We start from the raw sequence: 230686 nt of genomic DNA, 5'->3' as shown, positions 1-230686 counted from the left end.
CAAATGCAATTGAACGAGCTTTTGCACGAATTTCATTTTTTCGTTCAATGGAAGCTTAAGCTGAGCAAAGATTTTAGGAACCATTTTCGCTCCTCGATCTTCATGGCCATGAAATGTCCAGCCGTGGCCTTCTTCGAAACGTTTGGTAGCGGGCTTGGCAATATCATGCAGAATTGCAGCCCAGCGCAGCCACAAATCATCAGTGTCTGCGCAAATGTTATCTAATACCTCAAGCGTATGGTAAAAGTTATCTTTATGTCCTTTTCCTTTAATAATTTCTACACCATAAAGCTGGGCCATTTGAGGGAAGATAATCTCGAGCAATCCGGTATCAAACAGGTGTTTGAAACCAACAGAAGGAACTGGTGATAAAATGATTTTGTTCATTTCATCCGTAATTCGCTCTTTGGAAACAATACTAATTCTTTTTTTCTGCGTCTTAATTGCGTTTAAGGCAGCCGGATCTATATCGAAATTCAATTGAGCGGCAAAGCGAATAGCCCTCATCATACGTAATGGATCATCAGAAAAAGTTACTTCTGGATCCAATGGCGTACGGATGAGCTTGTTTTCTAAATCTTTGACTCCATTAAATGGATCTAATAGTTCGCCAAAATGATTGGCGTTTAAATTAATGGCCAAGGCATTAATTGTAAAATCTCTGCGGAGTTGGTCATCCTCTAAACTACCATCTTCTACAATGGGTTTTCTGGAATCTGATCGGTAAGATTCTTTTCTCGCCCCAACAAATTCGACTTCTAAATCTTGATATTTAATATTTGCAGTGCCAAAGTTTTTAAAAATAGCCACTTTGCTATTTAGCTTTTTACCAACGGCTTCGGCATACGCAATGCCACTGCCAACCACAACCACATCAATATCTTTCGAAGGTCGGTTCAAAAATAAATCCCTCACAAAACCCCCAATAACATAGGCTTCAGTGTTATTTTTATCGGCAATAGCTGATAGTGTTTTAAAAATTGGATTTTGAAGATGTTGCTGCATAGTTTTGAAATCGTAATGCTATCCTGATCATTTGGGATTAGCATATACACATACCTCCCTAAAAATTTAGGGCGAAGGCGATTTAAATAGGTTACAAAAGTACTAAAATTTACTTGCGGATAAATTCAAATTGACCGCTTGGCCTTAGTTTCATGATAGTAGATGGTTTTTTGATGCTGCGGTCTTCTTGCTGAAAGTCTACCACATAATCAACAGCTTCAATAATTTCAGGGTCGATATCATCAAAAAACTGTGGTGATGGTTTGCCACTCATATTCGCTGATGTTGATACTACAGGCTTTCTAAACCGCTGAATGAGTGGCGTACAAAAATCATGTTTAACTATACGAATGCCCACGCTTCCATCTGTATTGATCACATTTGGAGCTAAATTTTTTGCATTAGAAAAAATGATTGTCAAGGGGTTTTCTGCGTATTCAATTAAATCATAGGCCACCTCAGGAATTTCTTTAACGTAGCTTTGAAGCTTGCTGTCCACATCCAAAAGTACAATCAGGCTTTTTTCTGCTGGCCGATTCTTGATTTTAAGCAGTTTTTCTACCGCATCAGCATTCGTTGCATCGCAACCTAAACCCCAAATGGTATCAGTAGGATAGAGGATTACTCCGCCGTTTTTAATCACTTCTAAAGCTCTATTAATTTCATCTTTTAGCATACTGCAAAGTTAGCTTTTTCTATCAAATGTTAAATTTTCATAATATCCTAAAGCTAAGCGCTATAAGCTAAAACTAAATCAATATTTATTCGTTTTTTAATTGACAATAAAAATGTAAAATTATTGATCTCAGTATTTTTGTACTTACAAAATCACTATATTTATTTCAGGTTATTCAAATAAAACAACGCACAAATGAAAACATTTAAAACACTACTAATGCTATTTACAGTTGTATTGGCATTAACAGGATGTTCGAGTCTTCGGACAGCATCCGACTACGATAAAAACGTAGATTTCACCGCTTACAAAACTTATAACTTCTACGACAAAGGAATTGAGCGGGTAAGGCTTAATAATCTTGATAAACGTAGATTGATGGCTGCTGTAGAAGCTGAAATGAACTCAAAAGGATTTGTTAAAGCTGATAAACCTAGTATGCTGGTTAACCTTGTTGTGGTAGGAAGAGAAAAAACTGACGTGTACAACCCTGGCTTTGGTGGTTGGGGTTGGGGCGGCGGCTGGGGCTGGCGTGGTGGCTGGGGAGGCTGGGGTTGGGGCGGTGGTCCGACTTATGTAAACCAATACATCGAAGGAACCATCATTATCGACTTTTTAGATCCTAACAAAAAAATATTATTTTGGCATGGAAGAGGCTCTGGCTTTAATCTTGATAATTTAAATAAACGAGAAGAAAGATTGTATACAGGCGTAAGAGAAATTTTGGCGCAGTATCCGCCAAACGCACTTGCCGCTAAATAATTAGCTTAAAACTTTTTGATAGCAATTCATTAATTGCTGCGTTACCAAAGGGCTGTTGAATTTTTGAACGAATTCCAGCCCTTTTTCTTTCATCTCGTTTTGTAAAGTTGAAGATGATAGGACCCTAGTTATTTCTGCTGATAAACCTTCGGGATCCTTGGGGTTGACATAAATACTGTCTGGCCCGCCAGCTTCTTCTAAACAGGAACCAATCGCCGCAATTGTGGGTATTCCAGAATAGAGAGCTTCGATAATAGGGATCCCAAATCCTTCATAAAAAGAGGGGTAAACAAATACACTAGCCATTTGATAAATGCCTGGCAAATCTGCAAAAGGAATGTTCTTAAGGAAAATAATTCTGTTGCCTAATCCCAAGAGCTTAATTTCCTTTTCTACTTCTTTAAAATAGGCTGTCTTCTTTCCTATAACTACCAACTTATATTCTTCGTTCACATCTTTCAATGCTTGGACAATCAGTTTGAGGTTTTTCCGATTTTCAATGGTACCAACATTTAGTAAGTATTTCTGCGGTAGTTTATAAGTGGTTCGGATTTTATCAAGCGTAGTTTGAGGAAAGGCTGTTTTAAAACTATCATCGCAACTTTGATAAATGACTTCAATTTTTTCAGGATTTATGCCATAAAATTCAATGATGTCGGCCTTCGTTTTTTCGCTTATTGCGATGATTTGATGAGCTCTTTTACAGGCAGATCTGCTCTTCCATTCGTACAATTTGCGATCGATAAATTTATAGTACTGTGGGAAACGAAGGAAAATTAAATCGTGAATCGTAACAATGGACTTGATTTTTGTGTGCTGAATAGCGAAAGGAATTTCATGACTTAGGCCATGGAAAATCTGAACTTTATCTCTCAGTAAATCTTTCAGAATATTTAGCGAACGCCACAAAAATGTTCCGCTGATTGGCAGTTTTAGCTTGATGTTTTCCGCTTCGAAAAAAGCATCTATCTGCCTTGAAGATTTTACTTTTGGCGAATAAACGAGGTATTGGTTTTCAGGAAATTGTTTGGATAAGGCTTCAATTAACGATCGGCTATAATTGCCTAAACCCGTTAAATTATTCGCAGCCCGTTTACCGTCGAAACCAATTCGGAGTTTAATGTTTAAAGTTGAAAGTTGAAAGTTCTCTTGCAGAGAAATCAAACTTTCGCGATTTTCTTGCATCATGTTACTTTCCACTTTCAACTCTTAGCTAATTACTATACTGCTACATTATTTTCTCTCAACGCATCGTTAAGTGAAGTCTTTTTATCTGTACTTTCTTTACGTTTACCGATAATTAAAGCACATGGAACTTGATAATCTCCTGATGGGAATTTTTTAGTATAGCTACCTGGAATTACAACGGAACGAGCTGGAACAATACCTTTATATTCGATAGGCGTTGGTCCGGTTACGTCAATAATTTTAGTCGATGCAGTTAAAACCACATTTGCACCAAGAACTGCTTCTCTTTCTACTTTTACACCTTCCACTACAATGGCTCTCGATCCTAAAAACGCATCATCCTCAATAATTACCGGAGCAGCCTGTACAGGTTCTAAAACACCTCCAATACCCACGCCACCGCTTAAGTGAACCCGTTTTCCGATTTGTGCACATGAACCGACAGTAGCCCAGGTATCAACCATTGTGCCTTCATCAACATATGCACCAATGTTCACATAAGATGGCATCATGATTACGCCCTTAGCCAAAAACGAACCGTAACGAGCACTTGCCATTGGCACCACACGAACTCCAGTTGCTTTGTAATCGGTTTTTAAGTCCATTTTATCGTGGTAAACAAATGGTCCGCTTTTTATTTCCTTCATCTCGCGAATTGGGAAATATAAAATTACCGCTTTCTTTACCCATTCATTAATGCCCCAAGAGTTCAAAACTGGTTCAGCAACGCGAATTTCACCCTTATCTAATCCTAAAATTACGGTTTCAATAGCTTCGCAATAGTTGCTGTACTTTAAGAGCGTTCTGTCTTCCCAAGCGGCTTCAATTAATTTCTTTAAATCTGAATACATGATGTTTTTAAATTTTACGCAAAATAACTCAATTTTTTTGGTTTTTTAGATTTTTAGGTGTTTGGTTTTTTTGATCAGGTTGGTGGTTTCGTTTTTAGTTTAGGTTGTTTAACTTTGGTTTTTCTAAGTCAGACACTTGAATTTTAGGATATGCACCTCGTAAACAACACCAATTAACAAAGCATTATGGCGGAAACGGAAAAACTTAGGATAGATAAATACTTGTGGGCGATTAGGTTGTTTAAAACTCGAAGCCTGGCTACTGAAGCTTGTAAAGCTGGCCGTGTGAAATTAAAAGGACAAAATATAAAGCCCTCAGCTATCGTGAAGATTGGCGACGTTTATCAGGTATCAAAAGGAATAGAAAAGAAAGTGATTGAAGTTGTTGATTTTTCTTATAACAGAACAGATTCGCCAACTGCCTTAACTAAATACAAAGATTTGACTCCGCTAGAGGAAACCCATGCTTTTAAATCAGCTTTTCACTCGCCTAACTTAAAGCGAGATCGGGGTACTGGCCGACCAACTAAAAAAGATCGGAGGGAGACTGATGACTTAATTAGTGGTTTGTTTGATGATGAAGATTAACTAATTCTCAAATTCTGGTTTTCAGTTTCTTCAGTACTTATTGTTGCATACTGCATGCTGAAAAAGCGCATTCTATAGCTCATCATTGCAGTTTTCCCCAACTTATCGATCAATTTGTAATTTGCAACCGCACCCACTGCAGCGCCAACAAAGGGTAACATTTGAGCCAGCTTAGCCAGGTCAATATAATCTCGGTATTGCTGCTGAAAGGTAAGCCAGTCAAATTCATCGATATTTGTTGGAAGTTGGTGTGCTTTATTATCCCAGTCTTGCATTTTAACAAAAACATTCTGGCTCTCTTCTTTGCTGGAAAATGCCAATTGAAAAATGTGAAGGATAAATAAGCGTTCACGGTAATCCTTAACATCGTAACCATAAACGGCAGCGATATCAAAAAGCATTTTCATTTTAATGCCCAGCAATAAGGGAAAATCAGCTAAGCTCATTAAGAATCCTCCGGCTCCCGTAATTCCACCTTCTGCTGCGCCGGTTTTCTTATAGCTTTCAATTTTTTGTTTGATTAATGCTTCTCGATGCATCAATGTCAAATCGGTTAATGGTTTTGAAGTGGTAAATGTAGAACCAAAAAGTACGGCTTTAACCATTTGTTTTATCGCTGTGGTTATGGCATTGTGAACTTTATCAGGAATATAACTGTTAATTTTTTTTTGAACAGAATTAGTCACCTTATTAAAAAGTGATGGCTTTTGTAAAATTTTAAATTTCCAGAAATCAACTTCACTCGTTATTTTTTGTTCGTAATTCATATTGCATTTATTGCAAAAATTGTTCCTTAAATTTTTAATTCTTTATTGATTTTTTGAAATTTAAACTATATATTTAGTTGTCTTAATTTTCATTTAAATCATTCATTATGAAAGCATTGAAATTTCTCTATTTATTGGTGGTCTTAGCAGGAACCGCCAATGCTCAAGGCGTTAAATTTTCGTCAGAAAAACCGGCAGCCGGGAGCCAAGTTACTTTTACTTATCAACCAAAAGGCACTAATTTGCAAAATTTAACTGATATAACTTGCTCCAGTTATACTTTCTTTTCAGGCACAAATCCTAAAAAAGCAAAAATAGATATTGTCAAAGACGGAGAATTATACAAGGGAGAAATTTCTACAGCCGACAGTGTAACTTTAATCGGTTTAGTTTTCTCAGCTGGCGATCAAAAGGACGAATCGCCTGAAGGTTATGTGCTTGAATACACCAAAGCAGGAAAGGTTTTACCTGAAACCTATATTAATGAAGCGTTTCTGTATGGCTTAGCAGGCAACTACTATTTGGGTTTAACCCTCGACCCTGAAAAGGCAGCTTCACTTTACAAACAAGCGTTTGCGCTGAAACCAATATTAAAAAAGAAAAATCTTACTTCATATTTGTCTATGGAATACAAAGTTGACAAGGAAGTAGGAGCCAAGCTGATTAACGACAATATAAAAAGCCTGGGGAGCATTAAAGATCCTAAAGAGGAAGATTTGGTTGCCGCAACTTCGCTCTACACTTTATTAAAGAAAAAGCCGCAAGCCGATTCGGTAAAAGCCATTACCTTGAAAAAATTTCCATTAGGAAATTATGCGTATGGACAAGAAATGAATGCACTTTATGCTACGAAAGATTTTGCCCAACAAGAGCAGAAAGCAAATGAGTTAATTGCAAAATATAAATTCGACCCTTCAAAGAAAATAGATCAGAATAAAATAAATTCAGTCTATAACATCTTAGCTTCATCGGCTATAAAAGCTAAGAACTATGAGAAATTTGAACTTTACGCCAATAAAGTAAGTAACAAGCTTTCAAAAGCTGGATTATTTAACTCCTTCGCCTGGTCAAGTGCAGAGAAAAAGGAAAACTTAGAATTGGCGAGCAAGCTATCTAAACAATCTCTGGATTTGGTAGAGCAAGCTAAAAATGATGAAAAGCCAGATTATTTTAGCACAAAAGAAGATTATCTAAAATCTTTGAACCAATCTTGGGGCATGTATGCTGATACTTATGCCTTGCTGCAGTATCATCAGGATAATTTCAAAGAAGCGCTTTCGCTACAAGAAAAAGCCATTGAACTTTCTGGTCCTTCGCCAGATGGATCTGCCCGTTTAGTAACCTATCTTATTAAAAATGGACAGGATGATAAAGCTTATTTAGAGGCCGAAAAGTTAATAAAAGATGGTAAAGCTTCAGATTCTTTAAAAACTGAATTCAAGATACTTTATGGTAAATTGAAAAAGCCCGGAACCTATGAAACTTACATAGCGGATTTAGAAAAGGTAGCAATAGAGAAATCAAAAGCAGAGTGGACAAAGAAAATGATTAGCGTACCAGCACCAGCTTTTTCACTGGTTAATTTAAAAGGTGAAAAAGTTAGTCTTTCTGATTTTAAGGGTAAAGTGGTGATTCTTGATTATTGGGCAACCTGGTGTGGACCATGTGTAGCTTCTTTTCCAGGAATGCAAAAAGCTTTGGCTAAATATTCAGCCAACCCAAATGTGGTATTTTTATTTGTGAATACCTGGCAGAACGAAGAAAACAGAGAAAAAGTGGTGACGGATTTCGTAGCTGAGAAAAAACTGAATTTTAATATCTTGTATGATACCAAGAATGTTAAAGATCCTTCAAAATTTGACGTGGTAAGTGCATACAAGGTAGAAGGCATTCCTACTAAATTTATTATTGATGGGGAAGGGAATATTAGGTTTAAGGCAGTTGGTTTTTCAGGTTCGGATGATGGTGTGGTGAAAGAAATAGATTCAATGGTGGGCTTATTACTGCCCAAAGAAACTAGCAAATAGAATATAACCAGGTTCAGCTTTTTGCTGAACCTGGTTTTTAATAATCTATTCTCATTGCTGAATCACCCCAAAGTTTGAAAGCTTGCATCGCTTCATCTCGCATCATTTGTACCACAGGTAATGACCGTTTATCCATTGGCTTTTCCAGTTCTTCGTAAATAAATTTATCGCTGAAGCCGATATTTTCTGCGTCAACCTTAGTGTTGGCAAAGTAAATTGTTTCAATCCGCGACCAATAAATGGCTCCTAAACACATCGGGCAAGGTTCGCAACTCGTATAAATTACACAACCACTTAAATCGAAAGTGTTTAATTTCTGGCAGGCTAAACGAATGGCCGATACTTCAGCATGAGCTGTTGGATCATTGGTAGAAGTAACCTTATTGGCCGAGCCAGCAACAAACTTTCCTCCACAATCACTGCCCCAAATGGTCCGCCAATACTTTCTGTAACATTTTGTATTGATAGCGCAATCGCCATACGCATAAATTCTTTGTGATCGTTTTCCATGATAAATATCTAAGCAAAAAAAAATGCCCCGATGATCGGGACATTTTTGATATATCTATTTTAAATTTATTTCTTGCTGTATTGAGCGTTTAAGCCTTTAATCACTTCCGAAGTCACATCTAAAGTTTCATCAGCAAATAAAATTGCGCTGTTACCTTTAGAATAGGTTAAAACCATTTTATAGCCTTTTTCTTTTGCATAACCTTTTAAATAATCAGCAACTTTATCATAAAGTTTTTCATTTTCGGCTGCTTGCTCATTTTGTAAAGCTGCACCAGCATTTTGTTGGTAAGCTTGTAATTCTTGTTGTTTACGACCTAAACGTTCTTCAGTCGATTTGCGTTGATCGGCAGATAAAGTTTGAGCAGATTGTTGGTATTGAGCCAATTCTCTCTGAAAAGCCTGACCTTTAGCCTGCATATCGGCCTGAGCATTTTTGGTTTTACCTTCAAATTTTACTTTCAAATCTTTGAAGTATTCGTATTTGGTTAATAAAGAATCAGAGTTAACGTAAACAATTTTTTCGCTTGGCGCTACTGCTGCTGTGGTGCTATCTGTTTTCTTAGTTTCAGTTGTTTTAGCGTCTTTGTTTTGACATGAAGAAAATGCTGTAATTAAAGCAGCAGTCGCAAATAAGCCAAAGGTTTTAAAGGTTCTTCTTTCCATTATTGTTTAATAAATTTCAGCAAAGATAAAAATGATAATTAAGTATGCAATAAATAGTTTCTGCCCATAAACTTTTCAATTATAATCGTTTATAGGTTGACTTAACGAAGTTTAGTTGTGAATTATTATTTGAAAAGCAAATGTTGTGATTTGTTTTAAAGCTTGTCCCCCTAGCCGCTTTACTTCTCCCCATGAAAAATCGGGTTTCGTGTTCACTTTTGTCGGGTTTAAGTGGTGCGGGTAGTGCTTAAATTTATGGTTGCAGTGTTCAAAATCCATGAAAGGTTCCAAGAGCTATGAATTCATTTGTTGTTGTTTATTCAGGAAACGTTCCTACAGAACGAAAGAATGCTTCGCTTGTTTTTTCCCGATCAAATATTTTTCTACCGATGAAACGTTCCTACGGAACGAAAGGATAATTCGAATATTTTCCTTCTGCCTTTGACACGTTCTCATAGAACGACATAATTTGGTGTTTTTTCTACCAATCAAACGCTCCTACGGTACGAAAAAATCCGTCGTCTGTTTTTTTTCCGATGAAATATTCCTACGGAATAAAAAATACATTGCTTGCTTTTTTAGTAGCTCAATTAAGGCTTATACCATCAGCTAAATGTAGGAAACAAACCGTGACAAATTGATATGTCATTATATCACCACTGCCACTATTTAAACACTTGCTTCGTCCCATCTGGACGTCTCCTCGGTAGAAAAAAAATAATGATTTGGTATTTCGTTCCGTAGGAACTTTTCATGTGTTTTGACGTGATTTAATTCGGTTTTTTGTCGTTAATAGTTGCAGATTTCAGCCACCTAAACCCGATGAAAATGGAAAGCGCTCAATTCTTCATTGAGCCTTGTAATGGACAGCGGGACTGACATCCATCGGAAGAGCTGGTTTTGCTTTCCAAATCCTCATTTAAATACCCGATAAGCCATTTTATGGATAAGTTTTTAACGTCTTAAAACTTATCCACATATTAGTTTAATTGCCAAAATTTCCGTATTTTTGATACTTATAGTTTTTAATTAATATATGAGCGAAGAACAAGATTTAAAGTCAAATTATTCGGCAGATAATATACAGGTTTTAGAAGGTTTGGAAGCGGTGCGTAAGCGCCCTTCGATGTATATAGGTGATACCGGTGTAAAAGGTTTGCACCACCTGGTTTACGAAGTTGTAGATAACTCGATTGATGAGGCTTTGGCCGGTCATGCAGATACTATTGACGTTAGAATTTTAGAAGGAAATTCGATTAGAGTAGAAGATAATGGTCGTGGTATTCCGACTGGTATTAATACGAAAGAAAATAAATCGGCGCTTGAAATTGTAATGACGGTTTTACACGCAGGTGGTAAATTCGATAAAGATACTTACAAAGTTTCTGGTGGTTTACACGGTGTTGGGGTAAGTTGCGTAAATGCATTATCTACCGATTTAAAAGCAGAAGTGCATCGCGAAGGTAAAATTTGGATGCAGGAATACAAAATTGGTGTTCCGCAATATGATGTAAAAGAAGTTGGAACTACCGACAAACGTGGTACGATCGTAACTTTTAGTCCGGATGCTACTATTTTTACGCAAACTACTGAATATAAATATGATACTCTTGCCAGTCGTTTACGCGAGTTGGCTTTCCTTAACAAAGGAATTAAACTAACACTTACTGATGAGCGTGAAACGTTGGAAGATGGTTCATTTTTGTCAGAAGTTTTTCAATCTGAAGGTGGTTTAAAAGAGTTCGTTACATTTTTAGATGGTACCCGTGCATCGTTTTTACCTGAACCAATTTATATTGACGGTATAAAAAATGGTGTTCCGGTTGAGTTGGCTTTCCAATACAACGACAGTTATTCGGAAAATGTTCACTCGTATGTGAATAACATTAATACACATGAGGGTGGAACACACATTGCCGGTTTTCGTAGAGGTTTAACACGTACTTTAAAAAGTTATGCTGATAAATCAGGATTGTTGAAAAACCTGAAAATGGAAATCACCGGTGATGACTTTAGAGAAGGTTTAACTGCTGTAGTTTCTGTTAAGGTTCAAGAGCCTCAATTTGAAGGGCAGACTAAAACTAAGTTGGGTAACAGTGAGGTGATGGGTGCTGTGGATATCGCGGTTGGTGAGGCCTTAGGTGCTTATTTGGAAGAAAATCCCAAAGAAGCTAAAATGATCATCAACAAAGTGATTTTGGCGGCTACTGCTCGTGCTGCGGCTCGTAAAGCTCGTGAAATGGTTCAGCGGAAGAGTGTAATGGGTGGTTCTGGTTTGCCAGGTAAGCTAGCCGATTGCTCTGACAGTGATCCTGAAAAATGTGAAATTTACCTGGTAGAGGGTGACTCGGCGGGTGGTACCGCTAAACAAGGTCGCGATAGAAATATTCAAGCTATTTTACCTTTAAAAGGTAAAATTTTGAACGTGGAAAAGGCGATGGAGCATAAAATTTACGAAAACGACGAGATTAAAAATATGTTTACTGCAATCGGCGTGAGCATTGGTACACCGGAAGATGATAAGGCATTAAACTTAACTAAGCTCCGTTACCACAAAATCGTTATCATGACGGATGCTGATATCGACGGTTCGCACATTACAACGTTGATTCTGACTTTCTTTTATCGTTACATGAGGGCTTTAATTGAAGCTGGATATGTTTACATTGCATCACCACCTCTTTATCAGGTTAAAAAAGGTAAAGAATTTGAATATTGCTGGAATGACGTACAACGCGATGCGGCTGTACAACGTTTAAAAGGTGCAGGTAAAGAAGATAGTGTGCATATTCAACGTTATAAAGGTTTGGGTGAGATGAATGCCGAGCAGCTTTGGGATACTACATTAAATCCTGCTACCCGTACTTTACTACAAGCCACAATTGAAAGTGCAGCAGAATGCGACCATACTTTTTCTATGTTAATGGGCGATGAAGTTGCCCCACGTAGAGAGTTTATTGAGCGTAATGCAAAATATGCTAAAATTGACGCTTAAATAAGCTTAAAGCTGAAAGCAAATAAAAAACCTTTAAGACTTATAAATCTTAGAGGTTTTTTTATTTGACTGAAATCGGAATTACATTTTTGTTACTTGCAGTTTTACCGTTTTTGGCACAACCGCTTTTTCAAAAGTATTGTATGGATTTACTTCAACAAGTTTAACGGTATAATTTACGCTTGCAACACTGAAAGCTTGTTGATCTGATAAGCCGGCTTTGTTGCAATCTCCGCCAATGCACAGCGTTAAATCTTTGGTTTCGCCATTAACTTTTACCGAGAGCTGCGCCTCAGCCTTACCAGCGGTAATACAATCTGCATTTGGAGGGCAACGGTTATCGGTGATATTGGTGACCGTGACGTTTGCAGAATTAACCATCTGCGATTTGTTCAACGCAAATTCGATGCTTGAGTTGGTTTCTAGGTTCTTTTTCTTGCAACCGAAACTGGTTAATAACACTGAAAGGAGGATGTAGCTAAGCGTTTTCATCATTGTTGTTCTTGTTTTATTGGTAAAACGAAACTGACATTGAAAATGCTACAGTTATACTGAAATCCATTCAGTTCCTGGTAAGGGGCTAATAAAATCAGTTCTAGGTTCTAGGTTTAAGTACGGGTAGGTTACTTTTGATAAATACAATCCTGTTGGATGCGCTGGTAATGATAATTTTGATGCTTGCAGGGTGATCAGGTCATTTTCAAACTCTTCTATGCTCAGTTCATTTTTACCTACCATTAAAATTTTACCCATCGTTATGCGAATCATTTTACCCAGAAAACGGTTGCTTGCAATGTGAAAACGGAAACGATCTCCTTTCGGATTTACAGATAAATCGGCTTCCATTACATTGCAAATGGTATGTTCATACTTGTCTGGATGGGTACAAAAAGCCCTGTAATCTTTATATTTTGGCAGAAGCTTTACCACAGCTTTCATTTTATCAAAATTGAGATCATTGACCTGGTAAAATGAACTTTGAGTACTTAAGAAAGGATCTTTGTAGGTGTGTACAAAATAATCGTACTTGCGTTGAACGGCATCAAAACGGGCATGTGGCTTGCCTTCCATTTTGATAATGTCGAACACAGCAATGTTATAGGGAAGCGCCTTATTTAATATGTAAAGCAGATCAAAATCAATCGCTTTTTCTATGTCAGCATGAAAAAAAAATTGACTTGCATGAACATGTGCGTCCGTTCTTCCACAGCCATTAATGGCAATTGGCAACTTTAATATTTTAGAAAGGGTTTGCTCAATAACCTCTTGTACACTCTTAACGCCAGGCTGTTTCTGCCAACCGCTAAAGTACTGTCCTTGATATGCAATGTGAAAGAAATACCTCATTATTTTCGAGTGCAATTTTACGGAAATTTTAGCAGAGGAAATATTTAATCCTAAATTTGTTCGTTAATCAAAAGCTAAATGATGATTTGTCCCTGCGGAACGGAACTAGCATATGAAAATTGCTGCCAGCCATACCATTTAAAAATCACTAATGCGCCTACAGCCGAGATGCTTATGCGTTCGCGGTATTCGGCCTTTGTTGTAGCAGATGCAGATTATCTTTTCGAAACTACGCACATCAGTAAACGTAAAGAAAATTCGAAAGATGCTTATCTAAAAAGTGCTAAAAATACCAAATGGCTTAAGCTAGAAATTATTTCAGCAACGTATGATAAAGTTGAATTTAAGGCCTATTATCTGAATAGCAAATTTCAAACTGAAGTGCTCCATGAAAAATCGAACTTCAAATTCCAAGAGGGGAAATGGTATTATGTTGATGGTATTTTTTACTAAACATCAATATCCAAAGTAATTTCTATTTTATCAGAATTGGTTCTGTAAACATCCAAAGCTACCAAATCAATCGCTGAAACATCTAACGTTTCTGCTTTGGCTAAGCTTAAAAACTGCTCTCTAATTTCTATCAGTAATAACTTCCGGGAGAAACCGATAGCAGAAAACAACTGAAAAGATATTGGGCTTGTTAGCGGGTAATCGATAACAACAGTAATTTCATGTTCAGGTATCACGATTTCATCAGCATCTATCAGATTCAAGATTTCCTCATTTGCCTTGCCTATATTAACCCACGGAATAACACCTCCATCAACAGTTTGCGTTGCGGTAACATTAAAAGTAATGATACCAATTAGGTTTTTTGGGGCTTCGTTTTCTCCAAAGTTCATGCTACAATTTCTTTGCTTCGTTCCAATAAATATCCATTTCACTCAGCGTCATATCTGCCAGGGCTTTACCATTTTCTTTTGCCTTGGTTTCTAAGTATTGAAAACGTTTGATAAACTTCTTATTTGTTTTTTCCAAAGCATTTTCGGGGTTGATGTTGATAAATCGGGCATAATTGATCAATGAAAAAAGCACATCACCAAATTCTGATTCTGCCTTGTCTATATCGATTGCGGTTTGATCTGCAACGTTAAATTCAGCTTTAAATTCCTGAAGCTCTTCTTCAACTTTCTCCCAAACCTGACTTTTATCTTCCCAATCGAAACCAACTCCGCGGGCTTTTTCCTGAATTCTGGCAGCTTTTACCAAGGCGGGCAAAGAAGCTGGAACGCCAGCTAAAACCGATTTATTGCCCTCTTTTAGTTTGATTTGTTCCCAGTTTCTTTTTACATCTTCCTCGTTTTTTACTTCTACATCACCATAAATATGTGGATGACGGTTAACCAGCTTATCGCAAACGCCATTTAAAACATCAACAATATTGAAAGCATTAGTTTCTGAAGCGATTCTTGCATAGAATACTAAATGCATCATTACATCGCCTAGTTCTTTTTTGATTTCCTGTAAATCGCCTTCCAGTATGGCATCACTTAACTCGTAAGTTTCTTCAATGGTAAGGTGGCGCAAGGTTTCCATAGTTTGTTTTTTATCCCACGGACATTGCGTACGCAAGGTATCTAAAACAGTTAGCAAGCGGTTAAAAGCGTCAGCGGGATTGTTAGCGGTAACAGGAATAGGATTTTTAGGCATGGTATTTTTATTAGCAAACGCTAAAGTACCAAACCCAGGCGATTAAGAAAAGCTGAAAAGGAATTCTAAACCATAAATATTTTACACCTGGGCCCGGTTTATATAAATTTTCGTAGTTAATTTGATGTTTTGCGGCATAAATATTAGCTGGCAATATTGCCAATAAGAAAACGATCAGGCCGATTCCGGAATAATAGCGAGTACTTTCAATACAAAGTCCAATGGCAAAAGCAATTTCTAGTATTCCTGTAAAGATTACAATTTCTACTTTTTTGGGGATAAATAGCGGAATCATTGCGGCCATGGAAGTTTTAAATTTAAAGTGCCCAATAGCAGTAAAGACCAACATGACCGCCATCGCAATGTTTCCTGCGAAAATTTCGCCTTTATCAAACGCGGTATGGGCACCGAAAGCCATCAATGCTATATAAACAACAAGAAGAATAAATAGAGGTTTCACTTTCCGTAGTTAATAATGAATGACACCGGGCAAAATTACTTGATTAAATTGAATGCAATTAAAATAGTAGCTACAGATAGCACGACCAGACCTGTTAGAAAAACAAAATCGGCAACTTTTTCCAAGTTCTGACTTTCCTGTCTTTCCCTTCGCATTGATATGAATGATAATATACAACTCGTCATAAAAAGCATCACTGCCACTACCGCAAATTCATCAATTATAGAATCATCTACCAGGTTTAATTTCTTTAGCGAAGTTAATACGATGAAGCAAATTCCTAATAAATTGGCTGATGTACTTAATATGTGAGGTGACCTATTTTCAGGCATTTGTTAATCTTTTTCTTCTAATTTAATCTTTTTCGTGATGCGATACACCCGCTTCTTCTTTTCTGGTTTATGTTCTTCACCCATTAAAATGCCCCAAGGTTTCAAGTTATCTACGCGGTCGAAAATAATTTTTAAAATAGCTAAGTATGGAATACATAAAAACATGCCTGATATTCCCCAAATCATCTCGCCAATTATAATGCCAATAAAGGCAAATAAAGCGTTAATTTTTACCTTAGAACCTACTACAAGAGGCATCAGTATATTGCCGTCTATAGCATGAACGCCAATATAAGCGATTAAAACAAGCAGTACTTTACCTGCACCGGCAGTGGCAAAAGTAATTAAGCAACTTACCAGCAAAGCAAAGAAAATTCCAAGGTAGGGTACAACATTGAAGATGCCGGCCACAAGGCCAAGTAAAACAGCGTACTTTACCCCCAGTAAACTTAGTACCGTGATCATCAAAACCGTTACGATTAGCATCTGTAAGAATAGACCAATGATATATTTTTTGATGATAAACTGTATTTGGTTCACAATTTCGGTAACCTTTTCTTTATGTTGTGCTGCAAAAACCGAGGTTAAAAAAGTGAAAAGTACCCGGCGGTAGTTAAGTATAAAGAAGGTAAAAAGAAGCGTAAAACCCATAAACAACAAGGTTGATGATAATGTGGCCAAGGTAGTGGCAACAATTGTAGCACTTGTAGCCAGCGCTTTTTCAGTGCTATCATTCAAGTAAGCAAGCTGCTTTTCAGTATTTACGTGGAAGGTAGTTGAAATCCATTTCTGTAACTCGTGATAAGAAACATTCGCTTTTTCTTTCAGCAGGGGCCAGTCTGCCCATAATGAACTCAGTTGGTTGCCAAAAAAGTAAACTATTCCGCCGATTACGGCAATCATTAGAATAACGGAACAGATGGTAGAAAGGCTTCTCTTGAATCCAAATTTTCGTTCCACAAAGTTACTGACTGGCAAAAGTAGAATTGCCATCAGGAAAGAAAATAAAAGTGGCGCCAACAACGAATGCCCTAAAATAGCGATGTAGGTTAAACTTATTAAACAGAACAGTACAAGGGCGAGCTTGGGTAGAAAAGTGAGTTTTTCTTTCATGGCTATATAAAAATCCTGTTTAATACAAAATGCCCGATTAATTGTTTCACTAATCGGGCATTTAAATATAAGAGAATATTTTTAATAGCTGCTCGCTTGATCTAAAAGAGAAATATCTTCAGCAGTGAGTTTTAGAGTTGCTGCTTCCGTAAATGATTTCAGCTGACGTAAATCAGTAACACTTGCTATTGGGGCGGTAATTGAAGGCCTTTGCAGTAGCCATGCTAATGCTACCGATGCTTGCTCAACGCCATACGTTTCTGCAGCTTTATCTAGCGCATCCAAAATTTTAAAACCTCTTTCGTTTAGGAATTTTTTAACACCACCACCCCGCTGACTTTTTTTCAAGTCGTTTTCGCTGCGATACTTTCCGGTTAAAAATCCACTTGCCAGCGAATAGTAGGTGATGACACCCAGCCCATGGTCGAGACATATTTTTTCATGTAATTGCTCAAATTCTTCCCGATCAAAAAGGTTGTAGCCGGGTTGATAAACTTCGTAGCGTGGAATATTGTTGTTTGCAGAGAAGAGCAAAGATTCTTTTAAACGATCAGCCGAAAAATTCGAGGCACCAAGCCACCGTACTTTCCCTGCCTTAATCAGTGATTCATAAGCTCCCAAAGTTTCATCAACAGGCGTAGTTTCGTCGTCGAAATGTGAAAAATATAAATCGATATAGTCCGTTTGCAAACGCGAAAGCGAATGCTCTACAGCATTAATGATGTAGTCTTTTTTAAGGGATTTTCCCTGACCCATGTCAGAGCCTACTTTGGTAGCAATTATAATTTCCTGGCGCTTGTTCGTCTTTTTTAGCCAGTTGCCAATTATCGTTTCTGATTCACCGCCTTTATTACCAGGAACCCATGTCGAATAAACATCCGCGGTATCAATAAAATTGAATCCACTTTCAACGAAGTGATCTAATATTTCAAATGACTTTTGCTCGTCTATTGTCCAACCGAATACATTTCCTCCAAATACAATGGGCGCTATAGTTAGGTCGGTTTTTCCTAAAGTTCTTTTTTCCATAATGATGATTATTAGTATAAGGTCAACAATTATGTACTTAAGTGGTTTTTTTCAGCCGGTCGGATTTGTGTCAGAAAGGACAGGCGAGTATTGTCTCTAAATATTTACCTCATTATTCATTTTCCATTCTTTTGGAAGCCCTGAGCATCTCTCTTTTTCCTGGTGCTCCAGGTAGTTTCTCAATAGAGAAACCGCAAGCTTTCATGGCTCTTTTAAGTTTTCCTGTAATGGCATAAGTTACAAAGATTCCGCCCGGTTTTAAAAAACTGCAAACATGGGCAATAATTTCATCACTCCACATTTCAGGCTGGTGTTGAACAGAGAAAGCATCGTAATAAATTACATCAAATTTCTGATCTGTAGTAAATGGTGCAAGTTCGGTGTGCGCAATTTCTAAATCGCAGTGCGAAGATAAATGCTGCTTCGATTTTAAACTTTGCTCATAGTTGGTGATAAAATTTTCCCAGATATCTGGCGATACGAATGCAGCGTAACCTGTTGCGTTTAATAGATCTATGGCAAGTGGAAATGCTTCGATGCTCACATAATCAAGTTTGATTTGATTTTGCATACAATAATCGAAGCTCAAGAGAAAATTGAGCCCAGTTCCAAAGCCTACTTCCAAAATCGATATTTCAGTTTTTTCAGTCGCAGCATGCGCTAAGCCAGCATTGATGAAAACATGTTTACTTTCTTGCAAGGCGCCGTGTTTACTATGATAATGTTCGCCTATCGTTTCATTGTAAAGTGTATTAGAACCGTCGGCGGTTTGGGTAAGAATATTCATGATTAATTAAAATGGAACCAGAATTATGAGATATTTGGCTCTCACTATTTTAGTGAAGAATTATTACTTTCGTTTTAAAATTATAATAGTTGCAAACATAGCGAAATTCGCTGTTTTTACCCTAAACCCTAAACCCTAAACCCTAAACCCTAAACTTAAAATGGATATCGAATCATTTAGAGAATACTGCTTAAGTTTACCAGGTACTACCGAAGGTATGAAATGGGATCATTTGTGTTTTATGATTGAGGAGAAAATTTATGTAATCGTCGCGATTGATTCCGGATCAAGTTTCTCCATTAAATGCAACCCTGACGATTTCGATACCTTGACAGCGAGAGATGGAATTGCGCAAGCCTATCACTTAGCAAAACGCCAATGGATTCAAGTTGCTAGCTTGGATGTGCTTAACGACAAGGAACTAAAAAGTCTTGTAGCGCAGTCAAGAGCTTTGGTATTAGCCAAACTTCCTAAGAAAACGCAGGCCAAATATCAGGAATTATAGATCGCTTTCAGCATTACTGTTTTGAATCGTCTTTTTTGATTCCCGCATCTGCGTTAAGTTCTTTCGATTTTAAGATGTTGAAACGATACATTTCTTCGATGCCAACTAGCTTTCTGCTACATTTTTCTATGTCGGTGTCTTTCTCCCACAAATATGGTCGGAAACTGTAGGTTTTAGTTCCCTCCAGGTTTCCAATAAACTGGTTCCAGGTGCTCCAACGTAAGCCTTTATAAAATTTGTTTAGATCGCTATCGAAGCAAAAAATTAAGAACTCTCCATATCCAGCTCCAAGCGGTTGCCAGGTTAACGTATTCGGTTCAAGGTAGTAAACATTTTTAATATCGGGCCCCAAACCACCATAATTTATAGCGAAAAAGCCGCCGATTGCATCGTCGGCAATTAATAGGTAAGGGATTTTATCACCAAATTCTTTAATGGTTTTTTCTTTATTCCAGCTGGCAATATCTCTGTTTAAACGCTCACTTCCCGATCCTAAAATTCTGATCCAACCATTATCAACCATGATACCTCCGGTATTGTAAATTACAGATCCGAGGGTGGCATAGGTAGAAACCTGAGCGTTATATAATGTCTGTTTCGCTTTAGCAGAATCTACAGGCAGAACCTCAACTTTGTTTTTTGCTGCATCAATCCACTTTTTAACCAATGGCCACGCAGGATCGGTTTTGTTGATCAGTGCATCCAGGCTTATCAAGTTATCCTGTGCAAAACTGATATTAGCTGACAAGGCTAAACCTAAAATAAAAAGTGCTTTAATAATGCTTCTCATGTATGATACTTATGTTATTCAAAGATAGGATGATATTTAATATTTACTAAAATAACCATATTTTTTGTTGCTCAGCTTTCTTAATTCATAGATGGATATAGTTTTGACTTTTGCATGTTGCAGAAAACCTTGGTAAAACAAAACGTCCCGGATGGCCGGGACGTTTGCATGATAGGTTTGATATTCCTCTTCGAGATGAAAAACTATAGGGATTTAAAAACTGATGTAGAAAGCTTTCGACTTCGATCTTTAAATCATTTATTTCAGTGTTACCACATTCTAATTCTGTCTTCTGGTTTTTTGTACAATTTATCGCCAGGTTTTACGTCGAACGCCTGGTACCAAGAATCCATATTTACCGGAGCACCAATTGTACGGTACGGACCAGGTGAGTGTGGATCTGTTTTAATTAACTGAGCTGCACTTTCTGGAAGAATATTGCCTCTCCATACCTGCGCCCAAGCCAGGAAGAAACGTTGATCTGGTGTAAAACCATCAATTTTATCGTTGCTCTGACCTTGTTTAGTCATTTTAAATGCAGTATAAGCGGCGTTAAGTCCACCTAAATCTCCAATGTTTTCGCCCATTGTTAGTTTGCCGATAACATGAACCGTATCTAAAACAGTGTAAGCATCAAATTGCTCACCCAAAGCTTTTGTTTTTTCTTCAAACTTTTTACGGTCTTCAGCAGTCCACCAGTTTTTTAAGTTACCTTTTGCATCATACTGGCTGCCGCTATCATCAAAACCATGGCTCATTTCATGTCCGATAACTGCGCCAATTCCACCATAATTTAAAGCATCATCTGCATTTGGATCGAAGAATGGAAATTGTAAAATCCCGGCAGGGAAGGTAATCGAATTCATTGTTGGGCTGTAAGAAGCATTTACCGTAGGTGGAGTCATACCGAAACGAGTTCTATCCACCGGTTTGCCTAATCGGTTAACATTTTCATTGTAACCCCAAACGCTTGCATTACGAAGATTTTGGAAATAAGTTCCCCTGTTAATGTTTAAGCCTGTATAAGTTTCCCATTTAGTGGTATAACCCACTTTAGGTTCGAATGCGGCAAGTTTCTCCAGTGCTTTTTTCTTTGTTTCATCGCTCATCCACTCTAAACCTTTAATTCTGATTTCGAACGCTTTTCGAAGGTTTACAATCATCGCATCCATACGGGCTTTCGCTTCTGGTTTGAAGTATTTAGCTACATATAACTGACCTAACAACTCGCCAATAGTGCCATCTGTTAAAGATGACATGCGTTGCCAACGTGGTGTTTGAACTTTCTGACCGGTTTGTGCCTGGGTAAAAGCAAAACTTGCTTTAACAAAGGGCGAACTTAAGCTTCCGGCAGAACTTTTTAAAACGTTCCATTCTAAGTAAGTTTTCCAGTCTGCAACCGGGATAGATTTTAGCATTCCATCAAGGCTGGTCATAAATTTAGGAGAAGAAACCAATAGGGTATCCTGACCTTTGATTTTAAACTTGGTTAAATAATTTGCCCAGTTAATGTCAGGCGTTTTTTTGCTCAATTCAGCAACAGTAAGTTTGTTGTAAGTTGCATAAGGGTCACGCATCTCTAAGCGGCTCATTTGGGCCTCAGCAAACTGCTTTTCAATTCGAAATACTGTTTCTGCCTTTTTCTTAGCTTCTTCAGCTGTGCTTCCAGTTAAAGTAAACAGGGTGGTAATGTAAATATTATAGGCTTCACGAATTTTTACGCTTCTTGAATCATCCTTCAGGTAATAATCACGGTCAGGTAAAGTGGTTCCGCCCTGACCAATGTTCACCATGTATTTGTTAACGTTTTTACGATCCTGACCCACACCAAGGCCGAACATTGGACTCCCAATTCCACTCACACGCATGTAAGCCACCTGGTCAAGAACGCCTTGAATATCCTTAATTTGTTTAATTTTTTCTAAATCGGCCTTAATAGGGGTGTAGCCTAATTTTTCTATGGCAACTGTATCCATTGCGGCAGCGAAAAAATCGCCTACTCTACGTTTTACCGAACCTGCAGGCGCAGATTTATCTGCGGCAGCTTCTTCTACTAAAGATTTTACGGCATTAATATTGAAATCGCGAAGCTCGTTGAATGATCCCCAGCGGGTTTCTTTCGCCGGAACCGGATTGTTTTTTATCCAGGTACCACTTGCGTAAGTGTAGAAATCATCGCCTGGTTTTACGGATAAATCCATATTTGCCGGGTCGATAAATTTTCTGGTGGTTTGTGCATTTGCAGAAAAGGCAGCAGCAACTATAGCTAGCCCTGCAAAATAACTTTTCAAATTTTGATATTTCATTCGCTTTTAAAGTTAGTTTTAACAGCGAAATTTATGAAATACTAATTAATACTGAAACAATATACCAAGAATATTACTTGTTAAACCAATAGTAAATTTTGGCTAAGCCCAAACGTCTAATAAATTCAGCTGGTGAAAAATGGAATTTTAACGATTTCATGATTTTTGAATCTTATTACAGTATTAACATTTTTTAACATCTTTTATTGTGTACTTCAGAAAATTTTAGCTATTAAGAATGATTTAGAATAAAGTTTAAATTTGAAAGATTATCTATTAGTTGAACAGAATTCGGAAATGGGCATTTAGTTTTTTATCCGATAATACATTCCCGCCTATGCTTTACCTTTTTTGTGATTGCAGTGTGAAGCTTTGATGTAATACGACAAAAAAGGTATCGCTTTCGTCGGGTTTAGCTAACTTTAAATTGTGCATCTATTTTAGCCACCTAAACCCGATAAAGTAGAAAACCCGAAACCCGATTTTTCATCAGGTGAGGATTTGAAACGGTAGCGGGAACACAGAAACCGAAGAGAAACTGATGTTGCTTTTCACAACGAAAAAGAGATAAATGAGTCATCCACACGATAAAGAAGATAACTGTTGCAGTAGCAAACCACACCAAGATCAGCACCAGCATAAGCACGCAGAAGGTGATGAGCACGATCATGATCACGGTGGCGATCCGTCTTCATTTAAGGCATATTTGCCCGCGACAGTAACGTTAATCATGTTACTTATTGGTATTGTTTTCGATAATTTTTTAAAGATCGATGCATTTAAAATCATTCGTCCGTTTTGGTATATCGTAGCTTATTTACCTGTAGGCATTCCGGTTTTAAAAGAGGTTTGGGAAACTTTCAAAGCCAAAGATTTTTTTACCGAATTTTCTTTGATGTCTATTGCAACCATTGGCGCTTTCGCTATTGGCGAATACCCTGAGGGTGTTACAGTCATGTTATTTTATACCATCGGCGAACTTTTTCAAATGGCCGCAGTAAACCGGGCGAAGAGAAATATTTCTGCCTTACTCGATGTTCGGGCTGATGTAGCCAGTGTGTTGCGGAACGGGAAATACGAAACCGTAAATCCGGAAACGGTAGCCATTGGGGAAATTATTCAGGTTAAAGTTGGTGAAAAAATCCCGTTAGATGGTGACATGCTATCAGAAAAAAGCAGTTTCAATGCTGCTGCTTTAACAGGTGAGAGTAAGCCAAAAACCATTAATAAAGGCGAAAAGGTATTAGCGGGAATGCTGAATTTGGATAGGGTTATTGAAATTAAAGTAGCCAAAGCTTTTGCAGATAGTGCGCTTTCGCGGATTTTAGAGATGGTACAAAATGCCACAACCCGTAAAGCAAAAACGGAATTGTTTATCCGTAAATTCGCTAAAATATATACGCCAATCGTATTCTTTTTAGCGTTGGCTCTGGTTACTGTCCCGATTTTATTTTTGGGTAGAGATTATCATTTTCAAACCTGGCTATACCGCTCACTTGTGTTCCTGGTCATTTCTTGTCCTTGTGCTTTGGTTATTTCTATTCCCCTTGGTTATTTCGGTGGGATTGGCGCTGCCTCTGCTCATGGAATTTTATTTAAAGGTTCTAACTTTTTAGATCTGATGGCCAAACTAAATACAATTGTAATGGACAAAACCGGAACGCTTACCAGAGGAGTATTCAACGTTCAGCAGGTAGAGAGTTTAATTGATGAAGATGAATTTATAACATTATTAGCTGCTGTTGAAGGGAAGTCTACACACCCTATCGCGAAAGCCATTGTAGAATATGCCGCGGAAAAAGACATTCATACTGCAGAAAATATTGAGGAAATTGCTGGAATGGGTTTAAAAGGGGTGGTTAACGGCAAAGAAGTTCTGGCTGGAAACGTTAAACTTTTGGAGAAATTTAAAATCGATTTCGACACTAAAATAAAGGATATAGAAGAAAGTATTGTGGTGGTGGCTGTAGATGGAAAATATACCGGCTACGTTTTAATTGCTGATGAAATTAAAGAGGATGCAGTATTGGCTATTAAACAACTGCATGAAAATGGCGTAAAACAAGTTGTCATGTTAAGTGGAGACAAGACATCGATTGTAAAAAAGGTGGCTGGTGTTTTAGGTATTGATTCTTATTTCGGTGATTTACTGCCGGAAGATAAGGTTGCTAAACTCGAGGAAATTAAAAAGGATAGAACTAAAGTTGTCGCTTTTGTGGGCGATGGAATAAACGACACACCCGTTTTGGCCATCAGCGACATTGGCATGGCCATGGGCGCTATGGGTAGTGATGCGGCGATAGAAACAGCCGATGTGGTAATTCAGACTGACCAGCCGTCGAAAATTGCAACTGCAATCAAAATCGGCAAAGCAACAAAAAAAGTAGTCATTCAAAATATAGTCTTGGCCTTTGCAGTGAAAGCTTTGGTTTTAATTTTGGGGGCAGGGGGCTTGGCAACCATGTGGGAAGCAGTGTTCGCAGATGTTGGAGTAGCATTATTGGCTATCTTGAACGCCGTCAGGATTCAAAAGATGCGGTTTTGATTTACTACAGAATTGAGTATATTTGGTTATGTCTGAGCCAATTCCATATCCTGAAATACATGATGAACCCGTTCGTCAACTCAATGATATTGATGCATCGTTGACTTATAGATATGCGAATTACTTAAACTGGCTTTTTGAAGAGAGGGTAGAGCTAATTAAAGGAAAAATCTTTAAAATGAGCTCTGCGGCTTCACGGGTGCATTAGGAAATATCGAGAAACATTTTCAATCCTCTCTTTAACTTTCTCAAAAAACAAAACTGTAAAGTTTATTCTGCCCCTTTTTGATGTTCGATTTCCGAAGGAAAGTAAAGCTGATAAGGATGTTTTTACGGTGCTCCAGCCTGATATTTGTGTAATTTGCGATAAAAGTAAATTGGATTATCGCGGTTGCATTGGTGCTCCTGATATTGTTGTTGAAATTCTCTCGACAGGGAATAACAAAAAGGAATTGCTAAATAAATATCAGGTTTATGAAGAGTTTGGTGTGAAAGAATATTGGGTGGTTAGCCAAAGTGATCAAACATTCTTATTTACACTCTTAACAATATCGGTAAATTTCAGCCTTCAAAAATATTTACCCTGAGCGAAAAGATTACTTCGTCTGTTTTCCCCCGTTTCGAGCTTCTTCTGGATGATGTTTTTGCAGATTTGGATTAAGATTTTAATTTTTTCCGTTGATTGAAATCAACGGAAATGAAGGAAGACCCGATAATTTTTTCGCATTTCATTGCATGTTGCTTTAGCTTCCTGGCCTTTTAAATTTTGTTGGTTGGCTTCAGCCAAAATATGCAATTTGCATTGGCCGAATGATCAAAGGAGTAGCAGACAGAATTTTCTAAACTGATTGTAGTGTAAATACTTTTTGATGCAGGCCTTAAACGAACTTAGACCAACTTTCGCAAAAAGATTGCAACGAAAAGCAGGACTGACTTTGCAATGAAATGCACATCTGGCTTGTCAAATGAATTCTACTTTAAGTTTTGCCCCTAAAAACGTATTTTTGCCACTTAAATTGATACTGAATAATTTTTCATGAGCATTTCCACGAAGTACAATCCTGCAGAAACAGAAGATAAATGGTATAGCTATTGGCTATCGAAAAAGTTTTTTCATTCCGAGCCTGATGAGCGTGAACCTTACACTATTGTAATTCCACCGCCAAATGTTACCGGGGTGCTGCATATGGGGCACATGTTAAATAATACCATTCAAGATGTGTTGATTCGTAAAGCCCGTATGCAAGGCAAAAATGCTTGCTGGGTTCCGGGAACTGATCATGCATCTATCGCAACCGAAGCAAAGGTAGTGGCGATGTTAAAGGAACGGGGTATTAATAAAAAAGACCTTTCCCGCGAGGAATTTCTGAAATACGCATGGGAGTGGAAAGAGAAATATGGTGGGATTATTTTAGAACAATTAAAGAAATTAGGCGCAAGCTGCGATTGGGACCGTACACGTTTCACGATGGAGGAAGATCTTTCTGAAGCCGTTATCGATTCCTTTATTCACTTGTATAAAAAGGGCTGGATTTATCGTGGTATCCGAATGGTGAATTGGGATCCGGCAGGTAAAACGGCTGTTTCTGATGAGGAAGTAATCCGTAAAGAAGTAAACCAAAAGCTGTATTACATCCGCTATACGATAGTTAGTGAAAAGACTGCTGACTCTGGACGTGAAGCTTCCGACTATCTTGTTGTAGCTACCACCCGTCCGGAAACGATAATGGCTGATGCCGCAATTTGTATTAACCCGAACGATGAACGGTTTACCCACCTAAAAGGTAAAAAGGTTTTTGTGCCACTAGTGAACCATGAAATTCCGGTTATCGAGGATGAATATGTTGATATTGAGTTTGGAACAGGTTGTTTAAAAGTTACCCCTGCACATGATTTGAACGATTATGAGCTAGGTGTGAAACACAACTTGTCAGTAACCGATATCTTGAATGATGATGGAACTTTAAATGAATTGGCGGTTATTCTAGTGGGTGAGGACCGGTTTGTTGCCCGTAAAAAAATTGCCAAAATGCTGGAAGAGGCGGGTCACTTGGATAAAGTTGAAGACTATAAATCGCAGGTTGGTTTTTCTGAGCGTACAGATGCTGCAATTGAACCAAAACTTTCTATGCAGTGGTTTGTAAACATGAAAGAGATGGCTCAGCCAGCTTTAGATGATGTTTTAAATGGTGAGGTAAACCTGATTCCCAATAAATTCGAAAATACCTATCGTCACTGGATGGAGAATGTTCGCGATTGGAATATTTCCCGTCAGCTTTGGTGGGGGCAACGCATTCCGGCCTGGTACGATGATAAAGGAAACTGGGTAGTTGCCAAAACAAAGGATGAAGCCTTAGAAGAATTCTGGAATAAAAAACATTTAAACGAAAATCATTCAGAAACTGAAAAGGCTGGATTTAAGCATCAGCTGGAACCTTTTTTAAGGCAAGATGAGGACGTAATGGATACCTGGTTCTCTTCCTGGTTATGGCCAATTTCGGTTTTCGATGGATTTAAAAATCCCAATAATAAAGATATCAATTACTATTACCCAACCAATGATTTGGTTACGGCGCCTGAAATTTTATTCTTCTGGGTGGCGCGCATGATTATGGCCGGGCATGAGTTTATGGGCAAGAAACCATTTACTAATGTTTACTTAACCGGAATTGTACGTGATAAGCTGGGGCGGAAAATGTCTAAATCTTTAGGCAACTCTCCAGACCCGATAGGATTGATTGAAAAATATGGAGCCGATGCAGTGCGTGTAGGGATGTTAATGTCGTCTCCGGCAGGAAATGATTTAATGTTCGATGAAAGTTACTGCGAACAGGGGCGTAATTTCGCTTCGAAAATATGGAATGCTTTCCGCTTGGTTAAAGGCTGGGAAGTTGATGAAAGCTTAGAAAATCCAAATACACAGGCCATTTCATGGTTCGAGAATCGTTTCAATGAAGCGCTTGTAGAAATTGAGGCGAACTTTAAACAATACCGTTTATCGGAAGCATTAATGATCACTTACAAGCTGGTTTGGGATGATTTCTGTGCTTGGTATTTAGAAATGGTCAAGCCTGCCTATCAACAGCCAATTGACGCTCAAAGCTATAAAGCAACCATCTCTTTTTTTGAGAATATCATTAAGTTATTGCACCCAAATATGCCTTTCTTAACGGAAGAATTATGGCATGATAATTTGTTTGCAGAGCGTGGAGAAATGGATTGCTGTATCGTTGCCGAATTCCCGAAAGGTGGCTCAATAGACGAAAATTTATTGAAAGACGCGGAGGTGATTAAAACCGTGATTGCCGAGATTAGAAATGTGCGCAATCAAAAACAGATTTCTCCGAAAGAAGCTTTGCCGTTAAGTTTAAAAGTAAATTCTGAGATCTACTATGAAAAATGGCTGAATGTCATATTCAAATTAGCAAATGTTTCTCAGGCTGAAATGGTGAATGATAAGATTGCAGGTGCAACAGCATTTATGGCTGGTAAAGATGAATTTTTCATTCCCTTAACAGAAAACATTGATGTTGATGCCGAGCGCACTCGTTTAAATGCTGATTTGGTTTATTTACAGGGTTTCCTAAAATCGGTTGATGCCAAATTGAGCAACGAACGTTTCGTTCAAAATGCCAAACCAGAAATTATTGCAAACGAGCGCAATAAAAAGGCAGATGCAGAAGCTAAAATAAAGATTATTGAGGAAAGTTTAGCGTTACTAGGTTAAGCTATCTTAATAAAATTTGGCGGTTTCTATAATTGAAGAAATTATAAAGCCCTTCAGGATTTATTTTCTGAAGGGCTTTCGCTTTTAGAACTAGCGCCTAAAGTTAGCTCTTTAAACCTTACTTAACTATTGTGATCCGACATTTTCTTTTCTACCACTATTTAAGGCTAGATATGAATTGGAATAACAAGGCGCATTGGCTTTGCTCGGATTCCACGTAAAATGTTCGGAATGATCTGGCAAACTTCCCCCGTTTCTAAAATGTTACTAAACCGTTTTAATGTTTTTCAGTTAAAAGCCTTATTTTGTGAAGATATATGGCTTAAAAGCCACTAACCAAATGGAATAAAAACTAGATTTTACCTAAATGGAAAAGATGTATAAAATATCTTCCAAGTAAAACTGAACATGAAACTAAGAACGATCATCCTCATATTTCTTCTTTCCTCTTTTGTGTTTGGTTTTCAATCAATAAATAAATCATTTGTTCCACTGGGTATCGTTGCCCCGATAGAAAAAGATAGTTTAATTCGTGCCGCTGGATTTAAGTTTATTGGAGAATCAGTTGGCAGAATGATTTCACCTTCTCTATCAGAAGAAAAATTCAATAGTAACCTCCAGTCGATCAGTAAATTGCGATCGAAATTATATATGTGCAACGTGATGTTTCCCGGCAATATGAAAATCGCCGGTCCGGATGTTAATGATGCAGTTGTACTTGGGTATGTGGATAGTCTGTTTAGTCGTGCCCAAAAAGCTGGAGTGAGTTTGATTGTTTTAGGAAGTGGGGGAGCACGCAGATTACCTGATGATTACGATGTTAAAAAAGCAAAAGGTGCATTTGTATCACTTTGTAAAAAGATAGCACCAATTGCGGCCAAATATAATGTTAAAATAGCGCTGGAGAATCTTCAAACTAAAGAAACCAATTTTATCAATACGGTGAAATCTGCAGCTGAAATTGTCAGGTCAGTTAACCATCCCAACTTCAGGCTAAACGCAGATATCTTCCATATGAGGAGGGAGCATGAGCCTCCTCAAAATATTATTGATGCAAAAGATTTACTTATTCATTGCGAAATTGCGGAGGATGCAGAGCGGACATTACCCGGAATTAAGGGTGATGATTTTACGCCATACCTTGCGGCACTAAAGGCGGCTAACTATAAAGGGCCAATTTTCGTGGAGGCAGGTAGCAACTATTCGGAAGGGCAAATCAAATTCTGCTTCAAATACTTAAGCAAACAAATCGAAAACGTTTATATTAACTAATTACTCAATCATTCCATGGAAAATTCCAGAAGAAAATTTATTAAACAATCTGCCATTTTTGCCGCAGCAACCTACGCTGGCACAATGGGTATGAGTGCCAAAAGCTACGGACGAATAATCGGCGCCAACGATAGGGTAAGAGTAGGCGTGGTTGGGTTTTCAGATCGATTTAAGGATACTCTGCTGCCTTGTTTTTTAAATCACAACAAAGAATTGAATTTTGATATTGTTGGTCTTTCCGATTTATGGAACTACCGCCGCGATTTAGGTATTGCACATCTCAAAGAAAAGTTTGGTCATGATATTAAAGCTTGTAAAAATAACGACGAGCTGTATGCTATGAAAGATTTAGACGCTGTGATTATCAGTACAGCCGATTTTCAGCATGCGTTGCATACTATTGAAGCGGTTAAAGCCAATTGCGATGCTTATGTAGAAAAACCTTTCGCCGAAACGATGAATGATGCAAAAGCTGCACTCAAAGCAGTTAAAGCAACTGATAGAATTGTTCAGATTGGTTCTCAAAGACGAAGCGGTGAAAATTATGCAAACGCCGCAAGATTTATTCAGGAGGGAAAATTCGGACCTATTACGGCTGTAGACTTGGTTTGGAACGTAAATCAGCCCGGACGATGGCGTAGGCCTGAATTAGTTGCGAAGCTCAAGGAGGCAGATATAGATTGGAAAAGGTTTCTGTTAAACCGGCCAAACGAAGCCTTCGATCCACGGAAGTATTTAGAATATCGTTTATTTTGGCCTTATTCATCAGGGATGCCAGGCCAGTGGATGTCTCACCAGATCGACACTGTTCATTGGTTTACCAATTTAAAACATCCTCGAAGTGTAGTGGCGAATGGAGGAATTTACACCTGGAAAGATGGTCGTAGGAACTGGGATTCGATGGTTGCAGTTTTCGATTATGGTCAGCCCAATACGGAAGATGGATTTCAGGTTACTTTCACTTCCAGAATGCAAAACAGCGTTGGCGATGTTGGAGAAGTTTATTACTCCAATGGTGGTGAATTAAATTTGATCACCAATAAAGTATCTCCAAAAGGTGGATTAAAAGAAAAGGAAGCTGCTGCGATGGGCATGAAAGCCAACCTGCTACCAAATTTTGATTTAAGTAAAACCGAAATAAAAGCAGCTACAGGTGCAAATATGGGTGGCGATTCGCTTACTTCGGGTCACATGAGAAATTGGATGGAATGTGTTCGAAGTCGTAAAACGCCAAATGCTCCGGTAGAGGCGGGCTATTCGCACTCCATTGCCAACATCATGACTAATGCTGCGGTTCGCACAGGAGCGAAATCTACCTTCGACGAAAACAGACAAGAAGTAATTGCAAACGGAAAAGTTTTTAAATATTAATTTCAATACATCATCATTGCGAAACAAGAAGTAATTTTACAAAGGTCGCTATCTAAACCCAAAGGATTAAGATTGTTTCGTATCTCGCAATGACGGCAAATTCAAAACCATGTTAAACATTCAAAAATACAGCATTCTTGCGTTTTCACTCATCAGTCTATCTGCCGCTGCACAAAAAGCAAAACCACTTTTCGATGGTAAAACCTTAAATGGATGGAAAGCCGTAGCCGGAACAGCACCTTACAAAGTGGAAGATGGAGCCATAGTTGGTACCATGACCAAAGGAACGCCAAACTCCTTTTTAATTACCGAAAAAGAATATGGCGATTATGTGCTCGAACTCGATATTAAACTGGAAGGCGAAACTACAAATTCTGGAGTGCAAACCCGAAGTCATATTAAGCCTGAAGGAAATAATGGAAGGGGATTAGTGTATGGGAGACAAATGGAAATCGATCCTACATCGAGATCTTGGACTGGTGGGATTTATGATGAAGCCAGGCGGTTATGGCTTTATCCTTTAGAATTAAATCCATCAGCCAAATCACTTTATAAGAAGAATAAGTTTAATCACTACCGAATAGAAAATATTGGCAATGAGCTAAAAACCTGGGTAAACGGAACTCCGGTTGCCTATGTAATTGATACCCTTGATCAATCAGGTTTTATTGGTTTGCAAGTGCATGGCATTGGAAATAACCTGGAAAACGATGGGAAAAAGGTTTATTTCAAAAATATAAATATCCAAACAGAAGGATTGAAGTCTAAATCTTTTCCGAAGGGAATATACACAGTGAATTTAACCCCGAATACGCTGTCTGCCTACGAAAAATCAGAAGGATATAAACTCCTTTTTGATGGTAAAAGCAACGCCGGGTGGGTTGGGGCTTACAAAACAACTTTCCCGGAAAAGGGTTGGAAAATTGAAAATGGTGTAATTAGTGTAGAGCCATCTGGAGGAGCCGAATCTACAAATGGCGGTGATATCGTTACCAAAGAAGCGTTTGCCGCATTCGATATGTCGTTCGAATTTAAGCTTACCCCAGGTGCAAATAGTGGCGTAAAATATTTCGTTACGCTGAGTGAAAAAAATACAGGTTCGGCAATTGGTTTGGAATATCAGGTTTTAGATGATGTATTGCACCCCGATGCGAAATTAGGCAGAGACGGAAACCGAACGTTGGCCTCGTTATATGATTTAATGACGTCTAAAAAAGAAGCCCGCTATCTTCGCCCAATTGGCAGCTGGAACAATGGCCGTTTAGTAGTTTATCCAAACAACAAGGTTGAACATTATTTAAATGGTGTTAAGGTTTTGGAATATGTACGTGGATCGGAGGAGTTTAAAAAGCTAGTTGCGATAAGTAAATACAAAGATTGGAAAAACTTTGGGGAAGCGCCACAAGGACATATTTTGCTTCAGGATCATGGAAACAAGGTCGATTTCAGAACAATCAAAATAAAGAAAATATAGATGCATCGCAGGTCATTTGTTAAAAGTTCGGCAGCTTTAGCCTCGGGATTATTAGTTGGAGATGCTTTGTATGCATTTAGTGCAGATCGAGTAATCAATATTGCAATGATTGGTTGCGGAGATCGTGGGAAAGGGGTTTTATCTGTTATTAAATCAATGCCGGCAAAATTTAAAGCGGTAGCTTATTGCGATGTTTTAGATTTTAGGCTCAAAGAAGCAGAAAAGTATGTGCCAGCTGATGCAAAACCCATAAAGGATTATAAACAAGCTTTAGATAATAAAAATATAGATGCTGTTTTTATTGCCACGCCCTTAAGCGAACATTTTAAAATTGCAAAAGACGCTGTTCTGTCTGGTAAACATGTGTATGTAGAAAAAACAATGACCTATAATATTGCCCAGGCATTGGAGTTAAAAAAGTTGGTTCAAAAATATCCTAAACAGATTTTTCAGGTAGGTTATCAATACAGGTATTCTCCGCTTTATTTCAAGGTTAAGGATATGATTCAAAGCGGCTACCTGGGCAAGGTTTCGCAGATTGATTGCCGCTGGGATAGGAACGGAACCTGGCGCAGAAGTGTTCCGAGCCCTGATTTGGAGCGGAAAATAAATTGGAGGATGTATAAGGAATACTCTGGTGGTTTAGCCGCAGAACTTTTATCACACCAAATCGATTTCATTAATTGGGCATTTGAAACGCAACCAGATGAAATTATGGGTTCGGGAGGGATAGATATTTTTAAAGATGGCAGAGAAACTTACGATAACATCCAGGCAACTTTGCGCTATCAGGAGAAAGGAATGATTGGCAATTTCGGCGCTACCTGTGGCAATGCACATGATGGATACTTGTTCAAAATTAAAGGAACCAAAGGTTCCGTTTCGCTACTCACCAATACAGGTGTTTTTTATCCGGAGGAAGTAACCAGAAAGGAATTGGGAATTGTTGATGGCGTAACCGGCGCTACAAAGATTGTGATCAACAAAGATGGTGGAATCCCGATTTTGGATAAGCCCACGATGGATGGAACCAACTATGCCCTGGATGAGTTTCATCAATCGATTACAAGTGGTGCAAAACCTGTATCTAACATTAATACTGGTACGCAGGCTTCCATTTGCGTGGCTATGTGTAATGAAGCGATCTATTCTGGTAATAAACAGGTTTGGAAGAAAGAATATAGTTTTTAAGGTTTTGAGATTCTGAGGGGTTGTTTTTTGTATAAAAATTAACGCCTATGGTGTCCGCGGCGGTCGTCATTGTGAGAAACTATTTTTCATAGTTTCATGGCAACCTCAACCCAGTAATCATCACGTAAATGAGATTGCTTCAATCGATGAAAAATCGATTTCGCAATGACGGGAAATAAAGAAGTTAATTCTAAAAATGAAGAATCAGCGATTTATGAAACAGATCCTTCGTACCTAAGGATGACAGCATAGCTTCGGCAGGAACTGTTGGAAAATCAAAATTACAAATCAGAATAATCCGGGAGCTCTTGTGCAAAAACAAGGCTTCCCTTTTCTAAATCCATTTTAGCATAAACGTGCTGTAAACCGTTTGTTAAAACAATCCACTTGGCCTGGTGGATGGAATTGTATCGTGATGCCTGATCGAACACAGAAGGTGTAATTTTAACCTTCGGAGCTTTACACTCAATAAGCATTAACTTTTCACCGGCATTGTTATAAACCAGAATATCGCTTCGTTTTTGCAGTTGATTCAAAACCAGTCCACCTTCAATTTGAATTAGGCTTTTTGGGAATTTTTTGCTGGCGATTAAATCTTGGATAAAATGTTGCCGTACCCATTCTTCTGGTGTTAACACCAAATGTTTCTTCCTTAATTCATCAAAAATAAAAACTACATCATCTTTCCTGGTAATTTTAAATGGATAAGGCGGAAGATTAAGTAGGGTAGGGTTGAACATGCAGTTGTGAGTCGGAAGTTGTCAGTCATTAATTTGGCGCTACCAATTTGCCCCACAATTAATAATGTTCAAAGTTAATATTGTTTATAAACATTTATCAAAATCATAAAAGCTAAATTGTAATTTTACGGCAATGACTGCTACTGAAATTATAAAAGATATTAAAGTGCGAAAATTCAAACCTGTTTATCTTTTACACGGGGAAGAATCTTATTATATCGATCAAGTAACCGATTATATTGAAGACAAGCTGTTGAGTGATGCCGAAAAAGGGTTTAATCAAACAGTTTTGTATGGAAAAGATACGGATATGGCGACGGTTTTAGGCGCCGCAAAACGATATCCAATGATGTCAGATTATCAGGTGGTAATTGTTAAGGAAGCGCAGGATTTAAAATGGGGAAAAGAAGACACTGGCAGTAAAGAGGCAGAATTTGTACTGAATTATTTCGAAAAGCCTTTGCATAGTACCATTTTAGTGCTTGCTTATAAGTATGCAAACTTCGATAAGCGTAAGAAAATCTATAAAGCGATCAATAAGAGTGGTTTGATTTTTCAATCAGATCCTGTTAGAGATTATAAACTCGTTCCCTGGATTGAAGATTTTATCAAAGAAAAAGGTTATAAAATCGATCAGCAAGCCTCGGCTTTGATGGCCGAATATTTAGGAACAGATCTTTCTAAAATTGCGAATGAGATTGAAAAGCTGATGCTAAATGTGCCTAAAGATGTAATTATCAATACAGATTTGGTACAGAAGAATATTGGAATTAGCAAAGAATATAATGTTTTTGAGCTCCAAAAAGCCTTAGCTATTCGTGATGTCTTGAAATGCAATAAAATTATCAATTACTTGGCGAGCAACCCAAAAGCCAATCCCACGGTTATGGTGTTAGCTAATCTAGGTGGTTATTTTACCAAGCTTTTAAAGTATCATTATATTCCAAATAAGGCAGATGCGGCATCTGCTTTGGGTGTTCCTCCTTTTTTTATAAAAGATTATGAAGTTGCCGCCAGAAACTACCACACTGGGAAAGTTTTCCATGTAATTAGCTTACTCAGAGAATACGATTTGAAAAGTAAAGGCTTAGAAAGTTCGGGCAATGTTAGCGATGGCGAGCTTCTTAAAGAATTGGTTTTTAAGATCATTCATTAATTCTTTGATAAAAATTGGTCGATTAAAAGGAAAGGTTACTTAACGCAACAGTTGATACTATTAGTACTGCACCCATAAATGCTATACGTTCAATAAGTAGATAATGACCAGCCGTTCCCTCTTTGTAGTTTGTTGATAGGCAGATATTCTAAATTGTTTTACATATATTGAATCTGTAATTAGCGCTATATTACTTGCCGTATTTTGATTGGGTTTGAAATAATTAGAATTTGGATTTTTAGTTTTTCTAAATACCCTAAGCGAAATCTGATCGAGTCTAAAAGACTTAGCATCAGAGACAGCTACTTTTTTACCAAGTCGATTGATTGGACATTGACTATGTAATTACTTGAGACTAAAAGAGCCAATGTTATTATTTTTATCTTAGCCATAAATTGTTTATTTGATCATAAAATAAATATAAATAAATTAACCCTAAACCCCATGCTACAAGGATTAAGAACTATAATTTATTACGTTGGCGACTTAACTGCTGCCAAAAATTGGTATAAAAAAGTTTTTGATATTGAACCGTATTTTGATGAGCCTTATTACGCTGGCTACAACGTCGGTGGTTTCGAACTTGGTCTAGATCCGGATGATTCGGGTTTTAGCAATGGAAACCATTCCACTACTTATTGGGGTGTTAGTGATATTAAAGGTGTTTTCGAACGGTTTAAAGAATTAGAAGTCGAAATTCATGAAGAACCTAAAAATGTAGGCGGACCGATTTGGGTAGGAAGTATTTTTGATCCCTTTGGTAATGTGATCGGATTAATAGAAAACCCAACATTAGAAGGTTAACGTAATCGAAAATTTTCAGCTTAATTATCGCAAAGACGTTTCTAAAAGAGGAATGCCATTGTCATTTTAGGAGGATTCTGGTTTATAAAATCAACTCTTAATTGTAAATTTGAATCTTAAATCTATATATGAATCATTGGTTAGTAAAATCAGAACCCTTCAAATACAGCTGGCAAAAGTTTAACGAAGATGGAAGAACTTTTTGGGATGGTGTGCGCAATTATCAGGCTAGAAATAATTTAAAAGCCATGAAAGAAGGGGATTTAGTTCTTTTCTATCATAGCAACGAAGGTAAGAATGTAGTTGGAATTGCCAAAGTGGTGAAAGAATTCTATCAGGATCCAACTACTGATGATGCCAATTGGGTAGTGGTAGATTTATCGCCAGTTGAAACCTTAAAAAACCCTGTATCTCTTGAGCAAATTAAAGCTGAACCTAGTTTGGTGGATATTTCATTAGTTCGCCAGGGGCGCCTTTCTGTAATGCCGCTAAAAGCGGAAGAATTTGATAAGATTTTAGAAATGGGCAGTTAAATTTTTATCAAACCCAGGATAATTATTCATTTTAAACACCGTATTATGAAAACAAGAATCGTAGTTTTAGCTATTTTATCAATCAGTACGTTGTTTTGCAAAGCGCAAATTTCGGATGGAATTAAACCCTACATTGCCATTGTAAAAACGAATGACAGCAAAATTAAAGGCTTGTTTTTTAAAATAGATTCTCAAACGGTTCTGCTTTATTCTGATGAAAAATACCATGAGATAAAAACTTCAGAAATAAAGTCAATAAAATTAAGGGTAACGAAAGCAAGCTACGAATTGCAGAGTTATGTTTTCAAGTACGTTGGAAAGAAAGATCCCAATGAATACAAATACACCAACCAGCAAGGAAAACCGGTAGACAAATGGGGAAGGGAAGAGCCTACACCAGAGGAAGAACTTGCCGGAGCTGTTGGTGGGGCAATATTTGGAACAGCGATGGAAGGCGTTGCAAATATTATTGCCGGGTCTTTGCACAATATAAATCCAAGCATTGCTAACTATAAATTTAGTAAAGGGTTTGATTATGGTCAGCTGGAAGCACTTAATTACTATTCCGTTTATTATCAGCAGAATCCAAATACCCTGGCCGAGCTAAACAAAATTAAAGCATTGTCGGCGGGCTTTAAGCCGTAGTGCTTTCCTCTACTTTTTTATTGCTAAATGCTATTCCTAAAGTCATTACCAAACTAGATCCCAATACTACCAAAAACAAGAATGAAGGCCCTACTTCAGCAATTTTCAGCGAAGCTGGTAAATTGAAATAAAGCAATATACTAATCAATCCCCGCGGTGCAATATATAAAATCGGGGCAATCGAATCTTTCTTAAAAATCTTTAGGAAAATAAGTCTGATCACATAAATTGAGGCTAAAATAATAAGTCCGTTGGCAATAATGGGCCAATTATTAAGTTCGTTTATGTTCATGGTAAAGCCGAAAATGACGAAGAAAAAGGTTCTTAAAATAAATGCACTTTCTGCTGATAACTGGTACAGTTGAGATAAATCAGCAGAGAGATTTTTGTATAAAAATACACCTCTGAACCAAACGTTTTGAATGGTATCGGCATTATTCAAAAATAATCCTGTACTCAGAATTAATACCAGCGATGATAAATGATAAGATTGGCCGATGGCATACACGAGTATCAAAATGGAAATAATCAAGAAAAACTTGATGTGGTGCACCAATCTGCCCATGATATACAATAAAACAACGCAAGCAATTGCCGATAAAAGAATAATCAAAAATGTACTTAAACCTAGTCCAATAAATGCTGATGTGGTGATGGAATGATTGGTTATGGCAAAATTAAAAATGATAATCCCTAAAATATCAGAAAACGAAGATTCGTACACCACAAATTCTTTATCCTTACCACCCAAAGCCGCTGCAGAGGGAATGGCGATGGCAGAACTGATTACACTAAAAGGTATGGCGTTAGCAATGCAGGTGTATAAATCTTTATGCGAAATTTGGTAAATAATTACGGTAATAATGGTGGCTGTGCCAAGTAACACAGTAAGCGCAGAGAAAAACGCACTCTTGATAATCTTGTTTTTATTTCGATCATATTTAAGCTCCAATGAACCTTCAAAAACAATTAAAATTAATCCAACGGTACCTAAAGTTGGTAAAATGGATAGAAAATTGAAGGTTTGAACTTTTAAGTTCTCTACTAAAAAACGAAGGCCAATGCCCAGCAAAAGCAGTAGTAAAACCGATGGTATTTTAGTTTTACTTGCCACTAAATCAAATAGATAGGAAAAGATAACTAATCCGCTTAAAATTATCAGTATGGTATATGTAGTCATATTTTGAGCGAATGTTAAGCTACTAAAATAAAACAAACATGTTAAGCACCAAGAAGTTTTTTGTAAAAATTATGCTTTAAAAAATAGCGCTTTCAATTCGCTGGCATCGTCCGGATTCATTTTGCCGCCTAAAACCAGGCGCAACTGTCTTCTCCTTAAAGCACCCTCAAAAAGCTCAATTTCTTCTGGAGTTTCTGCAATAAGTTCGGGTACTGGAATAGTTCTGGCGCTTTGATCTACCGCTACAAAAGTATAATAGGCTTCATTACTTTTCTGGCGTGCACCACTGGGAATATTTTCTGCCCAAACATCCAGCCTCACTTCTACTGATGTATTAAAAGCTCTTGTAACTTTGGCCTCAATAGTAATTACATCACCTAATTTGATGGGGTGTTTAAAAGAAACGTTATCTACAGAAGCAGTCACTACAATACGATTGCAGTGTTTTTGAGCAGAAATAGCTGCAGCAATATCCATCCAATGCAATAAACGGCCACCCATCAAATTGTTGAGTGTGTTGGTATCGTTGGGTAATACCAGTTCATTCATAATGGTAAAACTCTCTCTGGCAAATTTCTTTTTTAAGCTCATATTCAAGCGCAAAAGTAAATAAAATGCGCCTTAAATCAGCATTTCATTAATCATTTGAAAAGCAAAGCTTCTGCCTCTGCTTAACGTTCGTCCTGCTCTCACTTCAATCTTTTAAAATCTGTTTTTGCTTCATTTAAAGAATATGCTTTAAATTTTAAAAGGATTTCCGGTAAATCAGGTTTAGCTACAGTAGGCAGCTCAAATTGCCCAACCTGTTTACGGCGCTAGATATATTTTAATATAAGTTCGACTATCTTTAAACCATCTCCTTAAATACTTACCGATTGACTTTTAGCTTACATTTCTGGAAAAACAATTGCCAGAAACTCATGTTATCCTATCTTAAAATTAAATTAATGCAGAATCAAACCTTAATTCAATATTTTCATTGGTATTACAATGAAGAACAAAATTTATGGAGTAAAGTAGCGCAAGAAGCTACGCATTTGAAAGAAATCGGGGTAACCGGGGTTTGGTTACCGCCAGCCTATAAAGCGAGTACAGGTGGATATTCAGTTGGATATGATGTTTATGATCTTTTCGATCTTGGAGAATTCGATCAAAAGGGAAGTGTAAACACACGTTATGGTTCTAAAGAAGAATATTTGAAAGCCATTAAAGCCCTTCAAGATCAAGGAATTGCAGCCGTTGCAGATATTGTTTTCAATCACAAAGCCGGCGGCGATGAATTGGAAAAAGTGCCTGTGAGAACCGTTAATCCTGATAATAGAAATGAATTCACCAGCGATGTTTTTGAGATTGAAGCGTGGACCAAGTTTACTTTTCCAAATAGGGCAGGGAAATACTCGCAGTTCATTTGGGACCATCAATGTTTTAGTGGAGTAGATTGGGCAGAAGACCTGAAAGAAACTGCAATTTACTCTATCCAGAATCATCTTGGCGAAGGTTTTGAAGAAGTTCCATCTACTGAACTGGGTAATTATGATTACCTCATGTTCGATGATATTGATTACCGCAATCGTGCCGTTGTAGAAGAGTTGAAATATTGGGGAGAGTGGCTTGTGGAAACTACCAACATAGATGGATTTAGGCTGGATGCGGTTAAACACATCAATCCTGATTTTATTAAAGAATGGATTGACCACCTGGAGGCAAAGTTTGATAAGAAGTTTTTTATTGTTGCCGAAGATTGGAATGTCGAAAATACCGAATCGCAAGAAGAATACCTGCGATTAATGGAAGGCAAAACCCAGATTTTTGATTCCCTGCTGCATCATAATTTCTTCCTTGCCAGTAAGGATGGAAACGGCTTTGATATGCGCACTATTCTTGATAATACACTGATTTCGATCTCGCCTGAACTTGCTGTAACGTTTGTCGATAATCACGATTCTCAGCCTTTGCAAGCCTTAGAAAGCTACGTGGAATTCTGGTTTAGACCATTGGCATACTCCATCATCTTATTAAGAGAGCAAGGAATTCCATGTTTGTTTTTTCCGGATTTATACGGTGGAATTTACGATGATAAAAATCCTGAAGGAGAAGATACACATATCGAGCTCGCTATTTTACCAGGTCTGGACATCATGACAAAAATTAGAGCTCATTTAGCCTACGGGGAGCAACGCGATTATTTTGACCACAATAACTGTGTGGGTTGGACAAGAGCTGGAGATGATGAACATGAAAATAGTGGGGTGGCGGTTTTATTAAGCACAGGTGAAGAAGGATTTAAAACGATGGAAATAGGGCAGAGTTTTGCTGAAAAAATATTTGTTGATGCACTTGGATATCGTGAACAGGAAGTGGTAATCGACGAGAATGGGTGGGCAGAATTTCATTGTAATGCCGGTAGTGTATCGGTTTGGGTTTTAAAAACCGAATAATATTGATGGTAATTTGAAGGTCGGGATTACTAATCCCGACCTTTAAATTACCTTCTAACTTTTACAAAAAATCATCTTCTTTTCTATAAGCTGCAATTACAGCTAACTCGCCTTCTTTTCCAGGTTGCGAGTTTCCGTGTTCCATGCCCATCACACCTTTATAGCCTTTTTTATGAAGGTGCTTAAACAAATTTTTATAGTTGATTTCTCCGGTGGTAGGTTCCTTTCTACCCGGATTGTCACCAATTTGGATATAGGCAATTTCATCCCAACAACGGTCGATCGTTTTAATTAAATCGCCTTCGGTGCGCTGCATGTGGTAAATGTCGTACAAAATTTTGCAAGCCGGACTTTGAACGGCCTTGCACACAGCATAAGTTTCGTTAGTTTTCTGAAGAAATAGTTCTGGCGTATCGCTTAGTGTTTCCAATACCATAATTAAGCCATGTGGTTCGAAAATTTCGGCCCCGGCTCGCATCGCATCAATTACATTTGCAAACTGATTTCCATAAGGCAAATTGCGTTCGTAAAAACCCGGAACAACTGTCAGCCATTTCGCATTACATCTTTTGGCTGCTTCAACCGATTTTTTGCAGGTTTCAACAAATTTATCCTTAAATTCTTTTTTACCTGTAGTTAAAGAAGTTTTCCAGTTATCGCCGCCATCTACAACGAAAACTCCCATTCGCATTCCAAGTCGAGCCAATAAGGCACCAATCTTCTCTTGCTCCTCTACAGGTCGGTTTAAGTAACCGTTATCTTCAATGGAGCGGAAGCCCTTATCGTACATGAATTGAATTTGATCGAGAAAATTTTTACCTGCGTGATTAGCGAACATCCCCTGGTGTGGCGCATAATCCATATTAAAAGTTTTGTCACTCAGTATCGCGGTCGATTTTTCAGAAGCAAAGGTTTCTGTAAATCCAGCTCCGGCTGTAATGCCACCTGCGGTTAACAGGCTATTTCTTATAAATTCACTTCTTTTCATTTGTTGGTTTTTAAAAATGTAAAGACTTAGTTTTTAATTAATTGCTTAAATCCGTTTGATAAAGTATCGGCTATAGATCCATCCTTTTTTCGGTAAACAAAATAAGCTTCCAGGTATTTTCGATTGGCTACAAATTTTAAAGCATCATCTAGATGCATGCCCATTAAGGCATTATCATACCCATCGGCTGTAATGGCATCTTGTGCATATACGGTTACACTGATCATTTCATTATCCAAAGGATAGCCCGTTTTCGGATCAATTAAATGAGAGATTGTTTTTCGTCCGCTTTGATGGAATTTTCTATAATTGCCCGATGTTGTAATCGCTCCGCTGTTGGAAACTGCGATATGCCTGATTACTGGTGTGCCATCTTTACCTGGTCCCTCAATGCCGATTTTCATTGCGGTTCCGTCTGGTTTAGGGCCGGCAATTCTAATTTCACCACCCAGTTCGGCTACGAAGCTTTTAATTCCTTTCTTAGTCAAACAATTTGCAATCAGATCTACAATGTAACCTTGTGCAATGCCATTAAGATCGATATTTACACAAGGTGATGATTTAGTCAGCATGTTGTTTTCCAGTTTCAGTTTCTCCATTCCTGTGCACTTCAAAATGGTTTTAATTTCTTCGGCAACTGGTTCCCTGTTATTTTCCGCAGGACCAAATCCCCAGGCTTGAACCAGTGGAGCCACAGTGATATCAAAAATGCCTTTGGTGTCACGGTTAATTTCAAAACTTCTTTTTAACACCGCATTTAAATAAGTGTCGAGTTTCGCTCCCTTTGTTGATGAATTAAACTGGTTGATGAGCGAGCCCTTTTTGTAAAGAGACATCGATAAATCTATTTCATTCAATAAGCTATCGATTCCGCTTTTGGTAGCAAGGCTATCAGCAGCATAATACATAATGTGATAGTCTGTTCCCTGGGCTAAACCCGTAATCTTATATTGGTTCAATTCTTTAGAACTGAAAATCGAAAAGATTAACGGAAAGCAGAGAAACAGATATCGGTACATTATTTCAGCTATAATACCTTGGTTTTTCCGGGCATAGCAATTGGATATAACCCATTCGCATCAGGCATCAACTTAGGGTTTGCGTCCCAGGCAAAACGCTCGGGCATTAAACTATTGTCGGCAGCTAAGGCTTCATCCCATTTAATGGTTTGCCCAGAATAAGTTGCATATCGGCCAATTATTCCGGTTAAAGTGCTATGAGCGCCATATTCGGCGTTGTCAAATTTATACTCCCCTTTTGAGATGGCATCGAAAAGCTCATCATGTTCGGTTTGATATGGATTTGCATTTCCTTTTGTATTGTGATTATAGATTATATTTCCTTTCCAATCCCACAACTTCGCCTGGTTTCCAGCGGATAAATAAATCTTTCCTTTTGTACCCTGGAAAGTTTCGTCCACCCGGTTAGGAACGCCTTCGAAATGTTTGCATTGGCTATAAACCACCGATCCATCTGCATAGGTTAATTCCACAGCGTGATTATCATAAATTTCTCCATAATCCTTTCCAGTTCTCCAGGCCCTGCTTCCCGTACCCTGCACTGAAACGGGATGTGTACCTTTTATCCAATTTGCAATATCGATATTATGGACGTGCTGCTCCACAATATGATCGCCACATAGCCAGTTAAAATAATACCAGTTTCGCATCTGGTACTCCATTTCAGTTTGATTTGCCTTACGCGGATTCACCCAAACACCACCACTATTCCAAAATACCTGACCAGAAACGATATCGCCAATGGCGCCCTCTTGAACGCGTTTCATCGCTTCGCGATAGTTGGCTTGATAACGGCGTTGCAACCCGACAACAACGTTGAGCTTTTTGCTTTTGGCAATTTCTGCTGCGGCTAAAACTTTCCGAATTCCCGGTGAATCAACTGCAACAGGTTTCTCCATAAAAACGTGTTTTCCTTGCTTAATGGCTTCTTCAAAATGGATTGGTCTGAAACCAGGAGGCGTTACGAGCAATACTACATCTGCCAAAGGAATTGCTTTCAAATAAGCATCAAAACCAACAAACTGACGTTCTTTAGGCACGTCCATTTTGTCGGCAAATTTGGTGTTTAAAGATTGGTAACTGCTATCCAAACGATCTTGAAACGCATCTGCCATGGCTACGAGTTTGATGTTGAATTTAGTGCCTAGTGCTTGAAATGCTGCACCCGTACCTCTATCTCCACAGCCTATTAAGGCAATTTTAATGGTATCGCTTCCCGAAGCATAGGCTCCGGCAAGCGGAATGCTGCTTAACATAGCGCCACCTGCAAGCAAGGCAGATGATTTTAAAAAATCTCTTCTATCGTTTGTGTTTGGTTCGTTTTTCATTCCTGATTTTGGGTTTGTGGTTTTATCAGTTCGGTTTATAAATCTTTTATAGGTTGTTTATTATAGTAAGCTTCTATTTCTGCTTTACTTGGGGCTTTAACCGGGCGGACCAGGCGCATGCCAACAAAAGGGGCTTCAGGAAACCACCAATTGCTTTTCGGAATTTGTGGATCAAGCTGTTTCCAGGATGGGTCGGAAGCCAACCTGACTGTTGATCGAAGATTTTCAGCTGCTTCATCGTAAGAGCCGCCACGAACAACATGTGGATATAGCTTTTCGGGCTTAGCGACAGGGTTTTCAGCTATTTTATTTTCGCCGAGCTTATAGAAATCAGCAACATATTGATCATAGGTCCATTCGCTCACATTGCCATGCATATCAAACAGACCCCAGGCATTTGGTTTCTTTTGCCCTACCTGATGTGTTTTATTATCGCTATTATCGGCAAACCAGGCATAATCATTTAATGTTGCGGCCTCATTACCGAATGAATAGGCTGTGTTAGATCCAGCTTTACAAGCATATTCCCATTCTGCTTCGGTAGGCAAGCGATAAAAAATACCTGTTCGTACATACAGCCATTTACAAAACTGGATAGCGTTATATTGGGTCATGCCCACTGCTGGCTGGTTGTCTTTTCCCATACCAAAAGTCATATCCAGATAAGGCTTTGTGGGCCGTGTAACCGCATCAACCTCTGCTGGAACAGCAGCTGTACTGGCTTGCTTTTCGAAATCACGATACAAAAAAGGTTCGAAAACATTCCAGGTTACTTCGTACTTGCTCATCCAGAATGCATCTAACTTTACCTGGTGAACGGGTTGTTCATCTGGTTTTCCAGTTTTGCTTCCCATATAAAATGTACCTGCAGGAATTGGCTCCATGTCAAAGCTCAACCTGGTGCCGTCAATATTCTGGGTATACGATTTTTGAGTTTCCTGAGCATAGATTTGCAGGCAACTAATTGAAATTAATGCAAATGCGAAAATTGTTTTAAACATAATTTTGGTTAGAAATGCCTGCTGAAAGGCATTTACGGTTACTCAATAATCTGATTACTAAAGTAATTAACCAATATTAAACTGACGAAATTTAATGTAACAATAAAGGTATAGTTGACAATTAATCGCAGTTCTTCGCACTAGCGCCTATCAACTACTTTATTACTGATATTGGCAAAACCAACTAAGGTTTCCCATCTCGCACCAGGGCGACGATAATACACAAAAACCTGATAGGTGTTTTCTGTTTCGAAAAAGGAGCCTTCAAAAGGCTGACTTTCCAGAGTCTTGGTTTCGTTATTGTACCAGGCATACTCAAAATCATATAGCCCTTGCTTCAGCATAATATTGGCATAAAACTGTTTCCGCCCTGCATCATAAATCATTTTGTTTTCTTTACTTAAAGTATAGTTATTAAAACGACCAATTACATAGGCATCGCCATTGGCTGATGGGGCAGGAGCATTCAATGTGAAAAGTACGCCCATATATTCGGCTTCAGTTTTGTCGTCTCTTCCATCAGTATTCTTAATGAAGAAATTGCCATTCTCATCATATTGATTGGCAAAAGCACCGGTATTTCTCGGCGCATCCTGAAAAAGCATGACGTTTACCGATTCACTATCGCGATAAATATCTTTCACATTATCGGCTTTGTATCGTAAACTTCTGGTGTCAAATTTTCTAAATTCATTATCACCCCAAAAATCGTTGGTGGTCAAATCATTAAATACAAGTTGATTAGGGCGGATAAACGAGGGACGGGTATTTATTTGTGCGGTATTGGAGTTGAAATTCTGCATCACAATCGCCTTCAAATCCTGATAAGGATTAGGAATAGGCATGCTGTGATTGATGGTAAAATTGATCTTTTGCTTTGTATTCCGATCTGCCACCTGCATAGATTTGGTAACCTCTGCTGCCACGGCCACCTGATTATCTACAATATAAAAACGCTGCGATATTGCCGGCTGATTTTTATCGCCATCGAGGTAAACCTTTAATAAATAATTTCCACCAATTTTTGGCTGTATCTGTGTATTAGGGAAATTTAATTCATAGTGGGTATACTTCCTGGTGGTGTTTGATGAGTAACGGTAGTAAATGATTCTATCGTCATTAAAGCCGCCTAGATAATCTATTGTTGATATTCTTGATGGTTGCCAGTCTGAAGTACAATGCTCTATAGAATACCAATAATTTTTAGTTCCAGCCGGCAAATCATCGAACGAAAAGGTGATGGTCTCCGAAGAATTTAATTGGATAACAGGTAAACTTTGCTTACGGGTGCTGTTATAACAAAGAACCGTTTTAATATTAGGGAGGTATATTTTATTCTCGTAAACGAAGTTTTTATCGGTTTGTGAAAAGCTTAGGGTGGGGATGAAAAATAAAAGTATTACGATTAGTTTTTGCATGGTTAAAAGTAAATAGTATTAACCACAGATGAAAAGGATAACCACGGATATTTTTTAATTGCGTTAAAAAGCATCATGTATATGATTGAATCGTATCTCTAAACTAATTATTTTGCATAAGTTTCATTACGGATTTTGCTCTCGTTTGCCGTGTCTCCGCGGCAAGAAATGACAATAAAAAAGCCACAGAATTTTTTCTGTGGTCTAATTTTTTAATCTGCGAATCTGCGGCAAAAACTAGCTTTCCAGCTCCATAATTTCGGCAGCTAAATTTTCCCATTTCGTTTGGTTGCTATCTAAATCCTGTTTGGCAGCTAAATAACGTTTGTTGGCTTCGGCCAATTTATCAGCTTTGCTGTAAACATTTTCATCAGCCAATTCTGCTTCAATATTTTTTACTGCTGCTTCCAGTTCTGCAATAGATTCTTCAACCTTTTTCAATCCATCATTCAATTTTTTCAATTGACTGGCCGTATTTGGTGTAACAGCTTTTGGCTCTTCTTTCTTCTTTTCAGGCATTTTTACCGGAATAGGTTTCGATACCGGAATTTCACGTTTGCTGTTCCACTCTTCATATTCGGCATAGGTACCAGGGTATTGCTTAATCTGTTCATTTTCAATAAACCAGATTTTATTTGCAACATTATCCAGGAAATACCTATCGTGAGAAACGGCTATAAATGTGCCTTCAAATTGTTGTAAAGCCTGAATCAAGATGTTAACAGATTGAATATCTAAGTGGTTGGTAGGCTCATCGAGAATTAAAAAGTTCGAATCTGTTGTTAACGATTTTGCTAAAGCCACACGAGATTTTTCACCTCCCGATAACACCTTAATCTTTTTGAAAACATCATCTCCTGTAAATAAGAAACAGCCTAAAATACTACGTAACTCCGTATCTGTATGTTTCGGTGCGAAAGCTTGTAATTCCTCCAGAATGGCATTGTCAAGATGAAGCGACTCCAACTGGTGCTGGGCAAAAAAGGTAGTGGTTACATTATGACCGGTTTCGCAGGAACCTTCAAATTTCTCGGTTCCGGCAATCATCCTCAATAAGGTCGATTTTCCTTTACCATTCGCACCAATCAAGGCAATTTTATCACCCTTCTCAATTACTGCTTCAGCATCTTGAAGGATGTGAACATTAGGGTAATGTTTGGTGGCGTGTTCGATACGAACTACATGTCGGCCTGATGGTTTGGTAAATTTAAAACTGAAGTTTACCGTCGGGTTATCATCATCAACGTCATCAATGCGTTCCATTTTATCTAAAGCTTTCATCCGCGATTGCGCCATTTTAGCTTTCGATGCTTTTGCCTTAAAACGTTCGATTAAACGCTCTTCCTGCTTAATTTTTGCCTGCTGATTTTTAAACTCACCTTTTTGAATTTCCCCACGTAGTGCTTTTTCTTCCACATAGAAACTGTAATTTCCAGCATAAACGTTTAATTTTCCTTTGCGAGATTCGACCGTACGGTTTACAATTTTATCAAGGAAATACCTATCGTGTGAAACGATTACAATTGCCCCTTCAAAACTCGCCAAGTAGGTTTCCAACCATTTAATGGAAGGTAAATCCATGTGGTTGGTCGGCTCATCCAAAAGTAAAATATCAGGGTCTTGCAATAAGATTTTAGCCAGCATCACACGCATACGCCACCCTCCAGAGAAGGTATTTAGTGGACGGTGTTGGTCTGCGGTACTAAAACCCAAACCTGCCAAAATTTCATTTGCTCTATATTCAATGTTGTAGCCATCCAAAGCTTCAAATTCCTGCTGCTTATCGCTTAGCTTATATAAAACTTCTTCACTATAATCAGTTTCAATTTTTTTCAGTAGCTCTTCAATCTCATCGTGTAGCTGGTTTTGTCGCTCAAAAGCTTCCATGGCCACATGCAAAATACTATGGTGCGAATCGTAAGAAAGCAAATCCTGGTTTAAATAGCCGATTTTTAAGTCTTTTGACATAGAAACCGTACCCGAACTAGGTGCATACTCGCCAACAATTATTTTTAAAAGTGTTGATTTTCCTGTACCGTTGGCGCCAATTAAACCAGCTCTATCACCGGGTTTAATGTGCCAGTTCGCCTCGTCGTATAAGGCTCTTGAGCCAATTAGGAATGTTAAATTATTTATTGAAATCATTTCGGCTGCAAAAGTACGAATTTTAAAGGCTTGTTTTATTTCTAAAATCAAATAGGAAATTAGCTTGATATAGCCAGTTTTTTCAGATTTAGGAAAGCAAAGAAACTATAATTTCTGTTTTTTAGGCGAAATCGAGAAAATCGGTCGTCAAAGTTAAATGATGATGAACAGGCAAGAATCTATTTCATTAGTCATCCCCAATAAAATAATAATACATTTGGTTTAAAACCAAACAGCCATGAGCAACGAAAACGTTAAAATTATCAGCAAGGAAATCCTATCAGATAATTGGTATACTTTAAACAAAATCAAATTTGAGTATAAAACCAATGGTGGTGTAATTGAAACGCAGGAACGCGAAGCTTATGATCGGGGAAATGGTGCTACAATTTTACTGTACAATAAAGCAAATCAAACGGTTATTTTAACCCGTCAATTTCGGTTGCCAACCTACATCAATGGCAATGAGAGCGGAATGTTAATTGAAACCTGCGCTGGTTTGCTGGATAAAGATAATCCTGAAACGGCCATCAAACGCGAAACCGAAGAAGAAACAGGTTACAAAATTAGCGAGGTTAAAAAGGTTTTTGAAGCTTATATGTCGCCTGGTTCTGTTACCGAAATTCTTTATTTTTTCGTAGCAGAATATTCAAAAGAGATGAAAGTAAGCGACGGTGGTGGCCATCACGAAGAACAAGAGAACATCGAGGTTCTGGAACTGCCTTTTTCAAACGCCCTGGAAATGATTGCAACCGGTGAGATTAAAGATGGCAAAACCATTATGTTATTGCAGTATGCAAAAATAAATGATTTGATGGGCTAATTGCCTCGGCTATCTGCTTCATTCTAACTTATCGGGGTCTCATATACTTTTCTAAAAAAATAACTTCCGATATATTTTGATGTTAAATAAATCTCCGTACATTTGTACTGTAATAAAAATAATTACAGAATGAATAATAGCCGGTTTCCGATTTCCTTACACATTTTAACCTTGCTCGATGATGCGAAAGGTGCAGTAGTGAGCTCAGAATACCTGGCTGGAAGTATTAACATTAATCCGGTACTGGTACGAAAGGAGATCATTAATTTACGTAAGCATGGTTTTGTTGATAGCAAAGAGGGGAAAGGCGGAGGTTCATTTTTGGCAAAAAGCGCTTCTGAAATTAATCTTGGTGAAGTTTATCAAGCAGTTAAAAGCAATAATATTCTGGGGCAAAGTAAAAACGAGCCAAATCCTAAATGCCCAATAGGGAAACAAATTAATCAACACTTAAATACACTCTACAGCGATGCAGAAAACGCGTTAATCGAAAATTTATCAACGCAGACACTGGCTGATTTTGCATTAAAATTTAAATAAAAATTTTTTATCCAAAACTGTAATAAAATAAGTTTCAGTTATGATCTTCCAATCTTATTCATTCATTCACTCATTCAAAATTCACTCATTCAAAGATTCAATATTCACCAATTAAAATAAAATAACATGAAAGTAGCACTAATAGGCGCCTCAGGATTTGTAGGCAAAGCCCTTTTAAATGAATTAATTAGCCGTGGAAATGAAGTAGTTGCCATTGCCCGTGACACAACCAAAATTGAAAACGCTGACGAAAAAGTAAGTAAAGTTGCGGTAGATGTTTTGGATACCGATCAACTTGCAGAGGTTTTAACGGGAGCAGATGCGGTAATAAGCGCATTTAACGCGGGTTGGACTAATCCAAATCTTTACGATGATACTTTGGCTGGTGCAGAGGCAATCCTGAAAGCAGTAAAAGCATCGGGAGTAAAACGTTACATTTTTATTGGCGGTGCCGGAACTTTGCAAATTGACGGAACCCAGTTGGTTGATGGTCCCGATTTTCCAAAGGAAATTTATCCTGGAGCATCTGCTGTAAGAGATTATTTCAATACTTTAAAACAAGAGAAAGAATTGGATTGGGTGTTTTTTAGTCCCGCTATTGAAATGCATCCAGGTATTACAATCGGTAAAACCGGAAAATATCGTTTAGGTAAAACCTCACCGGTTTTTAATGAAGAAGGTCGCTCAATTTTATCTGTTGAAGATTTAAGTATCGTTTTGGCAGATGAATTGGAGAATGATGCACATCACCAGGAGCAATTTACTGCCGCGTACTAAGGAAATAAATTATTAATGGAAGGCGGGAACTTGATGTAAAATATAATGATCTATTTTAAATGACGATTTGCGAACAGGATACAAATCGCCACTTAAGTTGCAATCCATTTATATTAGGCGTCTAACATTTTCCATCTTCCATTACCTTCCATTTTCCATATTTTATTTATCTTCGTGGCATGTATCGCCTTATTAAACCAATTTTCTTCAAGTTTGACCCCGAAAATGTTCATTATTTCGTTGTTAAGCGATTAAAGTGGTTTAATGATAAGTTTCCTTTGGGTAAAACCATTATTCGCAGCAGTTTCGATGTTCATATAAGAGGTTTGGAGAAGGAGGTTTTCGGTATAAAATTTAGAAATCCGGTAGGTTTAGCTGCAGGTTTTGATAAAAACGGTGAGTATGTGGAGGCGTTAAGCAACCTAGGCTTTGGTTTTATCGAAGTAGGTACAGTAACGCCAATGCCACAGCCAGGGAACGATAAGCCACGCATGTTTCGTTTGCCAAATGATGAAGCCTTAATCAATAGAATGGGTTTCAATAATAAGGGCGTTGATGTAATGGCAGAGCGTTTGCGATTGCTTAAAGACAAACATCCGGATATAGTTGTGGGTGGAAACATCGGTAAAAACAAAGCAACGCCGAATGAAGATGCCGTAAGTGATTACATTAAATGTTTTGACCGACTATTTGATGTGGTAGATTATTTTGTAGTCAATGTAAGCTCGCCAAATACTCCAGGTTTGCGAGAACTTCAAGAAAAAGAACCGCTGAAAAATATCTTGAATACACTGCAGCAGCGAAATAAAAAAAACGATATCTCTCGACCAATTTTACTAAAAATTGCACCTGATTTAACAGATGCGCAACTCGATGATATTATTGAAATTGTAGCAGAAACAAAAATAGCAGGCATTATCGCTACCAATACAACTATTAGCCGTGAAAATTTGGCCACCGAAAAAACTTTAGCCGCAGAAATGGGCGGCCTAAGTGGTAAACCGGTTAAAGAGCGTTCTACGGAAGTGATTCGCTATCTTTCAGAAAAATCGAATAAAGCTTTTCCGATTATTGGGGTTGGCGGAATCCATTCCCCACAAGATGCTCAGGATAAATTGGACGCTGGTGCCTGTTTGATTCAGCTTTACACCGGTTTTATTTACGAAGGTCCCGGACTAATCAAATCAATTTGCAAAAGTTTGGTTAAATAAGATTATGGAAAGATCCATGAGAATTATACTCTTAATATTTTCTCCATCTTTTTGCCTTTAGCCAGTTCGTCAACTAGCTTGTCTAAATATCTTACTTGCCTAGTCAACGGGTTTTCGATCTCCTCAATGCGATAGCCGCAAATTACACCTGTAATTTTTTCAGCATTAATATTTAGTTTAGCCTGCTCGAAAAAAGTTTCGAAGGTCACTTTTTGATCGACAAGCTCCTGCTGTTTGTGCTCATCAAATCCAGTTAACCATTCTATCACATGTTTTAGTTCTTGTTCTGTTCTGCCTTTGCTTTCAACTTTGGTTACATAGTGTGGATATACCCCTGCAAAAGTTAGCCTGGCAATTTTTTCGTTATGAGATGCATTTTCTTTCATTTTTCCAGTTTTTCCGAAGGATAAAAATAAGAAAAAACGAAAAAAATATATCGCTTTTAGTTTTCAAAAGTCGAATCATAACACTTAATGATGGTATCGAAGAATAAGATCGATACCATCATAAAAAGCTATTCGTATCCGTGTTCGAATTTCAAGCATGCATAAAACAGCTAAGTAATTATGCGGCTTGGTTTAAAATTCCACATCATCCGCCAGATTACCCCCTTGTTCTGCTGCAAAAATTTCCGCATATTCCTTTTGCTTTTCTTCTCGATATTTATTGAACAAGTCTAAAGTTTCAAAAGGCTCATCATTCGTGATAGGCATCCATTGCATCGCTACGGCCTGGAAGTCGCCCAGGTTAATCCCAAATTTTTCTTCGATCCATAGTGCCCCGTCAACACCATATTCATAAGCGGCTTGCCTGGCACCATTTAATTCTTCATAAAAATAGCGGTCTGTCTTCATTTTTTCCAGGTTTATTGCACCTTCCTCTGTAAGCGATGCCTGTAAACCCCCAAGTTTTGGATGCTGATCGGCCTCCGAAATATTTTCCAAATTCCATGGTAACTTCAAATGTATGGTCTTCCTGCATCCTAGTAATCCAAATTGCCGAAGCTTCTTCAAAAACTGCAGGTTCGATACCTAGTAGTTTGCAAATGTCTTTCACATCAATTGCAGAAGCCATTTTTGCTGAAATTGCCGCATAATCTTGTATGCTTACCCCGTGAATAGGTTCTAATAATGGATTGCTCATGGCGATAAAGTTTAGTTGGTTTGGTTATTATGATCTCTTAATAAGCTGCCGCGATGATGGAAGTAATGGCCTCGATAATTTTTATAGTTTGCGAATTCATCATTTATAGGTTTTGGATTGATAAATTAAACTTTAGGCTATAATAGTGGGTTTAAAATGTTATTGAGCAATGGAAATATTTTCAGAGAGTAAATAATTAAAATTCAAAATCTTATTCATCTCCGTTTTATTGTCCACATTTTCCATTCGAGATCGATATGCATCGCCATAAATGAAAATATGTGTATTTTCTATTTGATAGTATTTTAAACAGAACAAAGACTGCACAACTGCTTGATTGCTACTTTCATCAAATACAATTTCGTAACCGATAACACTATTTTTGTCACGTTTATAAGTTAAGATATTGGGCTGGCTTGCCAAAAAGCTATCGATATTAAAAGCTGTTGTATCTGTCGACATCCAGATGGTAAGTTGCTTTAATCCGAAATCATTTTCTTTATGGTGAAGATCATAAATAATAGAGCGATCTATTAAAGTTCCAATTTTGATGTTCCCAAAAACCTGATTTTTTAAGTCTCCTGATTCTTTAATCTCGATTTCTTTCGGGATTTTAATGAGAATTTCCATTCCATGATTATTTATTAAGGTATCTGTTTTTTGCGGCAGTTTAGTGATCGGGTTGAGAACAATTTGAGGGTTTTTGCCTAGCTCAAGCTTCAAATTTTCAATCTTTTTTTGCATTTCTTTTTGACGAAGGACTGCATCATTAATACTTTTAAGGTATTCTTCCTTACTGATCTTCTTAAACTCTAGAATCGTATTTTTCGAATCCGACAGTGTGGCATTATCTTTAAATTTGATTTTGAAAGCATCACCATCAAACTCGTTTGCATAGATCTCATAATAGTCCTTATTAGGAATTTGGAGCTGACGGAAATTTTTGAGTTTTTTTGTTTCGATTGTGAATTTTTCAGGAATTTCAAAAAAAAGGCTATCATTTCGCTTTCTAAAGTGGAAATTATAGTCTACTACCTCTTGCATCAGGTCGCCGTTGAGCCCCCTAAATGGTTCTTTATTTTCTCTGTAAATTTCACTCACTTTCCAGTAGCTTTCCTTTTCCTGAGAACTACAACTTATCAATAAGAAAGTAAAACAAAGCAGTAATAACGTTTTTATTGCACTCATGTCTAAGGGATTTTTTTAATTCAATTTAACATTACATAAGATAAGCGTTAGCGCTTATCAGAATTAATATAATTAGGATTCGCAAGCTTTATTTTAGAATTTGTCGGGGTTCATCTATTATTCGTTGCAGAGATCAGAACTTATAATATCAAAACTGGAAATCTGAAACTCTAAATAGTTGCCCTGTAGGATAAGATTTTTCTAAAACCTTTCAATCTTTAGCGGCAATCGATGAAATAATTATTAGATTTTGCAGATGATTATTCCAGGATCTTGACGTTAAGATGCAGATCTTTTATTTTCACTATTTGTGCCCTGCTGATTAAAGAAATACCATCCGTGATCAAATCAGGATTTACAGCTTTCATTTTATCTGTAAAAACGTTTTTTAAAATTAACTCATCAAAAACTGCATATTCCAGATCGCCCTTCGTTACACTGCTATAGCCCCCTATATTACCTAGGTATATGATTGATTCGCCATCAGTAAGGTAATTACTTTCTGGAATTTGCCTTAACTTATCCATTTTCAGCTTTGAAGTTTCAACAGGCATTCCGTTAAAATAAAGTTTGTTTTTATATTGCATAAACCCGTCTAAAGCATACGTTTTGATATACTTTTCTTCAAAAACCTCATTTTTCTTAGTTTCTGGATTGTAAAATAGTACCTGCTCTATTTCCACTTTCTTTTTGTCTGTCAATAGATAATTTTTATTGTCAGTTTTGACAAAGAGCCCTGGGAAAGTATTTGGGTTATACTTATTGAAGACTACGGCCTTACCTTCTCTTTGGAAATATAGAGAAGGGGAGAGGATCTTCTGAAGATTAGTGTTGGAGTAAAGGCTGGGATACCAAATACCATAATAGCCGTTTTCGTTACGTCCACTATCATCATAGCCGTAATTTAAATCACTATATATCGATTTTCCATCCGTAATAAATGATTCTGTATCATTAATTTTAATTTCGATTATTTTACGCTGATCTATATTTAGCTTCTTGATGGAGCTATCGTCAATCGCGAAAACCTGGTTGTTGTAAGAGAAGTATTTTTTAGAAATCACCGGTACTATATTGCTTCCATTCATCAGCTTCTCCGATTTATCTACATGGTCGTCATAATAGCCTTTTGAATTAATTTTAGAATGCTGCCCAAAGAAATAGAGCCCGTTTTTATCATAAAAATAATTTGCAGCAATATGTTTCAAAGATGGCTCATCAACTGGTATGGCTACCGGAGCGAGCTCATATGATTTAATATCGAGGAAATACAGCTTTCCATCTGTTTTGGATTTATACACAAAATCATTAACAGCAGTGAAATTTGAAATGTCAACTTTGACAGCCTTAATTCGTTCAGATGTATAATAAATATTTTTGTCGTCTCTACAGAGGAAGTAAAACTCATCCCGTAGAATGATTTTTAGCTTGTCTAAATCAAATTTGAAAGGGAAGTATTCTTTAAAAAAAATGCTGTTCCCAATGGCAAGTAAAGTTGTCTTATTATAATCAATTTTTGGATCTTTCTCAAAAGTGAAGCCATCCCAATTTGCGCCACCAATCATTTTATAAGCCCGAACCTCTTTTAGTTTGGGCATGATCATGTAACCTTCTATCACGAACTGACTCACGGTATCTGTTGAGAGCTGGTTATTCTGGTGATTTGATTTTGCTTCTTGTCCGTTGCAAGAAGCCAAGACGATTACTAAGTTCATTAGTGTGATAAGCTTTACTATTTTCATGTCTTTTTGCGTTGATTGATTTAAGAACGAATAGCCAACGAAGGCTAGTTTAAATTCTAATCGAGGTGGACTTTAGAAATCAAAGATTAAATATGCTAAGCCACTAGACCCGATACCCTTAGATTTGGATAACGATCACCCAACTTTTTAAGGAAATCATTGCCAATAATAATTTCTTCAAGGTTTTTTTGTACGTTCAATGAAAAAGCACTTAAACCCGTGTTAGGATAGCTGAACAACAATGCAGAAAACAGGATAAGCTCTATCGGACTTTCGTCTGTAACTAACGAAATTCTTAAAGCTTTAACTTGATCTCCTTTTTGCCTGGCATATGCTTTTATTGTTCCTTCAAGTGGAAGTTCTGTAATTGATGAGACCAGCAAACGAGCAGGTTGAAAAACAAAATGGCTGGAGATTTCGCCATCAGTATCTGTGTCAAACAGGTGTAAATCATCTCCGCTTAAAACCAGATATTTCGGGGTTTGAACGGAACGAAATCTGACTGTTCCTAACGTTTCCATTCCCTTTAAGCTATCTTTTAGGCTATCTTTAATAGAATCTCTCGTCGTGTAATTTAGGCTGGCATAATTAAAGGCATCAATCATTTTGCCTTCCATCTGTTCACTGATAAAGGATAGCTGTCCATTTAAAAAGTTGTTTTTATAAATGGCGGCTTTATTCATTTCTGCGCTAAAATTTGTGTTGATAAACATCTCTGCTTGCTTCTTCTTTTTTACCTGCATAAAATAGAAAATGCCTCCGTATATAGCCACCATGGCAACGAGAACGATAATAAGTGTGGCGCTCATGTCTTTTAGTTTAGTAGTGTATGTAGATTAACTAAATAAAAATACATCTTGATGCTAGAAGAATAAGACGTTGTTATTATCCGTGGACCTTTATTTTATATTCGTTCCATTCTGTTTAATATTTGAAAATGAGAGTGGGAGCGCTTTTTCCATATTTCGGGTGAGTGCGTAAAAAACTGTAATACCTAATGTCGGTGGTCTCAGTTAATGGCGATATTACCAGAGGCTTTGTTTAATACAATAATGCTTGGGCAACCAAAAGAATGGTACTCAAAACCGAAAATAACAGCTGGTTTGTTTTTAAACAGGTAACCTGCCCATTGATTTTCTTCTTTATTTCCGGCCACAAAATTTAGAGGAGCTATTGATGATCCCTCACTATTTTTAAATTTCTCATTTTTCAAAACTACTTTACCTTTTATGCTGATTGCAATAAAATGCCTCTCGGTTATGGTTCCATCGGTTAAAATATCTTTGATATAGTAAATAAGTGAATCATCTGTAAAACTATAATAGGCTACTTTATCGCCCTTTGTTAACTTATTAAGATTCGCAATAGGGAATTGTTTTTTATCGATTTCTTTCCATTTTACCAATTGCATTTTCCCCGGCAAAAACGGATTATTGCTACCGATGTATACTAATACATTATCATAGTAATTTAAAGCCGATTTTTTTAATACTTTGTTTCCAGTTTCAAAACCAACCATGTAATCCCATATCGTAATTTGCTCACCTTTATCTGCGTAGGGCGTTAAGTGTGCAACAGCTTTTAATTGAACAACCGGAGTTTTAAGCAGTTGGCTAAGTTTATAATCGTACATAAATACCGTATCTGTTTCTTTTATAAGCGTTGCTTTCAGCAGTTTTTTAAGGTAAGAAGCTTGAAGCTCGAAGTACTTTAAATTATCGAATGAAATGTTTTTTGATTGTTAACGTAAGTTGATGGTATGGCTAAAGTGTCGTTATAGATATTAGAAACGCAAACGAAAGCTTATGGGTTTTTATCGCCCATGGCAACTACCTTGAAGATAGCAAGTTGGTTTCTTGAGATCTGTGATCTGCCTATAGTATATCGAACAGCGCCATCCGATAGGTTTGCATTATAAATATTTTTGCCAGGCTCATAATTTGATAGCAACCTTAAAGTAATTGAAGCCAGGGTAATCAATTTGTACATCATAGCACTATTTAATTGGTTGCTTAAAATAATGCTTAGTTAATTTAAATGGCAGGTAAATTAAAATTCGTTTGGCCATGTAAAGAATTCAAAGATAACCAATTGTCATTGGTTTTAAAGATCTTTTCCCAATACCGCTAAAATGAGCAAATCAATTTAGCAGGTTTGGGAAAAGAATTGATGTCGATTAAGAATTGAATTATTCAATTTGGCTAGCGGCCTATTTTTAATTAACCAGTAATTTTTAAAGATTGGATCAAACCGTTTTTTATTTCCAGGTGATATGCCAAAACAATAGGACTTCCGGGGAAATTACCAGAAACTTCAGTTTTTAATATTTGATCGGCATCTAAATATTCGAGTGGTGCATTAAGGCTTGATATTGTTTGTTGGCCTTTTGTATCCATATTTTAATTTCTTGTTTTCCGGTGTGTGTTTTTCCTTCGTCGAACACTACTGCTGTTTCTGTAAAGCAGTTGGCGTATGCAAGGCTATCAAAATTGTTTTGCGCCTGTACTAAGTCGGTGATTACTTTTGGTAAGTTCATATTTTCTGATTTTTTAAAATATTAGATTGTGGGTACTGTTCCGCCGTCAATTACAAAATTGGTTCCTGTTAAATAATTAGCTCTTGGCGAAACTAAAAAGCCAACTAATTCCGCTACTTCTTCTGGTTCTGCAGGTCTGCCAAACGGTATCCCACCCAAGGCATCCATAACACCTTGTTGAGCTTCTTCTATGCTGCTGTTTGCGTTTCTTGCAATTTCACCCAGCCATGCTTTCGATGCTGTAGTATTGATCCATCCTGGCGATACAGTGAGTACTCGAACTCCTTTTGGCGTCACTTCATTTGATAAGCTTTTACTGTAATTTATCAATGCTGCTTTTGAAGCTGCGTAAGGCAATGTAGAATCATATAATGGTAGTTTCCCTTGTATAGAGGCGATATGAATAATGACTCCACCTTTTCGTTCAATCATTTTTGGCAAAAAGCCTCTGTCTAATCGTACAGGAGCAAGCAAGTTAGCTTGCAGCGTCGATTCCCAATCCTGATCTTTTAATGCAGCAAAACCACCAGCAGGCGTTATTGAAGAACCAAGGTTATTGACTAAAATATCAAGCCTACCATAAGTAGAAAGTACTTCGTTGACTACTTTTTGTGAATCTTCTGCCTTGCTCAAATCGGAAGAAATGAAATGCAAATTGTTATTTTCTTTTTCAGGTGCATTTCGTGCCGTAATAATAACGGTTGCGCCAGCTTGTAAAAGCCTTTCCGCTATCGCTTTTCCAGCTCCTTTTGAACCTCCTGTTACCAAGGCAACTTTGCCAGATAGTTCATTGCCAAAATTAAATTGTTCCATTGTATAATTATTTATGGGCAAAATTGGTGTATGCAAAAGGTTTGAACAAGTACGGAATATCGAATTGCATAGAGTTAAATTTTTCCCCTATTGTACAATTTAGAACATTGGACTAAGTTTGCTTTATGAAAGACAGAAAAATTCCATTGAACCTAAATTGTGGCCTTGATTTAATTGGTGAGGTGCTTTATGGCAAGTGGAAAATTCGTTTGTTGTGGTTTATTGAACAAGGACATAAACGTCCCAGTGAATTGCAAAGGAAAATACCAGAGGCTTCACGCAGGGTTCTAAATATTCAGTTAAAAGAATTGGAAGAACACGAATTAATTTCAAAAGTTATTTACCCTGTTGTTCCTCCAAAAGTTGAATACAGTTTAACAGATTTTGGAAAAACCTTAATTCCTGTAATTTCTGCTTTGGGTAACTGGGGAGACGAAAATGAAGAACGATTGCGAAATATCATTTTAAAAGTAGAGAATCAATGATTTGCCAATTTGATCATGGATTATATTGTTAATGGCACATCACGTCGGCTTTTCAATTCTGGCGGGTTCAGGTGTAGCTGTTTAAGTTATCTCCAAAATTTTAAATAGTTTTTGAAAAACCCTATTAGCAGTTTGGTCTTTGTATATTATTTGTTAGAAAATGGAACGGATATTAGGTACATCCAACAACTTCTCGGACATAATAGTTTAAATACGACGCAATTTATACCCACATAACCGATGTTGCAAACCAGAGGGTTCAAAGCCCACTTGATTTTTAACAAAAATTATTGCATAAAAAAAGCATCCTTTGATCAGAAGGATGCTTTAAATGCCTTTGAGAAAACTCGCTAAAAACTATTTTGCTAAACCAGCTAAAACAGCATTGTTTTTAGCTAATTGATCGTTTTTAGGTTGAGCAGAGCGACTTCCTAACTCAATGTTAGTTGCTCTTTTTAAAAATGCTACCTCTTGGTGAGCTGTGTTTTTATTCCTTCTGTCTTTTCTTTTTAATCTGGTAACTGCCATGGTAATAACCTTTTAATTATTTTATTTGTACAAATGGAGGTCGAGAGCGGATTCGAACCGCTGTAGAAGGTTTTGCAGACCTCTGCCTAGCCACTCGGCCACTCGACCTTGAAATTCAAGGTTGCAAAAATAGCAATTATTAATTAGTGCGCAAATAATATCTTAATTATTATCAGTCTAATTTTTAACCCGAACTAATTCAGCGCAAAAAATTGCTGCACTTACTGCTACATTTAGAGATTCAGCCACTCCAATTCGGGGTATCGTTACTGGCTTATTTATTTTACTGATCACCTCACTGGAAATTCCTTTCCCTTCATTGCCTAACACAATTAAGCCTTCGTTGTCCCAATTGGTTTTGTAAATAGATTCGCCATCCAGCAAAGCACCAAAAACTGGCAAATTGTTGTGTTCTAAAAATAATGGAAGGTTTTGGTAATAAATTTCAACCCTGGCCAGCGAGCCCATTGTGGCTTGTACAGTTTTAGGGTTATAAGCCTCTACAGTGTCTTCAGAACAGATAATCTTATCAAAACCGAACCAATCTGCAGTTCTAATAATGGTACCCATATTGCCTGGGTCTTGAACGCCATCTAGCACCAAAGTAAATTGATTTTGCAACGATTTTGAATTTATTTTTCGGTCTTTCGGCATATGTAAAATCGCCAAAAAACCTTGTGGCGTTTGCAAAGTACTAATCTTACCTAATTCAACGTTGTTTACTTCAAATAAGTTTATATTTGCAGGCAATTTGGGTAACAAATTGGATTGTTCGCTGTTGTAAAATATGCTGTGGATTTGGTAGCTGGAATGGATAAATTCTTGAATTGATTTTATGCCTTCAACCAAAAATAAACCGTGCTCTTTACGATATTTTTTTTGATGCAATGACTTTATAAAACTAATTTGAGACTTTGAAAGCATACCAATACTTGATAAATATAAAACTGAAAAGCACTGCAATATTACTATTTATTATTGTTTTAATTCAGAGCTGTTCTTCTACAAAGTATATTCCCGATTATCAATCAATTGTGAAAAAGGTTACAATTGATAGTGTAGATGCGCAATTCGAAGAGCAGGCTTATAATTATGTTCAAAAAGATATTCGTCCGCCATCGGCTTTTAGCATAAACGTACCGCTATACAATTTGTTCAATACTAAAGATGGCCGTTATAAAACCAATAACATCAAACCCTTTGGTACGCCTCCGGCAATTTTGGATAGTGCACTGGTAGAAATATCAAGAAATCAGATTCAAAAATTTTTAACGGGTAAAGGTTATTTCGATGCAAAGGTTGCCGCTGAAATTAAAGTAGAAAACAAGAAAGCAGAAATCGACTTCAAGGCAAGCCAGGGTAAAGCATCGTATGTAGCAAAACTGAGCGACTCCATCTTTAGTAAATCAGTCAAGGATGTTTATGATAGAAATAAATCGAGCTTTACGCGTTTACATCCAGGAATGCGCTATGATGTAGATTCGTTAACTTATGAACGAGAACAAATTTACCGGGTGATGAAAGAAAATGGCTACTTCTATTTCTTACGTCCTTATGTAAATTTTGATGTCATTGAAACAGAACAGCCACAAAAAGTAAATTTGCGTTTAAATATTACCAACCCAGCCACGGGGCCGCACAAACAATACAAAATCGGCACAACCTATATGATTATCGCTCCCAGTACGGATGGTTTTCCAGATTCGTTGCGTAATTACGTAAACAGAGATACTACTGGCGGTGTTTCATTTACCGATTTGTCCAAAAGATATAGAAGAAACCCTATTCTTCGCTATGATTTCTTAAAACAGGGCGAACTCTACGACATCAGAAATGAAAATTTAACCTACGATCGTTTGTACGAATTGAATATTTTCAAAAATGTTAAAATTGATTATTTCAATCGCGATAGCACGGGCAATAAAATAAATCCAATTATCATGGTTACGCCCCAAAAGGTGATGAGCAATAGGATAGAGGGTGAAGTGCCTTTTAATGGTGGTACAGTGGGTATTAATATTAGTAATACTTATACCAACAACAATTTATTTAGGGGCGCAGAGCGATTTGAGTTTCAGGTAAAAGGCGGATTACAATCTCGGATAGGCAATGGAACATCTCCATTTAGAGATATTTATCAACGCGATTTCTCGGTTAGTGCAAGTATTACCGTTCCACGCTTAATTATTCCATTTTACAACCCGGTATTGGGGGGAAATGGCATGCCGCATACTACATTTTCGTCCAGTTATATTTATGCCTTGCAGAAAGATGTCTCCGTTCGAAATATTTTTATCAACTCGATCACCTACGATTGGTTTGAAACAAAATCAAAACTGCATTCCTTTACGCCTTTAAATTTCGAATATCGTTTTGGTAATTTAAGCGATAGTTTGGATGTAAACGAAGTGGCAAATAACCTTTATTATGCAACGTTGTTAAGGCGTCAGGATTTAACTTTAGGGATGAAGTACAGTTATACCTTAAATGCAGATAAGTTAAATCAATTGCGAACGTTCTTTTATTTAAGGGCAAATATTGATATTGCTGGAAACCTTTTGCAAGGCATTTCCAAGCTTGGCGGATCGGATAGCGATCCGGCCAATGACAATCCTGCACGTATTCTCGGTTTGCCTTTTAACCAATATGTTAGGCCAGAGGTAGATTTAAGATGGTATAAACATTTGGGAGGAGAAAGGCAGTTTATTGCTCGCCTAAATACTGGAATTGCCTACTCTTACGGGAATTCTATTTTAACAGGTATTCCGTTTGAGAAACAGTTTTTTGCCGGTGGATCTAGTGGTTTAAGGGCTTGGCAGGCTAGAACGGTTGGGCCTGGTAATTACAACAGAGAAGTTATTGGCTCAGAGACATTAAGAAAGGCGTTGTTTGGCTTAGATCAATTGGGAACAATGCGCCTTGAAACCAATTTTGAATATCGTTTTACACTGGCAAAAAAGTTTTTTGGGGCAACCTTAAGAGGAGCAGCATTTTTAGATGCTGGTAATATCTGGAATGTTCGTTTAGGGGAATCAATCAGTCAGCAGGTTACCGAATTAGATGAACTAACCGTTTTTAAATTGAGTAGACTGGCTAAACAAGTGGCTATCGGTACTGGTTTTGGTTTGCGTTACGATGTACAGTATTTTGTTTTCAGGTTTGATGTAGGTTTGAAATTAAAAGATCCACAATTTGGGAGTGGCGATCAATGGGTAATCGGCAAAATGTTTTCGGGATCAAAAGCGTTTAAAGAACAATATAACTTAACGCATGCTCCAGATACCTATCGATTTGTTCAGTATAATTTTGGTATCGGTATGCCTTTTTAATCAACCAAAAAGTGTTAGTGGTTTTGGTTTTTCTGATGGAGATTTAAATGGGATTTCTTTAAAGGCCTGCCATCTTTTGCCATCATGTTTATAAACTGAAAACGCTGAAACTAAAAATTTCCTTTTAAACTTACGATCCTTAAACTCAGTAATAAGTTCCCGGTAAACGTCTGACTTTAGGTCTCTAAATGCTAATGTTACGTGTGGATTAAATTTCGGCCTATTTTTTTCAATTAATTTCATCGGCTTAAGTTCTTCATCTATTTGTTTTTTCAAATTCATAATGCCTTGATTCTGTTCTGCATCAATGTAAAATGTATGTTCTGGAAAGGAATTGAAATTCAATAAAATTTGATCAAACGACTCGGAATAAGCGGCATTATTTAGTGCGCTGAAAAAATTTTCCTCTTGCGAAAGTGAGGTTATCTTCACCGGATCATATTAAGTAAGGTGTACAGGGCGTTTAAGAGATTCGAAAACTTCAAATTTTGCAGAAATAAAATTTCTTAAATCATCAATGTCATCCATAATGTCTTTTGGAGGGATTAAACATACCAAAAACAAATTTTCCATATCTAAAATTACTAAAATAATTAGTAAAAACAATGTTGAAGTGAAAATAAATTTCGTTTAAAGGCGAATAAAATTTAGTTTTGATGAGTCATCCCTCAAACAAAGCATTTGTTTCAACAAACATCCCGAAGCTATCATTGTTAAGCATTTATTTAAAAACAACTGTCATTTAATTAATAAATCAGATATAAACAAAAGCTAAAGATGAAACTACCGATTAAACTACTAATTGTCGCAACAGCGATTTCATTCTCTGCATGTAAAGGTGGGGATAAAAAAGATGGAAATGCTAAAACCGGATATGCCGAGGCCAGTAATGATGAGGCCAATCAAATAGTAGAATATAACAACGTTTTAGTTGCTTACACAGATAAAAACAATACTTATTTGAAAAGCATGGAGAGCAATGTGCAGCGCATTGCCAGAGGACTGGAACAACCTAATAATCAATATGCGTTTATAGGTATTATAACACCTTTTTCGGTTCCTCATTTTAGCAAATCAACCATGAAACCTGAAACGCCACCAAAAGTTTTAAGCGGTGAAGATCAGAAGTTTTTTAAGGATAATGTATTGGCACTGAATGAAACATTTGAAAAAATGAAAAATACGTATAAATCGCTTGATGAATATATTAAAGCAGAAGATTTCAAAGATGATAAAGGTGTAAAAGGCAAAGCGCTTGTTGATTCTATTTATGCAATGAGTAAAACTTATTACAAATATGATGATCAGCTATTAACGAAATTAGAAATAATTGGTGATGATGCAGAACGAATTATTTTGAAAACGCATCCCCTTAAAGAATATATTTTTGCGATGAAAGACGACCGTAAAGCGGTAGCTGACTTCAATAAACTAATTTTGGAATCGAAAAATTATAAAGATGATGAAGGTAAGATAAAGACTGCCTACACCGCATTGGAAGCACAAAACAAAAAACATACAGAAATGGATGCTCCAAATGCAGCTAAGTATCCAGGTAAGGATGATTCTTTCAGGCGTTTTAACGAAAGCTTTAAAGAGTTTTTAATAGAAACCAAAAAGGTGATGAGGGATGCTGCAACATCTGGTAAAATAACAGAAAATGATACAGAAGATTTAATTAGAAAGCACGAATATATGCGCACTAGCTACAACAGTTTTGTTGACTAGTTGGAGTGCCTGAAAATGAAAAAACCGATAGCGAGAGCCATCGGTTTTTTTATGTTCTATCGATAATTAATTACTCAAAATATTCTTTCATTCTTTCGAAGAAGCTTTTATCGTTTTTACCGGGTTGCGGCTTGAAATTTGGAGATTCACGTAATTTCTCAAGTGCACTGCGTTCATCGCTACTTAAAGCTTTAGGTGTCCAAATGTTGATGTGAATAATTTCGTCGCCTCTGTGGTAAGAGTTTACTTCTGGTAAACCTTTTCCTTTTAAGCGTAACAATTTTCCGCTCTGCGTTCCAGGTTCGATTTTAATTTTCGCTTTTCCATCAATTGTTGGTACTTCAAGGCTCATGCCCAAAGCAGCATCAACAAAACTTAAATGTAAATCGTAAACTATGTTATTGCCTTCGCGTTTTAATGTTTCGTGAGGAATTTCTTCAATTAAAATAATCAAGTCTCCTGGGATACCGCCATTTGGTGCTGCATTACCTTTTCCACTCATGCTTAACTGCATGCCTTCGCTCACACCAGCAGGAATGTTAATGGTGATGGTTTCTTCGCCACGTACAACGCCATCGCCATGGCAAACATTACATTTTGCCGTAATTTGTTGACCGCTACCATTACAAGTAGGGCAGGTAGAAGCGGTTTGCATTTGGCCCAAAATGGTATTGGTTACCCTACGCACTTGTCCGCTACCTCCACAAGTACCGCAAGTACTTACAGATGATTTGTCTTTTGCTCCAGAACCATCGCAAGTTTTACAAACGATTAATTTGTTAACCTTGATTTTTTTCTCTGCACCATGGGCAATCTCTTCAAGTGTTAACTTAACTTTAATACGCAGGTTAGAGCCTTTAGCCACCCTGCGGCCGCCGCGTTGCTGGCCACCGCCACCACCGCCAAAAAAGCTTTCGAAAGGATTATGACCGCCAAAAACATCTCCAAAATTACTGAAGATGTCATCCATGTTCATTCCGCCGCCACCATAACCGCCGCCACTGGCCCCCCCAACACCCGCATGCCCGAATTGATCGTAGCGTTGCTTTTTTTCTGGGCTACTTAACACTTCGTAAGCTTCGGCTGCTTCTTTAAATTTATCTTCAGCAGCTTTATCGCCAGGGTTTTTATCTGGGTGATACTTAATGGCCATCTTGCGATAGGCTTTTTTTATCTCGTCCGCAGCCGAACTTTTGCTAACGCCTAATACGTCGTAATAATCTCTTTTACTCATCTTCTTTTTAAAATGATTGAATTTTGAATGATCGAGTGATAGAATGTATAATCATTCAATCCTTCACACATTCTAACATTCAATAATTAATTTACGCTCCAACTACAACTTTAGCGAAGCGAATTACATTATCATTTAATGTATAACCTTTTTCAACTTCATCAATCACTTTTCCCTTTAAATCTTCGGTAGGTGCAGGAATATTGGTAATTGCCTCATGAAAATCTGTATCAAATGGTTGATTGATGCTTTCTACATCTTTTAAACCTTTTTGAGATAATGTATTTTTCAGTTTAGTACTCACTAATAGAATTCCTTCTTTAACTGGTGCAACATCTGCAGCAGTTTCCATGGCTTTTAACGCCCGATCAAAATCATCCAAAACAGGTAATAATGATACAATTACATCTTTACCAGCAGTTTGTAGCAACTCTACGCGTTCTTTTTGAGTACGGCGTTTGTAATTATCAAACTCGGCATATAAGCGCAGGTATTTATCGTTAAGATGTTGAACTTCTGCCTGCAATTTTTCTTCTGCAGATAATTCTGGCGCTTGTTCAGTTTCTTTTATAGTGGCATCAGTATTTTCTGCATTTTCAGCAGCATTTTCTGATGAATTTTCAGGATTCATTATATTTTCTTCTTTATCGTTATTTTTCTTCTTATTAAACATAATACTAGGCTGAATTTTTTTGTGTTAATCTCAACTATTTTGCCATAAACGTAAATCAGCCAAGCTGTCAGATTTATGTGGTTTTATCTGAACAGATTGACAGAAGAAATACGATTGTAGATTTTTGATTTACGATTTGGCAGAAATCAAAATGGATGGACTTAAGTTTGTGATTCCAGACGACGGTTTTAATAGGTTTGATTTTGAAATAACCAAACCTAAAATTCTTACGGCAGGTGCCGGATCAAAAATCGTAAATCTAAACTCTAAAATCATTAGGCTATTTGTGCGCCTTCGAGCACCACTCCATTTTCGCATTTAATAATACGGGATGGAAAAGTGCGGATAATATGGTAATCGTGGGTAGCCATTAAAACCGCAGTTCCGCCCTGGCTGATTTGCTTTAAAAGTGTTACAATTTCTTCCGAAGTTTCTGGGTCTAAATTTCCAGTTGGCTCATCGGCCAAAATAATTTCCGGGTCGTTAAGTAAAGCCCTTGCAATTACAATCCGTTGCTGTTCGCCTCCAGAAATTTCGTGTGGCATTTTCTTTATCTTCGAACGTAAGCCCACTTTATCTAAAACATCTTTAATACGCTCGTCAATCAGTTTTTGATCATTCCAACCTGTGGCTTTTAAAACAAACTCCAGGTTCTTTTCTATGGTTCTATCCGTTAACAACTGAAAATCTTGAAAAACTACGCCCAATTTTCTGCGTAAAAATGGCACCTGGCTTTCTTTTAAGTTTTTTAAATCGAAACCGGCAATATTTCCCTCGCCGTTGCCAATGTGTAAATCGCCATATAAAATTTTCAGTAAGCTACTTTTACCCGAACCTGTTTGACCGATTAAGAAAATAAATTCATCTTTTTCGATGTGTAAATTTACGTTTGAAAGTACTAAGTGTTTCTGTTGAAAAACATCAACATTGCTTAAATGAATTACTGCGTGTCCTGCCATTTTATATTTCTAATTTAGCAATTTGCCCAAAAGGCAAATCTTTAACCATTTCCATAATGTACTCTTGTTTGTCGCCCAAACCCAGTTTTTCCAAAGATTTATCTGGCCGATCTACCCTAAAGTAAGCCAGTAAGGTAAACTTATCATCTCGTAATTGTACGTAATCTGGAATTTTGGCGATGCCTTTAACTTTAACGATATACATTGTGCTCAAAAATAGCATTTCAAAACGATAAGCGAAAGCAAGAATGGCTTTTTATCTAATCAGATTGATCCAGCCTCTAAAGGTTTCAAAATCTTCATTAAAATAAATGGTGTAATAATAAACTGCAGACGGAAGATCTCTTCCATTCAATTTTCCATCCCAAGGTTTATAAATTCCATTGCTTTGATAAACAAGTTGTCCATTTCTATTCACAACCCTAACAATAGGGTTTGGAAATGCCAATGCTGCCGGTATATTCCAAGTATCATTTACTGAATCGCCATTTGGCGAAAAGGAGTTGGGAACTACAATTTTTGGATACACTTTTATAAAAACTTTATCGGTAATGGTGTTGCAGCCTAAATTAGAAATGGCATGCAAGGTATAAGTTATATCTCCTGTGGGCTTGGCTATTGGGTTTAATTGTGATGGATCCTCCAAGAAATCGTTCGGTGACCAATAATAAGTAAAATCATTTCCCATAACTTTTCCATTTAGCGTAATGGCTTGTCCTAATATGATTTTTTGATCTAAGCCGGCATCAACAATAGCATTTTTATTTACGTTTACAGTTATTTCAGCGGTTTCTGTACATGCACCATTTGATACCTTTACGGTGTAAATTGTGGTCTCAGTTGGAGATGCAGTTGGATTTGAAGAATCTGGATCTGATAATCCTACTGCTGGTGCCCATTGATAAATTGTTCCACCTGATGCTGACAGTGCAACAGAAGTGCCTTCGCAAATGGTTGTCTGCTTAAAATTGGTAGCCACAACTGGCGGTTCTAAAATGGATACGGTGGTGGTTGCAGTTGTGGAGCAGCCATTTGTGGCAACTGTAACCGTATATTCTCCAGCCATTTCCTTTGTGGCATTTATAATACTCGGGCTTTTTTCTGTTGATGAAAAATTTGGTCCCACCCAACTATACGATGTTCCGCCGGAAGCATTTAACTGAATGGTTTGGCCGATACAAATTGGGCTAAAATTTTCTGCAACTGCTATTGGAAACGCCGTAACATTAATAGTAAATGGTGTGGTTGCAACCCTGCAAGTTGCTAAGCCAATGTTTTCTGCCTCTGCGGTAATTAAACGATATTGGTAACTACCAGCCACTGCATTAACAAAGCTAACCAAATATTCTTTACCTACCTGTTCAGCAATATCATTCCAACCATTACCGTTATTGGCTTGCCATTGGTATTTTGGGTTCTGGTAAACATCATTTAAAATGGTTGCTTTTAATAAATAATTAGCGCTTTGGCCCTCACATAAGTTGGTGCTAATATTATCAGTATCATTTATTGTTTGTGTGATGATGGGACCACAGGCTCGGAAAGTAATGTCATCCAATGCCAAATCATTTCCTGTTCCCCCAGGATTTTCATTCGTCATTTTTAAAGTTATTACACCCAGGTTTGTTGGCGTAGTAAAAGTTAATGGGTATCTAATCCAATTTGTCGCACTCCCTTCAAGTATATCTGGCGTAATAAAGGTGCCAATTATTACCCCATTATTTTCTATAGTAAATTTAACTTTAGGCTTTATTCCGGTATTTCGAAGAATATTAATTATCCATGCAGAGAATTCATAAGTTGTGCCCGGACATAAGCCTGTAACAGTTATTGGTAAAAAATGCCTGGACTATTGGAGGCATTAACCACCATCATATATCCATTTGGATCATTCGGGGTATGATTAACAATATTCTGCACCCAACCTGGATTTAAACCTGAAATTGTTTTTGCTAAAGTGTAAGAGCCATCGTTTGGGGAACCAGCTATGTAATTGTAATTCGTAATTCCATTATTTAGGGGAGGCCCGAAAGTACTTACTCCAGAACCAAAATCAACATTTACGATAGGATCTCCCAAGGCTCCACTGCATTGCGCATATATTTTACAATTGACGAAAATAAACACAAGAATGAAAAATAGTTTCGGATAGCGCATTGCTTAAAAGCCTTTTAGCGAATATCTAAATTAAATTCTATAATTTTTTGCTTAATCAATTAAGGCTATTCAAAAATTCGACGGTACTTACATTATCAGCATAATCCCAGAGCTTAGGGTGCTGACTTTCGCCAAATGGGAATGTGTTAATAGTCAAACTTTCCTTCGTAACAACACATTGAATGTTATCTGCCTGCAAACTTAATTTTTCTTCTAGTTGTTGAATACTTTCATATTCTTCATAAAAAATAACAGCCAAAGGCGATGCCAAACTTTCATCCTGTTTTAATAATAGGAATCCATTATCGTAATGTTTTGCCGCATTTACCAAATAGATAGATTTATTATAATCGTAGTTGTTATTATATTTAAAATGATTAATAATGGGTTGGAAGCTTTCAATGCCTTCATAAAACTTGGCAATATCGTAGCCCTTAGGAAGATATATTTTTGAAACATTTCTACAGCCTAAACCAAAGTAGTCGAAAATATCATTGCCCAAATTTTCGATATCTTCCTTTGTCTCAGTGCCATTAATTACAGCAACGCTGTTTCTGTTTTTTCTGATGATGTTTGGCACCTTGCCAAAATAATAATCAAAATACCGCGATGAATTATTACTTCCAGTAGCGATAACTGCATCGAAATCTTTTAATCGTTCTACATATTCAATTTTACTTGCCAATGCCGGTTCAATGTTTATCAACTCAGCAATAACAGCTTTGATTAATTTATCATCAGATGAAGAAAGCTTAATCATGGCAATATTTCCAGAAGCAATTACACTCAAAACATCATGAAAACCAACCATAGGAATGTTGCCTGCCAGGATTAAACCAATCTTTTTTGGTGAAAAACTGAAGCTGATTGTTTTGAACCACTGTTCAACATCAGCTTCGTTTAACATCTCTGCAAATGAGGATAAAGACTTTTTTATATTTTCTACGGTAAACCAGGCATTGCTGTTTTCTGCAGCATAAATTGCATTTCCTAGTATGTCAGTAGGGTTTGTAAGCTTTATTCCTAATTTTTTGAAGGCAATTATTACTTTTTCTTTAGTTAAACCTGACATATTTAGAATTATTATTAAGTGATTAAGTACTATATTTGCATCGCAAAGGTAAACTAAGCAAAAGAATTAGACGAAAACATGGCAATTAAAATAACAGATGAGTGTATAAATTGTGGGGCATGTGAACCAGAATGTCCTAATAACGCAATTTACGATGCCGGTACTGCATGGCGTTTTTCTGATGGTACAAATCTAAATGGTATCATCGATTTTGGTAATCAACAAATCGAAGCTGATTCTTCGCAAGAAGCTGTTTCTGATGAAGTTTATTACATTGTATCTGATAAGTGTACGGAGTGTAAAGGCTTTCATGATGAGCCACAATGTGCTGCGGTTTGTCCGGTAGATTGTTGCGTAGATGATGAGGATATTCGCGAAACGGAAGAAGAGTTACTTGCGAAAAAAGCTTGGTTACACCAGGAGAATTAAGATTGTGACTATACGATTTCAGATTACATCAAAAAATTAAGGCTTAAGAATAATATAAATCCCGATGAAATTCGGGATTTTTTTGTGCCAATAATTATCGAATAGCCTGATAAACAAGCGATTTAAATTGCTCGCTCAACTTGCCGTGAGAAAGTGGCCATTGTTGAACATAAATTTGAGCAACAATTTTCTTTTTCGGATCTACCCAAAAGTTGGATCCAAAAAAGCCTCCCCAGCCATATGAACCGGCGCTTTGGCCGAGTTTTTTACTTCCTTTATCTGATATCACTTCAAAACCTAAACCAAAATAATTATCGCCAAATGGAATATTGCCAATTTGGTTTGTGGTCATCAAATCTACACTTCGTTTAGACAATATTCTTTTTCCATTTAATTCACCATTATTTAACAGCATTTGGAGAAATAAACCGTAATCTTTTGAAGTAGAAACCAAACCGGCACCGCCAGCAAAATAGCCGTTATTATTGATTGGATAGTTAACGGTTGCACCTGGAAACGCACCATCTACCCAAGGTTTTACAGTTTTTGTAGTTTCATCTTCGGTGTAAACCGTTGCTAATCGATCTTGTTTCTCTTTGGGCAACGCAAAGTAGGTATCTTTCATTTCCAAAGGGCGGAAGATTCTTTCTCTAAAAAATTGATCCAGACTTAAACCTGAAGTTACTTCAACTAATCTCCCTAAAACATCTATAGCAAGACTGTATTGCCACTTTTCACCAGGCTGCAAAGCGAGCGGCAACTTTCCTAATTTATTAATTTCGGTTTCTAAAAGTTTTTTATGGATCACAAACCCAGCTTCAATACCAGCTTTAGCATATATGGCGTTCATCTCTGGCGATCCTATTTGCGCATATCCTAAACCTGAAGTGTGGGTAAGTAAATCCCGAATGGTTATTTCGCGTCTAGCTGGTACGGTGGTATAGCTACCATTTTTTTTATTGTACTTATCAAGCACTTTCGGATTTTTAAAAGCAGGAATAAATTTAGAAATGGGATCATCTAGCGTAAATTTTCCTTCGTCAAAAAGCATCATCACCGCTACACAGGTTATGGCCTTGGTTTGCGAGGCAATTCTCAAAATATCATCTGTTTTAAACGGACGATTCAGTTGGTTTCCATAAGCCTTGTTATACACTGTTTTCCCATCAACAGCAATGTTTGCAGTGATGCCTTTAATCCATCCGCTATCAAGATATTGTTTGAAAAGACTATCAATTTTAGAAAGTCCTTTTGACGATATCGAACTTTCAACCTCATTTAGTTGTGCATACGAACTATTAAACGTAAGCAACAGAAAAAATAACGGTGCGTAAATGAATTTTTTCATAAGGTGTCTTCCTAAATGTCGCATTTATTAGGAATAATCAATACCGGACAAGCAGATTTTCTTGCCACATGCTCAGCAACACTTCCCATTAAAAAATGATACAAGCCAGTTCTGCCGTAGGTTCCTATCACAATTAAATCAGATCCCCACTCATCAGATTGTTGAATAATGCCGTGAGCGGCCGTATCTACCACACTCAAATAAGTTGTTTTTATCCCATTACCGAATTTAGTTTCCATCTCTTTCAGTAAGATATGGCTGTTTTCTTCGCTGTTATCGTAAGTTTCTAAAAAAACAGGTGCTAACGTTAGATCGGGGTTTACATTGGCTGGGATCGGCTCAATAATGTTTACCAATGCAACCTCAGCACCAAACTTTTCGGCCATATCATATCCGGCTTTTGCAGCTTTTTCCGAACAGGTGCTATTATCTACAGCAATTAATATCTTCTTAAAATTCATAACGAGCAGATTTAAATGTGAACATCGTAAAAATAACAAATTTGAATACAAAATGTTAGGCATTGATTGTAAATTGTTAGTTTTACTTCCAATTCAACGAGCAGAATTAAATGGAAAATCAAAACGGTATTTGTAGAATTGCAGTAGCTCCTTTGAGGGCTGAACCATCAGATAGAGCAGAAATAGTTTCGCAGTTGTTGTTCGGCGATCACGTAGAGGTTATTGGAAAAGACGATAGATGGTGGCTAGTAAAAAATGGCTACGATGGCTACGAAGGCTGGATGGATTTTAGGCAATTGGCTGCAATTTCGCATACACAATTTGTAGAAATGAATAGCTGTGAATTATTGGCTCCTTTAAGTTTCAATAATGTTTTGACAGCTGCCAATGGTAGTGTTTATCATTTAAGTCCGGCGAGTAATATACCGTATTTAGCTGATGGCTACTGTTTTGCTGGCCAGGAAAAATTCAAGGTTAACTTTGAGCCTCATGATACATCGAAGAGAGATTTTAAAACTGAAATCGAATCCACAGCTAAATTTTTTCAGAATATCCCTTATTTATGGGGTGGCCGTAACCTTTTCGGTTTTGATTGTTCTGGATTTGTACAAACTGTATTTAAACTGTTAAACATTAAGTTAAACCGAGATGCCTCACAGCAAGCAGAACAAGGAGAGTTGGTTGGTTTTTTAGCGGAAGTTAAACCTGGTGATGTAGCTTTCTTTGATAATGCTGAGGGTAAAATTACACACGTTGGTATTATGCTGAGTCCGAATGAAATTATCCACTCATCAGCAAAAGTTAAAATTGATCCAATTGATGATCAGGGAATTTTTAATAGAGAATTAGGCGTTTACAGCCATAAGTTGCGAATTATTAAAAGGTTTGTGGAATAAATAATAAAATTGCATCATGCTGTAAACTGATTTATGGCAGCACCGTCTACAATTTTAATTAACAATCCTTGTAATGAGAAATGGTTGAGCATGCAGGCCGATCAGTCTGGGCGATTTTGCAGTTCATGCCAGAAGTCGGTTATCGATTTCACGCAATTTTCTGATAGCGATTTAAAGTTTTGGTTTACCAACAATCAAAATACAGGTTGCGGAAGGTTTAATCCTGAGCAAATTAATCGATTGATTGATGTGAAAGCAAACTTTTCTTTCAAGCAATTTAAACCGAGTTTGATTGCAGCATGGATGGTTGCTTTTTTAAGTTTTCCAAAGCTGGGCAATGCGATTGGTAAATCTTATGCTACATATCAAACTGACGAGAAGAGATACAAAACAGAAAAAAGAACAGCGCTATCTGGAAAAGAGCTTATCACGATAAAAGGACGAGTTATTGATAGTGATGAAAATTTGCCTCTTGTTGGTGGAAATGTTAGGGTAAAAGGAACAAGCATTGCTACGGTTGTCGATAAAGAAGGTAATTTTGAATTGAAAGTAGATAAAAATGACTTCAAAAATAATTTGGTGTTAGAGTTTACTGCGGTAGGATTTGAAAGCCGAAGTTTCAAAGTAAATCTTAAAAAGACTGAAACTATCACTGTAACTCTGAAAATGAAATATGCTATACTAGGTGGTTTCGGAGTAATTAAAACTCCAACTATCTTAAATCGATTCAAAAGCATGTTCAATGGTTAAATAATTCGGTTCCCTTGCTTATCATCCCTGATAAGAATAAAATATCCCACTATTATTCCGTGTTTTTTATAAAGAATTTGAAATCAATTCTAAATCAGTTTTATGAAGTTACTTTTTACGCTCATCAGTTTTCTTGTTTTCTTTGCTCAGGGTTTTAGTCAAAACAAACTATCCAAAAGCAAGCAAGCCAGCTATGCTACATTTGTTTATAAAATTAATGATGCTGAGGTAGTTAGTATCTTAAGTAAGGAAAAAACAAACGATAGTTTTTACCATACCTTAATCAGTTCTGATTATTTTAAAGACTATAAAAAAGCAGATTTACCTTATGGAAATTACCTGCTTGTAGATGCCAGCGGAGCCGCTATTAATTCAAGTTTGAATAGCGAAAACAATGTTTTACTCCAATTTATTAATAATGAAAAAGATTTTCAGTTTTACATAACAGACGTAAAAGGAAATCTAATTGCCAATGCTTTTGTAGAAATTGATGGTAAAAAACGAGCGGTTTATGATAGTAGAACGAAGTCATACAGAAGTACACACCGCAAGGAAAAAGGTAAACCGAAGGAAGAAGGTATTATAAAGGTTGTGCATGAAGGTGTAAGTAATTTCTTTGAGTACGATGTTGATGATAGAAATTACTATGATAACGATAGAGAAGACTGGCCGTTCTTTAAAAAAGTAGCCTATTCATTTCCAATAAAATATTTTTGGCAACCGTTTAAGACTGTTTTTAGAAAGAAACGGGGCGTTAAGCCTTTATATGCTGGTTATATGGTCTTTAGCAAGCCTATATACAAGCCGCTCGACACCGTAAAATTTAAAGCTTTTATTATAAATTCGAAAGGCGGAAACATTAAAAACAGGGCTGCAGAAGTAATTTTGCAAGTTGATGATTCAAAAAAGAAACTAGCCATGATAAATCCTTACAAAAATGGAGGTTACGAATACAGCTTCGTGCTTGCCGATAGTTTGAACCTGAAATTGGATAGGAATTATGGCATTAGTTTGGAAGAAAAATCTAAAAAACCGAAGAAAGCATTCCGCATTAGCAATAATTTCCGTTACGAAGATTATGAGCTTAAATCGCTTGATTTTTCGCTGCGAACAGATAGAAATGAACAAACAAAAGACAGTTTAATTACCGTTTATTTTAAAGCCACAGATGAAAATGAATTGGCCGTGCCTGATGGCAGGGTAGAACTCACTTTAACCACCAACCACATCAATTATTATACGGATAAAAAGGTTTTTGTGCCCGATACGCTTTGGCAAACGAACATCACTTTAGATCCCGTTGGTGAAACTAAACTTGTGTTACCTGCTGATATTTTCCCGAAAGCTAGCCTTAGCTTTAACCTAAATGCTAAGTTTTTAAACAGCAATAACGAAGTGAGGACGGCATCAAAATCTTTAACCTATAACGATTGGAAAAAAGCAGAAAAGTCTGTTAAAGCTGTTGAGATAAAATCTGAATTTAGGAAAGATAGTTTGTCAATTTCTTATCTGGTAAACAATAAAAGCGAAACACAGTCGGCTAAAATGATCAGTTATACTGAAGATGATGTAGTGATCAATTCTCAAGATATTAAGTTGCCATATATCGCTAAAATTGATTATCGAGCCGAATATGTTGAAATTGAAACCCCAAAAGATACAGCCACGATTGATATCACTAAATTAAACCCGGAATTGCAAATTAACGCCATGCAAAATAAAGACAGTTTGCGTGTGGTAGTTATAAATGAACATAAAGTGCCTTTTTGGTATACCATTTTTGCAGATAATAAGGTTTTTTTAAGAGGTTATACCAACAATCTCGATACACTGATCAAAAACGAGAGTAAAAAAGCCAGCCATATTCGCATCAATTATTTTTGGGATGGCGATGAAGAGACCAGAGAGGTAAGTGCATTTTATAATCCTTACCAATTGAACCTGAAACTGATTTCGCCAGACATGGTTTATCCTGGTCAGAAAGTAAATATGTTGGTTCAGGTTACAGATATCAACCAAAAACCGGTTCCAGAAACGGATGTTACCGCACAAGCATTTACTGCAAAATTTACTGATGTTCCTAATGTAAGGTTGCCTTACTTGGGTAGAAAATACTTAGCGCACAAAACCAATAAAATTAAAATAGAGGCCGATGAAGCTAGCGGTAGCGTTAGCTCAAAGTTAGATCAGCTTACCTGGACAAAATGGAGCAAAAGTCTAGGATTAGATACCATTGAGTATTTCAGGTTTATGCATCCCAAACCAATTTATGATGTAATTGAAACTACTAATGATACCACCACACAAGTTGCTCCTTTTGTGGTTTTAGATGGTGCAATTTTGCCTGCCAACATTGTTTATATCGATAATGTACCTGTATTTTTTAACCAGGCTCAACAATTACAGCGTTATTCTTTTGTAGTAAAACCTGGTTATCACAATTTTAAAATCCGCACAGCGGATAAGCTGATAACCGTAGAAAATTACAATATCACGGCAGGTAAAAAAACAATTTTTAGCATTTTGGCAGATACCACTAATAAATTGGTAACGGTAAGCAAACCAACTACGCTGACGGCGCAAGAAAGCCAGGAATTAGATAATTATATGATTAAAGTTGCCAATAACTTTAACCTAAATAAAACAACCATTTCGGCAGTAACATCTGATACCCGTTTACTCATAAATCCTAATAACCGAACTGAAGGAGAACTTTTGGTTGGTCCAATAAGAGAAAATGTTTTAGAGTTTAACAATGGAAAATGGCATCAAAATTTCACAAAAGAAGCTAGTTATACCTACACTTTTGAGCCGGGCTTGATCAAACAGAAATCAAACGCTAAAAAATATGCATTCGAGACAAAGCTGTCTGGTTATGCCAGTAATGGAAATACGAATATCGCTTATGAATATGCCTTAAAAAAGAATGAAATCGATAAAATTTGGCTTGAGTTTATGGATTTACGAAGTAGAACGACACAACTTTTCTATAATGCAAGTTTAAGTGGACAAAAAGGTACGGGAAATTTGAGGTACGATATTGATACAGCACTTACCAATCATGTTCCGTACATCAAAAATGTAATTGTTTATAAACCTAATCAGGCCAATTTCTTACGCATTTACAAAGGCGAAATCAATACTGATGTTTTAGAAAGTGGTAGATACAAAATTCTGTTCTTATTAAAAGACAATAGTTATTTTATTACGGATGATATCAACATTCAGCCTTATGGTGCAAACTATTACAAATGGAACAATTTTAAAATTGTACACCCTGATGATTTTAGCCAAAAATTAGACAGCACCATAAAATCAACTCCAAAAATAGGACATTATAGTGGAGAGGGAGGCACTGATCTCACCGAAGAAATCAGATTATTTTTCAATACTTATATTTTTGATAAAAATGAGCTAAAGAATACTTTAAGGGGAAGAATTTTATCATCTGTAAATAATAAACCAGTAGCAGGTATTGTCATAAAGGTTGTAGGTTTAGATGTAAAAACCATCAGCGATGCTAAAGGATATTTTAGTTTTAAAACACCAGAAAAAGGAGCGTTAAAGATATCGGCAAGAAGATATTATGATAAAGTGTTTGATATAGTAAATGGATCAATAGGAGATATTTCGCTCGATACAATTGATAACAATTTAAAAGGAGTTGAAATAGTTGGTTATAATGCCGTGAGAAAACAGAATATGACTGCTAGTGCAACTATGTCTATCAGTTCTAATGAGCTAAATTATGCCTTGCAAGGTAAATCTTCTGGTCTTTTACTTCAAGAAGTTGTAATGGTAAGAGGTTCTGGTAGTGTAATTAGCAATCAAAAGCCATTAATTATTGTAGACGGCTTGCCATTTGATGGCGATATCAGCAGTTTAGATATAGATTTGGTAAAAGATGTTACCATTTTAAAAGATGCAAGTGCCACAGCTATTTATGGAGCTAGAGCGGCAAATGGGGTAATTATCGTCAAAAGTAAAAAAGGAAATTTAGCAACTAATCTCGCTGGACAAGTGGTTGCGCAACAGCAAACCATGCGCACAAATTTTAATGATGAAGGTTTTTGGCAGCCTAAATTGATTACAGATGAAAATGGTGTAGCCAAGTTTACCGTGAAATTTCCAGATGATATTACCAAATGGAAAACACGTGTAATGGCGATGAATGGCAATAAACAAACGGGTTATACAGAAGGAAGTATTAAATCATTTATATCTTTAAGTGCCAATTTTGTTTCGCCACTTTTTGCCATTGTTGGCGATAGTATTAATGTGTTAGGCAAATTGATGAACTACACACCGCTGGAAGAAACGGGCATTCGTAAATTTTTGTACAATGGACAGGAACTTCGAAATTCTACTGTTAAGTTTAAAAATTCACTGATTGATACTATGGGGATCGTTGTAAATTCTAAAGACAGCTTAAATTTTGAATATACTTTGGTGCAGGAGAACGGCTACTTTGATGGCGAGCGCCGAAAAATTCCGGTATTTGAAGCTGGCGTAAAAGAAACCAAAGGCTATTTTTCAGCTTTGCTCAGAGATACAACTATCAATTATGCGTTTGATAAAAATTTAGGGAAAATAACGCTTCGAACGGAGGCATCGGTATTTCCAACTTTGTTGGATGAAATGACCAAATTGCGCAATTATGAGTTTTTGTGTAATGAGCAATTGGCTTCTAAATTGAAATCGTTATTGTTAGAAAAACGGGTTCGCAAATACTTAGGCCAAAAATTCACACACGAAAAAGACATCACTTTCATCCTTAAAAAACTACAGCAAAATAGAAAACCGCAGGGAACTTGGGGTTGGTGGCAAAATAGCGAAGAACAAATGTGGATTAGCTTGCATGTAGTTGAGGCGTTATTACAAGCAGAAAAAGATGGTTACATTGTCGATTTAAACAAGGCATTATTACAGAGATATTTAGTTGGTAAATTAACAAATGAACCTAATTACAACGATATCCAGGTAATTAAACTTTTGCACTTGCTAGATGGAAAAAATTACATTAAAGATTGGGTGTTGGCATTTGAGGAGAAAGAAAAAAAGCGTGATGCAGATTTATCTCCGGCGCTTTTAGCCATGAAGCAGAGGGAAACAAAAGCATCTACTTTTGAGGTACTAGAGATGATGGAATTGAGGCAGATGGCAGGTTTGAAGATAGATTTAAGTGTGTTAACCAAACTTAAAAAACAAACCATGTTTGGTAGCATTTATTGGGGCGAAAAAAGTATTCGTTTTTGGGATAATAGCATTCAAAATACTTTATTGGCTTATCGAATTTTAAAAAATGCTGGCGGATACGAAAATGAATTGGAAAAAATAGCGCTTTACTTTTTAGAGCAACGGAAAGATGGGCAATGGCGAAATACTTATGAAGCTTCTATGATTTTGGAAACGATTTTACCTGCTTTCCTTAAAACAAACGAGAAGAAAGAACCCGTATCAATTAAGGTTAACGAACAATCGATCACTCAGTTTCCATTCGATAAAGTAATTGAAAATCCTACTGATTTAAAAGTGGAAAAGAAAGGTAATTCTGCAGTGTATTTTACGGCATATCAGCAATTTCAAAATGCCAATCCTAAAAAAGTAGAAAAGGATTTTGTAGTTCGTAGCTCGCTCTTACAAAAAGGAAATACAGTAAGCAATTTAAAGGCTGGAGAAATAACTACCTTAAAGGTAGAAGTTGAGGTAAAAGCAGATGCCGATTACGTAATGATTGAAATTCCTATTCCGGCAGGTTGCAGTTACGAAAATAAAGTTCAGAATTTTTGGGGAGAAGAAACGCATCGTGAGTATTTCAAAAACAAAACGTCTATTTTCTGCACCAAACTTAAACAAGGCAAATATACCTTCACCATAGATTTAATGCCAAGATATTCTGGTTCTTATGTGTTAAATCCAGCAAAAGCAGAGATGATGTATTTTCCAGTTTTTTACGGTAGGGAAGGGATGAAAAAAGTGGCGATAAATTAAGAATTTTCGTCATTGCCTGCCTGCAGCAGGCAATGACGAGTATAATAGTAAATTAACCTTCCATCTCCCAAACCATCACTTTTCTGTCATCTCCTGTAGAAATTAAATACTTTCCATCTTTGCTCCAAATGATTTTATTGATGGAATGGGTATGACCAAATTCTCCTTTTTCCAAACTTAAAATTTTGTAAAGCTTAAAGTTTTCAGCATCCCAAAGTTTAATGCTTTTATCCTGACTGCTCGTTGCAAAATAGGGGAGTGTTGGATGAAAGACAATGTTATAAATCGTAAACATGTGCGCTGGAATAGTTTGTACCAATTCACAATTTGTGCTGTAGGTATCCCTTTGGGAGCAATTCCATATTTTCAATTGCGCATCTCTGCTTCCAGAAATCAAATATCTTCCCTTAGGATGATAAGCCAAAGAGGTAACCGGTAATGAATGACCTTCCAAAGCTTGTTTTAAACTGTAGTCCGCTAAATTGTAAATCCTTATTAAGTGATCTTTACAGCCAAAGGCGATTTCAGTTTCATCGGGGGAAATAGCAATACACCTAACTGTATCATAAGCGACTTGAAAGCGATAAATTTCTGAAAAATCATTTAGAGACCAAACTGCAACCGAACCATCTTCACCTGTAGTTAATAATTCGTTTTTGCTTTTGGCTACTTGAATACCAAAAATTGGTTTTGGATGTGCATCAATTCTTGTAACAATTTCCTGCTTTATCAAATCATAAACACTAAATGCCCCACTTCTCTCTCCAATGAATAGCAAATTGTTATAACTAAGCAAACTGTAAACCGAACTTTGTACAGGTGTTTTTACCTTTACGAAGGCCATGTTTTCTAGCGACCATTCTACAAGTCCTTTGTCATTTCCTGCACTATAGAAAATACCATTCTCATCAGCATTTGCTAAAGCATAAACGGGGTTTTGATGGCCAGGAAAGGTATGGAGATGTTTGAGCATTTTATTCGTATTGCGTAATGAGTATTGCGAATTGCGATTGGATTTGTCTCAATACGCTCTACTCACATCTCACATCTATTTATGTCTACTTTCTAGTTTCTTAGCAATATCCTTAATTGACAACCCTTTTTCTTTTAATAAAAAAGTCAGATGGAAAAGTAAGTCAGCTGCTTCGCCAATTAAATCCTCTTCAGTTTCTGCCAATGCCGCGATAACAGTTTCTACACCTTCCTCGCCAACCTTTTGCGCTATTTTGTTTAAGCCTTTGCTGCGCATTTTATTGATGTATGAGCCTTCAACAGGGTTTTCATATCGATCATTAATGATATTTTCTAACTCAAAAATGAAGTTCTGATTATAGTCAGTTTTAAAACAACTTCTACTACCCGTGTGGCAAGTTGGACCAACCGGATTGGCTTTGATCAATACTGTATCATTATCGCAATCGATATGAATAGATTTTACAAAAAGAAAATTGCCACTTTCTTCACCCTTGGTCCACAAGCGGCTTTTAGAACGAGAAAAGAATGTTATTTTACCTTCAGCTTGTGTTTTCTCAAATGCTTCGGCATTCATGTAACCCAACATCAGCACTTCTAATGTTTGCTCATCTTGTACCACTACAGGAACTAAGCCGTCGCTTTTATTAAAATCTATAATCATTTGTTTCTTTAAAGTTTCGTCATTGCGAGGTACGAAGCAATCCTAAAGCGATGGTTCTTTTCCTACTTAGGTTTAAGATTGCTTCGTACCTCGCCTGCCTGCAGCAGCAAGCAATGACGAGTTTATTTATATCCTAACAGGAATTCCGTTCCTTTTTAGTTCTTGTTTTAAATCTGGGATTAATATTTCTCCATAATGAAATACCGAAGCAGCTAACGCAGCATCAACACCAGCTTTTTGAAAAACTTCTGTAAAATGTTCAGTTTTTCCTGCTCCGCCAGATGCGATGATTGGTATGTTGATCATCTGGTTTATCTTACTTAACAAGTTGCAGTCAAAACCAGCTTTTGTACCGTCATGGTCCATTGAGGTTAAAAGAATTTCTCCTGCACCTAAATCTTCCGCTTTTTTAATCCAGGCTTCAGTTTCTAGTTCAGTTATCAATCTCCCTCCATTTAAATGAACAATGTTTTTGCCATCAATATGTTTGGTATCAACTGCTAAAACTACAAACTGTACCCCGAAAGTTTTGGCTAAATCTTCAATTAACTTTGGGTTTTTTACTGCCGCAGAATTAATGCTGATTTTATCTGCACCAGCATTTAACAAGGCTTCAGCATCTGCAATTTCGGTTATACCGCCACCAATAGTAAAAGGAATGTTTAATTGTCTGGCAACAGATCTCACCATCTCTATCATCGTTTTGCGACGTTCGTGAGTAGCGGTAATATCTAAAAAAACCAGTTCATCAGCACCTTGCTGAGCATATTGAGCCGCAAGCTCTACCGGGTCACCAGCATCTCGTAAATCAACAAAATTTACGCCTTTTACCGTGCGACCGTCTTTTACATCTAGGCAGGGAATTATTCTTTTACTAAGCATTTTTTATAGTTTCGTTATTGCTTGCCTGCGGCAGGCAAGCAAGGCACGAAGTAGTCCTAAAAGCTGATAGCTATCGTTGTAGGATTGCTTCGTGCCTCGCAAGGCCGGGTATTTTAGTGTTTTTGTTTTAATAAAGTTGAAATAATCAAGGCGCCACCGCATAACAAGCACGGTAGAAAAAGCCAAATTGAAAATTTGCCGATGATACCAATTAATCTCAAATAACTACCTACATAGAAGAAATAATTAAGTGCTAAAAAGATCATTAAAAATGATATTAATATCAGTATTATTCCCCACATAAGTGAATTGTTTTTCATTCACTTATATACTACTCAGCATCTTCAAATTCCAATCTTTAATCTGCTCAATGGTAATTCTATCCTCGTAAATCGCTTTTCCAACCACTACACTTCTAATAGGATATTTCGCTAATTCATGAATATCTTCCATCGAACTTACACCACCTGATGCAATTAATTTAATCATTGGAGAATGTTCTAACAATTTTTTGTACAAGTCTACTGCTGCTCCACCTAATTTCCCGTCTTTACTAATGTCTGTACATAAAAAACGGAAGAAGCCTAAAGCCAAACATTTATCAACATAATCCATTAATTTAATTGGCGAGCTTTCCATCCAACCAGAATATTTAATTACTTCGTCCAAAACATCAATGGCGATCACAATACGGTTTGCATAGTTGTCTTTTTTTGCAAAAGCTTCGCTCAATTCCTGCAAGAAATCAGGATTGGTAATCGCTTGCGTACCTACAATCACACGGTGAATTCCTGCATCAAGCAAATTAGTTACCTGCTCAATTGTACGGATTCCACCGCCATATTGCACTTTCATTTCGGTTTTTTTAATGATTTCGAAAAGTGATTTCTGGTTGCTGAAATCACCCTTTGCACCATTCAAATCAATGATATGGATAAAATCAGTTCCATTTGAACGATATTTTTCTATCATATCGGCAATAGAAACATCATACTCGGTTTTCTGATTGTAATCGCCTTCTCGCAGGCGGACTACTTTTCCGTCCAAAATATCAATTGCAGGAATTATATACATTTTTTTTTAGTTAAAAGTTGAATGTGAAAAGTTATCTAAATATGAGCCATTCCTCAACTTAAGTTTGAAAAATTTTTTAATATCTGTTCGCCAGCTTTTCCCGATTTCTCCGGGTGGAACTGAACGCCGTAAAAGTTATCTTTTTGTACTGCTGCCGAAAATTTTAGTCCATAGTTGGCAGAGGCGATGTCAAAAGTAGGGTTATATTCAATAAAGTACGAATGAACAAAGTAAAATTGTGCATTATCTTCAACACCCTCAAACAATGAATTGTTTTTATGCTCAACATCGTTCCAGCCCATATGTGGAATCTTGATTTGCAATGTCTTATCAAACTTTTTAGTCTTCACCGGTACAATATCCAATAGTTCAGCATCTCCTTCTTCCGAATGTTCGGTAATGAGTTGCATGCCTACACAAATCCCAAGTACAGGTTTTTTTAAGGCTTTTATGGCGCTTACTAAACCAGTTTGTTCCAGTTTTTTCATTGCTGCACCTGCATGGCCAACCCCAGGGATGATAATGTGACTGTATTTATCTAAATCAGTCTCCGTATTTACCATTCCGTAAGTGATGTTTTGCCTTTCTAAAGCTGCGGTTAAAGAAAAAATATTCCCCGCTCCGTAGTTCACTATTCCAATCATAATTAGTATCAAGTATTTAGTATCGAGTATCAAGACAAGACACTTTTTTATAAAATTTGAAAACGAATGTCAGTTTTTCATTGGTGCTGTGGTCTTGTGCCAAAGGCACTCCTTTGGAGCTATTCGTTTCTCCCGATGAAAAATCGGGATCCGTGTTCGCTGCTATCAGATTTATAATTTGAAGTTTGTGCATTAACCTTCAACCTTCCAACTTTCAGCCCTCTACCTTACAAAACTCCCTTTGTACTTGGCAACACCATCTTTTCTGCATCACGTTTAACCGCCATTTTAATTGCTTTTGCAAAAGCTTTAAATATAGCTTCAATTTTGTGATGTTCGTTTTCGCCCTCTGCTTTTATGTTTAAATTACATTTCGCAGCATCGCTAAAAGATTTAAAGAAGTGATAAAACATCTCCGTCGGCATATCGCCAACTTTTTCACGTTTGAATTCAGCATCCCAGACAATCCAGTTGCGGCCACCAAAATCAATGGCAACCTGGGCTAAGCAATCATCCATCGGCAAGCAGAAGCCATAGCGCTCGATGCCCAATTTATTGCCTAATCCTTGAGCAAAAGCTTTACCAAGTGCTATTCCGGTATCTTCAATGGTGTGGTGTTCATCAATGTGTAAATCGCCCTTGGCAATAACCTCCAAATCAACACTACCATGTCGGGCTATTTGATCCAGCATGTGATCGAAAAAGTTTAAACCTGTTGCAATTTTAGCTTTCCCAGTACCATCCAAATCCAAATTAATGGTAATATCGGTTTCGTTGGTTTTGCGAACGTGGTTAATTTTTCTGCTTCCTGCTTTTAAAAGATTGTAAATATCCTCCCATTTTTGCGTTTCCAGGATAATGATGTCAAGCAAGGTTTCATGTTTATCTAAAGCTTCTGTAGACCCGAGTGCATCATTCTGGCGGAGAAAAATAGCTTTCGCTCCTAAATTTTTGGCCAGTACAACATCATTCAACCTATCTCCAATCACGTATGAGTGTTGCAAATCGTAATCGCCATTTAAATACTTGGTAAGTAAAGCCGTTCCGGGTTTGCGGGTAGGGGCATTATCCTTCGCGAAAGTTCTATCAATAATAATTTCACTAAAATTTACACCTTCTCCTGCAAAAGTATCCAGCATGAAATTATGGATTGGCCAAAAATTTTCTTCTGGATTTGATGGTGTTCCCAATCCATCCTGATTTGTTACCATCACCAATTCATAATCCATCTCTGCTGCAATTTTGGATAGGTAGTACAACGACCGTGGATAAAATTTCAGCTTCGCAAAATTATCTACCTGCTCATCTTCCGGCTCAATATTTAAAGTTCCATCGCGATCTATAAATAATACTTTTTTCATCTTTTATTTCGTTTTCAAAATGGATAATAGTTTATCATTTTCTTCTCTTGTTCCAACGGTAATTCGTAAACAACCTTCGCACAAAGTCACTTTCGAACGGTCGCGAACGATAATGCCTTCATCAACCAAACTATCATAAATTTGAGTTGCATCCGTCACTTCTACCAATATAAAATTGGCGTCAGATGGATAGACTTTTTTAACAATATCTAACGTATTCAAATCAGTGGAAAGACGGTCTCTTTCGGCGACAGATTCTTTGATCCAATCGTTAACTTGTGCAATATTTTTCAAGGCCTCAAAAGCTAAATCTTGCGTGGCTTGATTGATGTTGTAAGGTGGTTTAATTTTGTTCAAAACGTCAATCACTTTTCGCGACGAAAACGCCATTCCCAAACGCAAAGCTGCAAGCCCCCAGGCCTTCGAAAAAGTTTGTAAAACTACCAGGTTTGCATACTCGGTTAGCTCCTGAATAAAGGTCTTTTGGCGAGCATAATTTATGTAGGCTTCATCAACCACAACGATGCCTTTAAAGTTGGCTAAAATTGTTTCAATATCTTCGCGGTTTATCGAATTTCCTGTCGGATTATTTGGTGAACAAATGAAGATTAATTTTGTGTTTTTATCAATCGTTTCTGCAATCTTTTCCATGTCTAATTGGAAATTCGGCAGCAAGCTGACTTTGCGAATTTCGACATCATTTATATTTGCAGAAACTTCATACATGCCATACGTTGGCGGAAGAACGATCACATTGTCTTTTCCTGGGTTACAAAAGGCTCGGAAAAGCAAATCTATCGCTTCATCACTTCCATTGCCTAAAAAGGTATTTTCAATAGGCACGCCTTTTATCTTACTAATGGCATCTTTTAAATCAAATTGTAGTGGATCTGGGTAGCGATTATAATTTGCGGGTAGGGGAGAACCATAGCTGTTCTCATTGGCATCCAAAAATACAGATGCTTGTCCTTTAAACTCATCTCTTGCAGTAGAATATGGTTTAAGGTTTTTTATATTTTCTCTTACTAATTCGTTAATGTCCATGTTATTTCTGTGTGATAGATAAAGGAGCAAGGGCCAAAGATGAATGACTTGGTGTTTAAGCCTTAGTTCTACTTTTTGCTTTAAATCTTTGTTTTTAATCCTTGTTCTTTGATCTTATTGTAATCGCATTTTTATGTGCCTGCAAGCCTTCGGCAGCTGCAAGTGTTTCAACAGTATTTCCAATGTTCTCTAATCCATTGACCGACAAATGCTGAAAGGTTATCTTTTTAAGAAAAGCATCAGTTGACACACCCGAATACGCTTTAGCAAAGCCACTTGTAGGTAGAGTATGATTTGTTCCTGATGCATAATCACCAGCACTCTCTGGAGTAAAGTTTCCTAAAAATACCGAACCAGCGTTGATTATCAATGGAATAAGGTTCTCAAAATTGCTTGTAGCTAAAATCAAGTGTTCTGGCGCATATTCATTGGAAAATTCCATTGCAGCATCTAAATTATCGACTAAAACAACGTAAGAATTTTCAATAGCTTTCGCTGCAATATCCTTTCTAGGTAAATCAGATAATTGTTTTTGAAGTTCTTGAAGAGTTTCAGCTATGATATCACTTGAGGTAGAAACTAAAATTGACTGACTATCAACTCCATGTTCAGCTTGAGCTAGTAAGTCGGCGGCAACAAATGACGGATTGGCAGTATCATCAGCAATCACTAAAACCTCTGATGGGCCTGCGGGCATGTCTATTGCAACCTTATTTTGAACCATCGTTTTTGCTGTTGTCACGTAGCGGTTTCCTGGACCAAATATCTTATAAACTTGGGGCACAGTTTCTGTTCCGAAAGCCATTGCGGCAACAGCTTGGGCACCACCAATCAGATAGATTTTCTCGATACCTAGAAGCACAGCACAATAGGCAAGGTAACAATTCGTTTTGCCGTCGCTTTGTGGGGGTGAGCACACTACGATTTCTTTGCTGCCAGCAATTATTGCAGGGGTAGCCAGCATCAAGAAAGTGCTCGGTAAAACTGCAGTGCCACCTGGAATGTAGAGGCCTACCTTTTCAATTGCCCTGGATTCTCGCCAGCAAACCACTCCAGGCATTGTTTCAATTCTATCTTCAGTTTTTAGTTGCGATTGGTGAAAAGTTTTGATGTTGTGATAAGCTGTTTCAATTGCTTGTTTCGCATCCGCAGGAATGGTTGATGCAATGACTTTCAATTCTTCTGCATCTAAATAAAGCTTTTCTAATTCTACTTTATCAAATGCTTTGGCGAAATTAAAGAGTGCTTTATCTCCATCACTTTTAACCGTTTTAATGATATCTACAACGCGTTCTTCAACCAATTTGTCGTCTTCAATTTGTCTCGAACACAATTCCTTAATCTTTGATGTAGATAAATCTTTATAATTGTAGACTTTCAAGGTGTTATGATTTTAAATTAACCAATAGTTAATATGTAATTAGGTGTTTTTTGTGCTATTTTAAGTGATAATTTTTTCAATTGGCATCACTAAAATTCCCTCGGCTCCAGCGGCTTTTAGGCTATTGATTTTCTCCCAAAAATCTCTTTCAGCAATTACAGAATGAACAGCAACCCAGTTGGGTTCGAACAAGGGAACTATTGTCGGGCTTTTAACACCTGGTAATAAATCGACAACTTTTTGCAGGTTATCTTTCGATACATTAAGCACCACATATTTATTAGATTTTGCGCTCAAAACCGAACGGATTCTCTGTAGCAATTCTGCAACTTCTGGGTTATCTGAAATCGATTTATTTCCAATTAAAACTGCCTCGGATTGCATCACATCTGCGAATGGTTTTAGTCCATTACTTTTAAGAGTTCCGCCAGTAGAAACGATGTCAAAAATGGCATCACTCAAGCCTAAACCGGGGCCAATTTCTACCGAACCAGAGATGGTTCTGATATCAGATTTTATTCCTTTTTCTGTTAAGAATTTTTCAAGAATTACCGGGTAAGAAGTAGCGATGGCTTTGCCATTTAAATCATCCAAATTTTGAATTTGGCTACCGGTTTGAACTGCAATTTTTAGGGTGCATTTTCCAAAGCCAAGCTTTTGTAAATACTCAACTTTAGCCTGGGTTTCAGTGATCACGTTTTCGCCAACAATACCTAAATCGGCAATGCCATCCTGAACGTATTCTGGAATATCATCATCGCGAAGAAAAAGAATTTCTAATGGAAAATTTTGAACAGTTGATATTAATGAACTTTTGTAGTTTTCGAAAGAAAGACCACAATTTTTTAATATTTCTACGGACTTTTCGTTTAACCTACCCGATTTTTGGATAGCAATTTTTAGTGTTTTCAAAGTATTGAATATAGAATGAACAGGAAATAATTTTACGGAAAAAAAGTTTTGAAGTACAAAACAAACATATCATATCGCCTATCGGCGATGGTGTAAATGTAAGTGATGGTTCAAAGTTAAATTCATATATTTATTTCTGCCAGTATCAATACTTTAGCTGATATGCATTGGCAAATATAACGTTTGCATCGGTAAATCAAAAAATAATGGCACTTAATTTGCCTCATTTGCATTTTTATAATTGCTGTTGCTCACTTATTACACTAAAAATTCGACGCTTTGAAAAACTTTCGCTTTCTTTTTATCCCTATAATTATTTGTATATCTGCCTGTGGATGGTTTAAACAGCCACCAGAGATTGGCAAAGTGCTATCGGAACATTTTAAAAATAAGATTTATAAAGATTTTGATACTGTTGCTTTCGATAGCGTGTTTGTTTCCACTATGAATAGTTTATCAGAATTATTTGTAAATCCTAAAACTATTAAAGCTTATTATACTTCCACGACTAATGAGCCAAAATTGGTTACAAAATTCTACACCGATGGCGAATTAGATTCACTAGTTGCGTACTTAGAAAATAGTAAGGTGCACGGGTTTAATCCAAAAATATTCAAAACTGAAGAAATAAAAGGTTTATTAGCTGAATTAGCGGCTAACAAATTTAAAAATGTTGAGGAAACCTATCCGGTAATTGCGAAACTGGAATTATTATCTGCTAATGCCTACCTTAATTATAATAATTATTTAAAATACGGTGTTGTAAACCCTCGCAATATTTTCTCCAGATATTATATTAAAGTAAAACGGCCAGATAGTTTGGGGATGACAAAGCTTCTGGCTTCTGAAAGTTTAATTGATACCTTACGTATAGTCCAGCCGAAATCACCCCAATATAGAGCTTTACAAGAGGCATACTTAAAGGCCGATGCATTGGATGAAAAACGTATTTTGCTTTTGAATATGGAGCGTTTTCGTTGGAAAATGCCTGAGACCGGCGACAATTACGTCCAGGTAAACATTCCTGATTTTAAACTTACCTGGTTTGATAAGCAAGATACTGTAATCTCGATGAAAGTTTGCGTGGGTGGTAAACGCGAAAATGGTTACGACGAGAAGTTGAAGGCTTTTGCCAAATCTGGAAATTTAGATGATAAGCCTAAAAACCATGAAACCCCATTGTTGTTTAGTAAAATTAATTCTATACAGGCCAACCCGGTTTGGAATATTCCCGTGAGTATTGCGCAAAGCGAAATTTATTGGATGGCCAGAAAGGATCCCTACTATCTATCAAACAGCAACATTAACGTTTACTATAAAGATAAACTTATTGGCGAGCCAGATACGATAAACTGGAGCAGATACTCACGCGATAAACTTCCTTTCAAGTTTAAGCAAGGTTCGGGCGGTGGTAATGCTTTAGGGAAATTTAAGTTTATATTCGATAATAGCTCCAGCATCTATCTTCACGATACAAATAACAAGAACGGTTTTAACTTAACAAATAGAGCAATTAGCCATGGTTGCGTTCGTGTAGAAAAGCCACTTGAGTTTGCCGAAAGATTGGTTGGTGATGGTTATATCTATGATAAACTTAGGGCGGAGGTAGATTTGCCGCCGGTTGACAGTACGCATAACAAATGGTACAAAAAGCGCATGGCCGCGAAAGCCGACACCACGAAAGCATTTAAACTTAAACCAGCTTGGTTTGGTCCAAAAAAACCAGTGCCATTAATTATTACTTATTTCACTGCCTGGGCTCAGAACAATAAAATAGAATATCGCCCTGATGTTTATCAAATGGACGAAAAGCTTTGGGTATCCATGAAAAAGTATAGGTTGTAGCTCAAAATTTACAACATTTTTGAGTAGGAAATTTGCAATTAAAATCCAAAATAATATATTTGTTAGGAAACATTTAAACAGATAAACCCGGTTACAGGATGTAAAAATTAGCGCTCAACCCTTGTCGCTGTAACCAATTCTATCTCTACTTATTTTATTACGATTGTTTGTGTCGGTTTTAATCCGATTCGATCTTTTCAGCGTCTCGCTGCATTTTTATGTAGCTGAGTGTCCCGTACATCTCATTTTTTACAACATAAAACATCAAAAACTAAATTTAACAATGGCTATTAATTTACAAAAAGGACAAAAAATCAATATCGGATTATCTAAAATTACTTTGGGTTTAGGCTGGGATCCAAATGAAGGTACCGGCTATGATTTTGATTTGGATGCTTCGGCTTTTATGATTGATGGAAACCGATTAATTCCTGTGGAAGAGTACTTCATTTTCTATGGCAATACAGATTCACCTGATCTTGCATTACACCATACAGGCGATGATCCGACAGGAGGAAATAGTGCTACAGGCGATGATGAAAGTATTCAGGTTGATTTGTCGAAGGTTAATACCAATATCCAGGAGATTCTTTTTGTAGTAACCATCCATGATGCTATTACCCGTAAACAAAATTATGGGCAAGTTAGAAATTCATATATCCGAATAGTTGATGATAGCACAGGTGAAGAAGTGGCAAAATATGAGTTGGGCGAAGATTTTTCTATTGAAACTGGTGTAGAATTTGGCAGACTTTATAAACGTGAAGGTAAATGGAAATTCGAAGCTTCAGGAATCGGGTATCGTGAAGATTTATCGTTCTTTTTATCAAAATATTTCAAAGGTCAAATTATAAAATAAATTAACAACGCTCTGTATGGCTATTAACTTAATAAAAGGTCAAACTATTGATCTCCGAAAAAATGATAAAGGAGAATCTTTCGATTTATCAAAAGTGACGATGGGTTTGGGGTGGGATGTCCGACAAAAAAACACAGGCTTTTTAGGGAAACTTTTTGGTCCTAAAGAGGACGAGTTCGATTTAGATGCCATTGCTTTTCTGCTTGATGGAAACGATAAGCTTATGAATTTGGGCAGAACCGTTAATCAAAACGGCCGTCAGGTTGGTCTTTTCGAAGGAGATGTTATTTTCTTTAACTCCATGAGACATCCATCGGGTAATATTTGGCTAACTGGTGATAACAGAACAGGAGCGGGAGATGGCGATGATGAACAGATTATTGTTAAACTAGATGCCTTGGATCCCATTTATCAAAAGATTGTTTTTGTGGTTTCGATTTATCAAGGGAGGCAGAACAACCAACATTTTAGCATGGTTGAAAATGCCTTTATCAGAGCGGTTGATGCAAAAGGGAAAGAAATTACGAGATACAGCCTTTCTGGCGATGCTTCGTTAAATGGTATGTGTACAATGGTTTTTGCTGAGGCTTATCGTAAAGATGATGGCTGGAAATTTCGAGCCATTGGAGAGCCTCATCCAACAGACAGCTTTTTGGAAGTTTTGAAAAAATACGCGAACTAAATAGATTTTATTCACAAATTCAGCAAAGATAACTTCAAGCTAAAATACAACCAAATATGGCAATTAACCTGCAAAAGGGGCAACGAGAATCAATTAGTGCTCCACAATTTACAGTCGGATTAGGCTGGGATACCAATAGTTCATCAACCGGTAGTAGCTTCGATTTAGATACCTCGATTTTCGTATTAGGTGAAAATAAAAGATTACTATCTGACGCTCATTTCGTATTCTACAATAATTTGAAAACGCCAGATGGGGCGGTAGAACACACTGGTGATAATTTAACTGGTGATGGCGATGGTGATGATGAACAAATAAAAGTCGACCTCTCAAAAATTGCAGCAACTGCTGCCGAAATCTGTATTGTGGTAACCATTCACGATGCTGAAAACAGGCGACAAAATTTTGGACAAATCAGAAATTCTTATATCCGAATATTCGATGGTACCAAAACCGAGATACTTAAATATGAGTTGGAAGAAGATTTCTCAATCGAAACAGCGGTAGAATTTGGAAGGATTTATAAACGAAATAACGAATGGAAATTTGAGGCCGTAGGTGCCGGGATGAAAGATGGGCTTGAATTTTTCTTGAATAAGTACAACTAAAACTAAACTAAAGGATGGCTATTAATTTATCAAAAGGGCAGAAAATTGATCTAAGTAAAGAAACCGGTGCAAAACTCACCGGTTTCTGCGTAGGCGTTAATTGGGGCGCAATAGAAACAAAAGGATTTCTCGGTTTATCTACCAATAAGCAAAGCGTAGATTTAGATTTAAGTTGCATTCTAATCGATGAAAACAACATTTTGTGTGATCATATCTACTCGCCGCTGTACAATATTGATTTCTTACAGCAATTTGGTTTGCCAAAAGGGAAATTGGTTTCATCGGATGGTGCTTTGAGGCAGACTGGCGATGACTTGCAAGGAGATTCTGGTGGCGTTGATGGATTGGATAATGAGATTATTACAGTCGATTTAGCTAAATTGACCCAAAAGTTTCTAAAATATTTTTCTTCTTGAATAATGTTGGGAAAGAGGATTTCTCTCAAATTCCATATTCAAAAATTAGAATGTACGAAGGTACACCTACATAGGTGAAAGAAGTTTTTGCGTCATACAGCGTTTCTGCCGAACAAAGTTATGCAGGTAAAAAAGCGCTGATTTTAGGCAAATTGTACAAACGTAATGATGAATGGAAAGTCGATGCCATCGGCGATCCAACACCTGATACGTTTTTAGGGCAAACCATTCATTTGATCAGTAAATCTTATTTGTAATGAACATTAAAAATATAGAGGGTTTATCTGGCGATCAAATTAGGAGTTTGGTAGCGCAGGGCGGAAAATTTGTAATGTATAAATATTGCATCTCAGTAGTGGTGATGACATTCAATAATTCATCTGATTTCCATTTTATCCATCCCGGTAAAATTAGGGTAGTGCCTGGTTTAGGGCATTTGTTTACCAACTTTTTCTTAGGATGGTGGGGAATTCAATGGGGCCCGGTTTATACTATACAAAATATTTACACTATTTTAAGTGGAGGCAAAGATTATACTGCCGAAAATATGTCGCATATAAACCAAAACGATCCTACTTATGGTACAGGAACTGGTTACAATATTCCTGGACAAAATAATAACGGTAGTACTTACAATGTGCCAAATAATAGCAACGAAACCGCCAACACTTACCATATTCCTCAATAATTTTATATGAGAAGATTACCCGTTTACCTGCTGCTAGATACATCAGGTTCGATGAGTGGAGAGCCTATAGAAGCCGTTAAAAATGGAGTTCAGTTGATGATTAGTTCCTTAAGACAAAATCCTCAAGCCATTGAAACCGCTTTTTTAAGTGTGATCACCTTTGATAGTGTTGCACAACAAATCATTCCGCTCACCGATTTGGCATCTTTCCAAATGGTCGACTTAAAAGCTACTGGAGTTACTGCTTTAGGCGAAGCTTTACGATTGGTTTCCAACAGAATTGAAAATGAAGTAGCCAAAACTACAACCGAACAAAAAGGAGATTGGAAGCCATTAGTTTTTATCATGACCGATGGCGTACCAACCGATGATTGGTTGCCAGGTTTGGCTGAATTTAAGAAGCAAAAAGTCGCTTTCACTGTTGCCTGCGCAGCAGGGTCGGGAGCAGATACCGCTGTGCTTAAACAAATCACAGATAATGTTGTAAGTTTAGATACAGCAGATTCTGCGAGTATTGGCAAGTTCTTTCAATGGGTAACGGCTTCAATTGGTGTTACCTCTACAAAAGTTGAAGATGCAGGGAAGGAAATTAGTTTGTTGAAAGAACTTCCTCCACCACCATCTGAGTTGAATATCGTTGTATAACAGAAAATTATGAGAAGACTACCCGTTTACTTTCTAATTGATACTTCAGGATCCATGTATGGAGAGCCGATACAGGCTTTGAACAACGCCTTAAGTGGGATGATTAATACTTTGAGGACCGATGCACAGGCACTTGATTCGCTTTGGATTTCGATGATCACTTTCGATCGTGAGGTGAAAGAAATCGTTTCTTTAACCGAATTAGCTTCTTTTCAGCTTCCTGAAATTACTTGTCCGCAAAGTGGCCCGACCCATACAGGCCAGGCTTTGGATATGTTATATGAGAAAGTTCAAAATGATCTGATCAAAGGGAATTCAACGCAAAAGGGAGATTGGAAGCCGCTTTTATTTCTCTTCACTGATGGAAAACCTAGCGATCTGCAGTTGTATCGCGAAATGGTGCCGAAAATAAAATCATTAAACTTCGGCGCAATTGTTGGCTGTGCTGCCGGACATTCTGCAAATGATGCACTTCTAAAAGAACTCACACCCGATGTTGTTCATTTGGATACTGCCGACAGTTCTACACTGAAGCAGTTTTTTAAATGGGTTTCAGAAACCATCGAACAAGGTAACAAAAGCCAGGGAACGGGAGAAAGTGTGGCACTACCGCCCCCACCAAGTGAAATAACAATGGTAATCTAAATGGACGTACTCGGCATAATCAGTTTAGCAATTACCATTATTGGTTTTATTGTTAAAATATCCTCTGGTGGAGAAGACCATGATGTTCCCGCACAACACAGCTACAACGAACCGCTTGATCCTTTTCAGGATGGTACTTTAGATGGAATAGTAAATTGCTATGAAACTTTTAGCGTTGATAAATTAAATATGCATCACGTTGAACGTACTTTGAGAAATAGCCATCATACGAAATTTAGTTTATTGGCTACCCGTTTGGCGGGCAACTGTTTGTACTTAAGCGTCGGATTTGTAGATGTATTTGATCGCAAAACCAAAACCGGAGAAATGAAGGGAGTTCATAATGATGTGGTTACTTACTTTTCTGTCAACCATTTAGGAGATAGCCAAAATATACTTATTTATGGCTGTTCCAGCTGTAAGGAACGTGTGCAGGATAGCTACAAAATCATTGCTGGAGAAATCCGGAAAGCCATTTTTGTATGATTTTAGCTTTCAGGATTTTTCTAAATATTTTAATAGTCGGGCTGTTTTTATATTCGAAATTGTTACCCCATAAGGATAAGCTAAATAGCAGATATAAAAGTGCATTTAATTTTTTTCAAGGTATTTTTCAGCCTGTTCTTAATTTTCTAAAAACCTTTATAAAACCATACCGAGTAGGGCAAGGCTTGGCGGTTGATATGACTCAGATTATATTGCTGATTATACTCTTGCTATTAAACAACTATTTTTAATATGAGAAGATTACCCATTTATTTTTTAATAGATATTTCCGAATCGATGGTTGGAGACCAAATCCAGCAGGTTGAAGAAGGTATGGCGACTATCATAAAAGCCATAAAAACTGATCCTTTTGCCATTGAAACCGTATGGATTTCGATTATTGTTTTTGCAGGCCAGGCAAAAACGTTAGTGCCATTGCAGGAAGTGGTGAGTTTTTACCCGCCAAAATTTCCAATTGGTGGGGGCACTTCCTTAAGTAAGGGCCTAGGGCATTTAATGTACCAGATGCGGAAAGATATTGTAAAAACCACCATGGAACAAAAGGGGGATTGGAAACCTATCGTATTTTTGTTTACCGATGGCATACCCACTGATGATACTAAAACAGCAATTTCTGAGTGGAAGCAAAACTGGCAACGTACGGCAAACATGGTGGCCATTTCATTTGGCGATAGCACGGACACCCGAGTGCTATCCGAACTAACAGAAAATGTACTGCACTTTAAAAATGCCACCGGCGAAGATTACAACAAGTTTTTCAGATGGGTAACTGACTCCATTAAAACGAGTAGTATCAGTGTAGAAAATAATGAATCGGGCTTTGAACTGGCTAAGATGGATGGCGATACACTTTCAAAAATTGATATTTCAAAAGCACCAGTAAATACGCAGTATATTGATAATAATTATGTAGTGTTATCGGCCAAATGCCAAAACACAAAACGGCCATATTTGATGAAATACCGAAAGGTGATGAATGAATCGGGCTTTGAAGGCTTGAATTTACAAACACAAGCTTACCGTTTGGTGGGCGGCTTTCAGGTTAATAATTCTTACTATGAGTACTGCGATGAAAGTGCCGTACAGCAAAAAGTTAATAGCGAAGAGTTGATTGGGGCACCCGCTTGTCCGTGTTGTGGCAATCAGTTTGGATTGGCAGTTTGTGTATGCCAAAAAATTCATTGTATCGGCAACGAACCCATGAGTACTTGCCCTTGGTGTGGTAATTTTGGTAGTTATGGATATGGAGAAGGTGGCTTTGATGTAGGAAGAGCACAGGGTTAATCATGCTCGAAACTAAACAATACATACAAAATCTGCTCAAAAGCAAAAACATTGAGGTTTCAGCCGCAAGGCAGCATATTTTTGAAAAATATGTTAACGAAACATTTAATATTGATGCCGTAAAACTGATTAAAGAAAAGCAACAAATTATGCTAGATAAATGGATTTTGAAAAACAAAATCGAAGATATTTTAGCCAAGCAAATTGTCATTCCAAATGCAACCGTTGGGAAACCCTATTATGCAAACCTACAGTTTGAAAAGTTAGGTTTCAGTGATATCACAAATGTTGAATTTGAGGGATTGGAGCAATATGGTTTAACTTTCAACCCAACTTTAAATGTAATTGAAGGCGACCCGAGCTTAAGTGGCGATTTCAAAATTAAAATGAAGTTTAATGTTTTAGGGGAGGAGTTGGATACCGAGGCACATGAAAAAATGCTTTCTTTAGTTGTGAATGCGAATCCAAAATCTCTATGGAAAAATATTGCCAGTGCTGAAGGGAAAGATGAAGATTGGAAAGTTGCTAGTTATTGGAAAGAGGACAATGCAAATGATTTTCAGCCGATAGGCGATAAACATATTGTTGTGGCTTCAAAACGTGGAAGAAGCCATGCCAATGTGGGGTCGTTTAGAGATGATGATTATGCCTTCAAACACTTTGACGAAAACGGCTGGAGTATAGTTGGTGTTGCTGATGGTGCTGGAAGTGCAAAATTAGCTCGCCAAGGGTCGAAAATTGCCTGTGACGCTGTAATCGAATATTTTTCCGATCATTTAAGTGAAGAGAAACTTAAGGGTTTTGATCAAATTCTTTTAGATTATCATCATAAAATCGGAGAGGATGCACAAAAAAAGATTAGCCATTTCGTTTATAATAACCTATCAAAAGCAGCTCAATTCGCACATTATAAAATAGAAGAGTTCGCTACAAAAACAGAAAGTCCGGTAAAAGATTTTCACAGTACCTTGATTTTTGCACTTTTTAAAAAATACGATTTCGGTTATGCCATATTAACATTTGGCGTAGGCGATTGTCCGATAGGTTTATTGAACAAAGATTTAACCGACATCAAGTTAATGAATTGGCTCGATGTTGGCGAATTTGGTGGAGGAACAAGATTTATAACCATGCCGGAAATTTTTACGAGTGAAAAATTTTCTACTCGTTTTGGCTTTACATTAATCGAAGATTTCTCTTATCTTATGCTCATGACGGATGGAATTTATGATGCAAAATTTGTTGTGGAAGCCAATCTGGAAAAGCTCGAAAATTGGAAAACATTTGTAGAAGATTTGAAGGGCAACAATGAAGATGGTGCGGGAGTCAATTTCGAGTCTGATAATGAAAAAATTGCTGAGCAGTTATCTGCATGGATGGATTTTTGGAGTCCCGGTAATCACGATGATCGAACTTTAGCTGTTATTTTTTAGAGAGAAACTATGTCTACAATTACCGTTAAATCTTCCCTTACAGGCAAATCTTATCAATATGTAGATAATGGCGATCCGAAAAGTGGAACTGCAAAGAATGTTTATTTTAGCCCGGATAGAAAGTACGTTGTCGCGATTTTTAAAGAGAAACAAGATTTTAATCAAAAAGAAAGGCTGACCAAAATAGTTACTAAATACCTCAATCAGATAGAAACCAAAGAGGCTGGAAAGTATTATTTAGAAGAAATTTATCGTTGGCCAACTGATATCATCGAAACCCATGATCGCATTGGAATTATTGTTCCGATTTACAATTCTAAATTTTTCTTTTCCAAAGGTTATACCTCAAGCGATTTAATTAAAGGGGAAGAAAAAAATGGAAAATGGTTTGCCGCCGCCAAGTTTAGAAATAGGCAGTTCCCCTTAAGTTTAGATCAAAATGAATTGGGCCGCTGGCTTAACTATTTTCAAATTGGCGTTAATTTATCCCGTGGGGTAAAAAAAATGCACCAAATGGGACTTTCTCATTCCGATTTATCATACAACAACGTGTTAATAGATCCTTCAACTGGTTCTGCCTGTATGATTGATTTAGATGGTTTGGTTGTTCCTGGCATATTCCAAGCCGAAGTAATTGGAACTGCAGATTTCATCGCTCCGGAAGTTTTGGCTACTAAACATCTTGAAAAAAACGATCCCGCCAGGAAATTACCAAACCGGTTAACCGACTTACACGCTCTAGCTTGTTTAATTTACATGTATTTGCTGCATCGGCATCCCTTAAAAGGCGGCAAGGTTCATGATCTGGATACCGAAAAGGACGATTTGTTGAGTATGGGCGAGAAGGCATTGTTTGTAGAACATCCAACAGATTCATCGAACCGGCCAAAAATGAATCAGGTTTCCAAATGGGATACCTATTGGGCCGATGTGAATAAAATACCTTATACCATTACCGGTCCATACTTAAAAGCACTTTTTGATAAGGCTTTTATTGATGGTTTGCACAATCCTATGCAGCGCCCAACGGCTGAAGAGTGGGAAATCGCTTTGCTTAAAACTACAGATTTAATGCAGCAATGCAGCAACATTTATTGCGATCAGAAATGGTATGTTTTCGACAATACCTCTATCCCAAAATGTCCGTTTTGCGGCACCAGCCATAAAGGAGCTTTGCCCATATTGGATTTATATTATCAATTTCAACCCTCGGTTTGGAAACCTGAAAATCACAGATTGATGGTGTACAATAATCAATACTTGTTTCAGTGGCATGTAAACAGAAATGTGGTTAGAAATGAAAAACTAACAGACGAACAAAAAATACCAGTGGGTTATTTTACTTTTCACGAAGGAAAATGGGTGTTAGTTAACCAAAAACTCACATCTTTGGTAGATAAAACTGAAGAAAAGGAAATTCCTATCGGTTCGATGGTCGAACTAACAGATGGAAAGAAGCTTTTACTATCTAAAGAGGATGGTGGAAGGGTAATTTTAATAACGCTTGCAAACAAATAAACCAAAATAACTATAATGAATAATAACATGTTTGATCACCCACTTTTAATTGCAGGCTTTGCGGTAGTGGTTGTTATAATGCTGATTATTGACTTAGGTCTCTTCAACAAAAAAAGCCACACGATATCCAATAAAGAAGCCATCACTTGGTCAATCGTTTGGATTTCTCTTTCAATGATTTTTAGTGGTGCTGTTTATTATGAGTTGGGTTTTGATAAATTCACCCAGTTTCAATCAGCTTACTGGATAGAGAAAGCACTTTCTGTAGATAACCTTTTCGTTTTTATTCTGGTGTTCAAGTTTTTTGATGTTGCCAATGAAAACAAGCACAAAGTGCTATTTTGGGGAATTATTGGTGCCTTGGTTTTAAGGGCGATCTTTATTTTTTCTGGCGCATTTTTCATTGAATTAACGTACTTAAATAAAATTTTGAGTCTGTTTGGAGTGGCTGGCTTTAAATACGACATCAATATCATTATGACGCTGTTCGGGTTATTCCTGGTGTACGCCGGAATAAAGTCGTGGTCGGCTGATGACGACAACGATGATGAAGACTATAATAACACTAGAGGAGCAAGATTAGTGAGGAAGTTTTTCAGAGTAAGCGATAAATACGACGGAGACAAGTTTTTTACCATGGAAAATGGGGTGAAATTAGCTACGCCATTATTGGTTGTTGTCGCGGTAATCGAATTTACCGACTTGCTTTTTGCAGTCGATTCTATCCCTGCTATTTTTGCGATTTCTAAAGATCCTTTCATTCTTTATACTTCAAATATTTTTGCCATTTTGGGCTTACGTGCGTTGTTTTTCTTATTGGATAACTTCATCCATTTGTTCAGTAAATTAAAATACGGATTGGCAATTATCCTGTCTTTTATTGGGATCAAGATGATTATTGCTCCATTCTTTCACATTGATTCAGTTTATTCACTGATTGTAATTGGAGGTGTATTAATCATATCGGTAATTTTATCGGTCATGTTTCCAGAGAAGGAGGAAGGGGAAAAGGTAGCGTAGAAGCAACTATTGCCGCTATTATATTAGAGAAACACTAAAGAATAGTTAACTTCGCCAAGTTTTTAATCGACCGGTTTTATACCGGTCGATTACTTTTCGAAAGATTACCATGCAAGATAATACCACCTTTAATCATCAAGCCGACATCGTTAATAGTGCCATTAGATTCATAAACTCATGGTTTAAACAGTCTAAAGCGATTACTGAAGAGCTTAACGATTTCTTTATTTTACCTGGTAATAAGGTGATTGGCAAAGGGATTATTGTTAGCCGGCTGAAAGGAATTTTTGGTAAATCTGATGAATATGTTGGTGGGAGATATGATATTATTGATGTCAACTTTGAGTTGTTAGCCGATGGGAAAGGAATGGGTTTTGTAGAAGGTGTGGCCGGTTATAGAAATGTGATTCAGAAACAATCAAAAATTGTAAGCGGTCCGTTTAAGCTGTACTTTGCACTGCATAATGATCAGTGGAAAATCGTAAATATTGAATTTCCGGGGTTTGCGTACTAGAACTAGTTTATTATAATTGAAGTTCGCCTCTTTCCATAATTTTTCTATCTTTGGTTTTTAATGAATTTCCTTTATCCGGGCTTTCTTTTCGCACTATTATCGGTTGCAATTCCGGTCATCATTCATTTATTCAATTTCCGAAAATTTAAAAAAGTTTATTTCTCTAATGTTCAGCTTTTAAAAGAAGTTGAGCAACAAAATTCATCACGAGAAAAGCTTAAAAATTTAATGATTTTATTTTCGAGGATTTTAGCATTAATCTTCCTTGTACTTGCATTTGCGCAACCTTATATCCCGCTCAAAGGTCAAAAAACTACCAGCCAGAACAACTCAATTAGCATTTATATCGATAATTCTTATAGTATGGAAGCCATCAATAAGGATGGTAATCTGTTGGATGAGGCGAAACGGAGAGCAAAAGAGTTAATTAAAAGCTTCGGGGTAAATGATCGTTTTCAGCTTTTAACAAACGATTTCGAGGGAAAACATCAAAGATTATTAAATGCAGATGAGTTTTTGAAAGCACTTGACGATGTTCAGATTTCCGCGGCAAATAGAAATCTGCAGCAGATATTAAACCGGCAAGGCAATGTTTTAACTGGCTCAGTCAACAAATACAGTTTTATTATCTCAGATTTTCAGAAAAATATTGCTAAAGGACCAACATTATCAACAAAGAAAGAAATCCAATATGCTTTCATAAAGTTGAATGCTACTGGTTTACCAAATGTTGCTGTGGATAGCGTGTGGACACTTTCTCCTAACCACCAGCCGGGTGCAAGTGAGAAACTTGTTGTTCAGTTAAAAAATTATTCTGATGAGGAGGCGAAGAATATTCCTTTGAAACTAAGCATTAACAACCAGCAGAAAGGTTTAAGTGCAATGACTATTCCAGCAGGAAAAACTAAAACGGATACTTTGAGCTTTTCTGGCTTGAAAGCTGGCTGGCAAAAGGGGCAAATAGCCATTAAAGATTTCCCGGTTACGTTTGATGATACGCTATCTTTCAGTTTTAAGGTTGATGAAAGTTTACCTGTTTTGAGTATTAACGGAGCAAACGCAGGAAATTATATCAAAGCGCTTTTTGCTGCAGACAATTATTACAAACTCACTGAGAATGGAGAAAACAATATAAATTACAGTGATTTTGCTAATTTCGGTTTAATTGTACTTAACGGATTGAAAAATCCATCTACTGGATTGGCACAACAGTTAAAGACTTATTTAAATGCAGGCGGAGCCATTGCAATTTTTCCGGATTTAGATGCTAATATACAAACCTACAATGCTTTTTTAAGTGACTTGTCGTTACCTATTATTCAGAGTTTAAATACTACAGAAACTAAAGTAGATCAGATTGAGTTACAGAACCCTATTTTTAAAACTGTTTTCGAAGATATTCCTAAAAATCTCGATTTACCAGTAGCTCAACGATATTTTTCTTTTGTTGAAAGTAATTCGGCTAACAAAGAGAATATTCTTTCCTTTCCGGGTGGGAAACTTTTTTTCGCTAAATACGGCGCTGGTAATGGTGCTGTTTATTTGTCAGCAACGGGCCTCAACACCGGTGATGGGAATTTAGCTCGGCACCCGGTTTTTGTTCCTTTAATGTACCGTTTGGCTTTAAACGCTGGCAATGAAATAGCACTGTATTATAATCTTGGAAACGATAATGCATTGGCCAGCAAAAAAATTAATTTGGGTAAAAATCAAACCTTAAAGCTAAGCTCTAAAAACTTCGAGGCAATTCCTGAAATCCGTCAGATTAATGGCAAAACGCTTATTTATGTCGCCGATCAAATAAAAAGTGCGGGCTTTTATAACCTTGCCTTGGCCGACTCCCTGATTTCTGTTTATGCTTTTAATGGCGGTAGAACGGAATCTGATATGCATTATTTGAATAAAACAGAATTGGACAATCTTGCCGCTGAAAGTAATTTGAAAGTATTTGATGCTGATAAAGATGCAGTAAAATTAATTGCAGGTGCTAATGAAATCGGACAAACTTTATGGAAACTTTGTCTAATTTTGTCGCTGATTTTTATTGCTGCTGAAATTCTGCTCATTCGATTTTTTAACAACCCTAAAAAAACAATATGAATCTCCTAGTTAAAAATGTAACCATTGCCGATCCGCAAAGTAGTTTTAATAAGCAGCAATGCGATATTCGGGTAATTGATGGTAAAATTCAAAGCATAGGAAAACTATCACCAGAAAAAGAAGAAAACGTTTTTGATGCTGAAGGTTCTTTCTTAAGTCCCGGTTTTTTCGATTTAAATTGCGCTGCCGGCGATCCTGGTTTCGAAACTAAAGAAGATATTCAAACTTTAACTGCTACTGCAAGGGCTGGTGGTTTTACTGGTTTGGCACTTTTGCCCCAAACCGATCCGGTTATTCAATCAAAATCGCAGGTAGAATATATTATCAACAAAGCGAAAAATAATCTGATTGATGTATATCCGTTAGGAGCCATCAGTCAAAATCGGGAGGCTAAAGAATTGGCAGAACTGTTTGATATGCAACAGGCAGGTGCTGTCGCTTTTTCCGATGGCGACAAAGCGCTGCAAGACGACGGTTTTATGAGTCGTGCTTTACAATATGCCAAGGGTTTTGATGCTTTGCTGATGGTTTACCCGGAAAACAAGTCGATTGCAGGCAAATCGCAAATTAATGAGAGCAAAAATTCGGTTCTTTTAGGTATGAAAGGCTTGCCAGCTTTGGCCGAGGAAATGCATATTGCCCGCGATATTTTTTTAGCGCAGTACAATGAGACAAAAATTCACATCAGCAATATTTCTACAGCTGGTTCAGTTGCTTTAATACGCAAGGCGAAAAAAGATGGCGTTCAAATTTCATGCGATGTTACAGCACACCATTTGGTTTTCACAGAAGACTTGCTGACAGATTTCGATAGCAATTACAAGGTGAAACCGCCATTACGTAGCAAAGCTGATGTAAAAGCACTTATCGCAGGTTTGAAAGATGGTACAATTGATGCCATCACTTCGCAACATCGCCCTGAGGAAATTGAATTTAAAAATGTAGAGTTTGAAATTGCACATTACGGTATCATTGCGTTGCAAACAGTTCTTCCATTATTGTTAAAGACAGGATTGGACGCCAGCTTAATTGCGGAGAAATTGGCGATTAACCCACGTAAATTGCTAAATTTAAATATTCCTGTAATTGAAGAAGGTGCTGTAGCTAATTTTACGGTTTATAATCCGAATGAAAAATGGCTATATAATGCGGTAAATAACTATTCAAAATCTGCTAATAGTCCACTTTTAGGAACAGAACTAACCGGAAAAGTAACATTAGTTTATAATAATCAACAATTGTTTAAGGATTAAAGAATAAGGAACGAAGAACAATATAAGGGGCAACGGTGAAGATTAAGCAAGGAGAAGATTTTATTAGGCTTACTACCTTTAATCATTCTTCTTTCATCTTTGCTCATTTAAATTTTAAAATATGGATAACAGAGTAAAAAAGGCGCTTGTCGCATCGTTAAATAAATATGCTGAAGTTGCGGCTATCAACGTAGAAGGTTTCGAAACAGAACTCATTGCGGCTTTCGAGCTTGATGTGAAGTTCATGGACAAAGTTGTTGCTTTTGACGAAGTCTTCGATTCGCATCCAAAATTTGAAGAATTGCGTGAAGTATTTTTCGACTTGTTGATGGTTAATTTCTTTAGCAGCGATGTTCAAAAATTAGAAGATGATTATTTAGAAAGTGATGAATGGGCTAATATAGAGGAAGAAACTATCGATAGAGGAACGGAACTTTTAAACCTTCTTTTATACATCAAGGAATGTAAAGATGAAGATATCGAGCCAGAATTGGGTGATTTCTTAAAAGAGTTTTTACTGGTTGAAGATGATGAATTTCAAGATGAGTTTGAAATTTACGAAGAAATGATTAGCAATCAGCAGTTAGCCGAGAGCAGTGTTGAAGAGATTTGTAAAACCGCTCCAACGCTTAACATTAGCGAAGAAATGCAAGAATTATTTGTTCCTTTTATGGCTTTTTTCCTTGATGTAGAAGGTAGTGCAACCACAACAAAAGATTTAATTCAATTTAGCAGTAACAAATCGTTCGATTCGGCTACTTATATATTGATTACAACTATTAATAACTAAATTTAAAGAAAAGCTATGGACAAAAGTGCCTTAATTACCAAACTATCACTTAAGTATGGTTTCATACTTGCGGCTGTATCCGTTGCAATATCATTAACGCTACATTTTATTAATCCCGTAATGCTTTTTACCAATTTTGCATTGCCTTTTATCATCTTAATTATTTTTATCGTGCTGTTGGTGTTCGCAGGAATTACCATTCGTAAAGAGATTGGTGGTTTTTGGACATTCGGAGAAGCTTTTAAGTCTTATTTAATTATTGCTTTAATATTAGCATTGGTTTCAGTGCTATATAATGTGTTATTAATGACTGTTATTGATCCCGGGTTGCCAGCAAGAGCTGCCGCTGCAATTACAGATTCGCAAAGAGCGATGATGGAGAAATTTGGGATGGCGTCAGAGCAAATTGACGAAGCTTTAGAAAAAGCAGGTAATATGGAAGAAAAACTTGCTCCAACTTTGAAAAATTCATTCACAAGTTTTGGTGTGTCCTTGGCCATGTATGGCGTTTTATCTTTAATACTTGCCGCAATTTTGAAGAAAAAAGAACCAACAACTTTTAATACTTTCCCGAAAGAAAATTAGTAAATCTTATAAAATTTCGAACGTGCAGGTTTTATCATTTAATTTGATGAAATTTGCACGTTTTACTTTAAACAAACCTCGCAAGTTTTGGAAACTAGCGAGGTTTATGCTTAACAATGGATATATCAGTTGTAGTACCCTTATTTAACGAAGATGAATCGCTGCCCGAATTAACGGCCTGGATTGATAAAGTGATGGTTGAAAATAATTTCAGTTATGAAATTGTTTTAGTTGATGATGGAAGTACTGATCGATCATGGGAAGTTATCGAAAAACTTAGAATTCAAAATCCAGCTATTAAGGGTATCAAATTCAGAAGAAACTATGGTAAATCTGCGGCATTAAACGTTGGCTTCGAGGCTACCCAAGGCGATGTGGTCATTACGATGGATGCTGACTTACAAGATAGTCCAGATGAAATTCCAGAATTATACCGTCGAATTAACGAAGAAAAACTTGATTTGATCTCGGGCTGGAAGAAAAAGCGTTACGATCCCATCACCAAAACAGTTCCGACCAAATTATTCAATGCAGCCACACGCAAAATGAGTGGAATTGAATTGAACGATTTCAACTGTGGGTTAAAAGCATACCGGAGCGATGTGGTTAAAACCATTGAAGTGTATGGAGAAATGCACCGTTATATCCCGGTAATAGCGAAATGGGCAGGTTTTAATAAGATTTCAGAACAAGTTGTAGAGCATCGTGCCCGTAAATACGGAACAACTAAATTTGGCTTTAGCAGATTTATTAATGGTTTCTTAGATTTACTTTCCATTTTCTTTGTTGGTAAATTTGGTAAAAGGCCTATGCACTTTTTTGGTTCATTAGGAGTATTGAGTTTTTTTTTGGGAATTATCATGTCACTTTATGTACTGGTAGAAAAGCAGATTCTCATTTGGAAAGGCTTAGCCTATCGCGATGTAACTCAGCAGCCGTTATTTTATTTGTCGTTGGTGGCAATAGTGGTGGGTTCGCAGATGTTTTTAGCAGGCTTTATTGCCGAACTTTTGTCTCGGAACGCACCAGAAAGAAATCAGTATTTGATAGAAAAGGAATTAAAGTAGGTGGCTTCAATGCTGAAGGTTTATCCACTCAAACCCTCAACCTGTACACTTTCAACCCTCAACCTCAAAAATGTTTTTCTCTATAATCATTCCGCTTTATAATCGTCCGCAAGAAATCGACGAGCTTTTGTACACCTTAACTAAACAAACTTATTTACAGTTTGAAGTTTTGGTGATTGAAGATGGTTCTAAAAATGATGCTAAGAAAATTGTAGATTCTTATGCGGAAAAACTCGATATAAAATATTATTTCAAAGAAAACGCAGGACAAGGTTTCGCCCGGAATTATGCTTTCGAGCGGGCTTCAGGAGATTATTTCATCATATTCGATTCTGATATTCTGGTTCCGCCAGATTATTTGGAAATTGTAAGGAACTATCTTTACGAGCACCACTTAGATGCCTATGGTGGCCCTGATGCTGCACACGAAAGCTTCACACCAGTACAAAAAGCCATTAGCTACGCCATGACATCGCCTTTCACAACCGGTGGCATCCGCGGTAATAAAAAACATGTTGGCCAGTTCCATCCCCGAAGTTTTAATATGGGTGTTTCTCGCCAGGCCTGGGAAAAAGTTGGTGGTTTCATCTTAACCCGGTTAGGGGAAGATATCGAGTATAGCATCAGGATCCATGAAGCTGGCTTTACAATCGGGTTAATTCCAGAGGCAAAAGTATTCCACAAACGCAGAACTAGTTTTAGCCAGTTTTATAAGCAGTTGCACTTTTTCGGGAGGGCGAGGATTAATATTTATAAACACTTCCCAAAAGAGCTCAAGTTGGTTCACTTTTTTCCAGCAGTATTTACCGTTGGCCTTGGCTTTACCATTTTATGTAACTTCCTCTATCCGCCATTAGCCTATGTTTGTAACTTTCTGCTTTTGGTGTACTTTATGTTGATATTTTTTCATTCCTGGGCTGTAAATAAATCGTTAAAAGTTGCATTTTTGAGCATTATATCTTCGTTCATCCAACTAACCGCCTATGGTTTAGGATTTATACAGGATTTATTTAAACGAGTGGTATTTAAACAACAATGATCAATTATCTAAAAGAAAGCACTTTTGCCGTTAACGATGTTATTCAAAAAGCATGGGGCATTACCAGAAAACACTATTTTTCTATCGCTACGCTCTGCTTTTTGATGTTTATCACCGCAAGTGCATCCAGCTTAATGGCATTTTTTATTAAAGATGTGAGCAAAGCGTTGAGTGCTGTAATGGCCATTATCTTTGTCTTTCTTTATTTTACCATCAATTTATCGCTATTCAAATACATTTTCCATTTAATGGATGATGAGGAAAATGATGTCAAAATTGTAGATACACTTCCAACACGGCAGCAAATTATTCGCTTTCTTATCGCTACACTCTATTTTGTTGGGTGTATTTTAGGTGTTTACCTGGTGGTTATCTTAGTTGCGTTTCCGTTTATCTACACTGGTTTAAGTTTAGATGTGATTAAAAACGTTGCCATCTCGGTAGGTATTGTGGCCATATTTATCACCTGGCTTAGGATTTCTTTTTTTCCGTTTTTTATCATCGATAAAAATGTAGCGCCTTTCGAATCTATTAAACTTAGTCTTGCCATTACCAAAGGAAATTTCACTAAAATTCTTTTATTATTACTGGTTTTAGGTGGGGGGTATTTAATTTATCTGGTTTTTAATATGTTACACTGGCCATTTGTAGCCTTCGCCGTAAATATTTTAAGCTCATTTATTATTGTTCCGTTATCGAGTGTGGCATTAACAGTAGCCTACCGTAAAATTGCAGGAGAGTATAAGGGCGATGAACATCCAGATATTTTACACAATATCGTTTAGGTCTCAGCTCTCCAAAATGAGAGCGTTAAAAACATAGTAAATTTTATGCATTTTATTATTAGCGAACTGAATATTAACATTAGAAAGGAGAAGCCCGTTTAAGGGTTTGGAGTTATGGGGTTAAAAGCGGCGTTAAGTAAACCTTTTGCGGCATTTGCAGTATGGCAAATCAATAAGTGGAAAAAGAATGCCGTTGAGGCACAAAATAAAATTCTTCAAAATCTTATTAAAACGGCGGAAAATACAGCTTTCGGGAAAGACCATTGCTTTGCGGAGATCAAAAATTATCAGGATTTTAAAGAAACTATTCCCATTCGCGATTACGAAGCTTTAAAAGGATATGTAGATCGGGTTGTTGCAGGCGAAAGTGATGTGCTTTGGAAAGGAAAGCCGCTTTACTTTGCCAAAACATCAGGAACAACATCTGGCGTAAAATATATTCCGCTTTCCAAAGAATCAATGCCTGAGCATATCAAAGCTGCCCGGAATGCCATACTCACTTATATTCATGAAACCGGTAAAACAGATTTTGTAAACGGAAAAATGATTTTTTTACAGGGGAGCCCTGTGCTGACGCTAAAAAACGGAATCAATGTTGGTCGCTTGTCAGGCATTGTGGCGCACCATGTTCCTGGCTATTTGCAAAAAAATCGATTGCCTTCTTATGAAAATAACATTATTGAAGATTGGGAACAAAAAGTAGATGCCATTGTAGATGAAACCATCAGCGAAGACATGACTTTAATTTCTGGTATTCCACCATGGGTGCAGATGTATTTCGATAAACTATCAGAAAAGAGCGGAGGAAAGAAAATTGCCGACATCTTTAAGAATTTCAGCTTGTTTATTTATGGCGGAGTAAATTTCGAACCTTATCGGGCGAAAATAGAACAAAGCATCGGCAAGAGAATCGATTCGATTGAAACTTATCCCGCATCAGAGGGTTTTATCGCTTATCAGGACTCCCAAAAAGATAAAGGTTTGCTGTTGTTGGCTGATGCTGGAATTTTTTACGAGTTTATTCCAGCGGATGAGTATCACAACGAAAAACCTACTCGTTTATCGCTTGGGGAGATTGAGTTAGAAACCAATTATGCGCTCGTACTTAATACAAACGCCGGTTTATGGGGTTACAGCATTGGCGATACCATTAAATTTGTTTCTAAAAATCCATACAAAATTATAGTTACGGGGCGTATTAAACATTTTATTTCCGCCTTTGGCGAACATGTAATTGGAGAAGAGGTAGAGCATGCTTTGTTAACTGTGGCAAACGAAGAAAAAGTGGAGATTACGGAATTTACAGTGGCGCCTCAGGTTAATCCGAAGGCTGGTGAACTTCCATATCATGAGTGGTTTGTGGAGTTTTCATCGCTTCCAAAAGATATAATCGCCTTTAGCAAAAAAGTTGATCAGGCTTTGCAAAAGAAAAATATTTACTACTTTGACCTCATTAAAGGGAATATCCTTAAGCCGTTAATTATACGTACTTTGCAAAAAGATGCTTTTGTAAATTATATGAAAAGCCAAGGTAAATTGGGCGGGCAGAACAAAGTGCCAAGATTGAGTAATGATAGGAAGTTGGCTGATGAGTTGGAGGAATATATTGTTAAGTAGACCGTCATTGCCAGGAGGCACGACGTGGCAATCTCATTTAACCTTTCCTGATAAAGGGCTTCTAGCGGTGGGGTGATATTTACCGGCTGAAAATTTTTGTATTAGAGTTTGTGCTTAGGCTAGGGTACTGCATTCCCAAAAATTTGTTAGGCCGGATTAAGCTGAACGAAGATACAGTACTCAGGCAAAGCTGGGCGGAAGGTATATTGGATTATACCTGTCCAAAAAAGAATTGAATAAAAGAATAAAATTTGAAAAACATAACCATCTTAGGTTCTACAGGAAGTATAGGTACACAGGCACTTGAAGTTGTTCGGGATCATCCTAAAATATTTAAGGTTTCTGTATTGTCTGCACTTAAAAATGCTGAATTGCTTATTCAGCAGGCAAAGGACTTTAAGCCCGAAACCGTTGTGATTTGTGATGAAAGCCAATATTTGTATGTAAAGGATTCATTATCGTCTTTTAACATCGAAGTTTTAGCAGGTGAGAAAGCACTTTCGGAAGTTGCAGCTTATCCGAAAAGCGATATTGTGCTGACGGCATTGATGGGTTCAGTGGGATTGAAGCCAACTATTGCCGCAATAAAAGCAGGCAAAAATATTGCCCTTGCCAATAAGGAAACCCTTGTTGTTGCTGGAGAGTATATCACAAATTTGGCAAGGGAATACCAGGTTAAAATCCTTCCGGTTGATTCAGAACATTCCGCCATATTTCAGTGTCTGGTAGGCGAGGAGCAGAATGAAATCGAAAAAATCTACCTCACTGCATCCGGAGGTCCGTTCCTGGGTAAAGACCAGCAATTTTTATCCTCAGTAAAAAAAGAGCAAGCCTTAAAACATCCCAATTGGGTAATGGGTGCGAAAATAACCATCGATTCGGCCTCTCTGATGAATAAAGGATTGGAGGTAATTGAAGCAAAGTGGTTGTTCAATCTTGATGTCGATCAAATAGACGTGATTGTGCATCAGCAGTCTATTATTCATTCCATTGTTCAATTTACTGACGGATCAATGAAGGCACAGATGGGCGTTCCGGATATGAAACTGCCTATTCAATATGCTTTAAATTACCCAGATAGGCTAAAAAACGATTTTAAACGTTTTAACTTTCTGGATTATCCAAATTTTAGCTTCCAGCAGGCAGATATGGAAACCTTTAGAAATTTAAAACTGGCATTTCAATCTTTAAGGAAGGGTGGGAACATGCCTTGTATTTTAAATGCAGCCAATGAGGTTGTAGTTGAAGCTTTTTTAAAGGATAAAATTGGTTTCCTGCAAATGAGCGAAGTAATTGAGCAGTGTATGCAAGAGATTAGTTTCATTGAGAAGCCACAATTGAGCGATTATTTAGAAACTGACAAACATAGCCGTATCTTCGCCAGCGAATTAGTAACAAAAAGTAAAGTTTAACATCTAACATAAAAATTTTATAAGCAAATATGAATGGATTGATTATGGCGGGGCAGCTGTTGCTCGGATTGTCTTTATTGGTAATACTACACGAATTAGGGCATTTTCTTGCAGCAAGAGCATTTGGCATTAAAGTAGAAAAGTTTTATTTATTTTTTGATGCATGGGGTTTTAAACTTTTCAGCTTCAAAAAAGGAGATGTTGAATATGGTGTGGGATGGTTGCCATTAGGTGGCTACGTTAAAATTGCGGGGATGATTGATGAAAGTATGGATACCGAGCAAATGGCTCAGCCTGCTCAACCCTGGGAATTTCGCTCGAAACCAGCCTGGCAGCGTTTAATTGTGATGCTTGGGGGTATTATTGTCAATATAGTGGTAGGTGTAATCATTTTTTGGATGCTTACCTTTAAATATGGACAAACCTATACCGTAAATGGAAAGTTAACAGATGGAATCTCTGTAGGTTCGATAGGAAAAGGAATCGGGCTTAAAAACGGAGATAGAATTTTGGCCATTAATGGAAGCAAGCTGATTAAATTTGAAGATGCCATTTCTAGTAAAGTATTGTTTGATGGAGCACAACTGACTATTTTGCGTGGCAATCAAACGCTTTATATTTCTGTTCCGGATACTATTTTAAATAAACTTTCTAAAAACGATAAAGAGAACTTTATTGCCCCACGCTACCGGATGGCAAGAGTGGAAACCGTTTTGGAACCAGATGAAAAAGCCGACAAACAATCGTTTTTCGATAAACTGTTTAAAAGGCCCTCTACAAAACCGGTTTATCCAGCTTATGCTGCCGGAATTAAAAAAGGAGATAGCATTTTAGCTGTTAACGGAAAACCGGTTACCTTCTTTGATCAGTTTAAAGATGAGGTTTTTGCAAATAAGGGTAAGAAGATAAGTATCGCTGCGCTTAGAGGCGGAAAAGAAATCAATTTCGATGTGAATGTTGGCAAAGATGGAACAATTGGAATTGGGCCGAGATTTAAAATGCCAGAAACTGCGCATGTAAGTTTTGGCTTTGCAGAATCGCTACCTATTGGTGCAACAATGGCTTACAGCACCTTTTTAGATAATGCGAAAGGTATTGGGAAGATGATCACCGGTAAATTAAGCGCCCGTAACATCAGCAGTCCGATTGGTATTGCTAAAGTTTATGGTTCAACCTTCGATTGGGTAAAATTCTGGACGCTTACCGGATTAATTTCCATGGCACTGGCCTTTATGAACTTATTGCCCATCCCAGGCTTAGATGGAGGCCACGTAGTGTTTTTACTTATTGAGATGGTACAACGCAAACCAGTAAGCGAAAAGGTTTTGGAGAAAGCACAGATTGTAGGCTTTGTAATCCTCATTTGTTTAATGGTGTTTGCTTTTGGTAATGATATTTTAAAATCTTTCGGGAGGTAAAATCAAATTAATAATATTGCCGCAGATGAAGTTTGATTTTCGAACTGCAGCTACGGCTTTTTAATGATATCCTATTATGAGTGAGCAAACGCAACAGTCTAATTATTTCGAGTTCTATGACTTGCCCGTGCAGTTCAATCCCGATCAGCAGCAGGTAAAAGCTAAATTTTATGCTTTGAGCAAGCAATACCATCCAGATTTTTACGCGAATGAAAGCGTTGAAAAACAAGATGAAGTTTTGACTTTATCCACTCTGAACAATAAAGCTTATCAAACTTTGAGCAATGCTAAAAGAAGATTGAAATATGTGCTGGAACTTAAAGGGATTGTAGAAACTGATGAGGGATATCAATTACCACAAAGTTTTTTGATGGAAATGATGGAGGTGAATGAAGCGCTGATGGATCTGGAATTTGAGCCTGATCCCGATAAATTATCGCAAGTGCGGGGAGAGGTAGATGTAATTGAGCAGCAGCTTGAAAACGAGCTGGATAAACTGGTTAAACAGTTTGATGAAAGTCCTGGTGATGCTCAAAACTTACTGCCTGCTATCAAAGATATCTTTTATCGTCAGAAATATATTTCTAGAATCAGGGAGCGTTTACCGAAAACTTAACTGATTGGTTTTTAGCTCCATTCATGCAGATGTTCTTTACTATTTAAACAGCTGCGGCACAAAAAGTACGAGGTAATCTCTCCAGTTTGCCCAGGTATGCCCACCTTCACTTTCTACATAAGTGTATTTCATCTGATTATTGTCTAGCTTATTGCGGTAATCGGCAACGGTTTTGTAAAGGAAATCTGTTTTACCAATTCCTATCCAATACAGTTTTAACCCGTTGCTAAATTGGTTTTTTAAGGTGGCATCTATATTTTCGTATACCGGAGAATTGGTTTTTCCGAAGGGCATAATAGCGGGAGAAAAAAGCCCGACATAATCGAATGTTTTCGGATAATACCTGGAAATATGCAAGGAATGGAAGCCGCCCATAGAAAGACCAGCAATGGCTCTTTGCGATTTATTGGCATTTACCCGATAATTGCTTTCTATAAATTTAATAATATCGCTAAAGGTTTCTTCCATTTTTCCATCCATCGTATGGGGAAGTTGCATGGTAGGTTTATAAAATCCTTTTACATCTTCACCTGGCGCTGCCTGTTGCGCAACATTTCCATTCGGCATTACCACAATCATTGGTTTGGCGGTTCCTTTGGCAATCAGGTTATCCAAAATCTGAGCCGTACGTCCGAGTGCTGCCCAGGCCTCCTCATCGCCACCCATGCCGTGAAGTAAGTACAAAACAGGATATTTTTGTTTTCCACTTTCGTAGCCAGGCGGAGTGTAAACCGTTAATCTTCTGTTCATATTGTTTCCGGGCGAGTTGTACCAACGTTTAGCCAGGGTGCCGTGGGGAACATCAGTCACTGAATAATGATCTGCTTTTCCATCGCCCACTAAAAACACATTTACTACCGAAGCTACATCTCTGATCTGGTAAACATTGCTCGGATCTCTGGTTTTCACACCATCTAACACGAATGAATAGCTATATAATTCTGATTTTAATGGAGCAGTGGTGTAAGTCCAGGTACCGTCGGCTTGTTTTTGCATTTGCGCATTTCCAGGCTGATTAAGCATGTCGCCTTGCAGCTCTACTTTATTTGCCTGTGGTGCATACAATCGGAAAGTTACACGTTTATCAGTATAAATTTCTGGTGAGACAAGTTCCTTCTGTTTGCCAAAATTTAAGTTTTCCTGGGCAGATAATCTAAAAGAAGCGATGAGTAAAAAGACGAGGATGAAATTTTTCATTGGAGGATTTATATAGCAGCATCAAGGTAATATTATAAGCTCAAATAAGAAAATATTGCATTGAGAACGTTACCGATTTAGTTACTAAAAATTTTTTTCTGTAGCCATAAAAGACTATTTCAGTAATGAAAGCAGAAGCTGTTCTTTGTAAGAAAAAGATCCCATGAAGCTCGCTTACATTTTCACTGTCTTAGTACTTTTAACTTTATTTTCAGCTTGTTCGCAAAGAGCATGTCCGGCATTTCAAAGCAAATTTAGTCCAAGGGGCGGCCGGGGAACGGGGTATTAAGCGGATACTTCGGGCTTCTAATTTTTATTTGTTAGCTGTATATCAGTATTCCGATTCGTTATCGGAATAAACAAAACATTGCCTCTTGTTTTAGTGTTGAAATTGAACATTAAAACAATCATGTCATGAATACTAACGAAGAAAAACAAATTCCTCAGAATGAAAATTCTGCCAATGATCAACACAATGGTTTAACGGGCTCCAATACAGTGAAAAATCCTGATGATTGGACAACAGGAGATGAGCCGATGACGGGTGCACAGCAGTCGTATCTAAAAACCCTTTCTGATGAAGCTGGTGAATCCTTTGATGAAACTTTATCTAAATCAGAAGCATCAAAAAGGATCGATGAATTGCAACACAAAACCGGTAGAGGATTGGAATCTCATCAATAAGATCTGATTGTTATCATGATCATGATGCGGCTATGTCCGATTTTCACCTGATTTACTCAAATTATATTTTAATAAAAATGTCCCATGAAGTATTTACTTCGTGGGACATTTTTTAGTTGTTACTAGGATTATCTGATTACTTAGCTAATGCAAGCGCATTTTGTTCTGCTTCCATCATTGCTTTTGAATGGTAGGTAGCTGATTTTAGAGTAGCAAAATCTTTAGTGCTTACATTTTTCATGTTGCTTGCAATAAAGGTGCTTTCCTCTGCTTTTCCGTTTAGTTTTAATACCGCATCTTCATTAACTACGGTGTACAAGCTGGCTGCGGAAGTTTTAATTTTTGCTGTTGCACTTTGGTGCAAAAACAACTGCAGGTTTTTAACATCGAAATTGTTGCTGGTTACTACGATAGATTGTCCGTAAGCTTCAATTCTTTCCAAATCCTGCATAGTAATATTGATGGTTACCAGGTTATGCTCCATCGAATTGATGAATAAGGTTTTTCCATCACTGTTTACTGAAGTTTTGCTGGCATCAAAATTTTCGGCACCCGAAATGTGCTGAGTTTTTCCTTTTGTTAAAACCAGTTTAACGTTGCCGCTAACCCAAATTCTGTTAAAGCCTGGAGCTACGGCAGCTTTAGTTTCTTTAATTAATGGTTCTGAAGCAGCGCTGCTGATTGCTGAAGAGGTAAATACTACTGCTGTTAATGCTACTGCGAATAATGTTTTTGTTAAATTTTTCATGACTTTATATTTTAAGTTTCTTAATGTTTTCTGATAATAAGACGTGGTCACCCAGGAAACGTTTCAGCGGAAAATTGGCTTTTATACCAGCCGAAGAAAGCATCAGACCAACGCCTGTAATTTGTCGACGAAAAAGTGTTGGTATGGTTCTTTAGTTTTAGAATATGATTGGCGTAATGAGGCTTTCTCCTTTATAGGTAGAATTATTTGTTAAAAAGAGATTTTCGAGCGGATTCTTCTGGCTTATAAGTTTCCACTTTCCAGTCTAACATTTTTATCTATGCCCTAAAATGCCTTTATCCTGCCTTAGCGGTGCAATAGAGATGCGGTGGTTGTGGGCAAACTTGGCTTTTATAGATACTTGTGCAAAAAGCTGTTAGCGGGATAAAAATATGGCCAGGGGAATAGGTAATTAATATTGCCGTTCGGCAGCGATACGTCTTTTAAAAACGAGAATCAGAAGGAAGAACTAGATGATTTGTGGGGGCTAGGGTAGAAGAATTAGCTTTTGTTCTGGTCAGCATATTTCATGCTGTACAATTGATTAGGCATTAAGTAAATTAGGTCCTTTTGCAAATCAATATATGTATTGAAACGTTTCAGGATATCAGAACCCAGGATGTGGATATTTATCCCAGGCATGGGTTTAGCTGATCCTAAAAGCTGTGCGGGTATATTTTCAAGAACAAATTTTCCAAGTTTAAGCTTCTGAAGTTTCGCTGTAATCACAGGAATTTCATTGTTTTGGGTTCCACGCATGATTACCTTTTTAATTACTTCCATCTTTTCCGTTGGAAATTTATCTGTTTTAAGCAAGTCGTTATCTAACATCGCTGTTCGCTGATAACCCGTATCAAAGAGAAACCAGTTTTTATAAGCCTGCTTATTAGTAAAGATGAATCCTTCTATAAAAGGTTTGTTGTTGATGTATTTGATCTTAAATCTGGAGGTTTTGCGATTATTGATGATGTTATCCGGCATTTTAGAATGAATAGCCATCAGCTTTTTATCATAATTGAGTTCCAACACCATCCCGTCGAAAATGTCCCAGCCCAATAAACCATCAGCCTCATGACCCACCACCTGAGTATCATAAACTTTACTTTGATAAGTCCGCTTTCCCAGTTTTATGTCCAATAGGCGAGAATATAATTCAGGATTGGATTTTACTTTTTTTGTAAGTGCATCGGTAGTTAACGACATCTCCGTTGCTCCAGTATCGAAATTCATTTGAAGCGAATCCTGGTGGTTGAAGAAAACAGCAATCAGATTGGTATTGTATTGATTAAGGCGGAATGGGATAGAGTCATGCAATTCTGGCTTCAGATTGCTAAAATTTTTGATTTCCGGAGATTTAATCCTTGTCAAGCAGGAGTCTTTACCGTTCAGCAATACGATGAAATCTTTTTGCTCGCCAGGCTTAACCCACAAGGTAATGGAATCTATATCGGTTTGGCAAGTAACTTTTTTTCGATTGGTATTCTTGTTAGTGGTATAGATATCGGGAGAGGTTTTAGGATCTATTCCCCATGATGAAACTGAATTACCTTCTTCATAAATTTTGGCGGACTTGCTTCCAGCTTTAATTACCGGAATTTTAGTTTGCGCTTGTAAACACAAAGACAAAGCACATAATAGTGTAGTGATGAGGGCTTTCATTTAAAATAGTTCAGCCCTAAAGATGAAAATAATTATTGAAATGTTTTTATTTATGCTGATTGATTTCACCTGCAACCATGTTCGTATGCAAGAAGAATGTGATTTTCATCTTGTTAGCAGTCCTGAAAAGTTCGTGTTCTATTGCAACATCAAAGTGTAAAATCATTTTTTACTTTTTGTTTGTGCCTTCCTTTGGGTTACTTTCGACTCAAAATCAGATTTTATGAGTTCACTATCCATTTTCCGAAAGGTAGCAGTAGCAGAGGGAATTTCCTATTTGCTTTTGCTTTTCGTCGCGATGCCACTAAAGTATTTTGCCGATTTGCCACTATTTGTTAAATATACGGGCTGGGCTCATGGTTTATTGTTTGTACTGTATGCTGCTACACTGGTTCTTGCCTGGCAAGAACAAAAATGGAAATTTGGTAAAGCGCTCCTTATTTTTGTGGCTTCATTGTTGCCTTTTGCACCGTTTATTGTAGACAGGAAGCTAAAAGATGAGAGGCCGGAGAATGCAAGTACCCGATAATAAATGCATTACAAATTATTTTAAATTATTTTTTGCATTTTAACTTTCGTTCTCTACATTTGCAACCCCGTCCAACACATGCCCAGCTGGCGGAATTGGTAGACGCGCTGGTCTCAAACACCTGTGGGAAACCGTGCCGGTTCGACTCCGGCGCTGGGTACGACCTCTTAGTTGAAGATAAGAGGAATACTTTTCAAAGTGCCTTAGTTTCATACTAAGGCACTTTTCTTAAAAATACAACAGTCAAAAATCTGGAGTTTTGTTTCAACATCGTTCAAACAATCAAAAACGCTTTAGATAACCTTGTATTTAGCAGCAATCTGTAAGCTTTTTGAATAAAAAAAAACTCATGGTAAGCTATTCAGTAAAACTTAAAGGAAATTTATCACGCATTAAAAAGAATGGTGAAGCTGCTCTGTATTTACAGGTAATCATCAATAGAGAGGTGCGGTACATCGGGCTTGATCTCACTTGGCCTGCCGATTTCATCGATAACAAAACTGGTCAAATAAAATCCCGTTCAAAAAAGGATAAGGATCATAGCGATTATATGTTGATAATCACCAATGAGCTGACAAAAATCAACGAAATCTTTAAAGTTTATAGGATTCAAGATACCGTACTCACAATGGAAAGCTTTAATTATGAATTATCCCATACAGATCGAAGAAAAGACTTTATTGTTTACATGGAATTGAAGTTACAAGAACGTAGAAAGTACAAAGTAATAGAAGATAAAACCTATGTAGCGGGAATGGGAACGGTTAAAAGATTAAGGCAATTCCGAAACTCGCTTCCATTCCATGGTTTGACAAAGGAGTTTTTTCAAGGTTTTGCCGCCTTTCTAAAGAAAAAAGGGAATGCACCAGGAACCGTGTGGACTAGATTGAAGGATGTTAAATCTTACATCCATCATGCGGAAGAAGATAATTTTCAGGTGCCAAATGACTACCGAAAGTTTAAGAGCGCCACATTTGGTTCATCTTTAGTTTATTTGGAAGAAGATGAGTTGACAGCTATGGTTGATGTGTACAATAGCAACAGGCTGGTTCCCGAATTACACAAGGTTTTAAGGGCTTTTCTATTTTCGTGTTTCACTTCAATAAGAATTTCGGATGTACAAAGAGCTAATTGGGAGTGGATGAGCATAGATCGGGTGATGAGATTTATTCCATGGAAAGGAAGGCGATTTCGGAAAGTTGTTGAAATCCCTGTTTCTCAAATTGCGCTAAGTTTGATTGAACATAAAAACGGCAATTTTTTTTCTTTGCCCACTGATCAGGAAATTAACAGAACTTTGAAAGATATCGTAGTTGAAGTAAATAAAGCCATGCAAAGCCAACAACGTTCAACGAGAATTACAAAAAATTTAACTTTTCACGTGAGTAGACATACTTTTGGGACACATTATTACCGACAAACGAAAGACGTTGTTACCCTTCAAAAAATAATGGGGCATAGCAAAATAGGCACAACAATGATTTATGTTCACGTGAGTGATACGGATAAAAGAGAAGGTATCGAAACCATGAACAGTTTCTTCGTTGCAAAGCCTGCTTATTTACGCGTTGTTTCCTGATTATGCCTTCTGACTATTAACAGCGTAATTCATCTTCTTCTCATAATTGGCTTTTGTATTGTAATCCAAAACAACCGGCTTTTGAGATTCTGAATAAATGGCGTTTAGCGTTTCGGCCAGCATTCCTTTCAATTCATCCATATCATTGCCTTTTGCAGATGAAGTTGAAGCGTTAGTGCCAGCTTTCGATGTAGATGTGCTGTTGGTGTTATTCCGATAACTCATTTCAGCATTGCGGGCGCCAGTAGTGTTTAGCGTGTAGCTCGTTTTTTGATACATGCGATCGGCCAATATCCGCGAAGTTTCTGCGGCATTGTAAACATCGGCACCAGGTGCAAGATTTGCATACGTTGGTCCATCAGTTAACCACCATTTATCTTCCTCGTTGATAATTTCACGGCCAGCTTCCCCAACCAAAGCGGTACCGCCTTGAAAGTTTCGAACCCCTTTCGCAAATTGTGGTGGCTCCTGGGAAGCGATGGAAGCAATACTTCCAATGGTGGCTGCTGCCGATAGTCCGAGCATGATGTATGTTGACACACCAAAATCAGCTTTAGGTGTGGTGGCCCAAATGTTTGTTGCTGCCAATGCCCCATTAATTAATGCCTGTGTTATCGCTGCTTTTCTATTTGCTTCCCATGCCCGCAACTTCTCTTGCTTCTCCATTTCCGCATAACGGGCATTGATCTCCGCCTTTGAAGCTTCGTTTCCTTCTGCCGCATCGAGTTCTGCCTGCCGTTGCTTTTCAAGGGTACTTAATTTAGCATCTGTTTCTGCCTGTCGTTTATTTGCTCCGATTTGAAAAGTAGTATCAGCCACAACATAAGCCGCATCAATAGCAGCTTTGGAATAAGCTTGTAATTCTTCTTCTTTGGTTAACTTCTTTTTTCCTTTTTTTCCCTTTTTGGAATCTTCTCCTGCTTCAATGGCGGAAACTCTGCCATAATATTCACGGGCAAGCGCTTCCATATCGCCGCCGAACATTTCATACAAACGAAGTTTTTCATCGTATTCGGTATTGAGTTTATCAATTTCTTTTTGATGATCTGAAGTGGTCGCATCATAATAGGCATTTGCATCCTTTAAATATTGTTCGGTTATTTTCTTACCCTTTTCTTCAGCAATATCAACAGCTCGTTGTGTTTGCACCTGGTAAAGTGCAGAGAGTTCAATTTCTTTCTGCCACTCGATATCTTTTAAAGCTTGGGCATTCCCTTTGGCTTTTTCTTCCAGCTTTTCATATTTCCGATCAATAGCTTCAATTTCTTTGGCATCGAGATCCAACGATTCCAAGTATAAATCTTCTGCATTTTTGATCAATTCAGCTTTCAAATGCTCCGCATCTGCTTGCTGTTTTTTATAGGCTTTTTCTGCAGATTTTTCACTAGCAGATTTTTTACCCTTTGCACCGCTCAATTCGTCCTCCAGTTTCTTAATATCAGCGGTGTATTTCGCATAAGCTTTTGAATGGATATCTTCTTGGGCTCGTAACTCTTTTAAATCCTCGATTTTCTTTTTAATCACAGCTTCGGTTCTGGCTGATGATTTCACCTCTGCATCTGTTTTTTTATTGTTTTCAACCATATAATCTCCATTCAAACCTTTAATTGCGTTTTGGTTTTGCGAAATCATATCGTTAACATCTTTCAAACTCTGCTGTATTTGTAGCTTTTCCTTATCAGTCATTGGTTTAACAACGATATCAGAACCCACTGCTTTTATACTTTTACCAGAATTTAAACTGTTCATTAATCCATCCCGTTTCATGGTGAAACTTTTTAGTTCCAATTCCAATTGCTCAATGGTTTCTTTATTTTGAGTTTTGAGCACCGCCCTTTGTATATTCAAAAACTCCCGGGCTTTCCCTGCATTGATATCTAAAGCGTTTCCATATTTATCCCATTGCGTAACCGCACCAGGAATGGATAGCGCTAATTGATTAATTACGTTTTTAAGTTCTGATTGCTCATCCTTGTTTAATTTCCCTTTGGATTTCAAATCATCATATCGAGAAAGTAAAGGATTCACGCTTTGTTCGAGATTCCGCACTTCGGTAGCCTGGTTCTGAAATTCTTTAGTTAACCGTTGCCCAACTGTTTCAGTTGCCAAAATTGATTCGTTTATGAATCCAAGAACCTGCCCATAAACCGAATAAACACCATGGATCAACCCTTCTGAACTTTGGCCCATCTTCATGAAAATCTGATCCCAGGTATCATCGATGTTCGATTCTAAACCGACTATAGATTTACTCACAGTTTCCATGATACCTGAAACGCCATTCATTGCACCGAAACCGAGAACAGCTTCTTTTATCGCTTCTTCGGTATACTTCACTTCTTTGGTGATGCCCTTGAAACTTAGGGAAACCATATCGCCGTTTTTACTTGCACGAATTCCGAATTCCTTTAATCGTTCAAATTCGCCTGTTTGAGCATCGAGTAACCCTTCCACAAGTTGGTCAAGGCTTTTACCCTGCGATGCTGCTAAATCGCCAAGCTTAACCATTTCATCACGTGTGGGCACGATGCCACGGTTTACCAGTTTGATGTAACTGTCGGTAGCTTCCTGCATTCCAAATGGAGTTTGTGCGGCATAATCCATTAACATTTTTAGCGATTCCCCAGCGATCTTTGCATCACCTCCAAAAGCATTGGTCAATACAGCTCTGTTTTTTTCGGCTTCGGCATAGGCATCTTTTATTTTACCAAGAACTGCAGGTATAGCTTCTAAAGCACTGGTAGCTAAATTGCCAGCAGTAATCCCTGCAAATACGCCAGAAAATATTTCTTTAAACTTTGAGCCTTCTGTAGCAATCCCCTGCATTTCTGCCCGTTGCTCTCGCAACGCTACATTTACCATTTGAACTTCTCGCAAGCGCTCTCGGTACCCTGGATCATTCGGTCGCATGTTGCGCATTTCGGAATTTAACCGCCGTTGGGCATCGGTTAATTCGCGTTGCGTAGTCATGGCCTGTTGACCATTGATAACGAGATTGATTACGGATTGGGTATCTGTACGATTAGCCATTGATGTTTACGGTTATGTTATTGGTAGTGTTAAAATCTGAGATGATCGCTTCGGAAGCCCGGGTACCGAGAATTTCTGATAAACGATAAGTTTGAGCAGCATTGATTTTATTAATCCAGCGTTTTTGAGTACGTGCCACAACCCGTGATTGCACACCATAACGGCGCTGTGAATTTCTTGCAAGTGTATTTGAAGTGCGCTCGTAAGCTTTCAAACCTCTGCCAACGTTCATATCTCGGAAACGGCCGTATAGAAGAAATTTAAGATTCGATTCAATAATCTCACCGCCACGAGAGGCAACATCTTTCTCAAATGAATTGATTAATGTATCAGTTACACCAATCCCTTGCTTTCGAAGTTGCTTCTGCCACTTTTCAATCGTGAATTTTTGCCATCCATCAACAAAGCCGCGGATTCGCATCTGCTCAAAAAGATTACTTTGCGCCATACTATAAAAATCGGCAACAAAAAAAGGGTAGGAAAGGACGGTAGATTATAAGTCGGTAGATTCTAAATAGTAAGCATCCAACAATTCGAGAAATGCAAAGCCTAAATATTTAGCGAGTTCATCGGTTGCGAGTAATAAGCCAACGGGCACGCTTGTACTGGTGGTAATATAGGTTGTTGCTGTATAAATTAAAGAACCGTTTTGCATCATGGGTACCAGGCTATATTTCAACTGATCAGGGTTGTTTAAATCTGCAATCCAAGCTTCGTTCAAAGCTTTTACTATGATCGAAAGTTTAATGTAAGGCAAAGTATTGGCAGGCACACCCGTCGGCAAGGTGATGGAAGAAATCGTTACCGGATCTATGCTTAATATTTCGCAAGCGGCCTCGAAGCTGGTTACACGTTCGGTAATGTTGAGCGGGAGAAATTCCGTTCCGAATAATTGCAACAGAAAAAGTCGTTGCTGTGCTGTGCTGGTTTGAAAAAGCGTAATAAGTTCCCCCTCCCTTTCGGTAGGCACTAATATTGGGGTTTCGATAGGACTGTCTGTCATAAGTTATAATTTAGAAAACGATAAATATTGCTCTGCCATCACTAATGCCAGCGCCCCGGCTACCAACAATGCCGGTTGTATAATAATATCCATCTTTTAAGGTGAAAAATACTTTTTTGCCTCCTATGATGGCATGTTTTGGAACACTTGTTTTCACCCGAAACTCCACTAAACTATCTCTCACGGTAGCAACCGGTGGGAAATAAACGGCTGATCCGCCAACGCCATACTGATCTGCCGATTTTAAGACGGTGGCTTTGTCGGTTCTCGGAATTCCGCCGGTTGATCCATCCTGACTTTGGGCATAGTATATTTCCAGATCAATACTCGCGGCTCCCGTGGCATTATAATCGGCGATCACTCTTATTCCAGATTCCAGTACAGGATCAATAGGGCTGATCAGTACAGGTGTTTTGTAATTGGCAACTACGGTATGGCAATCAATAGTTGCCTCAATATACTCTACATCTCTGTTTTCCATATTGTAGGTGATCTTTTCGATGATGCACTGCACATAGGCGTTTTCCCTACTGGTTACATTGATTTTTGTTGAACCATCGATTTCCATCAATAAATAGAGCGGTAGCATGGCCACAATTTTTAGATATTTACTATCATTTCTAAAACGGTACCATTCGGCGTCGGCCAAGGTAAGTTCCATCGGTTCGGCCTGCGGGAAAACCTTTCCTCCAGCTACCGACTTCATTCCACCATATTTAATAAAACGCCAGGGCCATTCGGGAACGCCATCACTTAAGTAGGTGTAGGTTACCTGTTTGGTTGCTGGCATCGAATAATCTGCAATCACTTTATTTTTCAAGGTGGATGCTTTCATCTCAATATTAATTTCGCCACCACCGATCACCATTCGTTGAGTGGGCACATATTCATCATCGGAAGTGTTTACGGTGTCTTTAAACAAAAGATCTTGTTTGTCAGCTTCCAACGTAATGGTGTAGCCGTTTTTTTCTGGTATGCTTATCTCGTTGATATCGGTAATGAAATCAGAAATATCGATGCTTTTAGTTGAGGCTAATAAAGAACTGCCCGACTGTACCCGAACCACACCGCCAAATAGGTTGAAACTGAACGAAATATTAAAACGTTCCTTAATGATTTTCATAAAGTCTGCAATAGTTGTTTTTGCAGGAAGGAAAACGGTCGAATCGTAAATGCTTAGCGTAAATGGCGTGTAACGGCTATAAACATAGATCTTGTCACTTTCCGGATCGTTCATCCAGCTGCCTTCGCAAACAAAGCCAAGATATTGCATCGCTTTTTCGATGTAGTGTTTCAGTTTCCAGAATGGGCCAGATGCTGTGGTGTCTCCACGGCGCATGGATGCTATTAAACTAAAACTTTGCGAAGCGTGATCCCATGGATTTACCAAAAAGTGGGTAGTTCCTTTTGAAACATCCCAGCTTTCGTTGTAAACAGGGAAAAAGCTAAATGGATATTGTGCAGGATTCTGGCAAACGGTTTTCATGTAAGCGGCCGTGTAATAATCGGGCAGTGCATCGCCTGTGAAAATATCATGCATCCTGGCACTTTTAACCTTCGTGGCAACTGCGCCAAAATTTACTTTTAAAGTGGCGGTGAAATCACCACCATTAAAGGTGTAGGCGATATTTCCTGCAAAAAAAGGTGTGCCATTGGCAATGGTTTGCACTTCTAATTCATAAACACTGTTTTCCGCCTCAATTAAATGACCGCTACTGAAAAATTCTTTATTGTTTTCGGTAGCCGGTAAAGCGAATTCATAGGTGATATCCTCGAAAAATTTATCATCATCATTAAAGAGCGGATTGTTGCGCTCAATGGTGATAGATGTTTCGGGATATAGATCCGCAACTAAGCCAGAAAGATTGAGGATTTGAATCATTTACAAATAGTTTGGATTCTCGAAATGAAGAGTGCTGAGTTTTATGGTTACCGTAAGAACCTCCAGATATATTTTCAAATTAAAGTGTTAAAGTATATTTAAGCCAAGCATAAATTTGGTATGCATAGTTCATGTGAGCTGTTGCATCTGGATGCACCCTTGGTAAAAATCCTCCATAAGGGATCTTTATATTGTCTCCTGTGGGGGTAGGCACACTTCTTTGTGCAGTACTATCAGGATTCTGGGTAAAGTAAAAAGGAATTTGAAAAATTCTTTCGGTATCCTCATTAATAAGATCGTTTAACCAATCTTGAGTAAATTTCCAGATCTTAGGTTTTCTACCTCCATCTCCATAAAAAGAATTCCAAGCATAACTTTCTTTGGTAAGATTTGGGTAAATACTTGGAAAAATCGTACCTCCACTACTAGGAAATGCAATACCAAAGTTTACTACACCCCATCCATTAGTTGCGTATTCCGCTTTTATTCTCGCAATTAAAGCTTTATATGTACCTAAATGGTCGAAAGTGTCTGCATCATTATTAGCTAACGTAAAAATAATGTGTGTTGGAACGGTAACATCATAATCATTTACATTGCTAACCAGGCTCCCTTTTATAGGACTATCTGAAGCAAGTCTAATCCCTGCATTATCCATTGTTCTGTACTTATTAAGCCAGTTTGTGATAGCAAAGTTATTTATGGTTGTTCCTAAGCCATCACTAAATGGTCCAATAAACATTTGATCAGTCCGCATTCCTGCATAGCCTTCAAAACCTACTTTATTGGTAACGGTGTTGTTCTTGTACGTAAATGTTCTGCTTGCCAATTGAGTGCCAAGAAATATAGCTCCATATTCATTGGCTTTGTTACCATTATCAATAATGTCCATTTGAAACAGTTCCTTCGCAACTAACTGCGCCCTGCCATCTCTCAAATCGTTAGGTAAAGTTGGAGGTGTTGCACCGGATAAAATAGAGTCGCCGATAACAAGCACCCTTGGCAAACCATTTTTTGTGGCTGAATTAAGCGTGGAAATATGCTGAAAAGTAAAATCTGATCCTATGTAGCCTGCCCCCTGTATTCTGTCAGTAAAATTTTTCTTAAGAACAGAGAAACCTTCGTTATAGGTCATGATCCTATCTTCTCCTGCATTCATCGGACTATTGACAGTTAACCTATTTGATCCATTAGAGAATCTAAAAGTTGGCTCCTGCGAAATCGCGTTGAAAAATTGATCTAGATAAATAGCGGCACTAGTATTTCTATTAAAACCAAATTCTGCAGGAATAACATCATTACAAACTGTATAGACTCTTCTAGGTGAGATGAAGGGCGGCAATGCTTTAGATATGGTACTAGACGTCACTACACCTAACGTTGCACCTAGCAAAATGCCACTATTGGCTACCATTTGGGTCATGTAATCAACTGCATCATTGCCGGTATCAAGATCCAAAACAAAAGCAAAACCATTTTTAGCCCATGAGCTATCAGGCTCGATGCCGTTTAAGATTAGCTTTGAAGTCCTGCCAATTTTATCATTTGCAGCTTTACATGACCAGCTTATTTGAATAATGTCATCAACATCAAAAATCAATATGTCATTTAAACTTATCCAATAATCATAATCATCGATGTTTTGAGTTATTAAGGTATTATACTTAACAACTTCGGAAAACGGGATATCATAAGTAAACGAATGCCCCCTTGAGGTAACAAAAGTTACAATAATACCATCCGTAAATAATAATGCTGTACTACTAGCATCCCTAGCTATCGGAACTGAAAACCCAGAAATAGCCTGTTTATCAATTAGCTTAAACCATTGTCTATAACCTTTACGACTAACATTCCCAGGAAGTCTGTTTGCTTTAGGGTCAATTGTTTTAGTGTAGATCGAACTATTCTTGGACTTAGTGTTCATTACCGCTACTTTATCCGATACACCTATATATATGGCTTTTTCTAGTAGTAACGGATAAGCAATATTGGGCGTGCTTGAATGAGTGATAATACCAGATACAACGATTTTATATGCGTTAATTGGAACTGTTAACTTATACCTGGTATAATGCTTAAATGAAGAGGTAACGGCTTCAGAAGATATGAAAGCGCCAGCGCTAGTATAGTAGCTTATTGGACTTGCTGAAGATGCTAGCATTACTCCTGTATAATATAGACCGTCTCGGTCTGCATCTATAATTATGTATTCAGCTTTAATGTATGCACCATTAACGATATCCCCTCCGGTAGCTGGATTTGTTGTGCCAGCAACCCTATTTAAAGTTATCCTTTGAAAATTTTTTATGCCGTCTTTTATAGCTGGTATAGCGGTAACTTCGGTTTTTTTGGCAAAATCAGTTCCAGCTGGAGCATCTACCAACTCGCGGTTAAGAATCCATGCAGTCCCACTCCAAACGAATCTGGCATTTGACACATATTGTTCTCCGACTTTTGAAGGAACTAATTGATTTCCAAAGTTAACAAAGGTGTTTCCGTAATTTGATGTCTGAATCAACCAAGTTTCTCCGGCAAATCTGGTGCCGGCTGGAACTCCACTAGGGGTAGCTATTCCTTGTACGGCTGGTAAACCTTGCTGCCCTTGATCCCCTTTTGCAGCATGCAATTTAAAATAAGCAGCATCGGTAGGCAAGGTTCCTACCGGAATTGCATTTATTGATACCGCAACATAGCTGCTTCCGAGATATTGTACTAAATCAAGTCTGCTGTATTCAACGCTGTTTAACCAAGGCCCTTTTGGAGTAAGTCCGACCTTTCCTATTTTCGATTCTCCCATTATGTGTTTAAAATTAATTCTCCGTTATTATTGAGTGAAAAAGTGAAGTTTGATTGTACCTCGGTTACGATCAAGTTCATGTTGTTATCGACGCTAAAGCCCAGTGCATTTAGATCCTGATTCTTGATTCTGATTCCATTATCTGAGTAGTCATTAGTTGGCCAATAGTAGGCTTTCAGAACTCCATTGAATTTGATGTGTGGGTTTTTCCCTTGCCTCATATTAACCCCAGAGACCACTACATCTGGAATAGCAGCGCAAGCTTCAGCGATGCTATTGTATGGGCCGTCCCACTCATCTAGTGGACCAGGATTAAGCTTCTTAAATCCCTTAGACACTTCTGTACTAATCATTATCTATATCTATTTGGAATACATGATTTGTTGAGTAGGGCAGCGCGTTTTGCATAACGAACACTCTGTAGGAAAGATCGTCTACAATCATAGTAGATTGAATGAAATTTGTCTTTATATCTTCCTCAGACGTGCTATCATAGGCGTTTTTGATGGTTTTTCCAGTCGGTACGACTATTACAAAAACCTTATTGATCACGCCCGTATCAAGAATGATATTCATTTCTCCATACACAAGAGCCGTTCGCTCAGGTAAAGCCTTGACTTCTGATTGGGTTGCAGGAGCGGTTGCGCTCGAGCCATAAAAACACCAAACCTCGGAATCGCTTTTTAAAGAGAGTTTTGAATGTCCCAGCCAATCGTATATCGTATCAAACGACAATTTGTATTCATCAACTGATCTAATGTTTCCACGAGGCCCTGCAACATTTCCAGCATTATCGGTAGCGTTGAAGGCATAGGTGACAATTTGTGTGCTATCTACATCTGCAGCACAAAGCAACGTGATTCGATTATCCTTAACCGTTGCAGAGCTAATCGTATTCCCAGACACATTAAAGCCAAAATTAGCTATAGCGTTGACGTTGACCGTATCAATTCTTAAGTTTTTATTGAACTTGATATTAATTAATCTGCCCTGAAAGCTGACCGAGTCAACCGCTAATTTTACGTAAGGTCGGTTGGTCATGAGTTTATCCAAGATCACACCATATTCTCCACCCATCCTTTTGTACGATACTGCGTTCAGGTGAATGATCATAGCGCCACCATTTTCGATGGTATATACCTTGTCATAATTTGGGTTTCCAAAATAAAATCCAAGGTCTTGTTTTCCCATTTCTTCGTAAACCGTCACAAATTCTTTGTTGTAGTCCGCTGGATTTACCTGCTTCGAATTGAAAGAGGAAGGTTGATACATTACAAACGGGGTTTCCCACACTTGATTAGTTCTTGCTTTTGCATCCTCCATAATATTATTTCTTAACTGGATAAGCTTTGCCCGATACTCGGCTTTGTCCATATTGAAATCAGTTTCCCCTTGCGTCCACTGAATCGCATAAAGACAATAACTTTTACCTAATGCCGCTGCCTGTTCCATTCCATAAGAAACATGATGTATGAGCCTATTATATGGCTCTGTACCTTTGCTTAAAGCATTAATGGAAGCACCTCCTTCACCTGCATAGCTTACCAGGAATTGTGAATTTTCCAACGATTTTCCCCTTGCTTTGGCAAGCTCCGCTATCACAGTTGCGCAACCACCAATAGGAACTTCGGAATGTGTGGGATGATGCGCAAATGGCACCAAAGGTCCTTCTGCTAATCTGGGATTATCTCTGAACATCAAGATATTCGGACTTACAACCGTAGTCGTAATAGCCGTGGCTGTTGCTCCGAGTGATAAAGACTGCCCATAATCAATAATGTGGTTTATATCTGCCGGCAAGCTATAATCAACAGCATCTTCTTTTTGAGCCAGCTGGTTTATCTTTCCTAAAAGCCCTTGCGTGCTATCAAATATCTTTATCTCACGGATATCCAAAACCTGTATTGTATTGGAAGAAAATTCCTGATTCCAGATAATAAGGTTGTTTGATTCATCAATGATATTTTCATATCTGTATTTATGAAATTCACCATCGTCGATCAGGTCTACAAATTGATTTTTCCCATTCAAACCGTTACCCAACTTGCCATCACCTAAAGCAATTACTTTGGCTAATACCTCAGTAACATAGATTCCCTTGGAAAACGGAACCCATGCTATAATACCCTGAACCGCGTTACCTGATGTTGCCCGCATACAATCTTCAACCAGGGTAAGATTACCGCCAGTTGCCTGAAAATCACCGGAACCTTCCCCGCCCAAAACAAATCCTCTAGAAAAATCCCCTTTTATTAGATTCCCGCCACCGATTTCCTCGAAAAGTGCTTTTGAATCAATGGGATTCTCTGAAAAGATATATGGTGATGAAATCGGCTTATAGCTGGTCAAATCAATTGTAACGTTTACAGCCTTCCATTCTAAACCGTTCCAAACGATATAACCCGCCGCACCGGTAATTTCCACACCACCAAAATTTGGGTAGACTCCTGTTTCGGCGATGAATGATACCGGTGCCGTTGGAGTTACAGATGGCGTACTGGGATTAATACCATCTTTGGTTTCACCTGTTTCGAAAATCATGTAAGGGGTTTCTGAAAACTTTCGTATTCCATCACCAATTTTGATTTTTGTCGTATTTCCAAATTTTACAACCGCAATTTCTCCTTTAAGTAAAATTGGATCAGCAATTAGCCATTCAGCTTCGCTTTCTATAAGTTGTTCAATACGGGCAAATATGCGTTGGGTTGCCATGATTAAGAAATTGTTTGAGTGATTATATTAATTGATGGATTTGCAGGTGTACCGGCATAAATAATGATCGGCACCAATGGTTTTGGTGTATTTGGATTAAAATCGATTATTGGAAGATCAGCAGCATCGCTTTCGGTGTAGGCATCATCAATGAACAGATAGCTGTAATCAAAAGCCACAAAATATAGATAGTCACCATCTGGTGAAAACTCAATGCTTTTGGTGGTGATCTCAACAGGAAGCAGCGTATTATTGATGTAGCGGAAAACAAAACGGGAAAGAAATAGATCTTCCCAAAAAAACATATTGGCTTTATCGCTGAAGCCGGTATTTGCAGAAAAGGTTCTGTTTGAGGTTTTGCTAAATATCTTTGCGTTTCCATCCGCAATGCGGTAACCTTTTTTTAGGAAGCGGTTCGCCTTCTGGTAATCAAATTCAAGTCCTGGAGTTGCTTTACCTGTAAAGTAGCGCGAATCCATAGCACCCCAGCTGCTCCAGTTTAAAAAGTAGCGAAGAAAATTTTGAGGTTTTCGATCGAAAAGATAAAATTGCTTTTCAGAAATCCTGTTTCCATCAGCATCGATCAACCAAACATCGTACCGTAACAGTGTTTTATTTCCATTGTAAACATTGCCTGGACTAACATTGAAAGCAAACTTTTTGTACTGATCGAGATTTAGTGTATAAAGTTCGGTATCTCCGTTTGTGCTATCGCTGAAATAATGGTAAACGTAAAGTTTTACATCTGCCTTTGATGAACGTGTGTTGAAGAAATATAAAAATTGTGGCTGATCTTCACGGGTGAACTGCGAGGTGCTGCCCTGTTTTAAAAACCGATCAGAACTGATTACCGTCGGTGCAATTAAACCTGTTACGGTTTTCGTCGCTTTACCCTGAAAACTTAAACCACCCTGAATAACCACATAGGTAGATGATCGATGTAATTTTTTAATCTGTATAGGCACGCCAAAGCTTTCGGCGTATTCGAAATAATATTTTCGTGACGTGGTTTTACATTCTAAAGCCATTGTGGTTGGGATTTCCAAACCTAATCGGTCCATATCGGTAATGATCTTTTGCGAAAGCTTATCATTCAATTGAGCAATAGCCTTAGCAGTATCGCCGAAACGGAGTTGCAGATTTGTGGTGAAAATAAGATCGTAACCATTATGCGCCGCGTTTTCCAGATAGAGCTTAAAGAGAACGGTGTAGTTTGGTTTCTGATTATCCGGAATACCAGCTATGGTATTGCCTGTTACAAAATTAAAACCCAAAGCCTTTTCCTTTGCGGTAAACACGATATTGTAGCCAGAGAAATCGATATCGAAATCTGCACTTAAATAGGGGTTAGCCTTGAAATATTCTACGACATTAGCACCGGGAAGTGCGGCACCCGAACCGGCAAGGAATTGCATACCACTATCATCGGGAACGGCAGCACTCACCATTACAATGGTTCTGTTTCCGTACCTGATTGTTTTGGTTACCCCTGGCGCCGTGTTATCGGCAAGGGAAAGCGTATTAACTGCCTTTACGCCTATCTGCTGTAAAAAGCCCGTACACTCAAACTCGGCATTGATATAATCGCCGCTGAACGAAATTACAGAAGGTGCATTTAACAGGATAACGGACATTTATTGTGCTTATTTATCTGTCCAAGTTCCTGAATTTACGTTGTAGCCAAAAGGACAGGTGAATGTAACGGTTGCTATATAGCCATACCAGTCATCATTCATTGGTCCCACCTTTTGATATGGAATGTTGTTAAATCGGAAATGTTTATGCGGATTTGGGTTTGCCCTTAAGTCGCGTTTGGTTCGAGCCAGGCAATCTTTCAGAATTTCTTTTGTTGCTGAATAAAGATCGCTCACCCTTTGCGAAGATTTTTTGCGCATCAGAATATAGATTTCACAATTTTGCTCATCAACATGGCTTTCGCTGTTATTGTCGCCAAACTCCCCACTACTGGCAACGATCAACATACACACATTGCTTTTCATCAAGTTCAAAGCTTCATCAAACTCATTCAGTTCATCAACGCTTTCGATGTAGAAAAATGCTTTGTTGGTGTCGCTGTGCAAAATCAAACGGTGCTTTTCAGCAAGGTTTTCGAAATGCGATCTGTATTCCTGCTCTGTCATTTTCGGTTTGCTTTTTCGGCTGCTTCGATTTCATCAGCCAGGTGATCAAGGAAAATATATAATGAGGTATCTTCCGTTTCGCGGAACGTTCCGAACTTGCCACCGGCAACAGTTTTTATAATTCCTTCGAGATCGGGAAGTGAATTCGATTTTGTTTGGTTAACAGACTTTTTAAAGATGGTTGGATATTTATGGAAGATGTATTCACGGCAACCTTCGTAATTGAAAACAATGGCTGCTCTGGTAGCCTTATCCAATCGTTTCATCTTTCCGGCAGTGGTGTTGATCAACAGTTGCGAAATCTGCACTCTACAATCCATCTTCAAGTTGTTGAACCCTTTTTCACGGTAGAGTGCGGCAATAAGCTGGTCAATAAAAGCTTGGTTTTGCGTTTTCTGGAAAGCCAGGTAATAAGTTTCGGCAAATCGAAACTCCTGAATGGTGCTGGTAGCCAACCGATCGGATGGGCCGAAATGTTTTATCCAGAAAAAAGGCTTCACGATCGGAATAACCCATTTAAAAAGCTTGTTACCTTCTGCCAAAAATTGAAGTGTGTTTTTTAGCTGTACCTGTTGAGCGGCATTGAGTTTGAAAAACGTCCGCTTTTTGATTTTATAAAAGAGCATGACCGCAAATGCGAAAGCGTGGGTACGCTCGATGTTTCGGGAAATGATCTTCATCCAAATCAATAATTGCCACGCTTCCATTTCCGTCCATTTGTCGGGGCATGTGTAGCTTTTGTTTTCGATCTGGATTATGTTCATTAGAAACTCAATAAGTTGTAGGAAATGCCAATCCCAAAAGATGGATTAAATTGTTGTGTGGCTGGATTAAAATAATATCCAGCCTGAACACCTATGCCAAAGCGCTTAGTTTTTGGTGATTCGATGGTAAGCGATTGCATATTATCAATCAAAATTCTTTTGTCCGGGCTTAAAATATCGGTGTATTGGCGATATGGAGAAAAGAAATTCTTTCGCTTTTTGTAGTCGTGACGGATTAAGGAAAGCTTATAGTTCACATCAAACTTTCCACCAGAACTATCAGGCGTGAACATTGCCGTTAAATAATCATCGGTATAGATATAATGTTCTTTTAAAAGGCTGTCCGTTTTCTTTTCAGCATGAAGCGCTTTTGCACTAAGTGATGCATTAATTGCGGAAGCCTGTTGAAGCTTTTTGGTTTTGTCCATATTATCGAGGCGCAAACTATCCAAAACCGACTTACTTACAGGTAAACCTGTAATGTCTCCGTTTCCAATTATTGAGGCTTTACGTTCAAATACGGCTTTTGAAAATCCTTTGACATCAACCGTTTGGGCGATTAGCTTGGCATCGGTTTGAATCTTATCAATGATTTCTGATCGGGGATTGGTAACCAAAGTTTGATGAGGTTTTACCAGGAACAATTTATAGCAAAGGCCAGCAATAATAATTATGGCTGCACCTAAAGCGATTTTAAATCCTAAATTTTTCATTTCGTTTTATATTTCTGGATAGCGGTGCTGTCCACTGTTTTCTGAATTTGTTGATTTACGCCTCTTTCAACCAGGTACGCCTTAAAAACCTCATCCTTTTCTTTCCTTTCCGTTTTAACCTGTTCCTGTAGTTCAGTTCTTTCGCGTCCCCAGTCGGCTTTGTCTGTGATAGAATCCAGCCTTTGACCTCCGATTACACCAAGCAAAACCATGGTAACTACATACAGCGCATAGGCGAACGGAGTTTTTGCAATATCCTTAAGTGGAATTTTCTGCAAGCTTTCATCTATTGTTGCCATTCTTTTTTACAGTCCTAATCCTTTAACCCATGTACTTACCTCAAATGCCGGGCAGAACTTCATATATTCAGATGGATCTATTTTACCATCACCATTTTTATCAGGGCTAAAATCCCGGTGGCCTCTTATTTTAGCTTTTGGATATTTAGCGTGGTATTGCCTTAATAATCTTTCCAGCGTTGCTTTCTGTTCTGCAGTCCTGGTATCTTTCCAGTTTTCACCGCCGATATAGCTGATGTGGATTGCGTTGGAGTTGAATCCCGCTACACCATTGGTGATTTTGTCATCTGTTGCCAACTGGTGATCAATACCATAAAAATCAACTAGGTGATGGTAGCCTACTTGCTTCCATCCTTTACCTTTCGGCTCGGGCATTTTCCAATAATTTTTAATTGATTCTACTGTTTGCTTTGGATTGGCACCGGTACAGTGGAAGATGATGTATAGAATGTTTCTCATAATAAAACGTAAATATTGCTGTTTGGATCATCGTTGTAAAGGACTGCAGTCGGCACCGTATAACTCAAAGCTTCCGCATTGGCCTTCATAAATTTACGAAGCGTTTCCAGATGCTGTTCGGCTTTCATGCAGTAGCCGTTCAACACTCTCGAAATTGCCCTTTCTGTTGCAGGATTTCGGTTTTCAACGTTTCCAGATACACCACCAACGGTTTCACTCAATTCAAAAACACCATTTGAATCGATATTGAGCAGGAGGTATGGAACCGCTTCAATCATTGTATAAGGCGCTAGTGCCTTATGCACTTTTTTAAGCAGTTCCTTTTCGATATCAGTTAAGCTATTGCTTAACATTTTGGCCTTCAAACTTGCGGCTAACGATTCTGTTAAGTTTGGAATGATGTAGGTTTCTTCTGCATTTGCTTGGAAAACCCGTAAGGTTTGATATAATTGAGCATCGTTGCCAATCTGAACGCCTGCTTTCTGAAATTCGGCACTGGTGTTGATCAACAGTGATCGGTTTTCTTTTCGCTCTTCGCTTACCGCATAAATAGGGAAGTCGATTTTGTTATCTTCCAGAAAGGAAACCAGTAATTCAAGCGCTGCAAAAGCTGCTTTTATGTTTGATTTGCGCAACTGCATCAACTTTTTATCTGATGCCGGTCGCATTTTTTCAGAATATGGGACCAGTATTCCAGCACCGTTAATCTGCACTGATCCATTGTCTGAATAGTTGTAAATAGTGAAACCAGTTACTGCTTTTTGGGCCAGCTGAAGCGCAAATTTTTGCTTCGCGTTTCCTTCTTTTACAGCCAAGAAATCATTGTACTGATCGAATCCGATTGCTGGAATAAGCTTTTGAGTGATGGCATCATCAATAAATGATTGAAGGTTCCCAAGTTCTAAGTTAGCCTGTAAAGCGCTGTTGTGCTTTTTGAGCTCATCAATAGTATCAAATAGTGCCATTTTACTTATCTCCTCTTTTTTTTATTGCATAAGTTTTATATGCGAAATCTCCACCAGACCAGTTCTTGTGTGTTTCCACTTCTTCGCCGCAAACCATCTTTTTGTATTCGGTGAAAAACATATTAAGGCCGATGCCCAATGAAATTAAATAGCACTTCATGATTCGGTGGTTTTAACGGGTGTAACTGGATTCTTTTCGATTGATGTGTTGCCTTGATCAAGCGTTTGCAGATCAACTTCCTTGACTATGAAGCGGAGGTTTTTATATTTGTCCGTCCATTTGTTGAACTGGGCGATGAAGTATAAAGGCTCCAGAATAACTTCACGGTGTGGTTGAAGAATTGCGGTGTAAATATTGAAGGCAACTCTTTTATCAGAACCACTTCCAGCATCGTTTCCTCTGCCTGGTCCACTACCCACCAAAGTAGGATCGACATTTAACGCCCGGTTTAAGTGTTGGCTTGCTTCCTGACTATCTTCGAGGTGCTCACCATCTTTGAAGCCGCTTTCTATCGGAACGATTTTGAATGATGGCAATTCTTTATTGTTTTCATCTAGTCCAACCTCACTAAGTATAGTTTTGCCCACTCCGTTTTCCCCGCTCAACTGCTCGTTGATCTGCATCACTTTCGCCTTTTTGATTTCGGCCTGTTGCTCGGTAGTCAGTTTGTGCCAATCTTTATGAACAGAAGGCCAATAACTAAGCGGGATGTTTAAGAATTTATTAGCTGAAAGAACCCTTTCCATGAATTTCAGCTTCCATGTTGGGATTTTCTTTTTGATTTTAAACCATGCAGAAAAAACAAAGCTGGTCCATGCAGCTAAAGGATAGTAAGCTTTACCAGGTGAAGGATAGTTCACCGGATAAACAAAGCGTTTAATTTTTTTATCAGTTAATAGCTTTTCGATTACATCGGCATCATAGGGATCAATCACCGGATGGGTATCAACTTTCTCTTTTTCAGTTGGCTTCGGGCTGTCTTCCCATTGGGCCGAAACAAAGCATTCTGTGATATTGCCTTTTTTATCCATCAAACCCCACCTACACCACGCGGCATCATGAGTGCCAATCGACACTATCTTATCTAATCCTTTATTTTTAATCAGATCAGGAAAGATGTTTTGAAACCAGGTAAAATCCACACATGCTTCACGCCAGTAACGTTTAGTTCGGATATTACTTAAGAAAGAATTAATTTCTTCATCATTTATCCTCACCACATCGAAATCTTTTTTGATTTCATTCCAAACCATATTAACTGCAATAATTTCTTTGCCCTGCAATACCCGCCCTTTCCAATCTAACAAGGGTGATAATTCAGTATCAGCTTCCGCTTCTTTCAGTAGGTTTTGAGGAAATAAATTATCATCACCCCAGAACGCTACGCCATTCGTTCCCGATTCCTCCTTTGGTCGCGGAGATGATGAAAGTGCGGCAACGGGTTCAGATTCCATTGCAACAATTAGCCTATGATCACTTAAAACCGCGATATCTTTGTCAACAAACGTGATGTTATCCTTCATAAAATTATGCTCATCCCGTTGAAGCGGGTAATTAGTAATACATGTAGCTTCATGATGTAATCGCCATCTTTAGCCCTGATGTTCCTGGTATAGTTTTCGAAATGGTTTGGGTTACGCTGTTCGCTTTTGCTTTTCGATGAACCCACTAAAACAGCTTGATCCAGTTTGATCTTTTCGCCACCAGTACCCTGTTTTAAATCACAGGTTACAAACTCAATCGAAAACGGCACACGTTCGCCCGATTTCTCCCACTCATTCATTTGAGCCAGCATGTCGGGAACGCGTATCATATCCATGCTCCAAAAATCCGCATACACGCGGGCGCACGAAAGGACAGGGAAAGAATGCAAGGTTTTTTAACACATTTCTTTGCAGCGAGATTTCCATTAAATTTTTGGTAATCAAGGTGTAAACTCAAAAAATTAACGAATTCAACTACGCTGTCGCACGATTGACCACGCCACGCCCTATCCCTGAGGGAAAGGTTGACGACGACGCTTCTGATATATGATTGGGGCCCCGGCGGCACGTCAAAAAAAATCTGGCTGAGTTTTAGGTAAAAAAAGATCGAGCGAGGGCATCACACAATGATAAGGTCGCTAATGGCGTCGTTGTAGCCATATTCCTCCTTGAACCTGCCGATGTACAACGTTTCGAAAGCATCACCAAGGTGAGGAGCATCCTCCGGTGCAACCTTCTTCTGCCGCTCCGGACGTTTATCTTTGGCAAAGAACTCACCGGTTTGAACAACGCCCGTTTGTTGAATTGATGCTACCAACTGCTCTGCATTATCCGCATTGAAGCGAACAGGCTTGAAACGCTTATCCTTTTCGGCAAATACGATCTCCCATAGCTTATAACGAATGTGTTGCTTTGGTTGCAAACCAATATGGCGTGAGTGAACCGTCCATCCTTTCTCACGCAATAACATCTTAACATCATCGGCAAAGCTTTCGATACGTGCAGCATTACCGCCGGTCGCCGTGTTGTCATAGTAGAAATGTACTTCTTTGCATGGATGATACTGGTAATACTTACAGAAGTCATCAATCAGGTCACGCAAGACCTTGCTATCCTTACGCAATACAAACATTGAGTTGAGCACTCGGTAATGTTTAATACTATCCTGCCCAACTACCAACGACTTGATGGCATCGTTATAATCCAATGCGATATCGAGTGGTTTGTTTTTGATCACATCACCATCTTTGCGGCAATCCTTTTCGACACCATTTGGAAGATAAAGGCCAAGCGTATCAACATAATTATAATCATAGGATTGATAACAGTGGTATTGACTATCGAACAGATGAAAGAAACCATCTTCAACCATCAGGTTTTTAAGGTTCATTATGGAGGTATCAAACACCTGTTCTTTTAATTCCCTTATCCATTGATTGAATTTACGTTCACCTAATATTTGAATATTTTCCAAGGTGTTGGCTTCACTATACCAAAGCAATCCGGAACGGTCACCATCTTCCGTTTCGACGCCCATTTTAAGTTCATTGAGTGCCAGATAATAATTGCAAAGTTTTCGGTATAAATAATTTTTTCGTGGCGTAGTTGTTCTTGGTAGTTCGTATTCAGCCAACATTTTATTGTACTCTATTTGCAGATTGATAACAGTGCCAATAGTTTCCATATCCACTTGCTGGGCTTTCTCCAAAATCCAACGTGCTTTTTGTTGGGTTGGCATATCTGTATACATCGTAACCATGTGATGTTCCCACATGTGACCGAAAATGTTATCGTTTCCACGATTGGCAGGCACCACTTCGTCCAGGTATTGATCAAAGTTTAAAAACTTGACCTCATCGGCCAAAATTGCATCAAGTGATTTCGCATTTGCTAAACCCTGCCGATCCTGACTGATTAAATAAAAAACATGACCATTATACCAATAGATGTAATGTGATGGATCTAAAGCCTTGTAAATCGGATCATCAATTTTGAGTTTCGCAGGCGGTCGCTGGCGAACCCAATAGTGAACGCCATGCCGATATCCAAACCTTTCCCACGCTTTGAAAAGCGGTGGAAGTGTACGATCCAATAACTGCATGTAAGTTTGGGCAATCACTCCTGTTGTTCCGCGGGGCATCTGGTTAGCACCATGTGAAGATCGATTCGCAATCGGTTCATCTGTTTTACCTGTTGCCCTGCCCCAAACACCGTATTCTTCGGTGGCCATAATCAAGCGGGAAAGTTTTTGCGGTTTATTCAGCCAAATCTTCTGTTCGCTCATCATCAATATTTAAAAGTTCAACAGCTTCGGCACTGGCAAAAATATTATCAATCTTCCCTTTTTTTCGTTTGGCAAGAATTCGAGCGACGGCCTGATCGGGGTTTTCGATTTTAGGAAAGCCAAGTTCTGAAGGATCAGCAACCAAAATTAGCGTTGGCAATTGGAGTTCTGCATATTTCGGCAAATCGGCTTCTGGTTCTTTATCCCATTTGCGGATAGTCATTATCATTTTATCGAAAGCAGCTGCTGATTTAAAGTCGCCTTTTGCATGACAGTAAGCGCTTCGTTCCTCTAATTTTTCCAGAAATAATCCTTTGGCAAAATCGTTGTCATCTTTAGTTTCTTCGATAGCATAAAAACGTTTTGTTGACTTGATATCATCGTAAGCAGTGCGGATAGACACATTATAAGTTGCAGTAATGAACTTTGCCAAAGTGCCATAATTATAAGGACGGTAATATTTAACCTTCCCCTTTTTTATTTTTTCACCCTGGCGCAACATCCCGTTGATCATTTCCCATCTGGTGAGCGAATCCTGCAAATCTTTGGGCAGCTGATCGATTTTACCATCCAGATAAGCTTTCAATATTTTATCAAACTTATCCTCCACCTGGATATCACGTGGACGGATTAGATTTGCCAGCATCGGAATATTATTCATCTGCAGCCTTTCCGTTTATTTCGGCAAGCCTTGCCAATTTACTTTCAATCAATTTTTTGGTTTTTACTGCATCCTTACAGATACCTGATGCCAGGCGTTTGCGGGCTTTGCTCAAACTTTGGTAAATCAGTTGCGCTTCATCGGTAAGCAAAACTTTTGTTTTTTGGAAAGGGAAGTAACCGACTTCATCAAAATGATCTATCATCCGATAATTATCCTTAATCTTTTTATGCAGGTGAAGTATGTTTTTTGCAGTAGTCAAAAGAATTGGTTGCTCAATAGATGCATCGAGCATAAACATATTCCGTTCGATTTGCCGGTATAGGGTTTTATTATCTTCCTGGAAAGCCAGATAGTATTTGTGGTTTTCGGCGTTTTGCTTTTTAGCTTCAAATTCCGCTAATTCCGATTGTTCCGCTTTGGATTCCGATAATTCCGTTACCGGTATTTTAAGTATTTCCGGAATGGCAGGTGGAGTTGGGGCGAGTTTCGATAACTCTGCCACCAACTTTGATTTATTAAATGGCGTTGGTCCATCGGCGAATAATTTCTTCAAAAAATCACTCTGCCCATGCTTTGCATATAAGGCTAAACCAACATCATAATTTTGGCCGCTTTGTAACCACGCATTGAAATCCTGCATGGTTTAAAGATCGATAAGGAAAGGTAAGAAGGAAAGGACAGGCAATAAAAAAGCCACTCATTGAGTGGCAAAATACTAATGAAACAAATCCAAATCCATTGGCTCAAATTGGTTATGCTCTGCGGCCCAAAGATTGGTAAACAGATGCAAAACTTCTTTTAATGCATGGTTTTGTTTCAAATCCATTTCCTGAAGTTCCTCGCTTTGCGAAAATACCAAACCCATATTATGGATGATTTTTAATGCATGGTAAGGTCTACACACCAAAAGAAATTCTAATAATACATGAAGTTGTTGAGGTTTTACCATCCCTTTTTTAAGTGTAATGGAAATTGTTTCAAATTGCTCGTTTGTTGATTGTACTGAGATTGCGCTAGTTTTGTTAGGAGTTGTCATAATTAGTTTAGTTAATTTAGTTTAAACGGTCGCATAAAATGCCTTATTTAAACTACAAATCCTAAACGTTTTGATTTATCACAATAGGATGAATACTCATTTTTTTCTCATCCTAAATAAAAAGTAGCTGCTATTCAACTCTACTCCAATCAGTAATTTTAATCGAGTCCACTTGTGATTTAGTCAGTAATTTAACTGATCCATCCATATACTGTATTTTTATACTATTAATGTGCAGGTATTCAGCAGTAGAAGAAAAAAAGGTGTTCTCAAAATTATATAGGCTTGATTCATTAGGTTTTATTGGTCCGATAGCCCTAACCATTTTGGTCCCTACAACATCCTTGACAGGATTTTTTGCTGTTACATTGATGTAAAGATATTTAATTGTTTTCGTCGAAAGATTTGAAAAAGTGATATCAAACCCTATTGAATAGTCTTCGCCAGTAACCGAAAAATCAGTAATTGCTAGTTTATGAGTATCAATTGTTTTATAGTTAATAATGTCAACTTGGTTCGCTATAGTATCATTAAACTTTATTCTTGCGTTGTTCTTCTTAAAAATCCAAACCTCCTGGTTATCATCATTAAGATATTTAGAAGTAGGCTGACCAAAAGAGTTTATTAAATAGGATTTCGTAAGAACCCCGCTATCAATCATTTTTTTTATATCGTAATAGTACGAGTATGAATTTATATGTTTCTGGTAATCGTAGGCTTTCAACATTAACGGTAATTTAGTTAAATCGTCCCTTTTGTGAAAAAATAGGAATACTGGAACATTAGTCAACTTTTTATATAAAACTGTACCGTAAGGATTATCAACTACGTCTACATCCTTTATACCAAGTGAATCTTTCATGTTATTAATACTAGAAAGTTTGTAGGGGATTTTTTTGCCGCTTGGATAGTATGCAGTGAATTGAGCAAAGCAAATAAAATGTGCAGCTATAAAGCCAGCCAGTAGAGATATTTTTTTCATGAGAACCTTATTTATTTAGTTTCCAAAACTAACAAAACGGCAGCAACAAAAAAAGCCACTCATCGCGAGTGGCTTTCAACTAACCAAATATTAAAACTAAAAACTATGAAGAAGCTTTTTCTTTCTGGATATAAGGATCTTTCATTTCTTCCAAAGCTTTCGCCTCTTCCAAAGTGATTTCCCTAAAATCAATCCTGCCAATCTTCGATTGGTAAATCGGGAAAACCGTATTCACGATTTTGTATTTACCTTTTATTGCGGGGCTTGGTTCGAATTTTAGCTTTTCCATCATGCGCCTACTGGTGGAATGGTTCCTTCATAACTAAATACGGGTGCCTGAGCATACGACTGTAAAGTAAATTTCGTTCCTACCTCACCAGTCGGACCAACACCGGTTCCACCAGCTGCATCAGTAACCGTTGCAGAAATTTCTTCTGAACCGATTTGATAGAAGTGGCCGCTATCATCCAACTTACCGAAAAGGCAAATGAAACGATAGTTTTTCAAACCTCTGGCAGTACCTAAATTGGTTACCGAATTGTTTGGAACGAAGATTTCAGCACCTTGTTCGAAAATCTTACTTAATTTCTCACCAGCCAATTTCCAGTTAATACCACTTTTATCGAAAAGGATAGAACACTCGATGGGTGCTTTGCCAACTTTCATCAGGTGATTGCCGGTAATGGCAACAACGCTTCCTGCAGTAGTTCCAACTGTTGGTTTCACTATGGTTTTCATCCAAGACAATGGAATTAACCAAGCCTTTTCTGATATTCCAGAAGGATTATCATCACCATCGCCGAAGCTAAGGCCTAAATTTGTAACTGAATCGTACTTCATTATTTATCCTCCTTTAACTTTAAAGCTGCCGATCCCGATTCAACTAACTGTGAAAGTTTTTTCGAATCGTTTGCCAATTCCTCTCTTGTTAAACCATCAACACCAAATACCACTTCGTATTCTGATTTGCCAACTTTAGCGTATAACTTATTTGGATCGGAAGGTGTTTGGTTCGCCAAAGCAATAGCTTCTTTTGCTGCATCTTCTGCAGTTTTTTGAGCTACTTTAGCTGCTGTTAACTCACCAGATTGTTTTTCGAAAGCGGTTTTAAGCTTAGTTAATTCCGTTTCTTGTTTATCGTATGCCTTTTGAGCATCTTCAATTTTTTCGAATTTCATATTTATCAAATTAGCCCCGACCGAAATCGGGGCGTTAAATAATCAGTTAGTTAGTCTTGGTCGGTAATTACTATTTCACGACCATCTTGGTAACCAAAACCAAGAACTCCAGCTACACCCATTTTCAAAGTGTAAACATCAGGAATAACATTTACGGTGTTGAAATCACTTACTTCATCGGTTAAACCTAGGAAGTTAAGGCGTGGACCTGATAAGATCATGTTTGTTTTAGACATCCATGTTGCACTTACCAGTTCAGCTTTTTTGTTAGTGTTGGCTAAATAGATTTTGCCACTTCCATCGTTTTCGGTGTATTTACCAACCTTGTTTTCAAAGTCATCCATTAACGCTTCCATCCTTGCTGAACCGGAGTAGATTTGAACGCCTAGTGCTTTTCTTGCATCTGAATGCTTTCTGAAAACTGCTTTAAACAACTCGTATTCTGATTTACCAGCAGATGAAATGATATTTGTGATATCGCCTGAATCACGACCAGCTTTGATAATTGTCCCCAAACCTTCGCATATAGCAAGGGCATTCGCATCAGCCCATTTTAAAGGTGTAGTTAATGGGCTTTCTCCCGCTACAGTTGTCGCTAAAGCGAAAAAGTATTGAACCTCATTATTTAAAGTGAATTTGATTCTTGCACCAGCATTGTAAACAGTGCCAGCATTGAAAGCGTTAAATGCAGCTTTACCTAAACCACTCCACGCTGTTTGATCGTTCAAGATTGCAGCATCATTTTCCAATATTGCTTTAATTGTGTACTGCTCAAACGGAATAGTATTGCTTTTAGAACTTTCACCTGGACCACGCTCGTATGCTAAGTGTGAAGTACGGTACTTTCTTGGGTCGATAATCAAATCGCGTTGGAAAGGTTGAACGGTGTAAGTGTGTGGTTCGTAATCAATATCGTTACCAACCGGATTAAAAACTCCCGTATATGGTTTTGGGCCGTTCTTAATTACGAGTTCAGTTGTGATGTATGTATTCTTTACGTTCGGAACCATTGTGATATCCTTCATGATATCCATTGAGTTAACCAGCTTAGAGTAAATACCTTTTTTTACCTTACCAATATAGGTTTGGATTTTCGAAACATCTGGCGAAACATCAGCACGATGTACACCAGTTAAAGCGGTATTTGGTTTACCGAACGCAATTGCCACCATTAAGGCGACGACAGTTAAGCCGACCATCATAGGGCCACCAACCGTGTAGGCCATTCCTAAGAAGAGCGCAAATTTAAAGATGTTAATTAGGTTTTTCATTTGTGATTAAGGAATTAAGTTTCTTACTTCTTTGATTTGGTTGTACTCGCGATCTGTTTGTGTTTCGAACTCAGCAGTTACTTCTTGAGTACCTGGAGTTCCATCAGTTGCAGTTGTTACTGGTGCCAAGGCTTCAACAGCGGGTTTATTCAGTTCTTTTTTAAGGCCAGCAACCTCAGCTGTCAACGCCACAACTTTTTGCACTTCGGCTTCCTTTTCGGTAGTAAGCGCAGTGATCTGAGTATTTAATGACGGTACTTTCCCAGCATCGGCTGTAATTGTTTGGAGTTCGCTGTCTAAAACCAACGTTACACCTTCAATTTCCTGTGCAACAATTTCTTCGTTGACAGCCGTAACCTGCTCGGCAGTTACTTCTGCGGCTGCTACTTTAGCCAGTGCAGTAAGTGATTTGAATTTGTTAAATCCTAACATATTTTCTTGATTGTTTTGAGGGGTATAAAATGCAGCCACCTTGTTTAATGGCATTGCTGTAATGTTTTCAGGAACTGGTTGAGCATCATAGCTTTCAATTGTCGCTATGCCTAATGTTTGGGTATCTTCGGCTGTCATCCAATGATCTTTGCCGTCAAACCATAATGCTTTCACTTCATCAACTTTTTTGCCTGTTGCTTTTGCAAGTATTCCAGCTAACACTTCATCGTGAACATCGAGCATATCAGCAGCTTCGCGAAGATCATTGCTTTTACCAAATGCACCAGATCCAGCCTGGTGTGCCATTGCAATAGCATTTTGTGCTGTATGGCGATTTTCTTTTTTTGCGGAAGCTAGAATGTAGAAGAAACCACTGGCACACAAACCATCATTCCAGGTATGTATTTTGTCCTGATTAGCATTGATGATATTGCAAATAGCCAAAAACTCGTGAACATCGCCTCCTGGTCCATTTAAATGAACATCAATTCGATTGTAGGTATATAATGCTGAAATTTTCTGCTGAAAAGTTTTGGCGGTAATGGGATCACCGTTATTCCAAAAATCGCCAATAATACCGTATAAGTAAATTGATGCCGTTTTGGTTGCATCATTTGCTACTACAGTTAAAGATTGTTTTTTCATGCGTTGTGTTTTGGGTTCTTACTTTACAGTATTTCAAGAACCCAAAACAACGCAGATTTTAACCCTACTGAAAGGACAGGTTTAAGCCTTTAAATACTCAAATGGCTGAGAAATCGCGAATGAAAATAAACTTCCATTCTCACCGGCATACTTTTCGGCGGTACCGGCGGAAACGGTTAAAGTTACCGACATACCGGGAGCGCCGATGATGTAAACCTCTCCATTTAAATCGGTCAACCGTAAAACGCCATGCTGACCTAAAAAGGGGTGAAGTTCAGTTCTTACTTCTTCTCGAATGCGATGAATGAAGAATTCACCATCATAACTATAAATCTGGCCATTGTCCGAATCTTCGTTGCCACCTTTAAAGCTTCCAGATTCTTCTTTGAATGGAATTTTGATCCATGATTTACCGGCTTTAAAAACTGCAGGGTTAAAATTATCGAAATCGGTATGGTGTGCAATTTCAGCTGAGAGTAGGCTACCAATGTTATCGCCTTCGTAATGGTTCATATTTATAAACTTAAAGTGTATTGTGGTGTAAATGGCGGAGTGAAATTCCTTCTGGAAACAATGCGCAAACGTTCGCGGTAATACCAGCGCTTTAAATTATCGAAAGGCAGCTCATCTTCGCTAATCCCGAACATATCACGGAAACGAATAATATCATAGTCAACCACTTTATCGGTTGAATTTGGATGATTGATGAAGCTGTACATCTGTTCACGAAAAAAATCATCAACAGTTTCGTTAAACCTTTTGATGTTGGCTGTGCTAATGTAAAGGCCCTTCGAAATTTCGTAGTTGGAACCGATGTAAACCGGATAAGGAAAATAGTTTTTGTGGTCAATAAGCTTTTGCGAAGGCCGAACGGTTCTCGGATCTTGCTTTTTGTGCTTCTCCAACATCAGAAGCAAAAGAAATGAGGCATAACCTCGATCGCTAACCTCCATTTGGTTGCCGTGGCTGTACTCCAAATACTTTTTAATGTGTGCCTTTACCGGCAATAGAATTTTTGCGCCCATTTAGATAGAATGTTGCGCAGTTTTAAAAATAGAAGGAGGGTGTTGGCTGATGTAAAAATAAGGAAATTTATCAGATCATTTTCAAAAGCAATTGAAAAGAAGTGAAAAAATTTATCGTTTTTCCCAAACCTTATGTTTTTCGTTGGACAGCTTGGACAGGTTGGACATAAAGATGTAACTGTTTGATTATTAATTGTAATTTATGTCCAACACTTTCATAATTAGCCAAAAACCTGTCCAAGCCTGTCCAAAGAAAAAATAAAAGACAGCGAAAAACGTATTCCTTGGACAGGCTTGGACAGCGTTGGACAGGTTTTGAAGTCTTTTGGATAGGTTAATAATGATATAACTAACTAATAATAAATAAGATAAGTATATTAAAAAAGAAAGTATGTCCAAGTGCCCAACGTGTCCATGCTCTTTTTAAGTTTTTTGAAAAATAATTTTGTGTATTTTTATTTCGTTGAAAATGAGCCGTTTGAGGAATTACTCGAAAAGTCAAAACCTTAAATACTAAATATATTAGTAATTTTAAACGTGTTTTTGATCAGTATTATGTTTGTTGCAGCTTTCGGAGATGAAAATAAGGTGGTTGAAATATGCCAACCGAATGGAGGTGGGGGCCATAATTATAGCATTATGGTAGATAATTGTTACTGGGGAAAAATCCTATATCAAATTGGAGGTTGGCGGGTTTCTTTTCAAAATCCGCACGATGAATTTAGTGGTGGCGATTTGCAGCCGTTGATTGATCTAGTAAAGGGAGAAGATTAAATAAAAACTAGAGGTTATGTTAATACACGAATTTGAATACATATCTGAAAACTTTGGAAAAGCCTCGGCAGTTATACATGTGGATGATGAATTTTGGAACGTTACGGTTAACAACCAATATTTGGGCGTAATGGAAAAAGATGATTGGCAAGCGGTTACTTTCAAAACCGATAGTGAGCTATTACAACCAGAAATTAAAGCATTGGAAAAATGGTATAATACTTCTGATGAAGAATATGATGAATTGATTAAAAAACAATAGAATTATGTGCTACAGAGCAACCCAAACTTCGAAAGCGTACGAATACGCGGATTATTATAAAGCCCAACTTAATCCTGAAAAGCAAATTGAAGATCAGGTTTATTATCATGCAAATGGATTTTCACATCCTAACCTGGTTACCATTGCCGCAAAAGAAGGCGAGCGCCAAGCCGAGCGGATGCAGTGGGGTTTAATGCCGAACTGGAAAAAGCCTTTGCCCGATATGATTAAGCTATCAAACAACACATTAAATGCAAAAAGCGAAACCATATTTGATTTAGCCAGCTTTAAAGGTTCTATCATGACTAAACGCTGCATATTACCGGTTGAAGGTTTTTTTGAATATAAAGAAGTGGATAAGGATAAACTGCCATACTTTATTCACCCAAAAGAACATCCTTACTTCAATATTGCTTGCATCTATGCATTTTACCAAAATCCAGAGAACCAGGAATGGATTAAATCTTTTAGCATTATTACTGGTCCGGCAAATGAGTTGATGACTGATATCCATAATACGAAATTCAGGCAGCCACTAATTATCTCTAACGATCAAATTACTAACTGGCTCGATCCAAATACCAGCAAGGAAGAAATTATTCATTTAATGAATCCATGCGATGATAGCAATATGGCAGCATATAGGGTAGATAGGCAATTGATTAAAATTGGCAATGCGCCAGAAGCTTTGTTGGCTATATAAAGATTTTAAACTTCTAAACTATAATAAAGCGATTAATGGATGGGGATTTGAAAAAATTTATTTTAAATTTTTAGTATTTACAAAATCTCTTTGGTATGCTATCTTAGTTTTATGCGATTGAATTGACACAAGCACAAAGCCAAATTCCTAACAAAGTTTAAAAGTCAAATAATATTTATAATGACAAAGCAAGAAAAAAAAGCTATGGAAAAACAGATTGCCTTCTTCTGGCGGGTAATCAACGTTTTCCCGAAACGTTAGTAGTGTTTGCTTCTTAGAGAGGTGACCTACACTTGGAAGAAAAGCCCTGCATGAAGTTGCAGGGCTTTTTGGATTTTATTCATGTGTACGGGGATGTTGTGGCAATTTTGTACAATTTGGTTCTTTTACAACCTTTTTTCTCATAGCATTCTTATCAGTGAAGTGCCTAGCTAACTCATAGGTTTTTTCGGTAAAGTCACTTTTATGCATATTTATCTGGTGATAAAATATCTTAACAGATAAACAGTATTCATGTTCGAATATTTCTCTTAACATAGTTCGGTCTGATAAACCACAGGAATGTCCAAGTATAAAAACCTGGTATTCGTCAGCGTCAAGAAAGCGTATCAGATCATCATAATTCTTTGTTTTAAAATATGAAAATGATTTTATGTGGTGAAAAAGTTCATTTATTTTTAGATTCTCGAAAGTCAAATATTCAGTATTATACTCATCACCAAAACCAAATACAATTTTATTTTCCGAATCTCCTAATTTACCATGAATGTAATTCATCTCTATCCCACTTCCCAATATTTGATAATTTGGGAAATACATTTCAGAAGTTTGTGTGTAGTTGAAGTTTAAGACGTGAGTTTTTGCTAAAGACAGGTTAAGTGGTTTTTTATAAACGAAATCGCTCGAAAAAACTTTCTGACTCAATAAGTTTGTAATGCCCTGATTAGGAGGTAGGCTTTTAGCTATTTCATTTTGGACTAATAAATATTTTTCCAGCAAATCTTTCAAAAAATCAAATTGCATATTAAGCTTATTGATTAAATCTTTGGCGTAACCTGTTACGCCCCTTTTACATTCCTGTAGCTCAGTGAAATAATCATTTTCCAAATCAACCCAACGCATTTCACCAGCTTTTTTAATACTATTCTTTAATAAATCTGAAAAGAAAATTTTGGAAAAAATTCTTGTATCATCAAAAATCTCAAAATATTTAAACATGTCGGTATTTTCATCAAATACTGGAAATTCCCTATAATATGACGAAGGGTATTTAATCTCAATCAATTCATCTTTATAGTAACTTTTTTTTTTGAACTCAATTACTATGGATTTAAGATAATCACTTAAAAAATCACAATAGCTTGTTTTTAAGCCATGTGCTAAATCAAATCCGTTTCCAATAATTATAAGTCTGTTCATATGAGAGGATAATTTATGTGGCAAAAGTAGATATAATAATTATTTATCTTTAGGCAAAAAAAAAACGCTCATGAATATAAATAATTTTGGACCATTCTATTCTCCTGTTTGGGGAACGGTTTCTGATTGGACTATGGTTATAGTCACCACGCTAACCGTAATTTATCTTATCAAAACATTTAAGGCTCAATCTAAATCTATTAAAATTCAAGATAAAACTCTGGAATCTCAATTACAGGTACAAACAATTCAATCTGAACAATTCAAATTGGAAAAACGTAAGCATGCATACTATACTATGCCTATTTTCAAATGTGAAGTAGCTTCTTACGCTTCTGATTTCGATGTACATGATGAACCAAGTTTCAATTTTCCAAATAGGTATTGGATAAATATTGGATTATTATTTTCTCATGAACAAGACATCGCTAAGAATGTAAAAATATCCTACGGAGAAACTCCTGGTCAAAAATGGGAAGATGCCAATAATCCAGACAATGTTTGGGAACATAAGGAATTAGTAAGAAATGATAAAGCTTACATTGCTCTATTTGGGCAAGGCAATGTGGGAATAATGACTTCTCCAGATAGAAAGCCAGAATGGCATTTTATGGCTACAATAGAATTTAACATTTCTTTCAATGATCAATTTGATAATCATTTGAACCAAAAAATAACCTGCTTCATGAGTTCAGACCGAAAGCCTTGGTTTGAGATTGGAAATCCAAAATTTCTCACTACTACTTTTTAAGCCTTAAAAATTTGCAACACAAATTAGCTAAGAGCATATTATAGTTGACTAAACACAAAATATAATGAGTAACGATTTAAGAAGAAAGCTTTACGGCGATGACTATGTTGATAAAGAAGAAAAATTTCAAACAGCTTTAAATGAAATAGAACTTAAGCATGACAAGTGGTTTGCCGATAGAACGGATATAATTTCTGGAAGTAAGCCAGATAAATTACACAATCACTGGATCACATACAATGATGGCAATTCGTTAAGGTTTGGTTTTCATAATGATTCAGAGATTCCCGAGTATATTAAAAACGAATGTATTGCAGCTTTTAAAGTTGTTTATGGAATAAGTTAAATTAAGTGCCCCGACAATCGTAGGGGCACTTAATTTAACTTTCATCATCAAAAATGTAAATCACACCTTCTTCAATTTTTTGTTCCAGCCACTCGCGGGTTAAATCTTGATCAACCCAACGGAAATCCCAACCGCTTGCCGTTTTTACAAAAAAGTGGAAATGCATATTTCGTTTCCCATCAAATAAAAATGGATCTATGCTATTTGCCTGGGTAACCTGAAAGGTGATGGTATCGGTGGTCATTAGTTAAAGTATTTCATTGCTTCAGTTCCAATCCACCTAGCCATGTGACACGGAACCGCGTTTCCAATTAATTTATAGGAGCTTCGTTTATCTGGAAAAATATATTCATCCGGAAAACCTTGTAACCTTGCATATTCTCGGATTGTGAACGGCCTAGCGCCATATTCTGCATTTTTATCCTTCACTAATCGCGTTCCCAAATCTTTTGAGTAGTGAGCAACACAAGTGGGGGCATAGGCATTAATCACATTAGGATCGACAACTATTGGTTTATCTCGGTAATTTCCATTTATTCTGTTAATTACATATTGTGGCATTTCATAAATGGGATCTAACTCGAGTATCGATTTTAGTTTGATTTTTTTTGTCGATTTAGGTGGAGCAATAGCAAACCTTTTTCTTGTACCAACTAAAATCAAGCGTTTCCTGCTTTGCGGAAGCCATTCCAAAGCATCAACAGGGCAAAATATATTGATATAATATCCTGGCATTTTGCTCATAGCTTCCATCACAACTTCAAATTTTTTCATACCCGGGACATTTTCAATTACATACATTTCTGGTTGTTCAATAGCTATGTGGCGAAAGAAGTGCAAAAACAAGTCATCACCTGTTCTGGTGCCATGTATATCTGCAATAGCACTGTACTTAGTGCATGGATAAGTGCCTATTATGATATCGGATTGTTGCTGAGATAAAACAGTGATGTTTTTGATATCCTCATGGAGAACTTTATGAGTAATCATTTTATCATTAAGCTTAATACAATTAATTGCATCAATATCTAAGTCTAACGATTGAACAACATCAACTCCAGCTTGCATAAAACCAATGTCCATTCCTAGGCAGCCAGAAAAATAACTTTTCGCAGTGGGTTTATATTTTCCCATTAAAATACCTCCTTATCATCCTGCTCTGTGGTTATCCCGCCAAAGCCATTAATTTCCATTTGTACAATTGGCGCTTCTGGTTTCTTGAAGCTGTCGTTTTCATCTTCGCCAAATTCAACCCCTGCTTTCCTGTGTTTCTCACGCAACTCATCTTTATCCTGGGCTTTGATCAAATCAATACCTAAATCGGGATATTTGAAAGTGTGGCACCAGCGGTAACTTCCACCGAAAGAAACTTTTTTGCGTTCGACAAAACTTTTCGGATCATTTTCGAGGTAGTTGCGCAATGTGGCTTCATCCAATGCGCCAGGATCTTTCCTTTTCGTCATCGATTCAGAATACATCTGGTAAACATCCTGAATACGGATATACAGTTTCGCTTCTCTGATTTGGAAATGGCGATCTTCCATTAAATGCCCATCGTAAAAAAGGTTTTCGATAATGCTCCAGAACTTGCCAATACTGTCGGTACCTTTCAACACGTAATATTGATCAACCAGTGTTTTCTTGCACAACTCGCGAAACTCCTTCACGTTAAAAGGCAAGGTTTCTACATCTTTAATCAGTGTGCACATGGCCACTAAAGAAGCATAGTTGTTTATAAATCGTTCATCAACCTCGGCATTATTCACCGCTTTGCGTAATTCACGCTGTTCGGCTTTGTACACCTCCTTAAACTTTTCGTTGAGCATGGTGCGGTGTTTCAGCAGGCTTACCGTAATGTTGCTCAATCCATCGGCTTCCATATCTTTCAACTCATGGAAAAGCTTTCCAGCAGCTTCGCTTTTCGAAAATTTGGCGGTAATCAGCAAAATAAAACGACTGAATAAAGCTTCTTCCACAATTGGCATTTCCTGCCCCGAAACAATCACGGCACTATCAATTCTGGTGCTTTCAGTTTGGAAAGTATTATCCTTTTTCCCGCGTTCGTAACCGATTCGATCGTAAAGGTTTTTAAGCGATTCGATGTAGAAGGTTTTGAGCGTGTTCTTATATTCATCCAGCCAGATAAAAGCATTGCTGTACTGCCCGCTTTTACGCATCATACCCACAACGGTACTGGCACCGCCAAGCATCAGTTGTTTTTGTCCGAGGCCGAAAAGCTTCATCATGCTTTCTATCATTGTTCCCTTTCCTGTTCCTTTCTGCCCGTACACGTTGAGCATTGGAAAGCGATCATCCATCGCTTTGAAAACGATATCGCTAAACAACGCCATGATGTAGAACATGATGGCCATTTGCCCGTTGGTACCATAAACCCTGCAAAACAGATTGGCCCACGTTTTAAAGGTGTGGCTGTTTTCGGTAAGTAGAAAGCGTTTATCACTCACGTATAAGTCATCTTTCTCCAAAAACATTTTCGACATGGCAGGGATGAAGAAATTCATTTTGATCATCTCATCATCTTTAAGTCGATAATGTTCCACGATCCCCAATTCATCAATGGGTTTAAATTCGTTTAAGTGGCAATCAAATATGCCATTGGCAAAAGCATAAAAATTATAGCGTTTATAGTAGCCCAGTTGCCTCACCAGTTCGGTTTTTACTTCATCACGTTGCAACTTATCCTGCAGCCGACATAAATCGGCATCATTACCTTTAAAAATAAAATTACCTTTTCTGGCAATCAGTTTTTTAAAGCTGCCAATGCTCACAAAATCATCGGTATTCATTTTGATTACCACATCGTAACCGAAAATGTTTTTTATCTGAATTAAACGGTAAGCTTCATCATCACTGGTTTCTACGTGGTAAATGATGCGCATTTTAAAGTTGGAAACCTCCACTTTTTTAAACTTTTCGTTCATGCTCCAATAGGTGCCGCCACTTTCGTAGATGCCGTATTTGCGTAAATCATCCACTTCTTCATCTGTATCTAAATGGTCGCGAAAATCAGCTTCTTCCTTTTTCTCGGCGATGGTTTTCGGCATTTTGGTTTCCAAACCATAATCGCGGGCAAGTGTGAAGAATTTGCCAGGTGTAGTGAATCGGCCTTTAGTTAAGGCGTTATCAAACTTTTCTTCGGCTTCTTTTTCGTTGTATTCGCTGTATTGTTTGCTGATTCGATGGAATAACGAACGACCATCTTCTCCAAAAGTGGCAAGTGAAAAGGCAAGCAATTGCCAGTCTGAATAATCGCCGGTAAGATCGATATTTTTCGCTTCTGCCTGTTCTACAATGTAAGTTGCACGTTCTAAATTGCGTTTAGCTTCAAAAGCTTTGGAAGCGGAAACATGTTTAGGTTTTTCTTCTGATTTTTCATTTTCAGCTGTTTGATTAACTTCTTCGGCTTTGTTTTCCCACTTTTTATTCAACTTAAATAAAGCGGCTTTTGGATTGAAGTAAGCTTCTGGATCATGACTAACAAAACAGGCACGTGGGATATCTTTACCGCTTTTATCGAGCACTAAACCGAACTGCTCGAAGAAAACCTCTGCCTGTGCGAATGATTCTGAATGTTTCGCTCCATCAATTCTGAAAAGGGCTTTCACTCCGGTACCGCTTGGAGAAGTGAAACAAGCTAATGTGAAGTTTGTTGCCACGATGATGTTTTTAGCATTTGCCACATCCACATCATCAAAATCCAAACAGATAATGTTGCTATGTTTGATTAACCCTTTCTCTGTCCGCTTTTTGAAGATGCCAGAGAAAGTGAAATAATCAAGTGTGCTTTTTAAAAACGTTCGTCTGGCTTTGTCGTCAGTTGCCCTTAGCGCTTCAACAGGTTCTTTGTAACGATCGCCTTTAATCATATTTACCGCTTCTTCTATAGTAAAATCGCGTATTGGCTCCGTTTTTTTTATCCCGCCTTTATAAAAGGAAAATTTGTACATGTTTAATTTGATTGGTGATGGTGTTAAATATTGAATAGATAAAGGCTTAAGAAGAAAACAGATCCTGCAATAATGATCCAAAGGATCTTAGATAATTCTTTCCATTCATCACGTGGTGAAGACTTTTTCATTGTGGTTAGTTTTTGGTTAGCAGTTTAAAGTTTAGCAGAAAATGAGGTAACCAACAATTGACCATATTGCTACTGTTGCAACTGGTATGGAAATCCAGGTAATTGATTTTGTGGTAAGTTTGATTTTCATGGAAGTATGTAATAAATGATTCCAAATGTTCCGGCGCTTCCCAAACAAGCGCCCACAATTAGCATTAGAATTTCGTCTGTTGTGAGTTTTGGCATTGCTTAATCGTATGCTAGAGATGATAAAATCCAGTAGTCTCCAACCTGGTGGAAGTACATTCCAGCACATTCATTTTTGATTTCCATCAATATTTTTTCGTTTACACCGCCAAACACATTGATTTCATCTTTATAATCTTCGTACAGGTAGCCGTAATCAATTTTAATCCGCTCCTGCAGTTCAATAAAATCCGTGTAATCGATATGTTTGATGCCAATTCTTTTAGATAAATCGACTTCGATCGTTGCGCCTCTGCTGTTCATCCAATCATCCAGAAGAATGATTATTTGCGCCTCCATCAATCTTGCGATGCAAATTTTCATACAATCACCCCACCGGTCGGCAGTTAATCCTTCGCATATTTCATGTGGATTGATTACGATGAAACCCATTCCACGAAGTTTCTTTGTAGCTTCGGTAAACTTTGGTTTATTTAATTCGGGAACGCCTGTAATCGCTCCCGAAATGTAAAGAGTTGGTTTATTCATGATCAGCAGCTTTTAGGATTCTGAAAAAATCTTCTATTTTAACTACCTCGCGTAATGGTCCGGTGTACAAATCCCAATAGCCATAATCTTCATCGAAATACAAGGATTCAAAACGTAAAGGCTCTTCGCCAACCAGCTGAGGGAAAATGCCAGCGTTTACCGGTTGATTAAACTTGGAAAGCATACCGAATAATGCTACTCCAATAATTTGTGCTGTTACCATCACTTTCACGTTGTGAAGGCGTGGAAGGGTACTAATAATCAGTTCGTTTGGAATACACAAATATTCGCCATCAGAAAAGGGTTGGCGCTTACCGAATAGTTCATCTTTCAGATTGCTCAAGCAAGCTTCGGCAGGTTGCATCACATCTTTTAAAAGTTTATCAAAATCTGCTTCTTTTTGAATTACAAGTTTTTGCAGAGCGATGTAATCACATTTGCCACCTTCGATAGCTACTAATCGCATTTGATCGAGATCCTTCTGAATCTCACGTAGTAGCACAGCCTGTGCCACCACGTGAACTAATCGTGCATTCATTACCACGCTTTTTCTTCGGTAACTCCGGCAGGTGCATTGGTAGCTTTACCTAGCAATTTGATTTCAGCCAGGTTTGCATTGATGGCGTAACCGTTACCGGCTAAATCTTTTTTCTGGAAAATGTTACCAGAAACATAGACAATAACTTCTGCTTTCTGCTCAACGGCATCTTTAGTAATGTTAAGCTTTGCGATGTTGTCGCCCATTACATCAAGCGGCCAATGTTCATCACGCCCTTTCTTATCGCCGAACTGATCTACATAACCAGGAATAAAAAAGATAATTGTTTGTTTTTTGGTGGCCTTATCGCCAACGGTTTCGATTGTACCTACTTCTTTCACGAAGCCTTTCAAAGTTAATTTTGCCATTATAGTTTTTATTTAATTAGTGGAGGTTTAATAATCCCTGCCTGTTGAAGCAGGGCAGGGATTTCTAGAGTTTTGTATAAAGAACTTGCTTCAATTCTTGTTCGGGAGAAAGCACCCGATTTGTTTTTCCCGCCAACGGCAGCGGGATAGCCTAACCTTCTGCGTTTAAAACCGCATTACCGTTGATTATTTTCGTCTTTTTCTGCGAAATCCAGAATCGGAACTATAGTATTGATATAGTGATTGTAGTATTTGCTTTGGTCGCCTGGGGCAACATCTTCGAATACTGATCTTTTGCGTTTGATAAATTCACACAGCGAGTAAAAAGAAGAATTCTGATAACCTGAAAGCCACTCTTTTAATTGTTTACACTCTTTTGTGAAGCTATGTGAAGCATGTTCTCGCTGATTTAGCCAACTGCTTAACTGCGATAAAATGTAAATTCTGTTTTTGAAGTAAATCCTGCGTTTCACTTCATCTACATTCTGAACAGGAATCCAATTGTTGTTTTGAAATTTTTCGTCGGGCTCGGAAAACCGAACCATTATCATGTTGTTAGCTGCTGTAGTTACTTCTGCGTTGATCATAACTTTATAATTAAATAAGTCCCACTTTTTCCGCCCAAACTGCAATTGAAATCTTTCCAGTTTTGCCGATTTTATTTTCAATGTTGTTTTTGTGATTTCGTAGCGTATTTTGACTAATGAATAATTCTGCAATGATTTCTGCATCCATCATGGCTTTTGCAATTGATCTTGTTACCTGCGCTTCACGTCTAGTAAGATTATTTGGCAACTGGCACAACTTCCCTTCATACGGGCAATTATCGCGGATATCACAATTAACCACTTCACGATTGCCAAGTTCACCGTTATGGTTTACATCAGCATCCCCACCGAATGCCGAATAATTGCAGTCGAAGAAGTGCTCTACCATTTCACGTTCGTTAGTTATACCCATTTTCGCCAAACTTCGTAGTGCATTTTTATCAGCTTTTAGTTCTGTTAGCAGCAGGTTATAGAATTCGATAGGAAAGTGGTTAATCACTTGAATTTTACCTTCGTTTATTGCATGGCGAACTTTGCCAGTTGTAAAATATTCTGTGCCATTATGCACTAGCATCGAGAGCAGTTTCATGGCTAAGAATCAAGCTTCGTTTGCAATTCTTGTTTTATCTCCACAGGTAAACCACACATCGCTAATGACAATTGAACTATTTGTTCATTTTTTCTAAGTCCTAAAAGAACTTTTTCGACAGTTGATTCACTTTTACCAGATTGAACTGCTAGTTCGCTTTTAGAATTTGGTGGGAGTGTTCTTCTGATCTTGTTTAGATCTCTTTTTTTTAGTGTTTTATTCATTATCACAGTTATATGTGGTTTTACAGTTTAAAAATTGTGAGTTACTTTGTGAGTGAACTGACAGTTCAAATATATGAACATATAATTCACAAATGCAATATAAATTCACAAGATGCGAACTATAAAGTCACAACTTATTGATAGTCAATTGAATAATTTATTCAAAATTTGTCTAATGAAAATGCACTTAGGCGACATAATCAAGGAAAAGGCAAAAGAAAGACAAAAAAGTATTCCTGATATAGCGGATCACTTGGCTACAGGTACAAGGAATCTCTATAAAATTTTGAAAGAAAATAATTTGAAGGTTGATGAACTTCTAAAGATTTCACAGTTCTTAAATTATGATTTCTTCAAAGAGGTTAATCCATTGGCCGCTAAAGAAGATGTGGAATTGCATTTAGTAGAAGATTCTGAAATAGAGTTCAGAGAAATAAAAACAGGAGGGAAGGAATTAACTATTCGTTTTGATGTAAAATACAACACTGAAAATGCAGAGAATTTGGGGAAATTCATGATGCATGTAGATGCAATAGGAGATAAATTAGGATTTAAACTGACATAATATGAGTGAAGAAATGAAAACTTTAGAGTCTGCAGAAGATGAGGTAACAGTTACCTTAAAGTTTGATAAGAATTTATGTCCAACGAAAGATTTGTTTTTGATGAGCCTTGATGCTCTGGGCGATCAATATGGATTCAAAATCGTGTAAAAAGGACGATTTTGTTTGAATCAAGTTTAAACATTATTCGCAACTAACTGAAAATTAAATAAATAGAAATAACAAACTGCTACGGCGCTGGGTACTAACCGGGCTCAAGCCCAAAACCTTGAAGGGTTGCTCGTTAAAAAGCAACCCTTTTTGCTTGACTTTCAGTATGTTATCATTAAAGGTTGGGTCAATGAAAGCGGTTCTAAACATATCGTCACCCCATACCAGATTATCTTTGAACACCCCCCGCATTAGAGTATGCTTCTGTGTAATATTACCTTTTTGATAAATTTCATAAAGGTTCGCAAGATTTGGTAGAATTCGGCCAACAAGCTCATCTTCGTTTCTGATTTTAGATGGTTGATTTCCTTTTAAAGAATATTCCAATGTCGCCTTTTCCTCTTTGAATTTTTGAAACCAGGTTTGATAAGTGGAACTTTCTATCTCATTATTCATCAGACGCTCTTCGAGCTTGAAGATTTTTTCATTTAATTCATGGAGTTTCTTAATCTTATTTTGATGTTGTTCCTTTTTTAATTTGAGTGGTTCTATTGATAGGGCTTTTGCTGTCTCCTTTATGAACTGAACCTGATGTGAAGAGAAGCTTAAACCTTTAAGCACAGATTCAATTGCATCATGTAGTTTGTTCCCAGCAAGATTGAAGTTTGTGTGCTCAGTACAGCGATAGTACATGTAGTAATTTTTTCGGCCTTTAGTATATCCAGCGGTCATTCCCTTTCCACACCAACATTTAAGAATTCCCCTCAATGGAAAATCTTCGGCTGGTTGGACTCGCGTTTTTCTCTTACTATTCTTCAACAGATTTTGCACTAACCAATATTCCGCATCTGAGATTATTGGTAAGTGAATAGACTTAACAAATTTCTCTGGAAGTTCTTGAAAAGGGGGGACCCTGATAAGTCCTGCATAAACACAATTCATTAATATTTCTTGTATCGCAGACTTGCTTGTCCTAGTGAACCCTAATGATTTGACATTTTTATAGATGATGTATTGCGGAATACCAAGGATATATTCCTTGAATATCCGCTCAACGATCAAAGCTTCTCCCTGATGGATTTCTATCAGGTTTTTCCTCTTTCCGTCAATAATATTTCTGTAACCATATGGCGCCCTCCCGAGATAGCGTCCACTTTCTTTTGCATTTCTTACTCCTTGTTTTGTCCGCTTTCTGATATTAAACAATTCCTTATTCGCCATCATGTATTCAAAGGCGCGTTTAATGAATACGTCTGGGTCGGAGGTGTCAAGATCAATTCTTTCATTTGTAGAGAGTACCTTCACCCCATATTTGGTTTCCAATTCACCTATTTTCATCAATGCTTCTGGGAGGTTTCTGCTGAATCGGTCATGGTCAAGAACGATGATGTAATTACATTGACCTTTGTAGTTCTTTAAGTATAATTCCAGGGCACGATAATCCGGGCGGTCGAATGTGTAACTTGATTCCCCATTATCCCTGAACAACCCAATTATATTTAAGCTATTTCGTTTACAGTATTCCTTTATTGATGATTCTTGATATTCCAATGATTTTGATTGATCTTTACTGCTCAATCTCATATAACCTATAGCGTTCATATATCCTCCCTTAAAGCTATTTCTACAATGATGTTTGCTATTAAAGTTAGTAAAATTTCTTCATCTTTACCAATCTGTTGTAGCTTTGTTTTGACACTTCCATCCAGGTTTTTGCCGAAAGAGAGTGGCAAATTGTCAATAATCAGGATAGGTTTATTCCTTTTGTTTTCTCTCATTTCCATACTCATACTAGCTTATATCATTCTAAAGACTAAAATATTTTATGGTTCTATAATTTATTGGTACTACTGATAGTAATGCCGAATGAAAAGTTCTTGAGATTCAATTACCGATGCAAAAGTTTAAAGCACACCACGAGATAAAAACCCTTGACTATGTGATAAGTTATTAGAAATATAAGTTAAAATATTTTTATTATTAATACATCTAGTCAATTAATCATATTAGATAACTTTGAGTTCAAACTCCAACATTCTCCACAGTATCTTCTAAGTCATTGAAAGTCAATGACTTAGAAGATTTTTTGCCTCGTAACTCTGACACAAGTCTGCCACTAAACGCCTCGGGAACCAAAAATTCTTCCCGTCCGGCAAGGCGAAAAAATCAAAATTCTTCTGAACAAAACCAAGAAAAGCTTGGGTATTCCGAACGTCAGTCCCAGGGAAATATTCCTCGAGTGGCGAATATTGGCTTTATGGATATTCCTGAATTGCCATATACTATTCCCCGCATCGTAAAAGGACGGAGCATAATCAAGGTTCCTGCGGGGAGTACCATGGAAAAAGAAGTAGCTAAGCAAAGCTGGTACGTGGAGTTCTTTTTTCACAATGCAGCTGAAGAGCAGATGGAGCGGATCAGGGTAACCCGAAAGCTCAACAGGATAAAGGATCCAAGGCAAAAGCTTAGAAACTTTAATAATCTGTGTGAAGCGTACCGCATTGCACTTGAAGGCGGCTGGAATCCTTTGGATGAGCATGCTAATGCACGGTTGAAGAAGGAACTCATTGGAATTGATCTCAATGAGGCATTGATTTTGTTTGAGTCTTATCACAAGGCTAAAGGCACAAGGCCTAAGTCAATCAGTACCTACAAGTCTACAGTAAATTCTTTTATCAAATATCATGGGGGAAATAAAAAGGTGAATACCATCAGTGATTTTGAGATAACCGATTTTCTCAATTTCAAGGAGAGGGAGGAAAAGTGGGCGGGGGTGACCTATAATAATTGCAGGATAGGGCTCAATAATTTCTTTCGGTACTTAAAGGTAAACAAATATATTTCAGAGAATCCGGTAACAGACTGCGAGACGAGAAAAAAAATGCCCACGCAGTCCCATCAGGTGTTCACCGAACGGGATTTTAAGGTTATCATGGACTGGCTCGATAAGAATGATAAATATTGCCAGCTATTTGTTCGGATGATTTATTACACCTGTATCCGCCCAAAAGAACTCAGATTCTTACAATTAAAATATATCGATCTGGAAGAAAATACGATTACGGTCCCCGGTACTGTGTCAAAAAATAAAAAATCAATCCCTGTAAATATTGATGTGAGCCTAAGAGTTGAACTGGATAAACTACAGATAGAAAAATTCGATAAAGAAAATTTTCTGCTCGGTTCCGCCCAAACATTTATCTCACAGAGTATGTGCACAGAAAATTACGCTTATAATAGATTCAAGAAATGTTTGGAGGCAACAGGCCTGTTGGATAAAAACTATACACTCTATTCGTTTAAACACCTGTCAAACGTAAGAAAATTCCGGGAAGGATGGACCCTTGCTGAAATCTGTTCGGCCAATAGGCATGGTAGTCTTTCGGAAACGGAAACCTATTTGAAAGAACTGCTGAAATTCGTTAGGTCGGATAAAGCCATTCCAGCCATTTAAATTTTCTTAGCATTTCTTGCAGAGCTTGTCAAGATCTCTGCAAGAAACTTTTGTTTTTGATTTTTACGCTTTTTTAATTGTTCTTCTGGAAAGTGCAAGCGATGGATGTCATTGATTTTTTTATATAGATCTAAGACAATCTCATATAGTTCCTTATAGTTCATTGCAGTATTTTCGATTTTCTCGTTGTTTTCCATGGTAAATTCAAATTAATATTTCGCATAAAATTATTTTAACTAATGAAAAATCTTTATGCCTTACCTTAAGGATGGCGAAGGTTCTATGTCCGATAAATTGTTACCCTCCCTACACTCTCAGAAGACTATCTTGAACACTTAAGTAAATTTTTACAGGTGAAAGGGCCAAGTGTTGATGACTTAAAAAGCAAAGGATTTATCTAAAAATCTAGTTTTCGAAAAAGTGGTTTCCGTGGTACTAAGAATTTAGGAAATAACTCTATATGAGTAACTTTTTAACAAAAATATGGACGAACGCTTGGTGATTCTCCTTTTTTCAAAAGAAATAACAGTAAAGTTTAAATAAAAAAGAAATGCCTAGAAATGACTCTATCAAAAATTTAAGAGTTGTAATGGACAAAACAGACTTTCTTGACCCCACCACGCCAAAAGACATAAATGCTAGATTAATATTTACTTCCAGAAAACTAATGGGATCAAAAATTGGCGGGATGGGATCAAGTTTTGGGGTATACGTTCATTCTAGATATCTATTATTTATTGGATTTTAAAGCGCTGATCTGTTCCTCTGCGATTTTGTTCTGAGGATTTAATTTAAAAGATTTTTCATAATTTTTGATAGCCATCTCCTTTTCTCCCAATTCAGCATAAGTTTCACCCAAACTGTCAAAAGCATTGGCACTTTTGGGATATAAAAAAACATTTAACTTAAATAATTCTAATGCATCTTTTATTTTTTTCTGAGAGATTTTTTGGTATCCCCAATTATTAATTTCATTTTCAGTCAAGGTAAAGCTCTTGCTATTTGAACTCAGTTTCCTGGCTGACTCGATAGCTTTTTTATACCCGTTTTTGTCTAAGACTATCTTCAAGGATTTTGCGGAATTCGACATTCCAAAACCATTGGCTTCTTTCATCTCAGGAATGAAAAGACCTGCCAATTCATCTATGAATGCATCGGGAGCTCCACCTGAGAGATTAGTCAGAACTACTATTGATAAATCATCTTTTGGGTATACAAATAAAGCTGAACGCCCACCGCCTACGGGAGCTACTGCGGGATGTTCTGCTCTGTCTATCACTGGCCAGCCTGCAGCATAGCCATTAAGAAGTCCGCTAAATCCACTGGTCTTTCCATTATTTAGAATATCAGGTTTCCACAGTGCTTCTAAGCTGGATTTTTCTTTTAATAACTCCATATTCTGTAATGCAATGATCCAATTTGCTAATTCGTTTGCTGTAGAACTCATTCCAGCCGCAGTCTGAAGCTCAGGTGGGAATGAAAAAAACATATTGTTAAGTCTTCCTTTTGAAAACTGATAACCGTTTGCTGAATTGGGAACCAATTCTTTTGTTGCTCCGAAACCAGAGCGTATGGTTTTTCCCATTCTTGCTTTCTGAAGTTGACCTTTGATTATGAATTCCTGAAAACTCATTCCGCTAAGTTTATTGATGATAAGACCAAGCAAATAATAATTCGTCTGATTATATCTGAACTCTTCGCCTGCCTTATAATCATTGGGCATAGCAAGTACTTTTTTCAAAGACATATTAAAGTTATCAGCGATCATCACAGCCTCTTCTTCATCCACCAAATCAGGGATTCCAGAAGTATGAGATAAAAGTTGCTGGACTTTTACATTTTTCCAGGTTTCAGGAATATCAGTAAGATAATCAGAAATTGGAGCGCTCAATTTTATTTTTCCATCTTCTACCAACTGCAAGATGGCAACGCCCACAAAGGCTTTAGTGATGGAATTGATGGTAAATACGGTTTTATCACTTACAACTACAGAATCTTGAATATTGGCCAATCCATAATACCCTGTTTTTACTATTTTACCGTTTCGTACGATGGCTAATTCCAGTCCTGGTATTTTTCGGTTTTGCATTTGATTCTTGATGAAAAAATCAATACTGTCGGTCTGAGAGAACACGGAGATTGAACAAAAGAACATTGAGGATGCGGCTAGTAATTTTTTAAAAAAATGACTCATATGAAGTTAAGGTTATTGATGGGGCTACTGCTAAAGATTTTAAAATGGCAAATATAAAAAATGGCTTCTTTAATAGCTAATGTAACGGATAATTCAGAATTAGATTAGTGGCAACCTCTATATTTCTAATCACTCGAATCACATTCCGCTATTCGGGAATAACTTACTGAAAGCTAAAGATGCCCTCCTTATTTACGAGCGGGCCTCTAATAAATTGACAAAATCTTCATTAAGTACAGTGTACGGGAAATCATTAGAACACCTTTCTGGCTTCCTGGAGGTTTTAGAAAGGATTTTGGAGAAAAATAAGTTGCAAAAAGAACTCCAAAATTTCCAAAAAAAGTAAAAATATCGTGTTCTAAAAATCTTTCACTCTAATAATTCGGGAGGTTTTTAGAACACTCTTTAATTAACTATACTACGTAAATAATTTTAGTTGAAAAGCTAGATTTATTTTCTGTTTTTTTAGTTTAACTAAATATAAGCATTTTCGCAAACCATAGTCACTTTGACTTCGCATAATCACCCAATTTATTATTATAATTTCATATTCTCAGCTGAGAAGAACTCTTTTGAATTATTAATAAAATTTTAATTAGAGAAATGCTGAATATATAGTAAATATTATCGTAATATACGAAATAGGCTTGCTTCTGTGTACAGGTTAGCACTGATGAACAAAGACGAAAAGGCTATCCACTGCCAGAACAGTAAGATCGCCTTTTGAAGTAGTGTGATTTTAACAATATTGAATTATTGCATAGATCAAGATTGGTTATAAATAGCTTGCGGTTGGGCAAAAGTCTATCTGCAAAGTTTTAGTCTTTTGTTTTTTTCTTGCGGTTCGCGATTTTTTTACATTACCGTTTAAACGTTTATCGGTCAGGGGAACTAGGGAATTTTCCAAATCGATTTTATCCTGTTCTGTCCCTATTCCATTTCTATTTACAAAGTAAAGTTTTGGTGGCGAGAAATAGAAACTAGCAATCCGTTGAAGAGTCAAATCATAATTTTAACCTAAAGATGTAATTAATCAAGTGCTGGGCTTGATTGAATTTGCTACAAAGTGGTTTCATATAAATTCTACTTAGGTTTTTGTACTAAATATATGGTAGAATTATTTTGCCTTAAATACTATACAATACCTCCCGAATTCGTAACTTTATGCTAATATAGAATAATAATGGAAGCCAATACTATCTCAAAATGTTCGATAAGGGCAGAAACTAAACTAAGAAATGGGTACCCAAATTGGTGGTGTTTTACCCATTTCTCATCGGCTAGAGGTCCAGGTGGGATACAATTAGATATTTGTGAGAAAGCAAATCAACCTGAAATTACGCAGGACGAAAAGATATATATTGATTTGGATGATTATCCCGGTGGAGTAGGTGTTTGGGGTTCCCTCGAAGCAATATATGATACCAAGAGAGATGTGTCAGAAAAGGGTGTGCATGTGCATCTCAGGCGAGAAGAAGATTCAGAAAAAGAGGTGGATAAGACTTATAAGGAAGTGTACATCAAGTCTTCTAAGGATCTCTTTGAGGAGCAACGCTGGGTAAAGATTGATGAGTATGTTGCTTGTGCTTATACTGCATCCGTCTTGTTTGAACGTAAATTAAAGGTGATAAATTGTCGCCATTGTGGGAAGCTTCATGTTGATGCAGACTGGTTTGCAGTCCATTATCATAAAAAACATTTTTGTACTTTTTGTGGTAGGGATTTTATAGATTCTGAACCTGGTATATCAAACCCAGTGGTTGCTCTCCAAAATGAATTTCAACATAAAATGGTAGGTAGAACTATCAAAAATGTAAATCTTCCACTAAAAGTATATCAAAAGGATTATCCTGGTGGTATTCAAATTTGGGCTTCAAATCCTGCAATTATCTGGACGGCGAAAAGACCAGAAGAAGCAGGAATTCATGTACATCTTTTTGCAGACAAAACACCGTTACCCTCAAGCGATGATACATATGGTAGTGTGGAAATAGACGACATAGTTCTAGACCCTTTAATGGTGAGGGTATTTATGGTGCAGAAATCTTTTTCATTTTTAACTAAACATATTATTTCCCTAACATGTCCTGCATGCAATAAAGATCACTTTGATGTCGGTGAAGATGCATTTATTCCTCACAAAGTACATAAGTGTGAACACTGCTTTAACGAATTTAAAGATAGTACGCGACTTAAGGGAGTTGTTAGTAATCCAATAGTATCCAGATTACAGAAGTTAGAAGAAAATCTTCAAGAATTAAACAAAAATCAAATTAGTTAAAAAATATTTTGAGGCTAATTTAATATAGTCGTGATTAAATTAGGAAGGGCGAGAATTTATTGGCAAAAGTAATCTTCGTTTAATTTTTTTGGAAGAAATCCGCCTTTAATTATCATAGTATGATACATATCGATAGCCTCATCACATTGAAGCAATAATTTTCTCACACCCTCTCTTAGTAGAGACATACTGCCTATGACATTTTCTTCGCCGAACTCTTTTTTTGAACTTTTTCTAGCTTTTAAATCATCTGTACAAATAACAAAACCTTTGTTAATGCAAATTGCCATACACTCAGTCTCTCCAAGTCCCAACCCGTATTTATTCTGAAGATTTATTATTTGAGACGTGGTTACTTCTGATGAAACTAAAACTAAAATCCCTTTTTGAATAAGGCCATCAACAATTACCTGTTGTAAAGGATTTAGGATTTCTTGATCCATAATTAAATCTCCTATAAAGAATTTATGTTCCTTCATACTTGTAAGCTTATCAATGCATCCTCCATTGATGAGATTAAAAATCGAGCTGCTATCTAATACTATATCCACCTTCCTGAGCGTTATAATTTATTATTTCAGAAGTTGGGATTGATAGTAATTCTGCTGCCTTTCCTAATGAAAGCTCTCCAGAATTGATCTTATTTACAATCGGTGACATTAGGTTAGCAGAGATAATAGGAAATTCAATATCTTGCCTATCTGATATGCCTAATTGCATGGCACGCTTCTCTGGACTTCCAAATTCTTTATTTAAACTTTCATACAAAGACGCCGCACTACCTCGTGGCACTAACCCAAGATTTTCACATCTCATAGCTGCCACTTCGAAGCTCACTCCATATACCCTACTTAAATATAAAAGTTCTATTTCACCAAAAACATCACCTGTCAAAGAGAGTTTTTCGCGTATAGATTTCAGTGTGTAAGCAACCCCTTCTTGTGGCAAAAGAATTTCAGAAGCAAAATGATGTGCAAATCTTTCATCATCACTTTTTCTCCTATTAATTTTAAAGAGATTATCAACTGCAACATAATTGTCTTTATCTGTATGATGTGCTATTAGGTGACCAAGTTCATGAGCAAGAGTAAACAACATTCTTGGTTTAAATCTAGGGGCAATTATAATAAACGGGACTTCATTTAATATTGCAGAAACCCCGTCAACAGAATTCCCTATTTCTGATATCATTAAAATACAATTCATCTTGGTAGAGATGATATTGGGTAAATCTAGTAGGGGAGAAATGAAATCGGAATTAAAATAATGCTGGCGAAATATTGTAGAAATCTTTAAAACACCCTCATAAGTATTTTCGACTTGAGGGAATACATTATTAAAATCATTTTGTGGCTTTTTGTTTCCAAGAATGTTAAGAGCATTCGCAAGTAAATAAGAAATTTTATCAAATACTGAATTATTCTTATCACTAACATTACTTCTAAACAAGGCATTTACAGTTTGATAAGAATCATTTTCAGCCAACAAAAATTCAGGACGTACCTTTAATGCTTTGGCAATGGCTCGTATTTCAGCCATCATAGGATCTTCAACGCCAGATAATATTAAGTTTATTCTATCAATTGATAAACCTGATTTTTTTGATAGCAGTTGAGGTTCCATCTGGAACTTTAAAATATTGTCTATTAATGATTGCATTAATCAATTGCTTTAATGCGATTCATCCAGCTTAGTAAATCATTTACCTGTGCTGAATCCATCTTTCTCCACCTACCAAGAATCTTATGAACCTTTTCTTCGTTCTTGCCAAAGATATCATTTAAGACCGCTACAGTTTCTTCCTTTGCTTTCTTTATTTCTTCTTCAGCATCAAAAAAAATAGCATCTTTACCAATAATGTAGTTGTCTATTCTGCGGTCATGGTTTGTATGATAATCAAAAGGCAAATGATTCCCATTTTTATCAAATATGATATTTCCATGGAATTTACCTTCTTGATCCACCTCCATTCTATTTTCAGGAAATCTGTCGAACGCCGCTAGGCTATTGATTTTATCATCTACTGAAAAAGCACCAACAATGTGTGGCTTAACATTAACAATTCTACCACTAACTGAAAAAATGTAGTCGCCTCTTTCGACAGCTCTCCTGATGTCTGGTCTACAAGCACCCATTGTCGGCACTTTTGTAAAAATAGGGTCAGTCATGTCCCAACCCATACTAGGGTCAGCACCTTTAAACATAGTATAGATATATCCTTTCATAAGAGGTTAATTTGAATTATAAATATATGAAAAACAATACTTTAATCAAATATAGTAAATTATCATCGATTACTAAATAAATTAGCAATTATTTTTGATTAAGTTCTAGAGTCGTTCTAAGAAAAGCATTGACAGGTAGGAATATAATTTTGATTTCGAAAGCTTTAGCTTAACAAGATGTTTTAAGATATAATATTATATTTGTTTTCAATCTAAGTTATATGGAAGTTCTCATTACCTACGATATCTCAAATCAACATCCAGAAGTCAAAGCTGCTATGCTAAAAAAAGGTTTTCACGACTATTGGGTTTCGGACAAAAAAACGTACAATCTACCTAATACCTCACTGTGGAAAAAGGGCAATGGTATTAATGTTACAACTGTGCTGAACGAGTTTAATCAGGCTATTAATAAACTTAATTCGGCCACTCCTTTAACAAAAAATAAAATCAAAATAGAAAGGTGTATTGTTGTTGAATGTACTGTATGGGCTGGAATACAAGGGGAAAAGCATGCCACTGATTAAATTCCTTGACATTGATATTATTTATCGAAAACGACTTAATTATTTTTACTCAAAGTATTTTGAATTATTTCGAAGTTGCGTAATCAAAATAATTAGTTGAAATCATCTGCTAATCAATAAATATGCGGCATAAAAATTACTGTTCTATTAACCATTCCGGCAATACTCGGACATAAGGACAATAATTATATATGTTAGTATAGAATTTATTCTTGTTAACTTATCGAGTTACACTATGATATTGGAAGATTTTGATTTTTTAAATTAAAATCTTTCTTTAATCATGCAGGGGGAACCGATATTGTTTTTTGGAGTACTAGAAAGTTTAAGCCACTGTAACAAAACACAATTTAAATTTCCATAATTATGGTCATCTTCCTAATGGTGCAAAACGAAGTTTATTTAGCAACTTAAACGAAGTTTGATAATAATTAATAGTATTTGAAAAACAAAGACTTACAGAGGTAGATCGAAGGATTCGACTATAACAGCGTTCAATCGTTTTTAATGTCGAAGGGGGAACCAAAGGGGAACCGCTCGAGCAAGTAGGAGTATCCTAAATGACCGACGAACGTTTTAACTTTATCAAAACTACAATTAATACGCTTCCAATACCTTCAAAAGGAAAAAGGATTTATTATAGAGATGGACAAGTAAAAGGGCTTGCCCTAGTTGTCCTTTCTAGTGGAACAAAATCCTTTTATCTAACCAAAAAAATTGAGGGAAAAACAGAAAAATATATCTGGGACAATTTCCCGATTTGAGCGTCGAAAACGCCCGTAATCAACCAAGAATCAAACTTGGTAAAATTGCAATTGGTATCAACCCGAATAAAGAAACGGGTATAATCCGCAATGAAATGACCTTCGGTGAATTATTCGACCAGTACCTTAGCAGATATAGTAAAGTCCATAAAAAGACATGGAAACAAGATGAGGTTGAGGTGCCAAGATTCTTAGGTCATTTATTTTTGAACAAACTATGTCTCAACTAGTTCTCCTTGCCGACCTTGCTGGATGAACTAGTATAATTGACCCCTTGTCACCGAAAATGAAATTGTTATTGTTATGCTGGCCTGTCTGGTAGGAGTTTGCCAGGAAGGGGTTAAATGATCGGTTTGTTAAACAATGAGCTTTAGGCCAATAAAAGAGGTTTAATTTTTTATCTAGATATAAGCCCAGAAAATGCTTCACATATTTTCAAAAATGGTGTCTTATCCCAATCTTGTCGCAATCCTGGTTCCATAGAATAAGCCAAAGTAGCTTCGAGCATCAATTGTGTTGATGGATCAGAAATTCCATATTTACCTTAGTTTTGAAAGTGATTGGTGTTAATATTTCATCAACTAAGGCAGCTGAAAGTCCGATAAGCTATACAGAAATTTAGGGCTTTTTATTCTGATATTCTATCTATTTGCATTTTCAAAATTATAATACATGGAACATAACTGGAGTATTCCCCTTTCTTTCTGGACTCACCACCAGTTAATAGCGAATAAGTGTGAGACAAACAAATTGCCAAACTGGAAGTACTACCCAAGATATTGGAAAAACGAGGGCTAAAACTTAGTGAATCCAAGACCCGACAGGTAGAATTCCACAAAGGCGAAAGCTTCAAGTTCCTTGGCTTTGTATTCGATAAATGGAGAAGTGGAAAGCATGACAAATTACAAAAAGTTACGTTTTACCCCGACCCTGATAAAGTGTATGCTTTCGCAAAGAAAATCAGAGAATGGACGAAAATGATTCGGTTATTTGAGTACAGTAACAAAAGTGAACTTACTAAAAAGGCAGACCATTTGAGAATGATGGTCAACGGGTGGCTGAATTATTACAAATGGGCTATGGATGCGTCACATGGATTTATGAAGCTAAGACGGGAGTTGGATTCAATTCTCTATAAAGCGTATGAAGATGTGCATAAACATCGTAGTAGCCGACATGACTTTATGAAACGGTATGTGGGGAAAGTAGAACGAAAAGGAAGGTTAGTTGACCGTTACATTTTAGGAGATGTCGCATTTGGCATATTTGATATAAGTACTGCTGTTCTATGGAAGAAAGTTCAAACGGCAAGGAGCCCTTTTGATGGAGATACCGAGTATTGGAGTTGCAGAAACGCAATATTAACGGGGTCAATGGCAGAGAAACTTTACAGGAAACAAGAGGGCTACTGCCCCCTGTGTACAAGTAAGTTGCACTGGTATGAATCATGGGAAAGACACCATAAGAACAAGAATCGAATGGACAACAAATTATCAAACATGCAATTAGTTCACAAGCGTTGTCACCGCAGACAACATTATGCGGATAAGTTAAGTCTGGGAGCTGGATGCCCTGAAAGGGGCACGTCCAGATCTGTGGGGAAGGTTGCGGGGCGACCCGTGACCTCACCCTAACCCTTGAATGCAGCCATGAAAAACCAGCAGAATACCATCAGTATCAGGCACACTTCCAGTGCGACCGAAAGGCTTAAGCAAGCGCATCAGTTGATGGGCATTAGTAAAAGGCTAGGGCAGGAAATGGAGGGACTATACAACCATTGGGCGAAAATTCGGATCAACGACAAGGAAGTTAAGCAACTGATCGAAGTTGCCATGGCGCCAAGTAGGCAAGTGCTCACCAGTCTGCAGGAAGAAAAAAGGGATCTACTATCCACCCATTACCTGAATATCGTGGAAAATGTTTACGAGTTTGCCCTTAGTGCACCCTCACAAATGGAAAAGTCCACCAAAGGAACTTTATTTGGGCATATAATGCCGTAACGGGCTATTTCCAAAATGTCAAAAATTATCCGAATGCTGAAAATAAATTTAAAAGCATTATGCTGGGAATGGGTATGTAGCGCGGACAGAAAGCATTTGATTTATGCGCAGATTTTGAAAGCCTGGGTAGAATGCATCCGAATTGATAAAGGTGGCTTTTCGCCACCTGATTTCTTTAGTGGATTTACTGAATCACTCGGGACGCGCTCCGCGCGTTAAATCATCTTAATGTTCATGGACAGTGAATCACAATGGCTAAATAATATCTTTCTGTTTTCTAGGTTCTTAAAGCAGCCATTCTTGATGCAATCATTTCTACACATGAGCTGCTGGTAAAATATTGGAATTAAATTGGTTATAAAGCCGTAGCCTAAAAAAAAAAATCTTTGAATATAAATTCGCTTTTTACAATAAAGCGTAATTGTCTAGTCAATCATCACGATTTATTTGCTTCGGTTTATCAAAATGGTAGGCTTTTGCAGAATTTTGGTAGTAGGTCCGATGCGCTAACAGCTAATTTTGCAGCTTTAAAGCCCCTAAAAACTTAATTATAGCTGGTAGTTTAACTGTGATTGATATTTTCGGCTTGATTCAATTGGGGCAAGCAAATCATTTGTTATGATACAAAAATATAAGTCCATTAAAATCTACTATAAAAGTGCTATGGTGCTGGCTGGTCCTGTAGTGGTATCACAACTTGGGCACACTTTGGTATTGGCAGTGGACTCAATCATCATTGGACATTATGCCGGAACAATATCGCTTGCAGCAGTATCACTGGTACATTCCGTTTTTATGGTGGTTTTAGTGCTTGGGATGGGGATTGCTTACGGATTAACACCGCTAATTGCGCAGGAAAATGGAAAATCAGATCATCGAGAATGTGCCAAACTGCTTTCTAATAGTTTATGGATAAATACAATGGCTGCCGTACTGCTCTTTTTGGTTGTATACTACGGATCTATGTTTGCAATGATCCACGTAGATCAGGATCCTAGGGTTGTTGAAACTGCAAAACCTTATTTGATGCTTTTAGGCATTTCTATTTTGCCCTTGATGATATTTCAGGCTTTCAAGCAATTTGCAGAGGGACTTGGTTTTACAAAGCAGGCAATGCAAATTACGATATGGGGAAATGTAATTAATCTGGTATTGGCCGTAATTTTGGTGAAGGGAATGTTTGGATTTCCACCCATGGGGGTAAAAGGAATAGGTATTGCAACCCTGATAGATAGAATACTGATGATGCTGGTAATGGGGTGGTATGTTTTAAAATCAAGGAATTTTAAAGCTTACATTCAGCAATTTTCCATTCGTTTCATTGATTTCAAGAGAATTGGTAAAGTCGTTAGGATTAGTGTGCCCGTTGCCATGCAGTATATTTTTGAAATCGGCGCATTTGCAGTGGCTGCATTAATGGCTGGTAAAATTGGAGCTATGCAACAAGCAGCACACCAGACTGCAATAACTTTTGTGGCGATGACCTATATGATGGCCAGTGGTATCGCCTCAGCGGCTACGATTAAAGTAGGCAATAATTTCGGGAAGCAAAATTATTTTAGGATCCAGAAATTTGCTCGGGTTTCATATCACTTAGTCATTATTTTTATGCTGTTTTTTGCTTTTATCTTCATACTGTTTAATCAACATCTGCCCTATATCATAACAAGTGATACAGATGTAGTGTCTATGGCTGCACAATTATTGATCATTGCAGGCATTTTTCAGTTGTTTGACGGCACCCAGGTCGTTGGTTTGGGTACTTTGAGGGGGATGGGTGACGTTAAAATCCCAACATCCATAACTTTTTTTGCCTATTGGATTGTTGGTTTGCCCGCAGCCTATTTTTTAGGAATTAGGTTGAACATTGGTGTACAGGGAATTTGGTACGGTTTAACGCTTGGGTTATTAACTTCTTCCATTCTGTTATATTTTAGATATCGATATATCATCAAACATCAGATAAAAACATTATAGGTAAAAAAAGCCCAGTCGTGAGTTTCACAACTGGGCTTTTTTACTTTTAATTCTTGCTTTTAGATGGATAAAAATTCTTCGGTATTTTTTATCTCTGCATAGAAAAATGCTAATGCAGCTAAAAATGCATGGTGCACATCATCCGCTTTTACTGTTTTCCCATTAATTTCCAGATCTCTCGAGGCACAGGCATCGCCGATAACGGTACATTGGTACCCAAAGTCAAATGCAGCACGTGTGGTTGCATCTACGCACATGTGTGTCATCATTCCAGCAATTACCACCTCGGTTACATCATTTTCTTTTAAATAATCCAAAAGACCCGTTTCTCTGAAGCTGTTTGGATAAAATTTCTGAAAAACATTTTCTCCATCAAGTGGCTTAACGTTTTCGTGGATTTTTATACCATTTGTCCCCTTAACAAAAATAGGCATGGCTTCTGGGTTAGCCGATACGTGCTGTATATGGGCAATGGGTAAATTGTTTGATCTGAAATGCTCCAGTATCTTTCTAGCATTTAAGCTTGCCGCCACTGGATTTACCAGTTCAAGGGCTCCATTTTCAAAGTACTCATTTTGGATGTCGATTACAATTAATGCTTTTTTACTCATATCTATTATATTTATTTGTTTCTGAAAAGGAAACAAAGCTAGCGATGTGTAATCTTCTGCTTAATACCAAAACACTAAGTATTGCTACCATTTTGATATTCATTTAAAAAATCAGTTGTGGTAATCCCTGTCTGAGTCTTGAAAAAGCGCATTAAATGGTTGGGTTCGGAAAAGTTCAGCTGAAACGCGATCTCTCCAACGGTAAGATTGGAATGGATCAGGTAATCCTTAATGGCAACAAGTAGACGCTGTTTTAACAAGTGTGAAGCTGTGACGTTAAATTGTTCTTTTACCGCTTTATTAAGTGCAATACGGTTAATGTTTAGCAGTTCGGTGTAATCATTAATACGCTGTTTTTCTTTAATGTGAGCCTCTATCAATTGCTTGAATTGAAAAGCATCGTTATGCTGGTTTTTTTCGATTGCCAAATGATGTTTCTCGGCATATTCCCGGTTCAGTTTTTGAAGCAGATAATAGATTAGCGAACGGATAATGTGCACACTGTCAGTCCTTGTCTTAATCAATTCCAGTTTTATTTCGGCAAGAAGGGAATAATACCGTTCCACAAGTGGCTTATCAAGCTGCATGTACAAAGGGTATGCTAATTGGTAAAAGTACAGCAACCGATAAGTGAATAATTTGTCGGAAAAAAAATCATTCAAAAAATCTTCCTGAAAAACCAGAACTATAAAATCCAGGCCATCGGGATTAAGGTTCCATTCCCGTTTTTGGAATGGCGAAATGAATATGATACTATTATCCTTAATCGTTATTTTATTATGATTCAATATAATATGACCACTGCCCTTCTTAAAAAAGATGATCTCCAGGTAATCTGTATCGTAAGTTTCTTTCTTTAGGTAGCCTTCCTTGATTTCCTCAGAAGGCAAAATATTAATCAGAAAATCTACCCCGCATTCAGTTTTATGAAATTTTTGGGTTCTCATTTTTTTTTATTTTGAAGTTATGACAATAGTTTTTTAATAAGATTTATTAAATATTTCAGCCTTATCCATTATGGTTTAACAGGATGATTGTTAAACGAGGTTTTCGAGCCCGAATTCAGCTAGTTTGTCTACAATGGGCAAAGTTTTCAATCCCAGATCAGTTAGGCGATATTCTACCTTCGGCGGAATTTCATGGTAGATTTTTTTCGAGACCAATTTATGTTCAATGAGCATATTCAATTCCTGTATAAGCATTTTCTCACTGATGCCCGTAACTGCCCTTTTCAGTTCACCATATCGTACTACGTTTTCGTTGATCTGGAACAATATCATTAATGTCCATTTGCCACTAAGCAATGATAAGGAAGCTCTTACAGGACACCTGTCGTCGCAAGCTGGATTTTTTTTCATTTTTTTCCATTGATAATCAATAATTCTAACCTTTTGGTGAGTATCTAACTGATAGGTAGGTACTTGTGCAAAGGTACGTATTGTGTTATTTTTGTGCAAGTAATCATTTAAAATAAATATAATGACACAAGCAGAAACTAACAAGCAAATAGCTATCACAGCTTATCAAAGAATTTTTGGCGATTTAGATGTTACCGGGGTAGACGAATTGATGAGTAAAAATTTTATTCAACATAATCCGACCCTTCCTGATGGTCCGGAGGGAGTAAAAGGTGTTATTCAAATGCTTGTATCGCAAGGAGTGCCAAAACAAAAGGTTGTATTTAAGCACGTTGTGGCAGAAGACGATACCGTTATTCTTCATTCTCGTACCGAAATGGGCGGAAAAGAGTGGAGGTTTATTGATATTTATCGAATAGAGGATGGGAAATTAGCTGAGCACTGGGATGCGATGATGGAGATGCCTGATGCACCTGCAAATAATAATCCAATGTTCTAGGCTTATATTGGCTCCGTTCGGTAATTTTTAAAACTAAAAGAAAATGAAAATCCAGCAAATACGCAATGCAACTATTTTAGTAGAATTTGCCGGCAGGAAAATTTTGGTCGATCCAATGCTTTCTGATAAAGGGGCCTTACCAACAACTCCTATACCGGCAAAAACGTGGAATTTTAAACGAAATCCATTACACGATTTACCCATTTCTAAATCGGAAATTTTGAAAGATTTGGATTTTGTTTTTTTAAGCCACTTGCATTTCGATCATTGGGATAATGCTGCTGGAGATGCATTACCCAAGGGAATTAAAATATTTGTACAAGACCAAGCCGATCAATTGAAGATTGAAAAATCAGGTTTTACCAATGTAGAAATCCTTACTGAAAACTCTTCTTTTGACGAAATTGAGCTCGCAAGAACCAAAGCACAGCATGGCAAGGGTTTTATGTTGCGTCTAGCCGGTCATGTTTCCGGACTGGTATTGAAACATCCAACAGAGAAAACCCTTTATATAGCTGCCGACACGGTATGGTACGAAGGTGTCCAGGAAGCGTTGGATCACCACAGGCCAGAAGTGGTCGTACTGAATGGTGGCGACAATCAATTTTTCTTCGGGGGTCAACTGGTGATGAATAAAACAGATATTTTCCAGGTACATAAGGCAATTCCCAACGCTACAATTGTAGTAAGCCATATGGAAGGGGTAAATCACAATACATTGACAAGGAAAGATTTGAAAGAATTTCTTGTTGAAAAATTAATAACAGATCAAGTGAATGTTCCAGAAGATGGACAGTCATACATTTTTTAAAATTTAATCTAAAAATCAATTAAATGAAAATATTAGTATTCGGAGCCACAGGCTCTCAGCAATTTAATGTAATAGGAGAAGCAAAGAAAAAAGGGGCAGAAGTAATTGCTGCAACAAGCTCAGAAAAAAGTTTCGAAAAATTAGTTCAAGCAGGTGCAACACCCATTTTGGCAAATTTAGCAGATGCTGATAAAATCAATGAAATTACCAAAGACATTGATGCAATTGCTTTCATGATTCCTGTATCCCTGCCCAATCCTTTTGATGGTTTACAATTCGCTAAAAATGTGATTGATGCAGCCAAAGCAAATGGGGTAAAAAAAATCGTTTGGAACACAAGTGGGTGGTTGGAATCCCAAAAAGTTGGTTCGCCTGTTGATGATGTTAAATTGGATGTAAAAGACTATCTGAAGGGCAGCGGATTGGATTATGTGATCATCGAACCAACCATCTATATGGAAAACATGATGGGGCCATTTTGTGCACCTTTTATTACAAACGAAAGGAAATTGGCTTATCCCACACCAGAGGCTATGCCTATTGGTTGGATCGCTTCAAGAGATGTAAGTGCTTTTGTGGTTGAAGCAATTTACAATGCCGACCTGAAATCGGATTCTTTCAAAATCAGCGGGTTGGAAAATCTAAAAGGAAACGAATTGGCATCCCAATTTTCTAAAGGAGTAGCGCAAGAAATCGTTTATTATCCTCAGCAACCAAAAGAATTTGGAGATATATTAAGACCAATGGTGGGTGAGGCAGGTGCAAACAGTGTTGCAGCCTATTACGAGATGCTTCAGAATGCTACACAGTATCCTTCGAAATTCAATCCTCAAATGAACGAAATCCTGGAAAAACTTCCCGTAAAAATGACTGCTTTGGCAGATTGGGCAAAAGAGAAAAAAGATTATTTCATTAAATAAAAAAACTACCATATATGGGAGTGAAAGACGTTGTAGCAGGATATTTTGAAGCATTGTCTAATGGTGAAATGGAAAAAGCATTTTCTAACTTTACCCCTGAAACCAAATGGTGCCAGCCGGAAAACAATAAATTTTCTGTTTGAAAAACAATCTTGGCGAAACTTTACAAATGCTTATGGGAATTAAGGAAGATACCTCTGGAAATATGGTTGTAAAACCGATCGGGCCAATGCTAAAAAGTAGCGGCCTGGTATCCGTTCCCGTTTGGTTTACAGCAAAAAAAGAAACAAAAACAATGGATCTTGGCGGGATGGATCTTTTCCAGGTAAAAGATGGAAAGATTGTTCATGTTTGGACATTCTCAGATGACCAGCTCACAAAAATGACAAGTACTATTATTACTTTACAGAAAATGTAAAATTGGAGAGGCTATTGCGGATAGACCAACTGGTCCGTTCAAGGATGCATTAGGGAAGGGCATTGTTAAAGGGGCTGGTCACCCTTCCATAGTACAAGTTGCAGGCAAAGGTTAATGGTGCATTGCTTATCATCAAGAAACCTAACCCGTTAAGATTAATTGAACTTTTATACTTCAATATTCTCGGATCTTTGGGGTCCTACATCCATAAAGAAGGTAGCTCTTGCCACCAATCAAATGGTAATACCAGGAGCTAAAGCCGGGTCAAATACTCCGAGAAGCTGTAGTGTAGCTCTTGATAAACCTATGGCCAGCCGACAGGGAAGGCCCTGAACTTAGGAATGATCGGAAGGAAGCACTAAGGCTATTCATCGTGCACCTGCTGTGCAAGACCTATCGGCTGAAGATTCTGAGTACTCCATGTTCGAGGCGTAATGTGGAACTGTATGGGGGTGTCAACTACCTTTGAAGCATTAGATATTGGTTTTGTGTAATATGTCAATATAACTGTTTTGACATTTTTAAACATGGTGATATTTTCGGGGCTCTCGAAAATTATCCCTTTCATTTGATGTGGCATATAATTTATAAAACTGGACCAAACTCAGCCAAATTACCCGAAATGACAGATTAAAAACCCCTTTCACACCATAAAACAGCTATTAGAGATCACAATTGATGAAATATCCACTCCGAGATATTATATAGCATGCTGTAAACGATAAGTGGTTTAATTACCGTGTGTCCCTATATTATCCGTGCTAATGTTATCTATTGAAACTTCTTTACCAGATTCTTTCCAGGCCTCGAACCCGCCACTGAGATCTCTAATTTTATCAAACCCATTTATCTGTAGCCATTTCATTGCCTTTTCGCTCCTTGTTCCCGAACGGCAATATAGATATATGGGCACATTTTTGGGAAGGAGCAAAGCTTTCTTTTTAAACTCTTCAGCGTTTTTCCAATCTATATTTATTGCTTTGCTGATATGACCAGTGGAAAACTCTTCGGTTGTCCTGACATCCAAAGTAATCACCTCTTTTCGTTCTAATGATTTGCTAAATTTTCTTACACTTAGTGTTTTTGTCTGTTGTCCGAATACGCTTCCGGAAATGAGGAATGCGAAAAGAATAATAACGATGTTTTTCATTGCAGTGACAATTTAACGTTGTGAAGTTATTGAATTATACGTGGGGTTGTACTTTATCTGCATAGGATCTATCAAACTTCACCGGAGCTAAAAAATGAAGCAATAATGTCCGGGCGTATCTGAAATTGAAAGTAAACAGCAATAATGTAGGAGATAGGGTGACAAAGAAGATTTTGTATATCTGGGTGTCGTTAAACAACATAAAAGCCAATATGCCCGAAGTAATAAGCTCAGCTACGATAAAAACGTAGCTTACATACATTGATGCATAGAAAAAACCGGGTTCGATTTCAAATTTAAGGTTGCAGACTGGGCAAAGTTTATGCATCCGGGCGTAGCGAAGGCTAAACATCGAATCTGTAAAGGTTTCTCCCTGTCTGCATCTTGGGCATTTATGATGGATAATTGCGGTTAGTTTTGACATAGTGATGGATCGGTTTTTATGGCTGAGTCGGTTATCAGATCATGATGTCTAGCTGACGATAATTCCTGCTGATAACATAGCCTTCTTACAAGGGCAAACAATTCTAAACGTTTGCCCATTTCAATCTACTTACTTAAGTTAAGGATTTCGGTATCTTTCAAAATCACTAGTTTATCATTTGGGATATTGTTTTTTTCCACTTCTGCTTTTAGTACAAGCCTAGTTGTACGACAGTGATCGAGGGCGTCCATGTGTACTGCGATAACCTTTGCCTTTCCACTTGATGACACCAACTTCATGGTCTGTTTTTCATCCATAATAATAGGTACGTTTTCGAACCCTTTAATCTGGGCACCCCCAGAGTTAACAACAATGATATCAGGCTTTATCCTATTGATATTGTCCCTTATCTGGTCGTTCCAGATCGCATCTCCCATAATATAAATTGTAGGCTCTCCTTTTGCACTCAATATGAAGCCAGAGGTTTTTCCCATCATTTCCAATACCTTACCAGATCCATGTTCGCCGTTTACCCGTTCGATGGTTATGTTTTTCCATTTCATCTTGTTTTCAAGTGTTTCAGCATTGATAAATCCTTTGGAATTGAAAAAGGTTTTATCGGCAGGCTGATTGATGATCTTGATAGATTTACTCAGGATATGATTAGCGGCATCATCAAAGTGATCTGCGTGTGTATGGGAAACCAAAACCAATTCAACACTGTCCGTAATTTGCTGCATTGGCATCTGTATGTCCACAGTTGGGTTTTTAGCTATCCCAGCCCAGGACTCAAATGCACCTTTGGGAGAAAGCATCGGGTCTATCAAAATTTTGTGGCCTCCATATTTAAGTATGAGCGTAGCATTTCTTACTAGCTGGATACTTGATTTTTGGCTATGGCCGTTCTGGGCCTGAGCAAGTATTGCTGTTATCAAGAATAAAAAGCTTGTCATTAATTTTTTCATCATTCAAAGCATAAAATTGCGAAATTTCCTTCATTGGAAAAGCACAAAATTAGATATATATCACCTATCCACCGTATCAAATCACATGTAAAAACTACCATTTTGATATCCATCTATCAAACTTATTGATTCAGCTTATACATTTCTCCTCTTTTGCGATTAGCAATAGTAGTCAATTGATCAAGAAAATTTCTCCTGGAACCATTATTAAGGCGCTAAGGAAAAATAGCAAGATATAGGCGTAATAAAACTATGATTGTTCATAATATGATCATCTCCGATGGTCAATTGTTTAATTACGCTAAACGATTAAAAGAATGTGGCTTGAGGGATTTATGCCTGGCTTTCTGGTGGTATTTCTAAAATCAACAAGGGAATTTAAGATCGGAAGAAATTAACTTTAAAAAGTTTGCTTTATGAATGATGTTAACGCCATGATTCCTGGTTCACCAAAGTTATTGAAATTGATGCTCACAATAAGCTTCAATTATTTAAGCAGTTGGAAAAGCTTCACAAGCTAAATCCGCCTTTAGATCGCAGCACCTATGGAAAATACAGTCGTCTTTATTCCCACCTGTGGATATGCTTGTATGCCGGAGTATTTATTTCCCTAATATTTTAATCGATATGCCAATTGTTTGTCCTCCCCGTTGTGCCAACTTCTAACCACTTGTAATTAACTTGCAACTTGTGTTATGATGAGAATACATTTGGCGCTGAAAAGATCGGAAACGATAAGGTTACATGAAATTTTGAAAGATGGACAAATGCTTCTGTTTTTTTCTGGTCATTCATTAGGTGGTGTTATTATATTCTAAACCTATGATTGTAAAAAGTCGGATTTGTACAAAAAAAGGTCTTTAAATTATAAAGATATTCAGCAACACACTGATATTTTTGTTCAAACATCAAGTAAAGCTGACCAAATTTAATATGAACCGTAGAAAACTGCTTCAAAGTCTTGCCATAGGCTTACCAACCCTTTTATTCTCTGATAAACTCTCCGCCTTATCTTTGAGAGATGACCATGTGAGGGATTTTGTCGAGAAAATTTTAGCAGGTCCCTTTTCACCTACTTGGGAATCCTTGTCTAAATACCAGACTCCAGATTGGTTTAGGGATGCAAAGTTCGGGATGTGGGCTCACTGGGGACCACAATGTCAGCCGGAGGCGGGGGACTGGTACGCACGGGAGATGTACATGGAAGGAAACAGGAAATATAAGTTTCATCTTGAAAAATACGGTCATCCGTCAAAATTTGGTTTCAAGGATGTCATCAATACCTGGAAAGCAGAAAAATGGGATCCAGAGGCTTTGGTTTCCTTATATAAAAGTGTTGGTGCCAGATATTTTATGGCGCTGGCCAACCATCATGATAATTTAGATCTTTACGATAGCAAATACCAAAAAAACTGGAACTCAATCAAGCAAGGCCCTAAGAAGGATATTATTAGCGGGTGGGCAGCTGCGGCAAAAAAGAATGATTTGCCGTTTGCGGTAAGTGTTCATGCTGCACATGCTTGGAGCTGGTTTGAAACTGCTCAAAGGGCTGATAAAACAGGCCCCCTTGCGGGTGTTCCATATGATGGAAAACTGACGAAAAAAGATGGTAAAGGAAAATGGTGGGAGGGACTGGATCCTCAGGAACTGTATGCCCAGAATCATGCGCCCAGCAAAAATAGTGACGATAATGGTATGATTCATAAGCAGTGGAATTGGGGTAATGGGGTTACACCACCTACTCCGGCCTATATCAATAATTTTTTTAACCGGACTATTGATCTAATCGATAAATACAATCCGGATATGATATATTTTGATGATTCCCAATTTCCAATGTGGCCTATCAGCGATGCCGGTTTGCGTATTGCAGCACATATGTACAATAAGAGCGTTAAAGAAAAAGGAAAGCTTAACGCGGTCATTACCGGAAAGATACTTGATGCTGAGCAGAAAAAGGCCCTGGTTTGGGATATAGAACGTGGCCAAAGTAATGATATCGAACCACTGCCTTGGCAATCCTGTACTTGCATTGGTGACTGGCATTATAACCGCGATATCTATAATAGAAAAGCTTACAAAAGCTCAAAAACGATTATTCATACGCTGGTAGATGTCGTTAGTAAAAACGGAAACCTGATGTTGAGCATTCCTGTTCGCGGAGATGGTTCGATTGATGAGCTGGAACGAAAAGTTGTCGAGGATATAGGTATTTGGATGAAAGCAAATGGGGATAGTATTTACGGAACCAGGCCGTGGAAAATATTTGGCGAAGGACCGGCACAAAAACAAGCTGCAGCACTGAGTGCACAAGGGTTTAACGAGGGCAAAGGAAAACCTTTCACACAAGAAGATATCCGTTTTGCCATCAAAGGTAAAACACTTTTCGCAACAGTAATGGCATGGCCAGAAAATGGATCAGTACTTATTACAAGTCTGCAAAAGGAAAGTGTGCATTATCCCGAAAAAATCAGCAGTGTACAGCTGGTGGCTACAGGAAAGGAATTAAAGTTTGAAAGAACTGCAGATGGACTTAAAGTATATTTCCCGGATGAGGCACCCGCAGCTTCTTATGCCAATCCACTTAGAATTGTATAATCTGTTTTTATCGACTTTTTCAATGAACAGGCAGGGTGTCATTTCCGGATGTACAATTTGGTATGAATTCTGGTTGCTATCTCACTTTACATTAAATTTTTCCTAAACGATTTCTTCCCAAAAAAATAAGCAGACATAAGAAGAATTAATGTTTTCAATTTGGTTTCCATATAATGTCTGCGAACACGTGATTAATTATGAAAAAATATGCACTTGCTCTCGACCTTATAGACGATGCTGCGCTTATTGCGGAGTATGAAGCCTACCATAAGAAGAGCTGGCCCGAAATAACAAATAGCATTATTGACTCTGGTATTTTAAATATGGAAATCTTCAGGAGCTCGAACAGGCTTTTTATGCTGATGGAAACCACTGATGATTTTAGCTTCTCCCGCAAACGGGAAATGGATGAAGCGAACGAAAAAGTTCAGGAATGGGAAGCACTCATGTGGAAATTTCAGCAACCCTTGCCATGGGCAGTCAATGGGGAAAAGTGGATTTTAATGGATAAAATATTTGAATTGGATAAGGCCTTGCAAAATGATAATTTAAATGGTTAATCAGCATACATCACCACCTCAAATTCCCTCATTTGTATTTGGAACCAGTGGATTAGGCAATATTTACAAAGCAGAAACCTACGCCAATAAAAAGAAAATTGTAGCCGCTTGTTTGTCAGCAACAGAAGATGTTGCCTTTTTTGATACCGCAGGAAAATATGGAGCAGGTTTAGCGCTGGAGGTATTGGGTAACTGCTTAAGCGAATTAAAAACTGATCCATCTAAAGTGATTATCTCCAATAAGCTGGGTTGGTATCGGATTGCTCTGCTAAATGAAGAGCCTACTTTTGAACCTGGAGTGTGGAAAGATCTTGAATTTGATGCAGAACAAAGAATTAGTTACGATGGTATCTTAGCCTGTTTCGAGCAGGGAAATCAGCTGCTTGGCGATTACAGATCCGAATACGTTTCTGTACACGATCCCGATGAATATCTTTCAGCAGCAAATGGTGATGCTGATTACAAAAAACGTTATCAGGATATTCTGGAAGCTTATCGTGCACTTCTGGAACTTAAAAAAAAGGGGGAAGTCAAGTCTGTTGGAATAGGAGCTAAAGATTGGAAGGTTATTGAGAAAATAACTAAAGATGTTAAGCTGGATTGGGTAATGATCGCCAATAGTTTAACTATAATGGATCATCCAATTGAGCTCATGACGTTTATTGATGAACTGCATAAAAATAATGTTCTCGTAATCAATTCTGCTATTTTTAATGGTGGTTTTTTAATTGGAAGTGATTTTTATAATTACCGTTTACTTGATGAAGCTATGGAAGAGGACAGGAAGTTGATTCAATGGCGTTCCAGTTTTTATAAAGTATGCAAACAATTCGGTTTGTCGCCGGCGACAGTTTGTTTTCAGTATGCAAGGAGTTTTCCTGGAATTAAAAGTGTCGCAATGAGTACCTCAAAACCAGAAAAAGTTGCTGCAAATATAGAGATGGCCAATCACATTATACCAGAAGCCTTTTGGGAAAACATGGTTGAAAAAGGCCTAATTGACCATGAAAGCATTAAACAGTTCTTATTATAATCCTATTTGCCGATGGGACAGTTAAAACCCTAAAGCAAATCCATAATTAAATTATATCATCTGAAGGTATGCTATTGATAAGTAAAATATATAATTTGCAGCGATGAATGCTATATTCGTACTCTAGTTCACATCTCTAATCAATTATTTTACAATGATTATATCTATCAGAATGTTCTTTTCATTTTGCCTGGTCATAATCAGTTCCCAATACACGATAGCGCAAGTTGCAAAACCCTACTTTGCCGACGAAAGATGGGGAAAGATCAAGAGTTATACTATAGCCGATGGACTTCCTTCAAAGAATACCACTGCGACCCTTCAGGACAAAAGAGGATTTATATGGATAGGAACCCAAAACGGACTCTGCCGTTTTGATGGCTTTACTTTCAAGATTTATTCAAGTGCGCAGAGAGATAAAAATTCACTCACCAATAACTACGTCAATGCATTGTGCGAAGATCGACAGGGTAAGATATGGGTTGCAACGATGGATGGGCTAAACCTTTTTGATCCGCTTTCAGAAACTTTTGAACGATTTTATCATGAGGTGAAGAATCCCGGCTCTTTAAGCAACAACAAAGTTTGGTCTCTACTTTGCGACAATGCTGGTGTGATTTGGGTAGGTACAGATGACGGATTAAATAAATACAAACCACATCAAAAGAAATTCCGTATTTATAGACAAGATCCATCCAGAAAGGGAAGTATGGCCGGGAAATCGGTCAATGCAATTATTGAAGATAGCCATCATAATATATGGTTGGGGAGCTGGAGTGCAGGTTTAAGTAGATTTAATCCGCAAACTGAGTCATTCACCAATTTTCCACAGCCTCGTATCAAGGGTGAGAAAAATCCAAACGATATTTGGTCGCTTTGCGTGGCGTCCAATGGAAATATCTGGGTAGGAACTTATTGGAGTGGTCTTTTTAGTTTTGATTTGGCAACCGAGAAATTCTCGAAGATCGAGTCGCCGGGTTCCAGGAAAAATTCTGTGTTCAGTATTTCGATAGTAGATAAATCATCAATTTTAATTGGGGAAAATAGTGGTTTCTATCTTTACGACATCATTTTGAAGCGATGGACAAGAATCGGAAAGATAGAAAATTATGCTAACGGTCGTTCTTATAAAGACCAACAAGGGAATATCTGGATCAATGCTGTCGATGGAATTTACCTCATCATTGATCAGCCGCATAAATTTTTACTTAAGCCTCTGCCTCTATCTACTGGGGTCGTGAGCAGTATAATCTCTGATCATACCAATACCTGGATAGGAGCAGATAACGGCCTGATCAGAATTGATCAGAAAACAGGAAGGCTTAATATTTTTACCAAATCGCAGGGTAATGGAGGCTTAAAAAGTAACATCATCACGAAACTTTACAAGGATAGTAAAGGGGTACTTTGGGTATTAACAGAGAATGGCTTCTACAGCTTCAATGAGCATACAAACCTTTTTACTAACCATCATCATCATTCTACCCAGGGAAACCTCTATAATGAAGATGTATTTAGGGATATTCTTGAGTTGGAGAAAGACGTCTATGTACTTGCAACGGATGCAGGTATAAAAATTTATCACCGTACGACTGAACATTTCGATCATTTTCATAACGAGTCTGGAAACTCATCTTCAATAAATAATAATCATACCTATAAGTTGTGTAAATCTGCCGATGGGAAAATTTGGATTGGTACGTATGGTGGTGGCGTAAACGTTTTCGATAGAACTACAGGTAAATTTGAGTCAATCACCACTGAAAATGGATTAAGCAGTAATGTGATAAATGATATCCTGAGGGATTCAAAAAAAAATATCTGGATAAGTACGACAGATGGATTAAATCAGTATAATGCTAATAAAAGGCTGCTTCGTACCTTTTCAAATAAAGACGGTTTTGCCAGCAATGTATTTAAAGATATCGAAGAAGACTATTTGGGCACTTTATGGGTGATTACCGAGAGTGGAATATCCAGTCTTGACCCTAGCTCGGGAGTGGTAAGCAATTTTGATGACACCGATGGTTTTTCGGTAAATTCTGTCCTCCAGAGAAGGGATAATTTGATTGTTGCTGCAGGAAGTAAAGGCTATTTCTCTTTCGATCCAAAGCGGATTCAGTTGAATAAGCCCAATCCGGTTGTCTTTCTTACAGATTTTCAGATCCTAAATAAATCAGTTTTACCAAGCAAGAATGGTCCTTTAAAGGATAACATCCTTATAGCGAAGGAAGTTTCCCTGGATTATGATCAAAGTATTTTCTCGCTGGAATTCGTAGCGCCTGAGTATAAAAACCCAAAAAAAATAAAATATGCTTACCGATTATCTGGATTCGATCAAAGATGGAATAAAGTAGGTAACCAGCGAAAAGCCACCTATACAAATCTCAACCCTGGCCTCTACCGTTTTGAGGTTACCTGCTACAGAGATGATAAGTTTTCCAGTAATCGTATAACTACACTAATCATTAGGATTAACCCTCCCTGGTATTTAACCTGGTGGGCATATGTAATCTATGCTGCGACAGGGTTGTTTTTATGTTATCTATATATCACTTACCGTAAAAAACAGGTTCAACTAAAATACCAGATTCAAATGGCACATTTGGAAAGTGAGAAAGAGAAAGAAATTAGCGAACGAAAGTCAGCTTTTTTTACCAATATTTCTCATGAATTCAGAACGCCCCTAACGCTAATCATTAATCCCGTTAAGGATTTGCTCAATGAGGATAACCACCAGGTTGATAATCGCAGTTTGAATATAGTTTATCGAAATGCCAAACGGCTTTTAGGTCTTGTTGATCAGCTGATTCGTTATAGTAAGGCAGAAGCAGAAGAAGAACAATTGACAATATCAAAATTCGATATTGTCAAGTTTGCGAGGGAAATCTTTATATGTTTCGAGCATCAGGCAACAACGAACGGCATCACTTATCAGTTTGAATCACCATCAGTCCCCATATTAATTTATGCCGATATAGAGAAAATGGAGATTGTGATCTTCAATCTACTCTCTAACGCCTTCAAGTTTACCCCGCACGGCGGAAGTATAACCCTTGGAATCAATGACGCAGATGAGTACGTAAGTTTAATCGTCCAGGATTCAGGCTGCGGAATTCCTTTGGAATCTCAAACTAAAATATTTAATAGGTTTTATCAGGAATCTTTTAAAGCTGGGGCTTTTGGAGGTGGATTTGGAATTGGACTTTATTTGGTGAAAACTTTTATAGAGATGCATAAAGGCCGAGTGAGTTGTTCCAGTGATGGACGCGAAGGAACGATCTTTCGAGTTGAGGTATTAAAGGGAGATGCATATATTGATCCCTTATTGATTGCAAAAGAGGATTCTGTAAATTTGGGTTCGATACCAAAATTTAATATATACCCTGCCGAAAATTATCCCAAAGAGAACCTTGACATCGCATCCCTTAGCTCACTTATTGAGGAGCGCAAAACTATTCTAATTATTGATGATAATGAAGAAATCGCCAACTATCTGGAAGATATTTTTACCGATCAATATCACATTTTGCAGGCATGGAATGGTGAAAGTGGGCTTGCAATCATTCGTGAGCTTCTTCCAGATATTGTCATCAGCGATGTGATGATGGGTGAAATGGGAGGAATAGAACTGTGCCGTGCCGTAAAAGAAGATGAATCGATTTCACATATACCTATAGTTTTACTTACCGCAAGTAAATCAGAAGAAATTAAACTCAAAGGCATAGAAAGTGGTGCAGATGATTTTTTCAATAAACCTTTCGACAAAAAACTATTGATTGCCAGGGTTGCGGGTATTCTAAAAAGTAAAAATAGCCTTCAAAAGTATTTTTACAGTGAAATCACGCTTAATACAAACAGTTCAAAAATATCTTCAGAATACAAAGAGTTTTTAAATAATTGCATCAGTATCGTTGAGAAGCATATGGAGAATGCTGATTTTAGCATTAAGTTGCTAGCTGAAGAAATTGGAATGTCCAGAGAAACGCTATTCAAAAAGATTAAATCTATTTCGGGACATTCACCGACTAGTTTCATTAGATTTATTCGACTGCGAAAAGCAGCGCAAATTTTTATCACCACTGACAATACCATTAGGGAGACGATGTTTATTGTAGGAATCAATGACATCAAGTATTTTAGAGAGCAGTTCAGAAAAATTTTCGAGATGAATCCATCAGAATATATTAAAAAATACAGGAAGACTTTCGCTAATAATCTGTCATTGAACAAAGACTTTAAAGTCGATAAACCAAGGGAACTGTAAGCCTCAGTTACCAATTTTTGGATATGCATTTCCAGGAATCTAATTTCTTGTCTATTATTTCTGACAACTTAAAAATCCTCGTTTTTACCCCACATTTTTATATTTACCCCCTCTTATTTTACCTGCCAGCCCCCCAATTATATATTTTCATTAGCTGAATTTAGCGATACTAACCAAATGCAGACTGTTGTGAATTTTTTGTTCACGCTCTCTTTTGATGAATATGAGTAATTCAAGTTAGCCCAATCAAAAACTAAAGTTAATGACAATGAACAAAAAGCTTATCAAGCATTCTTTCCAATTGTTGAATGTGGATTATGTTAAGCTGGGTAAGAAATGGAATTTTAGAAATGTGATTAGTCCCTACTACCGAATATATTACATTGATGAAGGAAAAGGTGAAATAGCCGGTCCAAAAGGAACGATAAACCTAAGGCCTGGCTTTCTCTATTTGATTCCGAGTTTCACCCTTTGCAATTTATACTGCGATTCATTTTTAAGTCAGTATTTCGTCCAGTTTTTTGAAGAATCTGCTGACGGAATATCTCTATTTTACAATTACAGGGAGACGATGGAGATCGAGGCAAACTCTGCTGACATTGCTCATTTCAAGCGATTGATCGCAATAAATCCAGGCCGTGGTATTAACCGATCTCATGACCCAATGGTTTATGAAAAAGATATTTACTATAAAGAATATACCGAACTGAATAATCTTCAAAGTATTTCGGTCCAATATGAGACCCAAGGGCTGATATTGCTATTGATATCAAAATTTCTTAAGCCCGAAGTATTCCATAAAGATAGCCTCATCCTCAATCCTCCTGCCGTCATGGATGCGATAGGGTATATTCAAATTAATCTTAAAACACCCCTGCGAATAAGCCAGCTTGCTGATCGGGCTAACCTTAATACGGACTACTTCTCCAGACTCTTTCACCGGTACACAGGTCAAAGTCCGGTAAATTTTATTCTCCAGAAAAGAATTGAACGGGCACAGTATTTGATAATTACAACAAAGAAGCAGCAGGAAGAGATAGCCGAACTGACAGGTTTTGATAATGTGCACTATTTTTCTCGCGTATTTAAAAAAATCACGGGGTTGACACCTGGTGCTTACAAGACGCAAAACAAAACATTAAATTTTATTGACTGATATAAGCAACTTAGCTTCCATATTATCCATAGTAAACACTGAAGGAAAGAGAAATTATAATCAGCCCCGAAAAGTATCAAAGCATTTATGACAGGGTAGGAATACGTAAAAAGGAGGTAAATAAGAGATTCCTATAAATACTATTCCTAAAGCAATACATAGTTGCGTGAAAAGCTTGTTAATTCGTTGTTTTTAAACGTTAATTCCAGGAGGACCTGGTTGTAGGTTCAAACAGAAACTGCAGGAAATTCCAGAGATAACAACCATATGCAGACTGAGCCATGAATTTCCGGTCCCAATATACTGATGGTAAAGCCATCAAGAGTAAATTGACGCGCGCCAACAGATATTTCGTAAAGCGGATAATACATGAAAGGGATTTCCTTAAATGCGAACTAAAAAATGAAGTAGGTTACAGTTATGGTTATTCCAAAATTTGTTGACTTATCAGTAATAATAGCTTACTGTTCTCCTCACCATCATTTCTAATATCAATAAATACTTTTTTGACTTCGACAGGCTCTAATTCTATTGTAAAGATGGTGTGCCTCATTTTAACACTTCTTTCTTGAAAGCCTAAATAATCTCCGCTTTTTCTGAGATTTAATTTTGTTATGCTCATTAACTAATAAGAGATTTATGTGATCGGTAACTGGTTCCGCTGTTTGTAAGCAATATATTAAATGCGTTTAAAGTGTATTCTCAATTTGAAAGCTCAGCCAACAATTGCCACTCACAAGAACAACATTACCTATTTTCCGCTTAAGGTTTTGAAAGGTACTTGTTTTCTACTGCTCAGCTAGCTGTGCGACTATTAAGCAAAAAAATCAACTCCTCAGTGAAGGTGATTTTTTCTAACTGATATGTTTGCCCATGCCAGGATATGGATAGTTTTTTAAATAAAAGTCGGAAAAATATAAAAAGATGTCTGAATATGATAAATGCTGCGGTCTCCTTCCATTTTATATTTGAATATATTCTTTTTTCTAATTAAGAGGATAGATAACCAAATATTTGAATCATTATAAAAAGTGTTCACTCGAGAACAGAATGGAATTTTTCTTTCAAAAAAAACTGAAGACAATTCACACCGGTACTTTAGTGATGCTGTATGAGATTCGCCAACTATTAAGAAATGCTTATGGAAATAAAAAGAACTTAATCTTATCTATTGATCAGCCTTTAAGTCTAGGCACATATACTTCACAAAATCATAATGAGAAGGCTCCAAATCTTTTTAGCCTAATCTTAAATAACAATAAACCAACTAACCAAATATGGAAATAATTCCAATATCGCCAGTAAACTGGCGCAGACTGTTAACAATGTTAACTCTAGGTTCAATACTTTCAGTTGCTCCTGTTGCTAACGCACTAGCCAGCACAAGCCTCAGCCTTTCGAATAAATTAAATACCGTGCTTCACAGCAACAAAAAAATCGACGTCACTATTAGCGGTAAAGTTACCGATGTAAATGGAAAAGCCATACCAGGCGTGGTTGTTAAACACAAAGAATCCGGTAAAACATCCCAAACCGATGCCCAGGGTAATTATTCACTGAGCATTCCAGATGGTAATGGCACGCTTGTTTTTAGTTTTATTGGTTTCGGAACCAAGGAAGTAGCTGTTGGTCAGCAAACACAAATCAATGTCCAGCTGGCTGATGACAATAAAAAACTGGATGAGGTCGTGATTGTGGGTTACGGTACACAAAAGAAAGTCAACCTGACAGGGTCGGTCAGCACAGTTTCTTCAAAAGATCTTGATAACCGACCGATCACTCAGGCATCTCAGGCACTATCTGGTTTATCGCCGGGTGTGCAGGTACAGCAAGGTGGCGGTCGTCCGGGTAGTGATGGTGCAAGAGTAATTATTAGAGGGGTAGGTACTTTCAACTCCGGAAGCAGTCCTTTAATACTGATTGATGGAATTGCCGGTTCACTGGATGATGTTGCACCAGACAATATTGCCAGTATGACCGTGTTAAAAGATGCGGCATCGGCTGCGATTTATGGTAATCGTGCTGCAAATGGCGTTATTCTAGTTACAACAAAGCGTGGTCAGAAAGGAAAAACAGTGATCAGTTATAATAATTATTTTGGTTGGGAAAAAATAACAAGCCTGCCGCAATTTGTTGATTCCTGGACATATGCGGAACTTACAGGTGCAAGCGCAGATGTAGTAGCGAAATACAGAAGTGGGAACGATCCTGACAACTTTCCTAACGTTCCCCATTTGAAGAATTTACTCAACACAGGTTCAGGATTTCAACAATATCATAATGTTAATGTTTCTGGTGGCGAAGGCAATAATGTATATTATTTATCAGGTAGTTTTCGCGATCATAATGGGCTTACGGCAGAAACAAACAATAAGAGATACGATTTTCAGGCAAACGTTGATACCCGGATCAAAGATAATTTGAACCTTAAAACCAGTATTCTGGGTTTTTCGCAAGTTCAAACGCAACCTCAGTCCAATGCGGCGGGAATTGGGGGAATCATCGGTTTTGCCGTACGTGAACCCAATACCATCGCGGGTTTAAAATCTGACGGCACTTATGGACGCCAGGATTTTTTTGCTCCCGAAGCATGGTTGGCCAGTGAGGGTTTTAATAATCTTCGTGCTAAAAACTTTTATGGGAATACCACACTTTCATGGGACATTATACCCGGCTTAAATTTAAGCGGAACGGCTGGTTATCACTATTACACCAGCGTAAATACTACATATGTAGCAGATATCAACATTGACAAAACAACTTATGTTGGTCCGAATAGTTTAAATGTGGCCAATACAGATGGAAATGAAGTTACACTTAATCTGCTTGCTAAATATGTTAAGAGCTTTGGAAAACACAATTTTTCCATCTTAGGCGGATACCAGCAGGAAGCGCATCGCGATGATAATTCAAGGGCATTTCGAGACAGATTTCCTAATAATTTGCTTTATCAACTCGATGCCGGTGCAACTACCAATCAACAAACTTCAGGTAGCGCCAATGAATATGCTTTCAGATCATACTTTTCCCGATTCAACTACGATTTCGGTGGTAAATACCTTTTTGAGGCCAATGTAAGATATGATGGCTCGTCACGGTTTGCCCCTGATAATCGTTATGGTGTCTTTCCTGCAGTTTCGGCAGGTTGGAGAATTTCAGAAGAAGCATTCATCAAAGATAATATAAACTGGATCAATGAATTAAAAATCAGAGCATCCTATGGTTCTTTAGGCAATGCCAATATTGCCAATTATCCTTATCAATACAATATCAGTACCAATACAAGATATAATTTTGGGGGCGTGATCGCTCCTGGAGCTGCAGTTACTGCTGCTGCAAACCGCGATATTAAATGGGAAACAACTACGACGGCCAATTTAGGTCTTGATTTTACCTTCTTTAAGAATACACTGAGCGGTACAATCGATATTTACGATAGAACTGCCAAGGACATTTTGTATCAGGTTCCGGTTTCATCGACATTAGGTTTAAGTGCTCCAATACAAAATGCAGGCTCTATTCAAAACAGGGGTGTCGAAGTCAGCTTGACTTACAATAATAAAATTGGAAATGTCAACTTTGGTGTATCGCCCAATTTCTCATACAACAATCAAAAGGTGATCAAAATAGCAGGTGATATTCAAAGTGTAATTCCTAATTTCTTTTTGGGCCAAGCTTTAAATCCAATTTATGGATTTGTAGCTGATGGATTGTTTGTTGACGCGGCGGATGTAGCCAGTTATCCAACCCAGCCAAATGGAGGTGCACCCGGTAACATCAGGTTTAAAGATATCAGCGGTCCAAACGGGCTTCCTGATGGTAAGGTTGATGCCACTTATGACAGACAGATCTTAGGGAATACCAATCCGAAAATATCCTATGGTTTAAATTTGAATGCGAGCTACAAAGGATTTGATGCTTCGGTTTTATTTTCAGGTCTTGGAGACTACACCGTTCAAATGGGATCATATCAAGCTTATGCTTTGTACAATGGCGGAAACGTTCAACAGTGGCAATACGAGAACGCCTGGACGCCACAGAATCCTGACCGAAACGCCATCTATCCACGTATCACTAATTTAAGCCAGGGCAGTGCCAATGTTCAAAGAAATTCTTATTGGAATAGGTCAGGAACATTCGTGCGGTTAAAAAATGCCCAGATTGGTTACACTATACCCAATAACCTGACCAAGAAAATTGGTCTGGAAAAATTAAGAGTGTTCGCAGGGGGCCAGAATCTTTTCACCCTGAACGATTTCTACGAAGGATGGGATCCGGAAAATGGGCAGGGGTCTGGAGATAATCCCAATTTCTACCCCCTCACTGCCATTTATACTTTTGGCATCAATGTGAAATTATAATCTGATTAGTTAGGATAATTAATAAAACGAAATGAAAAATTATATATATAAATTAACAGTCGTGGTGGGATGTTCCTTCCTGACTGTGATTGCAGGATGTAAAAAAGATATCTTAGATACCCAACCCCTTTCTTCCATCTCTGATGCCACTTTTTGGAAGACGGCCAATGACGCAACGCTTGCCTTGAATGGTGTGTATGACAGTGGAGCGGGATTTACCGGCTATAATTTCTGGGCAGGAACATCAATGGTTAATCTGGATCTGATGGCCGGTAACGGATCGGAAAAAGAATTGATTCCTGACAACTTTACCAACGGAACATTAAATCCTACCTATGGATTTGTTGGGTCCTATTATTCGCAAGCATATGGCCAGATCACAAGGTGTAATAATTTCTTAGCGAACATTGGTCTTGTTACTATGGATGCTGCTCAAAAAGCCGTCATGATTGGTGAGGTAAAAACCATCAGGGCATACAATTACTTTAATCTCGCTTTGTATTTTGGCGATGTACCACTAGTACAGAAATTGTTGACAGTAGAAGAAGCAAATTCAGTAACCCGCACACCAAAGGCAGAGGTTTGGGCATTTTGCGAAAGCGAGTTAAAGGCCGCAGCTGCTGCCCTCCCTGTGTCAGTCAGCAATGACCGCCTGGGACACATGACCTCGGCATCGGCACTGGCAATTTTGGGTCGACTACAACTCGCCCAGAAAAAATGGGCAGATGCAGCCACTACCTACAAGACCATCATCGACTTCAATTATTACATTATAGATCCAAGATACCGCGAACTGTTCTTAAATGCAGGAGAGACAAGTCGTGAAATCATTATGTCCATGCAGTATATCAGAGATACTTACAATCATGCCTTGCTGCAATACTTAACTCCTGAAACCTGGGGTGGATGGCATCAATATTCTCCGTTTAATGAGCTTGTCGAAGCTTATGAGTGTAAAGATGGAAAAACAATAGCAGAATCTCCATTATTCGATAAAAATAGCCCTTATGATAACCGCGACCCCAGGATGGATTTCAACATCATGATTTCTGATCGTACCAGTTTCCGTGGAAGGGTATATTCTGCCAAACCTGGCACTACACTCCCTGATCGTTTAAACCAATATCCTGGTGTATGGAGTGGCTATGCGATTTATAAATTCCTGGAGGATGATCCGGCTGTAGCTACAACCAATAATACAGGAAATAATTTTCCTTTGATCAGATATGCAGAAGTTTTATTAGGCTATTTAGAAGCTAAATTGGAAAGTGGAAGTGTAGATCAGGCGCTTTTAGACGCTACCATCAATAAAGTGAGAGGAAGAGCTGCGGTTGCTATGCCAGCTGTAACTACAACCGATCCAACAGCATTAAGAACGATCATTCGTAGGGAACGTCGGGTAGAGTTCGCTTTCGAGGGAATTAGATATTTTGATTGTTTGAGATGGGGCATCATCGGTTCAGAGAATAACCAGCAATTTACTGGAATGAAACTGACCAATGATCCGACTAATTATAAAGATTATCCAGTAAACGCCAATGGTTATTTCATCTTCAAAAAACGAAATTTCATTGTAGGTAAAAACGAGCTTTGGCCAATTCCACAATCTGAAAGGGATCTTAATAAAAATCTGACTCAAAATCCAGGGTATTAGATATACCCGGATCTGTAAATATTCAAACACAAATGGTTAGTATAGTTGGCGTCATTCCCTAGGGAATGGCGCTTTTTAAAATCCAAATTTCAGCGCTTTTGTTTACAACGCTCAATTCTATTCCTATTTAAGCAAGTTATGAAACCTCAAGCTATACATATCCGCAACGATTTATTTCATTCATTTGTTTCTAGGGTTGATACCAGGCCAGATGTTAATAATTATCTGCACTTCCATACTGACCTTGAATTGATTTATTTCAAAAAAGGTAGTGGCATGCAGCATGTTGGAGATAGCATTATCCCCTTTAACGACGGTCATATCCTGTTGGTAGGAAAGAACATACCGCATTACTGGAGGCTTGCCCCCAAATATTTTGATGCGCCCTCTAGCGAAGTGGAAATCTATGTAATTCATTTTGATAAGGAGTTGTTTGACAATGCTTTTTTTGGCTTGCCTGAGTTTCAAGGTATCAGAAATACCCTTGAAATGTGTTCTTGTTCGCAATACCTTCAGTTGTCCACAATAGGTAAAAATGCAGTTGGTTCCTTAATTACGCGTATTGTACGGTCTGTTGGTGCCAAAAGACTTTTACTTTTTATCGATTGCCTGTCACAGATTGGGCGTTGTAAAGGTGTACAAGCATTTCACGCTTCAGGTTTTCATCTAGCCTCATCAAACAGAGACAAAGATCGGTTGGGTGCTGTTTATAAGCATACCCTAAATAATTATAAGCGAAAAATAGATCTTAGAGAAATTGCGGCAACAGTCAATGTTAGTCCGACATCCTTCTGCAGATTTTTCAAAGCTACCAGTAAAAAGACCTATACCAGGTTTTTGAATGAAGTAAGGATAGGACAAGCATGCAAGATGCTAAGTGAGAACCAGCTGAGTATTAAAGAAGTTTGCTATGAAAGTGGCTACTCATGCTTTACCAGCTTCTACAAACATTTTAGGAAGATTACTGGTAAAACCCCCTTGGTTTATCAGAAGGAATGTTGGTAGCGTTTAATTTAGGAGGGATCAGTCTTTAACCTATGGAAGCTTTTGCACATTTATAAATATCAGTTTGAATATTAACATTACTTATGGTGTCACGCGTGGGACCATAAAATATGACGCTTATGCCAGTATACATCAAATTCTACGCTCAGGAGCATAATTTATTACATTATAAAAATGAACCCCATACATCAAACATCTATTAAAAACGAAACCATCGATGAAAGCCGTGCAAAAAATCTTTTTGCGCTTGTTCTTATAACCAGTCTGTTTTTTTTCTGGGGTTTTGTGCATAACCTCGATCCAGTTTTAATCCCACATTTGAAAAGGGCTTTCTCTCTGTCAGATCTTGAAACCGCTCTGATCGATTTTTCTGTCTTCATTGCCTATTTCATCATGGCACTTCCAGCAGGTTTTTTAATGAAGAAGTATGGTTATAAGTTTGGAATCATATTTGGTTTGGTTTTATTCGCTATTGGATCTTTTTTATTCATACCGGCAGCAGACACGGGCGTGTATTTCTTTTTTCTGACGGCTTTGTTTGTTTTAGCCTGTGGACTTACCTTTCTCGAAACTGCAGCAAACCCATATGTAGTTGCTTTGGGTGACCCTGGCAGTGCTACACAGCGGTTAAATTTTGCGCAATCCTTTAACGGTCTTGCCGCATTCCTGGCTCCGGTAATCGGAGGGAAATTTATCTTAAGTGAAAGCAGCCTCTCTGATCAAGAGATTTTCAGTATGCTCCCTTTGGAAAAAGAACAATTTTTGATGAACGAAGCTGGAACTGTGAAAGGGCCATATGCGATATTAGGCTGTTTAATACTAATAATTGCGGCACTATTCATATTTATTAAATTACCGGATATAAAAGATACACAGGTTAAAGACGAAAAGACCTCTATTCTAAAGGCTTTTATGCATAGGCATCTCAGGTTCGCCATCATAGCTCAGTTTTTCTATGTCGGAGCTCAGGTATGTGTCTTGAGTTTTTTTATACGTTTTGCCACTTCATCAGCAGGATTAACTTCTTCCTCAGCCAGTTGGTATGCGGGAGGCGCTGGCCTTGCATTTATGATTGGGAGATTTGTTGGAACTTTCTTTATGCGCTTTACCGCACCCAATATTCTGCTATTCATTTACGCATTGTTCAGTATGTTATTAACATTGGTGGCTATTTTTTCTCACGGAATTATTACTGTATATGCACTCATCGGCGTTTCATTTTTCATGTCCATTATGTTTCCCACCATTTTCTCATTAGGAATTGCTGGGATTGGGAAAGACACCAAAATAGGCTCCTCCTTGATTGTGATGTCAATTGTTGGCGGTGCGATACTGCCCTTGTTTTTGGGATACATTTCTGACCAGACTGCTAGCATTCAGTATGGTTTTCTGGTGCCTTTTTTCTGTTTCTTTGTGGTGTTTTTGTTTGGCTTGAAGTTCTGGAAGCCAAGGGTAAATTAATAATAATTTTTATTTAAAAAGATGAATAAAGTAACCCTTCAGATTGATAAAAAGGATAATGTTTTCGTGGCATTGCAGGATTTAGCTGCAGGCACCATCATCATGGATGATTCGAAACAGATTCGATTACGGCATGACATCCCTGCAAAGCATAAATTTTTTATCCAAGATATGACTGCCGGAGATAAAGTGATCATGTACGGCGTTGTGGTTGGGTTAGTCAATCATGATATCGGTGAAGGAGAAAGGATGACAGTTGAAAATACTTCGCATGCAACCGATCCTTTTTCTATCAAGGAAACTGCTTTAGACTGGCAAAAGCCGGATATGACCAGGTTTACCGACCGTAAATTTAATGGTTATCACCGCAGTGATGGCCGGGTGGGTACTGCTAATTACTGGCTATTTATTCCCACCGTATTCTGCGAAAACAGAAATCTGGATGTGATAAAAAGTGCCCTTAACCATGCGCTCGGTTACACCGTTGATGATAAATATTTTTACTATGCGCAAAGTCTTGTTGATGCATTTGAATTTGGAGAAGATCTGCTTCACGTTGATTTTCAGCCCGAGACTAACGATAAAATAAAAAGAGTTTTCAATAATATCGATGGCATAAAATTTCTCAATCATTCTGGCGGATGTGGCGGTACCCGACAAGATGCAGCAACGCTGAGCAGGTTACTCGCTGCCTATGCTGACCATCCAAACGTTGCCGGGATTACGCTACTGAGCCTGGGATGTCAACATCTGCAGGTAGGCGACCTAAAGGCTGATTTATACAAACGCAACCCTGCTTTTGATAAGCCATTTCTTGTTTTCGAGCAGCAGAAAGCCTTAAGTGAAGAATTGATGATCCAGAAGGCTATCTTGCAAACATTCAAAGCGTTGATTCTAGTCAACAGACAATCGCGTCAGCCTGCTTCCCTCGATAAACTTTGCATCGGTGTAAAATGTGGTGCAAGTGATGGGTTCAGTGGGATTTCAGCGAACCCAGCTGTGGGTTACTGTGCTGATCTTCTGGTTGGACTTGGGGGAAAGGTTTTATTGGCAGAATTTCCAGAGTTGTGTGGCGCAGAGCAACAAATCCTTGATCGAATGATTGATCGCTCAGCTGCTGAAAAATTTGTCAAACTGATGACCGACTACAATGATCTGGCGCATCAGGCTGGTTCAGGTTTTCATATGAATCCATCCCCTGGAAATATTAAAGATGGTCTGATTACGGATGCGATAAAATCAACGGGTGCCGCGAAAAAAGGCGGTACCTCACTTGTTGTTGATGTCTTGGACTATACAGAAGTGGTTACCAAACCGGGGCTGAGTCTAGTATGTACGCCTGGCAATGATGTGGAAGCCACAACCGGACAAACCGCATCAGGAGCAACCATTATTCTTTTTACCACAGGCTTGGGTACGCCTACTGGTAATCCAGTCTGCCCGACGGTAAAAATATCATCAAACACATCACTCGCCAAAAAGATGAATGACATTATCGATCTTGATACCGGTAGCATCATCAGTGGAGAAAAAACGATTGAGCAGGTTGGTGAAGAAATATTGGAGCATTGCATCAAAGTGGCTAGTGGAGAATCTATTCCCAAAGCCGTTTTGCTTCAGCAGGATGACTTTATTCCCTGGAAGAGGGGCGTTTCCCTGTAAGCATCCAGATAATTAACAATATTTTATACACAAGGGAACAAAAGAATCTACAATGATTACAGGAATAAAAAAGATGATGCTATTGAATTTTACACACGCCAGGTGGATGATCGTAATCTTTGTTGTTATGTTACAACTATGTAGCACTATGCTCACCTCCGGCCAGGAATATAAAGCCGGACCTGCAGAAAAAGATTATGCCGGTTATCTATTCGCCTATTTTAAGGGAAATGCAGTATCCGATGAAGCACTTTGTTTTGCCATCAGTACAGATGGATATAATTATCGCGCGTTAAACCATAACAAGCCCATTCTGGATTCAAAAATGATTAGTTCCACAGGTGGTATACGGGATCCTCACATTCTTCGCGGTATTGATGGTCAATCCTACTACATGGTTCTCACTGATATGACTTCCTCGAAAGGATGGGATTCAAACCGGGCGATGGTATTACTGAAATCCACAGATCTCATCAACTGGAAACATACTGTTGTTAACATACAAAAACAGTATAATGGGAATGAGGATCTAAAGCGGGTATGGGCACCACAAACCATTTTTGATCCTGCAAAAGGGAAATACATGGTCTATTGGTCAATGAAACATGGTGATGGCGCGGATATGATTTACTATGCTTACGCTAATGATGACTTTACAGGCTTTACTGCAGCGCCAGAAGTATTGTTTAGGCCAAAGAACGGCAAATCCTGTATTGATGGAGATATCATCAATAAAAACGGATTGTTTCATCTGTTTTACAAAACCGAAGGACACGGAAATGGAATTAGACTGGCGATGACAGATTCATTAGCCAGTGGAAAGTGGATTGAACAGCCCGGATACAAGCAGCAAACCAAAGATGCAGTGGAAGGGTCAGGTGTGTTCAAACTTAATAACTCGCCGAAATACATTCTCATGTACGATGTATATGGCAAAGGTAAATATCAGTTTTGCGAAAGCTATGACCTCGATCAATTTAACGTGATTGATCATGAAGTCAAAATGGATTTTCATCCACGTCACGGTACTATTATCCCATTAACACGTAAGGAATTGGTTAACCTCACTAATCGCTGGGGTATCCCCAAAGACATGGAACTTTCATTCAGGAAAAATCCTGTTCTTGAGGGATATTATGCTGATCCGGATGTATTGTATTCCAAAAAAACCAAAAAATTTTACATCTATCCCACAAGCGATGGTTTCGATGGATGGGGAGGGACCTATTTCAAAACCTTCTCTTCAATGGATCTTAAAAACTGGAAAGATGAGGGAGTGATCCTGGACCTTAAAAAAGATGTAAGCTGGGCAAACAGAAATGCATGGGCGCCTACCATTGCCGAGAAAGAGGTTAAAGGAAATTATAAATATTATTATTATTTCACTGCGGCACAGAAAATTGGTGTGGCCGTATCAGATCTCCCAACCGGACCTTTCGTAGATTCAGGTAAACCGCTTCTAAGTGCTAAACCAGAGGGTATAAAACATGGACAGGTAATTGATCCTGCAGTATTCACTGATCCCAAAACAGGTAAGAGTTACATTTATTGGGGCAATGGCTTCCTTGCTGCAACACAACTCAATGAAGATATGATTTCATTAGAGGAAAATACTACAAAAATCTTAAAAACAGATAAGACTTTCAGAGAAGGAACATATGTGTTTTTCCGTAAGGGAATATACTATTTTCTTTGGTCGGAGGAGGATACGCGTAGTGAAAATTATCGCGTCAGGTATGGTACGTCTTATTCTCCCATCGGTCCAATCAGTATTTCAGATAATAATCTGATTCTTCAAAAAGATCCATCGAATGGTATTTATGGCACAGGCCATAATTCGGTATTGCAGATTCCTGGAAAAGATGAATGGTATGTGGTTTACCATCGTTTTAGTTATCCGGACGGGATTAAGATGGGCGATGCAGCAGGATTTAATCGCGAAGTGTGCATAGACCGGATTTATTTTGATGACAAAGGAAATATCTTGCCTGTAAAACCGACACTCTAAAAATAAACAGAATGAAAAACTTAAAATACCTGGTTTATACACTTGCCACTATACTCCTCAGCGCTTCACGATTACTTGCACAGCCTGGTTTTGGACAGGCTGAAAAAATTAATTCCAACTGGAGATTTCATCTGGGGGAAACAGATGGGAAAGTAATAGGGGATAATGGAGACAAATCCTGGCAAAATGTACAGTTGCCTTATGACTGGAGTGTGAAACAAGTTCTTAGTCCAAACTTTGCAAGTGCCTCTGGATATCTTCCCGGTGGAATTGGTTGGTACCAGAAGATGCTGAATATTGCTAAAGAGGATAAGGGGAAGAAATTATACCTTTATTTTGAGGGTGTTTATAATAGAAGCGAGGTTTTCGTTAACGGGCAGTCGGTAGGTAAGCGTCCAAATGGTTATATTTCATTCTGTTATGATATATCCCCATTCGTTAAGTATGGGCAGCAAAACCTGATTTCCATTCGTGCTGATCACAGTAAGGATCCGGATTCGAGATGGTATACCGGCTCAGGTATCTACCGCGATGTATGGTTAGTTCGTGCTAATCCTGTTCATATCCAGCAGTGGGGCGTATATGCCTATCCAGAGGTAAAAGGAAAGAAAGCTACACTGCATGTAAATGTAGAGGTGGTAAATGACCTTCCCCGTTCTGTTGCCGCTATACGTATTCATAGCGAACTTTTGGATAAAAGTGGAACAGTAGTTGCAAAAAAAGAAATTCCAGCTATTTTGAACAATAGCCAAAGTCAAAATTTTAACTTATCAATGGAATTGGATAATCCAAAACTTTGGAATGTTTCCACTCCATACAACTACACCTTACATATAAAAATTACAAGAAATGGAAAGGTCATTGATAGCAGCAGGCTTGCAACAGGTTTCCGTAGTTTTACTTTTGACCCTGATAAAGGTTTTGCCTTAAACGGAGAGCAGATGAAAGTTAGGGGCGTGTGTTTACATCACGATGCAGGCGTACTAGGTGCCGAATTTTATCCCGAAGTCTGGCGTCGCCGTTTGCTTACTTTAAAATCGCTTGGCGTGAATGCTATACGAACCAGTCATAACCCGCAGGCATCATCACTATATTCACTTTGTGATGAATTGGGACTTTTAGTCATGGACGAGGCCTTTGATGAATGGGAATACCCAAAACGCAAGTGGCTTCAGGGGTGGAATGTAGGTACACCTGGCTATCAGGGAACGGCGGACTTCTTTAAAGAATGGGGAGAACAGGACCTTGCAGACATGGTAAAACGCGATCGCAACCACCTCTCTATATTTGCTTGGAGCATCGGGAATGAGGTGGATTATCCAAATGATCCTTATTCGCATCCTATATTGGCTGGCACACGCGAAGGCGGTTTTACACAACCCATTTTTGGCGGCTATAAAAAAGACGCACCAGATGCGATGTATCTAGGTGATATTGCAAAAAAACTTGCCTCCGTCGTTCGGAAGTATGATACAAGCCGTCCAGTCACCGCAGGACTGGCAGGGGTAGCGATGTCAAATGAAACAGCTTATCCTGGTACATTGGATATCGCAGGCTATAATTATACAGAAAGCCGTTATCAGCAGGATCATAAAAAATATCCTGAAAGAGTAATTTTCGGCAGTGAAAACCGCCACGACATTGATGCATGGAAAGCCGTGAGGGATAATGAATATATTTTCGGGCAGTTCTTATGGACGGGGATTGATTATTTAGGGGAATCCGGGAAATGGCCTTCAAGGGGCTTCTATTCAGGATTATTGGATTTTGCAGGGTTCATTAAGCCCAGAGGCTATTTTCGGCAGTCTTTATGGTCTGATAAACCAATGGCTTATTTAGGTACTTACCCGCTTGCGGGAGGTAACCAAGCCAGTGATGGCTGGTCAGTACTCCAATCAGAGCAAGCTGGTGGGAAAGATAAATCGCTATCGATGGATGCTTGGCCGATTTGGAATTATAAGGATGGCCAACCGATCAGAGTGGTTGCTTACACCAATGCTACACAAGCCAGATTGGAATTAAATGGTAGAGTCGTCGGCAAGGCCAAGCCATATGATGATAAAACTGGAATTATCTTTTGGGATATTCCTTACACCTCTGGAAAGCTGGAAGTAATCGGACTGGATGCAAAGGGAATTGAGACAATAAGACATAAAATACAAACGAGCAAAAAGCAGCAACGTATTATGATATTACAGGGCAAGGAAATCACCGTTGATCGCAAAAACGGCCTTGTTCAAATGGATCTCCAGCTCGTTGATGAAGATGGGGTTCCAGTGGAAATTGCTAACGATGAAATTACTTGTGATGTATCCGGTAAAGCGAGGTTACTTGGCATGGAAGCAGGGAATAATCAGGATATGGGAGATTACACAGATAGTAAGCAAAGTGTTTTTCATGGGAAGATGACCGTTTATATCCAGTGTGATGTAAAAGCTAATGATCCTGTCATTGTCCGCCTTACTTCGCCAGCATTAAAAAAGGCAGAAGTAATATTAAAACTATTTTAAGTAACTACCTTGAAATACGAACAAATTGGAGGGCCGTGCTGGCTTCGAGTTAGTGGTTAAAAAATTTGGAGTCTTTTGCATGTGCTGTTTTATGTGAGTTATTTGCAACTTGTTTATAGTTGATTTATGTGATAGTCATCCTAGCTTAATCTATTTACTAGTAGCCACTAGTTGGTATTATCGAACTTGTTAAGTTTTGAGGAAGCAATAACCTAACTTAATATTGTTCTCTAGATAAAGATGATCTGATAAACGTTAGTCAATTTTTCTCCGGTTCCGGTTAATCCGTAAAAAACTAAATCAAATACTAAATATATTAGGATGAATATAAGAATTTATCAAACCAGGTTTTATTTAATCGCTTTTTTTGCATTTCTCTTTACACCGGATGTGAGTGCACAATCTATCCAGAAATCAGCGCAGGGTTTAAGTCTTTCCGCGCAAGGAATGGATATCAGCATCGAATTTTATTCAGAAAATATCGTAAGGATTTTCAAAACGCCTGCCGGAAAGCCGTACGATAAAAAAAGCCTTTCCGTAATAGGTAGGCCTGTAAAAACAGCTGTTACATTTCTAGAGACTGGCAAGTATGCAACGATCAAAAGCAATTCTATTCAGCTTAGTATCGACACAGAAAGTGGGGGGATATTCTTCTCAGATCTTTTAGGGCAAAAATTGCTTCATGATAAGGATTATGGAACGCAATTTTCTGCCATTGATGATGCAGGAACTCCTTCATTCAAAGTTCGAAATGGTTTTCTCTTGGACAAGGATGAGGCGATCTATGGCGTAGGGCAGATTTTGGATAACAAATTTAACCGCCGTAATTCCTCGCATCACATGCAGAATGAGAACATGTCAACCTATTCTCCATATTTTCTCTCTGTAAAAGGTTATGCCGTATTTTGGGATAATTATTCTATATCAGAGTTCAATGATAACCCGCAAGAGCTTTCTTTTGAAAGTTTGGGACATTGCGCAGACTATTATTTTATGTATGGTAAAAATGCTGATGGGGTTATTTCTAAGATGAGAGAATTAACAGGAAAAGCGCCCATGCTCCCACTATGGGCTTATGGGTTTTTTCAAAGTAAAGAGCGCTACCATACTCAGGAAGAGAGTTTAAATATAGTAAAGAAATATCGTGAGTTAAAAGTTCCACTTGATGTTGTGATTCAGGATTGGCGTTATTGGCCGGAGTACAACAAAACTGACAGTGCTTGGAATTCACAAAGCTTTGATTCAGAACGTTTTCCAGATCCGAAAAAATGGGTTGATGATATTCATAAACTAAATGCAAAACTTTTGATTGTGACCTGGCCTGGATTTGGGCCAAAAACACAGCAACGTAAAGAATTCGATAGAAAGAAAATGATCATCAATTTTGATACCTGGCCACCAAATAGTGGAGCCAGGCCATACGATGTATTTAATCCAGAAGCTCTAAATATTTATTGGAAATATTTAGATAAGGGAATATTCAGCTATATCGGTAATGACGGGTGGTGGCTTGATTCAACTGAACCTGATCATATCAATATTAAGCCTTCGGATTTTAATCTACCTACTTACTTAGGCAGTTATCGGAGTGTAAAGAATGGATTTAGTTTGATGCACAATAAAGGAATCGCAACCTACCAAAGGGAAGTAAATAATCAAAAGCGTGGCGTGATCCTAACCAGATCTGGGTTTATAGGGCAGCAACGTTATGGATCAAATACTTGGAGTGGGGATGTTAACTCTACCTGGGAGATGCTCGAAAAGCAGATTCCTGCAGCCCTGAATTATACGCTTATGGGAATCCCAAACTGGAATAGTGACATTGGTGGTTTTTTCGCAGGTCGCTGGGTTAAAGGTGGCGGTAATAAAAATCCTGAGTTTCAGGAATTGTATGTTCGTTGGATGCAGTTTGGGGCATTTAGTCCGATGATGCGCGCTCATGGAACCAACTTACCTAGAGAAATCTGGAATTTCGGCGACCGAGGAACCTGGTGCTTTGATGCACAAGAGAAATTTATCAAACTCCGCTACAGTCTACTGCCATATATTTATGCTACCTCTTGGGAGGTGAGTAAAAATGACGGTACGTTTATGCGACCATTAATGATGGATTTTGCAGAAGACAAAAAAACGCATGAAATTGGCAGTCAATATCTTTTTGGAAAGTCAATACTCGTTACCCCAGTTACTAGATACCAGGCAAGAAAATGGCCGGTTTATTTACCGAAAGGGAATGGATGGTACAACTTCTGGACAAAAAAATATTACAATGGTGGGCAAACTATTGAAACTGATGTGCCAGTAGACATTGTTCCATTGTATGTAAAGACTGGCGCTATAATCCCATTCGGACCAGATGTGCAATATTCTACCGAAAAAAAATGGGATAACCTAAATGTTCGGGTTTATGCAGGAGCAGATGGCGAATTCGTTCTATACGAAGACGAAAACGATAATTACAATTATGAAAAGGGATACTACACCACTATAATCTTTAAATGGAATGACAAATCCAAAACTTTATTTATTTCAGATCAAAAAGGAAGTTTTAAAGGAATGCTGGCTAGAAGGAATTTCAATCTAGAGTTAATTTCCGCCAATTCAACTGTTAGAAAAGGCAAATCAAAAAACGTCCAATCAATAGTATATTCCGGGAAAGAGGTTGAAATAAAATTTTAATAGATAAAATTTTGAGGCACGATTTTTTCAGATTCCTAATCAACAGTCTGAAAATTTAGGGGGCCACGCGATGAAAGCGACCCTCTGCCTCAGCTTTTGAAATCACCACCGTAGAATCTGCTATGCTTACTATTGCCCTAGCTATTAGAAAAAGTTTATTGCCTGGACAAAATTATGCGTAAAGTGAAAGAAAATGTGGCAAAAGTGTAATTGGAATTTTCCATATCTCAATACTTTTGTTTCATGTGATAAGCTTGCCGGCAATACAATTCATCACATAGTAAATGTTTAAATAAAGTTATACTTAGATGAAGAAAGTTAAATTTTTGATGATTATGATTGTCATGATTGTTTACTCCAAGAGCGGGAAGGCACAGGAAAATACGAAAACAAATTTCCATTTTCCTAAAGAAAAAAAAATCAATGTGGGCGTGCTCGTATATGATGGGGTAGAGATTGTTGATACAGGTGGGCCAATTGATGTGTTTGTTAAGGCAAATAATTGGAATAACAACTATAATATATATACTGTATCTGCCACGGAGAACAAGAATATTATTATGGACGGTAAAACGGTAAATTTAGTTTCCAAGTATAATATTTTTGATGCGCCTCAGGCAGATATTCTAATTATTCCTGGAACATCTCCTGAGATCGTTGCGAAAGTATCTGCTGATAAAAAAATGATGAACTGGATTGTCAATCAAAACAACAAAACCCAAATGACCTTGTCGGTATGTACCGGAGGGCTGATCCTGGCCAATACTGGTCTACTGGACGGGCGTTCAGCTACTACCCACCATTGGTCTATACATGAACTTAAAGCACATCCCAAAATCAATGTTCAGGAGAAAAAGCGTTTCGTTGTTGACGGAAAATTCCTGACCGGTGCAGGTGTTACATCAGGAATGGATGTTGCCCTTGAAGCAATTGAACTTATTCACGGCAAAGATGTAGCAGACGATATTGCTCATGGAATGGTGTACAACCGCTATGGAACAATGGAGTTTTTACCTAAAAAGTAAAGATTTTGAACTACCAATGATGAAGTTGTATTTTGTCATCGGTAGTTCCTTTAAAAATTTCGGCTTAAAATGGAAGTCCTTTGAAATTCCTTTGGCGTTAACCCAGTATATTTTTTGAAAAAACGACTGAAATAACTATCAGTTTCAAAGCCTAATTTCCACGAAAGTTCTTTACTTGTAGTATCAGACCAATACAATATTCGTTTAGCTTCTAATAATAAATGTTCATCTATTAGTTGTTTGGGAGTTTTGGCTGTGGAATGCTTTACCTGGTGAGTCAATACACTTGTACTTATATTAAGGGAATCGGCATAAAAACTAACCTCATGATGTTCCATATAATGTTTTTTTAAAAGTATTCGAAATCTGGAATAAATTTCATTCAAGGTCTTTTCCGTTGAAGGATTTTGATCTGAAAGTATGGCGCAATAAATCACCAAAGCATCAAGCAGCGACTGTGTGAGTTCTGTTTCTAGTATGCTGTTGAGACTTTTGTTTTCCATCAAGCCAAGAATCTCATCAATCCGGTCAATTTCACCTTGAGAGATTTTAATGTAGGGACGGGAGAAAATTTTATTGAGCTTACTGAAGAAAGTAGGGCCGCGATCTGTAATGAATTTTTGTGAGAAACCTAAGGATTTAATTTTGCAATCATGAAGTATAGGATGCGTATGAACGCGGTCAATATCTAACAATAAAATTGCTGGAGCTGCAATCCGGTCACTTTCAAAATCAGCCAGATGTAGAATAGATCCACTGTATAAAAAGCTTAAAATGTAATAGTTATGAGAATGTGGGTTTTGGTCTTGAGACATAAATTCGATCAACTCATCACTTTTATAGAAGTTGAAGTCGTTTTCATCCATCAGACCCTCCATGTTGTGTTTTGGTAGAATATCACTCATAAATGTTGACTCTTAGAAAGATAATTCGATGTTAATGTTGCATTTAAGAAAGTGTCACTTTCCTAAAAGCAGAAATTATTACAGCACTCTATATCATGCATGTTTACTCAGCCAATATAATACACAACAAATATTATTATTACTGCTCCTGTAAGGCTTAATATTAAGGTTTTTGGCCGAAAGACCCTTTTGTCTTCTGTCAAATTTATTCAAAATATACGATATATTATGAAAAGAATAGGTAAAATAATCACTCTCAATTATGATCTTGGAATTGGGGAAATCTTTGATCGCAACGACCAAGAAATACTATTTGACATCGCTGACTTAACTAACCCAGCAGGTCTGAATTCTATTGTACTATTTGAAATTGAAATGAAGATGCAGGGATTGCGTGCCGTTAAGGTTACACCAATCAATTCATCATACTGACCCTAGCGATGAGAGTAATTCATAATAAATGCTTACATAAAATATAAATGTGGAATTTATTGAATTCCCACAGCGAGATTAAGTACAAAATGATTAATGATTGAATTAGTTTGAGTCGGATTAGTATAAAAAACAGTCACTTTCATACAAAAAAATACGATTTGCTATGTTTTAGATTTGTTTAAGTAATTCCTAACCAAATATTTTATGATTCGTTGCATTCCTTCAAAAGGCTTTGCCTTTGTTTTCAATTTAAATGTCTTTGCTTCAAGATTATTCCCACTTCGAATAGACAAAAGCTACTTGCTGTTTGATCAAGGGAGATGTTTTTTAGGCAATTTTTTTTCACTGAAACAAACTATCCATTAGATAATTTAAAATCAACATAAAGAACCAGACACTGGATAAAGTCATCCCTTGATGCTAAAGACAACATTAGAATTTCCCTACTTAAGAGCATCATAAGTTTACAAAATTCTTTTGCCGAATCAATTGGTAATCTAAACGACAAATAAACAAACCAAATATAAACTAAATCTGAAACAGATGATAAATCTAAAACTAGACTATGGCATTTCAAATTTGCGACATTACAATAAAGGCCTGACTGTAACAAAGATTACAGTTCTTCTATCGCTGCTATCACTTGGCCGTTTATCTGCAGGTGGCTTAGCGAGCAACACCTCCATTATTAGTGAGAAAAATTCTGTAGAAACAGTGGGGATAAAATCAGTGGATAATGGCCTAGACAATCTGGTCATTTCCAAGCAAAAAATTAGTGGAAGGGTAACAGATGAAGGCGGAAGCCCTATTCCAGGGGTTTCTGTAAGGTTAAAAGGAACAAATGTAGGTACTGTCACCGATACTCAAGGTAGATATTCTCTTGATACAAATCTTAGTGAGGGAACGTTGGAATTTAGTTTTATTGGGTATGATACCCAAACTGTAAAACTAAGAGGCAATGCTGAAATCAATATTCGACTTAAATCTTCACAGGCCTCTCTGGAAGATGTTGTGGTTATCGGTTATGGAACTGCGAGAAAGAGTGACCTTACCGGTGCTGTGGGTAGCGTTAAAGCTAAAGATTTTAATAAAGGTATTACCACCTCTCCGGAGCAACTTATACAGGGCAAATTAGCTGGTGTACAGATAGGATCTAATAATGGTGCTCCTGCAGCAGAAATGACTGTAAGGATTAGAGGCGCAAATTCCCTTAGAGCGGGCAATCAGCCACTTTTTGTAGTTGATGGTATCCCTTTGGATGGGAGAAATACTCAGCCTTCTGCAAATGCCTCTACATTAGGTTCAACCGCCGGTAGTAATCCTTTAAGTTTTATTAATTCTAATGATATTGAATCAATTGATGTGTTAAAAGATGCATCTGCAACTGCTATTTACGGCTCCAGGGGAGCAAACGGTGTAGTCATTATCACAACAAAAAAAGGAAAATCGGGTGCAGCTGAGCTACAGATCTCCAGTTCAGTAGGCATCGCAAACCTGATGCGATCAAATGCTCAAATGAATAGCAGTGAATTCAAACAAGCCTTAACCAGCAGGAACCTAACTCAATTTGATGGTAAAAATTCCACTGATGCACTAGATGCAATAACCAGAACCGCTTTCAGCCAAAACCACAACATTGCGATCTCAAGTGGAAATGACAAAGGCAATTACCGGGTTTCTTTAGGATATACTGATCAACAAGGTATTGTACGTAAATCAGACTTTAAAAAATATGTAGCCAATATCTCTGGTGGACACAGTTTCCTCAAAAACGACCGCATACGTTTAGATTTCAATGTCATTGCTGCAAAGACCAAAAATGTTGGTGTTCCAATTGGTAACAACAGTAATCTTTATGGTAGCCTCATCGGCAATGCGCTGGAATGGAATCCAACTGTGCCTTTGCAATATCCAGATGGGAGATTCGTACAACAGAATTACACAGATGGAACTACATCTATACCTGGATTTGGTACAAACCCATTGGCTTTGATTGAATATTATAATGACAAGTCTGAAGTTACCAATATTTTAGCGAATGTATCTCCGAGCATCAAGATTATTGATGGCCTGGTGTATAAGTTGACTTTGGGTTTAAACAATGTTGTTGGTAACCGTACAACTGATATTTCTGGTAATCTTTTTCTAAATAACATTACTAACATAGGTTATGCAGGTGTAGCCAATAATCAGCTAAATACCACAACGGTAACCAACACCCTGAACTATACTAAACAACTTTCATCGAAATTAAACTTGAATGCCTTGTTAGGATATGAATTCATTGACTTTAAAAGATCCTCATACGGTGTTTCGGGAACAGGGTTTACCAGTTTTGAAGTATTAGGGAGCAGTATTCTCCAAAATCCTGCACGTGGCAATATCGGTACATCATCATTCGTAGATCCTACAAACCAATTGCAATCTTATTTCTCAAGAGTTAATCTAAATTATGATGGACGGTACTTATTGACCGCTACCATGCGAGCAGACGGTTCCACCAAATTTGGCTCAAACAACAAATATGGATATTTTCCGTCTCTAGCCGCTGCCTGGGTATTAACCGAGGAAGGTTTCTTGCCAGAAAAAATCAGCAGCTTAAAAATGAGACTGGGATATGGTAAAACAGGTAATCAGGAATTTCCAGCCGGTTCTGCTCAAGATCGGTACTCGTTTGGTTTACAAAGCATTTCTCAGGCCAATTATGGCAACCCAAACCTGAAATGGGAAACAACAGACAGCTACAATGCCGGAATAGATTTTGGGCTTTTTAACAATCGGATAACCGGTACTGTAGAATATTTCAACAAACAAACCAAAGATTTACTATTTCAGCTTGCTTTGGTACAGCCCGGACCTGCAGTAAACTATTTTAGCAATCTGCCAGCGGTGCTTAAAAATTATGGAATGGAAGCAGCGTTGAACTTCGTTTTGTTTGAAAAAACAGATTTCAGATGGAATTTGGGCCTGAATGCTACTTTCCAGAAAAATCTTTTTACCAACTATACCGGTCCGGTGGTACTTACCGGAAACATAAACGGTAATGGATTGGCCAGTGGAATCCCTGCTCAGCAGATTGCAAATGATCAACCACTTTTTGTGTATAATATGGTTCGTTACCTGGGTCTGGATGGTAATGGTGTGGCGCAATACAGTCCTGATAAACAATATGTAGGAGATCCGAATCCAAAGACACTTGTTGGAGCTTCAACTTCAGTCTCATATAAAAAAGTCTCTTTTGAGATGTCATGGAACGGCGCTTTCGGTTCAAAGATTTACAATAATACCAGAATGGTTAACCTAGCTCCAAGTGGTTTGGCAATCGGCCGAAATACAACTGCTGAAATAGGATTAGGAAATGAGCGCCTGACCAATGCAAATATTGTATCAACCCGTTTTCTTGAAAATGGAAACTTTATCAGGCTTAACAACGCGACCTTAAATTACGATTTGGGAAGCATTGGGGAGTTCAAAACAGCCAGAGTCTTTTTAACAGGACAAAATTTATTGTTGATAACAAAATATTCTGGATTCGATCCAGAAGTAAGTACAGACAAGTCAGTTGGTGGAGTTCCTTCATTCGGAATCGATTATGGAGCATACCCCTCAGCAAGATCATTCTTAATCGGTTTTAACTTAAGTTTTTAATTTGGAAATCATGAAATTAACTCAACTAAAAAATAGTATAGCAGTGCTTGTCGTATGCTCATTATTCATTACCTCATCTTGTAAAAAACTAGATGAGAATTTAAGTTCAGAACTGAATCGTGAACAAGCAAGGGCACTGGCTACTAAAACGACTACTTTTGCCTCATTATTGCAAACCGTTTATTTGGACATGACTGCGCCTTACACGGATTATTCAAACCACTTTGGCCTTCAGGAGGCAACCACAGATGAACTTATTGTACCTTCACGTCCTAGCGGATGGGATGATGATGGGGTTTGGAGAAAATTATATCTACACAGCTGGGATTCAAGTCATCCTTATTTACTGGCAACTTACAACTCGTTGAACAAATGTGTTTATGACGCAGGTAACATACTCACATTCAGTCCTCCTGCTGATATTGCTGCTCAGGCGAGATTTTTAAGGGCTTATAGTATGTACAGCATCCTGGATTTGTTTGGCAAATTCCCTTATCGTGAGCCTGGTTCCGACTTGATTTTATTGCCAAAAGTATACTCGGGCGTAGAAGGAATCAATTTTATCATCTCTGAGATAGAGTCTATCTTACCAGATTTGCCAGCAACAGGTACAGCATATGTTCCAACAAAACAAGCCGCCTATGGCTTTTTAGCCAGATTGTATCTTAATAAGGGGGTTTATCCTGACCGATCTAAACCAACATTCGATAAAGCCAATATGGATAAAGTTATTGCAAACGCCGATAACATCGTTGGTAAATCGTTAGATTTTTACTGGAACAATTTTCAGCCAGCAAATGGAGAATTATCCAAAGAACAGATATTTACCCTCCAGGGTGTTGGGGGGAGCCGAGGCCTGCTCACCCAGTACTGGTGGTATGCGTCACTGATTGGGTCGATGACATTGCCTCAGGGCGGTGGTTGGAATGGTTTTGCAACAACTCCTGATTTTTATGCTTCATTCTCTGACGGGGATATCAGAAAAAGTTATATTGATCCTATAGTAAAGGCTAAAGGTGGATTTAATGTTGGTTTTATCATCGGGCAGCAATTTGGTCCAAATGGAGCACCACTGGCAAATACCATTATCACACCTAACTTAACAACATTGCAGGGAGAGGGTTTGTATTCCGGCGTTCGTGTGATCAAATATGTACCAGATTATACAAATGTTGGTAACCCTGATAATGATTTTATGTTTATTAGGTATGCCGATGTCCAACTTATGAAAGCTGAGGCTTTGTTAAGGAATGGAAACGCTAGTGCCGCTTTGACAATAGTAAACATGATAAGATCCTCGAGATCAGCCACCCCAGGATCTTTGGCGCCACTTAGCACTCTAACACTGGATGACTTGCTAGCAGAACGAGGAAGGGAACTATATTGGGAGGGTACCAGAAGACCTGACTTGATCAGATTTGGTAAGTTTTTAAATGCTCGCTTGCTCAAACCTGTATCAGCAGATAAATATTTAATATTTGCTATCCCTCAAACCGCCCTTTTGGCAAATGCAAATCTTACCCAAAATCCAGGATATTAATGATGATGAACAAGCAGGGTTTTGATAACTTCTGCTTGTTCATCGATTAAAAGAAATTCATTGTAATATTAGTAATTGCAGCAACAGCCTATTTACATTTAAAAGCCTTTTAGAGAATATTCAGCTACGAATCTAGAAAAACATGCAGACAAAATTTTTATTGATACTAATTAGTTTATGTACCACTTTCAAATTAGCTCATAGCCAAGCTGTGTCACCTGTAGATGTAGGTGGAGCGACATTTCAGGGAAGAAAGGTGCAAACAGGTGCTCTTTTTACAAGAGGTGATGAAAAATTAAGGGTAACTTTTGTGAATCCTCAAGTATTGCGCATACAATATGTTCCCAAAAATAATTTTAAAAGCAATGAAACTGAAATCTGTATTCCTCACCAAGAACAGAGGATAGCCTTTGTTTTTTCTCAGCATACAGATTATTTTAGCCTGAATTCTGAAAGATTAAATGTAAAAATCAATAAATCAAATGGAGCTATAAGCTATTTTCAAAAGGATGGAAGAGTAATTTTAGAAGAATCTCCTTTAAATCCTCGCTCAGCTGAAAAAATCAATATTGAAAAAGTTGGTTTCGATGATAGTAAGAACAAAGTTGAAAAAACAGCCAATGGAGATTTGGTTATTGCCCAGGTTGGCTCTAAAGCGAAAGTCGGAGAGGCATGGAAAATGATATCCAGATTTCAATGGCAAAAAGGTGAGGCCTTGTATGGACTTGGATCGCATGAGGAAGGCGATCTGAATCTTCGTGGCAAAACCCAGTATCTTTACCAGCATAACCTGAAAAAAAGTGTACCTGTGCTGATGAGTTCTCAAGGCTATGGCTTGCTTTTCGATGTGGGCTCTACAATGGTGTTCTCAGACCAGTCGCCTGATAAAAAAGTTCAACTTGATGCGGTAAATCAACTCGATTACTATTTTATGTATGGGCCAGAATTGGATCAGGTTGTGGGGCATTACCGTAACCTTACAGGTAAGGTTCAGCTTGCACCAAGATATGCGTTTGGTTATATTCAGTCAAAGGAAAGATATACCAATTCCTATGAGATTGACAGCGTGGTTACACGCTTTCGTTCCAATAAAATTCCGCTTGATGTGATTGTTCAGGACTGGAACTACTGGTCTAATGGTTTATGGGGACACAAAAAATTCGATGAAAAATTTTATCCTGATCCCAAGAAGATGATTCGGGGCATTCATGATAAACATGCCAAGTTCATGCTCTCAATCTGGCCAAATGTTGCTGGAAATGAGACCGTAGAAATGGGTGCTAAAAACTTTGTACTTGGCAGATCGGTATACGACGCTTTTAACCCTATGGCCAGAAAAATGTATTGGAGCGATTACGTCAACAAAAATCTGTTCTCAAATGGAGTTGATGCATGGTGGTGCGACTCCTCTGAGCCTGTAGACGGTGATTGGAATGACAAAGCGAATGATATTGCGCAGAATCCAAAAGCCAGGTATGATCTTAATTCTGCTGGTTTAAATGAACTTCTCGGCCCTTTGAGGGCTAATTTGTTCTCACTCAATCACGCTCGTGGCATCTATGAAAACCAGCGGTTAGACACAGATAAAAAGAGGGTTTTAAACCTGACACGGTCTGGCTTTGCCGGTATTCATCGTTACGGAACATTTATTTGGAATGGAGATACCAAGGCAACATGGGCCGATTTTGCCAAATGGATCCCCTCAGGCTTAAACTACATGGCTACAGGTAACCCTTACTGGACCATTGATGCCGGTGCATTTTTTGTCAAAACAAAATCGCAGTGGTTTTGGAAAGGAGATTTTGACAAAGGAACTTTAGATGCCGGTTACCGGGAGTTTTACGTGAGGACCTTGCAATTCGCCACTTGGTTGCCAATGATGAGAAGCCATGGTACCGACTTTGCCCGGGAACCCTGGAAGTTTGGCGATGTTAACGATCCATTTTACAAAAGCATTATTACTCAGATCAACCTGAGATACCAGTTATTACCATATACTTATTCGGTTGCTGCAATGGTTTCCAATGAAAATTATACAATGACACGCCCACTTGTTTTTGATTTTAGAAAGGATGTTTCGGTATATGATATTAAAGACCAGTTTATGTTTGGACCTTCATTTATGGCATGCCCTGTAACCACTGCAATGTATTTCGATCCAGGGAATAAAGAGGTTAACCGAACAAAAAGCAGAATGGTTTATTTACCTAAAGATCATATTTGGTATGACTTTTATACTGGTAAATCCTATAAAGGGGGACAAACGGTCAGTGCAAATGCGCCAATTGATAAAATCCCAGTATTTGTTAAGGAAGGCTCTATTGTCCCCCTTGGTGTCGCTCAACAATATTCATCTGAACTACCTCATGCACCAATTGAAATTAGGATTTATTCCGGTAAGGATGCTTCTTTTACTATTTATCAGGATGAGGGAGACAATTATAATTATGAGAAAGGAAAATCTTCTACCATAACATTGAGATGGAGTGAGAAAACGAAAGTACTCAACATCGGAACTAGGGAAGGTAGCTTTGCTGATATGACCCGAAATCAATTGTTTAATATTAGACTGGTAGGACATGTTAATAAGCCTTCAGATCATTCAATAGATAAGAAAACTGTTACTTACTCTGGACAGAGCATTCAAGTTTCTATGCGTAGCAAAGGTAAATAAAGTTTTAAATGACCTTAAGCCTTGTCCATTTGGAGAAATATTAACTTTAAGCAAAAAAGACTTACTAGCATTGTTTATCAACTCAAAATTTTAGCTCTATAATGATACCAAAACAAAATACTTTAACTATGAGATTAAATTCTGTCGCAAAAAGTATATTAATAGCATGTTTGACGGCCTTTTTTGCCATTTCAGCAAATGCACAAGCCCCAAAACTTATTAAAATTAAGTTTGATGATCCTATTGCGAGGGTTCAGCCAAACATGTGGGGTGTCTTTTTTGAGGATATCAACTTCGGGGCCGATGGCGGAATTTATGCTGAGCTGATCAAAAACAGATCTTTTGAGTTCGCAAAACCCTTGATGGGATGGTCGATTTTAAGGAGTAGGCCACAGGAAGGGGAAGTTTTGGTGGTTAATCGTGAAGCGGAAAATGCGGCCAATCCTCGATATCTTCAAATAAAAAAAATGAGTGATGATTTTGAATTGATCAATGAAGGTTTTAAAGGCATTGGGGTGAAAAAAGGCATGCGCTACGACTTTTCAGTCCTATACCGCCAGTTGCAACCCGGCGTGAAAATGGTATTGCTTTTAAAAGATTCGAATAAAAAAATCATTGGTCAGGGGGTATTTACTCCAGATCAATCAGGTAGTGACTGGAAAAAGCAGTCAGTAAGTTTTCTCGCTAGAGAAACCAATCCAAGAGCAAAATTTTCAATTAATTTTCAGGGAAAAGGTAGCATTGATTTAGATATGATTTCGCTATTTCCTGGCGATACTTGGAAAAACCGTAAACAAGGGTTAAGGGCAGATATGGTGCAGCTTTTAGCCGATATGAAACCTGGATTTATCCGTTTCCCTGGCGGCTGCATCGTAGAAGGAACAGATTTAGCTAATCGCTATCAGTGGAAACATACAATCGGCCCGATTGAAGAGCGAAAGATGCTAATCAATCGCTGGAATACTGAATTTGCTCATCGCCCCGCACCTGATTATTATCAAAGTTTCGGACTCGGATTTTTTGAATATTTTCAGCTGGCCGAAGATATTGGTTCTGACGCTTTACCGATTTTAAATTGCGGAATGGCTTGTCAGTTTAACACTGGCGAGGTGGCATCCTTGGATGAACTTGACCCTTATGTTCAGGATGCACTCGATTTAATTGAATTTGCAAACGGCGAGGTCACAACGAAATGGGGCAGGAAAAGAGCTGATCTTGGTCATCCAAAACCATTTAATTTAAAAATGATGGGCGTTGGGAATGAAAACTGGGGACCTCAGTACCTCGAACGTTTAGCCATTTTCACCAAGGCAATAAAAGCAAAATATCCTGATTTCAAACTAATCAACAGCTCTGGAACTGATCCGGAAGGAGATCGTTTCAATTTATTGAACACCTCGCTCCGCGAAAATAAAGCCGATTTTATTGATGAACATTATTACCGCCCAGCAGACTGGTTTTTAAAAAATGCTGGCAGGTATGATAACTACCCTAGAAATGAAACTAAAGTTTTTGTTGGGGAATACGCGGTTCACGCCGATAAGAAAATAATTGGTAGTGAACGCAATAACTGGCAAAGTGCACTGGCATCGGCATCACTAATGACAGGTCTTGAACGCAATGCAGATGTGGTTCAAATGGCATCTTACGCTCCGCTTTTCGCCCATATTGATGGCTGGCAATGGGCACCTGATTTGATTTGGGTTGATAATTTGCAATCTTACGGAACTCCGGATTATTACGTGCAAAAATTGTTTTCCACTAACAAAGGAACGGATGTAGTTTCCATAACCCTGGATGAAAAGAATATCATTGGTCAGGACGGGCTTTTTGCATCATCCGTACTGGATAAGGGCAAAAAAGAATTAATTATCAAAATAGCCAATAATTCTGATCAAAGCCAGAACTTGGATTTCGATCTACAAGGAGAAACACGATTGAAAAGCAAAGGAACGATTGATGAACTGGTTAGTGAAAATCTCAAACAATTAAATTCTTTTGAAAATCCGGAAGCATTAAGTCCGAAAACTTCATCTATTTACTTAAAGGGCAGAAAATTAAACGCCACTCTGAAGCCATATTCTTTTAACTTGATTAAAATCCCATTTAACTAAATACACCAAAAATGAAGAAACTAATCTTTTCAGCGGTAATGCTTTGCATCAGCATTTTTGCAAATGGACAAAGTGAAACTTTGTTAACGATTAAGCCGGTCAGCAATCAGGTGGTGAGCAAACACATTTACGGACATTTTTCAGAACATTTGGGCCGATGTATTTATGATGGGTTTTGGGTTGACGAAAATTCTACCATCCCAAATAAGGGCAGAATCAGGTTGGATATAGTAGAGGCTTTAAAAAGGATTAAATGTGCCTAATTTACGTTGGCCAGGAGGTTGTTTTGCAGATGAATACCACTGGAGAGATGGAATCGGGCCAAGAAACGAACGCCCGAAAATGGTCAATACCAATTGGGGCGGGGTAACCGAAGACAATAGCTTTGGTACCCATGAGTTTTTGGAACTTTGTGAAATGCTTAATTGCGAACCTTATATTGCTGGAAATGTAGGCAGTGGAACCGTTGAAGAAATGGCCAAATGGGTGGAGTATTTAAATTTCGATGGGGTTAAGTCCGATGACGGAAATTCGTAAACAAAATGGCATGGAAAAGCCGTGGAGGGTAGCATTCTGGGGTGTGAGCAATGAAAGCTGGGGCTGTGGTGGAAACATGACAGCAGATTAAACATTACTGGAAAATTTCCTCAAACTTCATCGGCAACGGAAGGTGGCTACAATCACGGTATTTACTTTGTAATTACAAAGGATTTTGAAACTTATTCAAATATCAAACTACATTATGATCCTGGTTTCAATGTAATAGATGCGTCGATTATAAAGGATAATGGAAAATTTATCATGTTTTGAAAGACGAAACCCCTGAACCTTCGGAAAAGAACATTAAGGTTGCTTACGCCGATCAATTGATTGGCCCCTGTTCAAAGGCTAGAGATCCGATTACTGGGAAATATTCGGCATAAAGCCCAACTACGGTAAAACTAAACAATCAATGGCTGGTTTATTTTGACAAATACCGCGACCATAAATATGGTGCAATGCAATCATCAGATTTAAAAAACTGGACCGATGTGTCCGAAAAAATTACGCTTCCCAAAGGTTTAAGGTATGGAACAATCCAAACCATCAAACAAAAAGAACTTGAAAAATTATTAATACAATAAATAATGTTGAAGAAAATCAGTTTATCAATCCTGATGCTTTCCGCGATGCAATTAAGCACAAGGGCTCAGGAAAAAATCATTGCTTCAAAAGGCAATCCGATTATTACCGATAAATATACCGCCGATCCCGCAGCGTATGTTTATGGTGATTCAGTTTATTTATACACCGGCCATGATGTAGCGCCAAAAGGCAAGGAACGATATGAAATGCATGATTGGTTGCTTTATTCTTCAGCGGATATGGTAAATTGGAAAGAACATCAATCGCCACTCAATGTAAACGATTTTGCCTGGGCAAAAGATGATGCATGGGCTTCACAAGTGATTCAACGAGATGGAAAATTTTATTGGTATGTGGCCATCCAACATGGAACAATTTCCGGAAAATCCATTGGAGTAGCTGTGGCGGATAACCCTCGTGGACCATTTAAGGATGCAATAGGAAAAGCATTGATTACAAACGACATGACCACCGATGTTAAAATCAGCTGGGACGATATCGATCCGACAGTATTAATTGATGATGATGGTCAGGCATATTTATTCTGGGGAAATCAGAAATGTTATTACGCCAAGCTGAAAAAGAATATGATTGAATTGGATGGCCCTATACAGCGAGTTGATATACCAAATTTTACGGAGGCACCCTGGATTCATAAGCGTAAGAACTGGTATTATCTTTCCTATGCATCCGGTTTTCCAGAAAAGATCGTGTATGCCATGAGCAAAAAGGTAACAGGACCATGGCAATACAAAGGTATTTTGAATGAAGTTGCTGGAAATTCAAATACCAACCATCAGGCTATTATTGATTTTAAAGGAAAATCATATTTTGTATACCACAACGGTACTATAAATGAAGATGGCGGAAGTTTTAGAAGATCAGTTTGCATAGACTATTTGAATTACAATAGCGATGGAACCATGAAACGAGTAATTATGACAAGTGAGGGCGTAAAAAAGGAAAAATAACGTCAAAGGGAATAATACCTTTTACTAAAGACCTCATCATCTTTCCACAAGCGAAGCCAAACAAAATTTAGCCTCTGCATCTTGACGCCATCTACCAATTTATCTGAATGGTTTGATGAGCAACATTTCTACTAGGCTGATTCTTTCGATAAATACATTCTGAGAAATACAAGATTCTTGGTGTATTTAAGATATTCAATGAGAAGAGATCTGTTAGTAGTTGGAAATTAATTTTCCAAAAAGAATAAATCTTACTACCTCATAGTTCTCTAAATTTTAGAATTTATTTGTATGCTTGATCAAATTGAACGTTTAAATCATCTCCAGAAGTAATTGCTAAATTCTACCAGAAAAGCATCAATAAGTACTATGAACCCTGAAAAGCTATAGTAAAAAAAATGCTAGCACTTGTTTTATTCCTATTTTTTGTAAATGGAAAGCTGATGAAAGACATCTGGAGAAAGAAAACGGAAGGGAGCTTCCTGTATCTTTAACGCTCCTTTTTTTTATTTCAGGCCTGCCTTAAGATTTTGACCAGATTGGATGAACAACAGCAAATTGAGCCTGTAACTTCAAGCCTCAGCGCAATATCAATTCTCATGTAAGCAGTTTTATCAACGCTTACATGAGTTTCTACATTCAACATGCTAAAATGGGCCGGATAAAGAAAAATTAAATTGGTAATTCTAAAAGACCCATACATCTTATTAAACGGTTTGTAGCGAGGGTATGAGCAATAGTAAAAATTCAGTTTGAATTATAACTTTGTTGGTTATTCAATTTTAAACACGACCGAGGTTCCATATGGCATCATAGGAGGACAAGTAACAATTAGCCCATCAGCCTGCTGTTTCCACTGCAACTTACCTTTATAGCCAAGCATACTTATTTTTTTTATTGTTTTCCCAAGGTAGGATTCATTACTACCAAGTGATTTAATCTTTAGTTTATCTCCTGTTTCAGGGACCATCATACTGAAAACATATAGAGCACCATTTTTACCTACTGTAAACCTGAAATCCTGTTCTCCGAACTTAAAGTCGGCATGTTTGCGCCTTAATGCTCCACCAGGAAGCATTTTCAATTTTCCTTTTATCAATTCCCCTTCTCCTGGAATTTTCCAGGCATGGCTTCCGTAAACGGCTTCTCCATTTCGACGCATCCATACACCTACCTCTTTTAGCATCTTTAAGCTACCCTCATCCAGAGATCCATCAGGAAGTAGGGAAATGCAAAGCGCCGCATTGCCATCTCTAGCGATTGCCTCAGTGACATATCTGATCATCATTCCCGAATCGTAGGTAAAGTCTGGTGCATAATACCAGTCTCCAACTGGAGCTTCGGCTATCCACGCTTGATCGGTTTTGATCTTATCAGGAATGGCAAATTCTTCTGTAGTGACCGTACCATTGGTCTTATCTCGAAATTTCACAATGCTGAAGGTATTGACCTTTCCACGATGTTTTAGCGTCCGGTTATAGTAATCGGCAATCACGCTCTGCATGGCATCAGCTTTATAACCAGTACCGGTGCCATTACCTGTAAATGGTCCCTGTACAGTGCCGTCTGTATAGATAAAGTCAGGGTTATAGTTTTCTACAACATCCATCATACGTAATGCCCAATTGTTGGCATACCATTTGGCATAATCGAGGTGTCTGCTAAAAATCCCTGGTGATGGGGGAGACCATGGACTGTGTGATTTTTCTGCGACGCCTTTATATTCACGCAAATCAATACCGTATAACATCCGGGGGTCATAACCTTCCCACCATTTTCCCTTACCGTCTGCAAGCCTCAGGCTTCCATCATACGGAATTCCTTTTTTGACTCCTGTGGTATCACTTCCAAATGCAGTCTGCCACCACCACCAAGTATATTCATGATGGAATGTAATCCCGTAGCGAATATTGTTCGCTACGCAGGCTTTTGCCCATTCTCCGAGCAGATCGCGTTTGGGTCCGATATTGACCGAATTCCAAGGCTGGTAACGTGAGTTCCAAAGGTCATAGTTGTCGTGGTGCACCCCTTGGATCATCAGGAACCTGGCTCCAGCGTCCTTGTATATCTTCGCAAGTTTAGCAGGATCAAGTTGTGTGGGATTCCAGTCGCGGAGGATTTCCTTATAGCCAAATTCTGAAGGATGACCATTTTTTTCCAGATGGTTTTTGTAGGCTGGCGTTCCTGGGGTATACATCTTTCTGGCGTACCAATCGCCGCTTGCACCCGAAGCCTGTGGCCCAAAATGAACCCATATTCCAAATTTAGCATCTCTTAGCCAAGCTGGAGTACCTGGGTAATTTGCCTCTATGGATTCCCAGGTAGGCTTGAATGGGCCTGGAAAAATGGGTACACCAAGTTTGACCTCCGCAAATGAATTCCAGTCGCCCATCGGCAAACTATCGAATTGACCTGGTGAAGGGATCATCGGTATTGGCAATGCCGCTTTCATTGGGCTAACCTTTGTTTGAGCCTCCGACTGTTGACAAATACAGCAAAGTAAAATAGCGATGTAGCTGCAAGCTACTTTGGGGAGTTTTAACATTTGGCGTAGAATTATACAGTTTATATTGGTTTTAGTTTGCCATGAAGAAATTTATATAAACTACTTCAATGCCGGCAAAATGATAAGCGTTAAATTAACATTTATTTTTTACTAAAACAATTCTTTTTATAATTGTACTTCTACGCTAATTTATTTATGGTTTTAAGCAATTTAAGTGCAGATTCTTTCATAAACAAGCAAAACAAAAAACCATTTTCCCAAAAGATAAATATTGAAGATAGAGATAAGCCAATAATCTTAATAGAAATGGCTGTATTTGAGCTCTGAAAAATTTTTAAAAAAAATATAATGAAGGGCGGTATTAATTTTTTTACTTATACAATCGTCATTTCGATAATATAGAGGTTTGCCTGCATTGGAACAGTCAGAAAGATCAGAAAAGCAATTTAACCTCGATTTTGCCTGGGGCTCGGTTGATATGATTATCAAGTTGAAAATTGGTCCATCTATCCTCATGGACACAACACCGTTAACACCATATTAATCACTCAAGAGACCATGTGAAATACAAGGATTGTCCGCAATATGTTTACAGAGGCTACAAAAGCTAAGTTAGCACGTCGGAAACTTGGTTATGACCTTTAAGTTCTCGAGATAAACTTATATAACCACGCTATTCTTTTCATCGATAGCGTTCTAATATGAGTCTTGCATTATTTTTTTTGTTCCAGTTCAAGTACTTTGGCAAACATCGGGTCATGCTTTTGTAGAAAGCCCATTCCATAAATGTCCTCTTTGGTCGTTGTCCGTAGGTATAAATGATCAATGGTGTACTGAACGGGATATTCCACATGATTCTGAAAGATATCATCCACCTTTTTAATGTCTGTTAAATCAATCTGAGGTTCAACCCTAAAGATGAATTTGCTATATGGCAACATTATCATCAATGTACTTGCCTGAAGACCACCCAACAAATCCGGCGTCTGACCAATGCTAATGAGCTGTTCACTATTCTTCGCCAGACTAGAAAGGTTGCTGGCCGAGGAATAGATGAATTTATCTTGAAGCACATATATTTTTCCCTCAAAAGGTAAGGTTACGCTGTCTGGCACAACAAAATTAAAATCCTGTTTGATGTAGTACATATCCTGCGATTTCAATGTGGGCACCTCCGGATCAAAGGTATAGGTACTGCTCTTTAAGACAGAATCTTTATTGATATGATAATGTGCCTGGATATAAGGACTGAAATTTCTCGCAACGACTACCTTTTTCTTTAAAGTATCCTGAACCAACGTGCTCAGGAATTTGCTGTAAGTATTATCGCTTCCCCCACCATTTCCTCTGATATCAATCACGATACCTGTTATTTTTTTGTGTCGGAAAGCAGCCATCAAGCGGCGTTTAATGGTATCTCCAAGTTCTTCTTTCATGGCAGGAATTTTGGCATAGAAAATACCCGTTGTATCAAAATAATGGGTCACTACAGTATCTGTCTGACTGAGATAGCCGTATTCGTTATTTTTCTTGATTTGATAGGTAACAGTATCCTGTTTAGCGATATTCAAT

216 protein-coding genes and 2 tRNA genes (2 of these 218 cut by a window edge) are annotated in these 230686 nt (G+C 37.8%); 100 read left to right on the top strand and 118 right to left on the bottom strand.

Translation table 11 applies throughout. The annotated features are described in order from the left end of the window. Together OQZ33_RS05090 and OQZ33_RS05085 are read right to left on the bottom strand one after the other, a co-directional pair. Positions 1 to 1005, bottom strand: the 5' portion of a protein-coding gene (locus tag OQZ33_RS05090; RefSeq protein WP_265797981.1) for a CCA tRNA nucleotidyltransferase. It extends 402 nt beyond the left edge of the window; the window shows 1005 of its 1407 coding nt (coding positions 1–1005); the start codon lies at positions 1003 to 1005; its stop codon lies off the left edge, out of view. Positions 1006 to 1114: 109 nt separating this feature from the next. After that, a complete protein-coding gene (locus tag OQZ33_RS05085; protein ID WP_265797980.1) occupies positions 1115 to 1681 on the bottom strand; it encodes an L-threonylcarbamoyladenylate synthase in 567 nt (188 codons plus the stop codon). A gap of 195 nt (positions 1682 to 1876) precedes the next feature. On the opposite strand from OQZ33_RS05085, the gene OQZ33_RS05080 reads away from it, so the two are divergent. After that, positions 1877 to 2443 carry a DUF4136 domain-containing protein gene (locus OQZ33_RS05080; protein WP_265797979.1) on the top strand — a complete coding sequence of 189 codons (567 nt, stop codon included), beginning with the start codon at positions 1877 to 1879 and terminating at the stop codon, positions 2441 to 2443. Here the strand turns inward: OQZ33_RS05080 and OQZ33_RS05075 are convergent, their stop codons facing one another. Both OQZ33_RS05075 and OQZ33_RS05070 read right to left on the bottom strand, forming a co-directional pair. After that, the gene (locus tag OQZ33_RS05075) at positions 2444 to 3631 is read right to left on the bottom strand and encodes a glycosyltransferase family 4 protein (protein WP_265797978.1); all 1188 of its coding nucleotides are present in this window, start codon (positions 3629 to 3631) and stop codon (positions 2444 to 2446) included. Between the two features lie 32 nt (positions 3632 to 3663). Further along, positions 3664 to 4482, bottom strand: a complete 819-nt coding sequence (locus OQZ33_RS05070; RefSeq protein WP_056849511.1) for a 2,3,4,5-tetrahydropyridine-2,6-dicarboxylate N-succinyltransferase — start codon at positions 4480 to 4482, stop codon at positions 3664 to 3666. A gap of 186 nt (positions 4483 to 4668) precedes the next feature. On the opposite strand from OQZ33_RS05070, the gene OQZ33_RS05065 reads away from it, so the two are divergent. Then, positions 4669 to 5070 carry an RNA-binding S4 domain-containing protein gene (locus OQZ33_RS05065; RefSeq protein WP_265797977.1) on the top strand — a complete coding sequence of 134 codons (402 nt, stop codon included), beginning with the start codon at positions 4669 to 4671 and terminating at the stop codon, positions 5068 to 5070. On the opposite strand, the gene OQZ33_RS05060 is transcribed toward OQZ33_RS05065, so the two are convergent. After that, positions 5067 to 5837 carry an EcsC family protein gene (locus tag OQZ33_RS05060; RefSeq protein WP_265797976.1) on the bottom strand — a complete coding sequence of 257 codons (771 nt, stop codon included), beginning with the start codon at positions 5835 to 5837 and terminating at the stop codon, positions 5067 to 5069. The genes OQZ33_RS05065 and OQZ33_RS05060 overlap by 4 nt on opposite strands. 107 nt (positions 5838 to 5944) lie before the next feature. Here OQZ33_RS05060 and OQZ33_RS05055 point away from each other — a divergent pair, with 107 nt between their 5' ends. After that, on the top strand, positions 5945 to 7864 hold the full coding sequence (locus OQZ33_RS05055) for a redoxin domain-containing protein (protein WP_265797975.1): 1920 nt from the start codon (positions 5945 to 5947) through the stop codon (positions 7862 to 7864). 37 nt (positions 7865 to 7901) lie between these two features. On the opposite strand, the gene OQZ33_RS05050 is transcribed toward OQZ33_RS05055, so the two are convergent. After that, on the bottom strand, positions 7902 to 8294 hold the full coding sequence (locus tag OQZ33_RS05050) for a nucleoside deaminase (RefSeq protein ID WP_322975014.1): 393 nt from the start codon (positions 8292 to 8294) through the stop codon (positions 7902 to 7904). Positions 8295 to 8440: 146 nt separating this feature from the next. Continuing rightward, positions 8441 to 9040 carry an OmpH family outer membrane protein gene (locus tag OQZ33_RS05045; RefSeq protein WP_265797974.1) on the bottom strand — a complete coding sequence of 200 codons (600 nt, stop codon included), beginning with the start codon at positions 9038 to 9040 and terminating at the stop codon, positions 8441 to 8443. Positions 9041 to 10076: 1036 nt separating this feature from the next. On the opposite strand from OQZ33_RS05045, the gene gyrB reads away from it, so the two are divergent. After that, positions 10077 to 12035, top strand: coding sequence for a DNA topoisomerase (ATP-hydrolyzing) subunit B (gyrB, locus tag OQZ33_RS05040; RefSeq protein ID WP_265797973.1), 1959 nt, complete (start codon positions 10077 to 10079; stop codon positions 12033 to 12035). Between the two features lie 81 nt (positions 12036 to 12116). Here gyrB and OQZ33_RS05035 read toward each other — a convergent pair whose 3' ends face one another. Both OQZ33_RS05035 and OQZ33_RS05030 read right to left on the bottom strand, forming a co-directional pair. Further along, the gene (locus OQZ33_RS05035) at positions 12117 to 12530 is read right to left on the bottom strand and encodes a hypothetical protein (RefSeq protein WP_265797972.1); all 414 of its coding nucleotides are present in this window, start codon (positions 12528 to 12530) and stop codon (positions 12117 to 12119) included. 51 nt (positions 12531 to 12581) lie between these two features. Beyond that, entirely contained in the window at positions 12582 to 13382 is an 801-nt protein-coding gene (locus OQZ33_RS05030; RefSeq protein WP_265797971.1) for a tRNA pseudouridine synthase A, read from the bottom strand. A gap of 78 nt (positions 13383 to 13460) precedes the next feature. On the opposite strand from OQZ33_RS05030, the gene OQZ33_RS05025 reads away from it, so the two are divergent. Beyond that, on the top strand, positions 13461 to 13835 hold the full coding sequence (locus tag OQZ33_RS05025; RefSeq protein WP_265797970.1) for a YchJ family protein: 375 nt from the start codon (positions 13461 to 13463) through the stop codon (positions 13833 to 13835). Here OQZ33_RS05025 and OQZ33_RS05020 read toward each other — a convergent pair. From OQZ33_RS05020 to mnmD, 7 genes are all read right to left on the bottom strand, one after another. Further along, positions 13832 to 14227, bottom strand: coding sequence for a hypothetical protein (locus tag OQZ33_RS05020; protein WP_265797969.1), 396 nt, complete (start codon positions 14225 to 14227; stop codon positions 13832 to 13834). The two genes, OQZ33_RS05025 and OQZ33_RS05020, sit on opposite strands and share 4 nt — an antisense overlap. A gap of 1 nt (position 14228) precedes the next feature. Then, the gene (mazG, locus tag OQZ33_RS05015; RefSeq protein ID WP_265797968.1) at positions 14229 to 15035 is read right to left on the bottom strand and encodes a nucleoside triphosphate pyrophosphohydrolase; all 807 of its coding nucleotides are present in this window, start codon (positions 15033 to 15035) and stop codon (positions 14229 to 14231) included. A gap of 10 nt (positions 15036 to 15045) precedes the next feature. After that, on the bottom strand, positions 15046 to 15495 hold the full coding sequence (locus OQZ33_RS05010) for a hypothetical protein (protein ID WP_265797967.1): 450 nt from the start codon (positions 15493 to 15495) through the stop codon (positions 15046 to 15048). A 35-nt stretch (positions 15496 to 15530) separates the two neighbouring features. Then, a complete protein-coding gene (locus tag OQZ33_RS05005; RefSeq protein ID WP_265797966.1) occupies positions 15531 to 15827 on the bottom strand; it encodes a hypothetical protein in 297 nt (98 codons plus the stop codon). Between the two features lie 3 nt (positions 15828 to 15830). Then, positions 15831 to 16940, bottom strand: coding sequence for an AI-2E family transporter (locus OQZ33_RS05000; protein ID WP_265797965.1), 1110 nt, complete (start codon positions 16938 to 16940; stop codon positions 15831 to 15833). 81 nt (positions 16941 to 17021) lie between these two features. Continuing rightward, positions 17022 to 17969, bottom strand: coding sequence for an aldo/keto reductase (locus tag OQZ33_RS04995; RefSeq protein ID WP_265797964.1), 948 nt, complete (start codon positions 17967 to 17969; stop codon positions 17022 to 17024). A gap of 112 nt (positions 17970 to 18081) precedes the next feature. Continuing rightward, positions 18082 to 18756 (bottom strand): tRNA (5-methylaminomethyl-2-thiouridine)(34)-methyltransferase MnmD, encoded by a 675-nt coding sequence (gene mnmD / locus OQZ33_RS04990; RefSeq protein ID WP_265797963.1) that lies wholly within the window; start codon positions 18754 to 18756, stop codon positions 18082 to 18084. A 160-nt stretch (positions 18757 to 18916) separates the two neighbouring features. On the opposite strand from mnmD, the gene OQZ33_RS04985 reads away from it, so the two are divergent. Continuing rightward, complete coding sequence (locus OQZ33_RS04985; RefSeq protein ID WP_265797962.1) at positions 18917 to 19261, top strand: MmcQ/YjbR family DNA-binding protein; 345 nt, start codon at positions 18917 to 18919, stop codon at positions 19259 to 19261. A gap of 13 nt (positions 19262 to 19274) precedes the next feature. Here the strand turns inward: OQZ33_RS04985 and OQZ33_RS04980 are convergent, their stop codons facing one another. Together OQZ33_RS04980 and OQZ33_RS04975 are read right to left on the bottom strand one after the other, a co-directional pair. Next, positions 19275 to 20051 (bottom strand): DUF2625 family protein, encoded by a 777-nt coding sequence (locus OQZ33_RS04980; RefSeq protein ID WP_265797961.1) that lies wholly within the window; start codon positions 20049 to 20051, stop codon positions 19275 to 19277. A 269-nt stretch (positions 20052 to 20320) separates the two neighbouring features. Further along, positions 20321 to 22357: a M13 family metallopeptidase gene (locus OQZ33_RS04975; RefSeq protein ID WP_265797960.1), complete on the bottom strand. Its 2037-nt coding sequence runs from the start codon at positions 22355 to 22357 to the stop codon at positions 20321 to 20323. 571 nt (positions 22358 to 22928) lie between these two features. Between OQZ33_RS04975 and OQZ33_RS04970 the strand changes: the two genes are divergently transcribed. The 8 genes from OQZ33_RS04970 (at position 22929) to OQZ33_RS04935 (ending at position 33937) form a co-directional block, all read left to right on the top strand. Further along, entirely contained in the window at positions 22929 to 24902 is a 1974-nt protein-coding gene (locus tag OQZ33_RS04970; protein WP_265797959.1) for a heavy metal translocating P-type ATPase, read from the top strand. 28 nt (positions 24903 to 24930) lie between these two features. Next, the gene (locus OQZ33_RS04965; protein ID WP_265797958.1) at positions 24931 to 25110 is read left to right on the top strand and encodes a hypothetical protein; all 180 of its coding nucleotides are present in this window, start codon (positions 24931 to 24933) and stop codon (positions 25108 to 25110) included. Positions 25111 to 25237: 127 nt separating this feature from the next. Beyond that, positions 25238 to 25489, top strand: a complete 252-nt coding sequence (locus OQZ33_RS24255) for a Uma2 family endonuclease (RefSeq protein WP_265797957.1) — start codon at positions 25238 to 25240, stop codon at positions 25487 to 25489. 449 nt (positions 25490 to 25938) lie between these two features. After that, positions 25939 to 28629, top strand: a complete 2691-nt coding sequence (locus tag OQZ33_RS04955; RefSeq protein ID WP_265797955.1) for a valine--tRNA ligase — start codon at positions 25939 to 25941, stop codon at positions 28627 to 28629. Between the two features lie 408 nt (positions 28630 to 29037). Then, the gene (locus OQZ33_RS04950; protein WP_265797954.1) at positions 29038 to 29901 is read left to right on the top strand and encodes a sugar phosphate isomerase/epimerase family protein; all 864 of its coding nucleotides are present in this window, start codon (positions 29038 to 29040) and stop codon (positions 29899 to 29901) included. Between the two features lie 15 nt (positions 29902 to 29916). Then, positions 29917 to 31272, top strand: a complete 1356-nt coding sequence (locus OQZ33_RS04945) for a Gfo/Idh/MocA family protein (RefSeq protein ID WP_265797953.1) — start codon at positions 29917 to 29919, stop codon at positions 31270 to 31272. Positions 31273 to 31381: 109 nt separating this feature from the next. Beyond that, on the top strand, positions 31382 to 32746 hold the full coding sequence (locus OQZ33_RS04940; RefSeq protein ID WP_265797952.1) for a 3-keto-disaccharide hydrolase: 1365 nt from the start codon (positions 31382 to 31384) through the stop codon (positions 32744 to 32746). Continuing rightward, positions 32747 to 33937: a Gfo/Idh/MocA family protein gene (locus tag OQZ33_RS04935; protein WP_265797950.1), complete on the top strand. Its 1191-nt coding sequence runs from the start codon at positions 32747 to 32749 to the stop codon at positions 33935 to 33937. Between the two features lie 281 nt (positions 33938 to 34218). On the opposite strand, the gene OQZ33_RS04930 is transcribed toward OQZ33_RS04935, so the two are convergent. Continuing rightward, positions 34219 to 34677 (bottom strand): type I restriction enzyme HsdR N-terminal domain-containing protein, encoded by a 459-nt coding sequence (locus tag OQZ33_RS04930; protein ID WP_265797949.1) that lies wholly within the window; start codon positions 34675 to 34677, stop codon positions 34219 to 34221. A 133-nt stretch (positions 34678 to 34810) separates the two neighbouring features. Between OQZ33_RS04930 and holA the strand changes: the two genes are divergently transcribed. From holA to OQZ33_RS04910, 4 genes are all read left to right on the top strand, one after another. Then, the gene (gene holA / locus OQZ33_RS04925; RefSeq protein WP_265797948.1) at positions 34811 to 35833 is read left to right on the top strand and encodes a DNA polymerase III subunit delta; all 1023 of its coding nucleotides are present in this window, start codon (positions 34811 to 34813) and stop codon (positions 35831 to 35833) included. 444 nt (positions 35834 to 36277) lie between these two features. Then, positions 36278 to 36637, top strand: a complete 360-nt coding sequence (locus OQZ33_RS04920; protein ID WP_265797947.1) for a VOC family protein — start codon at positions 36278 to 36280, stop codon at positions 36635 to 36637. Positions 36638 to 36765: 128 nt separating this feature from the next. Continuing rightward, a complete protein-coding gene (locus OQZ33_RS04915) occupies positions 36766 to 37170 on the top strand; it encodes an EVE domain-containing protein (RefSeq protein ID WP_265797946.1) in 405 nt (134 codons plus the stop codon). A gap of 45 nt (positions 37171 to 37215) precedes the next feature. After that, on the top strand, positions 37216 to 37815 hold the full coding sequence (locus tag OQZ33_RS04910; RefSeq protein ID WP_265797945.1) for a hypothetical protein: 600 nt from the start codon (positions 37216 to 37218) through the stop codon (positions 37813 to 37815). On the opposite strand, the gene OQZ33_RS04905 is transcribed toward OQZ33_RS04910, so the two are convergent. After that, positions 37805 to 38995, bottom strand: a complete 1191-nt coding sequence (locus OQZ33_RS04905; RefSeq protein ID WP_265797944.1) for a cation:proton antiporter — start codon at positions 38993 to 38995, stop codon at positions 37805 to 37807. The genes OQZ33_RS04910 and OQZ33_RS04905 overlap by 11 nt on opposite strands. Before the next feature lie 69 nt (positions 38996 to 39064). Continuing rightward, a complete protein-coding gene (locus tag OQZ33_RS04900; RefSeq protein ID WP_056849543.1) occupies positions 39065 to 39586 on the bottom strand; it encodes an acyl-CoA thioesterase in 522 nt (173 codons plus the stop codon). A 356-nt stretch (positions 39587 to 39942) separates the two neighbouring features. On the opposite strand from OQZ33_RS04900, the gene OQZ33_RS04895 reads away from it, so the two are divergent. Next, positions 39943 to 41433: an alpha-amylase gene (locus tag OQZ33_RS04895; protein WP_265797943.1), complete on the top strand. Its 1491-nt coding sequence runs from the start codon at positions 39943 to 39945 to the stop codon at positions 41431 to 41433. A 61-nt stretch (positions 41434 to 41494) separates the two neighbouring features. On the opposite strand, the gene OQZ33_RS04890 is transcribed toward OQZ33_RS04895, so the two are convergent. The 6 genes from OQZ33_RS04890 to OQZ33_RS04865 form a co-directional block, all read right to left on the bottom strand. Next, entirely contained in the window at positions 41495 to 42421 is a 927-nt protein-coding gene (locus tag OQZ33_RS04890; protein WP_265797942.1) for a hydroxypyruvate isomerase family protein, read from the bottom strand. 26 nt (positions 42422 to 42447) lie between these two features. Next, positions 42448 to 43380 carry an FAD:protein FMN transferase gene (locus tag OQZ33_RS04885; RefSeq protein WP_265797941.1) on the bottom strand — a complete coding sequence of 311 codons (933 nt, stop codon included), beginning with the start codon at positions 43378 to 43380 and terminating at the stop codon, positions 42448 to 42450. Between the two features lie 68 nt (positions 43381 to 43448). Next, positions 43449 to 44768, bottom strand: a complete 1320-nt coding sequence (locus OQZ33_RS04880) for a Gfo/Idh/MocA family oxidoreductase (protein WP_265797940.1) — start codon at positions 44766 to 44768, stop codon at positions 43449 to 43451. A gap of 35 nt (positions 44769 to 44803) precedes the next feature. Continuing rightward, positions 44804 to 45769, bottom strand: a complete 966-nt coding sequence (locus OQZ33_RS04875; RefSeq protein ID WP_265797939.1) for a formylglycine-generating enzyme family protein — start codon at positions 45767 to 45769, stop codon at positions 44804 to 44806. 140 nt (positions 45770 to 45909) lie between these two features. Next, complete coding sequence (locus tag OQZ33_RS04870; protein ID WP_265797938.1) at positions 45910 to 47187, bottom strand: DUF5103 domain-containing protein; 1278 nt, start codon at positions 47185 to 47187, stop codon at positions 45910 to 45912. A 237-nt stretch (positions 47188 to 47424) separates the two neighbouring features. Then, entirely contained in the window at positions 47425 to 49332 is a 1908-nt protein-coding gene (locus OQZ33_RS04865; protein WP_265798006.1) for an ABC-F family ATP-binding cassette domain-containing protein, read from the bottom strand. Between the two features lie 238 nt (positions 49333 to 49570). Between OQZ33_RS04865 and nudK the strand changes: the two genes are divergently transcribed. The 4 genes from nudK to OQZ33_RS04845 all read left to right on the top strand — a co-directional run bounded on the left by nudK (position 49571) and on the right by OQZ33_RS04845 (position 52683). After that, entirely contained in the window at positions 49571 to 50155 is a 585-nt protein-coding gene (gene nudK / locus OQZ33_RS04860) for a GDP-mannose pyrophosphatase NudK (protein WP_265797937.1), read from the top strand. A 129-nt stretch (positions 50156 to 50284) separates the two neighbouring features. Further along, positions 50285 to 50695: an Rrf2 family transcriptional regulator gene (locus OQZ33_RS04855; RefSeq protein WP_265797936.1), complete on the top strand. Its 411-nt coding sequence runs from the start codon at positions 50285 to 50287 to the stop codon at positions 50693 to 50695. Positions 50696 to 50821: 126 nt separating this feature from the next. Beyond that, positions 50822 to 51472, top strand: a complete 651-nt coding sequence (locus OQZ33_RS04850; RefSeq protein WP_265797935.1) for an NAD(P)-dependent oxidoreductase — start codon at positions 50822 to 50824, stop codon at positions 51470 to 51472. A 179-nt stretch (positions 51473 to 51651) separates the two neighbouring features. Then, complete coding sequence (locus OQZ33_RS04845) at positions 51652 to 52683, top strand: quinone-dependent dihydroorotate dehydrogenase (RefSeq protein WP_265797934.1); 1032 nt, start codon at positions 51652 to 51654, stop codon at positions 52681 to 52683. Positions 52684 to 52706: 23 nt separating this feature from the next. Here OQZ33_RS04845 and OQZ33_RS04840 read toward each other — a convergent pair whose 3' ends face one another. From OQZ33_RS04840 to OQZ33_RS04795, 10 genes are all read right to left on the bottom strand, one after another. After that, positions 52707 to 53069, bottom strand: a complete 363-nt coding sequence (locus OQZ33_RS04840) for a DUF2200 domain-containing protein (protein WP_265797933.1) — start codon at positions 53067 to 53069, stop codon at positions 52707 to 52709. Between the two features lie 192 nt (positions 53070 to 53261). Beyond that, positions 53262 to 53537: a DUF6620 family protein gene (locus OQZ33_RS04835; RefSeq protein WP_265797932.1), complete on the bottom strand. Its 276-nt coding sequence runs from the start codon at positions 53535 to 53537 to the stop codon at positions 53262 to 53264. Beyond that, positions 53512 to 53826: a DUF6620 family protein gene (locus OQZ33_RS04830; RefSeq protein ID WP_265797931.1), complete on the bottom strand. Its 315-nt coding sequence runs from the start codon at positions 53824 to 53826 to the stop codon at positions 53512 to 53514. Before OQZ33_RS04830 ends, OQZ33_RS04835 begins: the two co-directional genes overlap by 26 nt. 159 nt (positions 53827 to 53985) lie before the next feature. Beyond that, complete coding sequence (locus OQZ33_RS04825) at positions 53986 to 55014, bottom strand: hypothetical protein (RefSeq protein ID WP_265797930.1); 1029 nt, start codon at positions 55012 to 55014, stop codon at positions 53986 to 53988. Positions 55015 to 55274: 260 nt separating this feature from the next. After that, a complete protein-coding gene (locus OQZ33_RS04820) occupies positions 55275 to 56756 on the bottom strand; it encodes a hypothetical protein (protein WP_265797929.1) in 1482 nt (493 codons plus the stop codon). 95 nt (positions 56757 to 56851) lie between these two features. Beyond that, entirely contained in the window at positions 56852 to 57565 is a 714-nt protein-coding gene (locus OQZ33_RS04815) for a hypothetical protein (RefSeq protein ID WP_265797928.1), read from the bottom strand. Positions 57566 to 57765: 200 nt separating this feature from the next. Then, on the bottom strand, positions 57766 to 58389 hold the full coding sequence (locus OQZ33_RS04810) for a hypothetical protein (protein ID WP_265797927.1): 624 nt from the start codon (positions 58387 to 58389) through the stop codon (positions 57766 to 57768). A 170-nt stretch (positions 58390 to 58559) separates the two neighbouring features. Then, the gene (locus tag OQZ33_RS04805; RefSeq protein WP_265797926.1) at positions 58560 to 58748 is read right to left on the bottom strand and encodes a hypothetical protein; all 189 of its coding nucleotides are present in this window, start codon (positions 58746 to 58748) and stop codon (positions 58560 to 58562) included. Between the two features lie 346 nt (positions 58749 to 59094). Continuing rightward, on the bottom strand, positions 59095 to 59292 hold the full coding sequence (locus tag OQZ33_RS04800) for a hypothetical protein (RefSeq protein WP_265797925.1): 198 nt from the start codon (positions 59290 to 59292) through the stop codon (positions 59095 to 59097). A 21-nt stretch (positions 59293 to 59313) separates the two neighbouring features. Then, positions 59314 to 60105, bottom strand: a complete 792-nt coding sequence (locus OQZ33_RS04795; protein WP_265797924.1) for an SDR family oxidoreductase — start codon at positions 60103 to 60105, stop codon at positions 59314 to 59316. A gap of 125 nt (positions 60106 to 60230) precedes the next feature. Here OQZ33_RS04795 and OQZ33_RS04790 point away from each other — a divergent pair, with 125 nt between their 5' ends. Next, positions 60231 to 60590: a winged helix-turn-helix transcriptional regulator gene (locus OQZ33_RS04790; protein WP_265797923.1), complete on the top strand. Its 360-nt coding sequence runs from the start codon at positions 60231 to 60233 to the stop codon at positions 60588 to 60590. A gap of 357 nt (positions 60591 to 60947) precedes the next feature. Here OQZ33_RS04790 and OQZ33_RS04785 read toward each other — a convergent pair whose 3' ends face one another. The 3 genes from OQZ33_RS04785 to OQZ33_RS04775 form a co-directional block, all read right to left on the bottom strand. After that, on the bottom strand, positions 60948 to 61118 hold the full coding sequence (locus OQZ33_RS04785; protein ID WP_010602219.1) for a hypothetical protein: 171 nt from the start codon (positions 61116 to 61118) through the stop codon (positions 60948 to 60950). Positions 61119 to 61152: 34 nt separating this feature from the next. Next, a tRNA-Cys gene (locus OQZ33_RS04780) sits at positions 61153 to 61226 on the bottom strand. A 69-nt stretch (positions 61227 to 61295) separates the two neighbouring features. Next, positions 61296 to 62042, bottom strand: coding sequence for a TrmH family RNA methyltransferase (locus tag OQZ33_RS04775; protein WP_265797922.1), 747 nt, complete (start codon positions 62040 to 62042; stop codon positions 61296 to 61298). Between the two features lie 110 nt (positions 62043 to 62152). Between OQZ33_RS04775 and OQZ33_RS04770 the strand changes: the two genes are divergently transcribed. Beyond that, entirely contained in the window at positions 62153 to 64447 is a 2295-nt protein-coding gene (locus OQZ33_RS04770) for a BamA/TamA family outer membrane protein (protein ID WP_265797921.1), read from the top strand. Here the strand turns inward: OQZ33_RS04770 and OQZ33_RS04765 are convergent, their stop codons facing one another. Then, the gene (locus tag OQZ33_RS04765; RefSeq protein ID WP_265797920.1) at positions 64448 to 64879 is read right to left on the bottom strand and encodes a 2'-5' RNA ligase family protein; all 432 of its coding nucleotides are present in this window, start codon (positions 64877 to 64879) and stop codon (positions 64448 to 64450) included. A gap of 345 nt (positions 64880 to 65224) precedes the next feature. On the opposite strand from OQZ33_RS04765, the gene OQZ33_RS04760 reads away from it, so the two are divergent. Continuing rightward, positions 65225 to 66175, top strand: coding sequence for a DUF3829 domain-containing protein (locus OQZ33_RS04760; RefSeq protein WP_265797919.1), 951 nt, complete (start codon positions 65225 to 65227; stop codon positions 66173 to 66175). A 70-nt stretch (positions 66176 to 66245) separates the two neighbouring features. On the opposite strand, the gene dnaJ is transcribed toward OQZ33_RS04760, so the two are convergent. The 7 genes from dnaJ to OQZ33_RS04725 form a co-directional block, all read right to left on the bottom strand. Then, the gene (gene dnaJ / locus OQZ33_RS04755; protein WP_056849567.1) at positions 66246 to 67409 is read right to left on the bottom strand and encodes a molecular chaperone DnaJ; all 1164 of its coding nucleotides are present in this window, start codon (positions 67407 to 67409) and stop codon (positions 66246 to 66248) included. A gap of 91 nt (positions 67410 to 67500) precedes the next feature. After that, on the bottom strand, positions 67501 to 68082 hold the full coding sequence (locus tag OQZ33_RS04750; protein ID WP_265797918.1) for a nucleotide exchange factor GrpE: 582 nt from the start codon (positions 68080 to 68082) through the stop codon (positions 67501 to 67503). A gap of 275 nt (positions 68083 to 68357) precedes the next feature. After that, positions 68358 to 69041, bottom strand: a complete 684-nt coding sequence (locus OQZ33_RS04745) for a cell division ATP-binding protein FtsE (protein WP_056849569.1) — start codon at positions 69039 to 69041, stop codon at positions 68358 to 68360. Position 69042: 1 nt separating this feature from the next. Then, on the bottom strand, positions 69043 to 69246 hold the full coding sequence (locus tag OQZ33_RS04740) for a hypothetical protein (protein WP_057932355.1): 204 nt from the start codon (positions 69244 to 69246) through the stop codon (positions 69043 to 69045). Positions 69247 to 69297: 51 nt separating this feature from the next. Beyond that, entirely contained in the window at positions 69298 to 70641 is a 1344-nt protein-coding gene (locus tag OQZ33_RS04735) for a gliding motility-associated C-terminal domain-containing protein (protein WP_265797917.1), read from the bottom strand. 227 nt (positions 70642 to 70868) lie between these two features. Continuing rightward, complete coding sequence (locus tag OQZ33_RS04730; RefSeq protein WP_265797916.1) at positions 70869 to 71198, bottom strand: hypothetical protein; 330 nt, start codon at positions 71196 to 71198, stop codon at positions 70869 to 70871. 55 nt (positions 71199 to 71253) lie between these two features. Then, positions 71254 to 72270 carry an acyl-CoA reductase gene (locus tag OQZ33_RS04725; protein WP_265797915.1) on the bottom strand — a complete coding sequence of 339 codons (1017 nt, stop codon included), beginning with the start codon at positions 72268 to 72270 and terminating at the stop codon, positions 71254 to 71256. Between the two features lie 78 nt (positions 72271 to 72348). Between OQZ33_RS04725 and OQZ33_RS04720 the strand changes: the two genes are divergently transcribed. Next, positions 72349 to 72699, top strand: coding sequence for a 4Fe-4S dicluster domain-containing protein (locus OQZ33_RS04720; RefSeq protein ID WP_056849573.1), 351 nt, complete (start codon positions 72349 to 72351; stop codon positions 72697 to 72699). 94 nt (positions 72700 to 72793) lie between these two features. On the opposite strand, the gene OQZ33_RS04715 is transcribed toward OQZ33_RS04720, so the two are convergent. Beyond that, a complete protein-coding gene (locus OQZ33_RS04715; protein WP_265797913.1) occupies positions 72794 to 74047 on the bottom strand; it encodes a serine hydrolase domain-containing protein in 1254 nt (417 codons plus the stop codon). A gap of 11 nt (positions 74048 to 74058) precedes the next feature. Further along, the gene (locus OQZ33_RS04710; RefSeq protein ID WP_265797912.1) at positions 74059 to 74508 is read right to left on the bottom strand and encodes a universal stress protein; all 450 of its coding nucleotides are present in this window, start codon (positions 74506 to 74508) and stop codon (positions 74059 to 74061) included. Between the two features lie 110 nt (positions 74509 to 74618). On the opposite strand from OQZ33_RS04710, the gene OQZ33_RS04705 reads away from it, so the two are divergent. From OQZ33_RS04705 to OQZ33_RS04695, 3 genes are all read left to right on the top strand, one after another. Continuing rightward, entirely contained in the window at positions 74619 to 75404 is a 786-nt protein-coding gene (locus OQZ33_RS04705) for a C40 family peptidase (RefSeq protein WP_265797911.1), read from the top strand. 33 nt (positions 75405 to 75437) lie between these two features. After that, entirely contained in the window at positions 75438 to 76154 is a 717-nt protein-coding gene (locus OQZ33_RS04700) for a carboxypeptidase-like regulatory domain-containing protein (RefSeq protein WP_265797910.1), read from the top strand. Between the two features lie 102 nt (positions 76155 to 76256). Beyond that, entirely contained in the window at positions 76257 to 82145 is a 5889-nt protein-coding gene (locus OQZ33_RS04695; protein ID WP_265797909.1) for an alpha-2-macroglobulin family protein, read from the top strand. A 52-nt stretch (positions 82146 to 82197) separates the two neighbouring features. Here OQZ33_RS04695 and OQZ33_RS04690 read toward each other — a convergent pair whose 3' ends face one another. From OQZ33_RS04690 to hisG, 9 genes are all read right to left on the bottom strand, one after another. Beyond that, complete coding sequence (locus OQZ33_RS04690; protein ID WP_265797908.1) at positions 82198 to 83118, bottom strand: WD40 repeat domain-containing protein; 921 nt, start codon at positions 83116 to 83118, stop codon at positions 82198 to 82200. Positions 83119 to 83193: 75 nt separating this feature from the next. Beyond that, positions 83194 to 83781: a bifunctional phosphoribosyl-AMP cyclohydrolase/phosphoribosyl-ATP diphosphatase HisIE gene (hisIE, locus tag OQZ33_RS04685; protein WP_265797907.1), complete on the bottom strand. Its 588-nt coding sequence runs from the start codon at positions 83779 to 83781 to the stop codon at positions 83194 to 83196. A 126-nt stretch (positions 83782 to 83907) separates the two neighbouring features. After that, positions 83908 to 84663: an imidazole glycerol phosphate synthase subunit HisF gene (gene hisF, locus OQZ33_RS04680; RefSeq protein WP_265797906.1), complete on the bottom strand. Its 756-nt coding sequence runs from the start codon at positions 84661 to 84663 to the stop codon at positions 83908 to 83910. A 324-nt stretch (positions 84664 to 84987) separates the two neighbouring features. Continuing rightward, complete coding sequence (gene hisA / locus OQZ33_RS04675; RefSeq protein WP_056849579.1) at positions 84988 to 85737, bottom strand: 1-(5-phosphoribosyl)-5-[(5-phosphoribosylamino)methylideneamino]imidazole-4-carboxamide isomerase; 750 nt, start codon at positions 85735 to 85737, stop codon at positions 84988 to 84990. 53 nt (positions 85738 to 85790) lie between these two features. Continuing rightward, positions 85791 to 86381, bottom strand: a complete 591-nt coding sequence (hisH, locus tag OQZ33_RS04670) for an imidazole glycerol phosphate synthase subunit HisH (RefSeq protein WP_265797905.1) — start codon at positions 86379 to 86381, stop codon at positions 85791 to 85793. Between the two features lie 227 nt (positions 86382 to 86608). Beyond that, entirely contained in the window at positions 86609 to 87742 is a 1134-nt protein-coding gene (gene hisB / locus OQZ33_RS04665; RefSeq protein ID WP_265797904.1) for a bifunctional histidinol-phosphatase/imidazoleglycerol-phosphate dehydratase HisB, read from the bottom strand. 3 nt (positions 87743 to 87745) lie between these two features. Then, positions 87746 to 88786, bottom strand: coding sequence for a histidinol-phosphate transaminase (hisC, locus tag OQZ33_RS04660; protein WP_265797903.1), 1041 nt, complete (start codon positions 88784 to 88786; stop codon positions 87746 to 87748). Positions 88787 to 88880: 94 nt separating this feature from the next. Beyond that, positions 88881 to 90167: a histidinol dehydrogenase gene (hisD, locus tag OQZ33_RS04655; RefSeq protein WP_265797902.1), complete on the bottom strand. Its 1287-nt coding sequence runs from the start codon at positions 90165 to 90167 to the stop codon at positions 88881 to 88883. A gap of 60 nt (positions 90168 to 90227) precedes the next feature. Next, positions 90228 to 91079 (bottom strand): ATP phosphoribosyltransferase, encoded by an 852-nt coding sequence (gene hisG / locus OQZ33_RS04650; protein ID WP_265797901.1) that lies wholly within the window; start codon positions 91077 to 91079, stop codon positions 90228 to 90230. 279 nt (positions 91080 to 91358) lie between these two features. On the opposite strand from hisG, the gene OQZ33_RS04645 reads away from it, so the two are divergent. The 26 genes from OQZ33_RS04645 to hscB all read left to right on the top strand — a co-directional run bounded on the left by OQZ33_RS04645 (position 91359) and on the right by hscB (position 116425). Beyond that, entirely contained in the window at positions 91359 to 92924 is a 1566-nt protein-coding gene (locus tag OQZ33_RS04645; protein WP_265797900.1) for a L,D-transpeptidase family protein, read from the top strand. Between the two features lie 283 nt (positions 92925 to 93207). Next, a complete protein-coding gene (locus tag OQZ33_RS04640; RefSeq protein WP_265797899.1) occupies positions 93208 to 93783 on the top strand; it encodes a TerD family protein in 576 nt (191 codons plus the stop codon). Between the two features lie 16 nt (positions 93784 to 93799). Continuing rightward, on the top strand, positions 93800 to 94465 hold the full coding sequence (locus tag OQZ33_RS04635; protein ID WP_265797898.1) for a TerD family protein: 666 nt from the start codon (positions 93800 to 93802) through the stop codon (positions 94463 to 94465). A gap of 56 nt (positions 94466 to 94521) precedes the next feature. Next, a complete protein-coding gene (locus OQZ33_RS04630; protein ID WP_265797897.1) occupies positions 94522 to 95073 on the top strand; it encodes a TerD family protein in 552 nt (183 codons plus the stop codon). Positions 95074 to 95087: 14 nt separating this feature from the next. Beyond that, positions 95088 to 95489, top strand: a complete 402-nt coding sequence (locus OQZ33_RS04625; RefSeq protein ID WP_265797896.1) for a TerD family protein — start codon at positions 95088 to 95090, stop codon at positions 95487 to 95489. Positions 95490 to 95563: 74 nt separating this feature from the next. After that, the gene (locus OQZ33_RS04620) at positions 95564 to 95746 is read left to right on the top strand and encodes a TerD family protein (protein WP_265797895.1); all 183 of its coding nucleotides are present in this window, start codon (positions 95564 to 95566) and stop codon (positions 95744 to 95746) included. Beyond that, complete coding sequence (locus tag OQZ33_RS04615) at positions 95746 to 96177, top strand: hypothetical protein (RefSeq protein ID WP_265797894.1); 432 nt, start codon at positions 95746 to 95748, stop codon at positions 96175 to 96177. Before OQZ33_RS04620 ends, OQZ33_RS04615 begins: the two co-directional genes overlap by 1 nt. A gap of 6 nt (positions 96178 to 96183) precedes the next feature. Beyond that, entirely contained in the window at positions 96184 to 96822 is a 639-nt protein-coding gene (locus tag OQZ33_RS04610) for a vWA domain-containing protein (RefSeq protein WP_265797893.1), read from the top strand. 9 nt (positions 96823 to 96831) lie between these two features. Then, entirely contained in the window at positions 96832 to 97467 is a 636-nt protein-coding gene (locus tag OQZ33_RS04605; RefSeq protein WP_265797892.1) for a vWA domain-containing protein, read from the top strand. Further along, on the top strand, positions 97468 to 97953 hold the full coding sequence (locus OQZ33_RS04600; protein WP_265797891.1) for a hypothetical protein: 486 nt from the start codon (positions 97468 to 97470) through the stop codon (positions 97951 to 97953). Positions 97954 to 98205: 252 nt separating this feature from the next. Further along, positions 98206 to 99258, top strand: a complete 1053-nt coding sequence (locus OQZ33_RS04590) for a TerY-C metal binding domain-containing protein (protein WP_265797889.1) — start codon at positions 98206 to 98208, stop codon at positions 99256 to 99258. 2 nt (positions 99259 to 99260) lie between these two features. Continuing rightward, on the top strand, positions 99261 to 100691 hold the full coding sequence (locus OQZ33_RS04585) for a PP2C family serine/threonine-protein phosphatase (RefSeq protein ID WP_265797888.1): 1431 nt from the start codon (positions 99261 to 99263) through the stop codon (positions 100689 to 100691). A 9-nt stretch (positions 100692 to 100700) separates the two neighbouring features. Further along, complete coding sequence (locus tag OQZ33_RS04580; protein WP_265797887.1) at positions 100701 to 102209, top strand: helix-hairpin-helix domain-containing protein; 1509 nt, start codon at positions 100701 to 100703, stop codon at positions 102207 to 102209. 15 nt (positions 102210 to 102224) lie between these two features. After that, positions 102225 to 103229 (top strand): TerC family protein, encoded by a 1005-nt coding sequence (locus tag OQZ33_RS04575; protein ID WP_265797886.1) that lies wholly within the window; start codon positions 102225 to 102227, stop codon positions 103227 to 103229. 109 nt (positions 103230 to 103338) lie between these two features. After that, positions 103339 to 103743, top strand: a complete 405-nt coding sequence (locus tag OQZ33_RS04570; RefSeq protein ID WP_265797885.1) for a hypothetical protein — start codon at positions 103339 to 103341, stop codon at positions 103741 to 103743. 60 nt (positions 103744 to 103803) lie between these two features. Next, the gene (locus OQZ33_RS04565) at positions 103804 to 105843 is read left to right on the top strand and encodes a vWA domain-containing protein (protein WP_265797884.1); all 2040 of its coding nucleotides are present in this window, start codon (positions 103804 to 103806) and stop codon (positions 105841 to 105843) included. Then, positions 105840 to 107096, top strand: coding sequence for a dihydroorotase (locus OQZ33_RS04560; RefSeq protein ID WP_265797883.1), 1257 nt, complete (start codon positions 105840 to 105842; stop codon positions 107094 to 107096). Before OQZ33_RS04565 ends, OQZ33_RS04560 begins: the two co-directional genes overlap by 4 nt. Before the next feature lie 121 nt (positions 107097 to 107217). Further along, positions 107218 to 107886, top strand: coding sequence for a hypothetical protein (locus OQZ33_RS04555; protein ID WP_265797882.1), 669 nt, complete (start codon positions 107218 to 107220; stop codon positions 107884 to 107886). Positions 107887 to 107901: 15 nt separating this feature from the next. Beyond that, the gene (locus OQZ33_RS04550) at positions 107902 to 108471 is read left to right on the top strand and encodes a DUF4199 domain-containing protein (RefSeq protein ID WP_265797881.1); all 570 of its coding nucleotides are present in this window, start codon (positions 107902 to 107904) and stop codon (positions 108469 to 108471) included. Positions 108472 to 108587: 116 nt separating this feature from the next. Then, positions 108588 to 109538 (top strand): glycosyltransferase family 2 protein, encoded by a 951-nt coding sequence (locus OQZ33_RS04545; protein ID WP_265797880.1) that lies wholly within the window; start codon positions 108588 to 108590, stop codon positions 109536 to 109538. Between the two features lie 70 nt (positions 109539 to 109608). Then, positions 109609 to 110577: a glycosyltransferase gene (locus OQZ33_RS04540; RefSeq protein WP_265797879.1), complete on the top strand. Its 969-nt coding sequence runs from the start codon at positions 109609 to 109611 to the stop codon at positions 110575 to 110577. Beyond that, the gene (locus tag OQZ33_RS04535; protein ID WP_265797878.1) at positions 110574 to 111362 is read left to right on the top strand and encodes a hypothetical protein; all 789 of its coding nucleotides are present in this window, start codon (positions 110574 to 110576) and stop codon (positions 111360 to 111362) included. Before OQZ33_RS04540 ends, OQZ33_RS04535 begins: the two co-directional genes overlap by 4 nt. A 114-nt stretch (positions 111363 to 111476) precedes the next feature. Next, a complete protein-coding gene (locus tag OQZ33_RS04530; RefSeq protein ID WP_265797877.1) occupies positions 111477 to 112979 on the top strand; it encodes a GH3 auxin-responsive promoter family protein in 1503 nt (500 codons plus the stop codon). A gap of 251 nt (positions 112980 to 113230) precedes the next feature. Next, complete coding sequence (locus tag OQZ33_RS04525) at positions 113231 to 114391, top strand: 1-deoxy-D-xylulose-5-phosphate reductoisomerase (protein ID WP_265797876.1); 1161 nt, start codon at positions 113231 to 113233, stop codon at positions 114389 to 114391. 29 nt (positions 114392 to 114420) lie between these two features. Next, positions 114421 to 115809: an RIP metalloprotease RseP gene (gene rseP / locus OQZ33_RS04520; RefSeq protein WP_265797875.1), complete on the top strand. Its 1389-nt coding sequence runs from the start codon at positions 114421 to 114423 to the stop codon at positions 115807 to 115809. A gap of 76 nt (positions 115810 to 115885) precedes the next feature. Further along, on the top strand, positions 115886 to 116425 hold the full coding sequence (gene hscB / locus OQZ33_RS04515; RefSeq protein WP_265797874.1) for a Fe-S protein assembly co-chaperone HscB: 540 nt from the start codon (positions 115886 to 115888) through the stop codon (positions 116423 to 116425). 39 nt (positions 116426 to 116464) lie between these two features. On the opposite strand, the gene OQZ33_RS04510 is transcribed toward hscB, so the two are convergent. Continuing rightward, positions 116465 to 117622, bottom strand: coding sequence for an esterase (locus OQZ33_RS04510; protein ID WP_265797873.1), 1158 nt, complete (start codon positions 117620 to 117622; stop codon positions 116465 to 116467). Between the two features lie 414 nt (positions 117623 to 118036). Between OQZ33_RS04510 and OQZ33_RS04505 the strand changes: the two genes are divergently transcribed. Further along, positions 118037 to 118306 (top strand): DUF3072 domain-containing protein, encoded by a 270-nt coding sequence (locus OQZ33_RS04505; RefSeq protein WP_265797872.1) that lies wholly within the window; start codon positions 118037 to 118039, stop codon positions 118304 to 118306. A gap of 136 nt (positions 118307 to 118442) precedes the next feature. Here the strand turns inward: OQZ33_RS04505 and OQZ33_RS04500 are convergent, their stop codons facing one another. Next, positions 118443 to 119054: a GIN domain-containing protein gene (locus OQZ33_RS04500; protein WP_265797871.1), complete on the bottom strand. Its 612-nt coding sequence runs from the start codon at positions 119052 to 119054 to the stop codon at positions 118443 to 118445. Between the two features lie 501 nt (positions 119055 to 119555). Beyond that, positions 119556 to 120713 (bottom strand): hypothetical protein, encoded by a 1158-nt coding sequence (locus tag OQZ33_RS04495; protein WP_265797870.1) that lies wholly within the window; start codon positions 120711 to 120713, stop codon positions 119556 to 119558. 223 nt (positions 120714 to 120936) lie between these two features. On the opposite strand from OQZ33_RS04495, the gene OQZ33_RS04490 reads away from it, so the two are divergent. The 3 genes from OQZ33_RS04490 (at position 120937) to OQZ33_RS04480 (ending at position 122821) form a co-directional block, all read left to right on the top strand. Next, positions 120937 to 121242 (top strand): DUF3817 domain-containing protein, encoded by a 306-nt coding sequence (locus tag OQZ33_RS04490; RefSeq protein ID WP_265797869.1) that lies wholly within the window; start codon positions 120937 to 120939, stop codon positions 121240 to 121242. 80 nt (positions 121243 to 121322) lie between these two features. Beyond that, positions 121323 to 121402 (top strand) — tRNA-Leu (locus OQZ33_RS04485). Between the two features lie 189 nt (positions 121403 to 121591). After that, entirely contained in the window at positions 121592 to 122821 is a 1230-nt protein-coding gene (locus OQZ33_RS04480) for a site-specific integrase (RefSeq protein ID WP_265797868.1), read from the top strand. On the opposite strand, the gene OQZ33_RS04475 is transcribed toward OQZ33_RS04480, so the two are convergent. The 29 genes from OQZ33_RS04475 to OQZ33_RS04335 form a co-directional block, all read right to left on the bottom strand. After that, positions 122822 to 125851: a hypothetical protein gene (locus OQZ33_RS04475; protein WP_265797867.1), complete on the bottom strand. Its 3030-nt coding sequence runs from the start codon at positions 125849 to 125851 to the stop codon at positions 122822 to 122824. Continuing rightward, positions 125844 to 126299, bottom strand: coding sequence for a hypothetical protein (locus tag OQZ33_RS04470; RefSeq protein ID WP_265797866.1), 456 nt, complete (start codon positions 126297 to 126299; stop codon positions 125844 to 125846). The genes OQZ33_RS04475 and OQZ33_RS04470 overlap by 8 nt, the downstream gene beginning before the upstream one ends. A 45-nt stretch (positions 126300 to 126344) precedes the next feature. After that, complete coding sequence (locus tag OQZ33_RS04465) at positions 126345 to 126854, bottom strand: hypothetical protein (RefSeq protein WP_265797865.1); 510 nt, start codon at positions 126852 to 126854, stop codon at positions 126345 to 126347. A gap of 10 nt (positions 126855 to 126864) precedes the next feature. Then, positions 126865 to 128736, bottom strand: a complete 1872-nt coding sequence (locus tag OQZ33_RS04460) for a hypothetical protein (RefSeq protein ID WP_265797864.1) — start codon at positions 128734 to 128736, stop codon at positions 126865 to 126867. A 79-nt stretch (positions 128737 to 128815) separates the two neighbouring features. Then, entirely contained in the window at positions 128816 to 131536 is a 2721-nt protein-coding gene (locus OQZ33_RS04455) for a hypothetical protein (protein WP_265797863.1), read from the bottom strand. Continuing rightward, the gene (locus OQZ33_RS04450) at positions 131536 to 131889 is read right to left on the bottom strand and encodes a hypothetical protein (RefSeq protein WP_265797862.1); all 354 of its coding nucleotides are present in this window, start codon (positions 131887 to 131889) and stop codon (positions 131536 to 131538) included. The genes OQZ33_RS04455 and OQZ33_RS04450 overlap by 1 nt, the downstream gene beginning before the upstream one ends. Then, positions 131882 to 134248 (bottom strand): sialate O-acetylesterase, encoded by a 2367-nt coding sequence (locus OQZ33_RS04445; RefSeq protein WP_265797861.1) that lies wholly within the window; start codon positions 134246 to 134248, stop codon positions 131882 to 131884. Before OQZ33_RS04445 ends, OQZ33_RS04450 begins: the two co-directional genes overlap by 8 nt. 2 nt (positions 134249 to 134250) lie before the next feature. Continuing rightward, on the bottom strand, positions 134251 to 135882 hold the full coding sequence (locus tag OQZ33_RS04440; protein WP_265797860.1) for a hypothetical protein: 1632 nt from the start codon (positions 135880 to 135882) through the stop codon (positions 134251 to 134253). Positions 135883 to 135891: 9 nt separating this feature from the next. Beyond that, on the bottom strand, positions 135892 to 136389 hold the full coding sequence (locus OQZ33_RS04435; RefSeq protein WP_265797859.1) for a hypothetical protein: 498 nt from the start codon (positions 136387 to 136389) through the stop codon (positions 135892 to 135894). Next, the gene (locus OQZ33_RS04430) at positions 136386 to 137153 is read right to left on the bottom strand and encodes a hypothetical protein (protein ID WP_265797858.1); all 768 of its coding nucleotides are present in this window, start codon (positions 137151 to 137153) and stop codon (positions 136386 to 136388) included. The genes OQZ33_RS04435 and OQZ33_RS04430 overlap by 4 nt, the downstream gene beginning before the upstream one ends. Next, entirely contained in the window at positions 137153 to 137866 is a 714-nt protein-coding gene (locus OQZ33_RS04425; protein WP_265797857.1) for a DUF6808 domain-containing protein, read from the bottom strand. Before OQZ33_RS04425 ends, OQZ33_RS04430 begins: the two co-directional genes overlap by 1 nt. Then, on the bottom strand, positions 137863 to 138165 hold the full coding sequence (locus OQZ33_RS04420) for a hypothetical protein (RefSeq protein ID WP_265797856.1): 303 nt from the start codon (positions 138163 to 138165) through the stop codon (positions 137863 to 137865). Before OQZ33_RS04420 ends, OQZ33_RS04425 begins: the two co-directional genes overlap by 4 nt. A gap of 6 nt (positions 138166 to 138171) precedes the next feature. Then, the gene (locus OQZ33_RS04415) at positions 138172 to 138624 is read right to left on the bottom strand and encodes an N-acetylmuramoyl-L-alanine amidase (protein ID WP_265797855.1); all 453 of its coding nucleotides are present in this window, start codon (positions 138622 to 138624) and stop codon (positions 138172 to 138174) included. Continuing rightward, entirely contained in the window at positions 138621 to 139589 is a 969-nt protein-coding gene (locus tag OQZ33_RS04410; RefSeq protein WP_265797854.1) for a DUF6712 family protein, read from the bottom strand. The genes OQZ33_RS04415 and OQZ33_RS04410 overlap by 4 nt, the downstream gene beginning before the upstream one ends. A gap of 1 nt (position 139590) precedes the next feature. Then, entirely contained in the window at positions 139591 to 139749 is a 159-nt protein-coding gene (locus tag OQZ33_RS04405; protein ID WP_265797853.1) for a hypothetical protein, read from the bottom strand. Continuing rightward, on the bottom strand, positions 139746 to 141113 hold the full coding sequence (locus OQZ33_RS04400) for a hypothetical protein (protein ID WP_265797852.1): 1368 nt from the start codon (positions 141111 to 141113) through the stop codon (positions 139746 to 139748). The genes OQZ33_RS04405 and OQZ33_RS04400 overlap by 4 nt, the downstream gene beginning before the upstream one ends. Then, positions 141110 to 141403 carry a hypothetical protein gene (locus OQZ33_RS04395; RefSeq protein ID WP_265797851.1) on the bottom strand — a complete coding sequence of 98 codons (294 nt, stop codon included), beginning with the start codon at positions 141401 to 141403 and terminating at the stop codon, positions 141110 to 141112. Before OQZ33_RS04395 ends, OQZ33_RS04400 begins: the two co-directional genes overlap by 4 nt. Positions 141404 to 141693: 290 nt before the next feature. Next, a complete protein-coding gene (locus OQZ33_RS04390; protein ID WP_265797850.1) occupies positions 141694 to 143358 on the bottom strand; it encodes a hypothetical protein in 1665 nt (554 codons plus the stop codon). Further along, complete coding sequence (locus tag OQZ33_RS04385) at positions 143330 to 144019, bottom strand: hypothetical protein (protein ID WP_265797849.1); 690 nt, start codon at positions 144017 to 144019, stop codon at positions 143330 to 143332. The genes OQZ33_RS04390 and OQZ33_RS04385 overlap by 29 nt, the downstream gene beginning before the upstream one ends. Then, positions 144012 to 144662 (bottom strand): hypothetical protein, encoded by a 651-nt coding sequence (locus OQZ33_RS04380; protein ID WP_265797848.1) that lies wholly within the window; start codon positions 144660 to 144662, stop codon positions 144012 to 144014. The genes OQZ33_RS04385 and OQZ33_RS04380 overlap by 8 nt, the downstream gene beginning before the upstream one ends. A gap of 75 nt (positions 144663 to 144737) precedes the next feature. Next, the gene (locus OQZ33_RS04375; protein WP_265797847.1) at positions 144738 to 145058 is read right to left on the bottom strand and encodes a hypothetical protein; all 321 of its coding nucleotides are present in this window, start codon (positions 145056 to 145058) and stop codon (positions 144738 to 144740) included. A gap of 130 nt (positions 145059 to 145188) precedes the next feature. Next, positions 145189 to 146040, bottom strand: coding sequence for a hypothetical protein (locus tag OQZ33_RS04370; RefSeq protein ID WP_265797846.1), 852 nt, complete (start codon positions 146038 to 146040; stop codon positions 145189 to 145191). A 103-nt stretch (positions 146041 to 146143) separates the two neighbouring features. Then, positions 146144 to 146332: a hypothetical protein gene (locus tag OQZ33_RS04365; protein WP_265797845.1), complete on the bottom strand. Its 189-nt coding sequence runs from the start codon at positions 146330 to 146332 to the stop codon at positions 146144 to 146146. Further along, positions 146329 to 146880, bottom strand: a complete 552-nt coding sequence (locus tag OQZ33_RS04360) for a hypothetical protein (RefSeq protein WP_265797844.1) — start codon at positions 146878 to 146880, stop codon at positions 146329 to 146331. Before OQZ33_RS04360 ends, OQZ33_RS04365 begins: the two co-directional genes overlap by 4 nt. After that, positions 146880 to 147218: a hypothetical protein gene (locus OQZ33_RS04355; protein WP_265797843.1), complete on the bottom strand. Its 339-nt coding sequence runs from the start codon at positions 147216 to 147218 to the stop codon at positions 146880 to 146882. The genes OQZ33_RS04360 and OQZ33_RS04355 overlap by 1 nt, the downstream gene beginning before the upstream one ends. A 50-nt stretch (positions 147219 to 147268) precedes the next feature. Then, positions 147269 to 148489, bottom strand: coding sequence for a hypothetical protein (locus OQZ33_RS04350; protein ID WP_265797842.1), 1221 nt, complete (start codon positions 148487 to 148489; stop codon positions 147269 to 147271). A gap of 6 nt (positions 148490 to 148495) precedes the next feature. Continuing rightward, the gene (locus OQZ33_RS04345) at positions 148496 to 149566 is read right to left on the bottom strand and encodes a Clp protease ClpP (protein ID WP_265797841.1); all 1071 of its coding nucleotides are present in this window, start codon (positions 149564 to 149566) and stop codon (positions 148496 to 148498) included. Positions 149567 to 149647: 81 nt separating this feature from the next. Beyond that, positions 149648 to 150079, bottom strand: coding sequence for a hypothetical protein (locus OQZ33_RS04340; RefSeq protein WP_265797840.1), 432 nt, complete (start codon positions 150077 to 150079; stop codon positions 149648 to 149650). A 2-nt stretch (positions 150080 to 150081) separates the two neighbouring features. Next, positions 150082 to 150591 (bottom strand): hypothetical protein, encoded by a 510-nt coding sequence (locus OQZ33_RS04335; RefSeq protein WP_265797839.1) that lies wholly within the window; start codon positions 150589 to 150591, stop codon positions 150082 to 150084. Between the two features lie 543 nt (positions 150592 to 151134). Between OQZ33_RS04335 and OQZ33_RS04330 the strand changes: the two genes are divergently transcribed. From OQZ33_RS04330 to OQZ33_RS04320, 3 genes are read left to right on the top strand one after another with little or no spacing between them, the layout of a single operon-like run. Next, complete coding sequence (locus tag OQZ33_RS04330; RefSeq protein ID WP_265797838.1) at positions 151135 to 151365, top strand: hypothetical protein; 231 nt, start codon at positions 151135 to 151137, stop codon at positions 151363 to 151365. A 16-nt stretch (positions 151366 to 151381) separates the two neighbouring features. Next, entirely contained in the window at positions 151382 to 151627 is a 246-nt protein-coding gene (locus OQZ33_RS04325; RefSeq protein WP_265797837.1) for a hypothetical protein, read from the top strand. A gap of 4 nt (positions 151628 to 151631) precedes the next feature. Then, a complete protein-coding gene (locus tag OQZ33_RS04320; protein ID WP_265797836.1) occupies positions 151632 to 152330 on the top strand; it encodes an SOS response-associated peptidase in 699 nt (232 codons plus the stop codon). Positions 152331 to 152666: 336 nt separating this feature from the next. Here OQZ33_RS04320 and OQZ33_RS04315 read toward each other — a convergent pair whose 3' ends face one another. After that, a complete protein-coding gene (locus OQZ33_RS04315; RefSeq protein ID WP_265797835.1) occupies positions 152667 to 153749 on the bottom strand; it encodes an AbiH family protein in 1083 nt (360 codons plus the stop codon). A 70-nt stretch (positions 153750 to 153819) separates the two neighbouring features. Between OQZ33_RS04315 and OQZ33_RS04310 the strand changes: the two genes are divergently transcribed. Both OQZ33_RS04310 and OQZ33_RS04305 read left to right on the top strand, forming a co-directional pair. Further along, positions 153820 to 154500: a hypothetical protein gene (locus tag OQZ33_RS04310; RefSeq protein ID WP_265797834.1), complete on the top strand. Its 681-nt coding sequence runs from the start codon at positions 153820 to 153822 to the stop codon at positions 154498 to 154500. Positions 154501 to 154564: 64 nt separating this feature from the next. Continuing rightward, entirely contained in the window at positions 154565 to 154846 is a 282-nt protein-coding gene (locus tag OQZ33_RS04305) for a hypothetical protein (RefSeq protein ID WP_265797833.1), read from the top strand. 34 nt (positions 154847 to 154880) lie between these two features. Here OQZ33_RS04305 and OQZ33_RS04300 read toward each other — a convergent pair whose 3' ends face one another. The 9 genes from OQZ33_RS04300 to OQZ33_RS04260 all read right to left on the bottom strand — a co-directional run bounded on the left by OQZ33_RS04300 (position 154881) and on the right by OQZ33_RS04260 (position 161926). Further along, positions 154881 to 155090, bottom strand: coding sequence for a hypothetical protein (locus tag OQZ33_RS04300; RefSeq protein ID WP_265797832.1), 210 nt, complete (start codon positions 155088 to 155090; stop codon positions 154881 to 154883). After that, positions 155090 to 155980, bottom strand: coding sequence for a DNA cytosine methyltransferase (locus OQZ33_RS04295; RefSeq protein WP_265797831.1), 891 nt, complete (start codon positions 155978 to 155980; stop codon positions 155090 to 155092). Before OQZ33_RS04295 ends, OQZ33_RS04300 begins: the two co-directional genes overlap by 1 nt. After that, positions 155980 to 158814 (bottom strand): BT4734/BF3469 family protein, encoded by a 2835-nt coding sequence (locus tag OQZ33_RS04290; protein WP_265797830.1) that lies wholly within the window; start codon positions 158812 to 158814, stop codon positions 155980 to 155982. Before OQZ33_RS04290 ends, OQZ33_RS04295 begins: the two co-directional genes overlap by 1 nt. A gap of 359 nt (positions 158815 to 159173) precedes the next feature. Further along, complete coding sequence (locus OQZ33_RS04285) at positions 159174 to 159659, bottom strand: DUF4406 domain-containing protein (protein WP_265797829.1); 486 nt, start codon at positions 159657 to 159659, stop codon at positions 159174 to 159176. Continuing rightward, positions 159652 to 160197, bottom strand: a complete 546-nt coding sequence (locus tag OQZ33_RS04280) for a hypothetical protein (RefSeq protein WP_265797828.1) — start codon at positions 160195 to 160197, stop codon at positions 159652 to 159654. Before OQZ33_RS04280 ends, OQZ33_RS04285 begins: the two co-directional genes overlap by 8 nt. Further along, positions 160197 to 160565, bottom strand: a complete 369-nt coding sequence (locus OQZ33_RS04275) for a hypothetical protein (protein ID WP_265797827.1) — start codon at positions 160563 to 160565, stop codon at positions 160197 to 160199. Before OQZ33_RS04275 ends, OQZ33_RS04280 begins: the two co-directional genes overlap by 1 nt. 176 nt (positions 160566 to 160741) lie before the next feature. Then, positions 160742 to 161152: a hypothetical protein gene (locus OQZ33_RS04270; RefSeq protein WP_265797826.1), complete on the bottom strand. Its 411-nt coding sequence runs from the start codon at positions 161150 to 161152 to the stop codon at positions 160742 to 160744. 10 nt (positions 161153 to 161162) lie between these two features. After that, positions 161163 to 161702, bottom strand: coding sequence for a helix-turn-helix domain-containing protein (locus OQZ33_RS04265; RefSeq protein WP_265797825.1), 540 nt, complete (start codon positions 161700 to 161702; stop codon positions 161163 to 161165). A 2-nt stretch (positions 161703 to 161704) separates the two neighbouring features. Beyond that, positions 161705 to 161926, bottom strand: a complete 222-nt coding sequence (locus tag OQZ33_RS04260; RefSeq protein ID WP_265797824.1) for a hypothetical protein — start codon at positions 161924 to 161926, stop codon at positions 161705 to 161707. Positions 161927 to 162101: 175 nt separating this feature from the next. Between OQZ33_RS04260 and OQZ33_RS04255 the strand changes: the two genes are divergently transcribed. Beyond that, positions 162102 to 162491: a hypothetical protein gene (locus OQZ33_RS04255; protein ID WP_265797823.1), complete on the top strand. Its 390-nt coding sequence runs from the start codon at positions 162102 to 162104 to the stop codon at positions 162489 to 162491. Between the two features lies 1 nt (position 162492). Then, complete coding sequence (locus tag OQZ33_RS04250; RefSeq protein ID WP_265797822.1) at positions 162493 to 162639, top strand: hypothetical protein; 147 nt, start codon at positions 162493 to 162495, stop codon at positions 162637 to 162639. 54 nt (positions 162640 to 162693) lie between these two features. Here OQZ33_RS04250 and OQZ33_RS04245 read toward each other — a convergent pair whose 3' ends face one another. Together OQZ33_RS04245 and OQZ33_RS04240 are read right to left on the bottom strand one after the other, a co-directional pair. Then, positions 162694 to 164241 carry a recombinase family protein gene (locus OQZ33_RS04245; protein ID WP_265797821.1) on the bottom strand — a complete coding sequence of 516 codons (1548 nt, stop codon included), beginning with the start codon at positions 164239 to 164241 and terminating at the stop codon, positions 162694 to 162696. After that, positions 164238 to 164417, bottom strand: a complete 180-nt coding sequence (locus tag OQZ33_RS04240; protein ID WP_265797820.1) for a hypothetical protein — start codon at positions 164415 to 164417, stop codon at positions 164238 to 164240. The genes OQZ33_RS04245 and OQZ33_RS04240 overlap by 4 nt, the downstream gene beginning before the upstream one ends. 281 nt (positions 164418 to 164698) lie before the next feature. Here OQZ33_RS04240 and OQZ33_RS04235 point away from each other — a divergent pair, with 281 nt between their 5' ends. Beyond that, positions 164699 to 166093, top strand: coding sequence for a tyrosine-type recombinase/integrase (locus tag OQZ33_RS04235; RefSeq protein ID WP_265797819.1), 1395 nt, complete (start codon positions 164699 to 164701; stop codon positions 166091 to 166093). Here OQZ33_RS04235 and OQZ33_RS04230 read toward each other — a convergent pair. Both OQZ33_RS04230 and OQZ33_RS04225 read right to left on the bottom strand, forming a co-directional pair. After that, on the bottom strand, positions 166090 to 166290 hold the full coding sequence (locus OQZ33_RS04230) for a hypothetical protein (protein ID WP_265797818.1): 201 nt from the start codon (positions 166288 to 166290) through the stop codon (positions 166090 to 166092). The genes OQZ33_RS04235 and OQZ33_RS04230 overlap by 4 nt on opposite strands. A gap of 533 nt (positions 166291 to 166823) precedes the next feature. Beyond that, positions 166824 to 168287 carry a serine hydrolase gene (locus tag OQZ33_RS04225; RefSeq protein ID WP_265797817.1) on the bottom strand — a complete coding sequence of 488 codons (1464 nt, stop codon included), beginning with the start codon at positions 168285 to 168287 and terminating at the stop codon, positions 166824 to 166826. A gap of 1183 nt (positions 168288 to 169470) precedes the next feature. Between OQZ33_RS04225 and OQZ33_RS04220 the strand changes: the two genes are divergently transcribed. Then, positions 169471 to 170568: a hypothetical protein gene (locus OQZ33_RS04220; RefSeq protein WP_265797816.1), complete on the top strand. Its 1098-nt coding sequence runs from the start codon at positions 169471 to 169473 to the stop codon at positions 170566 to 170568. A gap of 56 nt (positions 170569 to 170624) precedes the next feature. Here the strand turns inward: OQZ33_RS04220 and OQZ33_RS04215 are convergent, their stop codons facing one another. From OQZ33_RS04215 to OQZ33_RS04205, 3 genes are read right to left on the bottom strand one after another with little or no spacing between them, the layout of a single operon-like run. Then, positions 170625 to 171119 (bottom strand): hypothetical protein, encoded by a 495-nt coding sequence (locus OQZ33_RS04215; RefSeq protein WP_265797815.1) that lies wholly within the window; start codon positions 171117 to 171119, stop codon positions 170625 to 170627. Continuing rightward, entirely contained in the window at positions 171100 to 172227 is a 1128-nt protein-coding gene (locus OQZ33_RS04210; RefSeq protein ID WP_265797814.1) for an ImmA/IrrE family metallo-endopeptidase, read from the bottom strand. Before OQZ33_RS04210 ends, OQZ33_RS04215 begins: the two co-directional genes overlap by 20 nt. Then, positions 172227 to 172793, bottom strand: a complete 567-nt coding sequence (locus OQZ33_RS04205) for a hypothetical protein (protein ID WP_265797813.1) — start codon at positions 172791 to 172793, stop codon at positions 172227 to 172229. The genes OQZ33_RS04210 and OQZ33_RS04205 overlap by 1 nt, the downstream gene beginning before the upstream one ends. A 221-nt stretch (positions 172794 to 173014) precedes the next feature. Here OQZ33_RS04205 and OQZ33_RS04200 point away from each other — a divergent pair, with 221 nt between their 5' ends. From OQZ33_RS04200 to OQZ33_RS04185, 4 genes are all read left to right on the top strand, one after another. After that, the gene (locus OQZ33_RS04200; RefSeq protein WP_265797812.1) at positions 173015 to 173320 is read left to right on the top strand and encodes a hypothetical protein; all 306 of its coding nucleotides are present in this window, start codon (positions 173015 to 173017) and stop codon (positions 173318 to 173320) included. Positions 173321 to 174863: 1543 nt separating this feature from the next. Continuing rightward, entirely contained in the window at positions 174864 to 175718 is an 855-nt protein-coding gene (locus tag OQZ33_RS04195) for an HNH endonuclease (RefSeq protein ID WP_265797811.1), read from the top strand. 15 nt (positions 175719 to 175733) lie between these two features. After that, positions 175734 to 176084: a DUF932 domain-containing protein gene (locus tag OQZ33_RS04190; protein WP_265797810.1), complete on the top strand. Its 351-nt coding sequence runs from the start codon at positions 175734 to 175736 to the stop codon at positions 176082 to 176084. Between the two features lie 618 nt (positions 176085 to 176702). Then, the gene (locus OQZ33_RS04185) at positions 176703 to 178061 is read left to right on the top strand and encodes an MATE family efflux transporter (protein ID WP_265797809.1); all 1359 of its coding nucleotides are present in this window, start codon (positions 176703 to 176705) and stop codon (positions 178059 to 178061) included. A gap of 59 nt (positions 178062 to 178120) precedes the next feature. Here the strand turns inward: OQZ33_RS04185 and OQZ33_RS04180 are convergent, their stop codons facing one another. The 3 genes from OQZ33_RS04180 to OQZ33_RS04170 form a co-directional block, all read right to left on the bottom strand. Then, positions 178121 to 178672: a cysteine hydrolase family protein gene (locus OQZ33_RS04180; protein ID WP_265797808.1), complete on the bottom strand. Its 552-nt coding sequence runs from the start codon at positions 178670 to 178672 to the stop codon at positions 178121 to 178123. A gap of 74 nt (positions 178673 to 178746) precedes the next feature. Then, on the bottom strand, positions 178747 to 179619 hold the full coding sequence (locus OQZ33_RS04175) for a helix-turn-helix domain-containing protein (protein ID WP_265797807.1): 873 nt from the start codon (positions 179617 to 179619) through the stop codon (positions 178747 to 178749). Positions 179620 to 179709: 90 nt separating this feature from the next. Next, positions 179710 to 180030: a winged helix-turn-helix transcriptional regulator gene (locus tag OQZ33_RS04170; RefSeq protein ID WP_265797806.1), complete on the bottom strand. Its 321-nt coding sequence runs from the start codon at positions 180028 to 180030 to the stop codon at positions 179710 to 179712. A 121-nt stretch (positions 180031 to 180151) separates the two neighbouring features. Between OQZ33_RS04170 and OQZ33_RS04165 the strand changes: the two genes are divergently transcribed. Genes OQZ33_RS04165 through OQZ33_RS04145 form a run of 5 tightly spaced genes read left to right on the top strand, consistent with a single transcriptional unit; the run spans position 180152 to position 182678 of the window. After that, positions 180152 to 180529 (top strand): nuclear transport factor 2 family protein, encoded by a 378-nt coding sequence (locus OQZ33_RS04165; protein WP_265797805.1) that lies wholly within the window; start codon positions 180152 to 180154, stop codon positions 180527 to 180529. Between the two features lie 43 nt (positions 180530 to 180572). Beyond that, positions 180573 to 181340, top strand: a complete 768-nt coding sequence (locus OQZ33_RS04160; protein WP_265797804.1) for an MBL fold metallo-hydrolase — start codon at positions 180573 to 180575, stop codon at positions 181338 to 181340. A 23-nt stretch (positions 181341 to 181363) separates the two neighbouring features. After that, positions 181364 to 182260, top strand: coding sequence for an SDR family oxidoreductase (locus OQZ33_RS04155; RefSeq protein WP_265797803.1), 897 nt, complete (start codon positions 181364 to 181366; stop codon positions 182258 to 182260). A 14-nt stretch (positions 182261 to 182274) separates the two neighbouring features. Continuing rightward, complete coding sequence (locus OQZ33_RS04150) at positions 182275 to 182403, top strand: hypothetical protein (RefSeq protein ID WP_265797802.1); 129 nt, start codon at positions 182275 to 182277, stop codon at positions 182401 to 182403. Continuing rightward, positions 182400 to 182678 carry a hypothetical protein gene (locus OQZ33_RS04145; RefSeq protein ID WP_265797801.1) on the top strand — a complete coding sequence of 93 codons (279 nt, stop codon included), beginning with the start codon at positions 182400 to 182402 and terminating at the stop codon, positions 182676 to 182678. The genes OQZ33_RS04150 and OQZ33_RS04145 overlap by 4 nt, the downstream gene beginning before the upstream one ends. A 730-nt stretch (positions 182679 to 183408) precedes the next feature. Here the strand turns inward: OQZ33_RS04145 and OQZ33_RS04140 are convergent. The 3 genes from OQZ33_RS04140 to OQZ33_RS04130 form a co-directional block, all read right to left on the bottom strand. Then, positions 183409 to 183828 (bottom strand): rhodanese-like domain-containing protein, encoded by a 420-nt coding sequence (locus OQZ33_RS04140; protein ID WP_265797800.1) that lies wholly within the window; start codon positions 183826 to 183828, stop codon positions 183409 to 183411. A gap of 34 nt (positions 183829 to 183862) precedes the next feature. Beyond that, complete coding sequence (locus OQZ33_RS04135; protein WP_265797799.1) at positions 183863 to 184252, bottom strand: DUF983 domain-containing protein; 390 nt, start codon at positions 184250 to 184252, stop codon at positions 183863 to 183865. A gap of 125 nt (positions 184253 to 184377) precedes the next feature. Continuing rightward, positions 184378 to 185205: an MBL fold metallo-hydrolase gene (locus OQZ33_RS04130; RefSeq protein WP_265797798.1), complete on the bottom strand. Its 828-nt coding sequence runs from the start codon at positions 185203 to 185205 to the stop codon at positions 184378 to 184380. Between the two features lie 945 nt (positions 185206 to 186150). On the opposite strand from OQZ33_RS04130, the gene OQZ33_RS04125 reads away from it, so the two are divergent. The 5 genes from OQZ33_RS04125 to OQZ33_RS04105 all read left to right on the top strand — a co-directional run bounded on the left by OQZ33_RS04125 (position 186151) and on the right by OQZ33_RS04105 (position 194831). Then, entirely contained in the window at positions 186151 to 187815 is a 1665-nt protein-coding gene (locus tag OQZ33_RS04125) for an alpha-L-fucosidase (protein WP_265797797.1), read from the top strand. 197 nt (positions 187816 to 188012) lie between these two features. After that, the gene (locus OQZ33_RS04120) at positions 188013 to 188375 is read left to right on the top strand and encodes an L-rhamnose mutarotase (RefSeq protein ID WP_265797796.1); all 363 of its coding nucleotides are present in this window, start codon (positions 188013 to 188015) and stop codon (positions 188373 to 188375) included. Continuing rightward, positions 188368 to 189408: an aldo/keto reductase gene (locus OQZ33_RS04115; RefSeq protein ID WP_265797795.1), complete on the top strand. Its 1041-nt coding sequence runs from the start codon at positions 188368 to 188370 to the stop codon at positions 189406 to 189408. Before OQZ33_RS04120 ends, OQZ33_RS04115 begins: the two co-directional genes overlap by 8 nt. A 154-nt stretch (positions 189409 to 189562) precedes the next feature. Then, the gene (locus OQZ33_RS04110) at positions 189563 to 193675 is read left to right on the top strand and encodes a hybrid sensor histidine kinase/response regulator transcription factor (RefSeq protein ID WP_265797793.1); all 4113 of its coding nucleotides are present in this window, start codon (positions 189563 to 189565) and stop codon (positions 193673 to 193675) included. A gap of 268 nt (positions 193676 to 193943) precedes the next feature. Then, the gene (locus OQZ33_RS04105; protein ID WP_265797792.1) at positions 193944 to 194831 is read left to right on the top strand and encodes a helix-turn-helix domain-containing protein; all 888 of its coding nucleotides are present in this window, start codon (positions 193944 to 193946) and stop codon (positions 194829 to 194831) included. A gap of 424 nt (positions 194832 to 195255) precedes the next feature. Here the strand turns inward: OQZ33_RS04105 and OQZ33_RS04100 are convergent, their stop codons facing one another. Continuing rightward, positions 195256 to 195453, bottom strand: a complete 198-nt coding sequence (locus OQZ33_RS04100; protein WP_265797791.1) for a hypothetical protein — start codon at positions 195451 to 195453, stop codon at positions 195256 to 195258. Positions 195454 to 196108: 655 nt separating this feature from the next. Between OQZ33_RS04100 and OQZ33_RS04095 the strand changes: the two genes are divergently transcribed. The 9 genes from OQZ33_RS04095 (at position 196109) to OQZ33_RS04055 (ending at position 213196) form a co-directional block, all read left to right on the top strand. Continuing rightward, positions 196109 to 199192, top strand: coding sequence for a SusC/RagA family TonB-linked outer membrane protein (locus OQZ33_RS04095; protein WP_265797789.1), 3084 nt, complete (start codon positions 196109 to 196111; stop codon positions 199190 to 199192). Positions 199193 to 199223: 31 nt separating this feature from the next. Further along, a complete protein-coding gene (locus tag OQZ33_RS04090) occupies positions 199224 to 200846 on the top strand; it encodes a RagB/SusD family nutrient uptake outer membrane protein (protein ID WP_265797788.1) in 1623 nt (540 codons plus the stop codon). Between the two features lie 138 nt (positions 200847 to 200984). After that, positions 200985 to 201851 (top strand): helix-turn-helix domain-containing protein, encoded by an 867-nt coding sequence (locus tag OQZ33_RS04085; RefSeq protein WP_265797787.1) that lies wholly within the window; start codon positions 200985 to 200987, stop codon positions 201849 to 201851. 174 nt (positions 201852 to 202025) lie between these two features. Beyond that, on the top strand, positions 202026 to 203312 hold the full coding sequence (gene fucP, locus OQZ33_RS04080; protein ID WP_265797786.1) for an L-fucose:H+ symporter permease: 1287 nt from the start codon (positions 202026 to 202028) through the stop codon (positions 203310 to 203312). A 21-nt stretch (positions 203313 to 203333) separates the two neighbouring features. Next, complete coding sequence (locus tag OQZ33_RS04075; RefSeq protein WP_265797785.1) at positions 203334 to 204974, top strand: UxaA family hydrolase; 1641 nt, start codon at positions 203334 to 203336, stop codon at positions 204972 to 204974. 52 nt (positions 204975 to 205026) lie between these two features. After that, positions 205027 to 206982, top strand: coding sequence for a family 43 glycosylhydrolase (locus OQZ33_RS04070; protein WP_265797784.1), 1956 nt, complete (start codon positions 205027 to 205029; stop codon positions 206980 to 206982). Between the two features lie 11 nt (positions 206983 to 206993). After that, a complete protein-coding gene (locus OQZ33_RS04065) occupies positions 206994 to 209492 on the top strand; it encodes a sugar-binding domain-containing protein (protein ID WP_265797783.1) in 2499 nt (832 codons plus the stop codon). Positions 209493 to 209813: 321 nt separating this feature from the next. Then, positions 209814 to 212171, top strand: a complete 2358-nt coding sequence (locus OQZ33_RS04060; RefSeq protein ID WP_265797782.1) for a glycoside hydrolase family 31 protein — start codon at positions 209814 to 209816, stop codon at positions 212169 to 212171. Positions 212172 to 212479: 308 nt separating this feature from the next. Further along, positions 212480 to 213196 (top strand): DJ-1/PfpI family protein, encoded by a 717-nt coding sequence (locus OQZ33_RS04055; RefSeq protein WP_265797781.1) that lies wholly within the window; start codon positions 212480 to 212482, stop codon positions 213194 to 213196. Positions 213197 to 213246: 50 nt separating this feature from the next. On the opposite strand, the gene OQZ33_RS04050 is transcribed toward OQZ33_RS04055, so the two are convergent. Beyond that, on the bottom strand, positions 213247 to 214101 hold the full coding sequence (locus tag OQZ33_RS04050; protein ID WP_265797780.1) for a helix-turn-helix domain-containing protein: 855 nt from the start codon (positions 214099 to 214101) through the stop codon (positions 213247 to 213249). Between the two features lie 228 nt (positions 214102 to 214329). Between OQZ33_RS04050 and OQZ33_RS04045 the strand changes: the two genes are divergently transcribed. The 8 genes from OQZ33_RS04045 to OQZ33_RS04015 all read left to right on the top strand — a co-directional run bounded on the left by OQZ33_RS04045 (position 214330) and on the right by OQZ33_RS04015 (position 226608). Further along, positions 214330 to 214533, top strand: a complete 204-nt coding sequence (locus OQZ33_RS04045) for a hypothetical protein (RefSeq protein WP_265797779.1) — start codon at positions 214330 to 214332, stop codon at positions 214531 to 214533. A 546-nt stretch (positions 214534 to 215079) separates the two neighbouring features. After that, on the top strand, positions 215080 to 218184 hold the full coding sequence (locus OQZ33_RS04040; protein ID WP_265797778.1) for a SusC/RagA family TonB-linked outer membrane protein: 3105 nt from the start codon (positions 215080 to 215082) through the stop codon (positions 218182 to 218184). A 10-nt stretch (positions 218185 to 218194) separates the two neighbouring features. Continuing rightward, positions 218195 to 219724, top strand: coding sequence for a RagB/SusD family nutrient uptake outer membrane protein (locus tag OQZ33_RS04035; protein ID WP_265797776.1), 1530 nt, complete (start codon positions 218195 to 218197; stop codon positions 219722 to 219724). A 142-nt stretch (positions 219725 to 219866) separates the two neighbouring features. Further along, the gene (locus OQZ33_RS04030) at positions 219867 to 222398 is read left to right on the top strand and encodes a glycoside hydrolase family 31 protein (protein ID WP_265797775.1); all 2532 of its coding nucleotides are present in this window, start codon (positions 219867 to 219869) and stop codon (positions 222396 to 222398) included. Positions 222399 to 222526: 128 nt separating this feature from the next. Continuing rightward, positions 222527 to 224512: an alpha-L-arabinofuranosidase C-terminal domain-containing protein gene (locus tag OQZ33_RS04025; RefSeq protein WP_265797774.1), complete on the top strand. Its 1986-nt coding sequence runs from the start codon at positions 222527 to 222529 to the stop codon at positions 224510 to 224512. Positions 224513 to 224523: 11 nt separating this feature from the next. After that, on the top strand, positions 224524 to 224775 hold the full coding sequence (locus tag OQZ33_RS24180; RefSeq protein WP_322975009.1) for a hypothetical protein: 252 nt from the start codon (positions 224524 to 224526) through the stop codon (positions 224773 to 224775). After that, entirely contained in the window at positions 224768 to 225049 is a 282-nt protein-coding gene (locus OQZ33_RS24175) for a hypothetical protein (protein WP_322975008.1), read from the top strand. Before OQZ33_RS24180 ends, OQZ33_RS24175 begins: the two co-directional genes overlap by 8 nt. Before the next feature lie 590 nt (positions 225050 to 225639). Next, positions 225640 to 226608 (top strand): glycoside hydrolase family 43 protein, encoded by a 969-nt coding sequence (locus OQZ33_RS04015; protein ID WP_265797773.1) that lies wholly within the window; start codon positions 225640 to 225642, stop codon positions 226606 to 226608. A 772-nt stretch (positions 226609 to 227380) separates the two neighbouring features. Here OQZ33_RS04015 and OQZ33_RS04010 read toward each other — a convergent pair. Together OQZ33_RS04010 and OQZ33_RS04005 are read right to left on the bottom strand one after the other, a co-directional pair. After that, positions 227381 to 229153, bottom strand: coding sequence for an alpha-L-fucosidase (locus tag OQZ33_RS04010; protein ID WP_265797772.1), 1773 nt, complete (start codon positions 229151 to 229153; stop codon positions 227381 to 227383). Positions 229154 to 229827: 674 nt separating this feature from the next. Then, positions 229828 to 230686, bottom strand: partial view of a S41 family peptidase gene (locus tag OQZ33_RS04005; RefSeq protein WP_265797771.1) — the 3' portion only. Its footprint extends 716 nt past the window's final position; only the last 859 of its 1575 coding nucleotides appear in the window; its start codon lies beyond the right edge, outside the window; it ends in the stop codon at positions 229828 to 229830.

Origin of the sequence: Pedobacter sp. MC2016-05 (assembly GCF_026239735.1) — a bacterium.
Classification (GTDB): domain Bacteria; phylum Bacteroidota; class Bacteroidia; order Sphingobacteriales; family Sphingobacteriaceae; genus Pedobacter.
The sequence above is the reverse complement of the archived record's forward strand: the minus strand, read 5'-3'. Positions and strand labels throughout refer to the sequence as shown.

Coding starts and splice junctions, on each gene's coding strand:
- OQZ33_RS04190 (WP_265797810.1), top strand. CDS start 175,734: ATGAAAAACCAGCAGAATACCATCAGTATCAGGCACACTTCCAGTGCG.
- OQZ33_RS04095 (WP_265797789.1), top strand. CDS start 196,109: ATGGAAATAATTCCAATATCGCCAGTAAACTGGCGCAGACTGTTAACA.
- OQZ33_RS04160 (WP_265797804.1), top strand. CDS start 180,573: ATGAAAATCCAGCAAATACGCAATGCAACTATTTTAGTAGAATTTGCC.
- OQZ33_RS04895 (WP_265797943.1), top strand. CDS start 39,943: ATGCAGAATCAAACCTTAATTCAATATTTTCATTGGTATTACAATGAA.
- OQZ33_RS05035 (WP_265797972.1), bottom strand. CDS start 12,530: ATGATGAAAACGCTTAGCTACATCCTCCTTTCAGTGTTATTAACCAGT.
- OQZ33_RS05060 (WP_265797976.1), bottom strand. CDS start 5,837: ATGAATTACGAACAAAAAATAACGAGTGAAGTTGATTTCTGGAAATTT.
- OQZ33_RS04835 (WP_265797932.1), bottom strand. CDS start 53,537: ATGAAGACAGACCGCTATTTTTATGAAGAATTAAATGGTGCCAGGCAA.
- OQZ33_RS04905 (WP_265797944.1), bottom strand. CDS start 38,995: ATGACTACATATACCATACTGATAATTTTAAGCGGATTAGTTATCTTT.
- OQZ33_RS04745 (WP_056849569.1), bottom strand. CDS start 69,041: ATGGCAGGACACGCAGTAATTCATTTAAGCAATGTTGATGTTTTTCAA.
- OQZ33_RS04975 (WP_265797960.1), bottom strand. CDS start 22,357: ATGAAATATCAAAATTTGAAAAGTTATTTTGCAGGGCTAGCTATAGTT.
- OQZ33_RS04695 (WP_265797909.1), top strand. CDS start 76,257: ATGAAGTTACTTTTTACGCTCATCAGTTTTCTTGTTTTCTTTGCTCAG.
- OQZ33_RS04920 (WP_265797947.1), top strand. CDS start 36,278: ATGCTACAAGGATTAAGAACTATAATTTATTACGTTGGCGACTTAACT.
- OQZ33_RS04415 (WP_265797855.1), bottom strand. CDS start 138,624: ATGAGAAACATTCTATACATCATCTTCCACTGTACCGGTGCCAATCCA.
- OQZ33_RS04130 (WP_265797798.1), bottom strand. CDS start 185,205: ATGACAAGCTTTTTATTCTTGATAACAGCAATACTTGCTCAGGCCCAG.
- OQZ33_RS05030 (WP_265797971.1), bottom strand. CDS start 13,382: ATGAGGTATTTCTTTCACATTGCATATCAAGGACAGTACTTTAGCGGT.
- OQZ33_RS04375 (WP_265797847.1), bottom strand. CDS start 145,058: ATGACAACTCCTAACAAAACTAGCGCAATCTCAGTACAATCAACAAAC.
- OQZ33_RS04725 (WP_265797915.1), bottom strand. CDS start 72,270: ATGTCAGGTTTAACTAAAGAAAAAGTAATAATTGCCTTCAAAAAATTA.
- OQZ33_RS04045 (WP_265797779.1), top strand. CDS start 214,330: ATGAAAAGAATAGGTAAAATAATCACTCTCAATTATGATCTTGGAATT.
- OQZ33_RS04790 (WP_265797923.1), top strand. CDS start 60,231: ATGAAAGACAGAAAAATTCCATTGAACCTAAATTGTGGCCTTGATTTA.
- OQZ33_RS04935 (WP_265797950.1), top strand. CDS start 32,747: ATGCATCGCAGGTCATTTGTTAAAAGTTCGGCAGCTTTAGCCTCGGGA.
- OQZ33_RS04690 (WP_265797908.1), bottom strand. CDS start 83,118: ATGCTCAAACATCTCCATACCTTTCCTGGCCATCAAAACCCCGTTTAT.
- OQZ33_RS04930 (WP_265797949.1), bottom strand. CDS start 34,677: ATGTTCAACCCTACCCTACTTAATCTTCCGCCTTATCCATTTAAAATT.
- OQZ33_RS04890 (WP_265797942.1), bottom strand. CDS start 42,421: ATGAAAAGAAGTGAATTTATAAGAAATAGCCTGTTAACCGCAGGTGGC.
- OQZ33_RS04445 (WP_265797861.1), bottom strand. CDS start 134,248: ATGGCAACCCAACGCATATTTGCCCGTATTGAACAACTTATAGAAAGC.
- OQZ33_RS04735 (WP_265797917.1), bottom strand. CDS start 70,641: ATGACGAATGAAAATCCTGGGGGAACAGGAAATGATTTGGCATTGGAT.
- OQZ33_RS04470 (WP_265797866.1), bottom strand. CDS start 126,299: ATGGCGCAAAGTAATCTTTTTGAGCAGATGCGAATCCGCGGCTTTGTT.
- OQZ33_RS04530 (WP_265797877.1), top strand. CDS start 111,477: ATGGGGTTAAAAGCGGCGTTAAGTAAACCTTTTGCGGCATTTGCAGTA.
- OQZ33_RS04710 (WP_265797912.1), bottom strand. CDS start 74,508: ATGAATTTTAAGAAGATATTAATTGCTGTAGATAATAGCACCTGTTCG.
- OQZ33_RS04385 (WP_265797849.1), bottom strand. CDS start 144,019: ATGAATAATATTCCGATGCTGGCAAATCTAATCCGTCCACGTGATATC.
- OQZ33_RS04380 (WP_265797848.1), bottom strand. CDS start 144,662: ATGCAGGATTTCAATGCGTGGTTACAAAGCGGCCAAAATTATGATGTT.
- OQZ33_RS04125 (WP_265797797.1), top strand. CDS start 186,151: ATGAACCGTAGAAAACTGCTTCAAAGTCTTGCCATAGGCTTACCAACC.
- OQZ33_RS04605 (WP_265797892.1), top strand. CDS start 96,832: ATGAGAAGACTACCCGTTTACTTTCTAATTGATACTTCAGGATCCATG.
- OQZ33_RS04545 (WP_265797880.1), top strand. CDS start 108,588: ATGGATATATCAGTTGTAGTACCCTTATTTAACGAAGATGAATCGCTG.
- OQZ33_RS04120 (WP_265797796.1), top strand. CDS start 188,013: ATGAAAAAATATGCACTTGCTCTCGACCTTATAGACGATGCTGCGCTT.
- OQZ33_RS04600 (WP_265797891.1), top strand. CDS start 97,468: ATGGACGTACTCGGCATAATCAGTTTAGCAATTACCATTATTGGTTTT.
- OQZ33_RS04340 (WP_265797840.1), bottom strand. CDS start 150,079: ATGAACCATTACGAAGGCGATAACATTGGTAGCCTACTCTCAGCTGAA.
- OQZ33_RS04820 (WP_265797929.1), bottom strand. CDS start 56,756: ATGAAAATAGTAAAGCTTATCACACTAATGAACTTAGTAATCGTCTTG.
- OQZ33_RS04965 (WP_265797958.1), top strand. CDS start 24,931: ATGTCTGAGCCAATTCCATATCCTGAAATACATGATGAACCCGTTCGT.
- OQZ33_RS04365 (WP_265797845.1), bottom strand. CDS start 146,332: ATGATGGAAAAGCTAAAATTCGAACCAAGCCCCGCAATAAAAGGTAAA.
- OQZ33_RS04705 (WP_265797911.1), top strand. CDS start 74,619: ATGGAAAATCAAAACGGTATTTGTAGAATTGCAGTAGCTCCTTTGAGG.
- hscB (WP_265797874.1), top strand. CDS start 115,886: ATGAGTGAGCAAACGCAACAGTCTAATTATTTCGAGTTCTATGACTTG.
- OQZ33_RS04570 (WP_265797885.1), top strand. CDS start 103,339: ATGCAAGATAATACCACCTTTAATCATCAAGCCGACATCGTTAATAGT.
- mazG (WP_265797968.1), bottom strand. CDS start 15,035: ATGCCTAAAAATCCTATTCCTGTTACCGCTAACAATCCCGCTGACGCT.
- OQZ33_RS04335 (WP_265797839.1), bottom strand. CDS start 150,591: ATGGGCGCAAAAATTCTATTGCCGGTAAAGGCACACATTAAAAAGTAT.
- OQZ33_RS04555 (WP_265797882.1), top strand. CDS start 107,218: ATGGATAACAGAGTAAAAAAGGCGCTTGTCGCATCGTTAAATAAATAT.
- OQZ33_RS04010 (WP_265797772.1), bottom strand. CDS start 229,153: ATGTTAAAACTCCCCAAAGTAGCTTGCAGCTACATCGCTATTTTACTT.
- OQZ33_RS04305 (WP_265797833.1), top strand. CDS start 154,565: ATGAGTAACGATTTAAGAAGAAAGCTTTACGGCGATGACTATGTTGAT.
- OQZ33_RS04815 (WP_265797928.1), bottom strand. CDS start 57,565: ATGAGCGCCACACTTATTATCGTTCTCGTTGCCATGGTGGCTATATAC.
- nudK (WP_265797937.1), top strand. CDS start 49,571: ATGAGCAACGAAAACGTTAAAATTATCAGCAAGGAAATCCTATCAGAT.
- dnaJ (WP_056849567.1), bottom strand. CDS start 67,409: ATGAGTAAAAGAGATTATTACGACGTATTAGGCGTTAGCAAAAGTTCG.
- OQZ33_RS04740 (WP_057932355.1), bottom strand. CDS start 69,246: ATGTATATCGTTAAAGTTAAAGGCATCGCCAAAATTCCAGATTACGTA.
- OQZ33_RS04390 (WP_265797850.1), bottom strand. CDS start 143,358: ATGAGCGAACAGAAGATTTGGCTGAATAAACCGCAAAAACTTTCCCGC.
- OQZ33_RS04060 (WP_265797782.1), top strand. CDS start 209,814: ATGAATATAAGAATTTATCAAACCAGGTTTTATTTAATCGCTTTTTTT.
- OQZ33_RS04295 (WP_265797831.1), bottom strand. CDS start 155,980: ATGGGAAAATATAAACCCACTGCGAAAAGTTATTTTTCTGGCTGCCTA.
- OQZ33_RS04970 (WP_265797959.1), top strand. CDS start 22,929: ATGAGTCATCCACACGATAAAGAAGATAACTGTTGCAGTAGCAAACCA.
- OQZ33_RS04310 (WP_265797834.1), top strand. CDS start 153,820: ATGAATATAAATAATTTTGGACCATTCTATTCTCCTGTTTGGGGAACG.
- OQZ33_RS04730 (WP_265797916.1), bottom strand. CDS start 71,198: ATGCGCTATCCGAAACTATTTTTCATTCTTGTGTTTATTTTCGTCAAT.
- OQZ33_RS04055 (WP_265797781.1), top strand. CDS start 212,480: ATGAAGAAAGTTAAATTTTTGATGATTATGATTGTCATGATTGTTTAC.
- OQZ33_RS04785 (WP_010602219.1), bottom strand. CDS start 61,118: ATGGCAGTTACCAGATTAAAAAGAAAAGACAGAAGGAATAAAAACACA.
- OQZ33_RS04830 (WP_265797931.1), bottom strand. CDS start 53,826: ATGAGCAATCCATTATTAGAACCTATTCACGGGGTAAGCATACAAGAT.
- OQZ33_RS04425 (WP_265797857.1), bottom strand. CDS start 137,866: ATGAAAAATTTAGGATTTAAAATCGCTTTAGGTGCAGCCATAATTATT.
- OQZ33_RS04230 (WP_265797818.1), bottom strand. CDS start 166,290: ATGGAAAACAACGAGAAAATCGAAAATACTGCAATGAACTATAAGGAA.
- OQZ33_RS04240 (WP_265797820.1), bottom strand. CDS start 164,417: ATGAGAGAAAACAAAAGGAATAAACCTATCCTGATTATTGACAATTTG.
- OQZ33_RS04875 (WP_265797939.1), bottom strand. CDS start 45,769: ATGTTTAAAACAATTTTCGCATTTGCATTAATTTCAATTAGTTGCCTG.
- OQZ33_RS04590 (WP_265797889.1), top strand. CDS start 98,206: ATGAGAAGATTACCCATTTATTTTTTAATAGATATTTCCGAATCGATG.
- OQZ33_RS05065 (WP_265797977.1), top strand. CDS start 4,669: ATGGCGGAAACGGAAAAACTTAGGATAGATAAATACTTGTGGGCGATT.
- OQZ33_RS04580 (WP_265797887.1), top strand. CDS start 100,701: ATGTCTACAATTACCGTTAAATCTTCCCTTACAGGCAAATCTTATCAA.
- gyrB (WP_265797973.1), top strand. CDS start 10,077: ATGAGCGAAGAACAAGATTTAAAGTCAAATTATTCGGCAGATAATATA.
- OQZ33_RS04140 (WP_265797800.1), bottom strand. CDS start 183,828: ATGAAAAACATCGTTATTATTCTTTTCGCATTCCTCATTTCCGGAAGC.
- OQZ33_RS04450 (WP_265797862.1), bottom strand. CDS start 131,889: ATGATTAGTACAGAAGTGTCTAAGGGATTTAAGAAGCTTAATCCTGGT.
- OQZ33_RS04635 (WP_265797898.1), top strand. CDS start 93,800: ATGGCTATTAACTTAATAAAAGGTCAAACTATTGATCTCCGAAAAAAT.
- hisF (WP_265797906.1), bottom strand. CDS start 84,663: ATGCTTAGTAAAAGAATAATTCCCTGCCTAGATGTAAAAGACGGTCGC.
- OQZ33_RS04720 (WP_056849573.1), top strand. CDS start 72,349: ATGGCAATTAAAATAACAGATGAGTGTATAAATTGTGGGGCATGTGAA.
- OQZ33_RS04320 (WP_265797836.1), top strand. CDS start 151,632: ATGTGCTACAGAGCAACCCAAACTTCGAAAGCGTACGAATACGCGGAT.
- OQZ33_RS04220 (WP_265797816.1), top strand. CDS start 169,471: ATGGAAGCCAATACTATCTCAAAATGTTCGATAAGGGCAGAAACTAAA.
- OQZ33_RS04315 (WP_265797835.1), bottom strand. CDS start 153,749: ATGAACAGACTTATAATTATTGGAAACGGATTTGATTTAGCACATGGC.
- OQZ33_RS04810 (WP_265797927.1), bottom strand. CDS start 58,389: ATGTACGATTATAAACTTAGCCAACTGCTTAAAACTCCGGTTGTTCAA.
- OQZ33_RS04170 (WP_265797806.1), bottom strand. CDS start 180,030: ATGAAAAAAAATCCAGCTTGCGACGACAGGTGTCCTGTAAGAGCTTCC.
- OQZ33_RS04565 (WP_265797884.1), top strand. CDS start 103,804: ATGAATTTCCTTTATCCGGGCTTTCTTTTCGCACTATTATCGGTTGCA.
- OQZ33_RS04275 (WP_265797827.1), bottom strand. CDS start 160,565: ATGGCAAAATTAACTTTGAAAGGCTTCGTGAAAGAAGTAGGTACAATC.
- OQZ33_RS04350 (WP_265797842.1), bottom strand. CDS start 148,489: ATGAAAAACCTAATTAACATCTTTAAATTTGCGCTCTTCTTAGGAATG.
- OQZ33_RS05045 (WP_265797974.1), bottom strand. CDS start 9,040: ATGGAAAGAAGAACCTTTAAAACCTTTGGCTTATTTGCGACTGCTGCT.
- OQZ33_RS04700 (WP_265797910.1), top strand. CDS start 75,438: ATGGCAGCACCGTCTACAATTTTAATTAACAATCCTTGTAATGAGAAA.
- OQZ33_RS04495 (WP_265797870.1), bottom strand. CDS start 120,713: ATGAAAGCCCTCATCACTACACTATTATGTGCTTTGTCTTTGTGTTTA.
- OQZ33_RS04630 (WP_265797897.1), top strand. CDS start 94,522: ATGGCAATTAACCTGCAAAAGGGGCAACGAGAATCAATTAGTGCTCCA.
- OQZ33_RS04540 (WP_265797879.1), top strand. CDS start 109,609: ATGTTTTTCTCTATAATCATTCCGCTTTATAATCGTCCGCAAGAAATC.
- OQZ33_RS04910 (WP_265797945.1), top strand. CDS start 37,216: ATGAAAACAAGAATCGTAGTTTTAGCTATTTTATCAATCAGTACGTTG.
- OQZ33_RS05000 (WP_265797965.1), bottom strand. CDS start 16,940: ATGAAAGAAAAACTCACTTTTCTACCCAAGCTCGCCCTTGTACTGTTC.
- holA (WP_265797948.1), top strand. CDS start 34,811: ATGACTGCTACTGAAATTATAAAAGATATTAAAGTGCGAAAATTCAAA.
- OQZ33_RS04855 (WP_265797936.1), top strand. CDS start 50,285: ATGAATAATAGCCGGTTTCCGATTTCCTTACACATTTTAACCTTGCTC.
- hisC (WP_265797903.1), bottom strand. CDS start 88,786: ATGGACATTAACGAATTAGTAAGAGAAAATATAAAAAACCTTAAACCA.
- OQZ33_RS04155 (WP_265797803.1), top strand. CDS start 181,364: ATGAAAATATTAGTATTCGGAGCCACAGGCTCTCAGCAATTTAATGTA.
- OQZ33_RS04795 (WP_265797924.1), bottom strand. CDS start 60,105: ATGGAACAATTTAATTTTGGCAATGAACTATCTGGCAAAGTTGCCTTG.
- OQZ33_RS04395 (WP_265797851.1), bottom strand. CDS start 141,403: ATGATACGCGTTCCCGACATGCTGGCTCAAATGAATGAGTGGGAGAAA.
- OQZ33_RS04115 (WP_265797795.1), top strand. CDS start 188,368: ATGGTTAATCAGCATACATCACCACCTCAAATTCCCTCATTTGTATTT.
- OQZ33_RS04085 (WP_265797787.1), top strand. CDS start 200,985: ATGAAACCTCAAGCTATACATATCCGCAACGATTTATTTCATTCATTT.
- OQZ33_RS04870 (WP_265797938.1), bottom strand. CDS start 47,187: ATGCAAAAACTAATCGTAATACTTTTATTTTTCATCCCCACCCTAAGC.
- OQZ33_RS04205 (WP_265797813.1), bottom strand. CDS start 172,793: ATGAAAGGATATATCTATACTATGTTTAAAGGTGCTGACCCTAGTATG.
- OQZ33_RS04560 (WP_265797883.1), top strand. CDS start 105,840: ATGAATCTCCTAGTTAAAAATGTAACCATTGCCGATCCGCAAAGTAGT.
- hisH (WP_265797905.1), bottom strand. CDS start 86,381: ATGATTGGAATAGTGAACTACGGAGCGGGGAATATTTTTTCTTTAACC.
- OQZ33_RS04460 (WP_265797864.1), bottom strand. CDS start 128,736: ATGATTCAAATCCTCAATCTTTCTGGCTTAGTTGCGGATCTATATCCC.
- OQZ33_RS05055 (WP_265797975.1), top strand. CDS start 5,945: ATGAAAGCATTGAAATTTCTCTATTTATTGGTGGTCTTAGCAGGAACC.
- mnmD (WP_265797963.1), bottom strand. CDS start 18,756: ATGAATATTCTTACCCAAACCGCCGACGGTTCTAATACACTTTACAAT.
- OQZ33_RS04945 (WP_265797953.1), top strand. CDS start 29,917: ATGGAAAATTCCAGAAGAAAATTTATTAAACAATCTGCCATTTTTGCC.
- OQZ33_RS04185 (WP_265797809.1), top strand. CDS start 176,703: ATGATACAAAAATATAAGTCCATTAAAATCTACTATAAAAGTGCTATG.
- hisA (WP_056849579.1), bottom strand. CDS start 85,737: ATGTATATAATTCCTGCAATTGATATTTTGGACGGAAAAGTAGTCCGC.
- OQZ33_RS04805 (WP_265797926.1), bottom strand. CDS start 58,748: ATGATGTACAAATTGATTACCCTGGCTTCAATTACTTTAAGGTTGCTA.
- OQZ33_RS04995 (WP_265797964.1), bottom strand. CDS start 17,969: ATGGAAAAAAGAACTTTAGGAAAAACCGACCTAACTATAGCGCCCATT.
- OQZ33_RS05085 (WP_265797980.1), bottom strand. CDS start 1,681: ATGCTAAAAGATGAAATTAATAGAGCTTTAGAAGTGATTAAAAACGGC.
- OQZ33_RS04015 (WP_265797773.1), top strand. CDS start 225,640: ATGTTGAAGAAAATCAGTTTATCAATCCTGATGCTTTCCGCGATGCAA.
- OQZ33_RS04900 (WP_056849543.1), bottom strand. CDS start 39,586: ATGAGCTTAAAAAAGAAATTTGCCAGAGAGAGTTTTACCATTATGAAT.
- OQZ33_RS04980 (WP_265797961.1), bottom strand. CDS start 20,051: ATGAGAAGCATTATTAAAGCACTTTTTATTTTAGGTTTAGCCTTGTCA.
- OQZ33_RS05075 (WP_265797978.1), bottom strand. CDS start 3,631: ATGATGCAAGAAAATCGCGAAAGTTTGATTTCTCTGCAAGAGAACTTT.
- OQZ33_RS04075 (WP_265797785.1), top strand. CDS start 203,334: ATGAATAAAGTAACCCTTCAGATTGATAAAAAGGATAATGTTTTCGTG.
- OQZ33_RS05020 (WP_265797969.1), bottom strand. CDS start 14,227: ATGAACTTTGGAGAAAACGAAGCCCCAAAAAACCTAATTGGTATCATT.
- OQZ33_RS04265 (WP_265797825.1), bottom strand. CDS start 161,702: ATGAAACTGCTCTCGATGCTAGTGCATAATGGCACAGAATATTTTACA.
- OQZ33_RS04410 (WP_265797854.1), bottom strand. CDS start 139,589: ATGGCACTATTTGATACTATTGATGAGCTCAAAAAGCACAACAGCGCT.
- OQZ33_RS04355 (WP_265797843.1), bottom strand. CDS start 147,218: ATGAAATTCGAAAAAATTGAAGATGCTCAAAAGGCATACGATAAACAA.
- OQZ33_RS04615 (WP_265797894.1), top strand. CDS start 95,746: ATGAACATTAAAAATATAGAGGGTTTATCTGGCGATCAAATTAGGAGT.
- OQZ33_RS04940 (WP_265797952.1), top strand. CDS start 31,382: ATGTTAAACATTCAAAAATACAGCATTCTTGCGTTTTCACTCATCAGT.
- OQZ33_RS04640 (WP_265797899.1), top strand. CDS start 93,208: ATGGCTATTAATTTACAAAAAGGACAAAAAATCAATATCGGATTATCT.
- OQZ33_RS05005 (WP_265797966.1), bottom strand. CDS start 15,827: ATGCCTGAAAATAGGTCACCTCACATATTAAGTACATCAGCCAATTTA.
- OQZ33_RS04290 (WP_265797830.1), bottom strand. CDS start 158,814: ATGTACAAATTTTCCTTTTATAAAGGCGGGATAAAAAAAACGGAGCCA.
- OQZ33_RS04845 (WP_265797934.1), top strand. CDS start 51,652: ATGTATCGCCTTATTAAACCAATTTTCTTCAAGTTTGACCCCGAAAAT.
- OQZ33_RS04505 (WP_265797872.1), top strand. CDS start 118,037: ATGAATACTAACGAAGAAAAACAAATTCCTCAGAATGAAAATTCTGCC.
- OQZ33_RS04050 (WP_265797780.1), bottom strand. CDS start 214,101: ATGAGTGATATTCTACCAAAACACAACATGGAGGGTCTGATGGATGAA.
- OQZ33_RS04100 (WP_265797791.1), bottom strand. CDS start 195,453: ATGAGCATAACAAAATTAAATCTCAGAAAAAGCGGAGATTATTTAGGC.
- OQZ33_RS04915 (WP_265797946.1), top strand. CDS start 36,766: ATGAATCATTGGTTAGTAAAATCAGAACCCTTCAAATACAGCTGGCAA.
- OQZ33_RS04490 (WP_265797869.1), top strand. CDS start 120,937: ATGAGTTCACTATCCATTTTCCGAAAGGTAGCAGTAGCAGAGGGAATT.
- OQZ33_RS04285 (WP_265797829.1), bottom strand. CDS start 159,659: ATGAATAAACCAACTCTTTACATTTCGGGAGCGATTACAGGCGTTCCC.
- OQZ33_RS04575 (WP_265797886.1), top strand. CDS start 102,225: ATGAATAATAACATGTTTGATCACCCACTTTTAATTGCAGGCTTTGCG.
- OQZ33_RS04750 (WP_265797918.1), bottom strand. CDS start 68,082: ATGTTTAATAAGAAGAAAAATAACGATAAAGAAGAAAATATAATGAAT.
- OQZ33_RS04135 (WP_265797799.1), bottom strand. CDS start 184,252: ATGTCAAAACTAACCGCAATTATCCATCATAAATGCCCAAGATGCAGA.
- OQZ33_RS04550 (WP_265797881.1), top strand. CDS start 107,902: ATGGACAAAAGTGCCTTAATTACCAAACTATCACTTAAGTATGGTTTC.
- OQZ33_RS04280 (WP_265797828.1), bottom strand. CDS start 160,197: ATGAATGCACGATTAGTTCACGTGGTGGCACAGGCTGTGCTACTACGT.
- OQZ33_RS04760 (WP_265797919.1), top strand. CDS start 65,225: ATGAAACTACCGATTAAACTACTAATTGTCGCAACAGCGATTTCATTC.
- OQZ33_RS04455 (WP_265797863.1), bottom strand. CDS start 131,536: ATGGGAGAATCGAAAATAGGAAAGGTCGGACTTACTCCAAAAGGGCCT.
- OQZ33_RS04715 (WP_265797913.1), bottom strand. CDS start 74,047: ATGAAAAAATTCATTTACGCACCGTTATTTTTTCTGTTGCTTACGTTT.
- OQZ33_RS04800 (WP_265797925.1), bottom strand. CDS start 59,292: ATGAACTTACCAAAAGTAATCACCGACTTAGTACAGGCGCAAAACAAT.
- OQZ33_RS04880 (WP_265797940.1), bottom strand. CDS start 44,768: ATGAAAAACGAACCAAACACAAACGATAGAAGAGATTTTTTAAAATCA.
- OQZ33_RS04105 (WP_265797792.1), top strand. CDS start 193,944: ATGAACAAAAAGCTTATCAAGCATTCTTTCCAATTGTTGAATGTGGAT.
- OQZ33_RS04585 (WP_265797888.1), top strand. CDS start 99,261: ATGCTCGAAACTAAACAATACATACAAAATCTGCTCAAAAGCAAAAAC.
- OQZ33_RS04165 (WP_265797805.1), top strand. CDS start 180,152: ATGACACAAGCAGAAACTAACAAGCAAATAGCTATCACAGCTTATCAA.
- OQZ33_RS04825 (WP_265797930.1), bottom strand. CDS start 55,014: ATGAGTGCAATAAAAACGTTATTACTGCTTTGTTTTACTTTCTTATTG.
- OQZ33_RS04850 (WP_265797935.1), top strand. CDS start 50,822: ATGAAAGTAGCACTAATAGGCGCCTCAGGATTTGTAGGCAAAGCCCTT.
- OQZ33_RS04025 (WP_265797774.1), top strand. CDS start 222,527: ATGAGATTAAATTCTGTCGCAAAAAGTATATTAATAGCATGTTTGACG.
- hisB (WP_265797904.1), bottom strand. CDS start 87,742: ATGAAAAAAGTATTATTTATAGATCGCGATGGAACTTTAAATATTGAG.
- OQZ33_RS04200 (WP_265797812.1), top strand. CDS start 173,015: ATGGAAGTTCTCATTACCTACGATATCTCAAATCAACATCCAGAAGTC.
- OQZ33_RS04500 (WP_265797871.1), bottom strand. CDS start 119,054: ATGAAAAATTTAACAAAAACATTATTCGCAGTAGCATTAACAGCAGTA.
- OQZ33_RS04255 (WP_265797823.1), top strand. CDS start 162,102: ATGAAAATGCACTTAGGCGACATAATCAAGGAAAAGGCAAAAGAAAGA.
- OQZ33_RS05070 (WP_056849511.1), bottom strand. CDS start 4,482: ATGTATTCAGATTTAAAGAAATTAATTGAAGCCGCTTGGGAAGACAGA.
- OQZ33_RS04090 (WP_265797788.1), top strand. CDS start 199,224: ATGAAAAATTATATATATAAATTAACAGTCGTGGTGGGATGTTCCTTC.
- OQZ33_RS04110 (WP_265797793.1), top strand. CDS start 189,563: ATGATTATATCTATCAGAATGTTCTTTTCATTTTGCCTGGTCATAATC.
- OQZ33_RS04040 (WP_265797778.1), top strand. CDS start 215,080: ATGATAAATCTAAAACTAGACTATGGCATTTCAAATTTGCGACATTAC.
- OQZ33_RS04270 (WP_265797826.1), bottom strand. CDS start 161,152: ATGATCAACGCAGAAGTAACTACAGCAGCTAACAACATGATAATGGTT.
- OQZ33_RS04370 (WP_265797846.1), bottom strand. CDS start 146,040: ATGAAAAAAATATCTCTACTGGCTGGCTTTATAGCTGCACATTTTATT.
- OQZ33_RS04175 (WP_265797807.1), bottom strand. CDS start 179,619: ATGAGAACCCAAAAATTTCATAAAACTGAATGCGGGGTAGATTTTCTG.
- OQZ33_RS04625 (WP_265797896.1), top strand. CDS start 95,088: ATGGCTATTAATTTATCAAAAGGGCAGAAAATTGATCTAAGTAAAGAA.
- OQZ33_RS04955 (WP_265797955.1), top strand. CDS start 25,939: ATGAGCATTTCCACGAAGTACAATCCTGCAGAAACAGAAGATAAATGG.
- OQZ33_RS04245 (WP_265797821.1), bottom strand. CDS start 164,241: ATGAACGCTATAGGTTATATGAGATTGAGCAGTAAAGATCAATCAAAA.
- OQZ33_RS04535 (WP_265797878.1), top strand. CDS start 110,574: ATGATCAATTATCTAAAAGAAAGCACTTTTGCCGTTAACGATGTTATT.
- OQZ33_RS05025 (WP_265797970.1), top strand. CDS start 13,461: ATGATGATTTGTCCCTGCGGAACGGAACTAGCATATGAAAATTGCTGC.
- OQZ33_RS04400 (WP_265797852.1), bottom strand. CDS start 141,113: ATGAAGGATAACATCACGTTTGTTGACAAAGATATCGCGGTTTTAAGT.
- OQZ33_RS04065 (WP_265797783.1), top strand. CDS start 206,994: ATGAAAAACTTAAAATACCTGGTTTATACACTTGCCACTATACTCCTC.
- rseP (WP_265797875.1), top strand. CDS start 114,421: ATGAATGGATTGATTATGGCGGGGCAGCTGTTGCTCGGATTGTCTTTA.
- hisIE (WP_265797907.1), bottom strand. CDS start 83,781: ATGATTATAGATTTTAATAAAAGCGACGGCTTAGTTCCTGTAGTGGTA.
- OQZ33_RS04435 (WP_265797859.1), bottom strand. CDS start 136,389: ATGACAGAGCAGGAATACAGATCGCATTTCGAAAACCTTGCTGAAAAG.
- OQZ33_RS04465 (WP_265797865.1), bottom strand. CDS start 126,854: ATGACAGACAGTCCTATCGAAACCCCAATATTAGTGCCTACCGAAAGG.
- OQZ33_RS04360 (WP_265797844.1), bottom strand. CDS start 146,880: ATGAAGTACGATTCAGTTACAAATTTAGGCCTTAGCTTCGGCGATGGT.
- OQZ33_RS04440 (WP_265797860.1), bottom strand. CDS start 135,882: ATGTCCGTTATCCTGTTAAATGCACCTTCTGTAATTTCGTTCAGCGGC.
- OQZ33_RS04430 (WP_265797858.1), bottom strand. CDS start 137,153: ATGAACATAATCCAGATCGAAAACAAAAGCTACACATGCCCCGACAAA.
- OQZ33_RS04325 (WP_265797837.1), top strand. CDS start 151,382: ATGTTAATACACGAATTTGAATACATATCTGAAAACTTTGGAAAAGCC.
- OQZ33_RS04345 (WP_265797841.1), bottom strand. CDS start 149,566: ATGAAAAAACAATCTTTAACTGTAGTAGCAAATGATGCAACCAAAACG.
- OQZ33_RS04070 (WP_265797784.1), top strand. CDS start 205,027: ATGATTACAGGAATAAAAAAGATGATGCTATTGAATTTTACACACGCC.
- OQZ33_RS04180 (WP_265797808.1), bottom strand. CDS start 178,672: ATGAGTAAAAAAGCATTAATTGTAATCGACATCCAAAATGAGTACTTT.
- OQZ33_RS04250 (WP_265797822.1), top strand. CDS start 162,493: ATGAGTGAAGAAATGAAAACTTTAGAGTCTGCAGAAGATGAGGTAACA.
- OQZ33_RS04035 (WP_265797776.1), top strand. CDS start 218,195: ATGAAATTAACTCAACTAAAAAATAGTATAGCAGTGCTTGTCGTATGC.
- OQZ33_RS04300 (WP_265797832.1), bottom strand. CDS start 155,090: ATGACCACCGATACCATCACCTTTCAGGTTACCCAGGCAAATAGCATA.
- OQZ33_RS04150 (WP_265797802.1), top strand. CDS start 182,275: ATGGGAGTGAAAGACGTTGTAGCAGGATATTTTGAAGCATTGTCTAAT.
- OQZ33_RS04480 (WP_265797868.1), top strand. CDS start 121,592: ATGGTAAGCTATTCAGTAAAACTTAAAGGAAATTTATCACGCATTAAA.
- OQZ33_RS04260 (WP_265797824.1), bottom strand. CDS start 161,926: ATGAATAAAACACTAAAAAAAAGAGATCTAAACAAGATCAGAAGAACA.
- OQZ33_RS24180 (WP_322975009.1), top strand. CDS start 224,524: ATGAAGAAACTAATCTTTTCAGCGGTAATGCTTTGCATCAGCATTTTT.
- OQZ33_RS04405 (WP_265797853.1), bottom strand. CDS start 139,749: ATGAAGTGCTATTTAATTTCATTGGGCATCGGCCTTAATATGTTTTTC.
- OQZ33_RS04950 (WP_265797954.1), top strand. CDS start 29,038: ATGAAACTAAGAACGATCATCCTCATATTTCTTCTTTCCTCTTTTGTG.
- OQZ33_RS04210 (WP_265797814.1), bottom strand. CDS start 172,227: ATGCAATCATTAATAGACAATATTTTAAAGTTCCAGATGGAACCTCAA.
- fucP (WP_265797786.1), top strand. CDS start 202,026: ATGAACCCCATACATCAAACATCTATTAAAAACGAAACCATCGATGAA.
- OQZ33_RS04510 (WP_265797873.1), bottom strand. CDS start 117,622: ATGAAAAATTTCATCCTCGTCTTTTTACTCATCGCTTCTTTTAGATTA.
- OQZ33_RS04775 (WP_265797922.1), bottom strand. CDS start 62,042: ATGCTTTCAAAGTCTCAAATTAGTTTTATAAAGTCATTGCATCAAAAA.
- OQZ33_RS04985 (WP_265797962.1), top strand. CDS start 18,917: ATGGATATCGAATCATTTAGAGAATACTGCTTAAGTTTACCAGGTACT.
- OQZ33_RS04840 (WP_265797933.1), bottom strand. CDS start 53,069: ATGAAAGAAAATGCATCTCATAACGAAAAAATTGCCAGGCTAACTTTT.
- OQZ33_RS04030 (WP_265797775.1), top strand. CDS start 219,867: ATGCAGACAAAATTTTTATTGATACTAATTAGTTTATGTACCACTTTC.
- OQZ33_RS04865 (WP_265798006.1), bottom strand. CDS start 49,332: ATGATTTCAATAAATAATTTAACATTCCTAATTGGCTCAAGAGCCTTA.
- OQZ33_RS04225 (WP_265797817.1), bottom strand. CDS start 168,287: ATGAGTCATTTTTTTAAAAAATTACTAGCCGCATCCTCAATGTTCTTT.
- OQZ33_RS04420 (WP_265797856.1), bottom strand. CDS start 138,165: ATGGCAACAATAGATGAAAGCTTGCAGAAAATTCCACTTAAGGATATT.
- OQZ33_RS04610 (WP_265797893.1), top strand. CDS start 96,184: ATGAGAAGATTACCCGTTTACCTGCTGCTAGATACATCAGGTTCGATG.
- OQZ33_RS05080 (WP_265797979.1), top strand. CDS start 1,877: ATGAAAACATTTAAAACACTACTAATGCTATTTACAGTTGTATTGGCA.
- OQZ33_RS04475 (WP_265797867.1), bottom strand. CDS start 125,851: ATGGCTAATCGTACAGATACCCAATCCGTAATCAATCTCGTTATCAAT.